General features: G+C 70.6%; 136 protein-coding genes and 3 pseudogenes (1 of these 139 running past the window's edge). 80 read left to right on the forward strand and 59 right to left on the reverse strand.

What is annotated here, in order from left to right; translation table 11 throughout:
- Positions 1-763: the 3' portion of a benzaldehyde dehydrogenase gene (locus CLV67_RS32915; protein ID WP_106325428.1), read on the forward strand. It extends 701 nt beyond the left edge of the window; the window shows 763 of its 1,464 coding nt (coding positions 702-1,464); the start codon falls outside the window, past its left edge; its stop codon occupies positions 761-763.
- An 83-nt stretch (positions 764-846) separates the two neighbouring features.
- On the opposite strand, the gene CLV67_RS32920 is transcribed toward CLV67_RS32915, so the two are convergent.
- A complete protein-coding gene (locus tag CLV67_RS32920; RefSeq protein ID WP_106325430.1) occupies positions 847-1,791 on the reverse strand; it encodes a Clp protease N-terminal domain-containing protein in 945 nt (314 codons plus the stop codon).
- A gap of 106 nt (positions 1,792-1,897) precedes the next feature.
- Here CLV67_RS32920 and CLV67_RS32925 point away from each other — a divergent pair, with 106 nt between their 5' ends.
- The 4 genes from CLV67_RS32925 (at position 1,898) to CLV67_RS32940 (ending at position 9,435) form a co-directional block, all read left to right on the forward strand.
- Complete coding sequence (locus CLV67_RS32925) at positions 1,898-2,113, forward strand: hypothetical protein (RefSeq protein ID WP_106325432.1); 216 nt, start codon at positions 1,898-1,900, stop codon at positions 2,111-2,113.
- Between the two features lie 63 nt (positions 2,114-2,176).
- Positions 2,177-3,799 carry a methyl-accepting chemotaxis protein gene (locus CLV67_RS32930; RefSeq protein WP_106325434.1) on the forward strand — a complete coding sequence of 541 codons (1,623 nt, stop codon included), beginning with the start codon at positions 2,177-2,179 and terminating at the stop codon, positions 3,797-3,799.
- 142 nt (positions 3,800-3,941) lie between these two features.
- Entirely contained in the window at positions 3,942-5,540 is a 1,599-nt protein-coding gene (locus CLV67_RS32935; RefSeq protein ID WP_170154089.1) for a cellulase family glycosylhydrolase, read from the forward strand.
- A 190-nt stretch (positions 5,541-5,730) separates the two neighbouring features.
- Positions 5,731-9,435 carry an nSTAND1 domain-containing NTPase gene (locus tag CLV67_RS32940; RefSeq protein ID WP_106325438.1) on the forward strand — a complete coding sequence of 1,235 codons (3,705 nt, stop codon included), beginning with the start codon at positions 5,731-5,733 and terminating at the stop codon, positions 9,433-9,435.
- Here CLV67_RS32940 and CLV67_RS32945 read toward each other — a convergent pair.
- A complete protein-coding gene (locus tag CLV67_RS32945) occupies positions 9,421-9,996 on the reverse strand; it encodes a helix-turn-helix domain-containing protein (RefSeq protein ID WP_106325440.1) in 576 nt (191 codons plus the stop codon). The two genes, CLV67_RS32940 and CLV67_RS32945, sit on opposite strands and share 15 nt — an antisense overlap.
- Positions 9,997-10,075: 79 nt before the next feature.
- Here CLV67_RS32945 and CLV67_RS32950 point away from each other — a divergent pair, with 79 nt between their 5' ends.
- The 6 genes from CLV67_RS32950 (at position 10,076) to CLV67_RS32975 (ending at position 14,993) form a co-directional block, all read left to right on the forward strand.
- The gene (locus CLV67_RS32950) at positions 10,076-10,723 is read left to right on the forward strand and encodes an SAM-dependent methyltransferase (RefSeq protein WP_106325442.1); all 648 of its coding nucleotides are present in this window, start codon (positions 10,076-10,078) and stop codon (positions 10,721-10,723) included.
- The gene (locus tag CLV67_RS32955) at positions 10,723-11,220 is read left to right on the forward strand and encodes a DinB family protein (RefSeq protein ID WP_106325444.1); all 498 of its coding nucleotides are present in this window, start codon (positions 10,723-10,725) and stop codon (positions 11,218-11,220) included. Before CLV67_RS32950 ends, CLV67_RS32955 begins: the two co-directional genes overlap by 1 nt.
- A gap of 155 nt (positions 11,221-11,375) precedes the next feature.
- Entirely contained in the window at positions 11,376-12,545 is a 1,170-nt protein-coding gene (locus CLV67_RS32960) for an alpha/beta hydrolase family protein (RefSeq protein ID WP_106325446.1), read from the forward strand.
- 6 nt (positions 12,546-12,551) lie between these two features.
- Complete coding sequence (locus CLV67_RS32965; RefSeq protein WP_106325448.1) at positions 12,552-13,715, forward strand: sensor histidine kinase; 1,164 nt, start codon at positions 12,552-12,554, stop codon at positions 13,713-13,715.
- Positions 13,712-14,371: a response regulator transcription factor gene (locus tag CLV67_RS32970; RefSeq protein ID WP_106325450.1), complete on the forward strand. Its 660-nt coding sequence runs from the start codon at positions 13,712-13,714 to the stop codon at positions 14,369-14,371. The genes CLV67_RS32965 and CLV67_RS32970 overlap by 4 nt, the downstream gene beginning before the upstream one ends.
- 202 nt (positions 14,372-14,573) lie before the next feature.
- Positions 14,574-14,993 carry a BON domain-containing protein gene (locus CLV67_RS32975; RefSeq protein ID WP_106325452.1) on the forward strand — a complete coding sequence of 140 codons (420 nt, stop codon included), beginning with the start codon at positions 14,574-14,576 and terminating at the stop codon, positions 14,991-14,993.
- Here the strand turns inward: CLV67_RS32975 and CLV67_RS32980 are convergent.
- The 3 genes from CLV67_RS32980 to CLV67_RS32990 are packed head-to-tail and all read right to left on the reverse strand — an operon-like array spanning position 14,966 to position 17,567.
- Positions 14,966-15,532 carry a GerMN domain-containing protein gene (locus CLV67_RS32980; RefSeq protein WP_106325454.1) on the reverse strand — a complete coding sequence of 189 codons (567 nt, stop codon included), beginning with the start codon at positions 15,530-15,532 and terminating at the stop codon, positions 14,966-14,968. The genes CLV67_RS32975 and CLV67_RS32980 overlap by 28 nt on opposite strands.
- Positions 15,529-16,884: a sensor histidine kinase gene (locus CLV67_RS32985; RefSeq protein WP_106325456.1), complete on the reverse strand. Its 1,356-nt coding sequence runs from the start codon at positions 16,882-16,884 to the stop codon at positions 15,529-15,531. Before CLV67_RS32985 ends, CLV67_RS32980 begins: the two co-directional genes overlap by 4 nt.
- Positions 16,881-17,567, reverse strand: coding sequence for a response regulator transcription factor (locus tag CLV67_RS32990; RefSeq protein ID WP_106325458.1), 687 nt, complete (start codon positions 17,565-17,567; stop codon positions 16,881-16,883). The genes CLV67_RS32985 and CLV67_RS32990 overlap by 4 nt, the downstream gene beginning before the upstream one ends.
- Before the next feature lie 129 nt (positions 17,568-17,696).
- Between CLV67_RS32990 and CLV67_RS32995 the strand changes: the two genes are divergently transcribed.
- The 4 genes and pseudogenes from CLV67_RS32995 (at position 17,697) to CLV67_RS33005 (ending at position 19,909) form a co-directional block, all read left to right on the forward strand.
- A complete protein-coding gene (locus CLV67_RS32995) occupies positions 17,697-18,044 on the forward strand; it encodes an ArsR/SmtB family transcription factor (protein WP_106325460.1) in 348 nt (115 codons plus the stop codon).
- Positions 18,041-18,529, forward strand: a pseudogene (locus CLV67_RS52835) (SRPBCC family protein); the annotation flags it as partial. The gene CLV67_RS32995 and the pseudogene CLV67_RS52835, both read left to right, overlap by 4 nt.
- On the forward strand, positions 18,530-19,183 hold the full coding sequence (locus CLV67_RS52840; RefSeq protein ID WP_203737654.1) for a dihydrofolate reductase family protein: 654 nt from the start codon (positions 18,530-18,532) through the stop codon (positions 19,181-19,183). It abuts the pseudogene before it with no gap.
- A 48-nt stretch (positions 19,184-19,231) separates the two neighbouring features.
- Positions 19,232-19,909 carry a DUF899 domain-containing protein gene (locus CLV67_RS33005; RefSeq protein WP_106325683.1) on the forward strand — a complete coding sequence of 226 codons (678 nt, stop codon included), beginning with the start codon at positions 19,232-19,234 and terminating at the stop codon, positions 19,907-19,909.
- 4 nt (positions 19,910-19,913) lie between these two features.
- Here CLV67_RS33005 and CLV67_RS54385 read toward each other — a convergent pair whose 3' ends face one another.
- Positions 19,914-20,486, reverse strand: coding sequence for a TetR family transcriptional regulator (locus tag CLV67_RS54385; protein WP_106325464.1), 573 nt, complete (start codon positions 20,484-20,486; stop codon positions 19,914-19,916).
- Positions 20,487-20,512: 26 nt separating this feature from the next.
- Here CLV67_RS54385 and CLV67_RS33015 point away from each other — a divergent pair.
- The 3 genes and pseudogenes from CLV67_RS33015 to CLV67_RS33025 form a co-directional block, all read left to right on the forward strand.
- Positions 20,513-21,979 (forward strand): annotated as a pseudogene (locus CLV67_RS33015) (carboxylesterase/lipase family protein); the annotation flags it as partial.
- 80 nt (positions 21,980-22,059) lie between these two features.
- Complete coding sequence (locus tag CLV67_RS33020; protein ID WP_106325468.1) at positions 22,060-25,266, forward strand: TIR domain-containing protein; 3,207 nt, start codon at positions 22,060-22,062, stop codon at positions 25,264-25,266.
- 5 nt (positions 25,267-25,271) lie between these two features.
- Positions 25,272-25,940 (forward strand): GNAT family N-acetyltransferase, encoded by a 669-nt coding sequence (locus tag CLV67_RS33025; protein WP_106325470.1) that lies wholly within the window; start codon positions 25,272-25,274, stop codon positions 25,938-25,940.
- Between the two features lie 1,264 nt (positions 25,941-27,204).
- Here the strand turns inward: CLV67_RS33025 and CLV67_RS33030 are convergent.
- Positions 27,205-27,867 (reverse strand): TetR/AcrR family transcriptional regulator, encoded by a 663-nt coding sequence (locus tag CLV67_RS33030; protein WP_170154090.1) that lies wholly within the window; start codon positions 27,865-27,867, stop codon positions 27,205-27,207.
- Positions 27,868-27,977: 110 nt separating this feature from the next.
- Between CLV67_RS33030 and CLV67_RS33035 the strand changes: the two genes are divergently transcribed.
- Positions 27,978-29,984, forward strand: coding sequence for an alpha/beta hydrolase (locus CLV67_RS33035; RefSeq protein WP_106325474.1), 2,007 nt, complete (start codon positions 27,978-27,980; stop codon positions 29,982-29,984).
- A 377-nt stretch (positions 29,985-30,361) separates the two neighbouring features.
- A complete protein-coding gene (locus CLV67_RS33040) occupies positions 30,362-30,820 on the forward strand; it encodes a YybH family protein (RefSeq protein ID WP_106325476.1) in 459 nt (152 codons plus the stop codon).
- 185 nt (positions 30,821-31,005) lie between these two features.
- On the opposite strand, the gene CLV67_RS33045 is transcribed toward CLV67_RS33040, so the two are convergent.
- Both CLV67_RS33045 and CLV67_RS33050 read right to left on the reverse strand, forming a co-directional pair.
- Positions 31,006-33,102 carry a M14 family zinc carboxypeptidase gene (locus CLV67_RS33045; protein ID WP_106325478.1) on the reverse strand — a complete coding sequence of 699 codons (2,097 nt, stop codon included), beginning with the start codon at positions 33,100-33,102 and terminating at the stop codon, positions 31,006-31,008.
- Positions 33,103-33,162: 60 nt separating this feature from the next.
- The gene (locus CLV67_RS33050; protein ID WP_106325480.1) at positions 33,163-33,717 is read right to left on the reverse strand and encodes a GNAT family N-acetyltransferase; all 555 of its coding nucleotides are present in this window, start codon (positions 33,715-33,717) and stop codon (positions 33,163-33,165) included.
- A gap of 99 nt (positions 33,718-33,816) precedes the next feature.
- Here CLV67_RS33050 and CLV67_RS33055 point away from each other — a divergent pair, with 99 nt between their 5' ends.
- From CLV67_RS33055 to CLV67_RS33065, 3 genes are all read left to right on the forward strand, one after another.
- Entirely contained in the window at positions 33,817-34,608 is a 792-nt protein-coding gene (locus tag CLV67_RS33055; RefSeq protein ID WP_106325685.1) for a CPBP family intramembrane glutamic endopeptidase, read from the forward strand.
- A gap of 9 nt (positions 34,609-34,617) precedes the next feature.
- Entirely contained in the window at positions 34,618-35,397 is a 780-nt protein-coding gene (locus tag CLV67_RS33060) for an SAM-dependent methyltransferase (protein WP_106325482.1), read from the forward strand.
- A 276-nt stretch (positions 35,398-35,673) separates the two neighbouring features.
- Positions 35,674-37,140 (forward strand): amidase domain-containing protein, encoded by a 1,467-nt coding sequence (locus tag CLV67_RS33065; protein WP_170154091.1) that lies wholly within the window; start codon positions 35,674-35,676, stop codon positions 37,138-37,140.
- A 57-nt stretch (positions 37,141-37,197) separates the two neighbouring features.
- Here the strand turns inward: CLV67_RS33065 and CLV67_RS33070 are convergent, their stop codons facing one another.
- The 4 genes from CLV67_RS33070 to CLV67_RS33085 form a co-directional block, all read right to left on the reverse strand.
- Positions 37,198-37,830 carry a carboxypeptidase-like regulatory domain-containing protein gene (locus CLV67_RS33070; protein WP_106325486.1) on the reverse strand — a complete coding sequence of 211 codons (633 nt, stop codon included), beginning with the start codon at positions 37,828-37,830 and terminating at the stop codon, positions 37,198-37,200.
- A gap of 77 nt (positions 37,831-37,907) precedes the next feature.
- Positions 37,908-38,903, reverse strand: a complete 996-nt coding sequence (locus tag CLV67_RS33075; protein WP_106325687.1) for an LLM class flavin-dependent oxidoreductase — start codon at positions 38,901-38,903, stop codon at positions 37,908-37,910.
- 20 nt (positions 38,904-38,923) lie between these two features.
- Entirely contained in the window at positions 38,924-39,211 is a 288-nt protein-coding gene (locus CLV67_RS33080; protein WP_106325488.1) for an ArsR/SmtB family transcription factor, read from the reverse strand.
- Between the two features lie 107 nt (positions 39,212-39,318).
- Entirely contained in the window at positions 39,319-39,714 is a 396-nt protein-coding gene (locus CLV67_RS33085; protein WP_106325490.1) for a cellulose binding domain-containing protein, read from the reverse strand.
- 77 nt (positions 39,715-39,791) lie between these two features.
- Between CLV67_RS33085 and CLV67_RS33090 the strand changes: the two genes are divergently transcribed.
- A complete protein-coding gene (locus tag CLV67_RS33090; RefSeq protein WP_106325492.1) occupies positions 39,792-42,701 on the forward strand; it encodes an AfsR/SARP family transcriptional regulator in 2,910 nt (969 codons plus the stop codon).
- Between the two features lie 9 nt (positions 42,702-42,710).
- On the opposite strand, the gene CLV67_RS33095 is transcribed toward CLV67_RS33090, so the two are convergent.
- Positions 42,711-43,577 (reverse strand): DUF4394 domain-containing protein, encoded by an 867-nt coding sequence (locus tag CLV67_RS33095; RefSeq protein ID WP_106325494.1) that lies wholly within the window; start codon positions 43,575-43,577, stop codon positions 42,711-42,713.
- Positions 43,578-43,706: 129 nt separating this feature from the next.
- On the opposite strand from CLV67_RS33095, the gene CLV67_RS33100 reads away from it, so the two are divergent.
- The 5 genes from CLV67_RS33100 to CLV67_RS33120 all read left to right on the forward strand — a co-directional run bounded on the left by CLV67_RS33100 (position 43,707) and on the right by CLV67_RS33120 (position 52,994).
- On the forward strand, positions 43,707-44,054 hold the full coding sequence (locus CLV67_RS33100) for an STAS domain-containing protein (RefSeq protein WP_106325496.1): 348 nt from the start codon (positions 43,707-43,709) through the stop codon (positions 44,052-44,054).
- A 206-nt stretch (positions 44,055-44,260) separates the two neighbouring features.
- Positions 44,261-46,312 carry a VMAP-C domain-containing protein gene (locus tag CLV67_RS33105; RefSeq protein ID WP_106325498.1) on the forward strand — a complete coding sequence of 684 codons (2,052 nt, stop codon included), beginning with the start codon at positions 44,261-44,263 and terminating at the stop codon, positions 46,310-46,312.
- An 18-nt stretch (positions 46,313-46,330) separates the two neighbouring features.
- Positions 46,331-47,287, forward strand: a complete 957-nt coding sequence (locus CLV67_RS33110; RefSeq protein WP_203737876.1) for an AAA family ATPase — start codon at positions 46,331-46,333, stop codon at positions 47,285-47,287.
- Positions 47,287-50,214: a helix-turn-helix domain-containing protein gene (locus CLV67_RS33115; protein WP_106325500.1), complete on the forward strand. Its 2,928-nt coding sequence runs from the start codon at positions 47,287-47,289 to the stop codon at positions 50,212-50,214. The genes CLV67_RS33110 and CLV67_RS33115 overlap by 1 nt, the downstream gene beginning before the upstream one ends.
- A gap of 41 nt (positions 50,215-50,255) precedes the next feature.
- Positions 50,256-52,994, forward strand: a complete 2,739-nt coding sequence (locus CLV67_RS33120) for a poly(A) polymerase (protein WP_106325502.1) — start codon at positions 50,256-50,258, stop codon at positions 52,992-52,994.
- Here CLV67_RS33120 and CLV67_RS33125 read toward each other — a convergent pair.
- Positions 52,948-53,688: a phosphatase PAP2 family protein gene (locus CLV67_RS33125; RefSeq protein ID WP_203737874.1), complete on the reverse strand. Its 741-nt coding sequence runs from the start codon at positions 53,686-53,688 to the stop codon at positions 52,948-52,950. The two genes, CLV67_RS33120 and CLV67_RS33125, sit on opposite strands and share 47 nt — an antisense overlap.
- Positions 53,689-53,777: 89 nt before the next feature.
- Here CLV67_RS33125 and CLV67_RS33130 point away from each other — a divergent pair, with 89 nt between their 5' ends.
- Both CLV67_RS33130 and CLV67_RS33135 read left to right on the forward strand, forming a co-directional pair.
- Positions 53,778-54,656, forward strand: a complete 879-nt coding sequence (locus CLV67_RS33130; RefSeq protein WP_239166966.1) for a hypothetical protein — start codon at positions 53,778-53,780, stop codon at positions 54,654-54,656.
- A gap of 37 nt (positions 54,657-54,693) precedes the next feature.
- Positions 54,694-56,850 (forward strand): ATP-binding protein, encoded by a 2,157-nt coding sequence (locus CLV67_RS33135; RefSeq protein ID WP_170154092.1) that lies wholly within the window; start codon positions 54,694-54,696, stop codon positions 56,848-56,850.
- Here CLV67_RS33135 and CLV67_RS33140 read toward each other — a convergent pair.
- From CLV67_RS33140 to CLV67_RS33155, 5 genes are all read right to left on the reverse strand, one after another.
- Positions 56,822-57,277 carry a PLL family lectin gene (locus CLV67_RS33140; protein ID WP_146169381.1) on the reverse strand — a complete coding sequence of 152 codons (456 nt, stop codon included), beginning with the start codon at positions 57,275-57,277 and terminating at the stop codon, positions 56,822-56,824. The genes CLV67_RS33135 and CLV67_RS33140 overlap by 29 nt on opposite strands.
- 105 nt (positions 57,278-57,382) lie before the next feature.
- Positions 57,383-59,032, reverse strand: coding sequence for a GGDEF domain-containing protein (locus CLV67_RS33145; protein WP_106325509.1), 1,650 nt, complete (start codon positions 59,030-59,032; stop codon positions 57,383-57,385).
- 105 nt (positions 59,033-59,137) lie between these two features.
- On the reverse strand, positions 59,138-59,302 hold the full coding sequence (locus CLV67_RS52180; protein WP_170154093.1) for a hypothetical protein: 165 nt from the start codon (positions 59,300-59,302) through the stop codon (positions 59,138-59,140).
- 237 nt (positions 59,303-59,539) lie between these two features.
- Entirely contained in the window at positions 59,540-59,848 is a 309-nt protein-coding gene (locus tag CLV67_RS33150; RefSeq protein WP_106325510.1) for an NIPSNAP family protein, read from the reverse strand.
- Entirely contained in the window at positions 59,845-60,054 is a 210-nt protein-coding gene (locus CLV67_RS33155) for a DUF5984 family protein (protein WP_106325512.1), read from the reverse strand. Before CLV67_RS33155 ends, CLV67_RS33150 begins: the two co-directional genes overlap by 4 nt.
- A gap of 60 nt (positions 60,055-60,114) precedes the next feature.
- Here CLV67_RS33155 and CLV67_RS33160 point away from each other — a divergent pair, with 60 nt between their 5' ends.
- Both CLV67_RS33160 and CLV67_RS33165 read left to right on the forward strand, forming a co-directional pair.
- Entirely contained in the window at positions 60,115-60,363 is a 249-nt protein-coding gene (locus CLV67_RS33160; protein ID WP_106325514.1) for a DUF2283 domain-containing protein, read from the forward strand.
- Between the two features lie 249 nt (positions 60,364-60,612).
- Positions 60,613-61,854, forward strand: a complete 1,242-nt coding sequence (locus CLV67_RS33165) for a flavin monoamine oxidase family protein (protein WP_106325516.1) — start codon at positions 60,613-60,615, stop codon at positions 61,852-61,854.
- A gap of 1,063 nt (positions 61,855-62,917) precedes the next feature.
- On the opposite strand, the gene CLV67_RS33170 is transcribed toward CLV67_RS33165, so the two are convergent.
- Genes CLV67_RS33170 through CLV67_RS33180 form a run of 3 tightly spaced genes read right to left on the reverse strand, consistent with a single transcriptional unit; the run spans position 62,918 to position 64,867 of the window.
- Complete coding sequence (locus CLV67_RS33170; protein WP_106325518.1) at positions 62,918-63,109, reverse strand: hypothetical protein; 192 nt, start codon at positions 63,107-63,109, stop codon at positions 62,918-62,920.
- On the reverse strand, positions 63,106-63,900 hold the full coding sequence (locus tag CLV67_RS33175) for a hypothetical protein (protein WP_106325520.1): 795 nt from the start codon (positions 63,898-63,900) through the stop codon (positions 63,106-63,108). The genes CLV67_RS33170 and CLV67_RS33175 overlap by 4 nt, the downstream gene beginning before the upstream one ends.
- 7 nt (positions 63,901-63,907) lie before the next feature.
- Positions 63,908-64,867, reverse strand: a complete 960-nt coding sequence (locus CLV67_RS33180) for an ABC transporter substrate-binding protein (protein ID WP_106325522.1) — start codon at positions 64,865-64,867, stop codon at positions 63,908-63,910.
- Between the two features lie 99 nt (positions 64,868-64,966).
- Between CLV67_RS33180 and CLV67_RS33185 the strand changes: the two genes are divergently transcribed.
- From CLV67_RS33185 to fxsT, 6 genes are all read left to right on the forward strand, one after another.
- Positions 64,967-66,811, forward strand: a complete 1,845-nt coding sequence (locus CLV67_RS33185; RefSeq protein ID WP_106325524.1) for a sensor domain-containing diguanylate cyclase — start codon at positions 64,967-64,969, stop codon at positions 66,809-66,811.
- A 331-nt stretch (positions 66,812-67,142) separates the two neighbouring features.
- Positions 67,143-69,374, forward strand: coding sequence for an FxsB family cyclophane-forming radical SAM/SPASM peptide maturase (locus CLV67_RS33190; protein ID WP_203737872.1), 2,232 nt, complete (start codon positions 67,143-67,145; stop codon positions 69,372-69,374).
- 34 nt (positions 69,375-69,408) lie between these two features.
- Positions 69,409-70,212: an AAC(3) family N-acetyltransferase gene (locus CLV67_RS33195; RefSeq protein WP_239166965.1), complete on the forward strand. Its 804-nt coding sequence runs from the start codon at positions 69,409-69,411 to the stop codon at positions 70,210-70,212.
- A complete protein-coding gene (locus CLV67_RS33200; RefSeq protein ID WP_170154094.1) occupies positions 70,209-70,871 on the forward strand; it encodes a TIR-like protein FxsC in 663 nt (220 codons plus the stop codon). Before CLV67_RS33195 ends, CLV67_RS33200 begins: the two co-directional genes overlap by 4 nt.
- On the forward strand, positions 70,871-72,043 hold the full coding sequence (locus CLV67_RS33205) for a TIR-like protein FxsC (RefSeq protein ID WP_106325528.1): 1,173 nt from the start codon (positions 70,871-70,873) through the stop codon (positions 72,041-72,043). Before CLV67_RS33200 ends, CLV67_RS33205 begins: the two co-directional genes overlap by 1 nt.
- Positions 72,036-75,890, forward strand: a complete 3,855-nt coding sequence (gene fxsT, locus CLV67_RS33210) for an FxSxx-COOH system tetratricopeptide repeat protein (protein ID WP_106325530.1) — start codon at positions 72,036-72,038, stop codon at positions 75,888-75,890. The genes CLV67_RS33205 and fxsT overlap by 8 nt, the downstream gene beginning before the upstream one ends.
- Positions 75,891-76,194: 304 nt before the next feature.
- On the opposite strand, the gene CLV67_RS33215 is transcribed toward fxsT, so the two are convergent.
- Positions 76,195-77,115, reverse strand: coding sequence for an alpha/beta fold hydrolase (locus CLV67_RS33215; protein ID WP_106325532.1), 921 nt, complete (start codon positions 77,113-77,115; stop codon positions 76,195-76,197).
- Positions 77,116-77,327: 212 nt separating this feature from the next.
- On the opposite strand from CLV67_RS33215, the gene CLV67_RS33220 reads away from it, so the two are divergent.
- A complete protein-coding gene (locus CLV67_RS33220) occupies positions 77,328-78,767 on the forward strand; it encodes a type I restriction-modification system subunit M (RefSeq protein ID WP_239166963.1) in 1,440 nt (479 codons plus the stop codon).
- A gap of 288 nt (positions 78,768-79,055) precedes the next feature.
- Entirely contained in the window at positions 79,056-80,315 is a 1,260-nt protein-coding gene (locus CLV67_RS33225) for a restriction endonuclease subunit S (RefSeq protein ID WP_106325534.1), read from the forward strand.
- Here CLV67_RS33225 and CLV67_RS33230 read toward each other — a convergent pair.
- From CLV67_RS33230 to CLV67_RS33245, 4 genes are read right to left on the reverse strand one after another with little or no spacing between them, the layout of a single operon-like run.
- Entirely contained in the window at positions 80,240-81,187 is a 948-nt protein-coding gene (locus tag CLV67_RS33230) for a pectate lyase family protein (protein ID WP_106325536.1), read from the reverse strand. The genes CLV67_RS33225 and CLV67_RS33230 overlap by 76 nt on opposite strands.
- Complete coding sequence (locus CLV67_RS33235) at positions 81,184-82,107, reverse strand: pectate lyase family protein (protein ID WP_106325538.1); 924 nt, start codon at positions 82,105-82,107, stop codon at positions 81,184-81,186. The genes CLV67_RS33230 and CLV67_RS33235 overlap by 4 nt, the downstream gene beginning before the upstream one ends.
- Entirely contained in the window at positions 82,107-83,084 is a 978-nt protein-coding gene (locus tag CLV67_RS33240) for a pectate lyase family protein (protein WP_106325540.1), read from the reverse strand. Before CLV67_RS33240 ends, CLV67_RS33235 begins: the two co-directional genes overlap by 1 nt.
- A complete protein-coding gene (locus tag CLV67_RS33245) occupies positions 83,084-84,631 on the reverse strand; it encodes a pectate lyase family protein (RefSeq protein ID WP_106325542.1) in 1,548 nt (515 codons plus the stop codon). Before CLV67_RS33245 ends, CLV67_RS33240 begins: the two co-directional genes overlap by 1 nt.
- A 229-nt stretch (positions 84,632-84,860) precedes the next feature.
- Here CLV67_RS33245 and CLV67_RS33250 point away from each other — a divergent pair, with 229 nt between their 5' ends.
- Positions 84,861-86,042 carry a right-handed parallel beta-helix repeat-containing protein gene (locus tag CLV67_RS33250; protein ID WP_106325544.1) on the forward strand — a complete coding sequence of 394 codons (1,182 nt, stop codon included), beginning with the start codon at positions 84,861-84,863 and terminating at the stop codon, positions 86,040-86,042.
- 163 nt (positions 86,043-86,205) lie between these two features.
- Positions 86,206-87,975, forward strand: coding sequence for a YhjD/YihY/BrkB family envelope integrity protein (locus tag CLV67_RS53740; RefSeq protein ID WP_239166962.1), 1,770 nt, complete (start codon positions 86,206-86,208; stop codon positions 87,973-87,975).
- A 1,181-nt stretch (positions 87,976-89,156) separates the two neighbouring features.
- On the opposite strand, the gene CLV67_RS33265 is transcribed toward CLV67_RS53740, so the two are convergent.
- From CLV67_RS33265 to CLV67_RS33275, 3 genes are all read right to left on the reverse strand, one after another.
- Positions 89,157-89,600: a nuclear transport factor 2 family protein gene (locus CLV67_RS33265; RefSeq protein WP_106325546.1), complete on the reverse strand. Its 444-nt coding sequence runs from the start codon at positions 89,598-89,600 to the stop codon at positions 89,157-89,159.
- Between the two features lie 213 nt (positions 89,601-89,813).
- Positions 89,814-90,803, reverse strand: coding sequence for an acetylxylan esterase (locus CLV67_RS33270; protein WP_106325548.1), 990 nt, complete (start codon positions 90,801-90,803; stop codon positions 89,814-89,816).
- Between the two features lie 69 nt (positions 90,804-90,872).
- Complete coding sequence (locus CLV67_RS33275) at positions 90,873-91,910, reverse strand: LacI family DNA-binding transcriptional regulator (protein WP_106325550.1); 1,038 nt, start codon at positions 91,908-91,910, stop codon at positions 90,873-90,875.
- Positions 91,911-92,132: 222 nt separating this feature from the next.
- On the opposite strand from CLV67_RS33275, the gene CLV67_RS33280 reads away from it, so the two are divergent.
- The 6 genes from CLV67_RS33280 to CLV67_RS33305 are packed head-to-tail and all read left to right on the forward strand — an operon-like array spanning position 92,133 to position 99,754.
- The gene (locus CLV67_RS33280) at positions 92,133-93,086 is read left to right on the forward strand and encodes an ABC transporter permease (protein WP_239166286.1); all 954 of its coding nucleotides are present in this window, start codon (positions 92,133-92,135) and stop codon (positions 93,084-93,086) included.
- A gap of 2 nt (positions 93,087-93,088) precedes the next feature.
- Positions 93,089-93,952, forward strand: coding sequence for a carbohydrate ABC transporter permease (locus CLV67_RS33285; protein ID WP_239166287.1), 864 nt, complete (start codon positions 93,089-93,091; stop codon positions 93,950-93,952).
- A gap of 12 nt (positions 93,953-93,964) precedes the next feature.
- On the forward strand, positions 93,965-95,614 hold the full coding sequence (locus CLV67_RS33290; RefSeq protein ID WP_106325556.1) for an ABC transporter substrate-binding protein: 1,650 nt from the start codon (positions 93,965-93,967) through the stop codon (positions 95,612-95,614).
- Positions 95,614-97,083, forward strand: coding sequence for a GH39 family glycosyl hydrolase (locus CLV67_RS33295; RefSeq protein WP_170154095.1), 1,470 nt, complete (start codon positions 95,614-95,616; stop codon positions 97,081-97,083). Before CLV67_RS33290 ends, CLV67_RS33295 begins: the two co-directional genes overlap by 1 nt.
- Positions 97,080-97,763, forward strand: a complete 684-nt coding sequence (locus CLV67_RS33300; RefSeq protein WP_106325560.1) for a YesL family protein — start codon at positions 97,080-97,082, stop codon at positions 97,761-97,763. Before CLV67_RS33295 ends, CLV67_RS33300 begins: the two co-directional genes overlap by 4 nt.
- Positions 97,760-99,754: a beta-galactosidase gene (locus tag CLV67_RS33305; RefSeq protein WP_106325561.1), complete on the forward strand. Its 1,995-nt coding sequence runs from the start codon at positions 97,760-97,762 to the stop codon at positions 99,752-99,754. Before CLV67_RS33300 ends, CLV67_RS33305 begins: the two co-directional genes overlap by 4 nt.
- A 49-nt stretch (positions 99,755-99,803) precedes the next feature.
- Here CLV67_RS33305 and CLV67_RS33310 read toward each other — a convergent pair whose 3' ends face one another.
- Positions 99,804-100,445, reverse strand: coding sequence for a VHL beta domain-containing protein (locus CLV67_RS33310; protein ID WP_106325563.1), 642 nt, complete (start codon positions 100,443-100,445; stop codon positions 99,804-99,806).
- Positions 100,446-100,643: 198 nt separating this feature from the next.
- Between CLV67_RS33310 and CLV67_RS33315 the strand changes: the two genes are divergently transcribed.
- On the forward strand, positions 100,644-101,435 hold the full coding sequence (locus CLV67_RS33315) for a hypothetical protein (protein ID WP_106325565.1): 792 nt from the start codon (positions 100,644-100,646) through the stop codon (positions 101,433-101,435).
- Between the two features lie 7 nt (positions 101,436-101,442).
- On the opposite strand, the gene CLV67_RS33320 is transcribed toward CLV67_RS33315, so the two are convergent.
- Positions 101,443-103,350: an alpha-glucuronidase gene (locus tag CLV67_RS33320; protein WP_106325567.1), complete on the reverse strand. Its 1,908-nt coding sequence runs from the start codon at positions 103,348-103,350 to the stop codon at positions 101,443-101,445.
- 234 nt (positions 103,351-103,584) lie between these two features.
- Here CLV67_RS33320 and CLV67_RS33325 point away from each other — a divergent pair, with 234 nt between their 5' ends.
- Positions 103,585-105,792 (forward strand): rhamnogalacturonan lyase, encoded by a 2,208-nt coding sequence (locus CLV67_RS33325; RefSeq protein ID WP_106325569.1) that lies wholly within the window; start codon positions 103,585-103,587, stop codon positions 105,790-105,792.
- On the opposite strand, the gene CLV67_RS33330 is transcribed toward CLV67_RS33325, so the two are convergent.
- Positions 105,735-106,955 carry an NAD(P)-binding domain-containing protein gene (locus CLV67_RS33330; RefSeq protein WP_106325571.1) on the reverse strand — a complete coding sequence of 407 codons (1,221 nt, stop codon included), beginning with the start codon at positions 106,953-106,955 and terminating at the stop codon, positions 105,735-105,737. The two genes, CLV67_RS33325 and CLV67_RS33330, sit on opposite strands and share 58 nt — an antisense overlap.
- Before the next feature lie 2 nt (positions 106,956-106,957).
- Positions 106,958-107,503, reverse strand: a complete 546-nt coding sequence (locus CLV67_RS33335; RefSeq protein WP_106325573.1) for an OsmC family protein — start codon at positions 107,501-107,503, stop codon at positions 106,958-106,960.
- 89 nt (positions 107,504-107,592) lie between these two features.
- Here CLV67_RS33335 and metX point away from each other — a divergent pair, with 89 nt between their 5' ends.
- The 4 genes from metX (at position 107,593) to CLV67_RS33355 (ending at position 111,438) form a co-directional block, all read left to right on the forward strand.
- Positions 107,593-108,729, forward strand: coding sequence for a homoserine O-acetyltransferase MetX (gene metX / locus CLV67_RS33340; protein WP_106325575.1), 1,137 nt, complete (start codon positions 107,593-107,595; stop codon positions 108,727-108,729).
- A complete protein-coding gene (locus CLV67_RS33345; protein WP_106325577.1) occupies positions 108,726-110,024 on the forward strand; it encodes an O-acetylhomoserine aminocarboxypropyltransferase/cysteine synthase family protein in 1,299 nt (432 codons plus the stop codon). Before metX ends, CLV67_RS33345 begins: the two co-directional genes overlap by 4 nt.
- Complete coding sequence (locus CLV67_RS33350) at positions 110,021-110,491, forward strand: CoA-binding protein (RefSeq protein WP_106325579.1); 471 nt, start codon at positions 110,021-110,023, stop codon at positions 110,489-110,491. Before CLV67_RS33345 ends, CLV67_RS33350 begins: the two co-directional genes overlap by 4 nt.
- A gap of 110 nt (positions 110,492-110,601) precedes the next feature.
- Positions 110,602-111,438, forward strand: coding sequence for an SGNH/GDSL hydrolase family protein (locus CLV67_RS33355; protein WP_106325581.1), 837 nt, complete (start codon positions 110,602-110,604; stop codon positions 111,436-111,438).
- A gap of 19 nt (positions 111,439-111,457) precedes the next feature.
- On the opposite strand, the gene CLV67_RS33360 is transcribed toward CLV67_RS33355, so the two are convergent.
- Positions 111,458-112,474 (reverse strand): zinc-dependent alcohol dehydrogenase, encoded by a 1,017-nt coding sequence (locus tag CLV67_RS33360; protein WP_106325583.1) that lies wholly within the window; start codon positions 112,472-112,474, stop codon positions 111,458-111,460.
- 61 nt (positions 112,475-112,535) lie between these two features.
- Here CLV67_RS33360 and CLV67_RS33365 point away from each other — a divergent pair, with 61 nt between their 5' ends.
- Complete coding sequence (locus CLV67_RS33365) at positions 112,536-113,516, forward strand: LacI family DNA-binding transcriptional regulator (RefSeq protein ID WP_106325585.1); 981 nt, start codon at positions 112,536-112,538, stop codon at positions 113,514-113,516.
- Positions 113,517-113,641: 125 nt separating this feature from the next.
- Positions 113,642-114,697 (forward strand): PD-(D/E)XK nuclease family protein, encoded by a 1,056-nt coding sequence (locus tag CLV67_RS33370; protein ID WP_146169383.1) that lies wholly within the window; start codon positions 113,642-113,644, stop codon positions 114,695-114,697.
- Between the two features lie 44 nt (positions 114,698-114,741).
- Here CLV67_RS33370 and CLV67_RS33375 read toward each other — a convergent pair whose 3' ends face one another.
- On the reverse strand, positions 114,742-115,578 hold the full coding sequence (locus CLV67_RS33375) for an alpha/beta fold hydrolase (protein ID WP_239166288.1): 837 nt from the start codon (positions 115,576-115,578) through the stop codon (positions 114,742-114,744).
- Between the two features lie 898 nt (positions 115,579-116,476).
- Positions 116,477-117,316 (reverse strand): SDR family oxidoreductase, encoded by an 840-nt coding sequence (locus CLV67_RS33380; RefSeq protein WP_106325589.1) that lies wholly within the window; start codon positions 117,314-117,316, stop codon positions 116,477-116,479.
- An 88-nt stretch (positions 117,317-117,404) separates the two neighbouring features.
- Here CLV67_RS33380 and CLV67_RS33385 point away from each other — a divergent pair, with 88 nt between their 5' ends.
- Positions 117,405-117,764 carry a winged helix-turn-helix transcriptional regulator gene (locus tag CLV67_RS33385; RefSeq protein WP_106325591.1) on the forward strand — a complete coding sequence of 120 codons (360 nt, stop codon included), beginning with the start codon at positions 117,405-117,407 and terminating at the stop codon, positions 117,762-117,764.
- Here the strand turns inward: CLV67_RS33385 and CLV67_RS33390 are convergent.
- Positions 117,757-118,143, reverse strand: a complete 387-nt coding sequence (locus tag CLV67_RS33390; protein ID WP_170154096.1) for a tyrosinase family oxidase copper chaperone — start codon at positions 118,141-118,143, stop codon at positions 117,757-117,759. The two genes, CLV67_RS33385 and CLV67_RS33390, sit on opposite strands and share 8 nt — an antisense overlap.
- Positions 118,144-118,423: 280 nt before the next feature.
- Here CLV67_RS33390 and CLV67_RS33395 point away from each other — a divergent pair, with 280 nt between their 5' ends.
- The 8 genes from CLV67_RS33395 (at position 118,424) to CLV67_RS33430 (ending at position 125,353) form a co-directional block, all read left to right on the forward strand.
- Positions 118,424-118,909 (forward strand): tyrosinase family oxidase copper chaperone, encoded by a 486-nt coding sequence (locus CLV67_RS33395; protein WP_106325595.1) that lies wholly within the window; start codon positions 118,424-118,426, stop codon positions 118,907-118,909.
- A 42-nt stretch (positions 118,910-118,951) separates the two neighbouring features.
- A complete protein-coding gene (locus CLV67_RS33400; protein ID WP_106325597.1) occupies positions 118,952-119,761 on the forward strand; it encodes a tyrosinase family protein in 810 nt (269 codons plus the stop codon).
- A gap of 64 nt (positions 119,762-119,825) precedes the next feature.
- Positions 119,826-120,686, forward strand: coding sequence for a helix-turn-helix domain-containing protein (locus CLV67_RS33405; RefSeq protein WP_106325599.1), 861 nt, complete (start codon positions 119,826-119,828; stop codon positions 120,684-120,686).
- Positions 120,687-120,712: 26 nt separating this feature from the next.
- Positions 120,713-121,252, forward strand: a complete 540-nt coding sequence (locus CLV67_RS33410) for a cysteine hydrolase family protein (protein ID WP_106325601.1) — start codon at positions 120,713-120,715, stop codon at positions 121,250-121,252.
- 84 nt (positions 121,253-121,336) lie between these two features.
- Positions 121,337-121,648, forward strand: a complete 312-nt coding sequence (locus CLV67_RS33415) for a hypothetical protein (RefSeq protein WP_106325603.1) — start codon at positions 121,337-121,339, stop codon at positions 121,646-121,648.
- Between the two features lie 179 nt (positions 121,649-121,827).
- Positions 121,828-123,246: a cellulase family glycosylhydrolase gene (locus tag CLV67_RS33420; RefSeq protein WP_239166289.1), complete on the forward strand. Its 1,419-nt coding sequence runs from the start codon at positions 121,828-121,830 to the stop codon at positions 123,244-123,246.
- Positions 123,247-123,486: 240 nt separating this feature from the next.
- On the forward strand, positions 123,487-124,947 hold the full coding sequence (locus CLV67_RS33425; protein ID WP_106325607.1) for an FAD-dependent monooxygenase: 1,461 nt from the start codon (positions 123,487-123,489) through the stop codon (positions 124,945-124,947).
- 16 nt (positions 124,948-124,963) lie between these two features.
- Positions 124,964-125,353, forward strand: a complete 390-nt coding sequence (locus tag CLV67_RS33430; protein WP_170154097.1) for a DUF2750 domain-containing protein — start codon at positions 124,964-124,966, stop codon at positions 125,351-125,353.
- Between the two features lie 10 nt (positions 125,354-125,363).
- On the opposite strand, the gene CLV67_RS33435 is transcribed toward CLV67_RS33430, so the two are convergent.
- Positions 125,364-125,753 (reverse strand): RidA family protein, encoded by a 390-nt coding sequence (locus CLV67_RS33435; RefSeq protein WP_106325612.1) that lies wholly within the window; start codon positions 125,751-125,753, stop codon positions 125,364-125,366.
- A gap of 58 nt (positions 125,754-125,811) precedes the next feature.
- On the opposite strand from CLV67_RS33435, the gene CLV67_RS33440 reads away from it, so the two are divergent.
- Positions 125,812-126,414, forward strand: a complete 603-nt coding sequence (locus tag CLV67_RS33440; RefSeq protein ID WP_106325614.1) for a CGNR zinc finger domain-containing protein — start codon at positions 125,812-125,814, stop codon at positions 126,412-126,414.
- Positions 126,415-126,579: 165 nt separating this feature from the next.
- Here CLV67_RS33440 and CLV67_RS33445 read toward each other — a convergent pair whose 3' ends face one another.
- Both CLV67_RS33445 and CLV67_RS33450 read right to left on the reverse strand, forming a co-directional pair.
- The gene (locus CLV67_RS33445) at positions 126,580-128,193 is read right to left on the reverse strand and encodes a glycoside hydrolase family 27 protein (protein ID WP_106325616.1); all 1,614 of its coding nucleotides are present in this window, start codon (positions 128,191-128,193) and stop codon (positions 126,580-126,582) included.
- Entirely contained in the window at positions 128,190-129,572 is a 1,383-nt protein-coding gene (locus CLV67_RS33450) for a glycoside hydrolase family 43 protein (RefSeq protein WP_106325618.1), read from the reverse strand. The genes CLV67_RS33445 and CLV67_RS33450 overlap by 4 nt, the downstream gene beginning before the upstream one ends.
- A gap of 276 nt (positions 129,573-129,848) precedes the next feature.
- Between CLV67_RS33450 and CLV67_RS33455 the strand changes: the two genes are divergently transcribed.
- The 3 genes from CLV67_RS33455 to CLV67_RS33465 are packed head-to-tail and all read left to right on the forward strand — an operon-like array spanning position 129,849 to position 133,315.
- The gene (locus CLV67_RS33455) at positions 129,849-130,850 is read left to right on the forward strand and encodes an arabinan endo-1,5-alpha-L-arabinosidase (protein ID WP_239166290.1); all 1,002 of its coding nucleotides are present in this window, start codon (positions 129,849-129,851) and stop codon (positions 130,848-130,850) included.
- A gap of 11 nt (positions 130,851-130,861) precedes the next feature.
- Complete coding sequence (locus CLV67_RS33460; RefSeq protein WP_106325622.1) at positions 130,862-132,322, forward strand: family 43 glycosylhydrolase; 1,461 nt, start codon at positions 130,862-130,864, stop codon at positions 132,320-132,322.
- A gap of 3 nt (positions 132,323-132,325) precedes the next feature.
- Positions 132,326-133,315, forward strand: a complete 990-nt coding sequence (locus tag CLV67_RS33465; protein WP_239166291.1) for a pectinesterase family protein — start codon at positions 132,326-132,328, stop codon at positions 133,313-133,315.
- A 52-nt stretch (positions 133,316-133,367) separates the two neighbouring features.
- Here the strand turns inward: CLV67_RS33465 and CLV67_RS33470 are convergent, their stop codons facing one another.
- The 4 genes from CLV67_RS33470 to CLV67_RS33485 all read right to left on the reverse strand — a co-directional run bounded on the left by CLV67_RS33470 (position 133,368) and on the right by CLV67_RS33485 (position 139,883).
- The gene (locus tag CLV67_RS33470; protein ID WP_203737065.1) at positions 133,368-134,765 is read right to left on the reverse strand and encodes a family 43 glycosylhydrolase; all 1,398 of its coding nucleotides are present in this window, start codon (positions 134,763-134,765) and stop codon (positions 133,368-133,370) included.
- Between the two features lie 60 nt (positions 134,766-134,825).
- Positions 134,826-136,181 carry a HAMP domain-containing sensor histidine kinase gene (locus tag CLV67_RS33475; RefSeq protein ID WP_146169384.1) on the reverse strand — a complete coding sequence of 452 codons (1,356 nt, stop codon included), beginning with the start codon at positions 136,179-136,181 and terminating at the stop codon, positions 134,826-134,828.
- Between the two features lie 65 nt (positions 136,182-136,246).
- Entirely contained in the window at positions 136,247-139,120 is a 2,874-nt protein-coding gene (locus CLV67_RS33480) for a M28 family peptidase (protein WP_106325709.1), read from the reverse strand.
- Between the two features lie 196 nt (positions 139,121-139,316).
- Positions 139,317-139,883: a hypothetical protein gene (locus CLV67_RS33485; RefSeq protein WP_146169385.1), complete on the reverse strand. Its 567-nt coding sequence runs from the start codon at positions 139,881-139,883 to the stop codon at positions 139,317-139,319.
- Between the two features lie 33 nt (positions 139,884-139,916).
- On the opposite strand from CLV67_RS33485, the gene CLV67_RS33490 reads away from it, so the two are divergent.
- The 3 genes from CLV67_RS33490 to CLV67_RS33500 all read left to right on the forward strand — a co-directional run bounded on the left by CLV67_RS33490 (position 139,917) and on the right by CLV67_RS33500 (position 143,402).
- Entirely contained in the window at positions 139,917-140,606 is a 690-nt protein-coding gene (locus tag CLV67_RS33490; RefSeq protein WP_106325628.1) for a response regulator transcription factor, read from the forward strand.
- A gap of 68 nt (positions 140,607-140,674) precedes the next feature.
- Positions 140,675-142,975, forward strand: a complete 2,301-nt coding sequence (locus CLV67_RS33495) for a right-handed parallel beta-helix repeat-containing protein (protein WP_106325630.1) — start codon at positions 140,675-140,677, stop codon at positions 142,973-142,975.
- 61 nt (positions 142,976-143,036) lie between these two features.
- Positions 143,037-143,402, forward strand: coding sequence for a DUF488 domain-containing protein (locus tag CLV67_RS33500; protein ID WP_106325632.1), 366 nt, complete (start codon positions 143,037-143,039; stop codon positions 143,400-143,402).
- Positions 143,403-143,655: 253 nt separating this feature from the next.
- Here CLV67_RS33500 and CLV67_RS33505 read toward each other — a convergent pair whose 3' ends face one another.
- From CLV67_RS33505 to CLV67_RS33545, 9 genes are all read right to left on the reverse strand, one after another.
- Positions 143,656-145,200, reverse strand: a complete 1,545-nt coding sequence (locus tag CLV67_RS33505; protein ID WP_106325634.1) for an acyl-CoA dehydrogenase family protein — start codon at positions 145,198-145,200, stop codon at positions 143,656-143,658.
- 120 nt (positions 145,201-145,320) lie between these two features.
- Positions 145,321-145,887: a GAF domain-containing protein gene (locus CLV67_RS33510; RefSeq protein ID WP_106325636.1), complete on the reverse strand. Its 567-nt coding sequence runs from the start codon at positions 145,885-145,887 to the stop codon at positions 145,321-145,323.
- A gap of 19 nt (positions 145,888-145,906) precedes the next feature.
- The gene (locus CLV67_RS33515; protein WP_106325638.1) at positions 145,907-146,482 is read right to left on the reverse strand and encodes a GTP-binding protein; all 576 of its coding nucleotides are present in this window, start codon (positions 146,480-146,482) and stop codon (positions 145,907-145,909) included.
- A complete protein-coding gene (locus CLV67_RS33520; RefSeq protein ID WP_106325640.1) occupies positions 146,460-146,837 on the reverse strand; it encodes a DUF742 domain-containing protein in 378 nt (125 codons plus the stop codon). Before CLV67_RS33520 ends, CLV67_RS33515 begins: the two co-directional genes overlap by 23 nt.
- Complete coding sequence (locus tag CLV67_RS33525) at positions 146,834-147,268, reverse strand: roadblock/LC7 domain-containing protein (protein ID WP_106325642.1); 435 nt, start codon at positions 147,266-147,268, stop codon at positions 146,834-146,836. The genes CLV67_RS33520 and CLV67_RS33525 overlap by 4 nt, the downstream gene beginning before the upstream one ends.
- Positions 147,269-147,299: 31 nt before the next feature.
- Positions 147,300-148,547: a sensor histidine kinase gene (locus CLV67_RS33530; RefSeq protein WP_239166292.1), complete on the reverse strand. Its 1,248-nt coding sequence runs from the start codon at positions 148,545-148,547 to the stop codon at positions 147,300-147,302.
- A gap of 188 nt (positions 148,548-148,735) precedes the next feature.
- A complete protein-coding gene (locus CLV67_RS33535) occupies positions 148,736-151,369 on the reverse strand; it encodes an EAL domain-containing protein (protein WP_106325646.1) in 2,634 nt (877 codons plus the stop codon).
- 31 nt (positions 151,370-151,400) lie between these two features.
- On the reverse strand, positions 151,401-152,003 hold the full coding sequence (locus CLV67_RS33540; protein WP_106325648.1) for a response regulator transcription factor: 603 nt from the start codon (positions 152,001-152,003) through the stop codon (positions 151,401-151,403).
- A complete protein-coding gene (locus CLV67_RS33545; protein WP_203737067.1) occupies positions 152,000-153,121 on the reverse strand; it encodes a sensor histidine kinase in 1,122 nt (373 codons plus the stop codon). The genes CLV67_RS33540 and CLV67_RS33545 overlap by 4 nt, the downstream gene beginning before the upstream one ends.
- A gap of 109 nt (positions 153,122-153,230) precedes the next feature.
- Here CLV67_RS33545 and CLV67_RS33550 point away from each other — a divergent pair, with 109 nt between their 5' ends.
- Both CLV67_RS33550 and CLV67_RS33555 read left to right on the forward strand, forming a co-directional pair.
- Positions 153,231-154,112 carry an ABC transporter ATP-binding protein gene (locus CLV67_RS33550; protein WP_106325652.1) on the forward strand — a complete coding sequence of 294 codons (882 nt, stop codon included), beginning with the start codon at positions 153,231-153,233 and terminating at the stop codon, positions 154,110-154,112.
- 28 nt (positions 154,113-154,140) lie between these two features.
- A complete protein-coding gene (locus CLV67_RS33555; protein ID WP_106325654.1) occupies positions 154,141-154,860 on the forward strand; it encodes an ABC transporter permease in 720 nt (239 codons plus the stop codon).
- 10 nt (positions 154,861-154,870) lie between these two features.
- On the opposite strand, the gene CLV67_RS33560 is transcribed toward CLV67_RS33555, so the two are convergent.
- Positions 154,871-155,269 (reverse strand): hypothetical protein, encoded by a 399-nt coding sequence (locus CLV67_RS33560; protein ID WP_106325656.1) that lies wholly within the window; start codon positions 155,267-155,269, stop codon positions 154,871-154,873.
- Positions 155,270-156,526: 1,257 nt separating this feature from the next.
- On the opposite strand from CLV67_RS33560, the gene CLV67_RS33565 reads away from it, so the two are divergent.
- A complete protein-coding gene (locus CLV67_RS33565; protein ID WP_106325658.1) occupies positions 156,527-157,090 on the forward strand; it encodes a hypothetical protein in 564 nt (187 codons plus the stop codon).
- Positions 157,091-157,156: 66 nt separating this feature from the next.
- Positions 157,157-157,912, forward strand: a complete 756-nt coding sequence (locus CLV67_RS33570) for a sulfite exporter TauE/SafE family protein (protein WP_106325660.1) — start codon at positions 157,157-157,159, stop codon at positions 157,910-157,912.
- Position 157,913: 1 nt separating this feature from the next.
- On the opposite strand, the gene CLV67_RS33575 is transcribed toward CLV67_RS33570, so the two are convergent.
- Positions 157,914-158,306: a nuclear transport factor 2 family protein gene (locus CLV67_RS33575; RefSeq protein WP_106325662.1), complete on the reverse strand. Its 393-nt coding sequence runs from the start codon at positions 158,304-158,306 to the stop codon at positions 157,914-157,916.
- A gap of 157 nt (positions 158,307-158,463) precedes the next feature.
- Here CLV67_RS33575 and CLV67_RS33580 point away from each other — a divergent pair, with 157 nt between their 5' ends.
- From CLV67_RS33580 to CLV67_RS53745, 3 genes are all read left to right on the forward strand, one after another.
- Complete coding sequence (locus CLV67_RS33580) at positions 158,464-160,404, forward strand: putative bifunctional diguanylate cyclase/phosphodiesterase (RefSeq protein WP_146169386.1); 1,941 nt, start codon at positions 158,464-158,466, stop codon at positions 160,402-160,404.
- Between the two features lie 97 nt (positions 160,405-160,501).
- Positions 160,502-161,527 carry an SGNH/GDSL hydrolase family protein gene (locus CLV67_RS33585; RefSeq protein ID WP_239166293.1) on the forward strand — a complete coding sequence of 342 codons (1,026 nt, stop codon included), beginning with the start codon at positions 160,502-160,504 and terminating at the stop codon, positions 161,525-161,527.
- Positions 161,524-162,735 (forward strand): cellulose binding domain-containing protein, encoded by a 1,212-nt coding sequence (locus CLV67_RS53745; protein WP_239166294.1) that lies wholly within the window; start codon positions 161,524-161,526, stop codon positions 162,733-162,735. Before CLV67_RS33585 ends, CLV67_RS53745 begins: the two co-directional genes overlap by 4 nt.
- A 4-nt stretch (positions 162,736-162,739) precedes the next feature.
- On the opposite strand, the gene CLV67_RS33600 is transcribed toward CLV67_RS53745, so the two are convergent.
- Together CLV67_RS33600 and CLV67_RS53750 are read right to left on the reverse strand one after the other, a co-directional pair.
- A complete protein-coding gene (locus tag CLV67_RS33600; protein ID WP_146169387.1) occupies positions 162,740-166,801 on the reverse strand; it encodes an Ig-like domain-containing protein in 4,062 nt (1,353 codons plus the stop codon).
- Between the two features lie 300 nt (positions 166,802-167,101).
- Positions 167,102-167,731, reverse strand: a pseudogene (locus CLV67_RS53750) (hypothetical protein); the annotation flags it as partial.

Here is a 167,731-nt window from a genome sequence, read left to right on the forward strand (position 1 = left end):
GGTCGGCCGCCGGATCGGCGAACTCGCCGGACGGCACCTGAAGCGGGCGCACCTGGAGCTCGGCGGCAACTCGGCGCTGCTGATCCTCGACGACGCCGACGTCGACGCGGCGGTCAACCTGGCCGCGTGGGGGTCGTTCTTCAACCAGGGCCAGATCTGCATGACCACCGGACGGCATCTGGTCGCCGACCGGCTGTACGACGAATTCGTGTCCCGTCTCGCCGACAAGGCCGGCAAGCTGCCGGTCGGCAACCCCGCCACCGAGCAGGTCGCGCTCGGCCCGATCATCGACGCGGCGCAGCGCGACAAGATCCACGGCCTGGTCACGGCCAGCGCCGGCCAGGGTGCCACGGTCGCGGCCGGCGGCACCTATGAGGAGCTGTTCTACCGGCCGACGGTGCTGGCCGACGTGCCGATCGCCGCGCCCGCGTTCGCCGACGAGGTCTTCGGGCCGGTCGCGCCGATCACCCGGGTGTCGTCCGTGGAGGACGCCGTCGAACTGGCCGCCGCCAGCGAGTACGGGCTCTCGCTGGGCATCGTCACGCGAGACGTGATGCGAGGGCTGGCGGTCGCCGAGCAGATCCCGACCGGGATCGTGCACATCAACGACCAGACCGTGAACGACGAGGCCAATGCCCCGTTCGGTGGCGTGCGCGGGTCCGGCACCGGTTCCCGCTTCGGCGGGGCGGCGGCCAACATCGAGGCGTTCACCGAGACCCGCTGGATCACCATGCGCGGCGAACCGGCGACCTACCCCTTCTGACCGGCTCGTTCATCGGCAGGGCCGCCCCTCGACGGCCCTGCCGATGGGCCGTGGCCGACCGCCCGCAGCACACGCGCCGTCCGTCAGCGGACGCCCAGTTCCCTGAGGAGGCGGGCGGAGCGGGTGTCGTCGTGCGCGGTCAGCCGGGCGAGCAGTCCGCCGGTGGTCTGCGGCCAGTCGTCGCGGCTCATGAGGGTCTTGACGTCGACGGCGTCCGTGCCGAGGTCGAGCCTGGCGGCGGTCTGCGTCAGGATCCGGTGGTCGAGCCCGGCCTCGGCCAGACCGCGGCTGCCGTCGTACTGGTCGGCGACGTCCACGGTCAGGTGCGGGTAGAACGAGGCCACCCGGTACGTCGCGAGCATCGCGATCAGAACGTCCTCGGAACGGCGGGCGCCGCCCCGCTGCCGTGCGATCTGCTCGGACTCCAGCCTGGCCCAGAGGGTCGGCGTGATCGCGTACGGGAACGGGGCCGGAAAGATCTTCTGGAAGAGGAAGGCCCGCAGCCCGGCGCCGCGGAACCGCTCACGGCCGATCATCCGGTCCCGCACCGGTCGCAGATCCTCGTCGACCGGGTCGCGGCGCGGCGGAGTCCGGCCGTCGCCCGCGGCCCGCCGTGCCGGTCCGGGGTCGATCCCGCAGGTGCGCAGAGTCGCCGAGGCGCGCGCCTGATCGTCCTCGAGAATCGCGGCGAACAGCATCTCGGGCCTGCATTCCCGTTCGCCGGCCAGGAGCGCGGCCTGCCGCAGAGCAGCAGCGGCACCGCCGGTGAGGGCGAGGGACTTCGGGAGTACGGGTCCCGGCTCCGCCGGCGCGGTGCCGTCGGGACCGTCCCAGTGGTCGTCGAGCCGGCGGACGACATGCGCGGCCACGGTCGGCGTCAGGTCGTAGGCGTCGGCGATCCTGGCCACGGCGGGGGCGGCCGTGATCAGCCCGGCGAGCAGATGTGCGGTGCTGATCTCGTCGCCGAAATTGTCGGCGAAATCGAGGGCCGTCGCCGTTCGGATATCGGGGTTCAATTCGAGGGGCATGCCGATAATGCTAGGGAGCAGCCATTTCTTTCGGATCTGCTCACAGATCTAAATACGGCGTGGCACAGCTATATCCGCGGATATAGGCGATCCCCGCCAGGCCGAGATGGCGGACCGCGCGGTCCAGGCCGTCGCGGCCGACAACCTGACCGTCGTCGGCGCCACCCTGGCAGCGCCCGGCCCGGTGCGGGACGGCTCCGTTGTGCAGTACGCCCCGGCGCTCGGCTGGCGCGACGGCGACGCCCGCGCCGCCCTCGTCTCCCTGGGGCTGCCGGTCCTGGCCCGCGCCGGGGCGCCGGCATCTCCGCGGGAAGATCGCTAAGCCCTTCGCCGGATCCTGCCGATAGGTCGAGCGGGAGACGAATCGGAGAGGCTGACTGGTCGGATGAGCACGCAGGTGGGGACCGCCGGGAGTGGCAGCCGGCTGAACGGCCTCGGGGTCGGCACCAAGATCTACGCCGCGGTGTTGTGCAGCGCGCTGGTCGCCGTCATCGTCGGCGTGCTCGCCGTCACCCGGCTGAGCGGGCTCAACAACGACATCACCGAGATGAAGAAGCGGCACGTCGACAGCAGTCTGCAGCTCAGCGTGCTGCGGGGCGCGGTCGGCGACGGATTCTCCGCCCTGTTCGGCTGGTCCGTGGTCCCGCCCGCGCAGAAGGCCGAGCTCCGCAAGGCGGTGACCACCGCGGACGAGGCCACCATCACCGCGGTCACGGCCTACCGCGATCTGGCGGCCGGTTCGGCCGTCCGGGAGGCCGCCGCGACCGACGTCGCCGACACCTACACCTACTTCCAGCAGCTGCGCGACTACGCGCTCTTCCGGGAGGCGCCCGCCGCGGGCTTCGAACCGCCGGCCCCGGCCGACGTCACGCCGAAGTGGGTCGAGACCCAGGACCGTCTCAAGGCCAGCGTGCTGGAACTGCAGCAGACCGAGGACGCCGAGTCCGCCGCGATGGCCTCGCAGGCGGCCGACGCCTATCACAGCGCCCGCAACCAGATGATCATCTGGCTGGTCGTCGGTCTGGCCGTCGCGCTGGCCCTGGCCACCTACGTCTCCCGCCGCATCAACAGGCAGCTCGGCAGCGTCTCCACGGCGCTGGCCGCCGTGGCCGAGGGTGACCTGACCGTGCCGGCCGAGGTGCATGCCGGCGATGAGCTCGGGCGGATGGCGGTCGCGGTCAACACCGCGCGTGACGGGCTGCGCGACATGGTCGGCCAGCTCACCACCGGTTCGCAGACCCTCGGCAAGAGCACCGGCCGGCTCGGCCACGCCGCCGAGCGGATCCGGGTGTCGGCGTCGGAGGCGTCGGCGCAGGCCAGCGTGGTCGCGTCCGCCGCCAGCGGGGTGTCGAGCAGCGTGCAGACCGTGGCCGCCGGTAGCGAGGAGATGGGCGTCTCCATCCGGGAGATCGCCTCCAACGCCTCCGACGCCGCCCAGGTCGCCAGCCAGGCCGTCGGGGTCGCCGAGGCCACCAACATCACCGTCTCGAAGCTCGGCGAGTCCAGCACCGAGATCGGCAACGTGGTCAAGGTGATCACCGCGATCGCCGAGCAGACCAACCTGCTCGCGCTGAACGCCACCATCGAGGCGGCCCGGGCCGGTGAGATGGGCAAGGGCTTCGCGGTCGTCGCGAGTGAGGTCAAGGACCTCGCCCAGGAGACCGCCCGCGCGACCGAGGACATCTCCCGCCGGGTCGAGGCGATCCAGGCCGACACCGCCGGTGCGGTCGCGGCCATCGGCGAGATCTCCGCGATCGTCGCCCGGATCAACGATTACCAGGTCACCATCTCGTCCGCCGTCGAGGAGCAGACCGCGACCACGGGTGAGATGACCCGCAGCGTCGCGGAGGCTGCCGACGGTGCTTCGGCGATCGCCGGGAACATCGACGGCGTGGCCACCGCGGCCCACAACACCACCGAGGCGCTCACCGAGGCGACCGACACCGCGGCCGAGCTGGCCGCTCTCGCCGGTGAGCTGCAGACCGTGGTCGCCCGCTTCCGCGTCTGACCTGCGGCTCGATGCTTTGAGCGACGGGTGTGGATATCCACCCGTCGCTCGTACGGCATAGTATTCGTCATCCCCTCCCTCACCGGAGCCGCACCCATCCCCCATGTGGGAGCGCTCCCGATCCCTGAAGGAACCCATCCCCATGTCTCGAACACGAAAAGTGCTGTCCGCAGCCGCGATGGCCGTGGTCGCCGTCGGCGGTTCGGTCGCGGTCGCCCTGCAGGCCAGCGCCGCCGCCGGCTGCCAGGTCGACTACAAGGTCACCAGCCAGTGGCAGGGCGGCTTCGGCGCCGACGTCAAGATCACCAACCTCGGTGACGCGGTCACCCAGTGGAACCTGGCCTTCTCCTTCGGCGCCGGCCAGAGCATCAGCCAGCTGTGGAACGGCTCGTTCACCCAGTCCGGGACCGCGGTCACGGTTCGCAACGCCTCCTACAACGGATCCATCTCCACCAACGGCTCCACGTCGTTCGGCTTCAACGGCGCGTTCACCGGCTCGAATCCCGTGCCGAGCGCCTTCACGCTCAACGGCACCGCGTGCACCGGCGGAGTGACCACCCCGAGCAGTTCGCCGGCCACGTCCCCGTCCAGCTCGCCGTCGACCTCGCCCTCGGCGTCGCCGTCCGCGTCACCGTCGACCTCGAACCCGCCGGTCACCGGTGGCGCCGCGCAGCTGGTCGCCGACATGGGCAAGGGCTGGAATCTGGGCAACCAGCTCGAGGCCAACATCGACGGTGTGCCCAGCGAGACGGCCTGGGGCAACCCGGTCATCACGGGCGCGATCTTCGACCGGGTCAAGGCCTCCGGGTTCAAGACCGTCCGCATCCCGGTGTCCTACCTGAACAAGATCGGCGCCGCGCCGAACTACACCGTCGACACCGCGTGGCTGAACCGGATCCAGGAGGTCGTGAACCTGGCCCACGACCGCGGGCTGTACGTGCTGATCAACATGCACGGTGACGGTTACAAGTCCGTCGGCGGCTCCTGGCTCATCTGCGACTCGTCCTCACAGACGGCGATCAAGGAGAAGTACCAGAAGGTCTGGCAGCAGGTGGCGACAAAGTTCGCGAACTACAGCGGGCGACTGATCTTCGAGTCGATGAACGAGAACTTCGACGGGCAGTACGGCAACCCGACGCAGCCGTGCTACTCCAACATCAACGCGTACAACCAGATCTTCGTCGACACCGTCCGCCGGACCGGTGGCACCAATACGTCGCGGTGGCTGCTCGTGCCGGGCTGGAACACCAACATCGACCACACCGTGGGCAGCGGCTTCGTCCTGCCGACCGACCAGTACCGGTCGGCGTCCATCCCCGCGGCCGAGAAGCGCATCATGATCTCGGTGCACTACTACGACCCGTGGGACTTCGCCGGCACCGAGGACGGCACCATCACCCAGTGGGGCCCGAACGCGACCAACCCGGCCAAGAAGTCGACGTGGGGCCAGCAGGACTTCATGGACGCCCAGCTGAAGAAGGTGTACGACACCTTCGTCACGAAGGGGTACCCGGTCTTCGTCGGTGAGTACGGCTCGATCGACAAGACCTCGTACGACTCGACGAACAACCGTTACCGGGCGGACTACGCCCGGGCCCTGGTGGCCACCGCCAAGAAGTACGGCGCGGCGACCGCCTACTGGGACAACGGCCACAACGGCCAGCACGGGTTCGCACTGTTCGACCGCAACTCCGCGACCGTGACCCAGCAGGCCATCATCGACGCCATCATCGGCGCCTGACCGACGTTCGGACTCCCGTGAGGACGGCGACGCCCCCGTTTCACCGCATCGCCGTCCTCACGCCCCCTCGTATTCCTGTCTACCGGCGTTCCGGTTGTCTGGCCCCTGCTCGCGGCGGTCAGACAAACAACGCTGGACAACGCGGCGACAATCGACAATGGACGTCGCGGCGTGACGGGGAGGTTCATACATGGCGAGGCCGGAGCGCCCCCTGGACGACCCGGACGGCCCGGTCGCACTGCTGGCGGCCGAATTGCGGCAGTTGCGGGAGAAGGCGGGCAAGCCCGGTTACCGGCAGATGGCCGCACGGGCGAACTACTCCGTGGCGACGCTCTCCGCGGCCGCGTCCGGCCGGCGGCTGCCGACGCTGGAGGTGACCCTCGCGTACGTGGCCGCCTGCGACGGCGACCTCGTGCAGTGGGAGCAGCGCTGGCGCGAGGCGGAACGCTCGGCCGTCGCGCCCGGCGGCGACCCGGCCGGCGCCGATGCAGGCGCGCCGTCGCCGTACCCCGGCCTGGCGCCGTTCCAGCCCGAGGACGCGGAGCTGTTCTTCGGCCGTGACGCGCTCGTGGCAGATCTGGTGCGCCGGCTGGAGCAGCGCCGCTTCCTGGCCGTCTTCGGCCCCTCCGGTGCGGGCAAGTCGTCGGTGGTCCGCGCGGGACTGGTTCCGGCGCTCGGCGGGCCGGTCCTGGTGATGACGCCGGGCATGCACCCGATGACGGAACTGGCGGTGCACCTCGCACGGCACACGGGACTCCCGGCCGGCGCGGTGCTGGACGAGTTGCGCGCCGGCCCCGAGCGGGCACATCTGCTGGTCCGGCAGGGTCTGCCCGCCGGGCAGCCGCAAATCGATCTCCTGGTGGTGGTCGACCAGTTCGAGGAGACCTTCGCGGCCTGCCCCGATCCGGCCGAGCGGACCGGCTTCATCATCGCGCTGCTGGCGATGTGCCGGGAGCCGGACGGCCGGGCGCGGGTGGTTCTGGCGGTGCGCGCCGACCACTACCCCCGGTTCGCCGAGCACCCACGCCTGGCGCAGGCCCTGACCGATGCACAGGTGCTGATCGGCGGGATGACCCCGGCCGAGCTCCGTGAGGCGGCGGCGAAGCCGGCCGAGCGCTACGGGGCCCGCGTGGAGGGCGCGCTGGTGGCCACGCTCGTGGCGGAGGTGGCCGGCTCCCCCGGCGCTCTGCCGCTGGCCGCCCATGCGTTACGTGAGGCGTGGCGGCGTCGCCAGGGCGCGATGGTCACCCTGGCCGGCTACCAGGCGGCCGGAGGAGTGTCCGGCGCGGTGGCACACACCGCGGAGCAGGCCCACGAACGGCTCGCGGAGCCCCAACGGCTCGTCGCCCGGCGGATCCTGCTGCGGATGGTCGACATCGGCGCGGACGGGCTGGTCACCCGCCGGCGGCTCGGCCGTACCGAACTGGACACGATCGAGCAGGCTCCCGCCGTGATCGAGGCCTTCGCCGCGGCCCGACTGGTCACCGTCGACCGTGACAGCGTGCAGATCACCCACGAGGCGCTGATCCGGGCGTGGCCGCGGCTGCGCGGCTGGGTCGAGGAGTCCCGCTCCGGGCTGCGGCTGCACCGCCAGCTCACCGAGGCGACCGCCGCCTGGGAGTCGCTGGGCCGTGACGAGGGCGCGCTGTACCGGGGGCTGCGGCTGTCGGCCACCGTGGAGACGGTCGACGCGGGACTCGTCGACCCGACCGGCACGGAACGCGAGTTCCTCGAGGCGGGCCGCGCGTTGCGGGAGCGGGAGGAGCGGGCGCACCGGCGCCGTACCCGCCGGTTGCTGGCCGGGCTCGTCGGTGTGCTGACCGTCGTCTGCGTGCTCGCCGCGGGCGCGGCCGTGTCCGCGCGACGTGCCGGTGCCGAGCGTGACCGGGCGGTGGCGCGGGAGCTGGCGGCGGGCGCCCGCGCCGAACGGGTGGCCGACCCCGAGCTGGGGCTGCTGCTCGCGTCACGGGCGTACCGCCTCCATCCGGACGCCGAGACCGAGTCGGTGCTGCGGCAGGCCACGGCCGATGCGCGTACGACACGCACGATCGACGTCGCGGACGGTATCCAGTCGTCGGTTGCCGTCGCCGGTACCTGGACCGCCCATGCGAGCTCCGCCGGCGTGGTCACAGTGCGTGACGTGCAGGGCCGGACCTCGCCGGTGACCGCACCCGTGCGGGGCGACTTCCTCGCCGCCGGCCCGGACGGCCACCTCGCGATCGCGCTCACCGACCCGGAGCCGGGCGGTGGTCCGGTGGTCATCTGGCGGCCGGGTGACGCCGGTGAGGTGCGACGACTGCCCGCGCCCGAGGTGGCCCCGCCGTCGGGGGTGTTCCTGCTGGCGTACAGCCCGGACGGTCGCTGGGTCGCCGCGACCGGCCCCGGCATCGGGCTTCTCGTCTGGGACACCGGGAACGACCGGCCACCGAGGTCGCTGCCCTACACCGGATTCCCGTCCGGCCTCGGCTTCGGCCCGGACGGGCGCCTGGTTCTCGGCGCCGACGACGGCACCATCCGGATCTGGGACGTCGGCGCGGACGCTCCGCCCGTCCTGATCCGGCAGCCCCGGGAGTTCTCGCCGTCCTCCGTGGCAGTCAGCCCCGACGGTGACCGGATCGCGGTCGGCGGCCTCGACAGGGTGCTGGTCTGGCCCGACGGCGGACGCGGCGAACCTCAGACCTACCGCGGCTCGGAGTACTGGTACACCAGCGTCGAGTTCAGCCCGGACGGGCGTCGTATCGCCGCGGGAACGAGTGAGCGGACCGTCCGGATCTGGAACCTGTCCGACAGCGGCAGCGGCCAGGCGCTGCGCGGGCACCGCGACGCCGTGCTCGACCTGGCGTTCACCCCGGACGGCGGCGGACTCGTGTCCGGTGGCCACGACTCCACCGTGCGCGTGTGGGACGTCGGCGCGGCCGCCGATCCCGCCGTGATCACCCTCCCCGTGTCGGACCACTGGGCGCAGCTCAGCGCTGACGGGAGTTTCACGGTGACGCCCACCGGTCCCGGGACGCTCGCCGTGTTCCCCACCCGCACGCCGCCGGACGCGACGACCCTCCGCAACGCACCCCTGCGCCCCGAGTCCCTCGACGTCAGCGCGGACGGGCGCAGTGTCGCGGCGGCCACCTCGGGCAGCGAGCAGATCTACTGGTGGCACACCACGGCCGACGAGCGGCCGGCGGTTCTGGAGTGCCCGCGCGACCGGGCGGGGCTGACGAACAACCGGCTCGCCCTGAGCGCCGACGGACGGGTGCTGGCCGTCGAATGCGGCGACGGCACGTCGCGCGTATGGCGCGCCGGCGGGAGCCGGGTCGACGGCCCCGCCGACGTCTTCGGAGGGATCGCGATCCGGCCCGACGGCGGCCTGGTGGCGATGACGCGCAGCCCGGGGGCGCTGGTGCTGTGGGACACCGCCACCGGCCGGGTGACACGAACGATCCCGAGCCAGAGCACGCCCTCTGATCACCTGGAGTTCAGCCCGGACGGACGGCTGCTGGCGGTCGCCGGCACCGACGGCTCGATCCGGGTGTGGACCGTCGCGGGCGACGACGATCCGGTCGTGCTCACCGGCGCCACCGGTCAGACCACGGCGTTGACCTTCAGCCCGGACGGCAGGCTGATCGCGAGCGCCGGCACCGACGACGTCGTACGCCTGTGGAACACCGACGGCAGCGGCGAGGCCCTCACGTTCGACCATCCCGGCGCCCGGCAGATCGCCTTCGCCGCCGACGGGCGGCAGCTGCTCGGCATGTACGGGACGACCGTCCGCATCACGGCGTGCGAGGTGTGCGGGCCGATCAGCGAGGTGCTGGCCCTGGCCGGGCAGCGCACCACACGCGACCTCACGCGCGAGGAGCGCGCGAAGTACCTGCGTGAGCCCTCAGCCGTGCGGTGACAGGTGCGCCCGCTCCCCCTGGGCGCCGAAGAGCGTGAGCAGCTCCGCGGGCTGGGCGTCCGCGCTGGCGATGCGGTGCGGGGTCCGGGTGTCGAACTCGGCGGCCTCACCCGGGCCGAGCTCGTACACCTGATCGCCGAGGTCGAGCCGGACCCGTCCGTTGAGCACGTAGAACCACTCGTACCCGTCGTGGGTCTGCAGGACCGCCGCGGGCGACGACGCGGCGGGCGGATAGATCACCTTGTACGCCTGGACACCGCCCGGACGCCTGGTCAGCGGCACGACGGTGAAACCGGCCCGCCTGATCGGCCGCAGGTGGATGCGCGGGTCACCGGTCGGTGGCGCCGCGACCAGGTCGTCGAGCGGGACGCCGTGCGCCCGGGCCAGGGGCAGCAGCTGCTCCAGCGTGGGACGCAGCTTCCCGTTCTCGAGTCGCGACAGCGTGCTGGAGGTCAGACCGGTCTCGGCGGCCAGCGCGGCCAGGGAGATGCTCCGTGCCTGCCGCAGGGCACGCAGGCGCGCGCCGACCCCGGCCAGGACGTCGTGCTCAGTGGCGTTCATCAGCCCATGTTGCGGATCCGCAATTTTCCTCGCAAGTACGCAAAGCCGCCGGTCATGCTCGTCGCGGAGGTGACCACCGATGCAAACGAACGCGAATGACAGCACGTCCGCCGAGTCGTTCTGGGAGAACCACTACCGGACCCGGCCCGCCGGAGAGGCCCGCGCCAATCCGCTGCTGGCGGAGACGGCTGCCGGGCTGCGTCCCGGCGCGGCACTGGACCTGGGATGCGGTGCCGGCGGTGACACGATCTGGCTCGCCCGCCACGGCTGGCAGGTCACGGCCGTGGACATCTCCCGGACCGCCGTGGAACGGGTGCTCGCCCAGGCACACCGGCTCGGCCTCCGGGAACGGGTGACCGCGGAACAGCACGACCTCGCCGACGGGTTCCCGGCCGGGGAGTTCGACCTGATCTCGGCGCAGTACCTGCACACCCTGTTCGCGCTGGACCGGACGCTGGTGCTGCGCGCCGCGGCCGTTGCTCTGCGGCCCGGCGGCGTGCTGCTGATCGTCGACCACGGCTCCACGGCGCCCTGGTCCTGGAACCAGGATCCCGACGCGACCTTCCCCACACCCGACGTGGTCGCCGCCGGCCTGGATCTCGACGCCACCCGGTGGGCCGTCGTGCGCGCCGACATGCCGTCGCGCCTGGCACACGGGCCCGGCGGCCGGAGTGCCACCGTCACCGACAACGTGCTGGTCGTCCAGCGGCGCGAAGGGAGGAACTGATGCCGCCGTCCACCCGTACCAGGAGGAAGGACAGCGGGCCGGCCTGGACCGCGCCCGACGAGAGGTCCACGCTGGCCGGCTTCCTCGACTATCTGCGCGACTCCGTCGCCGGCAAGGTGGCCGACGTCCCGGAACCGGCGGCCCGCACCCCCGGAGTGCCCTCCGGCACCAGCCTGCTCGGCCTGATCAAGCACCTGACCGCGGTCGAACGGTTCTACTTCCTCGAGGAGCCGATCACCGACATGCGGCGTACGTTCCGTCCCGCCCGCGACGACACGGTGGAGTCCCTGATCGACGGATACCGCGAGACCGTCGCCCTGGCGAATCGGACGATCGCCACCTGGACCGACCTGACCGAGCCCGCGCCGCGACCGCCGGGCCGCGGTCTCGCCCCGTCCCGGCGCTGGGTCCTGGCCCACATGATCGAGGAGACCGCCCGGCACGCCGGCCACGCCGACATCCTCCGCGAGCAGATCGACGGCGCCACCGGCCGCTGACCCCACACCGACGTCCGATCCGGTCTCCTACCTCCGTCGGAGGTAGGAGACCGGAGTTCCCGCCCGCGCCGGATGTGCCCACCCCGGCCCGGGCGGCAGGCTCACAGGTGCCGGTACGACGCGGTGTCGCGCCGGCATCCACCAGGGGGAACGTCATGAGACTGAAGAAGATCGCCGTGCCTGCAGCCGCCGTCGCGCTGGCCGCCGGACTGGTCCCGCCGGCCTACGGCTGGGCGACAGAGCGGCCGGGCGCCGACGGGGACGGGATCGCCCGGGAGTCCGTGACCATCCCGCTCGACGGCGGGTGGACCGCGAAGGGCGAGCTCACCTATCCGAAAGGCGCGAAGGGCCGCCTGCCGGTGGTGGTGCTGCTGCACGGCAGCGGCCGCAACGACATGGACCAGACGCTCGCGCCCGGCGTGACCACGCTCAAGCCGGTCGCCCAGGCGGTCAGCCGGAAGGGGTTCGCCGTGCTGCGTTTCAACAAGCGCGGCGTGACCGGGGTCGGGCCAGTGCTGAGCGACAATCCTGGCTTTCCCGACCTCTCCAAACCTTACGAGCAGACGGTGCGCGATGCTGCCACCGTGGTCCGGTTCGCCGCGACCTCGAAGCACGTGGACCCGGCCCGGATCTTCCTGCTCGGGCACAGCGAGGGCACTCAGGTGGCCGCCAACCTGGCCGCCGACCCGGGCGGCTACGGCATCCGCAAGCCGGCCGGGGTGGTCGCCATGGGCGTGGTCCACGGCACTCCCCGCGAGGTGATCTACTACCAGAGCGTGGGTCGTACGCTGGGTCAGCTGCACGAGGAGTTCGATCTCGACGGCGACGGCACCCTGACCCCGGCCGAGACCACCGCCGGCCTGATCGGGCAGCCGGCCGAGGCGGCGGCCCAGTACCGGGCCGTCCTGACCGACCCGGCCACCGACACGAACCACGACGGGAGGATCGCCATCGACACCGAGTTCGAGCCGGTCCTGCGCGCCGCCGTCGGCTTCGACAAGTTCCCGAACCTACCGGTCTTCCCCAAGGGCCTGGCCGAGTACCTGGTCGACATCGGCCGGTTCCGGACCCCGGCTCAGGACCTGCCCCGTTACGACGGGCCGGTGCTGCTGCTCAACGGCCAGACCGACGTCCAGACCGTGGTCCGCGGCGCCATCGTCACCGACGACGCGCTGGCCAAGGCCGGTAACCGGGACCACCGGCTGATCACCTACCCGGGCATGAGCCACCTGATGAACGTCACCCCGGAGTATCAGCCGGTGCCCGGCAACCCGGACCCGGCGGTGCTGCGTGACATCAGCACCTGGCTGGCCGCCCACCGCTGACCCCCGATGCGGACGAAGCTGATCCAGGACGGTGCGCTGGCCCTCGCCGGCGCGCCGTTCATGGCGGTGCTGCTCTGGCTCACGGCCCGGGAGTTCGGGCTCGGCCCGGCCGTGATCGCCCTGATGGCGGCACAGACGCTGCTGATCGTGATCCGCCGGGTCAGCCCGGTGAACTGCGTGACGCTGATGCTGGTGCTGCAGACGGCGATCTCGGCCGTGGCGCCGCACGGCACCGGCCTGCGCGGTATCGGGCCGGCCATCGCGATCTACACCTGCGGCACGCTGCTCGCGTCGCGTACCGCTGTCGCCCTGGCGGTGATCACCGCGGTGGTCGAGATCGGCGGGTACGCGGTACTCAGCCTGCCGCCGTACCGGGAACCGGCCGAGGACATGATCAAGATCGGGGTGCACCTCGCGTTGTCGCTGCTGCTCTACGTCGGCGCGGCCCTGGTCGGCGCGCACGTCGGCATGCGCCGCCGCTACGCCACGGTGGTCGAGGCGCGGATGGCCGCCGACGCCGTGGCCCAGCAGGCCCGGACCGAGGCGGTGCTGACCGCGGAACGGGCCCGGACCGCCCGCGAGCTGCACGATGTCGCCGCCCACCACCTGACCTCGTTGATCGTGCAGGCCACCCTGGTCGAGCGGCTGTTCGACCAGGACCCCGGAGCGGCCCGCAAGCACCTCGCCGCGGTCCGTGAGGAGGGCCGGAACACGCTGCACAACCTGCGGCTGATCGTCGGCGCGCTGCGGGCCGACGACGGCGCCGACCCGCACCTGCCGGACGGCAGCGGGCTTGCGATGATCGACAAATTGGTGTCCGGCGGCGAAGCCGTGCTCACCGTCGACGGCACGCCCGGCGTCCAGGAACCGGCCACGGAGCTGGCGCTCTACCGGGTGGCGCAGGAGGCGCTGAGCAACGCGCGTGATCACGCCCCCGGTGCGCCGGTGACGATCACGATCGCCTATCGAGAGCCGGAGACCCGGATGGAGATCCACAACGGGCCACCCACCGGCGTGCCCGCGCCCCGCGACGGCGCGCACCGCGGTTTCGGCCTGATCGGCATGCGAGAGCGCGTCTCGCTGATCGGCGGCGAGCTGGACGCCGGGCCCACCGCGGACGGCGGCTGGCGGGTGCGGCTCACAGTCCCGCACCCGGAGGTTCCGGCATGATCACCGTGCTGCTGGCCGACGACCAGCCGATGCTGCGGGCCGGATTCCGTTCCCTGATCGAGTTGTCCGGCGACATCACCGTGGTGGGCGAGGCCGCCGACGGCCCGGAGGCGGTCCGGATGGCACGGCTGCTCAAGCCCGACGTGGTCTGCATGGACGTGCGCATGCCCGGCGGCGACGGGCTGACCGCGACGCGTGACATCGTCGGCACCCTCGATCCGGCGCCCGCGGTGCTGGTGCTGACCACCTACGAGCTCGACGAGTACGTCTTCGGCGCGCTGGAGGCCGGCGCGAGTGGCTTCCTGCTCAAGGACGCCGACGTGGACACCCTGCTGGACGGGATCCGCCGGCTCGCCGCCGGTCACGGGATGGTCGATCACGCGGTCACCCGGCGCGTGATCGTCGAGTTCGCCCGCCGCCGCCGGGGCGCCGCGCCCGCGGGCACCGGCCTGGACCTGCTCACCGCCCGGGAGACGGAGATCGTCCGGTTGCTGGCACACGGCCTGTCCAACGCGGAGATCGCGGACGAGCTGGTGGTCGAGGTCAGCACGGTCAAAAGCCACTTGAGCCGGGCGATGGCCAAGATCGGGACCCGGGACCGGGTACAGACGGTCGTCTGGGCGTACCGCCGCGGTCTCATGCCCCTCCCGGAATGAAACCGGAGAGTGACCGGAGTGAGAGGAACCACCGAAACTGTCACACCGCTGTCATATGACCGCGGCAGAAACGCCAAGCCGGGCGCGAATACTGGCGTACGAGGCCATGAGGAGGTCTTGAAACGCGTCGGGTGGTGGCGTTCCGGTTCGGGCGCGGCCACCCGGACGCGTTCAGGCGAACACCTACCACGGGGAGTACGACGTGTGGCCCCTACCCGCCAATGACGGATCCGCCTTCGACTCCGACGTGGCGCTCACCTTCCGGGTCATCCAGCGGATCTTCGACGATCCCCGGCTCGCCGGGGAGCGCGTCACGGTCCAGGCACAGAACGGCGTGGTGACGATCCTCGGCACCGTCAGCTGCCTCTACGCCCGTGTCACCGCGGCCGGTCTGGTACGCGACACCCCCGGCGTGACCGACATCTGCAACCGGCTCGAGCTGGCCCGCGCCGCCGACGTCACGGCGGCCGTCGGACAGCCCGACCCGTTCGACGAGATCGTCGCCCACTGGGATCACGCCGCCTCCACCACGCCACGCAGGCCGGTGCGGGCCTGGCTGCTGCGGGCATTCCGCCGCAACGGCGTGCCCGGGACTCAGGGCGGGCCGATCAGCGACTCGTAGTCGGCGGCGCGCAGCGGGTCGCCGGTCAGGATGCCGTCACCCCGGGGAACCTGCAGCCGCCGGCCGTCGCGCAGGAAGGTGACGGCGGCGACGTCGGCCCGCGACGTCAGGGTGCAGACGATCTGGCCGTACGCCAGCGCCTCGTCGCTGCGCCCGGTGCCCTCGTCGGGCTCGCTGATCTCGACGGCGGCCGTCCTGCCGCCGGCCGGGACGGTCACCGACAGCGTGGTGGTGGCCAGGGCCGTGCTCAGTCCCTCGGCCCGCTCCGCCGTGGTGGGGCCGGTGACCAGCAGGTCGAGCAGGCGTTGCGGCGCGAGCACCGCGTCGGTGCGGCGGACCGTCTGGACCAGCCGGTTCCCACGGATCAGGCAGAGCACCTGGGCGACCTCGCCGACGGACTCGGCGGCGGCCGAGGCGGTCCCGTTCAGCGGGCGGCGGGGCAGCACGACGGGGTGCGGCTCGTCCTGGGCCGGAACCCCGCAGGCGGTCAGCAGCAGCACGCACGCGGTGAGCGCGGCGGGGACACGTACCTCGGTCATGTCGGGCTTCCCGGCGAAGTGACGGGGACGGTGACGCGGAAGCGGGCGCCGCCGCCGGGACGGTCGGTGACGGTGGCGGTCCCGCCGTGAGCGGCGGCGTGACCGGCGACGATGGCCAGGCCGAGCCCGGTGCCGTCGGTGTCGCCGCGTGAGTTGGCGGCGGGGCCGCGCACGAACCGGTCGAAGATGCCGGCCCGATCCTTCTCGGCCACGCCGGGGCCGGCGTCGTCGACCTCCAGGTAGCCGGGCCCGACCCGCACGGCGACCGGGCCGCCGCCGTAGCGGACCGCGTTGTCGATCAGGTTGCCGAGCGCCTGTTCGATCCGGCGCCGGTCGACCGGCCAGATCTCCGGCGTGCCGCCGACGGTCTCGACCAGGCTTGCGGGCAGGTTCCGCAACCGGCAGACCCGCTGCGCGAGCTCGGGTACGTCCACCGGCTCACGGTGGATCGGCTGGTCGGCGCGGGCCAGTTCCAGCAGGTCGTCGACGAGCGCCTGGAAGCGGGAGATCTCGGCGGTGACCAGGGTGATCGCGGCTCCGGAGCGCTCGTCCAGGGCGTCGCGCCGTTTCTGCAGCACACTCGCGGCGGCCTCCAGGGTCTGCAGCGGCGACCGCAGCTCGTGGCTGACGTCGGCGGCGAACCGGCGGTCACGTTCGAGCCGCCGGGTCAGCTGGTCGGCCATGTCGTTGAACGCGACCGACAGCGGCGCGAGGTCGGGTTCGGCGTCCGGGTCCAGCCGCGTGGTCAGGTCGCCGCCGGCGATCCCGCGGGCGGCCTCGGCGACCGCGCTCAGCGGCCGCAGCGCGTGGCGGGTGACGTACCAGCCGACGGCGGCTCCGGCGGCCGCCACCATGATCGCGACGGCGGTCAGGATCAGGGCCAGGGTCTGCAGCGTGCGCTCCAGCTCGTCCAGCGAGACGATCTCGTAGAACACCGCGGAGCCGGCCAGCGGCACGCCGACGATCAGCGCCGGACGCCCGTCGCGGCGGATGCGCTGGGCGCCCGCCTCGCCGTCGGCGGTCATCTGCCGCAGCCCCCGCGGTACGGCCGTGTCGACGGCCTCGTCGGCATTGCGCGAGTGCCACTGCCCGTCGAGGTGCAGCAGCACGTAGCGGTCGGAGCCGGAGTCGAGTGCCCGCAGGACCGCCAGCACGTCGGGGTCCGGTCCGGCGATACCCGCGTTCACGACGGCGGCGTCGTAGTAGGTGGCCCGGACGGCGGTGCGCTCGCGCTCGGCGAACAGGGTGTTGCGCGTCGACTCGTACGACACCAGGCTGATGCAGGCCGACAGGATCAGCGCGCCGAGGGCGAAGGCGGCGCTGACGCGGGCCCGCAGGCCGATCGGGCTCACGGCTGCAGTTTGTAGCCCAGGCCGCGGACCGTCACGAGATGCCGCGGGTTGCCGGTGTCGGCCTCGATCTTCTGCCGCAGCCGGCCGACGTGCACGTCGACGACCCGCTCGTCGCCGAACTCGTGACCCCACACCCGCTGCAGCAGCTGCTGGCGCGACAGCACCAGGCCGGGGTGGTCGGCCAGTTCGCACAGCAGGCGGAACTCGGTGCGGGTCACGGCCACCAGCTCGCCGCGCAGCCGCACCTCGGCCGCTTCCGGCCGTACCTCGAGATCACCGAAGGTCAGCACCGAGCTCGCCGGACCGGACGGCTGGGCGGCCGTCCTGGCACGCCGCCGCAGGGCCCGCAGCCGGGCCGCCAGCTCCTTGACCTTGACCGGTTTGACCACGTAGTCGTCGGCGCCGGCCTCCAGCGCCGCGACCACGTCGTGGGTGTCGTCGCGGGCGCTGACCACCACGATCGGCACGTCGTCGTCGCGGCGCAGCTGCCGGATGCACTCGTAACCGTCCATGCCGGGCAACATCAGGTCGACGAGCACCGTGTCCGCCCGGTACCGGCGCTGCGCGATCAGCCCCTCCTCCGCGGTGGCCACGGCGTGGGCGGTGTAGCCCTCGTCCTCCAGGGCCATCGCCAGCGACAGACGGATCCGATCGTCGTCCTCGATCAGCAGTACGGCACTCATGTCCCCATGATGTCCGGCGCGGGCGGCCGCAGCCCGGTCGAAGGCGCCACCGCGGTGTTTGTCACGCAACTGTCACAGGGATCCACGTAGCACCTTGACGCATTCCGTTATGGGAATATGATTGCCGGCATGGCACGAGCAGCGACAACGTCGGACACGTTCAACGCGATCGCCGAGCCGCAGCGCCGGGACATCCTGGCGCTGCTGCGCGGCCGTGAGTGGCCGGTCACCGACCTCGCCCGTGAGCTGGGGATGAGTCAGCCGCGAGCGTCGAAGCATCTGCGGGTGCTCCGCGAGGTGGGGCTGGTGCGGGTTCGTGAGGCGGGCAAGCAGCGCCTCTACGGCCTCGACGCCCGCGGGCTGCGGCCGGTCCACGAGTGGGTCGGCGGGTTCGAGCGGTTCTGGAACGAGAGCTTCGACCGGCTCGACAGCTACGTGCAGGACCTCAAGCAGGAACGACAGGAGCAGGAACGATGACCGAAGCAGGGCAGCGAGCGGACTCGGCGGCGGCCGACCGGGAGATCGTCATCTCCCGCGTCATCGACGCTCCACCGGAGCTGGTGTTCGAGGCGTTCACCGAGGTACGGCACCTGTCGCGGTGGTGGGGTCCGGAGGGGTTCTCCACCACCACGCGGTCGTTCGAGTTCCGCGAGGGCGCCGTGTGGGACTTCGTGATGCACGGGCCGGACGGCACCGACTACCCCGAGTGGATCACCTGGACCGAGATCGTCGAGCCGCGACGGATCACACTGTTGCACGGTGAGCGCGCCGAGGACCCGGACGCCTTCGAGTCGGTGCTCACCTTCACGCCGGACGGCGCGGCGACCCGGATCGAGATGCGCACGGTCTTCCCCACCAGGCAGCTGCGCGACGAGGCGGTCGAGAGATACCACGCGGTCGAGGGCGGCCGGCAGACGCTGGACAACCTGGCGGCGTACGTCACCCGGGACGACAGCGGCAAGGTGTTCTTCACCGTGTCGATGTCACTCGACGGCTACAGCGCGCCGGTGTCGATGGACGGCATCATCGCCACCGGCGAGCAGCGGCAGCAGGACCCCCGGCTGGACCGCTGGGTGGCGCAGTGGATGGAACTGCACGCGTGGATCTTCCCGCAGCGCTTCTTCCGGGAGAACCTGAACCTGGGTGAGGGCGGTGAGGAGGGCGTCGACAACGACGTCGCCCGGCACGCGTTCGAACGCACCGGCGCCAGCATCATGGGCAAGCGCATGTTCGACCTCGGCGAGAAGTCGTGGCCGGAGAACGCGCCCTTCCACACCCCGGTGTTCGTCCTCACCCACGAGCGCCGTGAGCCCTGGGAGCGGCCGGGCGGGACCACCTTCCACTTCGTGAACGACGGCATCGACAGCGCCCTGAAGCAGGCCCGTGAGGCGGCGGGCGACCGGGACGTCCGGATCGCCGGCGGCAGCGAGACGATCCTGCAGTACCTGAACGCCGGCCTGATCGACGAGTTCTCGATCGCGCTGTCGCCGGTGCTGTTCGGCGCCGGCACCCGCCTGTTCGACGGCGTGGACGCGTCCCGGGTGGCGTTGGAGCAGGTCCGGTCGCAGCCGACACCGCGAGCGACGCATCTGTCGTACGTCGTACATGCGCGGTAGCCGTCGCGGGTAGTCATGGCCGAGGACGAACGAAGGGAAACGGTGATCATGGCATTGCCACCCGTTGTCGACCACGCGGCCTGGCGCAAGGAACTCGACGAGCTGCGCGCCCGCGAGAAGGCGGCCACGAAGGAGCTCGACGCGATCGCCGCCCAGCGGCGCAGACTGCCCATGGTCCGCCTGCCGGACTACACCCTGACCGGAGCGGAGGGTCCGGTCCGGCTGGCCGACGTCTTCGACGGCAGGTCACAGCTGATCGTCTACCACCACATGTGGGAGCCGGGCTCCGAGTGGCAGTGCGGCGGGTGCACCAGCTTCACCTCGTCGTTCACCCGGCTGGGCTTCCTCGAGAACTACGACGCCCGGTTCGTGGTGGTGACCCAGGGCCGGATCGACGAGGCCCTGGCCTACGCCGAGCGCGTCGGCAACACGATGACCTGGTATTCGACCGCCGACAGCCCGTTCGGCGCCGACGTCGGCGCGCCGCCCGGCGGCGCGTTCGCGCTGAACGTGTTCCTGCGCGACGGTGACACCGTCTACCGCACCTGGCACACGTCGGGCCGTGGCGTCGAGCAGCTCACCTACACGTTCCCGCTGGTGGACGTGCTGCCGTACGGGCGGCGCGAGGAGTGGCAGGACTCCCCCGAGGGCTGGCCCCAGTCGCCGGCGTACAGCGGCTGGCTCGACGCGCCCGACATCGCCAGGTTGTACGGCCCGGATCGCTGAACTCTCAGGCGCCGGTGATCCGTGCCAGCGCCCTGGCCAGCTGGGACGCGGTCGGGGCGCTGTCCGGGTCGATGAGCCGCTGGGCCATCACCCCGGTCAGCAGCGCCTGGTGGAGAGCGCCGATCTCGTTGATCACGACGGCGTCGGTCTCGTCCGGGCCGGCGAGCAGGCGGCCGATGCCGTCGCGCGCCTCCCCGAGCCCCAGCGCCAGGTACTCCCGTACCTTGGGCTGGTGGTCGATCTGCCCGATCACGTCGAACGTCGCGCTCCACAGCTGCCGGTACTCGTCGAACGACCCGATGATCTGATCCCAGATCGCCTCGAACCGCTCCAGCGGTGTGGCGTCATCGGACAGTTCCAGTCCCACCAGCGCCTGCCCCAGCGCCCGCCCCCACTCGGCGGAGGCGTCGGCGAGCGCCTGGTCCAGCAGCGCCTCCTTGGATCCGAAGTGGTAACCCACGGCCGCCATGCTCACGCCGCCCGCCGCCTTGGTGATGTCCCGCAGCGTGGTGCGCGCGTAGCCCTTCTCGTACAGGCAGAGCCTCGCCGCTCTCAGCAGGTCATCACGGTTTCCCAGTCCGTCGTCACCACCGGCTCGGCCCGGTCAGAGGCACGGTCACCGACACGACCCGCACCTTCACCGGCATCCCGTACGCGGCACCGCCGGTCGGTGACCTGCGCTGGCGGCCACCGCGCCCGCCCAGGCCCTGGACGACACCGATCGACGCGACCCGGCCCGCCGCCCTCTGCGCACAGCAGGGCGATCACCTCGGCACCGGAAGCCTCGCCGAGGACTGCCTCTACCTCAACGTCACCAGCCCACGGGGGCGGTCACCACGAGGGCCCCGGCCGGTGATCGTCTGGCTGCACGGCGGTAGCTTCAAGGACGGCGGCGGGCACCTCTACCCGGCACAACGGCTCGCGACCCGGGGCGACGCCGTGGTCGTGACCGTCAACTACCGGCTCGGCGCCCTCGGCTTCCTGGCCCACCCGCTGCTGGGCGAGGCCCGGGCCTCGGGCAACTTCGGGCTCGCCGACCAGCAGGCCGCGCTGCGCTGGGTGCACGACAACGCGGCGGCGTTCGGCGGCGACTCGCGCAATGTCACCCTGGCCGGTGAGTCCGCGGGTGCCATCAGCACCTGCGCCCACCTCGCCGCACCGTCCTCGGCGGGGCTGTTCCACCGCGCGATCCTGCAGAGCGGACCGTGCGTCGCTGGCGGCTCCGGCAACGACCCCCGCCCACGGCGCACAGCCGAAGATCAAGGTCAAAGGCTTGTCGCTTCGCTAGGTCTGGGTACGCACGTGACTGCGGCCCAACTGCGCGATCCACGACTGGTCACCCCGGAGAAGCTGCTCAGCGCCGCCGCCACGACAGACACCGCATTCGGCCCCGTCGTCGGCGCCGGACTACTGCCCGTCGGGCCGGAGCCGGCCATCGCCGCCGGGCGGATCAACCGTGTGCCCGTCCTGCACGGCATCAATCGCGACGAGCAGCGCCTGCAGGTGTGGGGCTACGAGCTCGCCAGGTACGAGGGGCCCGTCCCCGCCGACCGGTACACCGCGGAGATCAGGCAGCGATTCGGCGGTGACGCCACCCGTGTGCTGCTCCGCTACCCGCTGAACCGCTACGACTCGGCAAGCCACGCCCTGGCGGCCGTGCTGACCGACTCCCAGCAGGCGGCATCCACCGTGGAGACCGCCCGCCTGCTCAGCCGCCGGGTGCCCACATTCACCTACGAGTTCGCCGACGACCGGGCGCCCTGGTTCCGCGACTTCCCCGAGCCGTACCCGATGGGCGCCTACCACGCCGCGGAACTGCCGTACCTGTTCGACGTCGGCAACATCGAGCCCCTCGACGAGGCTCAGCGGAGGCTCGCCGACCACATGATCGACTACTGGGCCTCGTTCGCCCGCGCCGGCGTGCCCGCGGTACCCGGCGCCCCAGCCTGGGCTCCCGGCACGCCCGGGCGGCTCTCCGTACTGGCACTCGACACCGGCGGGAACGGCATCGAAGTGACCGACTTCACCGTTCGCCACCAGCACGAGTTCTGGTCCACGGTCAAGACGTGACGATTCCGCGCTTCTCCTGCGGGGCGTCGGCGTGGAGAATCGGTCGCCGCCGATGAGTGCCGACCGCAGGGAATCGAACCATGCCTTTCGATGGGTTCATCTCGTACAGCCATGCCGCTGACGGACGCCTCGCGCCCGCCGTCCAGCGTGGTCTGCATCGGCTCGCGCGGCCATGGCACCGCCGGCGCGCACTGTGGATCTTCCGGGACCAGACCGGGCTCGCGGTCACACCCGGCCTGTGGTCCTCGATCCAGACCGCGATGGACGGCTCGCAGTACTTCGTCCTGCTGGCCTCACCGGAGGCGGCGAACTCGCCGTGGGTCAACAGGGAGATCGAGCACTGGGTGGCCACCAAGTCACCACAGCGGATCCTGCCCGTGCTCACCGACGGCGAATGGCGCTGGGACGACGGGATCGGCGACTTCAGCGGCGACTCGACGGCCGTACCCGATGCGTTGCGGGGTGTCTTCGCCGAGGAACCGCTCTACCTCGACCTGCGGTGGGCCCGCGACGACCTGCACCTGAGCCTGCGGCACACCCGGTTCCGCGACTCGATCGCCCAGCTCGCCGCGCCGATGCACGGCGTCAGCAAGGACGAGCTGGAGAGCGAGGACGTACGCCAGCACCGGCGAGCCCGCCGTCTGTGGTCGGCCGCGACCGCGACGCTCGTGGTGCTGGCCCTCGTCGCGTCGATGACCGGCATGATGGCGGTACGCAACGCCGGGCTCGCCAACGCCTTCGCGGTGGAGGCCCGCCAGCAGCAGCAGATCGCCTCCGAACAGCGCGGCAGCGCCGAACGTGCCGCGCAGGAGTCGCTGCGCCAGCAGGAGTTCGCCCAGGAGCAGGAGGAACGGGCACAGGCCGCCGCCGACGAGACCCGCCGGCAGGAGGGACTCGCCCGCGAGCAGCGCGCGCTGGCCGACGAGGCGGCGGCCGACGCCGCCGAGCAGGAGGAGATCGCCCGGCGCCACGAGCAGAACGCCCAGCGGCAGCAGGAAATCGCCGCCGAGGCGGAGGCCCGGGCGCAACAGCAGGAGAGATTCGCCCGCGAGCAGGAGAGACTGGCCCGCGACGCGGGCGAGGAGGCCCGCCGCCAGCGCGAGGAGGCGGACCGGCAGCGCGAGGAGGCCCGCCGCCAGCGCGAGGAGGCGGCCCAGCAGCGGCGGATCGCGGTCAACCGGCGGCTCGTCGAACGCGCCCGCGCGATGATCGACGACGACCCGAAGAAGGCCCTCATGCTGGCCGTCGCCGCCCAGCGCCTGCACGACGACGAGCGGACCCGGGACCAGCTCGCCCACCTGGTGATGTCGACCCACTACGCCGGCGCTCTCACGGACGTGACCGACGTCGCCACCGTCGCGACCGGCCTGCTCGCCACCGCCGACGCCGGGGGCACCGTGTCGCTGTGGGACATCTCCCGCCCCGCGCGGCCCCGCCGCGTCACCCACGTGCCCACCAGCGGTCCGGCCGTCAAGACGCTCGCCACCGACCGTGACGGCAGCACCCTCGCCGTCGTCGACGGGAAGTCGCCGGCGGTGCTGTGGGACCTGCGCGTACCGGCCCGCCCCGCCCGGATCGCCGAGCTCCCCGACCCGGCCGGCGTCGCCGCGGTGTCGTTCAGCCCGGACGGGCACACCGTCGCCACCACCAGTTCCGGCGGCGACACCACCCTCTGGAACGTGACCGCCGGACGGGCGCCGGCCGCCCTCACCACCCTGCCCGGAGCAAGCCGGCCGGCGTTCGGCCCGGACGGGCGGACAGCGGTCACCGGCGGCGCGACGACCATCGTGTGGAACCTGACCGATCCGGCGAACCCGGTCCAGCTCTCCACGATCGCCGACGCCAAGCCCGGCGGTGCGCTCCTGTTCCACCCGGCACTGCAGGTCGTGATCGTCGAGGAGGACGGCCTCGTGGTGCCCTGGGATCTGCGGGTCCCGGCACAGCCGAAGCGCGGATTCTCGGAGGAGGACGCCACCGGCGACGCCACGCTCACCCGGATGGCGTTCAGCGCCGACGGCACCCAGCTGGCCCTCAGCGACTCGAGCGGAACGACGAGACTGTTCGGCCTCACCATCGGCGGCATCTCCGGCCAGGCGACCCTGTCCGGCCAGCTCGGCAACCTGACCGGGCGCGACGGCCCGATCCGTTCGACCACCCTCAGCCGGGACGGAAAGATGCTGATCACCGCGGGCGAGCGCCGCACCGCGACCCTGTGGAACGTCCACGGCGCCTTCGCGCGAGAGGTCGTCGCGGTGATGAGCCGCCCCTCCCCCGCGGACCTGGTAGGAGTGGCCTTCGGCCCCGGCGGCCGCACTCTGATCGGCGCCGACGCCCCCGACCCCGGCTCCGCCCTGGCCTGGGACCTGACCGATCGGGCTCACCCTGTCCAGGGGCCGTCCGCGACGCTGAACAGCGGACGGATCCAGCTGATGGAACTCAGCAGGGACGGCCGGACCCTGGCCGTCGGCGGCATGGACGAGAAGGTGACGCTGGTGGACATGACCCGACCGGCCCGGCCCGCGGTGCTCGCCACCATCACGGACGACCCCGACGACGTGGGCATCATGAGGTTCAGCCCCGACGGCGGCATCCTCGCGGTGGGCCGCCTCAACGGCAAGACCATGTTGTACGACGTGGCGGACCGTACCCGCCCCACCCGGGTCGCCGAGACCTCCGACCGCAAGTACATGTCCTCCGTGGAGTTCAGCCCCGACGGGAAGATCATGGCCGTGGCCTCGGGATACAACGTGACGCTCTGGGACGTGTCCCGCCGCGCCACCCCGGCACGCCACGCCGAACTCGCCATGGGCACCTCCGCGTGGGCCGCGGCGTTCAGTCCCGACGGCAAGACCCTCGCCACCGGAGCCGGCTACACCGGCGAGGCGATCCTCTGGGACATCACCGACATCGCCCAGCCGCACCGGCTCGCCACCCTGCCCCGCTCCGACGACATGGTGAGCTGGCTCGGGTTCAGCCCCGACGGCCGTACCCTGGCGGCCGGAGGAATCAGCGAGGCCCGGCTGTGGGAGGTCACCGATCGCACGACACCGGTCCTGTTCAGCACCCTCGGACATCCCCAGCTGCGCACCCGTAGCCTGGCGTTCAGCCCCGACGGCCGCACCCTCGCGGCAGCCGGCGGCCGGCACGTCACCCTGTGGGACTACACGGTGCCGAAGGAACTGAGCGCGGCCCCCGGCAGACACGCCTGCACGATCACCGGCCGGGGACTGAACCGCGACGAGTGGGCCGGCTACATCCCCGAACTCCCCTACCAGGCGACCTGCTGACGTTCATGGAGGAACTCGACGACCCGGTAGGCCGGTCCCTGCACGGCCACCACGCCCACCTGGCCCGCCGCGTCGGCAGCGCCGCCACCTACCGGGCAGGCGTCGCCCGTTTCGCCGCGGTGCCGCCCGAGCCGACCGGATCCGACTGGGACGACCTCGCCCGGCTGCTCGGCAGCGGCCGGATGGCCGACCTGTTCACGGCCGAGGTCACCCCTCCCCGGGGCTGGGAGCCGGCCTTCGAGGCGCCGGGCTTCCAGATGATCCTCGACCGGCCGCTGACGGCACCGGTCATGGCGGACCCGCTCGGCCCCGGCGACGTGCCGGACATGCTGACTCTCGTCGAGCAGACACGGCCGGGGCCGTTCGGGGAGCGGACGATCGAGATGGGCGCCTTCTACGGCGTACGGGAGAACGGGATTTTGATCGCCATGGCCGGTGAACGCCTGAAGCCGCCCGGCTGGACCGAGATCAGCGCCGTCTGCACCGCCCAGGAGGCCCGCGGCCGAGGCCTGGGCACCCACCTGATCCAGGCGGCCGTGACCCGGATCCTCGCCCGGGGCGAGCGGCCGTTCCTGCACGTCCTGGCGCGCAACACCGGCGCGATCCGCCTGTACGAGCACCTGGGCTTCATCGTCCGCCGCCCGGTCCGCTTCCACGGTTGTCTTGTGCCCTGACCCCATGGGAGAGGAATCACCGACGGCTGGTCCGGTGTGCCGGCGGCCGGTGACGCCGTCGTGGTCGTCAGCCACCGGCCGCTGCCCGATCAGTCGCTGGTGAGGTTCCCGACGCGCCGTTCCACACCGCCGGTCGAGGCCGGCGTCGAGCTGGCGAAGCGATGCGGGCTCGTCGCTGGAGAGGTGACGGGAAACTCTGAGCGGACCGGGAGTACCCAGCTTTCGCAGTCGGGGTCCAGCTCGGCAGCCCCGTCTCAGCCCTCGAACCCAGGTGCCATGACGTGGCTTGGCTACGGCTGGGGCACACATCCAGGCTTCGCGTGTGCTCCTGACGTCGTCGGCAACAACGGTGAGGTCCCACGTCGCGGGTCCGTGGACGCCTGCCGTCGCCATCGCGGCGGCAGGGTCGCGCGCAACGGCTACGTGTGATCCCGCCGCCGCAACACCGGCCCTGCACGGCGGCGCTCTCCGGAGCGCCGGATCAGGCCGCGCTCTTAGAGTCGGTCAAGCGATCCCGCTGCCGTCTTTTCCGCCCCGGGTTTGATGGAGATATTGCCGGCGGCTTCCACGGCTGAGCTACGGCTGGCGGGCCGCACCCTGACTGCGAAGGCTCTCTAGACACCTTTCGCAGTCGGGGTTCCCGGCCCGTCAGCCGCATCCGTCTGAGCCGTGGTGGCGCCCGGTCGGCTGATGCCCTGGCGTTGCCGTCGTGGGCTCCGGGGTGACGGGGGTCGGTTACCGCCGCGGCCCGGTGCTGGACGATCAACTACGGCCGTTTTCGGAGCCGGGCTCCGGGATATCGCTGCCTCCGGCCCGGCAAAGGGTTCGCCGCCCACGGCTGGGCGATCAGGCGGCCTGGGGAAGGGTTCGCTGCGCACGGCTGGGCGATCAACAGCCCGGGAAAGGGTTCGCCGGGCACGGCTGGGCGATCAACAGCCCGGGAAAGGGTTCGCCGGGCACGGCTGGGCGATCAACAGCCCGGGAAAGGGTTCGCCGGGCACGGCTGGGCGATCAACAGCCCGGGAAAGGGTTCGCCGGGCACGGCTGGGCGATCAACAGCCCGGGAAAGGGTTCGCCGGGCACGGCTGGGCGATCAACAGCCCGGGAAAGGGTTCGCTGCCCACGGCTGGGCGATCAACAGCCCGGGAAAGGGTTCGCTGCCCACGGCTGGGCGATCAACAGCCCGGGCACGGCTGGGCGATCAAGCGGCCCAGGACAGGACCGTCCCCACCAGCCCCAACCCGACCCTGACCGCGAAAGGTGTCTAGACCCTGGGGGCCAGGGCGGGCAGTCCGGTCGCGGTGGCGGCGATCATGCGTTGCAGTGTTGGCCGGAACGGGGGAAACACTCGGGCGATCTCGGGTTCGCGCTCGTAGAGCTCGCGCAGTGCTTTCGGAGGGCGGGTCAAGGGGAACAGTTTCGCGACGAATGCGCTGGCGGCCATGACCAGGGAGGCACCGTCGGTGTCGGTCAGCTGTGGGCAGGCGGTGGTGATCTGCCGGCCGACGGTGAAGTAGGTGTCGATGGCCCACAGCTTGTAGACCCGCAGGGCCGCGACTGAAACGTTGTGTTCCAGCATCGTTTCGGCGTGGGTGGTCAGGTCGCAGTACAGCGGCCGGTCGGCGTACGCGTCGGCCAGCGCGCCCGCCGCAGCGGAGAAGCCGCTGGCGTGCTGCAGCGCGGCGCCGGCGGCAGCCGCCCAGCCGTTGCCTTCGCGCATCGTCAGTTGCAGATAGATCTCTTCGCGCGTACCGAAGTAGCGCAGAACGTTGGATTTGGCGAGCCCGACCGCGCCGGCGATGTCGCCCAGGCTGACCCGGGCGACTCCCGCGTCCCGGGCGAGATCAGCCGCGGCGGCGAGGATCGTCTCGCTGCGCTCGTTCTTCTGTTCCGGGCGCCTGGCCCGCTGAAAAGAGCTCTTCTCCATGACAGCCATCACCCTATCCCGCCCCGTAAAGGAACGGCATTCTCTTGTTAAGAGGACGGTGTTCTTATAAAGTCGTCGACCTGTTGCCCCTCGCTTCGAACGGCAGGTTCATGGCTCTCAGCAGCACCGACCAACCTCGCACGACGAAAAGCACCGGTCAGCGCCGCTGGTCGGCGCCCCGAACTCTCGCCCTGGTCATCACCACGGGCATCGTCGCCGCACTCGTCTTCCTGGCCGTGCGACCGCAGAACACCATGGCTGTGCCGGACGGCGCGCGAGCCGGCGATCTCTCGATGCAGAAGTGCGACTACACCACCGAGGCAGGCACCGTACGAGCCGAGTGCGGCATCCTGGTCGTCCCGGAGAACCGGGGTGACCAGGCGTCCGACCTGATCGCCCTGCCGGTGGTGCGGATCCCCGCCTCGGCGCAGCAGCCCCGCGAACCGGTCTTCCGGCTGGGCGGTGGCCCCGGTGCGACGAACATGACCTTTCCTCAGGCGAGCCGGTTGACTGCTGAGCACGACGTGGTGCTCGTCGGCTACCGCGGGGTGGACGGATCACGGCGGCTCGACTGCCCCGAGGTCACCGGCGCGATGCACACCAAGGGCGACCTCACCGGCGCCGAGTCCCAGCGGGCCGTCACGATGGCCTTCGAGGCGTGTGCCGAGCGCCTGACCAGGCAGGGCGTCGACCTCACCGCGTACTCCGTGGCACAGCGGGTCGACGACATCGAAGCCGCCCGCACCGCACTGCGCTACCCGAAGATCAACCTCCTCAGTTCGAGCGCCGGGACCCGGGCCGCGATGGTCTACTCCTGGCGGCACCCCGCGTCCCTGTTCCGCTCCGCGATGCTCTCCGTCAACCCGCCCGGCCACATGGTCTGGGATCCGAAGATCACCGACGATCAGATCAGCCGGTACGCACAGTTGTGCGCGGCCGACACCCGGTGCTCCTCCCGTACCGATGACCTGGTGGCCTCGATGCGGGACGTCGCCACCGACATGCCGCGGCGATGGGGCCCGTTCACCATCAACGAGGGCACCGTACGGATCGCGAGCATGTACGGCATGCACCACAACGGCCGCGGCTCCGCACCGCTCAACGCCCCCACCGTGATCGACGCCTACCTCAGCGGCCCTCGCGCGCTCTGGGCCATGTCCGTGCTCGGCGACCTGCAACTGCCCAGCTCGATCGTCTGGGGCGAGTTCGCCTCGTTCGCCATGATCGACGCGCCCGCCGCGAAGAGTTTCTACCAGGCGGGCGGCGGCACCGGCTCCGTCCTGAACGGCGACGCCACGGACTTTCTCTGGGGCGGCCCTTCGGGTTACTCCACTGTCTGGCCGGACAGTCCCGACAACGCGCAATACCGTACGCCGCGGCCCAGCACCGTGGAGACGCTCCTGGTCAGCGGCACCGTGGACTTCTCCACCCCGGCCGAGCTGGCCACCGATGAACTACTTCCCCTGCTGCCCAACGGCCACCAGGTGATCCTCCCCGAGCTGGGCCACACCGCCGACTTCTGGGCACACAACCCCGACGCGAGCAGCCACCTGCTCACCACCTTCTACAACAGCGGCGAGGTCGACGACTCCCGGTTCGGCACCCGCCCGGTCGACTTCGAACCCGGACAGTGGACCATGTCCACCATCGCGACGGTCCTGCTCTGCGTCACCGTCGGCGGCTCGCTGATCGCCCTGGCCCTGCTCACCGCGATGGTCCGGCGGGCCCGCCGCGGCGGGTACAGCCCCCGGGCCGGTGCGTGGCTGCGCGCACTGACCCCGATCCCGCTCGGCCTGGGCGCCTGGTTCCTGAGCGCCTTGCTCGTCTGGGCACTGGGCCTGACCACCTTCGTGGCCGGCGCCACCGTGGTCGTACCCGCTGTCGGGGCGGCCGTGGGACTCGGCGTGACCGCAGCCTGGACTCGACGTGACCGTCCGCTGCGCCGTGGCCTGGTCGTAGCCCTCGGCGGGGCGGTCGCCGGAGCAGCCCTCGGTCACGGCGCAGGCTCGCCATTCCTCGCAACCCTCACCGCCATCGCGGGAGCAGCCGCATCAGCCAACCTCGCCCTGATGATCCTCGAATCCCGCCTGCGCGGCCCTCGCTCAGCGAGGGCCTGACGGTCTTCCGCTCGGGGTGCCGATCGGCCGGCGGATCGCGGCAGCGACCGCCGGCCGCCGTCCTCGCCTGTCACGGTCAAGCTCCACCGGCCCGATTCGCGCCGCTGTACCGCGCGGCCGGAGCCCTCGGGGCGTCACCTCGTTGCAACGGGGCCAGCGAGCTCGATCGGCTATGTCCGCCAACTTCTGCGGGGGGCGGATCTGATTGTCTGAACGCCGGGCACGCGGCACCGCCGTGGTCGAGACATGCCGGTGCCGCACCGCGGACAGGCGGTTAAGAGAACGTCGTTTCCTTGTTTAGGAATCGGTGTTCTTGTAAGGTTCGATGATCGATGTTCAGAGCTCCACTGCGGCCCACCTCACCCGAAGGCAGACGCATGACCACCAGCAGCACCGACCTCGGCGAAACTATCGACGCCTTCGTGGCCGCCTTCAACGACCCTCAGCCTGACCTCGACCGGGTCATGTCATTCTTCGCCGAGGATGCCCGCTACCTGCCCGGCCACGGACCTGAACTACACGGCCTCGCAGCCATCCGAGCGGAGTTCGCGCCGCAGTTCGCCGGTCGCTACGGCGCGATGACCTTCGACGTTTACGACCACGTGATCGACGAGTCCCGCCGCCGCGCGACGATCCGGTGGGCCTGCCGGTTGGACCTGACCGGCACGCACGGCGGGCGCGCGTTCCCGCCGGTGCGGTGGTTCGCCCGGATCCGCTATCGCGGTCGTTTGCAGTGGCACGGGCTGGACGTCTTCCACTTCAACGCCGCGGGACAGATAACCGGCAAATTCACCTACGCAACATTCCGCCTGCCGCTCTGGGAACAGGCAAGCTGATCAGGTTGCCGTCGATCGCGGTGGTCAACGCCCGCGGTCATCCGTGGGCGCCGGCCCGAGACGACCGCGCCGGCAGGACGACGGAGAAAGTCGGCGATCCGAGGAGGCCCGCGGGCGGGTGATCCGCCGGTGAGCCGGAGCCGGGGGCATCCCACGCCTCGAGCAAGAATGCCCCCGGTCAGCTGTTACGGCTGCACGCTGCCCTGATCGCGGGCGATGCGGACCAGCTCCATCAGGCCGCCCGCGTACTCCTGGGACTCGGGGTGCGCCTCCTCGAACGGCGGCTGGAAACCGACGCCCTCCCACTGCTGGGTGGCCTCGTTCCAGCGGTCGTTGCCCACCTCGAAGTTCCAGGCCGTGATGCCGAGCTCGTAGTAGAGGTGGTCGGCCGAGTTGCCGGCCGCCGAGTAGAGCACGTCAGCGACGGGTCCGGTGTACGCGGGCCAGGTGACCGTCCCACGCTCGGCGGAGATGGCGCCGACGATGCGCTTGGCGCTGTCCAGGAAGAACTTGGACTCGTCGATGGACGGCCGCGGCAGTGTGACGCGACCCGGAACCTTGTAGGCGCCCGGCGACCACATGAAGTAACCGCCGTAACTGTGCACGTTGAGCGAGAACTTGATGTTGCTGTGCTTGCTCGCGAGCGCCACGACGTTGCGGCTCTCGGCCTCGGACAGCTCACCGGTGCCGGCGTGGGTGCCGGACAGGCAGTTCGGGCTGCCGCCGACATAGCCGTCGAAGTACGACCCGACCGCGTAGTTGCGGTTCACGTCGACGCCCCACGAGTCGCGGTAGCGCGGGTCACGGCTGGCTCCCGTGCAGTGGTTGACCAGGTTCTTGCGCTGGAAATTGAAGTCGTTGAAGGAATAATGCGCGCCGTCCGGGTTCACCATCGGGATGATGAAGACGTCCGTGGAGTCGACGAGCGCGCGGGTGGCCGGGTCGGTCGCGTAGTTGGCCAGCAGCCGCTCCGCGAACTCCAGCGTGACCAGCGGGGTAGCCCATTCCCGGGCGTGTTCCTGCGAGTAGGCGAGCACGCCGGGCTTCGACCCGTCGCGGAACTTGCCGATCCGCAGCGCCTGGACGGTCTGCGGGCCCTTCGGCACCTCGGTGCCCTTCAGGCCGTCGTCGAGCCGGACCGGGGCCACGACCGGCATCGGCAGCCCGGCGGAGCCGTCCTCGACGAAGGCGCGGAACCGTTGCGGGAAGCGGGCGGTGATGAGGGCGGCGACGTCGTCGGTCGTGCTGATCACCTTGCCGGCGGCGTCCGTGGCGAGACTGACGGTCAGGACCCGGTCGCGGTACGAGGCAGCGAGCGCCCGATTCGGCCGGGCCGGGTCGACCGTGCGCGCCTGGACGCCGTTGAAGCCCTGGTCACCGAACTTGACCGACTCCACGACGACGGCCGCTGCGGCCGGGTCGCCCAGGTACGCGATGGCCGTACGCCGATAGCCCTGGGTCTTGTTCGGAAGGTTGATGACGTCGACAAGTGCCGGGTACTGCCGGTCGAGCCGCTTGATCCGGGCCCGGATGTCGGCAGGTGTCATGTAGGCGTCGATGAAGTCCTTCTGGTACCCACTGGGCAGCGCGGGCGGGGTGGCGCCCGGCCAGGCCTGCGGGGTGTTGGCGCGGGACTGGCCGCCGAGGCTGGAGGTGGCCGTGACCGACACCGGCTGCGCGGGCAGCGGCTGCGGCAGCGCGTAGTGGTACTGGTACTCGCCGGCGTCCTCGAAGCGGACCAGCGGGTACGTGCCGGTGGCGCCGCTCGCGGTGCGCCAGGTGACGGTGATCTCGACGTCGGGGTCGTCGCTGGCGGTGGTGGCGACCTGGGTCTGCAGGAACGTGCGCCCGCTGGTGGTCCACCAGTAGGACTGCAGGAACTGCAGGGTGTCGGCGGCGGCCGGTGCGACGGTCCGGTTCTGGGCGAGCCGGCGGGCGCCGTCGGACTCGCGCTGGATCAGCTGGACGGCGGTGGCGCCCTCGGAGGTGAGGGCGCTGAGCTCACGGTCGTCGACGACCATGTCGAGCAGGACGGCGACCGGTATGACCCGTGGCCGTGCGGCGACGTCGGCGCCCCGGGCGAGCAGGCGGTCGACGGCCGCCTCATCGGGTAGCTGGAAGCGGATCAGGGCCCGTTCGCCGTCGGCGAGTGTGATCGGCGCGGGGGTGGGCGCCTGGGCCTGCGCGGTGACCGGACCGGCGGCTGCCGGTTGGGTCGTGAGCAGTGCGGCGGTCAGGACGGTGGTGGCGACGGTGGCCAGCCAACGATGTCCGGACGACATGGAACCTCCTGCGGCTGTGAAGGATGTCGCCCCTCACCGCAATCCATAGATCGCCATATGTCAATGGCCACTGTCCGCCGTGTCGCGCAGGCCGACGCAGTCGTAGTCCCAGAAGGTGTTCGAGTAGACGAACGTCCCGGTCATCCAGGGCTCGTAGGCGGACAGTTTCACGACCTGGAACCCCGCGTCCGGGACACGCAGCGAGGGCTTCCGGAAGCCCTGGTCCACGGCGGGGACGAACCCCAGGCGGGAGTAGTAGCGGGGGTCCCCCTCCAGGAAGACCAGCGGGACACCCTGCTCGTCGAGTTGCTTCAGACCGGCGCGTACGAGCTCGGACCCGACACCCTGGCGCTGCCACCGCGGCTCGACGGCGAGAGGGCTCAGAGTCCGGATCGCCACGAGCTTCCGTGGTGCGTCGAGCAGCGCCCGGCTGAACATGACGCTCCCCACGATCTCGCCGGCCCGCTCCGACACCAGCGAGGTCACCGCCGGATCGTCGCGTCGCAGGGCGCCGACGAGTTGAGCCACCGTATTGCCGTGTTCGCCGCCGAAGGCGCGCCGATGGATCTCGACCACGACGTCGTGGTCGCCGGGCTGCTCGATACGAATGGCCATGGCAGGCAACGTAACGAGACGCGCTCGTGGGGCCAATCCAATTACCCGTGTCAGTGCCGTGTCAGGGCCGTGTCCGCCGGCGCGCCGATGCTCATCGACATGACAGACACGCTGCACACCGCCACGAAGAAGACCGTCGTCGAGACTCTGCTCGCCGAGCGGCACTCGCTGCCTCTGACGATCGCGCTGCATCTCGTGCCCGGGGTCCTGATCGTCGCCGCCTACCTGTTGATCGCCGAGCCGTTCGTGAACGCGATCGGCTATCCGATCTTCCTGGCCTGGGCGGTCGCCCTGGTCATCGTCCTCTTTCCGCTGCTGGGCGTCATGTTCTGGCTCGGCCGCAGGCGCAACGGCCGGTTCTCGCTGGACGGCGTGGTCGGATACCGGGAGAAGTCGATGTCACGGGGCAGGCTCGTCGCTGCCGTCGCCGGCCTGATCGTGTGGATGACCGTGGTCTCGCTGGCGCTCACCCCGCTCGACAACGTCGTCTACGAGAACTTCTTCACCTGGGTGCCGTTCGAGGGTGCGGGCGGAAGTGCGACGACCTACCTCGACGGGTACGCGCACTCGCTGCTGGTCACCACGATGCTGATCTGCCTGCCGCTGACCGGGTTCGCGCTGCCGCTCATCGAGGAGCTGTACTTCCGCGGGTTCCTGCTCCCCCGCATCGCCCACCTGCGAGCCGGAGCGCCCGTGCTCAACACCGTCCTGTTCTCCGTGTACCACTTCTGGGCGCCGTGGACCGTACTCTCGAAGCTGATCTTCCTGTTCCCGGCGGTGTGGCTGGTCTGGCGCCGGCATGACATCCGGCTGTCGATCGGCATGCACGCCGGTACGACGCTGCTCATGGCCTCGCTCGGCACCCTGGCTCTGATGCTGAATCTCGTGTAGAACGTGCGCATGACGCTCACGGACGAGCAGAATCTTCAGCCTGACATCCCGCACGCGGCCCGCATCTGGAACCACTGGCTCGGCGGCACCGACAACTTCCCCGCCGACCGGGCCGCCGGTGACGCGGTGGCACAGGTCTATCCCGAGATCGTCGACATGGCCAGGCAGTCGCGCAGGTTCCTGATCAGGGCTGTGCGCCACCTGGCCGGCGACGCCGGGATCCGGCAGTTCCTCGACATCGGCACCGGCCTGCCGACCATGGAGAACACCCACGAGGTGGCCCGGGCCGTGGCGCCCGGGTCGCGGGTCGTCTACGTCGACAACGATCCGCTGGTGAAGGTGCACGCCGCCAAGCTGCTGGCCGGGGACGACAGCGGCATCGTCCACATCGACGCCGACTACCACGACCCGGAGCGGATTCTTGCCGTCGCGGGCCGGACGCTCGACTTCTCCCAGCCGGTCGGTGTCATGTTCATGGGGGTGCTGGGTTATGAGCCGGATCTCGGGGTCGCCGCGTCGATCGTGAACCGGGTGACGGCCGCGGTCCCGTCCGGCAGTCACCTGGTGCTGTGGGACGGCACGAACACCACCCCGGCGGTGGTCGAGGGCGCACAACGGCTGGCGCAGAGCGGCGGGGTGCCGTACATCCTGCGGAGTCCCGACGAGATCGGGAGCCTGTTCGAAGGCCTGGACCTGCTGGAACCGGGCCTGGTGCAGCTACCGCAGTGGCGCCCGGACGACGAGCCGGAGTGGCTTGACGCCTACGGCGCGGTGGCCCGCAAGCCATAGGGTCCTCGGCCCAGACCCCGGTGGCGGTTTTGCCGCTGGGGGTAGGCATCGCGTCACGGGACCGGGCCGCCACCCGCGCGCCGTTATGGTGACCGGCATCGATGCCGTGACGGGGTTGTCGCGGCGCACTGGGGGATCGTGGAAGGAATCGCCATGCGTACATTGCTGCGCGCGGGCGCGGTTGCGCTCGTCGCGAGCCTGGCACTGGGAAGCGGGGCAGTCCGTGCTCAGGCCGGATCACCGCCAAATCCGGCGGCGGACCAAGCACCTCGCATCGTGGACCACGGGGTGGAAGAGGCCGGTCTCGCGGCCGCGGTGGACCCGCCCGAGGTGAACCTCGTGGACCTGGTCCTCAGCTACCGCAACGGCATGCCCCGCGAGGAGAACACGAACAGGTTCCGGTGGAACGCGGACAGTCCGGCCGAGGTCACCGAGATCATCAAGGCCATGCGCCTCGCGAACAAGGGCGAGCACGAGACCCGGGACACGGCTGCGCGGATCCTGGCGACGTACGGCTACAACCTCGACCTGGTACGAGACTCGGTCAGCCACCGGAACTATCTGGTCATGTCGGAGCAGACCCCGTGCCAGCGGTGCTGGGGCCTGTACATCCTCCGCTACGACTCCTCCTCGGCGGCGGTCAACGTGGCCGTCGAGGTCCCGCACCCGTTCAGCGACGAGTCCAGCGAGGAGATCGGCATCGAGGCCTTCCGCCAACTCGACGCGAAGATGTTCGCGATGGCGGGCGCCCACCGCAACTCCAACACCGCCACCCGGCCCGGATACCCGAACAGCCGGGTCTCGGACATGGCGCGCAGCTACGAGAGCCTGTTCCACAAGGTGCACACCAACTTCACGACCAGGGCGCCGAATGCGACGCACGTCCTGCAGGTCCACGGTTTCGAGGCGCGGCCGGGCTACCCGCAGGTGGTACTCAGCAACGGAAGCGCGCAACCGCACACCCTGCTGCGATCGTTCGCCGATCAACTGAACCGCGCCGGTGTGACGGCCGGCGTCTATGACGGCCAGCAGTACCCGGCCTTCGGCGCCACCGTGAACCCGCAGGCCCGGCACACCAGGAACAAGGGCGGCTTCTTCTATCACCTGGAAGCGGTGCATGCCGTCCGGAGCAACCCGCAGACGTACCGCGCGGTCATCTCAGCCCTGGACCAGACGCTGTTGCAGGGCTCGCCGGGCGCCGTGGCGAACATTCCCTACGCGGCGGACTACGACCGGGATGCCGCTGTCGGCTACGCCCTGCGCTACGCGCTGAACCGGAACGAGGCCTACTACGACTGGTCTCACCGGGAGCTGGGCGGCGACTGCACGAATTTCCTCAGCCAGGTGATGTTCGCCGGTGGCTGGAGGTACGACGAGCCATTGGTCGAGAACCCGGTGTCCCGCCGGGACTCCAGCTTCTGGTACTACCGGCCCGACGACCCCAGCACGTCGTCGTGGACGTGGGTGAACGCCAACATGTGGGCGTCCTTCGCCAAGAAGTCCGGCCGCGTGGAGAAGGTGAAGTACCTCAGCGACGTCGGACTCGGCGACATCGTGCAGATGGGCGACTCGGTGGAGCGTGCCAAGTGGCACTCGATGATCGTCACCGGGTTCGACGAGCGGGGCCCGCTGCTGAGTTACCACAGCAACAACAACCTGAACAGGCCCCTGTGGGAAGTCTTCCGCGAGTACCGGCACGAGAGCACCATGTTCTTCGCCTGGCGCGTCGTCAAGGTCTCCTGACCCGGTTGCCGGCCGAGGACTCCTCGGCCGGCAACGCGACTCCTTCACGCTGCGGCGTCAGCGCTGGGTGACGGTGACGGCGGTGAGGGCGCCGGTGGTGATGGTGGCCCAGGCCGGGGAGACGGCGGTCTCGCCCTCGGCCCAGACCAGTACGACATAGGTGCCGCTGCGCAGACCGGTCAGGTTCAGGGTCCCGGTGGTGGTGCACCCGGAGCGGAGGAAGTAGTCACCGGACGCGTCGGCGCAGAACGCGGCGATCGGGCCGTCGGCGTTCTCGAAGGTCACGTCGAGGTCGCCGGTCGGGAACAGCGAGTCGTTGACGACCGTGGTGCCGCCGTCGGTCACCGTGTACCACGTGGCGGCGGACTCGCGGGTCTTGTGCGGAGCCCACAGCTCGTCACCGGTCTCGGGGAAGTAGAAGCCGATCCGGTAGCGACCGGCCGGCAGCGGCTCGAGCCGGTAGTGGCCGGATTCGTCGGTGACGGCCTGCGGGAGCAGATAGCCCGGCGTTCCGGAATAGGCCTTGACCTGCAGGCGCGCGCCGGCGACCGGGGTGCTGCCGTCGGCAGTGGTCAACGTCCCTTCGATCACGCCGCCGCCGGCAGCGGCGGCGGCGTGCGCGGGAGCCGGGAAGACGGCGAGAATGGCCAGCAGAGCAAGGACGAAAGCTATGAATCGGGAACGATGCATATAGATCACCCTAATTCATCGAAGCCTGCGGCGCGGCCCCGTTCCGTCTCGGGCGGCGGTCCGGCCGACTCAACCGGTCAGACGAGGGCCGCCATCGCGGCGCCGGTCAGTTCGACCGAACGCACCCGGTCCTCGACCGACTGGGCGTGGTGGGCGGTGATCAGCTCGTCGGCCTGTGACGTGGCGGCGAACTCCTCCAGGTAGTCGCGGACCTCGTCCGGGGTGCCGACGGCCGTGTAGCGGGTCATCGACGCCAGGTTCTGACCGCCCGGTGAGGCCAGGAACGCGTCGATCTCGGCGTCGGTGTAGTTGCGGCCGACGCCGCCGCGCGAGATGAACGCGCGGGTCCGGGAGCGGTAGGCCGAGGTCATCTGCGCGACGGCCTCGTCGTGGGTCTCGGCGGCCACGACATTGACCCCCACGATGACGTACGGCTCCGCGAGCTGCTGCGACGGCGTGAACGTCTCGCGGTAGACGCGGACGGCCTGGTGCAGCGCGTCCGGGGCGAAGTGCGACGCGAACGCGTACGGCAGACCGAGCCGCGCGGCCAGCTGCGCCCCGAACAGCGACGATCCGAGGATGTAGAGCGGAACCGGCTGCTCGGCGCGCGGCACCGCCTGCACGCCGGGGATCACGGACTTGCCGGCGAGGTAGCCCTGCAGCTCGACCACGTCCTGCGGGAACGTGTCGGCCGACAGGTGGTCGCGGCGTAGCGCCCGCATGGTGACCTGGTCGCTGCCGGGCGCGCGGCCGAGCCCGAGGTCGATGCGGCCGGGGTAGAGCGTCTCCAGCGTGCCGAACTGTTCGGCGATGACGAGCGGTGAGTGGTTGGGCAGCATGATGCCGCCGGCGCCGAGCCGGATCGACTCGGTGTGTGCGGCCACGTAGCCGATCACGACGCTGGTGGCCGACGACGCGATCACCGGCATGTTGTGGTGCTCGGCGTACCAGACCCGCTGGTAGCCGCTGTGCTCGGCGGCCCGGGCGAGCGCCACGCTGGCCTCGAGGCTGTCGCGTGCGGTCTGCCCGGCGGAGATCGGCGCCAGGTCGAGCAGGGAGAGTGCGGTGGGCATGAGCGTGTCGCCTTCCGGTGTCACAGGGTGTGGTGCAGGCGTTCGGTGAAAGCGCGGATGCGTTCCTCGTCGCGGCGGTAGTAGATCCACTGTCCGCGCCGGGTGGCGCGCAGGAATCCGGCCCGCTGCAGGATCGCCAGGTGGGCGGAGACGGTGGAGACGGAGCATCCGGCCCGGCGCTGGATCAGCCCCACGCAGACGCCGTCGTGCTCGCCCTCGGTCCCGGGGAAGTTCGCGGCCGGGTCTTTCAGCCACTCCAGGATCGCCAGGCGCGTCTCGTTCGACAGCGCCTTGCACTCCTCCAGCATCTCGGCGCACAGCCCTTCGATGTCTCGCGTCCTTCGGCATTTCGCTTATTAACGAAATTACGTCACCCACCGTGGATGCTGCCACTCTCCATGACACGGCTCACGGTTCAGGTCGCCGGCGTGCACACCAGGTCGTTGACGGTGAACCACGCCGGGTCGGCGCCCGCGACGCCGACGGCACGGAAGCCCAGGGAGATGCTGCCGCCGACCGGGACGTCCGCGTTCCAGCCCTTGTCCCTGGTGGTGACCACCGTGGTGGGGGTGATCAGCTCGGCGTTCCAGAACTCCACGACCGTCGCCTCCAGCGGGAAGCGGAAGGTCCAGCCCTTGATGGTCACGCCGCCGGTGTTCTTCACCGTGATCTCGGCGGTGAGCCCGCCCGTGTACGGCGACGCCTTGTACCTCACCGCGCACCCCGCGGCGTCCGCCCTGGCCGCTCCGGCCGGCCCGGCGACACCTGCCAGCGCCACGACGACTGCCAGCCCCCGTCCGATTCGCGACATGATCGGCCCCCTTCCGTATATAAACTAATGTCGATGCATTCTGGGGTACTCGACTGGACGGGGACTGGACGCCCGAGATGACGCTGCGGATCCAGGTGCTCGGGCCGATGCGCGCCTGGCACGACGACGAGCCGATTCCGCTCGGCCCGCCCGCGCAGCGGACCGTGCTGGGCCTGCTCGTGCTGGCCGGCGGTCAGCCGGTCGGCCTGGCCGGGCTGATCGACGCGATCTGGGGCGACGAGCCGCCGGCCAGCGCCGTCAACGTCATCCAGACCCATGTGAAGCGGCTGCGCCGGGTCCTCGAGCCGGCGCGGGCGCCGCACTCCCGCAGTGAGCTGCTCCCGTACCTCGGCGACGGCTACCACCTCGTCGTACCGGCGGACCGCATCGACATCCTGCGTTTCCGGCAGCTGCTGCACCGCGCCGCCGCCAGCCGGGAGGTGGAGCCGCTCAGTGAGGCACTGGCGCTGTGGCAGGGTCAGCCGTTCGCCGACCTGCCGCAGCTGGCCGGGCACCCGAAAGTCCGGTCGATCGTCGCCGAGCACCGGGCCGCGCTGGCCCGCCTGGGCGCGGCGCTGCTCGCCGCCGGGCAGACCGGAGGGGCGATCACGGCGTTCGAGGAGGTGACGGCCGCCGACCCGCTCGACGAGGCCGGTCAGGCCGGGCTCGTGCGGGCGCTGGCCGCCGCGGGACGGCGGGCGCAGGCCTTCGAAACCTTCCATACGGTACGGCGGCGGCTCGCCGACGAGCTGGGCGTGGATCCGGGTACCGAACTGACGGCCGCCCACCGTGAGCTGCTCGACGCCGACGCCCGGACGAGCACGCCGGCACCGCCCGTGGTGGCCGCGGCCCGCCCGGTCCCGGCCGAACTGCCCGCCGACGTCCCCGGATTCACCGGCCGGGCGCACGAGATGTCCCGGCTCGACCGGCTGACCGGCACACCGGACACGTCCACCGTCATGATCGCCGTCGTGTCCGGCACCGCCGGTGTCGGCAAGACCGCGCTGGCCACCCGCTGGGCGCACCGCAACCGCGACCGGTTCCCGGACGGCCAGCTCTACGTGGACCTGCGCGGCTACGACCCGGAGCAGCCGGTGTCGCCGGACGCCGCCCTGGCCCGGTTCCTGCGCTCGCTCGGCCTGCCGGGCGAACAGATGCCCGCCGACGTCGACGAGCGCGCCGCGCTGTATCGCAGCCTGCTGGACCGTCGCCGGGTGCTGGTGCTGCTGGACAACGCCGCCTCGGTCGACCAGGTCCGGCCGCTGCTGCCCGGTACGCCCAGTTGCGTCGTGCTGGTGACCAGCAGAGACAGCCTGCCCGGCCTGATCGTGCGGCACGGCGCGCGACGACTCGACCTGGACGTGTTGCGTCCCGACGACGCGCTGGCACTGCTCGGACGGCTGGCCGGTGACAGCGTGACAGGGGATCCGGAGGCCGCCGAGGAGCTGGCCGCGCACTGCGCCCGGCTGCCGCTGGCGCTGCGGATCGCGGCCGAGCTGGTGCACCGGCGGGCGCCCGCGACGCTGGCCTCGGTGGTGGGTGAGCTGGCCGACCATCGGGGGCGGCTCGGTCTGCTGTCCACCGGCGATCCGCACTCCGACATCGGTGTGGTGTTCTCCTGGTCGTACCGGGATCTGCCCGCCGGCGCAGCTCGCACGTTCCGCCTGCTCGGGCACCATCCGGGCACCGAGATGGACGCGCACGCGGTGGCCGCGCTCACCGGCGGCACCGAGACGCGGGCCCGCTCACACCTCGGCCTGCTCACCGCGAGCCACCTGGTGCAGCGCACCGGCGACCGGTACGGCATGCACGACCTGCTGCGGGCATACGCCAGGGATCTGGCCGTCCGCTGCGGCGAGATCGGGCTGCCGCAGCCGCTGCTGGACTTCTACCTGCGGACCGCGGCCACCGCGATGGACCTGCTGTTCCCGGCCGAACGCGACCGTCGCCCCGGGATCCCGGCGACCGGCGGACCGGCGCTGCCGTTGCCCGACAGCGGCGCGGCCCTGGCCTGGCTGGACGCCGAGCGGGCGAACCTGGTGGCCACCGCCGTGCACGCGGTGGCACACGGCCCGGAGGGGTACGCGGTACGACTGGCCCAGGTGCTGCTGCGTTACCTGGAGAGCGGCGGCCACTACCCCGACGCCGTGGCCCTGCACGGGCACGCGCTGCGGGCGGCGGAGCGGCTGGAGGACCGGCACGCCGCGGCCCAGCTGCGGATCAATCTGGGCGTCCTGCACGTCCAGCAGGCCCGCTACGACGAGGCCGGCGCCGAGCTGCAGCGGGCCGTCGACCTGGCGCTGGAGGTCGGCGACAGTCTGGTCCGGGTGCGTGCGCTGGGCAACCTCGGCCACCTCTACCAGTGGCAGGGCCGCTATGCCGAGGCGGCGCGGTTCCTCGGCGAAGTGGTCGCCGTGGCCCGGCACAGCGGGGACCGGGCCGGGGAGGCGCGTGGTCTGGGCAACCTCGGTCAGGTACGGCTGCGTCAGGGCCGCCACCCGGACGCGGCACACGACCTGCGGGCGTCGGCCGCGATCTGCCACGACATCGGTGACGCGGTGGGTGAGGCGTACGCCGTACTCCATCTCGGTCATGTCGAACTCTCCTCGGGCCGCTCGGTGGAGGCCGCCGCCCTCTACGAACAGGCCCGCCTGGTGTTCTCGGGCACGACCGAACTCGCCGGTACGGCCTACGCGCTGGACGGCCTGGGCGGTGTCGACGTGCTGCTCGGCGAACACCGGCGGGCCGCCGACCGGCTCGGTGAGGCGCTGGAGCTGTTCCGGCGCATCGGCGAGCGGGCCGGCGAGGCCCGGGTGAGCAACAGTCTCGGCGATGCCGCGGCGTCGACCGGCCGTCCGGCCGACGCCCGGGAGCACCACCTGTCCGCGCTGCGTATCGCCGGTGAGATCGGCTACCGGTACGAACAGTCGCGCGCCGAGCAGGGGCTGGCCCGGTTGTCGGCCGGCCGGCACGAGATGCCGGTGTAGGCCCGCCGCCTACCTGTCGAGGGCGACGGCTACGTCGGTGACGTCCAGCGGGAACGTGCCGATCAGGTTCGTCGTCCCGGTGAGCAGGTCGACGCCGTAGAAGTTCTGCAGCTTCGGCTGGTCGTCCGGCACGACCGGGGTGAGGGTGGCGAAGGCCGTCAGGGTGGCCGTCCTGCCGCCGGTGAGGTCGCTGAAGATGTCGAAGCCGGCGTTGCCGTCGGCGTCGAACCCGAGACCACCGGTCGCCACCAGCAGCCCGTTGTTGGCCGGTGACTGGATGACCACCTGGTCGGTGGTGGTGTTGATGTCGAACAGGGTGGTGCCGGTGGCCGCGTTCAGGTCGTTGTTGGTGTAGGCGGCGGCCGTGACGCCGCGGGCCGGGCCGGTCGCGGGCGGCGTGGTCAGCGTGGTGTCCTCGAGGGTGGTGTGGTCGTTCAGGTTGTGCCGCAGGTTCTGGGCGTTGTCGCTGATCACGCGCAGCCGGTCGGCCGCCGGGTTGAAGTCCACGCCGAAGTTCGTGCCGTACAGCGGGACCTGCAGCTGCGAGACCTTCGACGCGATAGCGCTGGGGATCCCGATGGTGTAGATGCCGCCCTTGTTGCCGACGGCGTACAGCTTGCCGTCCTGCACACGGAAGTCGACACCGATGACGGCCGTGTCCCCGGTCAGCCCGGTGATGCGCCGTACCCAGTCGTTCTGCTCGGGTGTGGCGGTCCAGAACTGCAACATCAGCGTCCCGTTGCCGGCGATGCCGTACGCCATCAGGCTCGTCGCCGCAGCCGACGCACCACCGCCGTTCATGCCGGCCACCACCGCTGTCGTCGCGGTGACCACTGTGGCGGCCGCGGCGAGCGCCTTCTTGATCCGTGTCCTCATCGGTGTCCCTCATCTCATCCGTCGGTGCTGTCCTGCGGCCGAAGCTATGCAGGCGCACTGGATGCGAACTGGACATCACCTGGACTCCCCCGACGGGCAGCCCTTGTCGATCACCGATACGGTCGACGTATGGCCGGCAACGCTTTGATCATGTACGAGACCAGCACCGACGGCGTCACCCTGCGTGCCGCCCTGGCCGGTGAACTCGACCTCGACGACGCCGACCAGGTCCGTGACAACCTCGCGGCGGCGGCGCAGGCGTCCACGTATCAATTCCTGCAGATCGACGTCTCCAACGTCACCCTGATCGACTCGTACGCGCTGGGCGCCCTGGTGAGCGTCCGCAACGCCGCCGCGGCGGCCGGCGTCGTCGTGTCCCTGACGAACCCGTCCCCGCCGGTGCTCAAGGCCATCCAGGTGACGGGCCTGTCCGAGGTGTTCGGCCTGCCACCGATGAATCTCATGTCGGAAGGGTGACACTCACGGGGGCGTGAACAGGTTACGCGGCACAATGACGAGGCTTTTCTGACCTTCTGTGCCTGATTGGCGAGCGTTTGGTGGGAAATCGCGGCCCGTCCGCCTCCGAGCTGGCGGTGACGCTCGAGCCTCCTGATGATGCGGGGGCGAGGACGGCAGGCCAATACGAGTGGCAGGCGGCGATGGCTGCCGCCCACGGGTTGGGGATGTACCACCGCAGCCTCGGACCCGACGGGCGGCTCCAGGCCGATCACCGGTCCCGCGTGCTTTGTGAACACCACGAGGACTGGATCGTCCTGGTCGGTGAACGTGCCGAACTGGTCTCGGCCAAGCACTACGGACCACGCTTCGGCGCCTACAGCACCATGAACTCGCTGGCGAGCGACGGCGGCCTGGCCCACCTGTTCGACCGCTGGCACACGATGCAGGAGAAGCCCGGATGCCGCCTTGTCACCACGGCCGGCGTCAATGGCCCGGCCAAGTTGCTCATCGACATCAGTAACCACCTGGGCAAACTCCGGAGGGCCGGCGCGGAACTGTCGGTCGAGGACGCGATGAAGGATCACCTGCAGAGTTTCGGCAAGGCGCTGCTGAAGCACTGCACGGCACTCGGCGGGCGCTGGCAGCCGACGGGCTCGGTCCTGAGCCCCGGACAACTCGACGAGGTGATGCGATTCCTCTCGGTGTTCCGCTTCCAGAGAAGCCCCGAGCAGGACGTCATCCGGGACGCCGCACCCACGAGGTACGTGAAGCCGGTGCTCGACCGGCTGGCCAGCACCGCCCCGCCGGTCGCGGTCTGGGACGAGGTTCTGTCCCTGTTCCGGGAGCGGATGCAGGCCGCTGGTCCGACTCCGACCGGCAGACTCCCGGATGTACTGACGGACGACCGGGGCCCGACGACTGCCACCGCCTCCGAACGGGAGGGCGATCTGCAGAACCGCATCGTCACGCTCGACGAGATCGACGCGACGATCCGGATCGCGATCAGATCCTTCGAGATCGTCCGCTCCGACCCTGCAGAGACGACGATGATCGTGCCGGACTTCTACGAGGACGTGTGGACAGCGGAAGGACTGTCGATCGGCGGCACTGTCCGGGCCGCCGAGGTCGCAGCCCTGACCACCACCTCACGTCCCGGTCTGAGTCGCGTCGACGCGGCCCGGCGCAACAGTGCCCTGACCACACTAGGGCTGGCGCTTCAGGCGAAAAGCGTGTTCACCGCCCTGAACGGCGAGGCGCTCCTCTCCGCCACCCTGCACATCATCTACAAGCAGGAGGTGGGCCGCTGGCCGACCGGTGATCGCGCCGACCGCATGCTGTTCGAGGCTGCGGATGCCCACCTGCGGTTTCGCCGCCAACCCCACGGGTCGGCGCTGGGGCCTCTCACCCGCTTCCTCACCGGGCTCGCCGCGTCAGCGTCACCGCGGATACCGGCCGCCCTCGATAGCTTCGTCACCCGGCAGGGTGAGCAGATCGGCGACGCTCATGATCTGTTCTCGCGGCGCCGGGAGAAGCCCGCCTGGCTGCTGATCGACCTCGGCCCGGAGAGCCTCGGTGAGCAGGGCCGGCTCGCCGAGATCACCTGGTGGCTCCACCAAGCGGGCGAGACGACGGAGCCCACGACCGTACGGGTGCACGGCGGAGAGAACGCAATGCGCCAGGCGATTCGTGAGCTGCTGGAGCGCATGCCGATGCATCGGCCGCTGCGCGTGGACATCGCGGCTCCGGCCAGTCTGCTGGCCGGCGGCATCGACCAGTGGCTGGTCCATGAGGTTGACGGTGAGCTCGAACCGATCGGCGCCGAGTGTCAGGTCCGGATGCGATGGTCGCAGCGCCTGCACGAGCCCCGGCTGCAGCGCCGGGTGACCGAGCGGGCACGTGACGAGCCCTGGGACGACCGGCCGCCGGTCGCCACCGCCACCGAACTGTCCGCGGCGGACAGCGGTGCCGGCTGGCTCGGCAAACGCAAAGAGCGTGCCTTCCTGGTCGGCGGCGACCCGACCGGCTCCGGCTCGGGGGCGCTGCGTGCCGCCTTACGCATCGGCTTCGGTTTCGTGTTCTGGTACGACCGCTACATCACACCGGACCTGCGGGCGGCGACGATGCGCGCCATCAGACCGGTGCCGCCCCAGGCTCGTCGTACGGCGTTGCCCGAACTACCGGAGATCACATCCCTGGTGCCGACTGTCATCTGGGACGACCCCGACGGCAGGGACGGTTATCCGCTGCCGACGTCGGCCCTCACCGAGAACCCCTGACCCTTGTTGGGAGAGCACGTGGAACCGACATCGTCCTGGCGGATCTTCCGCGGTGACAACCGCAAGCCGGAACCCGAGGCAAAACCGTGGAAACGCCTGCCCAAGCCGCCTCCATGGCGGAACCCGGCGACCGCGGGATCGCGATTCGTGCTGTCCGAGAAACTGCTCGATGCCATCAACGTGGCGCTGCACCTGCGGCGGCCTCTGCTGCTGACGGGCACTCCCGGTTGGGGGAAGTCGACCCTCGTTCAGCGGATCGCGATGGAGCTGGCACTCGGTGATCCGCTGGTATGGCACATCACCTCCCGGAGCACGCTCAGCGAGGCCCTCTACCAGTACGACGCGCTGGGCCGGTTGTATGCCACCCAGAGTGGCGGCCAGGCTGTGAAGGAGAATGCCGAGGTGCAGGATTTCGTCCTGCTCGGGCCGCTGGGCACCGCACTGGCCGACCAGGACCGGCCACGCGCAGTTCTGATCGACGAGATCGACAAGAGCGACTTCGACCTGCCCAACGACCTGCTGAACGTCCTGGAGGACGGTGTCTTCGAGATTCCGCCTCTGGCCCGCGCGGCACGTCACGAATCCGGGCCCGACAAGCGGCAGGTCCTCGGAGCCGATCGCTGTCCGTACCCGGTGACCAATGGCCTCGTCGAGCGCACCCACTGGCCGGTCATCGTGATGACCAGCAACGGCGAGCGCTCTTTCCCGGCACCGTTCCTGCGACGTTGCGTCCGCTTCGACATGCCGGCTCCGGACGAGCGGTTCATCGCCGACATCGTGACGACTTACCTGGGCGACGTGGCGGACACCGAACGGCGCTCGATCACCGAGTTCGCGAAGCGGCTGCGCACCGGAGAGATCCTCGCGGTGGATCAGCTACTGAACTTCGTCCACCTCGTTTCCGAGCAGCCGTCGATGCCCGACGAGGCTCGCCGTCGAGCGCGTGACATGCTCCTCGCCGAGCTCGACGACTGATGGACCACGATCTGGTCGAGGCCCTCACCCGTGCTCTGCCCGGGATCAGCCCCGAACAGCTCGCCGAGGCGGTGCTCCTGGCCTCGCGGGCGGCGGACGGGCGCCGTCCCCCACGGGCTCGGCCACGACGGCGGGCCGGCATGGACAGTGCCGGCGATCAGAGCCCGATCGCCGAAACCGAGAATTCGCCCACGGCGGACCCAGGCCCGCGGCCCGGCCAGGATCTGTCGCTCGACAGGGCCCGGAACCGCGATCGCGATCGGCCGGCTCCGCCGCGATCAGCCGACGGTGCGGGCATCCCGGTCGGCCTCCGGGTCTCCCGACCGCGGCGCATGCCGCTGACCGGGGCTCTGGCGCCGTTTCGCCGGATCACCCGGCCCGGGATCCCGGCGGTCGACGTCGACCGGACCGTCGAGGCGATCGCGGAGGCCCACCAGCTCGTCGTGGTGACGACGCCCCGCCACGAGCCGAGTCTCGACGTGATCCTGCTCGTGGACCAGACGCCGGCCACCCCAGCGTGGGCGCCTCAGATCAACGACCTGGAGAGTCGGATCCGCAGGGCGGGTGCCTTCCGATCGGTCACCCGCTGGATGCTCGACGGCGATTCCGGGCCCGAACCGCGGGTGCGGCGAACTCGGCGGCCGGACCATCCAGCGGCCCGGCTGGCCGACCCCACCGGCAGGACCCTGCTGCTGATCGTCACCGATGCGGTCTCCACCCACTGGTACGCCCCGCCGATCTGGCGTGCGATCAACGCCTGGGCTCGCGTCATGCCAACCTCGCTGGTGCAGATTCTGCCGCGGCGTCACTGGTCGAGCACGGCGATCGGCGCACCGGCCGTCGCGGTGCGCTCCCACGGCCGCCGGGAAGGCACCCTGGCGGGCGAGGTCCGCATCCCGTGGTGGGCCGACGACGATACGGCGACGGGTCGCGCCATTCCGGTCACCTCCTGCTCCCCGCACGATCTGCACCGGTGGGCGCGGGCCGTCACGACCGCCAGCGGCTGGACCGACGCTGTGCTCTCCCGGCCCCCGACCCACACGGGTCCAGCACCACACGGATCAGCGCCGTCCGTACCCCAGCGGGTTCAGGCGTTTCAACGCCGCGCCAGCACCGCCGCGCTCAGTCTCGCCCGCCTGGCGGCGCACGGTGATGTCCTGTCACTGCCGCTGCTCCGGGTACTACAGGAGAAACTGGTGCCGGACGCCGATCCCGCCGCCACAGCTGAACTGCTCGTGAGCGGCCTGCTGGAGCGGACCGACCCGGAGGCCACCCGGTTCCGGTTCCGGCCGGGAGTGGCCGACCTGCTCCTGCAGGGTGCCACGCTCGCCGAGGAATGGGACAGCTTCCGTGTGCTCAGCGAGCACCTGGAACAACACGCAGGCCTCGGCGGAACGGTGCACGCTCTGCTAGCCGATCCTGCCGGAGATGCCTACCTCGAACGGGGGTTGCGACCGTTCGCCGCCATGACCCGCGACATGGCGGCACGACTCGGCATCGACCTGCCCTCGGCGATGGCAGCACACGAGCCTGCCCTCGACTGGATCGTCGAGCTTCGCGACGGGCAGGACCGGGTCCTAGGGAACGGCGCTCTCATATCCGACCGCAGCGCCGTGATCGTCATGCCGCCACCGCCGCACGGCTCCCGGCTGGAAACTCGGGTGCTCTTTCCCGGCCTTCCGGAAACCACTCCGACGTGGGCCCGGCCGTGGACGCCGGCCGAACCGGACTGTGCGCTCTGGGACATGCGCGGACCGGCACCCACCGAACCGGCCGTCGTGGACGACGCGGCCCACGGTGACGTCGTACACGTGATCACGCATGTGAGCGGCCGGATCGTCCGGAAACCGGCGGTGGTCGGTGAATGGCTGGACGCCGGACGGCGCACTCTGCTGACCGAGTCGGACACCGGACGGCTGCCCCATGGCGCAGCCGTCGTCCGGCCCCGCGACGGGCGGCTGATCGGTCTGGTGGCGGATGACGTCATGATCCCTGCAGGCCGCCTCGCGGATGCGGCCGCCGGCCGGGACCGTGGTCCGCTGACTCTCCGCCCCGTGGGCGCCGACGACGGTCCTAACGTCGCGCGACGGCGTTTGCGGCTGTTCCTGCGGGAAGCCCGGGAACGGGCGGGCCTCACTCAATGGCAGGTCGCCGACGCGATGGAGTGGTCGCTCTCCCGATTGATTCGCATCGAAAACGGCGACGTCGGCATACCGCTCGCCGACCTCAGGAACGTGCTGGTGTTCCTCGGCGTGAAGGACCGCGACCTGGTGGCTGAGCTACTGGCTGCGGCCCGGTTGGCCCGCGTCAGGCCGACGACCTGGAGCCGTGGAGGACAGTTCCGAGGGCACATGTCGGATGCCATGATCAAAATCATCGAATATGAGGCCGAGGCCGACGAGATCCGGATTTATGGGATCAGACGCCTTCCCGACCTGATGCAGACATCGGCGTACAGCGAGTCCGAACTCATCCGGCGTGACGAGGACGACCGTCCACCGGAGTGGGCCGAGGTCGCCGGGCGGGCTCACGCACGACGCCGAGAGCAGGTCCATGCCCGGGCAGGTGATTCGCTCAGCCTCTTCGCGCTCGTGGACGAGGCGGTGCTGTGGCGGCTCTCGAGCCGCCCGCGGATGCACCGGGAGCAGCTGCCGGATCTGCTCCGGAAGGTGATGTCCGGAGCGATACGAATGCGTATCGTGCCGTTTGCCGCCGGGGCCCCGCTGTACCTGGGTGACTTCGAGGTGGTCACGATGGCGGGGGACGACGCTCTCTACCGGGACTTCGCCGACTCCTCGGACGACCTGGTGGAGGATCCCGATGTCACCAGATCGATGCGACGTCGATTCGACAGAGCGTGGCGGAGCGCCCTCAGTGAGGAGGAGACCATCGCATTCCTCCGGGATCGGATCCGAGGGGCGCAGTAACCGGGGTGCGGGCGTTGCGATCGATCATTACCGTGTGAACGATGCGCACCAGCGAGGAGATCTATCACCGGGTGCGCTGGGATCCCCGGCTCGATGCGGCCCGCTTCGTGATCGGGGTCGACGTCCACGGGGCCGAGGCCAAGCGGGTGCCGCTGGCCGCGTTCGTGCCCGGTGGGGACATCCCCTGGCATCGGGTGCTGTTCTTCGAGGCCGACGGGGAACGTGTGTGGGACCGCACGACCGGTGTGGACCTGCTCGGCTCCTCGCGGGCCGGGCGCGTCCGGGTGCCGCGACGGCTGGGGGCGCCGTTCTTCACCCCGCGGACCCCGCACGCCTGGCACGAGGTGGACGGCTGGGTCCCGGCGTCCCCCGCGAAGGCCGAGCCGGTCGGCACGCTGCGGATCCTGACCTGGAACACGCTGTGGGACCGCTACGACGCTGACCTCATCGACACAGCCCGGCGGCGTCCGCTGCTGGTCGCCGAGCTGGAACGCGCCGACGCCGACGTGATCGCGCTGCAGGAGGTCGAGCGTGAGCTGCTGGAACGGCTGCTCGCGGCCGGCTGGGTGCGGCGGGACTACACGCTGTGCACCGACCCGGGCGGCAAGGACGTCGACGACAGCGGGATGCTGCTGCTGAGCCGGGTTCCGGTGCTGGAGGCGGGACGGCACACGCTGGGGCAGTACAAGCAGGTCACCGCGATCACCGTTCCGGGGCCCCTGGTCGTGGCGGCGGTCCATCTGACCAGTGATCACTCCGCTGACGGCCCGGGGCGGCGCGACACCGAGCTGGCGGGTCTCGCGACCGGGCTGGCCTCGCTGGACGTGCCGGTGGTCGTCGCCGGAGACGTCAACGACGGTGGTGACCTCCCGGCGCGCCGGCTCGGGCTGCGTGACGCGTGGCTCGAGGTGCACGGCGCCGGCGACGCGACCGCCACCTTCGACCCCGCCCGCAACCCGCTCGCGGCGGTCGGGTCGCTCACCCGGCGGGCGTCGCGGCTGGACCGGGTGCTGCTGCGGGGCGGTGAGCTCACCGTCCTGGAGGCGGGGCTCGCGGGTGACGTACCGAAGGATGGCCTTTTCGCCTCTGATCACTTCGCTGTCGTCGTCGACCTGGCGGTGGGTGCGGCCCCGGTGGAGACGGTCGATGCCCGGCCGACGGCCCGGACCGCGGTGGCGTGGCTGCCGCCGCAGCGGCTGTGGCCACCCGTCCAGGAGGTGCGCCGGGTTCTGGACCCGCAGTTCGACCGGTGGCCACCGCACGTGAACGTGCTTTTCGGTTTCCTTCCGGAGGCCGATTTCGACGAGGCAGCGCCCCATCTGGCAGCCGCGGCGGCCGAGGTCTCCCCTTTCGAGGCGACCCTCGACGGTGTACGCCGATTCGCCCACCGTGACGACACGACGGTCTGGCTCGATCCGGCGGCGCGGAATCCGGCGCCGTGGGCGGGACTGCACCGCGCGTTGCAGCGGCGGTTCCCGCAGTGCCGCGGCCGGGCCGAGGGCTACACACCGCACCTGACGCTGGGCCGGGCCTCGGGACCGGAGACCGCCACCGCCGGGCTGCGGCCCGCGACGGCACGGATCGACCGGCTGGTGCTGCTGTCCCGGCGCGGCGACGAGCCGATGTATCCGCGGGCGGAGCTGATGCTGGGCACCGGTGAGGTGCGCTGGCTGCCCGGCCCGGAGGCGCCCGCACCGGTCCGGGTGGAGACGGCCGGGGTCCTCGGCCGGCTGCGGGCGGCCCTGTCCGGGGGGATCGTGCACCTGGCGGGGTCCCGGCGGCTCGGCTGTGACCTGCCCGGCGCCGACCTGGATCTGGTGGCCGTGCTTCCCGGCCGGGCCGACGTCGAGGACCTGCGGCGACGGGTCGCCGCGGCGGTCGGTGCGCCGTGGTCGGTGCGGCCGGTGACCGGGGCGCGGGTGCCGGGTCTGCGGCTGTCCGACGGCGGTCTCACGGTCGACCTGGTCACCGTGGGTGCGGGCGGGCTGCCGCCGGCCGAGGCGGTGGCCAGGCGGGCGGAGCTGGACGAGGCGTCCGCGGTGGCGTTGAGTGCCGTGTCGGACGCCGAGGCGGTGCTGGCGGCGACGGCCTCGGTGCCCGGCTTCGCCGGCCTGGCCCGCTCGGTGAAGGCGTGGGCGCGGGCGCGGGGGCTGGACTCGGCGCCGTTCGGCGGGCTGCCGGGGCTGGCGTGGGTCGTGCTCGCGGCGCGGACCGCGCTGGAGGCCGGTGACCTGCCGCCGGCCGGGTTGCTGCGTCACTTCTTCGGCACCTGGGCGGCCTGGGACTGGACCGTGCCCGTGACCCTCACCGGTGGTGCCACGGCGCTGACGGAGGCGTACCCGATGATGGTCTTGACCCCGTCCTGGCCCGTCCGGATCTGCACCGGCCAGGTCGGCGCGGGGTTCCGTGACCTGGTCACGCACGAGCTCTACCAGTCGTGGGAGGGACAGCCGGCGACCGCCGCGCACCGGCGGCACCGGGCCTGGGCGGTGGTGACCGTGCGGCAGGTGGCCGGTGAGCCGTTCGAGGAGACGACCGGCCGGTTCCGGGGGCGGGTGCGTGCGCTGCTGACCGCCCTCGAGGAGGCCGGTGTCGCCGACGCGCACGCGTGGCCGCGCCCGTTCGGCACGGGTGCGGCGATCCGGGAGTACGCGGTCGGGCTGGGACGGCGCCCGCCCGGCGCCGCGGCGCTGGAATCGATCCTGTCCGGGTGGCTCGGTGGCCTGCCCGGTGTCAGGGTCGACCGGGTGGACGGCGCGGCGGTGCCGACACTGCACTGAGACGTGTCAGCCGTCCCCACAGCGACGCGACGCCGATCGCGGCCGCCAGCAGCATGAGGCTGCCGGCGATGTCGAGGACGTAGTGGTTGGCCGTGCCCAGCACGATCGCGATCATGAGCAGGGGAAACGCCCATGCCAGCAGCGCCGCGCGGGGATGCGTGGCCCGCAGCGCGGTCCACACCGCGTAGGCGCACCACAGCGACCAGCCGACGTGCATGCTCGGCATGGCCGTGAGGTGGGTGGGCCTGATCCAGCTCTCGTGGGCCGCCTGGCCGACGATGTCGTGGACCGCGACGAGGTCGACCGTGCCCGGCAGCGCGAACCGCGGCGGCGACATCGGGATCGCCCAGTAGATCGGCAGGACCAGCACCATCATCGCGACCATCGTCCGGCGAACCCGGCGATAGACGTCGGCGTGCCGGAGGGACACCCACAGCAGGGTTCCGGCGACGACCACGTAGTACAGGCGATAGACGTACACCGCGAACGGGCTCAGGGTCTCGCGCGCGGTCAGCCAGGCGTTCGCGGCCCGCTCGATGTCGAGGTGCATCGCGTGTTCCATCGACTGCAGGGTCAGGGCGTTGGCCGCGGCGGCCGCGAGGTCCCGGCCCGCGGCGGCGTGCAGGCGCGAGAACAGCACAAGACAGACGGTCAGGAACACCAGTTCGAGGAGTACGCCGGAACGCGTCTTCACAAGGTCAACGTAGCGGCCCGCCGGGGCCACGTCGAAAAAGCGTTGAACCTTCGGCGGCCGGGGCCCGTAGTGCCGGGCAGAAGGCGAAAGTGTTTACGGAAAGGGCGGACGCGTTCGTGGCGCCGGACTACTCGACCGGACCTGTGCATCACCGGGGGCAGGGCCTGGTTCCGCGGCAGCGGGCCGCGTTCGTGGAGTCCGACGGCGATCAACAGTCCTGGCCCAGCTCCCGGCCGGACATGTACGCGACGGACTGGTCGCCGCGCCGTCGCCGCCGCAAGGGCCGCCGCCGGGCCCGGGGAACGGGCCGCACCCTGTCGATCATGCTGGTGGTGAGTGCCGCCGTCGGCGGGGCCGGATTCGTGGCCGTCAGCGGCGAGGACCGTCCGGTCACCGCGACCACCACCGTCGGCGCCGCGCTGCAGCCGAAGGCGAGCACCCCACCGGCCGCCACGCGGGGCCGGGTACGCGCCGCCCCGGTGCCGTCCCCGCCGGTCTCGGCCAAGCCGGCCTCGCCGAAGGTCACCCGGCCGCCGAAGCCGATCGCCGGTCTCAACCAGACGCAGATGAACAACGCCGCGGTGATCGTGAAGGTCGCCCAGGAGAAAGACCTCCCCCGCCGGGCGATGCTGGTGGCCCTCATGACGGGGCTGCAGGAGTCGAGCCTGCGCAACCTGGCCAACACCACGATCCCGGCGTCGCTCGACCGGCCGAACGAGGGCGAGGGCGACGACTTCGACTCGCTCGGTGTCTTCCAGCAGCGCCCGAGTCAGGGCTGGGGCACCGTGGCCCAGCTGATGACGCCGCGCTATGCCGCGAACGCCTTCTACGAGCGGCTGCTCACGATCGACGACTGGGAGTCGCGCAGTCTCGGCGAGGCCGCGCAGGCCGTGCAGCGGTCGGCGCTGCCGGACGCCTACGACAAGCACGAGGAACGCGCCGTCAAGCTGGTCGACGCTCTGCTGTGAGGCGGTGAGGGTTGCGCCGGGCCGTACGGTGGTCGATGTGTTCGGCAACGTGCTGGCCGGCCATCGGCGTCGCGCCAACCTCACCCAGGAGGACCTGGCCGAACGGACCGGACTGAGCGTACGCAGCCTTCGCGACCTGGAGAACGGCCGGGTCGCGCGGCCCCGGCCGTCCACGTTGAACCTGCTCGCCGACGCGCTGGCCCTGTCCTCGGGTGAGCGCGAACGGTTCCTGGGTGCCGCCGCCCCCTCCCCGCCCGGGGTTCCCCGTCAGCTGCCGCTCGACGTACCGGGCTTCTGTGGCCGCGAGACCGAGCTGGCGCAGCTGGACGCCCTGCCGGGGGACGCGGTGTCGATCGTGACGATCGGCGGGCTCGCCGGGGTCGGCAAGACCGCGCTGGCCGTCCACTGGGCCCACCGGGTCGCCGATCGGTTCCCCGACGGGCAGCTCTACGCCGACCTGCGCGGCTTCGGCCCGGCTCCGGCGGTGACCGACACGGCCGAGGTTCTCCGCGCTTTCCTGGAGGCACTCGGTGTGGCACCGGCGCGCGTCCCGGCCGGCACGGACGCGCGGTCGGCTCTGCTGCGTGGTCTGCTCGGTGACCGGCGCATGCTCGTGGTGCTCGACAACGCGCGCGGCGACGAGCAGGTCCGCCCGCTGCTGCCGGGCACCGGAGCCACCACCGTCGTGGTGACCAGCCGTGACCGGCTCGCCGGGCTCGTCGCCTCGGCCGGTGCCCGGCCGCTGCGGCTCGACGTGCTGTCCGGCGCCCAGGCACGGGCGCTGCTGGCCGCCCGTGTCGGCGCGGATCGACTGGCCGGTGACCCCGGCGCGACCGGCATGATCGTCGCGGCGACCGCCGGGTTGCCGCTGGCGCTCGCGATGGTCGCCGCCCGGGTGGCGTTCCATCCGGGCTTCCCGCTGGCCGCGTTCGCCGGCGACCTCGGCGTGACCGCCGACCTGCGTCGGGTCTTCTCCTGGTCGTACGGTGCGCTCGCACCGCCCGCGGCAGAGCTGTTCCGGCTGCTCGGCCTGCATCCGGGCCCGGAGGTGACCGTCCCGGCGGCTGCCGCGCTCACCGGGCGTACGGTCGGCGACACCGCCCAGTCGCTCGCCGAACTGGCCCGCCTGCATCTCCTGACAGAGCAGCGGCCGGGCCGCTTCCTGCTGCACGACCTGGTCCACGACTACGCCGCCGCGGTCGCCGACCAGGATCGGGAGGCCACCGAGCGCCTCTACCGGTACTTCCTCGACGAGGCGGCCGCCGCCGCCGTGGCCGTCCAGCCTCAGTGGCTGTCGCCGCTGCCGACGCCCCCCGTCGTCCCGGCGCCGGATGCGGCCCGCACGTTCCTCGCCACCGAGCATCAGGTGCTCGTCGCCGCCGCACGCCAGGCCGCGGAGAACGGCTTCGAGGCGTTCACATGGCGGCTGGCCTGGTGCCTGGCCGCCTGGTTCGCGCCGAACGGCCGCTGGCAGGACAACGAGACCGTCCAGCGGACCGCCCTCGACGCGGCGCGCCGCTGCGACGACCGGCTCGGCATCGCGACCGCCTGCCGGATGCTGGCCCGCGCCGAGACCCGGCTCGGCCGCCTGGACGCCGCCGAGGCCCACATGGCCGAGGCACACGACCGCTACCGGGAGCTGGGCGACGCCGGCGGGCAGGCGCAGACGCTGCACAACCTGGCCGAGGTACGGCAGATGACCGGCCGTGTCGAGGAGGCCGTCGCCGCCGTGGGTGACGCGGTCACGCTGTACCGCGAGGCCGGGCACCGCGACGGCGAGGCCCGGTCACTCAACGCCCTGGGCTGGCTGTACGCGCAGGCCGGACGCTACCCGGAGGCGGTCGGCTGCTGCACCGCCGCGCTGGCGGTGCAGCGTGGGAGCGGTGACCTCAACGGTCAGGCGGCCACCCTCGACAGTCTGGCCTTCGCGTACGACCGCCAGGGCCGGACGGTGGAGGCCACCGCCGCCGCCGAGGAGGCCGTCCGGCTGTTCCGGGAGTCCGGCGACCGGTATCACGAGGCGGAGACCCGCGGACGACTCGGCGACATCCACCGGGCGGCCGGTGACCACACGGAGGCCGTACGGGCGTGGCGGGCCGCGATCCGGATCTTCGACGAGCTGAACGACCCGGCCGCCGACGAGCTGCGCCGGCGGCTCGGCCCGCTCACGCGGACGGATACGTCTCGCCCCTGAGCCACTGAGGATCCCAGTGGCCGTCGTCGTACCGTTCGCGGTGGTACCACCTGTTGTCCGAACCCTTGCAGTTGACGGTGAGCCCCCAGTCGCTCAGCCAGAAGTGGACGACGATGCCGGGGTTGGGTTTGCAGATCCCGCCCATGTTCAGCCACCCGGAGACGCCGGAATCGCTCGCCCACTTCGTGTACACGTTCTTGTCCGGCCCGACGACGAACACCTGGTCCCACCCGTCGGGCTTGAGCCAGATGGCGTGGGAACCGCAGTAGAACCTGCCCTGCCAGTTGAGATAGGTGCACCAGCCGGTCGCCTGTTCCAGGATCAGGCCCGGGTGCCGCGGATTGGCGACGGCGGGCACCGCCGACGTGCCGACCGCCGCGGCAGCCGCGGCCACCACGACCGCAGCCCGGCGAAGAAAACGCTGCATTCGGTCCTCCCGACTCGACTCTGCGTCCATCGTCGACAGCAGGGACCCGGGTCACCAGGAGGTTGGGCGGCAGTTGACCGGCAGAACGCCGCCGCCGGCGACGAGTCAGCCGGCGCACACCCGGTTGCGGCCGCCGCGTTTCGCGTCGTAAAGGCGCTGGTCGGCGCGGCCCAGAGCGTCCGGCAGCGACGCGGGGCCGGCCACCTCGGCGAGGCCGAAGCTGAGGGTGACGGTCAAACCCGGTTCAATCGATTCCCATGGGTACGCCGCGACGGCCGCCCGCAGCAACTCGCACTGTGCCCGGGCGTCGTCGATCCCGGAACCGTGCAGCGCGATCAGGAACTCCTCACCGCCGAACCGGGCCACCAGATCCGTCTCGCCGGCACGTTCGAGCAGGATCGCGGCGATGCGGCGCAACACCTCGTCGCCGATGAAGTGGCCGTACCGGTCGTTGACCCGCTTGAAGAAGTCGACGTCGGCGACCGCCACACAGACCGGGCCACCGGCCGCGACCAGCTTCGGCAGCCGGTCGTCGACCGAGCGCCGGTTCGGCAGGCCGGTCAGCGCGTCCTCGGTCGCCTGGCGCTGCCACAGCAGGTTGTCGGCGGCCAGTTCGGCGCTGCGGGCCCGGTGCAGCTCCGCCTCCAGGCGCGCGTTCTCCGCCTCCAGCCGCACGTTGTCCAGCTCGAAGTGGTGCGCCGCCATCCGGGCCCGCGCCGCGGCGACCTGATTGTGCAGTTCACGCTCCAGATCGTGGAAGTCGCGGTAGTAGGCCAGCGCCGCGACGAAGTCACCGATCCGCTCGTGCGCCTCGGACAGCTCCCGCGAGATCTCCATGGCCATCGGCTTCTCGCCCGCGGTGTGTGCGCGGTCCAGAGCCAGGCGCAGGCCCTCGATCGCCTCGCTGTGCTCGCCACGCATCAGACGGACCCGCGCCTGGTGCTGCAGCGCCGCCGACTCCAGCGTGCTGTATCCGGCCCGGACCGCGATCAGCCGCGAGTCCTCGATCAGCTGCGCCGCGCCGTCCAGGTCACCGGCCAGCGCCAGCAGCATCCCGTAGTTGTCGAGGCTGATCGCCTCCCGGAACGGGTGCCGCGCGTCGCGCGCCAGCCGCAGCGCCTCGGCCACGTAGCCCAGCGCGCCGGTCAGCACCCGTTCGGCGGCGTCGTTCTCGCCGCGACCGCGAAGACGCGTCACCTCGTACACCGCGTTGTCGCTGACGTTGTTGAGGATGCAGAACCGGGCCTCGGCGTTCATGCCCTCGGCCATGTCGAGGGCCAGCATGAGGCTCTCGGTGCTCAGCTCACGGTCACCCATACTGCCGCGGACCACGCCGGTCCGGTTGTGCACCCAGTAGAGCAGCTCCCGGTTGCCCAGCTCCTGCGCGATGTCACGGGCGACGGCCAGAACGCCGAGCGCCTCGTCGTGCATGCCGAGCTCGATCAGCGGCATGGCCTGCAGCGTCAGGACCTCACAGAGGCCGATCCGGTCGTCGAGCCCTTCCAGGATCACGACCGCCGTACGGCAGGCGGAGATAGCCTCCTCCTGCCGCCCCACCCGCATCAGCTGGGTGGCCAGGGAGCGCAGAGCCGCCGCCTCGCCGGCCGCGTCACCGGTCGAGGAGGCCAGGTCAGCGGCCGCGCGGGCCAGCTCGCAGCCGGCCCGGTAGTCACCCGCGAGCCGCTTGTCCTCGGCCCGTTCCAGCAGGCCACGAACCGTCGAGGTGTCGCTGTCGGCCGTATCAACCGTGGTCAAGCCGTCCTCCCTCAACACCGGGACCGGGTGGCCGCCGATCAGGCATGACGCACATCGACACGCCCGCGTCGATCATAAGAAGTTCGGCGTCCTCCGTGCTGTCATCTAACGGCGCGGCTCGTCGAGCGGCAGCCCTGCTGCGCTGAGGAACACCCGCAGCGTCTCGGCCAGCTCGTCGAGCCGCTCGTCCTCGATGAAGACGAGCCCGGCCGCCGCCAGCGCGTCAGCGGTGCATTCGGCGATCTCCCTCATGCCGTCGACGGTCGTCATGCCCGGCCCCTTCCTGTCGGCCTCACTCTTGCGGGCTCGATGGCCGGTCTGTCAGGTATCGGAAGACGACGTCCTGATTGAACGCGGAGCAGGTTGCCGCACGGGCGGAGCTACGGCGTTCACGGCAGCGGCGGTCCGGCACAGCAAGCGGCCGGACGCCGAGGTGACGCCGAGCCTTCACCGGCGGCGTCCGCGACGGCGAGTTCGACAGGTGACACCCCGTACGAAAGTCGCCGCTCAGTCGGGTAGCAGCGGCCGCATAAAGGTCCGCTCGTAACGCAGGACGCAGCCCGACTCGTCCCGGATCCGGTCCGCCGCGACGAACTCCGGGTCGTCGCCGAAGCGGGAACGATAGCGCTCGTAGGCGGCCAGACTCTCGAAACTGAACAGCGCCTCGGCCCGATCGCTCGCGCCCTCGGCCGGCAGGAAGTAGCCGTGGTGGATGCCGCCGTGCTTGGCCACCAGGCGCATCCACTCCCGGGCGAAGAGCTCGAACGCCTCCATCTGTACGGGATCAACGGTGTAGTGCACGACGCAGGTAATCATCGGACGAGCGTAGGCACGACCGGCGCCGTCGCGATCATCCGGACGCGCCGAGAAGTCGTCATCTCGTCGGGTTCCGAGTCGAAGCGGGTCCGGCGCAGCAGCTCGTGCCCGCCGGCCTCGATCCAGTACCAGCCGTCGGTCAGCCCGAACCAGCTCAGGCTCGGCGGGTCGCCGTCCCACGACTCCGCGTCGTCCAGCGGACGCAACTCGAACCGGAACCCGATGACCGAACCAGTATCCCGGCCGGGTCTGACAGGCTGATCGCCATGGTGCCGTTGAGAATCACGTACGACGAGGTCGCCAATGCCGCCTACGTCTACTTCCAGCCGCCCGGCACCCCCGTGGCGAAGATGTACCCGTGCGACCCGATCGACGTCGACGGCATGATCAACCTGGACTTCGACGAGGCCGGCCGCCTGATCGGCCTCGAGGTGCTGGACGCCCGGGCGAAACTGGCCCCCGAGCTGCTGTCACAGGCCGAGGACATCACCCGCCGGCCCGCGAACGGGGAGTAGCCGCCGTGCGCGTCCGGCTGGAGCGTCGGCCCGAGGTCACCGAGGTCGGCTTCTGGGACCGGGCCCGATCCTACGAGCAGGCGAAACAGTGGTGGTCTACCCCTGCACCACGGTCGGGGAATGCCGGAAGGAACACTCGCCCGCTCCCACTCCCGCTCAGGGCCGATGAAACATGTCGGAGGTGGGTGGCAGAATCCCGCGCGTGGATCGGACCGGGGGCGTGCTGCTCCCCGACGACGGGAAAAGGCCATGACCACACTGACCGGGTACGCGGTCTCGCACTGGGGTGACGACCCGTGGGCGCGTGGTTCGTGGAGTCTGATCGGCCGTGACGGCACCCCGGACGACCGGTCGGCGCTCGGGGCTCCGATCGGGACGCGTCTGCGTCTGGCCGGCGAGGCCACCCACCCGGCCAGGGCAGGGATGACCCATGGGGCCTATGAGCAGGGTGTCGCCGCCGCGGTCTGGGCCGCGGGTCTCGGGCACGCCCGGGTGGGCGTGGTCGGTGCCGGGATCGCCGGGCTGGCCGCCGCCCGCGCGCTGTCGGCTCGTGGCGTCGACGTGCAGGTGTGGGAGGCCCGGGACAGGCCCGGCGGGCGCACCACCGGGGCCGAGATCGGCGGCACCGGCTTCGACCTGGGCGCGAACTGGCTGCAGCAGTACGACGAGAACGTGCTGGCCCGCCTCGCCGAGAAGTTGAGCCTGCGTACCGTACCCACAGATTTCCATGATCCTCTGGTTTTGACAGGCGCCGTTCCCGGCTTCGCTCCCGACGCCATCGAGGCCGAACTGCGGGCCCGGCTGCAGGCGGCTCCGGTGGGCTCGTCGATCGCCGATGTGCTGGACGAGTGGCTGCGTGACCCGGGGCCGTGGGATCCGCGGGCGATCCGCCGGTTCGTGGATGCCGAGATCGTGATGGACTCGGGGGCGCCGCTGTCGTGGCTGAGCGCCCGGTACGGCTTCGAGCCCGGCGTCGGCGAGGGCGACCGGTGGATCGTCGGCGGTTACCGGCTCCTGGTGGACCACCTGGCCGAGGGTGTCGACGTCCGGCTGGGCCATCCGGTGAGCCGGATCCTGACCGACGCCGGTGGCGTGACTCTGCTCGGTGAGACGGGTTCGCTGCGCGCGGACGCGGTGATCGTGACGGTTCCGGTCGGTGTGCTGGCGGCGGACGGCATCGAGTTCGACCCTCCGCTGCCGGCCACGCATCGCACCGCGCTGTCGCACCTGGGCATGGGCCGGGTGGAGAAGGTGATACTCAGGTTCGGCACGCGGTTCTGGCCGTCGCATCCGGCGGGCTACTTCCGGGTGCACGGGCCCGCCGACACCTGCATCAGCGAATGGCTCGACGCCACCCCCGCCGACGGCCGCCCCACGCTGGTCGGGCTGTTCGCGGGTGACTGGCTCGACGACCTCTGGGCCGGCCCGGACGCCACCATCGCCGCCCGTGCGGCAGCCGTGATCACCCGAGCCGTTGCCACTCCGGCCTGACTCCGGCACACCCGCTCTCCTTACCTCAGCCACCTGCCGCACTCCTCACCTCAGCCACCTGCCCGCTCTCCTCACCTCAGCCACCTGCCCGCTCTCCTCACCTCAGCCACCTGCCCGCTCTCCTCACCTCAGCCACCTGCCCGCACTCCTCACCTCAGCCACCCACCCGCACTCCTCACCTCAGCCACGGAGTCCGGCAGCCATGGGGCGGTGCCTGCATCCGGGGCGCCGGGACTGCGCAGCGACCGGCGCACACAAAGCGGCCGGCGCACGCGGCAGCCGACGCACGCGGCAGCCGGCGCACACAAAGCGGCCGACGCACGCGGCAGCCGGCGCACACAAAGCGGCCGACGCACGCGGCAGCCGACGCACCCAACGGCCGGAGCACGCGGCAGCCGACGCACCCAACGGCCGGAGCACGCGGCAGCCGACGCACGCAACGGCAGGAGCACACGCAACGGCCGGGAAGCCGAGACTGCGTAGCGATTGGCGCAGACGCCGCGGCAGGAGCACACGCAGCGGCACCGAGTGCTCCGATCGTCGCCATGACAACCGTGCGCGTCCACGGATCCGCAGCGTGCGCTCTTGCCGTCGCCGCCCACGACGTCACGCGCACACGGAAATCGCCAGCGTGCGCCCGAAGGCATCCGAAACCCGACCGCGCCCAAAGCCCGACCGCACCGAAACCCGACCGCACCCGAAACCCGACCGCACCCGAAACCCGACCGCACCCGAAACCCGACCGCACCCGAAACCCGACCGCAGCGGCGGCAGCACCCCGACAATCGCACTACGGCAAAATCCCAGCCCCCGGCCCAGCCAAGATCACGAAGGGCGGGTCGGCGTACGAGTGCACCCTTCCAGGCCCGGGAGGCAGCCATAGGGCACGGCCGCCCTCCAAAACCCGGTCAGGATGATCATCCAGCACAGCGATGTTGCGGCTATCGACACCCTGACCCGCCCATGGGTCGGCTGATGTCAGGATCGGCCACGGGAAACCGGTCCGGCGTACGGCCGGCAGTCAGCGGCCGGCAGTCAGCGGCCGGCAGTCAGCGGTCAGCGGTCAGCGGTCCCGCAAGTCGAACCTGCGGGCGAGCATCATCAGGCCCATCCCGGCGAGGGCGCCTCCGGCGACGATGATCGGCGTCGGGTTCATGTCCGTCGTCTGTTCGATGACCAGCCCGGCGATGCCCAGCACGAGCCCGCTGAGCACGATCAGCCCGAGCACCAGGACGAGGCGGCGAAACCCGATCATGGCGTCATCGGAACACAGGCGTCGATGTCGGCGAAAAGCCCGGCCGGGACGGGTCGCCCGGAGCGGTCGGCCAGCTGGATCCACCAGGCGCGACCGTGCGTCCAGGCGGCGGCGACGGCCCGGTCGATCGACGCGGCGTCGGCGGTGGCCGTCGCCTCGTGAACGGCCGCGACCAGGAACGGCGGCAGATCCGACTCGGCCGCCCGCGACGGGGTGAGCCAGCGCCGGGTGCTGCCGGACACGAGCCGTGCCATCCACAGCAGGTGCCGCTGGGCGTGGGTGAGAGCGTCGAGGGCCCGCATCAGCTCGCCGCGGCGGCTGACGTGGTGGGCGAGAAGCAGCCAGTTCACGAACCGGCCGCAGACCTCGTCGATCTCCTCGGCGGTCCCCGGCACCCGGGTATGCCGGGGCAGCGAGTCGAGGGCCCGCCGCAGGCCGCCGGTCCGGTCGAGGACGATCATCCGGTCGGTGTCGGCGCCGCGGGCGGGCCAGGTGCGGACGGTCTCGATGGCGGTCGCGGGTGCGAAGTGGAACTCACCGCGGACCGGGCCGGGGAAGAACGCGACGTGAGCGCCGAACTCGTTGACGACCACATGTCGCACGTCGCCCACGCCGCTGATCCAGGTGTGAGGATCCACGGCCCGGTCGCCGTGGAACAGCCAGAACTCGATGTCGCTGTACGCGTCGCCCTCACCCTGGGCGAACGAGCCGTAGGTGAGCGCCGCGACGAGCCGTTCGTCGGCACGGCAGAGACTGCCCACCCGCTCGATCAGATGCTGCTGAGGAAGCACGCGACCACTATGGCAGCAGGGCCTCGAGGTCCGGCTTGGCGGTGATGAGCCCGTCGGTGACGGCCAGGTCGGCGAGGCGGTCGACGGAGGCGCGGTTCACGTCGGCCGGCCACTTCGGGAGCACCAGGGCCTCCCGCGCCTCGGGAGCGATCTTGGTGTAGTCGGCGAGCACCGCACGTACCTCATCGGGATGTTGATCCGCGTAGGCCAGCGACTTCTTCATCGCCTCGGTGAAGCGCCGGACCAGGTCCGGGTTGCTCTTGAGGAGCTCGTTCGAGGTGAAGTACATGGCGACGGTGAGGTCCGGCGCCGCGTCGACGTAGCTGGAGGCGATCTTGCGGGCTCCGGCGGCGACTGCGGCCTGCTGGAACGGCTCGACCACGAAGATCGCGTCGACGCTGCCCTTCTCGAGGGCCGGTACCTGGTCGGGGAAGGCGAGCTCGGTGAACTTGACGGCCGCGGCGTCACCGCCGTCCTTGCGGACCGACTCGCGGACCGTGGTCTCGACGATGTTCTTCAGCGTGTTCGCGGCGACAGTCTTGCCGGCCAGGTCCTTCGGCGACTTGATCGGGCTGTCCGCCTTGACGAAGAGCCCGGCGAAGTCCTTGCCGTCGACGCCGGTGGAGTTGACGCCGTTGGCGACGGCCTTGACCGGCACGTTCTTGGTGGCGCCGATCAGCAGCGAGATCGTGTTGCTGAACCCGAACTGGAACTCCTTGCTGAGCACCGCCGGGACGATCGCGGCGCCGCCCTGCGCGGTGGTCAGGGTGAGGTCGATGTTCTGCTCGGTGAAGAAGCCCTGCTTCTTGCCGAGGTAGATGGGCGCGACGTCGACGATCGCGATGACCCCGGTGTTGACCTTGTCGGGCTGGCCGTCGGCCGGCGGCTGCTCGTCGTCGGTGCCGCACCCGGCGGCGGCGAGCAGCAGGGCGGTCGTCACTGCGGCGATCAGCCGCGATCCACGCATGCGTGAAAGCTAGACCCATCATCCACATGCGTCAATTCCCATCAAGTCGGCCCCACCCGTGCCGAAGGAACCGCGGAGGATCGAGGGAGGTGGCGCGGCATGTCGCGGACGAGACGGCACGACGCCGCGTCCCGGTGGATCCGTGGCGCGGTGGCGCTGGTCTACCTGATGCTCGCCGTGACGAATCTGCTGGCGCTCAGCGGACCGGGCCGGACGGTGATGACGCTGCTCGACAGCGCCACCGCCGTGGCGATGGGCGTCGCCGCGTTCAGCCGGCGTCCGGGGCGCCGCGGCGAGTGGCTGGCGCTGCTGCCGATCATCGACAGCGTGGCGCTGGTCGTGGTGACGGGCCGGCTGCACTACAGCACGACCCTGATGCTCACCCTGCTCGGCGTCGGCGCGGCGGTCACCTCCCGACGGGTCATGGCGGCCGCGATCGTGCTGGGCTGCGGCGGCTTCGGGGTGACGGTGCTCGCCCAATCGCATCCGACCGGCCCGGAACTGGCCTACTACAGCGTGCAGGTGGCCTTCGCCGCGCTGATCGGCGTGCTGCTGCAGGAGGCGCTGCGCCGCCGGCAGGGCCAGCTGCGGCGCGCCCACGAGAAGGTCCGGATGGTGGCGGACCGCTTCGAGCAGCTGTTCAACGCCTCACCGTCCGGCGTCGCGATCGCGGACGGTGACGGCCGGGTCGTGGCGGCCAACCCGGCGTTCTGCGAGCTGGTGGGACGGCCGGAGACCGACGTGGTCGGCGCGGACGTCTCCCCCTATCTCCCGGAGGGCGTCGACGAGGGAGAACTTCCGGTCGTACGCCCGGACGGCTCCACCCGCTGGGCGTACCTCACCATCGGCAACAGCGTGGTCGGCGGCCAGCCGTGGACCCTGGTGCAACTTCAGGACGTCACCGACCGTCACCTCGCCGAGGAGAAGGCCCGCGACTCGGACCGTCTGCTGGCCGCGGTCGCCGCGGCGGCCCGCCGCATCCGTACCGGCGAGGACGCCCGCACCACGATCATCGCCGCGGTCCGCGATCTGGCCGCCGCGGACAACGTGTCGCTGCTGGAGCCCGTCATCAAGGACGGCACGGCCCGCGAGGTCGTGGTGACCGACGTGGCCGGCGCCGACGTGATCGGGACGCGGGTGCCGCTGGACGGCACGTCGATGATCGCCCGCGTCTACCGCAGCGGCGAGCCGATCTTCCTGGCCGACCCGGCGTCGGATCCGCGGGTGTCGGCGGCGCTGCTGAAGATGGTCGACGGGAAGTCGATGCTGTGGCAGCCGGTGGTCGCCGAGGGCCGGGTGATCGGCGTGCTGGCGGTCGGCTGGCGGCGCCGGGTCGAGACGGTCAGCGACTACCGCACCCGCGCGGTGGGCCTGCTCGCCGACGAGACGGCGCTCGCGCTGGAGCACGAGAAGCTGCTGCGCCGGCTGGAGCGGATGGCGTTCACCGACTCGCTGACCGCGCTGCCGAACCGGCGTGCCTGGCAGGAGGCGATGGACCGGATGCTCGCCGACGCCGAGCAGTCCGGCGAACCACTGACGGTCGCGATCGCCGACCTGGACCACTTCAAGCGCTACAACGACACGTACGGCCACGCCGCCGGCGACGAGCTGCTGCAACGGACCGCGGCGGCGTTCTCGGCCGGGCTGCGCGACGAGGACTTCCTGGCCCGCTGGGGCGGTGAGGAGTTCGTGTTCGTGCTGCCGTCCACCGGCGCGGAGCAGGCCGTCACGGTGCTGGACCGGATGCGGGCGGCCCTGCCGGACGCGCAGACGTGCAGCGTCGGCGTGGCCACCTGGGACTCGCGGGAGACGCTCGCCCAGCTGCTGCAGCGCGCCGACGACGCCATGTACGCGGCGAAGGCCGCCGGCCGCGACCGCGTGCACGCCGCGACGGACGAGCGCCGGGCGGTCCGGAACCCGGCCGCCCGGAACCCGGCCGCATAGAGCGCGACCATCACCATCCGTCAGAGGCGGGTGACTTTACGTCGAGCGCTGTCTATGCTCTAGGCACCGCTCGTCCTGACCGGGCGAGCTTGCCGTGCCCATCATCGGTCATCGGGGAGACGAAGCGCCGTGGAAGAACCCACATCACGCCAGACGCCCGTGCACGTCCCGCTGGATCGCGGGGCGGCGGGGAGCGTCTCAGCGATCGTCCATCGGATCATGCGCTCGGCCGCTCCGGCGGACCGGGTGGCGGCACGGGAGCGGCCTTCTGACGTCTCAGCTTTCCAGTCGGCAATCTGAGCGTCCGGCCGCGCCGGAGCAGGCGCGGCCGCTGCGCCAGTTCGTTCTCAAGGTTCACGAGCTCTGCAATCTGGCCTGCGACCACTGCTACGTCTACGAGCACGCGGACCAGACCTGGCGCGACCGTCCGTCGACGATGTCCGCGCCGGTCGTGGAGCGGGTCGCCTCCCGCATCGCCGAACACGCGGTCCGGCACCGGCTGACCGAGGTCGGGGTGGTGCTGCACGGCGGGGAGCCGCTGTTGCTGGGCCGGGCACGGCTGCGGGAGATCCTGACCGTCCTGCGCGCGACCGTGGGCGCCGCGACCGCCCTCGACCTGCGGATGCAGACCAACGGCATCCGCCTCGACGAGCCGATGGCCGAGCTGCTGCTGGAGTCCGGGGTCCGGGCCGGGGTGTCGCTGGACGGCAACCGGGCCGCCAACGACCGGCACCGGCGCTACCGCAACGGGGCGAGCAGTCACGAGCGCACGCTGCGCGGGCTGGCGCTGCTGCGGTCGCCGCGCTACCGGCCGGCGTACGCCGGGATCCTCTGCACGATCGACGTACGCAATGATCCGATCGCCGTCTACGAGGCCCTGCTCGAGCAGGAGCCGCCCCGGATCGACCTGCTGCTCCCCCACGCCACCTGGGACGATCCGCCGCCGCACGCCGCGCCGGGCACCACGCCTTACGCCGACTGGCTGCTCCGGATACACCGCCGCTGGCTGGCCGACGGCCGTCCGGTGCCGATCCGGCTGTTCGACGCGCTGCACGCCACCGCCACCGGTCGTCACAGCGGCACCGAGTCGATCGGCATCGAGCGTGGGGAGCTGGCGGTCGTCGAGACCGACGGCTCCTGGGAGCAGCCCGACTCGATGAAGACGGCGTTCCACGGCGCGGCCGCGACCGGGCTGACCGTGTTCACCGCGTCCGCCGACGACCTGCTGGCCACGCCGGTGATGCGCCGCCGCCAGTCCGGTCTGTCCGGGCTCGGTCCCACCTGCCGCGCCTGCCCGGTGGTCACCCGCTGCGGCGGCGGCCTGTTCGCGCACCGGTTCCGGTCCGGCGCCGGGTTCGCCAACCCGTCCGTCTACTGCGCCGACCTGAAGGGACTCGTCTCCGCGATGCACAGTGAACCGCTGGCCGGCCCGACCGGCCAGTCCGCGCTGCCCGACCGGGTCTTCGACGAGCTGGCCTCGGGCGGCGGCGACGGCGCCTGCGTCGCACACCTCACGGCGGCACAGGAGTCGATCAACCGGGCGTTGCTGGTCGCGGCCGCCGATTCGCTCACCGGGGCTGCCGCGGCGGCCTGGTCGCTGCTGGCCGACCTGGACAGGATCAACCCCGATGTCGTACGCCGGGTGCTGGTTCACCCCTTCGTGCGGGCCTGGGCGGTCCGTCTCCTGGCCGGACGCGACGACCCGGCCCGGTTCGCCGACCTGGCCGCGGCCGCCGCGGTGATCGCCGGCATCGACGCCGAGGTGGCGGTGACGCCCCGTGGCGGCCGGGTCCACCTGCCGACCCTCGGCACCCTGACACTCCCGGACGCGGGCGAGGCACTCGTCTCCGGGACCGGCACGGTGCGTTGGCCCGGCGGCCGGGCACAACTCACACCCGGTGACCCCGGGTGGGCGCCGGCCGCCTCGATCGCCCTGGACGACCTGACCGTGCTCCTCGAGGACGCCGACCCCTACCGGGACTGCCACGACTGGCCACCGGCCGGTTCGCTCACCGCCGACGACCGGTGGGCCTGGGCAGCCTCGTTGCGGGCCGCGTGGCCGTCGGTGCTGCGCGACGCCCCCGAGCAGGCGGCCGGGCTGGCCGGCGGGCTGACCACGATCACACCGCTGGTCCCGGACGAGGTGACGCTGCGCAGCGCCACCTCCCGGCAGGCTTACGGCGCGCTGGGGATCGCGCTGACGGCGGACCCGGCGGCGATGGCGGTCATGCTGGTCCACGAGTTCCAGCACACCAAGCTTGGCGCCGTGCTCGACCTGATCGACCTGGTCGACCCGGACGCCTCCGGGCTGATCAAGGTTGGCTGGCGGCCGGACCCGCGCCCGGCCGAGGGGGTGCTGCAGGGAATCTACGCTCACCTCGCGGTCGCGGACATGTGGCGCCGCCGGGCCGGCCGAGGCGAGCCCGAGGCAGCCGGGAACTACACGATGTACCGGGAGTGGACCGGGGCCGCGATCGGCGAGCTGTCCGCCAGTGGCGCCCTGACCGCTCCGGGCCGCCGGTTCGTCGATCGCATGGCGGCCACGATCGAGGCGTGGGTGTGATGAGTGACCGCCGTTCGTGCTGCCCGATCGGGGCGTGGCCGGGGTGAGACCGGACCGGGCCGACCTGGTCGCCGACCTGCGGGCCCTCGGGGTGCCGGCCGGCGATCTCGTGGTGCACGTGTCGCTGCGCCGGGTCGGTCCACCCGCCGGCGGCCCGCGGACGCTGCTGGAGGCGCTGCGCGAGATCGCCGGCCCGGACGCGACGATCGTGGTGCCGACGCACACCGCCCACAACTCGACGACCAGTCCGGCGTTCCGGGCCGCGACCCGTGGGATGGACGGGCCGCGGCTCGCCCGATACCTGGACACGATGCCCGGTTTCACCGCCGACATGCCCTCCAGCGGGATGGGCGCGTTCGCCGAGCACGTGCGCCTTTCTCCCGGCGCGGTCCGCAGCGGGCACCCGCAGACCTCGTTCGCCGCCGTCGGGCCGCGGGCCGCCGAGCTGACCGAGGTGCACGACCTGGACTGTCACCTGGGCGAACGGTCACCGGTCGGCGCGCTGTACCGTCGCGGCGCGCACGAGCTGATGATCGGCTGCGACTGGGAGCGGTGCACCGGGCTGCACCTGGCCGAGGAACGCGTCGCCCGGCCGCGGCGCAAGACGTACACCTGCTTCGTCGAGAAGGCCGGCGAGCGGGTGACCGAGCATTTCCTCGGCATCGACCACGACGACACCGATTTCGCGGCACTCGGCGCCGCGCTGGACCGGACCGGGATCGCCCGCCGCGGACCGGTGGGCCGCGCCGGCGCGCTGCTGACACCGCTGCGCGGGGCGGTCGATTTTGCGGTGCGGTGGTTGACTGACAATCGTCAGTGGATGGAGGCCGAGACTTGACCGACCCTACAGTGGACGATCCCGGCGCACCGGTGTTCTTCCTCAGCTACTCGCGTCCGGACCGCTCCCGCTCGGTCGGGCCGCCCCGGGAGGCCAACCGCAACGTCAACAGGCTCTTCGACGACCTGAGTGAGCTGGTCAACGAGCTGATCGGCTCGCCGGTCGGTGCCGAGCCGGGCTTTCTCGACGTGGGGCGCGGCGGCGGCGAGCACTGGCAGAAGACGATCCTGCAGGCGATCGGCACCTGTCAGGTGATGGTGGTTCTGCTGTCCTATCCCTACCTGTTCCACAGCCGCTGGTGCGCGATGGAGTGGGATCTGTTCACACGCCGCCGGATCGTGTCGCGGCACGGCCTGGCGCCGGGTGCGGAGAGCGCGATCGTGCCGGTGCTGTGGACACCGTTCGAGCAGCCATTGCCGAAACCGGTCGCCGAGGTCAACATGTTCATCCCCACCGGGTTGCCCGATGAGGACTGGACCGCCCGTTACCTGTCCGACGGTCTGCTCGGCGTGGCCCGGACCGGGCAGAACGCGATCTACGACGCGATCGTCTGGAAACTGGCGATGCACATCCAGCGTGTCCACGGCAGGTACCGGGTCGAGCCGGCCGTCGCGGACGGTATCGAAGGCCTGCGCACGAGCTTCACGGAGGGGACGTGATGACCTCAGCGACCACGGCACGCTGCCGGTTCTTCCTCAGTTACGCGCACTCCGACCCGCTGAACAGCTCCGGCAACCGGGACACCGACGTGTGGGTGCGCAGCTGTTTCGACGACCTGTCGGCGCGGGTCGGCGCGCTGGTCGGCGAGGATCCCGCGGCCGTCGGGTTCGCCGACTACCTGCTCGCACCGGGCACCGACTCGAAAGCGCGGCTGACCGAGCAGCTGGGCCGGGCCGAGGTCTTCGTGCCGCTCTACTCCCCCGGCTACTTCATCAAGTCGTGGCCGATGCGGGAGCGGGCCGTCTTCCTGGACCGGTTGACGCGGGTGCTGCCGGACGAGCCGGACGCGGCCCGGGCACACGTGATGCCCGTGCTGTGGCTGCCGTTCCCGGACGGTGGGCGCGAGTCGGAGGTGCGTTCGGCGCTGCCGCTGGGTGCCGGGATCCCGGAGTACGCGGAGAACGGCCTGCGTGCACTGGGGCGGCTCACCCCGTACCGCGATCTCTATGCCAAGGTCGTCGACCGCCTCGCCCACCGCATCGCCGAGGTGACGTCGCGCCGCCGGCTGCCCGCCGGCCGGGCCGTGCCGATCGACGAGGTGGCGCTCCCCGAGCTGCAGTCCACCGAGGTCCCGTTCGTGATCGCGGTGAGCGCCGCCCGCGGCGAGACCCTGACCTGGAAGCCGTACGGCGGGGCACTGGACAACCCGATCGCCGAGTACGCCGCCAACGTCGCCCAGCGCCTCGGCCTGCCGACGCGGGTGATCGACCGCCCCGGCGACCTGAAGGCGCTGGACGGCTCCCCCGGCGTGGTGTTCGTGGACCCGTGGCAGCCCGGCGGCGTCGAGGCGCTCGACGTCCTGGCCGGACACCTGCACCGGTGGACCACCCCGATCGTGGTCGCCGACAGCGGCGATCAGCGCTTCACCCGCCACGGCGCCGATCTGGTCGAACGCACCGAGGCGCGGCTGACGGCCCTCGGCGCGGCCCGCGTGTACCGTGCGCTCGATGTGAAACAGTTGGACAACCAGATGCCGTCGGTGGTGAGTGAGGCCCGCCGCCACTTCCTCCGGCGGGCGGCAGTGCAGGCGCCGGAGGGCTACTCCCGCCCGCGGCTCGGCGGTTCGGAGACCTCGTCCCGACGCGTATTCGAAGTGAGCGACGATGACTGAGCAGCGCCCCGGCAAAGTGGTGACGTTCTACTCGTTCAAGGGCGGCACCGGACGGACCATGGCATTGGCCAATGTGGCGTGGATCCTGGCCGCCAGCGGCAAGCGGGTGCTGGTCGCCGACTGGGACCTGGAGTCACCCGGCCTGCACCGGTTCCTCGCGCCGTTCGTCAAGGCCGACACCGTGGAGACCACCGGCGGCGTGATCGACATGGTCCGCGCCTACGAGTGGCAGACGACCAAGAGCGTCGAGCGGCGGCCCGGCTGGCACGAGCACTTCGCGCGGGTACGCAAGTACGCGTTCTCGGTCGACTGGGACCACTTCCCGGGCGACGGCCGGCTGGACTTCCTCTCCGCGGGCCGGCAGAACCAGGACTACGCCGCGAACCTGACCGGCATGAACTGGGACGACTTCTACGAGCAGCTCGGTGGTGGCGCCTTCCTGGACGCGCTGCGTCAGGACATGCGGGACAACTACGACTACACGCTGATCGACAGCCGGACCGGGCTCAGCGACGTGGCCGACATCTGCACCATCCATCTGCCGGATGTGCTGGTCAACTGCTTCACCTTCAGCGAGCAGGGCATCGCCGGCGCGGCCAAGGTCGCCGCCGCCGTCGCGCAGAACAGCTTCCGCCGCGACATCCGGGTGCTGCCGGTGCCGATGCGGGTGGACCCGGCCGAGAAGGAGAAGGCCGACGCCGGGCGCATCCTGTCGATGCAGCGCTTCCCCGGCCTGCCGACCGGGATGACCCAGTCCGAGCGGCACCGCTACTGGAACGCGGTCGAGGTGCCGTACCGGCCCTTCTACGCGTACGAGGAGATCCTCGCGACCTTCGGCGACATCCCCGGTCAGACCACGTCGATGCTCGCGGCGTACGAACGGCTCACCGCCCACATCACCGAGGGTGAGGTGACCGCGATGCCGGCGATGGACGACGGCCTGCGTCAGCGGACCGCCGGCCGGTTCGTACGGCAGGTCTCCTTCGCCGAGGAGGAGGTGACCCTGCAGTACGCGCCCGAGGACCTGGCCTGGGCCGAGTGGGTCGGCGGGGTGCTCGCTGCCGCGGGCCTGCGCGTGCACGACCCGAACAGCACGCCGGACGTCGAACCGTCCGGGCGACGGCTCGCCCTGGTCTCGCACGCCTCGACCGGTGACCCGGCCGACGTTGTGCCCCGCAGCCGGACCGGCTCACAGCCTCCGCTGGCCGTGTACGTCGAGGACCTGTCGCCGCTGCCCGCGTACCCGCTTGCCACGTCCGCGTTCATCAGCGGCAAGCCGGCCGAACTGGCGATGGAACGGCTGCTGCGGCTGGTCGGGCGGTCCCTGGAGGACGTCGACCCGCAGGCGGTCGGGGTGCGCTACCCGGGCCGTCCGCCGGCCGTGTTCAACCCGCTGGCCCGCAACGTGCGGTTCACCGGCCGCGAGACCGACCTGCGCGACCTGCGAGCGCGGCTGCGCGGCGGACGGCCGGTCGTCGTGTCCGGCACCACCCCGGTCGCGTTGCAGGGCATGGGCGGCATCGGCAAGACCCAGGTCGCACTGGAGTACGCCCACCGGTTCAAGAACGCGTACGACGTGGTGTGGTGGATCGACGCCGAGCAGACCACGTTCATCGACATCAAGCTGGCCGACCTCGGCAGCCGGCTCGGCCTGCCGCTGCCCCAGTCCAGCGTCCTCGACTCGGCCAAGGCGGTCATCAACGCGCTGGAGCAGGGCACCCCGCACGCTCGCTGGCTGGTCGTCTTCGACAACGCCGAGGACGTCGACGAGGTGCTGCCGTTCATCCCGCGCGGTGCCGGGCACGTGCTCGTCACCTCCCGCAACAGCCAGTGGGGCGAACGCGCCCAGTCCATGACGATCGACGTGTTCCAGCGCCGGGAGAGCATCACCCACCTGCGGCAACGGGTCGGCACCATCAAGACCGAGCAGGCCGACCGGATCGCCGAGGCGCTCGGTGACCTGCCGATCGCGGTCGCCGCCACCGGCGCATGGCTGGCGGAGACCGGTGAGCAGGTCGGCGAGTACCTGCGCCGCATCGAGCAGGAGGGCCCGGACCGCACCGTCGACCAGGTGTGGGACCTGTCTCTGGAGCTGCTGCAGAAGCGGTCCGCGGCGGCGTACCGGCTGCTGCAGTTGTGCTCCCTGCTGGCCCCCGAGATCTCCCTCGACCTGATCAACAGCGACGAGATGGCCGGGGTGCTGAGCCGCTACGACCCGCTGGTCACCGAACGCCTCTACCGGCACTCCCTGGTGCAGCACATCAACCGGCTCGCACTGCTGAAACTCGACCGCGCACGCAGCGAGATCCAGGTACACCGGCTGCTGCAGCACGTGGTCCGCAACCGGATGAGCACCCAGGAACTGCGCGAGGCACGCCACGAGATCCACCTGGTGCTGGCGGGTCTGCGGCCGCGCACCGAGATCGACGACTCCCGCTCGTGGCCACGGTTCCGGATGCTGTGGCCGCACCTGGAGGTCTCCGACGCGGCCAACTGCGACGACGAGCTGGTCCGCCAGCTGATGATCGACCGCGTGCGGTACCTCTGGTACAACGGCGGCCTGCCCGAGGGCCGCCAGCTCGGCGAGCAGATCGACCGCCGCTGGACCGAGATCCTCGGCTACACCTCGGACGAGGCCTCGGCGGCGTCGATGCGCCGCCAGATCCTGCATCTGCGCTTCAACGTCGCCAACATCCTTCGAGAGATGGCCCAGTACGAAGAGGCCCGCACCCTCGACGAGCAGGTGCTCGCCGAACAGACCGCGCTGCTCGGCCCCACCCACCCGCACACGCTGATGACCGCCGGCGGTCTCGGCGGTGACCTGCGGGCGCTGGGCCGTTACGCCGAGGCGAGAGAGCGTGACGAGCTCACCTACGCCGCCTGGGTGGACCACTTCGGCGAGGACTCGTCGCGAACCCTGTCGGCGCTGAACAACCTGGCCACCACGCAGCGGCTGGCCGGTGACTTCCGGCGGGCGCGCGCCCGTGACCAGGAGCTGTTCGAGCGGAACAAGAGCATCAACGGCGTCGATCATCCGCGTACGCTCGGCACCGGCACGAACCTGGGCCGCGACATGCGCGAGGCCGGCGAATACCAGGCGTCCGCCGAACTCCTCGAGGAGATCTACCGCCAGCACGACCGGGTGTTCGGCCCCACCTCGTACCGGACGCTCAGCGCCAAGGCCAACTGGGCCGTGTCGCTGGGCAGTTCGGGCCGCCCGAAACAGGCCGCCACACTGCTCGAGGAGGCGTACGAGCAGCTCAACGAGTGGGTCGGACCGAGTCACCCGGACACGCTGGCATGCCGGCTCAGCCGCGCGGTCAGCCTTCAGGCCATCGGCGAGGTGGACAGCGCCATCGGCGAGCTCGAGGAGGTGCGCCTCGCCTACGGCGCCAGCCTCGGCCTGCGGCACCCGCACACGCTGGTCTGCCTGAACAACCTGGCGGCCGCGCACCGGGCCAAGGGCGACCTGAGCAGAGGCCTGACGTTCGCCCGCAAGGCGGCCCGGGAGCTCGGCGAGGTGCTGGGCGCCACCCACCCGTACACGCTGGCGGCCGAGCTGAACGTGGCCGTCCTGCACGCCGAGACCGGCGAACTGCGAACCGCCCTGCAGATGATCGAGCCGACCCTGCGTACCCACCGCGAGGTGCTCGGCCCCGAACACCCGGACACCCTGCGCTGCGCCGCGAACCGGGCCCTGATGCGCCTGGCAGCCGGCCAGTCCGCCTCCGACGACGGCGACGTCGGCGACCGCCTGACACACGCCCTCGGCAAGACCCACCCGGCGGTGGTTGCCCTGGAGGAGGGCCGCTACCTGCACCGAACGCTCGACCCCCACCCGTACTAGCCCCACCACGGTCCGAGCCGCTTCCACAGTCCGAGCCGCCTCCACGGTCTGGCTCCGCCGAGCCCGTCGGCCGCACCTCGGCCAGCCAATCGCCCCACGAAACCATGCCCGAGATGCAGCCGACGGACTTACACCCCGACCGAAGGCCGCGAGCCGTGGCCAAGCCAGCCAATCGCCCCGTGATGCCGTGTCTGAGGAATGGCCAGCGGGCCTTCCTCCGGGTGGCTCGCGCCCGCCTGCGGGCGGGGCGAGCGAGCGGGGGCGACCGGGCAGGCAGGGCGACCGGGCAGGCAGGGACGACGTGTCAGTGGCGGCCGGCGGGGACAGGGGCTGCTACCAGCCAGTTCAGGACTTCGGGGAGGACCTCGACGGCACCGAAGTGAGCCGTCGACTCCTGGACGCGGATCTCGGCGTGCGGGATGCGTTCGGCGAGCCAGCGGGCGTGGGTGACCGGGGAGAAGTTGTCGTCGGCGCCGTGCCACAGCAGGACCGGACCGTGGATGTCGTTGAGCTGGAAGCCCCAGTCGGAGCGGAAGGCGGCCACGTCGTCGATCCAGCCGAACGGGCCCTGGGTGAACGCCTCCACGTACGTCTCGGTGAGCAGTTTGCGGATGGCGATGTCGTCGACGACCTGACGGTCGGGGGCGGTCATCTGGCGGCGCAGATTGTCGACCATGAACTCGGGGTCGCGGCGGGCCCGGTCGGCCAGCAGGCGCAACCGTTCGACGTGTTTGGGCCAGTCGTTCTCGGCGGTCTCGTACTCGCGGACGTTGCCGTCGGTCATGCCGCTGAGCCAGTCGAGGCCCTCGGCGTCGGACGGGGCCAGGCCGACCAGCACAGCGGCCCGGCTGACCTTTCCGGGTAGCAGCGCCGCGGCGGCGAGTGCGTGCGGGCCCCCGCCCGATCTGCCGACCACGGCGAACCGGTCCAGGCCGAGGGCTGCGGCGATGTCCTCGATGTCGTAGGCGGCGTCGGCGACCGAGCGTTTGGGTTTCGGGGTGGAGCCGCCGTAGCCGGGCCGGTCGTAACAGATCAGCTGGATGCCGAGCCGATACAGCACGCTGCCCCGGGGTTTCGGGCCGATCCGGCTGCCGGGCGAGCCGTGCAGCAGGAACACCGGGGAGCCGTTCGGGTGGCCGGTGACGTCGAATGTGAGGACGCGGTCGTCGCGGGTCTCGATCTGATGTCGGCTCACCCGGTCCTGGGACACGCGACCCCCTGCCATCGATCGATGTCGCGCAACCCGCGACAATGCCAGCGTATTTCATTCACGGTCGTCACCGGAACGGTACGAACAACCACCGATTACGGCCCGATTCTGGCACGACCGGGATTTCCCGCGCGTGAAATCCGGGCCGTGCCGCACGGTAGTACGTAGCGGGCCGCCCGGAGGTTCGACATACGGTACGGGTCCTGAGCGACAGAAACGGATCACCAGTGACCGGACCGAGTGCGAAGCAACTTCAGGACATCCTGTGGCGGGCGGCCGACAAGCTGCGCGGCACCATGGACGCCGCCCGGTTCAAGGAGTTCGTGCTGGGGCTGGTCTTCCTCAAGTACGTGTCGGACGCGTTCGCCGAGCGCCACGCCGAGCTGGGCGACGATCCGGTGGCCTACCGCGCGGAGAACGTGTTCTGGGTGCCGCCGGAAGCCCGCTGGGAGCGGCTGACCGGGGACGGCGACGGGCTGGACGCGGCGATGGACGCGATCATGCGGGCGAACCCGGCGCTGGACGGGGTGCTGCCGAAGATCTTCGGCCGGGACCACGTCGACCAGGACCGGCTGCGGGAGCTGACCGGGCTGATCGGCGGCGCCCGGTTCACCGGCCATGACGGGCGGGCGGCGCGTGACGTCCTGGGTGAGGTGTACGAGTTCTTCCTGGAGCGGTTCGCCCGGGCCGAGGGCAAGCGCGCGGGCGAGTTCTACACCCCGGCCGGCGTGGTCGAGCTGCTGGTGGCGGTGCTGCAGCCGTACCGTGGCCGGGTCTATGACCCCTGCTGCGGGTCGGGTGGCATGTTCGTGCAGGCGGGGCGCGAGCACACCGGCGACATCACGGTGCACGGCCAGGAGGCCAACGAGCGCACGTGGCGGCTGGCGAAGATGAACCTGGCGATCCACGGCATGGATCCGCACGGGCTGGGTGACCGGTGGGCGGACACGTTCGCCGACGACCGGCATCCGGATCTTCGCGCCGACTTCGTGCTGGCGAACCCGCCGTTCAACATGAGCGACTGGTCGCGGCGCGAGGACGATCCGCGATGGCGGTACGGGGTTCCTCCGCGCGGCAACGCGAACTTCGCCTGGCTGCAGCACATCATCGCGCGGCTCGGTGACCGTGGCAGCGCGGGTGTGGTGCTGGCGAACGGCTCGATGTCGGCGCGGACCGCCGGTGAGGGCGCCATCCGCCGAGCGATCATCGAGGACGACCTGGTCACGTGCATGGTGGCGCTGCCGGCGAACCTGTTCCGGACCACGGCGATCCCGGCGTGCGTCTGGTTCCTGTCCCGCCACAAGCCGGCGCACACCCGCGGCCGGGTGCTCTTCGTCGACGCGCGCGGGCTCGGCACCATGCTCGACCGGACCGAGCGCGTGCTCACCGGCGCCGACATCGCGAGGATCGCGGAGACCTTCAAGAAATTCCAGGCCATCGGGTACGAGGACACGCCCGGCTTCTGCCGTTCGGTGTCACTCGGCGAGATCGCCGCGCAGGAACACTCGCTCAGTCCGGGCCGCTATGTCGGCGCCGCCACGACAGGGCCGGGTGACGAGCCGCACGCCGACCGGGTCGCCCGGCTCACCAAGGTGCTGCACGAGCGCCTGGACGAGTCGCGGCGGCTCGAGACGGTGCTGCGTGAGCAGCTCGGACTGCTCGGCTAACGGCATCCCCACGGAGGAGTCCGAGGGATCTCCCAGCTCAGACTGCATCTGAGTCACCGTCCTGGAGGGAGGCGATCCGATGTCTTATGAATGTGGACCGTCAGCTACTTCGCCGCCACGGTCGGCGCCGCGAGCCAGAGGAAGGTGACGAGGTATGTCGAGAACCGGCGTAACGTCCGGCCATACGCCCATCCGCGTTGACGGCGAAGGGGCTACCTCAGCCATGCTCCGAACGGACTCCGATTCCTCCCCACGGCTCGAGCCGGGGATTCTCACGGAGGTTCCTCGATGAGCCTCCGGCCGTACCGTGACCTGGTCTCTTTCGCCCGTGGGGGCGGCTGGGGCTCGGACCGGCCGCTGGACGGGCACGACCGGGTGGCGGTCATCCGGGGCACCGACTTCGCGGGGGTTCGCGCCGGTCGCACCGACGCCGTGCCGCACCGCTGGGAGAAGCGGCCGGCGCTGCCGCAGCGGCTGCTGCGGCCGGGTGACGTGCTGCTGGAGATCTCCGGTGGCAGTGCGGCGCGCGGCCAGTCGACCGGGCGGAGCCTGTTCGTCGACGCCGAGTTGCTGTCCGGCTTCGATCATCCGGTGATCCCGGCGAGTTTCTGCCGGGTACTGCGCTTCGACACTTCGCTGGTCGAACCGCGGTACGCCTATTACGGCCTGCTCGACATGTATCTGTCCGGGCGGGTGCGGGCGTACGAGAACCAGTCGACCGGGATCAGCAACTTCGGCTTCGACGGGTTCCTCGGCGCCGAGCGGCTGCGTGTGCCGCCGCTGGATGAGCAGCGCCGGATCGTGGCGCTGCTGGGTGCTCTCGACGACCGGATCGGCGGGAACGAGCGGGTGGTGAACGCCTACGAGGACCTGCTGCGCGCCGAGTTCGCGGCGCTCGGCGTCACGGCGGTGGGCGGGACGGTGCCTGTCACCGAGCTCGTCGAGTTCAATCCGCGGACTCCGCCGCCGGATCCGGCCGGTGCCCCCTACGTCGACATGGCGGCCCTGCCCACCCGGGTCGCGGCGATCCGCACCTGGTCGCGGCGGCCACCGCGCAGCGGCAGCCGGTTCCGCAACGGTGACACCCTGCTCGCCCGGATCACCCCGTGCCTGGAGAACGGCAAGACCGGCTACGTGGACCTCCTGGCCGGCGACGAGACCGGTGCCGGGTCGGGCGAGTTCATCGTGCTGCGGGCCCGGCCCGGGGTGCCGCCGCAGCTGCCGTACTTCCTGGCCCGAGACGGGCGGTTCCGTGCTCACGCGATCCAGCGGATGGCCGGGTCCACGGGCCGGCAGCGGGTGCACGCCGCCGACCTCGCGGACTTCCGGATCACCGTGCCCGGTCCCCGGGCGCTGGCTGTTTTCGGGGACCGGGCCGGTGCGGCCTTCGCGCACGCCGCGGCGCTGCTGGCCGAGTCCCGGTCCCTGACGGAACTGCGGGACGTGTTGCTGCCGGAACTGATGTCGGGCCGTCAGAGCCTGCCGGCGCCCGCTCCCGCCTGCACGATCGAGGGGACCGACGAGGCCGCGTCCAGCGTGTACGAGTAGTAGCCGCGCGGTTCGGCCACGCTGCCACCGGCCTGGCACGTGCCGGACGAGGTGAACTGGTTGGAGCGCTGCACGAGGCGGCCGGGGCCGCTGTCGGCGTACCCGCCGGTGGAGAAGCACGGGTACGGGACCGCGCTGAACGCGTTGCCCTCGACGACGACACCGGCGTTCATGGTCGACGCGACGCCGTACAACTCGTTGCCGTTGAAGTAGTTGTTGTAGACGTGCACCGGCTCACCGAAGCGGACCCTCGGATGCCGCTGCCGGGACCCGTCGAACCAGTTGTGGTGGATGCTGACCTTCAGGTGCCCCACGTCGGTGGAGGAGGCGCCGTCGGAGTGCCCGATCAGCATGCTCTTGTCGGTGCCGTCGAAGTGGTTCCACGACACCGTCACGTAGTCGGAGCCGCGCACGATGTCGATCGACCCGTCGACCGGCGTGCGGAACGTGTTGTGGTGGATCCAGATGTGGTGCGACTGCTGACCGACGTTGATCGCGTCGTCCTCGGCGTCGACGAACGTCAGGTTCCTCACGATCACGTTGTACGACTTGTAGAAGTCGAAGCCGCCACCACGGATTGTCGGGTTGCCGCCGATGCCCACGATCGTCTTGTTCGGGCGTACGCCCTGCTTGCTCGTGATGTCGATGGTCCCGGACACCTGGATGGTCAGGTGACCGACCGTGTCGATGGCGTCGAGCAGCTCGTCGGTGGTGTCGACCGTGACGGTCGGCCCGGCGATGCCGCCGGTGGTGGTCGCGAGGCCGAGCGCGGCGACCGACGCGAACCCGTCGACGACGGGCGCCGCCTGCGCGGGAGCCGCTGCGACCAGGACCGATGCGGCGGCCAGCGTGGCCGCGAGGACGATTCTCATTTACCCACCCCTGCTCCCGCGGTGACCAGCGCCGGCACGTTCGCGGCCGGGTCCAGCGTGTACGAGTAGAAGGTGCGCGGCTCGGTCACCGTGCCGCCGGCCTCGCACACCCCGGAGTTGACGAACGCGTTGGCCCGCTGCACGAGGCGGCCCGGGTTGCTCTCGGCGTAACCGCCGGTGGAGTGGCACGGGAAGGCGACGTTCTCGAAGTAGTTGCCCTCGGCCACGACCCCGGCGTTCTCGGTGGACGCGATGCCGTACGCGCCGACGTTGTCGTAGTAGTTGTTGTAGACGTGCACCGGCTCACCGAAGCGCACCCGCGGATGCCGCTGGTTGGAGCCGTCGAACCAGTTGTGGTGGTAACTGACGCGGAGGTAGCCGATGTCGTCGCGGTAGTTGTCGGAGTGGCCCAGCAGCATGGTCTTGTCGGTGCCGCGGAACACGTTCCAGGAGACCGTGACCTGGGTGGACTTGCGCTTGATGTCGAGCGAGCCGTCATAGCCGGGCCCGAACTCGTTGTGGTCGATCCACACGTGGTGGGCGCCGTTGGTGACGCTGATCGAGTCGTCGGACGCGTTGCTGAACTTGATGTTGCGGATGATCACGTTGTTGCCGGGCCGGGTCGTGGTGCCCAGCTGCAGGCCGCCGCCGGTGATCTCGGCGGTCGCGCCGACACCGATGATGCTCTTGTTCGCGACCACGGTGATCATGCCGCCGGCGGAGATCCGGCCGGAGACCAGGATGGTGTACGGGGTGTTCGCGCCCGCATATTGCGCGAGCTGGGCCGAGGTGGTGACGGTGACGGTGGGTCCCGCCACGCCTCCGGTGGTGCCGGTGGCGAAACCGTCGGCGACCGTGGCGGGCGGCGCCGCGACCGCCAGGACTGGTGTGATCAGCAGTGCGGCGAGCAGTCCGTGCATCAGATTCTCCCGACGCCGGCACCGGCCGGCACGATCGTGGGCACCGACGAGGCCGGGTCCGCGGTGTAGGGGTAGAGGGTGCGCGGGTCGGTGACGCTGCCGCGTACCTCGATGGCGTGGTTGCAGTCGACGAGGATGTTGTCGCGCTGGACCATCCGGCCGAGCGGCCCGCTGAAGTCGACGCGGCCCGGGTTGTTGACGCTGTAGAAGTAGTTGCCCTCCACGAACAGCCCGGCGTCGTTGGTCGAGGCGATGCCGTAACTGTTGTCGCGGAAGTAGTTGTTGTAGACGTGCACGATCGGCGCGAACCGCACGCGAGGATGCCGCTGGTCGGAGCCGTCGAAATAGTTGTGGTGGTACGTGGTGCGCAGCCGCCCGGCGTCCTGGGCGCCGTTGTCGTCGTCGTGACCGAGCAGCAGTGTCTTGTCGTGGTCGTGGAATCTGTTCCAGGAGACGGTGACCAGGTCGGAGCCGCGTTTGATGTCGACCGCGCCGTCGTCGCCGTCGGAGAGGTCGTTGTGGTCGATCCAGATGTGGTGGCTGAACATCTGCACGTTGATCAGGTCGTCGGAGGCGCCGGAGAGCCGCAGGTTACGGATGATCACGTTGTGCACGGCGTTCGCCGGTGGCGAGGTCAGGTCGTCGTCGACGGGCAGGCCGATGTTCAGGCCGCCGCCGACCAGAGCCGCGGTCGAACCGAGGCCGATGATCGTCTTGTCGGACGTGACCGGGTACATGCCGTCGTTCGAACCCCGGGGCAGCGTGATCGTGCCGGAGACCTGCACGATCAGCGGCCCGGGCCGCGCGATGGCCTCGATGAACGCCGGTGCGGTGGTGACCGTGACGGCCGGGCCACCGGCGCCACCGGTGGTGGTGACCTGGCCGTGGCCGGCGACGGAGGCGAACCCGTCCGCCGAGGCCACGGCCGCCTGGACCGGTGCGACCAGCAGCCCTGCCACCAGAGCCAGTGCGAGCATCAGAGCCTCCCCACACCCGCACCGGCGGTGACGATCGACTTCACCGCGTTCGGGTCGTCGAGGGTGTAGCTGTAGAACGCCGACGGCTCCTGCACGGTCCCGCTGCAGTCGGGTGCGCCCGACTCGCCGGCGAAGACGTTGTTGCGCGCCACGCAGCGGCCGGCCGGTCCGGCGTACGTGTTGGTGACCGGCTCCTCGACGTCCTCGAAGTAGTTGCCCTCGACCACGCAACCCGCGTTGTTCTGGCAGGCCACTCCGGTGTCGGTGTTGTAGACGTAGTAGTTGTTGTAGACGTGCACCGGGTCGCCGAACCGTACGCGCGGGTTGCGCTGCGGGGTCCGGTCGAACCAGTTGTGGTGGTACGTCACGCGCAGCCGCCCGGTGTCCTGCGCGCCGTTGGAGTCGTCGTGGCCGAGCAGCATGTTCTTGGTGTGGTGGTGGGTGTGGTTCCACGACACCGTCACGCTGGTCGAGCCGCGCTTGATGTCGATCAGCCCGTCGTAGCCCTGGGCCAGGTCGTTGTGGTCGATCCAGACGTGGTGGCTGAACATCTGCACGTTGATCGAGTCGTCGCTGGCGCCGCGGAACGACAGGTTCTGGATGATCACGTTGTTGACCGCGTTCGCGGGCGGGGTGGTCACGGCGGAGACGGGCAGGCCGATGTTGAAGCCACCGCCGGTGATCCCGGCCGTGGCGCCGACTCCGACGATCGACTTGTTGCTGGTCACGTCGTACATGCCGGCCGGCAGGGTGATCGTGCCGACCACGCAGATGGTCAGCGGGCCGGACGCGGCGATCGACGACAGCAGCTCGGCCGCGGTGTCGACCTGGACGGTCGGGCCGCCCGCACCGCCGGTGGTGCCGGACGCGAACCCGGTGGCCGTGCCGCTGACCGCGCATCCGCCGGGCGGCGGCGGGGTCGGTGAGGTCGACGGCTGCGACGGGCCGGGGCCGGGCGCGGTGGTGTCGACCGCGACGTCGTCGAACGTGGCGCTCGCCGAGGAGGTGACCAGCCCGATCCGGCCCGAGCCGAACGCGCCGTCGGCGGCCTGGACGACCTGGACGCCGTCGACCCGGCCGGTCAGCGTGCTGCCGCTCACGGTCAGTGCCAGGGTCCGCCACGAGGTGCCGGCGGAGACCGTACCGGTGGCCAGTGCCGTTGCCGTGCCCCCGGAGACGCGCTGGATCTGGGCGGTGCCGGCGGCGGTCAGGACGAGGGTGTAGTACTGGCTGGTGGACTGGGCGCGGGCGGCCACCCCGGCGGTGCCGGTGGTCTTGACGCGCGCCTGGACCGTGTAGTCGGTCCACGAGGTGCTGCCGGTCAGGGCGCGGGCGTTGCCGCTCGTCGTGGACTGCCGGTATGCGGGGGTGCCGTCGGTGACGACCGACCAGGAACCGCCGTTGCGGCTCCAGCCGTCGGCGTTGCCGTCGTCGAAGGTGTCGCCGAACAGGCTCTCGGCTTGGGCGGGACCGCTGACGACAGCGGTGAGCAGCAGGGCCGAGGCGGCGGCCGCGACACCGATGGTGATCCATCTGATCTTTGGCATGGGGATTCCTCGGGGATGGCGCTGGGGAATGGGAGGGGCGCCCAGAAATTGACCGTAAAATTGCCATCCGGGCTCGTCAATGCCTTTGCGTTTGCAGAAATGTTGCAGTGCACCCACCGCGAAGCCTGACGCATTGACTTGCTTCGACCGGTGCCGTAAGTTCCCGCCAGGAAAGCGCATTCCCCCACGTCCCGGCTGCCCCGAGTCGGTTGCGCTAAAGGAGATCCCCATGCGAATCAGGAATGTGCTGGCCGCGGCTGTCGCAGCGGCGGCCGTAATCGGCGGATTCCCCGCTCCCGCCTCGGCTGCCACCACCCTGTTCGTCGCCACCAACGGAAGCGACAACAACGCCGGCACCCAGTCGGCGCCCCTGGCCACCATTCAGAAGGCCATCAGCCTGATCACCGCGGGCGGCACGATCTCGCTCCGCGGTGGCACGTACGCGCTGGCGAGCAACATCCAGATCACCAAGAGCGGCACCTCGTCGGCGCCGATCACCCTCACCGCGTACGGCTCCGAGCGCGTGATCATCGACGGCGAGAATCTGGGCTACACGCCCGGCGCGGTCGGCTCGACGATCCCGGCCGCCCAGCGTGGCGCGATCCACATGGAGGCGTCGTACTGGAAGCTGATCGGCCTGGAGATCATCAACGGGCCGTACGGCGTGTACTGCGCCGGCTGCAACAACAACACCTTCGAGCGGCTCGTCACCCGCAACAACTACGAGACCGGCTTCCAGCTGCAGAACAGCTCGGCGAACAACCTGATCCTCAACCTCGACAGTTACGGCAACCGCGACCCGCGCAAGAACGGCGAGAGCGCCGACGGCCTCGGCATCAAGGAGGGCAGCGGCACCGGCAACGTGGTCCGCGGCGCCCGCCTGTGGAACAACGTCGACGACGGCTTCGACGCCTGGATGTTCACCTCGCCCATCACGATCCAGAACACGGTCGCGTACGGCAACGGCTACAACCGCTGGAGCATCCCCGACTTCTCCGGCGACGGCAACGGCCTCAAGCTGGGCGGCAGCAGCGGCACCGGCCCCGCCGCGGCCCACGCGGTCACCAACACGTTCTCGTACAGCAACGCCGCACACGGCTTCACCGACAACGGCAACACCGGAGCCATCACCATCAACCGCAGCACCGCCTGGAAGAACGCCAAGACCGGCTTCGACGTGGACGGCGGCTCCACCACCCGCCTGACCGCCAACCTGGCCGTCGGCAACAAGACCTCGGTGGCGCTCGGCTCCTCCACCGCCTCCGGCAACTCCTGGAACATCGGCGGCACCTGGACGTTCGTCTCCACCGACCAGGCGACGATCACCGGAGCCCGCAACGCCGACGGCTCGATCCGCTCCTCGAACTTCCTGGTCCCGTCCAACGGCTCCGCCGTAGGAGCCAAGATCTGAAGCCTTCCTCGGGTACGCCCACGCGCGCCCACGCCTCCGCAGAAGCTATCCGGTTGTGCGCTACCGCTGTCTCGCCGCACCTGAGACAGCGGTAGCGCACAACCGTCGCGCCCCGTCGTGGCGAGGCATGGGCGGCCGGGCCGCCGGGTAGGGACGCGGTGTGATGGCTGAGCGTTCCTCCGGACGGGTCGCGGTGCTCTGGCGACGGCTGCGCCACCGCGTCGGGTGGCTCGATCATCTGGTTCGCGCCGGGGTGCGCTACGACGAGGCCGACGGGGGCCGGCTGGCCGCCGCGGTGACGTACTACGCCTTCTTCGGGACCTTCGCGGCGTGGTTGATGGGCTTCGCCGCCTTCGGCTTCGTCCTGGACGACCCGCGAGTACTGCACGCGGTGGAGAACTATCTCGCGCAGGATCTGCCCGGTCTCGACGTGCGGGCGATGCGCGACGCCCGGACCACGGTCGGGGTCGTCGCCATCATCGGACTGCCGATCACCGGATGGTTCTGGGCGGATGCCTTCCGCTCGTCGATCCGCCGCATCTGGCGGCTCGCGGAGTATCCCGGCCGGCTGGCGAGCCGGGTGCTCGTCGACCTGGCTGTGCTCCTCGGCCTCGGCGTGCTGCTGGTGGCGTCGCTCGCGGCGGCGTACGCGACCACCGTCGCCGCGGGCCGGATCGCCGAGGTCGCCGATGCCGGCGACGCTGTGTCCCGGCTGTTGCTCGGCATCGTCGGGTTCCTGGTGGGAACCGGCGTGAACACGGCTCTGGCCTGCGGCGCGCTGACCGGGCTGCCCCGGATCCGGATGTCGTGGCGCCGCCTCCTCGGGCCGGCGGTGCTGGCCGGGGTGGCCATCGAACTGCTCAAGACGATCGGCAGCCGCTACATCCAGGCCATCGAGACCAATCCGGTGTACGGGCTGGTCGCCGGCTCGGTCGGTCTGCTGGTGCTGCTCAACGCGGTGAACCAGTTGCTGCTGTTCGCGGCCGCCCTCACCGCCACGAGTACGGCCGGCAGTCCGTCCGACCTGGCAACACGCGATCCGGACCGGGGCGAGGCGGCGGCCGATCGCGGACCGCGTGCGGCCGGCGCCATCGCGGCCCCATCGCTTCCGGCCGGGACTGTCCGCCCGTCGATCTACGCTGGTGCCATGACGACCCTTGCCGGCCGCACCATCGCGGCCCTGCGCAGCGAGCACGACGGGCTGGAAAGCCTCGTGCCGTCACTGTCCGCCGACCAGTTGACCGGCCCCTCCGGCGCCTCCGAATGGACGATCGCCGACGTCCTGTCTCACCTGGGCAGCGGCGCCGAGATCAGTCTGGCCGGTTTTCGCGGGTCGGTGGGCGAGGCCGAGGCGCCCGGCCCCGACTTCAACCAGAGCGTGTGGGACCGTTGGAACGCCCTGAGCCCGCAGGAGCAGGCCACCGGTGTGCTCGCGTCGGATCAGGCGCTGGTGACCAGCCTCGAGTCGGTGCCCGAGGACCGCCACGAGGACCTGCTCGTCAAGACCTTCCTGCCCGAGCCGGTGCCGCTCGCGTCGTTCGCGGCCCTGCGTCTGAGTGAGGTGGCCCAGCACACCTGGGACGTGCGTGCGGGCCTCGACCCGTCGGCGACCCTCGCCGAGGGCTCGGCCGAGGTGCTCGCCGAGCATCTCGTCGGCGGTCTGGGCTTCCTGCTCGGCTTCATCGGCAAGGCCAAGGAGGCCCCCGAGCACGCCGTCGTCGAGATCACCGGTACGCCGTACCGCATCGTCATCGACGAGTCGGTGCGGTTCACCACCGACACCCTGCCGGTGACGGCGACCTTCACGGGCCCGCTGGAGTCCGCGCTCCGGCTGCTCTACGGCCGTCTCGGCCCGGATCACACCGCGGCGGGCACCGACGTGACCGGCAACATCACCCTCGACGACCTGCGCGCCGTCTTTCCCGGCTTCTGACCGGGACGGGTAGCCACGCCGCTGGGGCTCGCCTTCTCGGCTGCCGTCACCGTGCCGACACGACCGGACGAGCCAACGGCCCGCGCACTGACACGGCTGGGCCGCGGGAGAGATTCCCGCGGCCCAACTCCGAGACGGTGTGCGGCAGAATGCGGCCCGGCTAGACACCTTTACGGTCAGGGTCTGTTTGGGGCTGGTGGGGACAACCCTTTCCCGGGCCGCCTGATCGCCCAGCCATGGGCGGCGAACCCTTCCCCAGACCGCCTGATCGCCCAGCCATGGGCGGCGAACCCTTCCTCAGACCGCCTGATCGCCCAGCCGTGGGCGGCGAACCCTTCCCCGGGCTGTTGATCGCCCAGCCGTGCCCGGCGACCCCTTCCCCAGACCGCCTGATCGCCCAGCCATGGGCGGCGAACCCTTCCCCGGGCTGTTGATCGCCCAGCCGTGCCCGGCGACCCCTTCCCCAGACCGCCTGATCGCCCAGCCATGGGCGGCGAACCCTTCCCCGGGCTGTTGATCGCCCAGCCGTGCCCGGCGACCCCTTCCCCAGACCGCCTGATCGCCCAGCCATGGGCGGCGAACCCTTCCCCGGGCTGTTGATCGCCCAGCCGTGCCCGGCGACCCCTTCCCCAGACCGCCTGATCGCCCAGCCATGGGCGGTGAACCCTTTACCGGGCCGGAAGCAGCGATATCCCGGAGCCCGGCTCCGAAAACGGCCCTAGTTGATCGTCCAGCACCGGATCGCGGCGGTAACCCACCCCGCGAGCCCGGAGCCCACGACGGTAACGCCCGGCCATCAGCCGACCGAGCGCCACCGACGGCTCAAACGAATGCGGCTGACGGGCCGGGAACCCCGACTGCGAAAGGTGTCTAGCGCGACTTTCGCAGTATCCGGCGTCGCGCCGTCCGCTGCGTGGTGACCTACGCCCGGATACACGCCACAGATCACCACGCACACCGCCGACCCCCGACAGCGTGGTGACCTACGCCCGCATACACGCCACAGATCACCACGCACACCGCCGACCCCCGACAGCGCGGTGACCTACGCCCACATACGCGCCACAGATCACCACGCTGGCAGGAGAATCGCGGCGACGGCGGGAGGGGTCAGCGCCAGGCGGGTCCGGTCCGGCCGGCGGCGCGGACTGGGTTCACCCGGTGGGCGGCGTCCAGCATGGTCAGGCGCCGGTGTACTGCTTGAGCATGTCGCCCCAGCCGGCCTGGATCATGCTGGTGAAGCGCCACGAACCGTCGACCTTGGCCATCACGTCGGCGTAGCGCATGTGCAGGGTCTGGTCGTCGGTGGTGACCGTCGAGTCGGTGACGACCACGGCGAGGTCGGCGTTGAGGAACACCGGCCGCCGCTCGTTGTCGATCTTCGCGGTGGTGGCGGCCATGCTCATGCTCCGGACGAACGTCTCCCGGTCCCACTGCTGGCTGACACACTCCCCGGCGGAGTCGTTGGTCGTCACCGTCAGCGGGAACCGGGCGACGTCGGCCATCGCCTCGACGTCGTTGTCACGCGCGAGGCCGTCGTAGCGGTCGAACCAGGCCAGGAGCGTGCGTACCTGCTCCGGCGACGGGGTGAACGCCGCGGCGGCGAGCGGGCTCTGTTCGGTCAAGGCAACCTCCGGGGAACAAGGACCAGAAACTCCGTGCAGTATACAGAGTTTATGACCGAACGCCGACCCGATCAGAGAAGGGGCGCGGGTTCAGCGGACCGCCGCCGACCCGCCCAGGCAGGAGCGGGACGTCAGCGGACCGCCGCCGACCCGCCCAGGCAGGAGCGGGACGTCAGCGGGCCGCCGCCGACCCGCCCAGGCAGGAGCGGGACGTCAGCGGGCTGCCGCCGGGCCGGGTTGAAGCCGCGGGTTCAGCCATCGGAGCTGGTCACGGACGTGGTAGGCGTCGCCGTGCTCATGGCCGTTGTAGGCGTAGGTGCGCACGATCTTCTCGGCGGCGGCGTAGTGGTTGAAGGCGGCGAAGCCGGTGCTCGGCGGGCACACCGTGTCCCGCAGGCCGACGCCGAAATGGGCCGGAGCGGTGGCCCGGCGGGCGAAGTTGACGGCGTCGACGTACGACAGGGTGTGCCACACGGCCTTCTCGGCGTCGCGGTGCACGGACAGGTAGGTGGCGATCTCGCCGTAGGGGGCGTTGTCGGTCAGGTCGACGGCCCGCCGGATGTGGCACAGGAACGGAGCCGACACGAGGACCGCGGCCAGGTCCGGGATCAGGCCGGCGACAGCCAGCGCGAGGCCGCCGCCCTGACTGTTGCCGACCACGGCGACGCGGGCCGGATCGACGCCGGGCAGGGCACGCAGCGCGGAGACGGCGCGGACGGCGTCGGTGATCAGGCGGCGGTAGTAGTGGTCGTACGGGGAAAGGATGCCCCTGGTCATGAGACCGGGACCGCCGGGTGCCGTGCCGGACGGGTCGGGCGTGTCGCCGCCGGAACCGTACTGGTCACCCTGGCCGCGGTTGTCCATCAACAGGTGGGCGTAGCCGGCCGCCGGCCAGGTGAGCCGTTCGTGCGGTAGGCCCCGGCCACGCCCGTACCCGGCGAACTCGATCACCGCCGGGAGCGGCTCGGCGACTCCGGCCGGGCGGGTGTGCCACGCACGGACCGGTTCACCCGCGAAGCCGCCGAACGTGACGTCCCAGCAGTCGAGCAGCGCCAGATCGTTCGGAGCCGGGCGGACGTCCACCAGGGCCGGCCCGGCGGCCTGGGCGAGCGTCGACGCCCAGAAGCCGTCGAAGTCGTCGGGCTCCGGCACCTCCGGCAGGTAGCGCTCCAGCTGGTCGAGCGGCATATCGAAAGCAGCCATGTCTTCCTCGGGGAGGCGGGCGGCCAGGCGGCGCGGGCCGGAAGGGAGGGAGGGAAGGGAGAACGGCGGTCAGGCGGCGGGGTTCGGGCGGAAACGAGGCGGGGCGGTGGTCTCGCGGATGACCAGCTCGGTGACGAGGTCGACGCGGGTCATCGGCACGTCGGCGCCGCGAGCCAGGTCGAGCAGCATGCGGGCGGCCGTTCCGCCCATGTCGGGCAGGTTCTGGTCGACGGTGGTCAGCGCGGTGGCGGCCCAGGCGGACATCGGCACGTTGTCGTAGCCGACGACCGACACGTCGGCAGGGACCTGCAGGCCGAGCCGGCGAGCCGCGCGGATGACACCCATGGCCTGCATGTCGGAGCCGGCGAAGACGGCGGTGGGCCGGTCGGGCCCGCTCAGCATTTCTAGGCCGATCTCGTATCCGCTCTGCCCGGTGAACGCGCCGTAGCGGACCAGGGCCGGGTCGATCGGCGCACCGGCGTCGTCGTGCGCGGAGCGGTAACCGGCCACGCGGGCGCGGGCACACAGCACGTCGGCCGGACCGGAGATCACGGCGATCCGCCGATGCCCGAGTTCGAGCAGGTGGCGGGTGGCCAGGAGGCCGCCGTTGAAATTGTTGGAGCCGACTGTCGGGACCGAGGCCGCGGTGGCGCTGTCGGTGTCGAGCACGACGAACGGGATCCGCTGCCGGAGCAGGAGCTTGCGCTGGCTCTCGGTCGGATGACAGAGCACCAGCAGCACGCCGAGCGGGCTGCGCACGAGCAGGTCGTCGGCCCAGTGGCGGGGCGGCCGGTGCTTGCCGCCGAGCTGGGAGATCACCAGCTCGACCCGGGCCGGCGCGGTGACCGCCTCGACACCGCGGATGACCTCCATGGCCCAGGCCGTGTCGAACTCGTGGAAGACGAGGTCGACGTGGCCGGTGATGGCCGGGAGCCTGCGGTTGCGCCGGCGGTACCCGTGCCGCTGCAGGCTCGCCTCGACACGCGCGCGGGTCTGCGCGGCCACGTCGGCGCGCCCGTTGAGGACTTTGGACACGGTCGTCACCGACACGCCGACGTCGTTCGCGATGAGGGCGATCGTTGCCGGACTCTCAGCGGGCTTCATCATCGGAAATCACGCACCAACGCCGGTAGTTGCGGCGCGAGTTTCGCTCCGCATTCCCGGCACCATACCGACCAGCCATTGACCAAGTCCACTGTTGATCACCATCCGGCAAGCGCTTTCATCAGCCTTGACATGTGTTCGTAACGGACTTAGGTTCGCCGCCAGACATCCGGTTTCGCCACGAAAGTTTCGGACGGCTGGTCAATGATCCTCACCGACTCCACTGTGCCTACCGACGCCACCAAGGACCCACCCGAGGCCCCGATGCGGCCGCGCCGCCGCTCGTGGGGACGGGCCCTGCGCCGCGACTGGCAGCTGTACTCGCTGGCCGTACTCCCTCTGGTGTTCTTTTTGATCTTTCGCTATCTGCCGATGATCGGGAACGTCATCGCCTTCCGGCGGTACGAGCCGGGCGGTGACCTGTTCGGCGAGTACTGGGTCGGCCTGCGCTATTTCCGGATGTTCCTGGCCGACCCGACGTTCTGGCAGGTCTTCACCAACACCGTGGTGATCGGCGGGCTCACGCTGCTGTTCTGTTTCCCGCTGCCGGTCATGCTGGCGCTGCTGCTCAACGAGGTCCGCACGCGGTGGCTCAAAGGTTTCGTGCAGACGGTGTCCTATCTGCCGCACTTCCTGTCCATCGTGGTCGTGGCCGGCCTGATCCTGCAGACGGTCTCGGTCGACGGCGTGATCAACCAGGGGCTCCGGGCGCTCGGGCAAGACCCGGTCGCGTTCATCCAGGACCCCGACTGGTTCCGCACGATCTACGTGTCGTCGGAGGTCTGGCAGACCGTCGGGTGGGGCACGATCCTCTACCTCGCGGCACTCACGACGATCGACGAGGACCTGTACGACCAGGCGCGTGTCGACGGCGCGAGCCGCTGGCGGCAGACCTGGCACGTGACCCTGCCCGGCATCCGTCCGACGATGATCACGCTGCTGATCCTCAACATCGGCACGTTCCTGGCGGTCGGGTTCGAGAAGGTCCTCCTGCTGTACAACCCGCTCACCTACGAGACCGCGGACGTCGTCGCCACCTACCTGTACCGGGTCGGCATCGTCTCCGGCAGCTTCAGTTACGCCGCCGCCATCGGCCTGTTCGAGTCGCTGATCGGCCTGATCCTGGTGCTGAGCGCCAACTCACTGTCGCGACGAGTGGCGGGAACGAGCCTGTGGTAGGCGTGACCCGGGGCTACCGGGTGTTCCAGACGGTCAACGGGTTCGTGCTGGCCATCGTGGTCGCGGTGACGCTGTTCCCGTTCATCCACGTGCTGGCCCGCTCGTTCAGCGGCGAGCAGGAGATCCGGTCCGGGCAGGTCTCGATCTGGCCGAAGGGGTTCAACGTCACCACGTACGAGAAGGTGATGTCCGATCCGATCTTCTGGGTCAACTATCGCAACACCGTGTTCTACACGGTCGTGGCCACCGCGATCGCGCTGGTCCTGACCACCTGCTACGCGTACGTGCTGTCGAAGAAGCATCTCAAGGGGCGCGGCCTGCTCGTCGGGATCGCCGTCTTCACGATGTTCTTCAACGGCGGCCTCATCCCCAACTACGTGCTGGTCAGCTCGCTCGGTCTGCGCAACACCCTGTGGGCCATCGTGCTGCCGAACGCGATCAGCGTCTTCAACGTGCTCGTCATGAAGGCGTTCTTCGAGAGCCTGCCGGTCGAACTCGAGGAGGCGGCCGCCGTCGACGGCAGCGGCACGTACGGCACCCTGCTGCGGATCGTGCTTCCGCTGTCGAAGGCCGTGCTCGCCACGATGCTGCTGTTCTACGCGGTCAGCTTCTGGAACTCCTGGTTCGCCGGGTTCCTCTACATGGACCGGCAGGAACTGTTCCCCGTCACCGTCTATCTGCGCAATCTGATCGCCGGCGCGACCTCGGGCACCGACAACACCGCCACCAGCGAGGCCGCGCTGCAGATCGCCGCGAGCATCCAGGCCGTCACGATCGTCCTGATCATGCTGCCGATCATGCTCGTCTACCCCTTCATCCAGCGCTATTTCGTCTCCGGCGTCATGCTCGGCGCCGTCAAAGGCTAGGAGCACTCCCCCATGATCCAGCTGACCAGACGTCATCTTCTGACCGCCGCGGGTGCCGCGGCCGTGGCCGCCGGGCTGTCCGCCTGCAGCGACGACGGCGAGGGCTCCACCGAGGGCCTCGACGGCAAGCGTGCCGGTGCGATGGAGGGTTTCAAGGCCGGTGACCAGTTCAAGGCCACCGAGCCGCTGTCCTTCTCGATCATGATGCTCAGCAACCAGGCGTACCCGTACAAGGCGGATTGGCCGTTCTTCAAGGAACTGACCGCCCGGACCAACGTGACGCTGGAGTCGACCGCCGTGCCGGGCAGCGACTACAACCAGAAGCGCAGCGTCGTGGTCAGTGCGGGCGACGCTCCGATGATCATCCCGAAGACGTACCACCCGGACGAGGAGGCGTTCATCGCCGGCGGCGCGATCCTGCCGGTCAGTGACTACGTCGACCTGATGCCACATTTCAAGGACAAGGTCGCCCGCTGGAACCTGCAGGCCAACCTGGACGGGTTCAAGGCGGAGGACGGCAAGTACTACCTGCTGCCGGGCCTGCACGAGAACACCTGGCAGGACTACTCGCTCGCGGTGCGCACCGACGTCATGGAGAAGCTGAAGCTGACGGCGCCCACGACCTGGGACGACCTGACCGGCGTGCTGCGCGAGATGAAGAAGGCGTACCCGGACCAGTACCCGCTGTCGGACCGCTGGAGCACTCCCCCGCAGCCGGGCGCGAACAACCTGTTCAACCTGGTCGGCACCTCGTACGGCACGCGGGCCGGCTGGGGCTGGAACCCGATGGAGTGGGACGCCACCGCCGCCAGGTTCGTCTACTCCGGCAGCATGGACCAGTACCGGCAGACGCTCGAGTACGTGCACAACCTGGTGAAGGAAGGCCTGCTCGACCCGGAGAGCTTCACTCAGACCGACGACGTGGCCCGGCAGAAGTTCGCCACCGGCAAGTCGTTCGTGATGAGCTGCAACGCGCAGACCCTGGTGAACGAGGCCCGCAAGGACATCGCCAAGCTTCCCGGCGCGAAGGTCGCCAAGATGATCCTGCCGATCGGACCGGCCGGCGCCACCCTGCCCGGCCACACCCGCCTGGAGAACGGCATCATGATCTCCAAGAAGGCGCTCGAGTCGAAGAACTTCGTGGCCATGATGCAGTTCATCGACTGGCTGTGGTATTCGGACGCCGGCCTGATGTTCAGCAAGTGGGGCATCGAGGGCCAGACCTACACCGGCAAGGTCGACGACGGCTCCTTCAAACTCGACCCGGGTATCAAGTGGGCCGGCCTCAACCCGGACGCCACCAAGGATCTGCAGGTCGACTACGGGTTCTTCAACGGCGTCTTCGCGTACGGCGGCAGCACCGCCATGCTCAACTCGCAGTTCTCCGAGGAGGAGAAGGCGTTCCAGGCCGAGATGAACAAGCGTGAGATCCGCCCGGTCGCGCCGCCCGCGCCGCTCACCATCGAGGAGCGCGAGCAGGTCACGCTCTGGGACTCGGCGCTCAAGGACCACGTCTTCCAGAACACGCTGAAGTTCGCTCTCGGACAGCGGCCGCTGTCCGAATGGGACGCCTACGTCAAGGAACTGGAGGGCAAGAACGCCACGAAGTACGTGGACATCGTCAACAAGGCGTACGAGCGCTACAAGAAGGCGCACGGCTGATGGACGCCTGGCGGGCCTGCGTCGGCACCGGTCGCATGGACCTGGCGCTGCGCCACGACTATCAGGAATCGCTGGCCCTCATCCAGCGGGAGATCGGTTTCCGGCACATCCGCGGGCACGGGCTGTTCAGCGACGGCATGGGCATCTACCGGCCCTACTCCTTTCTGGACGACGAGCACGTACGGCACTCGTTCACCTATCTCGACCAGGTAGTCGACACCTATCTCGAGCTGGACGTCCGTCCCTTTCTCGAGCTGGGATTCATGCCGGACCAGCTCGCGTCCGGGCCCGAGACGGTGTTCTGGTGGAAGGGCAACATCACCCCGCCGCGGTCCTGGTCGGCGTGGGCCGACCTGGTCCGCGCGACGGTCACGCACCTCGTCGACCGTTACGGTCTCGCCGAGGTGCGGCAATGGCCGATCGAGGTGTGGAACGAGCCGAACCTGCCGCAGTTCTGGCTGAACGCGGACGCCGACGCCTATCACCGGCTGTACGAGACCACCGCGAAGACGATCAAGGAGGTGGACGCGGAACTGCAGGTCGGCGGCCCGGCCATCTCCCCCGGCACGGACAAGTATCTGGAGACGTTCGCCGACTTCGTCATCGACAACGACGTGCCGATCGATTTCGTGAGCCGGCACGCGTACACCTCCGGCCCGGCCTTTCACGTGCCGTTCGGAACACATCAGACCCTGGCGCCGGCGTCACGATTGCTGGAACAGTTCGCGCTGCCCCGCAAACAGCTCGCCGGCACCCCGCTCGCGGATCTGCCCGTGCACATCACCGAGTTCAACTCGTCCTACCGGCCGGACAACCCGATCCACGACACGGCATTCCACGCCGCATATCTGGCGCCGGTGATCGCCACCGGCGGCGACCTCGCCGACTCGTTCTCCTACTGGACGTTCAGCGACATGTTCGAGGAGGAGGGCGTGCCGACCGCGCTCTTCCACGGCGGTTTCGGACTGCTCACCCACCGGCAGATCAAGAAGCCGACCTTCCATCTGTACGCCTTCATGGCGCGCATGGGCGGCCCGGAACTGTCCCGCGGTCCCGACCATCTGATCAGCGCCGATTCCACGGGCCGGGTGACCGTCCTGGCCTGGGCACCGGTCGACTGCACCGATCTGCGGAACTCCCCGGAAACGCATCACCTGCGATTGTCGTTTCCGGTCAGCGGCCCGTCGGCGTTCGTGCTCCGGTCGCGGGTCGGCGAGGAGCACGGCAACGTGTGGGCGGCGTGGCGGGAGATGGGCTCGCCCCGATCGCCGCTGCCCCGCCAGCTGGACTGGCTGCGCGAGGCCGCCGAACCGGCCCGCGAACACGGCCGTCTCCCGGTCACCGACGGGCGCGCACACCTCGATCTGACGCTCGGCCGGCACGAGGTGACCCTGCTGGAGATCACTCCCGTCGCCGACGAGACACCGTCCTGGTGGAACGACTCGCACCTGCTCGGAGGACCGTCGTGAGCACGTCGGTGGAGCAGCGGTTCGGCACCGGCACCCTGTCGCAGGGCGCCGCGATGATCTACACGCTACTCGCCGTCGAGCTGGCGCTACTGATCACCGCGGCGCCCGGGCTGGTGCTGCTCGTGCTGCTCGAACCGGACGCGTCGAACCTGCCGCTGGCCGCCCTGTGCGCGTTGCCTGCCGGGCCGGCGCTGTCCGCGGCGATCTACGCCATCCATCACCGGCGGCTCGACCTGACCGACCTGCGCCCGGGCTTCGCGTTCTGGCGCGGCTACCGGCTCAACGCCCGTGGTGCGCTGGCGATCTGGGTGATGTGGCTGGTGTGGGTGACGATCCTCGGGATGAACCTGGCCGGACTCGGGGCGAGCGGGCTGCCCGGCTGGTGGGCCGGGCCGCTCGTGCTCGTCGGGACCGGGGCGACACTGTGGATGCTGAACGCCCTGGTGATCACGTCACTGTTCGAGTTCCGCACCCGCGATGTGGTGCGCCTTTCCGCGTACCTCATGATCCGTTGCCCCGGGGTGACCGTCAGCAACCTCTGTCTACTGATCGCCGCGGCGGCAGGCGTCTGGCTCTGGTCCGAGGCCGCCCTCGCCCTCGCCGGATCGCTGCTGGTCCTGATGCTGCTCGGCAACGCCCGCAACCTGATCGCCATCGTCCGCGAGGAATACACCCGATGAAGATCCGGTACGGCGGCGACTACAACCCGGAGCAGTGGCCGAAGGAGGTGTGGGAGGAGGATCATCGCCTGTTCGACGAGGCGCGCATCGACACGCTCACCGTCGGTGTGTTCACGTGGGCGCTGACCCAGCCCGCCCCGGACGTCTACGACTTCACCACCCTGGACCGCATCGTCGAACGGGCGGCCGCTGCCGGGCGCGGGATCTGCCTGGCCACCGGCACCGGCGCGCACCCCGCCTGGATGGCGCGCGCCCATCCGTCGGTGACCCGCACCGACTTCGAGGGCCGCAGGCACCGGTTCGGCCAGCGGCACAACTCCTGCCCCAGCTCGCCGGAGTTCCGGCGGCTCTCCGCCGAGATGGCCCGGCGGATCGCGCGACGCTACGCCGGACATCCGGCGATCGTCGCGTGGCACGTCGGCAACGAGTACGGCGGCGCCTGCTACTGCGACCTGTGCGCCGCCGGATTCCGGGACTGGCTGCGCTCGCGGTACGGCTCCCTGTCCGCATTGAACGCCGCCTGGTACACCACGTTCTGGTCGCACACGTTCACCGGCTGGGACGAGATCGAGCCGCCGAACGCCCTGACCGAGCACTGGCGCGGCCCCGACCACACCGCCTTCCAGGGCATCACCCTCGACTACCTGCGGTTCATGTCCGACGCGATGCTCGCCAACTACTGCGACGAGAAGGCCGCCGTCCGCGAGTCCGATCCGGACACTCCGGTCACCACCAACTTCATGGGCCTGTACCGGCCGATCGACTACCACCGGTGGGCGCCGCACCTCGACTTCGCCTCCTGGGACAACTACCCGCCCGACGACCGCTCCCCCGCACGGATGGCGCTCGCCCACGACCTGACGCGCGGCCTCAAGGACGGGCAGCCGTTCTGGCTCATGGAACAGACACCCAGCGTCACCGCCTGCCGCGACGTCAACCCGCTCAAGCGCCCCGGCGTGATGCGGCTGTGGAGCTGGCAGGCCGTCGCCCACGGCGCCGACGCGGTGCTGTTCTTCCAGATGCGCGCCGGGCGCGGCGCCAGCGAGAAATACCACGGTGCGGTCATCGGCCATGCGGGCCGGTCCGACACCCGGGTCTTCCGGGAGATCTCCTCTCTCGGTACGGAACTCGAGCGCCTCGGTGCGGCCACGCTCGGTGCGCGTACCCCGGCGCGGGTGGCGCTGCTGTTCGACTGGGACAGCTGGTGGGCGCTGGAGATCTCCGACGGGCCGTCACGGCTGGTGAAGTACCTGGACGTGGTCACCACCCATCACCGGGCACTGTGGCAGCTCGGCGCCGACGTCGACGTCCTCCCCGTCACCGCCTCGCTGGACGCCTACGACGTGGTGGTCGCGCCGGCCCTGCACATGGTCAAGGGTGACCTGGCGTCGCGCCTGTCGGCGGTCGCCGAGCGCGGCGGAACGGTGCTGACGACATTCCTGTCCGGACGGGTCGACGAGGACGACAACGCGTTCCTTGCCGACGTCCCCGGCCCCCTTGGTCCACTGTTCGGGGTGCGGGTCGACGAGTGGGACGCCCGCGAGCCCGACTACGTCAACCCGGTCACCATCGGCGACGAGACCTTCGCGTCACGCCTGCTGTTCGAGCTGGTCATCCCACAGGGCGCCACGGTCGTCGGCACCTATGGGGCCGACTTCTACGCGGGTACGGCCGCGGTCACCCGCAACGACGTCGGCGCGGGACAGGCGTGGTACATCGGGGCGGGCCTCGATCCCGGCGGCGTCGAGCGGGTGATCAGGGAGGTACTGGCCGGGCACGGGTTGCTCGGACCGTGCGCCGGCCTGCACGACGTGGAGACCGCGACCCGGGTCGCTCCGGACGGCACCGCGTTCCTGTTCGTCCTCAACCACAACCCGGAACCGGTCGTCCTGCCGCCACTCGACGGTGTCGACCTGCTGACCGGCGAACCACCGGGAACCCTCGGACCGCACGGGGTGCTGATCCTCACGACCGAGGCCGCCGGCCGTTAGCAGACCCGAGATACGGCTGACAGCCACACACCCCGACTCAGAAAGCACGCTAGCGGATCTCGGCGAGACCCGGCGCCTCCACCGCCTCGAACAGCGCCACGGCCGTCCCGTCGGCGCGCGTGATCACCCAGACGTGCCCGGCGTACGTCTGCTGCTGATAGCTCTGGCCCGGTTCGAGATCCTGGTACCTGATCCGCTCCTGGTCATCGCTGATCCAGTTGACGGTCACCCTCTCCGCGCTGTCGTTCACGAAGTAGATCGACGTCAGGGCGCCCTGTGTGTAGTCCCAGCGGCGCCTCTCGGCGTCGGCGGGCATCGCTTCGAGCCGCTGCACCGCCGGGGAGGCCGCCGGTGCGGTCGTCGTCCGACCTCCAGCCGCCTGCCGCGCCGGGCCCTCGGCCGACACTCCACTGTCCTGGTTCGCCCGGTTCAGCAACGCCGCCACGGAACCGGCCGCGCACAGCACCAGAACGAACGCGGCGACCACGACAGGCACCACCCACCGGCGAGGCGAGGCCTGCGGCGGCTGCTGAGGCAGAACCACCAGTTTGTACGGAGGATCGACCGGCGGCTCCGGCACATCGACCGGGACCCGCACCGGCGGAGGGTCGACCGGCGGCTCGGACGCGTCGACCGGGATCTGCGCCGGCGGCTCGTAGGGCTCGGGAGGGTCGGGCAGCTTGTCGGTCACGCGATCACCGTAGACCGGCTGCGCACACCCGCCCGTCCGGGCAGAACAGGCACCGCGAGGCAGCCGGAACGGGATCGGCCGTCCGGCTCGTCACGGTGGTGCACGCGGCCGAATCCCGATCTCACCCTTGGCGGGCGCCTGTGCGGACATGCCATCGTGGATGGAGCAGCGACAACCGCCCCCGAGCAGAGATCGCCGATGTCTGATATCTCCGTGCCCGACGAACTCGGCTACCTGGTCCGCATCACCGACGAGACCGGCAAGGTGCTGGGCACCGGCATCACGGTCGCCGCCGGTCGGGTGCTCACCTCCCTGCACCTGGTCGGCCCACGGATGCTGGCCGACCCGGACACCCGGATCCATGTGACGCCGGCCGCCGGGGGCCCGCCGCTTCCCGCCGTCATCGGCTTTGCCGACGGTGAACTCGATCTCGCCATGTTGCACTGCGCCCCACGCGCCCGCCACATCGGGCGGATCGGCTCCAGCCGGGACATCGAGGTCGGCGGCAACGTCGAGGTGCTGGTGCCGTCCGACGAGGACATCCCGCTCCGGCTCGAGACCGAATGGCTGGGTTCGCACGCCGTCGACCAGTCCGGGCAGCACAGTCACGTCCGGGCTCCGCGGGAGCACCGCGAGCTCGGCCTGCATCGTGCGATCGTCGCCCGGGACCGTCCTGCACGGCTGCCGCGGCCCGGCCTCGCTGCGGCACTGTCGGCGTACGCCACCGCCCACGCCGCGGCCGACCGGATCGACGAGGCGCGGCCGCCGATGGCCGAGTCACTGGCGATCGTCCGCGGCCTCGCCGCCTCGGATCGGAACGCGCACCTCCCGGACCTGGCCGAGGTGGTCAGCCGGGAGACTTTCGGGCTCGTAGAAGCACTGAACAGACAGACGGACCGCCTCCTGGCCCGGCCGGCGGTCAGCGAGCGGCATGCCGGGGAGGCGACCGCGCTGCGGGCGGAGGCCGCTGCCCTGCTGCGTGAAGGCTGACAGCGGTTCAGTGGATGGTCCGGCCCTTCGCGTCGGGGATGCCGGACTTGCGGTAGAAGTAGGTGTTGATCTGGTCGCGCCACTCCTCGGCGCTGCGCAGCTGCTCGTCGAGGCGCTCGGCGACGCGGGCGTGGACGGCCGGGTCCACCGGGCCGGCGGCCGAGAGCCAGCGTTCGCGCATGCCGGCCACCCGCTCGGCGCCGGCGAAGTGGGTGTCGTAGATGTGCTGGATCACCGTGGTGCCGCTCTGCAGGACGTGGTCGTATGGCACGTGGTGGAAGAACAGCAGCAGCTCGTCGGGGCAGGTGGCGCGAGACTCGTACAGCTGGGAAAAGGGTTTGGGGTAGAGGCCCGCGAAGCCGGTGCCGGTGGCCACCGTCCGGTCGACGCCGACGCCGTCCCGGTCGGCGAAGTGGTAGGTGCCCCACGGGGTGTACTCGTAGCCGTCGACGTCGGGACCGTAGTGGTGTCCGGGGCGGACCATGAAGCCGACGCCGAGTGGGGCGGTGTACTGCTCGTACGTCTGCCAGGAGTCGTCCATCAGGTCGTGCAGGACCTCCCGCAGGCCGGGGAACGTCAGGCTGATCCACTCGTCGAGGACGGCGAGCGGGTCGAGGCCGGGGTTCCAGCCCAGGCGGCCCACCGCGTAGAGGTTGGCCTGGGCCAGCGGGTGACCGGTCCAGAACGGGTCGTCGCCGACGCTGGACACCGCGGTCAGGCCGGCCGCGGACCGCAACGGCAGCGAGCTCCACATCGGGGGCAGGTAGCACACATGTTTCTGCTGGCCGGTGTACTCCTGGGTGACCTGCAGTTCGACCGCCAGGCGGGTGTACGGCATCGCGAACAGCACGGGTGACACCGGCTCGCGGGTCTGGAAGTCCATCGGACCGTGCTTGACCTGCACGATCACGTTGTCGTCGAACCGGCCGTCGAGCGGCGCGAAGTGGTCGAAGGCGGCGCGGGCCCGGTCGGTGGTGCGGTCACGCCAGTCCTGGCGGTGGTTGTAGACGAACGCCCGCCAGCGGACCACGGCGTCGTACGGGGCCAGCGCCGCGGCGAGCATGTTCGCGCCGTCGGCGTGGTCGCGGCCGTAGGTGAACGGGCCGGGCTGACCCTCGGAGTCGGCCTTCACGAGGTAGCCGCCGAAGTCGGGGATCGCCTCGAAGACCCGCTCGGTGGTGCGCTTCCACCATTGCCGGACGGCGTCGTCGAGCGGGTCGGCGGTGTCCAGGTCGCCGAGGATGACGGGCGCCGCGAAGTTGACCGACAGGTGGACGCGGATGCCGTACGCGCGGAAGATCCCGGCGAGGGTCGCCACCTGGCCGAGCCCGTCGGTGAGCAGGTGGGTCTCGGTGGTGTGGACGTTGACGTTGTTGACCGTGACCGCGTTGATCCCGGTGGCGGCCAGCAGCCGGGCGTAGCCGCGGACCCGGGTCAAATCCTCGCGCAGCCGCCCGTTCCGCCAGAAGATCGAGCCGCCGGAGTAGCCGCGTTCGACCTGCCCCATCACCGGGTGCACGTCGACGTTGTCCCAGTGGTCGAGCACCCGCAGCGGGAGGGCAGGTTCGTGCCGCTCCTCGGCCAGGGCCGGGTCGAAGGCGGCCTCCCCGCGACGGACCACCTCGAACAGGCCGTGGAGCAGCCCGGCCGGACCGTCGGCGGCCACCACCGTCGACTCGCCGAGCCGCCCGATCCGGAATCCCTCCGAGGAGGTCACCGAGGCGTCGAGGACGAGGTCCGCCGGCTCGCCGGGTTCGCAGATCCGCCCGCCGAAGCTCGCGCACGCCTGGGCCACCTCGGAGCGGACCGTGTCGACCAGCAGGCCCCGCCCCTCGATCCGGATCCGCCGGGAACCGAGCGCCCGGAACGCCGAGGGCGGCAGCCAGGCGGAATGCACTTCGGGTGGTTGCGACATCAGGGCGACTCCGCATCACTCGGCAAAGCATTGAAGTCGCACGATATCGCGCCGGAGCAGCGCTGCCTTGAATCATTCAAAGATGATCTTGGGAACGAGCACGGGGCGGCCACTGAAACGATCCACAATTTACCGGCCGGAAACCGTTGACTCCGGCGACGAGCCGCTCCAGACTCCGGTGGAAAGCGCTTTCCTCCTGCTGGCCCCGACGTCCCCTCGGAGGAGACGAGAAGCATGCATCCCCGTACCGCAAGATTCTGGAAAGCGTGCGTCGCGGCAGCCGTGCTGGTCGCCGCCGTGCCCGCGTCCCCAGCGGCGGCCGAGCCGCGCGGCCCACGCCTGGAACGCCTCGATCGCGGACTGGTCGCCGCCTCGACCAGTGAGGGCGTGTTCCTGAGCTGGCGGCTGCTGGCGAACGAGGCCACCGGCCACTCGGCCACCGGCCTGACCGGCGCGAACTTCGGCGTCTACCGTGACGGCAGGCGGATCGCCACGGTCACCGACAGCACCAACTTCCTCGACCGCGACGGCACCGCCACCTCCAAGTACCGGGTCGGGAACTCGCGGACCGTGACGCCGTGGGCCGGTGGCTACACCGAGCTGCCGCTGCAGAAGCCGGCGGACGGCGTGACCCCGGCGGGCGAGGTCTACACCTACGCGGCCAACGACATGAGCGTCGGCGACGTGGACGGCGACGGCCGGTACGAGTACGTCGTCAAGTGGGACCCGTCGAACTCCAAGGACGTCTCGCAGGTCGGCTGGACCGGCCCGGTCTACATCGACACCTACCGCGCCGACGGCACCCTGCTGCACCGCATCGACCTGGGCGTGAACATCCGGGCCGGTGCGCACTACACGCAGTTCCTGGTCTACGACTTCGACGGCGACGGCCGCTCGGAGATGATGCTCAAGACGGCGCCCGGCACGAAGACGATCCGCAACGGCCACGAGCGGTTCATCACGACGCCGGGACACGCGCCGACCGAGGACCACCGGCTCAGCGCGGCCGGCTACTACCAGCACGTCGTCGACATGTTCCTGGGCTGGCACAAGCATCCCGAGGTGGTCGCCGGGCACTGGCCCGCCACCCTGGAGCAGGCGTTCGGCATCGCGCCGCAGTACACGTACCCGCTGAGCCGGGCGGACGCCGAGAAGCTGACCGACTACTTCATGGACGTGTACGCCCCGTCGCGCTCGACCCGCAACAACCTGCGCGCGTTCGAGGGCTTCATCGTCGACGGTCCGGAGTATCTGACCGTCTTCGAGGGCGCGACCGGCCGTGAGCTGCAGACCGTCAAGTACAAGCCGGGCCGCCACGACGACGGCCTGATGTGGGGCGACTACGCGATGGCCCGGATCGAGCCGGGTAACCGGGTGGACCGGTTCCTGTCCGGGGTGGCCTATCTGGACGGCAAGCGCCCGTCGGCGGTGTTCGCCCGCGGCTACTACACCCGAACGACGCTGGTGGCGTATCACTGGAACGGCCGCAGGCTGGTGGAGAACTGGTACGTCGACTCGGGCTGGACGCCGATGACGAACCCGTTCAACGACTCGCCGCACGGGCGGGACGGGACGTCCCCGGAATACGGAAAGCTGACCACGCAGGGCTTCCACTCGCTCAGCGCCGCGGACGTGGATCTCGACGGCAAGCAGGAGATCGTCTACGGCTCGGCCACGATCGACGACGACGGTGACGTCCTGTACTCGTCGTTCGGCGCGCTCCCGACCGGCGAACAGGCGCGGCTCGGGCACGGCGACGCCATGCACGTGACCGACATCGACCCGGACCGCCCCGGCCAGGAGATCTTCACGGTCCACGAGGGCGCGACCTCGGCGCCGTACGGCATGGCGATGCGCGACGCCAAGACCGGCGAGGTGCTGTTCGGCACCTACTCGGGGCGCGACACCGGCCGCGGCATGATCGGTGACGTGCTGACGGCCACGCGCGGCATCGAGTCGTGGGCGAGCATGCCCGGCGGTTCGGAGGCGCTCGGCCTGCACAGCGCCACCGGTGAGGTGCTGACCAGCACGATCCCGGGCACGAACGCCAGCATCCGCTGGTCGGGCGACCTGACGACGCAGATCGTCAACGGCGCGCAGGACGTGACGCCGACGATCGACGACTGGGCCCGGGGCCGGCTGCTGACCGCCGACGGCACCCGCACCAACAACGGCACGAAGGGCAACCCGAGCCTGGTCGCCGACATCCTCGGCGACTGGCGCGAGGAGCTTCTGGTGCGGACCGTGGACAGCTCGGCGATCCGGATCCACCTGAGCACCGAGGTGACCAACCACAAGCTGTACACGCTGATGCACGACCCGCAGTACCGGGTCGAGGTGGCCCGCCAGCAGACCACCTACAACCAGCCGTCCTACCCGAGCTTCTACCTGGCCTCGGACACCGACTGGTCGAAGGTGCCGCTGAGCCGCAAGGCGAGGTGATCGACGACGTGCCGGGCATCGTCCTCGATGCCGTGCAGAAAGGTTGACCGGCGGCGGCGTAGCACCGGCAGGCCCAGGGCGTACAGCCCGGGAACGCCGGTCACGCCGCCGTCGTGCCGCAGCCGCCCGCGATCGTCGAGGACCGGCACGTCCAGCCAGGAGTAGTCGGGCCGGAACCCGGTCGCCCACACGATCGTGCTGATCTCACCGGACCGCAGATCGAGCCGCAGTCGTGGTTTGCCGGGCACACGGGTCGGTTCGAGGACGACGCGGTCGGAGATCCCGGCCCACTCGTCGAACCCGGCGAGCATCCGATTGGCCTTGAGGTCGGCGAGCGAACACACGTTACGCAGCCCGCCGGAGAACAGCGCCGACCCGTCCCGGACCGCGGCCAGCCGCCCGACCAGCTCGACGCCGGCCGCGGTCAGCGTGTTGAGATCGACGTCGGCGCCCCCGGCGAGCTGCGGGGACGGCAGCCGCCGGGCCCGTTCGAGATCCTCGACCTCGTCGTAACGCTGCGCCCACACCCCGCTCTCGTGCATCCACCACAGCACGTCACGGCCACGATGCCGCCGCGGCATCCGGGTGTGCTCCCCCACCGACAGCACCACATGCCGCCCGGACGCCCGCAGCTCGGCGGCGAGCTGCACCCCGGTCGCCGAGGCACCGACCACGAGCACACCACCGTCCGGAAGCTTGTCGGGATGGCGGTAGTCGAACGGGGTGACCTGATGGACGCCGAGTTCCCCGAAGTCCGGCACGATGGGAACATTGCAGGCCCCGCTTGCGATGATCACCGACCGGCAGGCCAGGTCTCCGGCGCTCGAGGAAACCTCAAACCCTTCTTCGGTACGCTCTACGCGTTCCACATTCACGCCGGTCCGGACAGGCGCGCCCGTGGAGAAGCGTTCGATGAATCCGATCACCTCGGTCATCGTCATGTACCCGTCCGGGTCGGGTCCGTCGTAGTCCTGGCCGGGCAGCCGGCTCAGCCAGTTGGGCGTGAGCAGCCGCAGTGAGTCCCAGCGTTCGGTCCGCCACGAGTTGGCGACCTCCCCGCGCTCCAGGACGACGTGATCGATCGCCCGCGAACGCAGGAAGTGACTGGCAGCGAGCCCGGCGTGCCCGGCCCCGACGACGACCGTGGTGACGCGATCGGCCACGCTCAGGCGACCTCTACGGTCACGTCGGTCGGGTTGGTGAGCGCGTCGAACACGGCCGACCGCTTCTGCGACTGGGCCACGAGCGCCTCGATGTCCTCCGGGGAGGCGTCGGCGTCGATGTTGAAGGTGACCTTGATGTCGTTGTAGCCGTTGCGGACGTCGGCGTCGCCGAGGATGCCGCGGATGTCGTGGTTGCCCTCGACCGTGGCGGTGACCGAGTTCAGCTGGATCCCGCGGTTCTGGGCGACCGAGGCGACACCCGCGGTGAGGCAGCTGGCCAGGCCGACCAGCAGGTACTCGATCGGGGTGATGCCGTTGTCCTCGGCCGCGAACACCTCCGGGTGGTCGGCCGCGAACACCGTCTCGCTCTTGTGCGACTGCTCGGCGCCGAGGCCGTAGAAGTTCTTGATCGTGGTGGTGCTGTGCACGCCCTTGTCCCACTTGGACGTGGCTCGCCAGGTGAACTGGGCGGCCTCGGGGGCGCCCTTGAGGGCTTCGCGCGCGTCGAGCAGCGCCTGGACGTTGACTCCGTTATCGGTGGTGGTCATACCCGCGATCCTTCCCTCCCGGACCTTGATCCACAAGACCCATCGAGTTGCTAGACAATCCAGCCGACCTGGCATAACTTCGAAAAGTTATGAGCCCAGGATCCGTCGGCGTCGTCGAGACCCGCTACCTCGACCTGCCCGCACCGCTGCCGCTGGACTGCGGGCGGGAACTGTCCGGGGTCCGGGTGGCCTACGAGACGTACGGCACGCTGTCCCCCGGACGCGACAACGTGATCCTGGTCTGCCATGCGCTCTCCGGTGACGCCCACGCGGCCGGGATCGCGGCCACGCCGCCCGAGGAGGGCACCCGCGAGGGCTACGCCAGGGGCCTGGGCTGGTGGGACGGCATGATCGGGCCGGGCAAGGCGTTCGACACCGACCGCTGGTTCGTGGTGTCGACCAATCTGCTCGGCGGCTGCCGGGGCACGACCGGCCCGTCCTCGATCGACCCGGCGACCGGCGAGCCGTACGGCCCGGACTTCCCGGTGATCACGGTGGCCGACATGGTCCGCTGCGAGCGGGCGTTCCTCGACGTGCTCGGCGTCGAGCGGCTCGCGGCCGTGGCCGGCGGCTCGCTCGGCGGGATGCAGGCCCTGCAGTGGGCCGTGGATTACCCCGATCAGGTGACGTCGATCGTGGTGATCGCCTCCACACACGCGCTGCAGCCGCAGGGCGTGGCCTGGAACGCCATCGCCCGTGAGTCGATCATGCGGGATCCGGACTGGCAGGGTGGCCGCTACTACGGGACGGGCCGCTCCCCCGACGCCGGGATGGGCGTCGCGCGGATGGTCGGGCACATCACCTACCTGTCCGCGCCGGGGCTGGCGGAGAAGTTCGGGCGGCGTTTCCAGAACGGCCTCAACTACACGATCACCGAGCCCGAGTACGAGGTGGAGAGCTACCTGCGGTACCAGGCCGCCGCGTTCGTCCGCCGGTTCGACGCCAACACCTATCTCTACCTTTCGCGGGCGCTGACCTACTTCGAGCTGGGACCCGCCGCGCTGAACCGGATCAAGGCCCGGACGCTGCTGATCGCGTTCAGCTCGGACTGGCTCTATCCACCGGCCGCCTCCCGCGAGATCAGCGAGATCCTGGGATCGTCCGCCGAGTTCCACGTCATCGACGCGCCCCACGGGCACGATTGTTTCCTGCTGGAAGAGGCCCGGCAGACACCCATCGTCCGGCGGTTCCTTCAGGAGGCCACCGAAAGAGAGGGCACCGCGTGAGCAGAGCAGAAGAGCCGCACGAGTTCGGGTTCGAGACCCGTCAGCTGCACGCCGGTCAGCGGCCCGACCCGAACACCGGCGCCCGGGCGGTGCCGATCTTCCAGACGACCAGTTACGTCTTCGAGGATCCGGAGTCGGCGGCCGCCTACTTCAACCTCCAGGAGTACGGCAACACGTACTCCCGGATCATGAATCCGACGACGGCCGTCTTCGAGGAGCGGGTGGCCAACCTGGAGGGCGGCAGCGGCGCGGTCGCCTTCGCCAGCGGCATCGCGGCCCAGGCCGCGGCCCTGTTCACGCTGCTCGAGCCGGGCGATCACGTGGTCGCGTCGTCGGCGCTCTACGGCGGCACCGTCAACCAGCTCAAGCACCTGCTCCGCAAGATGAACGTGGAGCTGTCGTGGGTGGATCCGGACGACACCTCGTCGTGGGGCAAGGCGGTGCGGGAGAACACGAAGGCGTTCTTCGGTGAGACGATCGGCAACCCGGGCGGGAACATCCTCGACATCGAGACGATCGCCGGGATCGCCCACGAGCACGACCTGCCGCTGATCGTGGACAACACGTTCGCCACGCCGTACCTGTGCCGGCCGATCGACTGGGGCGCGGACATCGTGGTGCACTCGGCGACGAAGTTCATCGGCGGGCACGGGACCAGCATCGGCGGTGTGGTCGTGGAGGCCGGCACCTTCGACTGGTCCAACGGGCGGTTCCCGGTGGTGGCGGAGCCGTCCCCGGCGTACCACGGCCTGAAGTTCCATGAGACCTTCGGGACGTACGGCTATCTCATGAAGCTGCGCGCCGAGACGCTGCGTGACCTGGGCGGGGCGCTGTCGCCGTTCAACGCGTTCCTGTTCCTGCAGGGCCTGGAGACGCTGTCGCTGCGGATGGACCGGCACGTGGCGAACGCCCGCCGGGTCGCCTCCTTCCTGGCGGAGCATCCGTGCGCGTCGAACATCACCTACGCCGGGCTGCCGGACAGCCGGTACCGGCCGCTGGTCGAGAAGTATCTGCCGCTCGGGCCGGGCGCGGTGTTCTCGTTCGACGTGGCCGGTGGCCGTGACGGCGGACAGGATCTGATCCGGGGCGTGCAGTTGTGGTCGCACCTGGCGAACGTCGGCGACGCGAAGAGCCTGATCATCCATCCGGCGAGCACCACGCACCGGCAGCTCAGCGACGACGAGTTGCGGGCGGCCGGCGTCGGGCCGGGCACGGTACGGCTGTCGGTCGGCACCGAGAGCGTGGACGATCTGATCTGGGACCTGACGAACGCGTTCCAGGGGGTGACCGCATGAGCTATCAGGACGCACTGACCATCCAGCGTGTGCTCAACACGGCGCAGACGATCGCGATCGTCGGGCTGTCCGGCAATGAGCTGCGGGCCAGCTACTTCGTCGCGTACTACATGAAGCGGCACGGCTACCGGGTGATCCCGGTGAACCCGCGGGAGAGCGAGATCCTCGGTGAGACGTCGTATCCGTCGTTGCGCGAGGTACCCGTACCCATCGATGTGGTGAACGTCTTCCGGGCGCCGGGCGCGCTGCCGCAGATCGCGGCGGATGCCGTTGCGGTGGGCGCCGGTGCCCTGTGGACCCAGTTCGGGGTGATCAACCAGGAGGGGGCGGACATCGCCGAGGCCGGCGGCCTGACCGTGATCATGGACCGGTGCCTCAAGGTGGAGCACGCCCGCTACGTGGGGCGGATGCACTGGCTGGGTTTCAACACTCAGCGGATCACGTCGGTGCGCTCGGGACTGCAGTAGAGACGGCGCGGCCTGCCCAAGATGGGTGACATTTCGCCGTATGGTGCGTTTGTCCGTTATGAACCTCCCCGGTTCATCGTGTACCGCCGCACCTACGGGAGAGAACTGTCATGTCCTACCCTGCTGCGATCTTCCGACGCGTGGTCGCCCTGTGCGCGGCCGCCGCGCTGACCGCCACCGCCTGGGCCGCCCCCGCCACCGCCGTCGCGGTGTCCGTCGCGCCCGCCCCGCTCCAGTACGCCGCGCTCGGTGACTCGTACGCCGCCGGCTACGGGTCCGAGGCCACCCGGGACGCCTGTGGCCGTACGCCCTCCGCCTACCCGGCCCTGCTGGCCCGCGAGTCGCGCGGCGGCCTCGCGCTGCGCAACGCGGCGTGCATCGGCGCCACCACCGCCGACGTCATCCGGCAGAGCTCGGTGCTCGGCAGGCAGACCGGCCTGATCACCATCACCGCCGGCGCCAACGACCTGTCCATCAAGCAGGTGCTGCAGACGTGCATGAGCCAGGCCTTCGCGGCCGCCTGCCAGCGCGAGAACACCCTGGTCAACCGCAAGCTGGCCACCGTGCTCCCGCGTGATCTGAACCGGATGATCCGTACCGTCGCCACCGCCGCGCCGAACGCCCGCGTCGTCATCACCGGTTACCCGCTGCCGTTCGCCAAGAACCGCCAGTGCGCGACCGTCCCGGTCAACGCGAAGCTGCGCACCCGGGCCAACCAGGTGATCAGCCGCCTGAACAGCGCTATCGCGGCGGCCGCGGCCCGCAACAAGGTCCGCTTCGTCGACGTCGAGCAGTCGTTCGCCGGCCACGGCCTGTGCACCCCGCGTCCGTGGCTGGTCGGTGCCGAGGGCATGCGCGACAACCGGGTGCTGCACCCGACCGCCACCGGCCACGCCCGCGGTTACCTCCCCGCGGTCGCCGCCTCCGGCCTCGCCGACCGCGCCTGAGCGGCGCACCCGCCGGGCGTCACGGCAGGGTGACCACCACCTTGTCCGCGGCGCCCGGCGTGGCCGCAAGATCAAGAGCACGACCCACCTGGGTGTACGGGAGAACGTCGCTGACGATCAACGCGTACCGCTCCCAGTGCTCGACCAGATCCTTCGTCACCTCGAAGATCTCGGTCGGGTAGCCCATGGCCAGCGCGATCGTCAGCTCGCTGGTCAGCAAGGAGCCGAAGTCGACACTGATCGGCTTCTTGTGCACCGCCACGATGCTCAGCCGTGCCCCGTGCCGGGCCGTCGCCAGGACCGTCTCGATCACCGCCGGAACCCCGGCCGCGTCCAGGTAGAGCTCGGTGGCCGGTTTCCCGTGCCGCCCGAAGTAGCGCGGCGCCTCCCCGTGCAACTCCAGCAGCCGCGCGGCGACATCCTCCCGCGACGAGTCGATCACCGCGTCCGCGCCCACCTTGAGCGCCTTGGCCAGCCGGTTCGGCACCACGTCGACGACCACCACGTGGGCCACGCCGCGCAGCTTGAGCCCGATCGCCGCGCCCAGCCCGATCGGCCCGGCCCCGAACACGACCGCGGTCTGCCCCGGCTTCGGTTCGAGCCGGTTGACCGCGTGCGTCGCGACCGCCATCGGCTCGTTGAGCGCCGCCACCTCGAACGGGACATGCTCCGGCACCGTCACCAGGTGCACCCCGGCCTGAGCACCCCGGATCAGCACCAGCTCGTTGAGCCCGCCCTGGGCGCCGCCGCTGCCGATGATGCCGTCGCCGGACGCCATCGGGTTCAGCACCACGTGATCACCCACCGCGAGGCCGGTCACCTCGGCGCCGGCCTCGACGATCTCACCGGCCGGCTCGTGCCCCAGCGGCGTAGCGCCCTGCCGCGGCGGGATGCCGCCGACCGCGATGTACATGCCGTCGGAACCACAGATGCCGCACGCCCGGATCCGCACCAGCACGTCGGCCGGCCCGGCCACCGGTGCCGGAACCTCGACGGTCGCGGTCAGCCCCGGCCCGGTCACCATCACACTCTTCATGTGCTGCACTAAATCGAATTAGTGACGCGGTACGCTATCGGCCGTTGGGAGGAATCAGTCCGTGCCGCGTAGCCGAGTGACCCTGAAGGACGTAGCCGCCGCGAGCGGCGTCTCGGCGACGACCGCGAGCTTCGTGCTCAACCGGGTGACGGGCCAGACCATCCCGCCCGCCACCCAGGAACGCGTTCGCCGCGCCGCGGCCGAGCTCGGTTATGTGCCGCACGGCAGCGCCCGGGCGTTGCGCGAAGGCAGCTCCCGGCTCGTCCTGCTCAACGTGGGCGAGCTGCCGGTCGCCGGAAGCCTGCGCAGCTTCATCGCGGGCCTCGACGCCGAACTGGCCGCCCACGAGCACACCCTGCTGGTCCGCCACGGCCGCACCGGCGACGCCACCCTGCGGCGAGCCGTCGAGACCGCAGACCCGCGTGCCGTCATCGACCTGGTCAAGGTCTACGCGGCCGACGACCCCGACCGCCTCGACGGCGGCTGGATCGACGGGCTCGCCACCCACACCGCCACCCAGATCGACTACCTCGCCGGCCGCGGACACACACGCATCGGTTTCGCCATGCCGTCCGACGACCGGCTGGCCCGGATCGCCCGGCTGCGCCTGCAGCAGGCCCGCACGGTGGCCCGGACCCGCGGCCTGCCCGCCCCCGCCGAGTTCACCCTCGACGACTTCGTGGCGGCCGCCGGGACGATCACGGCGGTAGCCACGTTCGACGGCCATGCGCAGGCCCGCGTCGTGCCGCCGGTCGCCGTGCCCGACGGCCATGCTGCGGTCACGGCGGTGGCCGCGTTCGACGACGACACGGCACTGCGGCTGCTCAGCGCCATGGCCGACCGTGGACTCCATGCGCCGGACGACCTCGCCGTGATCGGCTTCGACGACACCGGCCACGGCGGTTTCTGGCGGCCCGCCCTGACCACGGTCCGCATCGACGCCGAAGGCTACGGCCGCCGCGCCGCACGCGCCGTGCTGGGCCTGCCGACCGACGCCGCCCCGCCCGCGCCGTCCACCGTGATCGTCCGCTCGACGGCCTGAACCGCCGCCCCGCAAGCCTCCGCGATGCTCGCCCGCTTCGGGCGCCGCTGCTGGATGATGGCGGGATGTCCGAGCCCAGCCCCGCTCTCGGGCGCCTTGTCGCCAGCGAGAACAACATCAGTGACTTGCTCGCCTTCCTGTTCGAGAAGGATCCCGCCCCGCTGATCCGGATCCTCGGCCTCCCCGACGGCGTCTACTGGTGCCGGCGGGAGGCACCGGCCGCCAAAGGCCGACTCGATCTGATCGTCTACCGGGCCGAACTGCCCGTGGCGGTGCTGGAAATCAAGGGTGCCTCGAGAGAACACGGCGACCAGCTCGACCGCTACCAGGCCTGGGCTGCGAAACAGAACCCCGAGGCCGCGTTGTTCTACTGCTCCCCCGACCGCGACGACACACCGCGGAAGCCGTGGCGCGCGGTCGGGCTCGCCGAGCTGTTCGAGGCATGGCAGAGCAGCAGCGACCCGCATGCGACCTGGCTCGCCGGGGAGATCACGAACCTTCTGCGAAGTTGGGACAAGCAGGCGGAGGGAATCATCGGACACGCCAACGGCTGGTACGTCCCCGATTTGGTGACCCGCCGCATCGGTCGTCAACTCGATGGCGTACTGCGGCATGATCACCCTGGCGACGGGCAGGCAAAGGCGACCCGCACCACAGTCGGCAATCCGATGTTCCTTGCCTGGCGTCGGTATCCAGGAGGATCCGGGCACGCCTGGATCGGAGTCGACGTTCGCTGCAAAGGGCGCGGCAATCAGCAGGCGGCGTGGGAGTTCCGGCCGTGCGTGGAGGCCGAGGAAGGCGATCAGCCGGAGACCGCCATGATCGAGGCGCACGATCTGGCCTGTGCCCTGTATCCCGCGATGCTGCACTCGGCGATCAAGAAGATGCTCGACGACCGAGGCCTGTCAGATCTGGCGAAGTCGCTGTCTCCCACCGGTACCGACGGCCTCGTCAGAGCTCCCGACGCCGCGATTCTCGCCGGTTGGCGAAGCGCGGTTCAGGCCGGTACACAACCCCGCCGCCATCCTGTGTTCCGCAACGACTGGAACCGGCGGCTCGCCACCTCGTTCGTCCTGCACGTCGACAAGGTCGATCGGACCCAGCTCGCTGAACTGACCCTCGCCGTCCTCGACCATCTGGTGAAGTACGCGGCGCCGGACAGCCCACCGCGGGCCGGCTGACGCTTGATGGCCGAGCGGCCTCGCCCCCACCCGCGCGGGAGGGGTCACAGGCGGATCAGGTCGGCGACTTCCTCGGGCAGGCCGGGTGACGTGAGGACGTGACCCATGCCGGGGACGACGTGAAGTGTCGCACCCGGGATTGCGGCGGCCAGTGCCTCGCCGTGGCCGGGCGGATAGATCGGGTCCTGGTCACCGTGCACGATCGAGGTCGGCGCGGTGATCGACGAGAGCGAGACCCGCAGCGCGGGATCATCGCGCCACACGGCCCGGCCGTGGTTGGCCGCGGCCGCCGGGTCGACGGCCCGGGACAGCGCCAGCTCCAGCATCGTCCGCGCGGCGTCCTCGTCGAACGGCCGGACCGGGCCGTTGAAGACTCGGAACAGCTCGATATCGGATTCCACACCCGGCGGCAGCCCGAGCGCCAGGTGGGCGAGGAACTCCGTCGCCGGCGGCGGCAGATCGCCCGGGTCGGCCGGGAGCCCGGCGCGCGCTCGTTCCCACAACGCTCGCGGATCATGGTTCATCGGTGAGCTGGACATCACGGTCAGGGACCTGACCCGCTCGGGCGTGTGCACGGCCAGCCACTGCGCGAGCATGCCGCCCAGCGAGGCACCCGCCACGTGCGCCGACTCCAGTCCGTAACCGTCCAATACGGCCAGGCAGTCGCGGGCCATGTCGCTGATGTTGTACGGGTGGGCGTCGAAGTCGACGACACTCGACCGGCCGGTGTCCCGATGATCGAAACGGATCACCTGAACCCCGCGCTCGACGAGCCGCTCGACCAGCGCGTCGGGACAGCTGACACTTTGCGCGGACGATCCCATGATCATCAGAACCGCGGGGAGTTCCGGATCCCCGGCCCGCTCCGTCCAGATCCGCAACGGGCCGGAGACGACGATTCGCTCATGAGCATCGATCGCTCAGGCACGGTAGCGCCCCCATGTCCCGGAGCGCCGAGGTTTTCGGCGACCCGGCGAAGACCGGCCCCGACGCGGGGCGCACCTCGAGGTCACGTTTCCGGCACTTCGCCGGCCACCGGGCGCGGACGGTCGTGCCGGGCCGATGTCGACGCCCTCAGACTGCCCCGCTTCGCCACCCGCAAGCCTCACCACCCGCATGCCCCACCACCCGCAAGCCCAGCCACGCGCGGCCCGGAGGGCCGGGGCCGGGGCCGGGGCCGGAGGCCGGGGCGGGGCCGGGGCGGGGCCGGGGCGGGGGCGGGGGCGGAGGCCGGGGCGGGGCCGGAGGCCGAGGCGGGGGCCGAGGCCGGGGCGGGGGCCGGGGCCGAGGCGGGGGCCGAGGCGGGGCGGGGGCCGGGGCCGAGGGCCGCCGAACGATCACGGCGGGCCGTTCCACGTGCTGCCATCACCCACCCGTGAGCGGCAAAGCACACGCCAGGGCTTCGGGTGTGCTCCCGACGTCGTCGGCAACGACGGTGAGGTCACACGCTGCAGGACCGCGGACGCCCACTGTCGCCACCGCGACGGCAAGGTCGCACGCAGCAGCTACGTGCGACCCCACCGCCGCAGCACCGAGCCCTCCGCAACATCGCCCTCCGCAACATCGCGCTCCGCAACATCGCGCTCCGCGCCTCAGCGGCCGGCTTCCACGGCTGAGCTACGGCCGACGGGCTCTCACCCTGACCGCGAAGGCTTCGAGAGCTCCCGGCGCGAGAACCGTGCGAGCCGTCAGCCGTACCCCGGCCATGGATTCCGCTCGTCATAAGGCGTCCCAGCCGGGGCGCGCAGGCTTCCGCGCCTCCCGACCTGGGAACATGTCCTACCGGAAGGCGTCGACGCTGCGGCGCGCCCAGTCCGAGAAGGATCGCGGGGCACGGCCGAGGATCTCCGCGATGTGCGGGCTGATCCGCTGCTCGGTGGCCAGCGGTGAACCGAGGATCGCCAGCGTTCCCTCGACGACCGGGGGCGGCATGAACGTCAGCATCTGCTCGCGGGCCTGGTCGACGGTCTGGTCGACGAACCGGACCGGCTCGCCCAGCGCCTCCCCGAGGATGCGGGCCCGGTCACGCGGCGTGGTGAGAGCCGGACCGGTCAGTTCGTAGATCCGGCCGGCATGCCGGTCATCGCGCAGAACCACCGCGGCCACCTCGGCGATGTCGGCAGGGTCGACGAGCGGCAGCCCGACATCGCCGAACGGTGCGGCGGCCGTCCGCTCGGCGCGAATCGGGTTCGCCCAGCCGTACACATTGGAATAAAATCCGCCCGGGCGCAGGATCGTCCAGGCCATGCCGGACCCTCGCACCACGTCCTCGATGCCGCGCAGCGGCGCGTGGGAGACCGACTCCGGCCGGGTGCCCGCCGCCTGCGACGACAGCAGGACCACCCGGTCGACCCCGCCGGCCTTCGCCACGTCGAGGATGTCGCCGGGCGCCAGATGCGCGCCCGCGCCTGAGACCAGCAGGAACAGCGCGCGGGCGCCGTCCACCGCCGGTCGCAGCGTCTCGGGCTCGGCGAGGTCGGCCCTGATGTGCCGCACCCCGTCCGGCACGTCCACCGGCATCGTTGCCCGCGACACCGCCGTCACCCGTTCGCCGGCCGCGGACAGCGACCGCACCAGTACGCGACCGACGTTCCCGGTCGCTCCCGTCACCACGATCATGATCAGCTCCCCCGTCTCGTCCGTTGTGGACGCGGGAAAGCTAGCATCGCGAAGATAGTAGGTACCTAGAGGAAAGTGACTACCCGACGTGGAAGCGACAGACGATCCGGAGCGGGCCTGCCCGGTCGCGCCGGTGGTGGACATCGTGTTCAGCCGGTGGACGACCCCGATCCTGTGGTCGCTCAACTACCAGGGCCGGCAGCGGTTCGTGGAACTGCAGCGCCGGATCACCACGATCACGCCGAAGGTGCTCACCCAGCGGCTGCGGCAACTCGAGCGTGACGGGCTCGTGGCTCGCACCTATCACCCCGAGGTGCCGCCCCGCGTGGAGTACGAGATCACCGACCTGGGCCGCAGCCTCGCCCCGATCTTCGCCCACCTGACCGAGTGGGCCGCCGAACACCTCGGCGAGGTGGAGGCGGCCCGCAAGGAGTACGACGCTACTTAGTGGCCGACGGCGTGGCGACCGGGGTCCTGATCTCGAACTGCGGGCAGTGTGCCGCCGGTTCGGCGTCCGCGGACAGCGCGTTGTCGCCCAGCGTCTTCACCGAGGCCCTGGTGATGGCCCGCAGGCTCCGCTCGGGCTGGAAGCCCTGCACGGCGCTGGTGTACTGGCCGCTGTCGCCCGGGTACACGACGAGCCGCTTGCCGTCGATGTAGGCGCAGGCCGTGTCACCGCTGCCCCAGCCCATGATCTGGTGGCCACGATAGGTCTCGTAGAAGCCGAGCTTCGGCCCCTGGTCGACGGCCGGCGCCGCCTTCTCGCCGGTGGCCGACCAGGCCGTGGCCGTGCCGGCCGTGGCCAGCGCCCCGACGGCTACCGCCACCACGGCGACCATCCGCCGCGTTGCCCCGCGAATCTGCCTGCCTTGACTATTGCGCATTTAAATCATCGCCAATCCCGAGAATCATCGACGTCCGGAAGAATGTTTCCGGAAATCGTCACCGCTCGCCGAACCCAACGACGGTCCGGTGGCGGTGGTAATCCTTTCGATGATCCGACACGCCCATTTTACTACGGCGGGAGTACGCGCACCGGAGCTTGCCCGGCTATCTGCTTTCATGGTGCGGCGCGCCGCCTGAGGCGTTTTACAGAGAAGGATTTCCATGACTGACATGAAACGTCGCGACGTGCTGCGATACAGCGCGGCGGGTGCGGTCACGGCCGCCACCGCCACGCTGGCCGGCACCGAGGCCCTGGCCGGACCGGACCGGTCCGACATGCCCGCGGACCGACGGACCGACCGCGACAAGAAGGCCGACCCGTGGGACCCGCGTGACTTCGACGAGCTCTACAAGGGCAGGCGGATCCGGGGCCGGCACCTGCTCGGAAGCCTGCTTCGCGGCCAGGACGAGCTGTTCGTCGGCAACCGGAAACTGGCGCTCACCACGATCAGCACGCTGTTCTTCCCGGCCGACGGCTCGGCACCGTACGTCGCCACGGGCTACATCAGCGCCATCAATCACTACGACCCGGTGGAGATCGACGACAACCGCCGGCGGGACGGCCTCAAGCGGCTGGGACGGAAGATCGTCGATATTCTCGGCGACTGCGAGCTCGGCGAAGAATCCGCGAGAACGCATCACCACTGACGCGGTTACGCCCATTTCCCCAACGTGAAAGGCGACCGAGCAATGGCCGTCGTACGCAAGAGCATCGCCGCCATGACGATCGCGGAGAAGACCGCCTTCATCAACGCGCTCCGCCAGTTCAAGACCGCGTCCGCCAACGGGCGCAACTACAACTGGTACATCGACCAGCACATCACCTACTTCGCCCGCACCACTGACAACATCAGCCACGCCCACCAGGCGCCCTCGTTCCTGCCGTGGCACCGCGAGTACCTTCGCCTGCTCGAACTCGACCTGCAGACGGTCAGCGGCAACCCGAACATCTTCATCCCCTACTGGGACTGGACCGGCGCGGTGTCGCCGTTCACGGTCGACTTCCTCGGATCGATCACCAACGGTGGCGTCTCGAGCGGCAACTTCAGCCCGCGCTGGGGCTGGTCGATGTACCGCAGCAGCATCCAGACCAACACGCTGCAGCGGCGGCTCGGCCAGAACGCGAGCCGCCCGACCGTCACGACGATCAACAACGTGCAGTCCTACACGGTGTACGACCAGGCGCCGTGGAACCCGTCGGTGGTGAACAGTTACCGCAACCGCCTCGAGATCGAACTGCACAACCGGGTGCACAACTACGTCGGCGGCCACATGGCGACCCGCGAGGCACCGAACGACCCGGTGTTCTGGCTGCACCACTGCAACATCGACCGGCTGTGGTGGATCTGGCAGTCCAGCCGCGGCGTCGACACGTACGAGCCGCGGAGCGGCACCACCAACGGCGTGATCGACAACTTCGAGTCGATGCGCCCGTTCGGTGCCGGCCGCACACCGTCCGCGGTGCGTGACATCAGCTTCCTCAACTACAGCTACGCCTGAGGCGCCGCTGCCAGGCACTGACAGTTCCTCCCAGCACCTGAGCGGGCCGTCGTAGGGTCGGCCGGTGAGCGTCCGAGACGAGATCCGCGACTTCCTGCTGTCCCGGCGAGCCCGGGTCTCCCCTGAGGAGGCCGGGCTGCCGCGGCACGGCGAGCGCCGGGTGGCCGGGCTGCGCCGGGAGGAGGTCGCACAGCTGGCCGGGATCAGCGTCGAGTACTACACCCGGCTCGAGCGCGGCAACGCCCGTGGCTACTCCGACGACGTGCTCGCCGCGGTGGCCCGGGCGCTGCGCCTCGACGACGCCGAACGGGAGCACCTGTTCGACCTGGTCCACGCCGCTCTCCTCCGATCCCGCCCGGCGCGCGACGACCGTCCGTTACGGCCGGGCGTGCAGCGGCTCCTGGACGCCATGACCACCGTGCCCGCCTACGTGTGGAATCCGCGGCTCGACGTGGTCGCCGCCAATCCACTGGGCCGGGCACTGTTCGCGCCGCTCTTCGACAGCCCGCATCAGCCGGTCAACCAGGCGCGTTTCCTCTTCCGCGATCCGGCGGCGCCGTCGTTCTTCCCCGACTGGGAGGAGATGACGCACGACGCGGTGGCGGTGCTGCGCACCGCGGCGGGCCGCGGCCCGCATGACGATCGGCTGTCGGTCCTGGTCAGCGAGTTACTCACGGTCAGTGACACTTTTCAAGACCTCTGGCGGGCGTACGACGTACGCCGTCGCCGGTCCGGCCGGAAGCATTTCCGGCACCCTCTCGCGGGCCCGCTGACCGTGGATTTCGAGTCGCTGTCCCTGCAGGCCCAGCCCGGCCTGCGTCTCTCGGCGGGAACCGCCGAGCCCGGCTCCCCGTCCGCCGCCGCCCTCGACTTCCTGGCCCACTGGGCCACCACCCACCCCGCCAGCCGTACCCCGGCCCCGTGACCCGCACCCGAACACCCGGAGTTCCCGTGAGTCGTACCGCCCTGCTCGTCATGGATGTTCAACCCGCTGTCGTGGCTCGCTATCCGGATCCCGGGTATCTCGGGCGGCTGCGGGACGCCGTGGATCGTGCCCGCGGCACCGGGGTGCCCGTGATCTTCGTGGGGGTCGGATTCCGGGCCGGGGCGCCCGAGGTCGATCCGGCGAACCGGATGTTCGGCGGGCTCGCCGGGCGCGGGCTGCCGGCGACCGGGACCGAGTTCCATCCGGACGTCACGCCACTCGAGGACGACCCGGTCGTCACCAAACGCCGTGTCTCGGCGTTCACCGGCAGCGACCTGGACATGCTGCTGCGCGCGCAGCGCATCGATCACCTGGTGCTGACCGGCATCGCGACCAGCGGTGTCGTGCTGTCGACAGTCCGGCAGGCGGCCGACCTGGACTACCGGCTGACGGTCCTGGCCGACGGTTGCCTCGACAACGATCCCGAGGTGCACGACGTGCTGGTCGGCAAGGTCTTCCCGGCGCAGGCGGACGTGACGACCGTCAGCCGGTGGCAGGCCGGCTGATCCGCATTCCAGGCAGAAGCCACTCATGGTCGGCCGCCACCCCCGCTGGTCCTCGGGCACCGGCGACCCGCCTACGATCTCGGCGTGACCAACCCCAACCCGGTCGGCCCCCTGCGCTGGTACGCCGTCCTCGCCGTGCTGTTCTTCGGCATCCTGCCGACCGCGATGGTGGCCCTGCTGGTGGCCCGCGGCAACACCCCCGGATCGGTCGGCTGGCTGCTGGCCGGCGGTGTCCCACTGGTCATCTCGGCGATCATCCTGCTGGTCCGCGGCTTCACCGCCGCCGACCCCGAGGAGGCCTCGATCCTCCTGCGCCGCAGCATGGCCTTCGTCGCCGGTGCGGACGTTCTGCTCCTGGGTGGCAACGCTCTGATCCGGATGGCAACCGGGGCATAGCCCGGCACCACAACCGCAACCGCTCCACCCCGACCAAGCTCTGCTCTCCGGGCTGATGGACGCCGATCAAAAGGCCATTCCGCCGTCCCGCGAGAGAGGCCTCCACCCTGATGCGCAGCGTTCGGCTCCGCGCCACCGTCGTGGCTTCCGTACTCACCCTAGGTGCGGTTCTCCCGTCGATGCCCGCCCCGGCAGCTCCCGCGTCTGGGCCCAAGGCGACGGCCGCGGCCGCACCCACCCTCGCCGGCCGCCTGGCCGCCGTGCGTACCGCGAAGAGCCTGAACTACTACCCCTCGGACGCGGCCTGGTCGGCGATGTGGACCGAGTTCGACGCCAAGAAGATCCAGGCGGACCTGGCCAAGGCCGCCGCGCTGGGCGCGGACAACGTGCGGGTCATCGTCTTCCCAGAGGCTTTCGGTTACCCCAAACCCGTCACCGCGTACGCCGAGCGCCTGCGCACCTTCGTGGACATCGCCGCGAAGAACGGGATGACGGTCAAGCTCACCCTGTTCGACTGGTGGGACGGCTACACCGACGCGACGCGCAGCATCAGCTGGGCCAAGGCTGTGCTCGCGCCGTACGTCGACGATCCGCGGGTGATCGCCGTGGAGCTGAAGAACGAGTTCCAGCCGGCCGACGCCAAGGCCGTCACGTGGGTCCGCAAGCTGATCCCCGCCGTGCGGGCCGCCGCCCCGGCCATGCCGCTGACTCTGTCGGTCGACGGCGGGACCGGAGCCCCCGGCATGGCGAAGATCAAGAAGGCGCTGGCCGGCACCCCGCTCGACTACTACGACTTCCACTTCTACGGCAGCTCCGAGCGGGCGCTCACGGAGATCCGCAAGGCGCAGGCCGCGGTCGCCCCGTCCCCGGTGGTGATCGGTGAGACCGGCATGAGCACCGCCGCCGACAGCGACGGCGAGCAGGCCGCGTTCCTGGCGCGGGTGTTCCGGGCCGCCGGCGAGGCCGGGGTCGGCTCGGTGTCACCGTGGACGTTCACCGACTTCGGCGCGGGCGCCATCCCCGGCAACTCACAGGTCTCCGAGAAGCCGGCCCAGTACAAGTTCGGCCTGCACCGGGCCGACGGCACCCCGAAGGCCGCCGCCGCGGTGGTCCGCGACGCGTGGACCACCGGCAGCACCCCGAACGAGGTGCTCAACCTCGGCTTCGAGGCCAAGGCCGGTGACTCGCCGTGGCGGCAGAACCTGCCGAAGGCCGGTGCCGCCGTGATCACCACGTCGAACCCGCGCAACGGCAGGTACGCGGCCCGGTTCTCCGGCACCAAACGCACCGCGGCCGGGCTGCCGTCGCTGGCCACGTCGCCGATCACCCCGGTGCAGCCGGGACACCGGTGGCGGGCCGAGGCGTGGGCCCGGGGCGCGTCCGCCACCGGCACCACCGAGATCACGCTGAGCTGGTTCGACGCGAACGGCCGCTGGGTAGGCCAGCACTCCTCGAACCGGCTGCCGGCCGGCACGACCGACTGGACCAAGCTGGTCGTGGAGACGGTCGCCCCGGCCCGGGCCGCCGGGGTGCAACTGCACCTCAAGTCCGGCGACAACCGGGGCACGGTCTGGTTCGACGACGTGGCGATCTCCTAGCCGACCGGACCCGGTCACGCTCGGTCTCGGTGCGGTCGTCGCGGTGATGCCGTCGGCACGGGAGCTGGACGCGGCGTTGCCCGGACGGTAGATTTCCGCTGACTGTGACCACACCCCGGGAGGTGAGACCCATGAACGTCGTAGCGATGTGGGTGCTTCCCCGTACCGTCACGGTCGGGCGACCGAGGTAGGTGTCGCCGGGAGCGCCTCGCCGGACAGGCACTCCCGAAAGGCCACACCATGCAACTCACCACCGAGTACGACGTCGTCATCGCCGGCTGCGGCCCGACCGGCGCGATGCTGGCCGCCGAACTGCGGCTGCACGACGTCCGGGTGCTAGTCCTGGAGAAGGACACCGAGCCCGTCTCGTACGCCCGGATCGTCGGTCTTCACATCCGCAGTCTCGAACTGATGGCGATGCGCGGACTGCTCGAACGCCTTCGCGAACATGGCCGGCCACGCCCGGCCGGGGCCTACTTCGCGGCCATCGACAAACCCGCCCCCGCCGGGCTGGACTCCCCGCACGCGTACCTGCTGGGCATCCCGCAGCCGGTCGTCGTCAGCGTGCTCGAGGACCACGCGATCGCGCGGGGTGCGCAGATCCGGCGCGGTGGCACGGTGACCGGTGCCGAACAGGACGCCGACGGTGTGACCGTCACCTTGGCCGGCGGGGAGCGCCTGCGCTCGCGCTATCTGGTCGGCTGCGACGGCGCCCGCAGTACGGTGCGCAAGCTGCTCGGGGTCGGCTTCCCCGGCGAACCGGCACGCAACGACACGCTGATGGGCGAGATGGCGGTGGGCGCGGCGCCGGAGGAGATCGCCGCCGCGATGGCCCGGCTCGGCTCGAGCGACAGGCGGTTCGCCCTGCGGCCCGTGGGCGTCGGCGTCTACTCCGTCATCGTCCCGGCAGCCGGTGCCGTTGACCGTGCCGAGCCGCCCACGATCGAGGATTTCCGGGAGCGGTTGCGTGCCGTCGCCGGGACCGACTTCGGCGTGCACTCCCCGCGCTGGCTGTCCCGGTTCGGTGACGCGACCCGGCTGGTGGAGAGTTACCGGGCCGGGCGGGTGCTGCTGGCCGGCGACGCCGCGCACATCCATCCGCCGATCGGTGGTCAGGGCCTGAATCTCGGTGTGCAGGACGCGTTCAATCTCGGCTGGAAACTCGCCGCACAGGTCCGCGGATGGGCACCGGACACCTTGCTGGACACCTATCACGCCGAGCGTCATCCGGTCGCCGCGGAGGTGCTGGACAACACCCGCGCCCAGACGGCACTGCTGGCGCCCGATCCGGGTTCGCGGGCGATGCGGCGGCTGCTGACCGAACTGATGGACTTCGAGCAGGTCAATCGGCGTCTGCTCGAGAAGATCACAGCCATCGGGATCCGGTACGACTTCGGCGCGGGCCCCGATCTGCTGGGCCGGCGTCTGCCCGACATCGCGGTGAAGCACGGCAACCTCTACAGCCTGCTGAACGGCGGCCGCGGCCTGCTGCTCGACCGTACCGAGCGCCTCGCCGCCGGCGGCTGGTACGACCGGGTCGACCACCTGGCGGACGCCACCGCGGCCCTGGACGCACCGGCTGTCCTGCTGCGCCCCGACGGGCACGTAGCCTGGATCGGCGACGACCAGCGGGACCTGGACGCCCACCTGTCCCGGTGGTTCGGCCGTCCCGATAGCATCGCCGCGGAACATCGCGGATAGGATTTTCGGAGGTCAGGTGGCACGGGACGACATCTCGCGCGGGGAAGCCGACCGGCTGCGACGGCTGGACGACGCCGCCCGGCTCGACCGGACTTTCGAGATCATCGCGGCCAAGGGCGTGGTGTGGGTCTGGGGTGACGAGGACGAGGTCCTGTTCACCGAGGACGGCGAACGCCGTACCCTGCTGCCTGTCTGGCCGCACGCCACGGTCGCCCGGATGGAGAACGAGGGCGAGGTGGCCGGGGAGCACGCGATCCGGATCCCGGCCAAGGCGTTCCTCAACGAGTGGCTGCCGCAGCTGGAGGAGGACGACGCGGTCATCGCGGTCTTCCCGGTCGAGGACCGGATCGCGGCGGTCCTCGACCTCGCGGACTTCCGTGAGAGGCTGACCGCCGCGCTGCGCTGAGTCCCGCGCGTCAGACGACGGCGGTGGCGTCGATCTCCACCAGGAATCCGGGCCCCAGGCCGGCCACCACGTGAACGGTGATGGCCGGCGGCGGGTCGGCGGGATCCCACACCTGCCGGAAGGCGGCCACCCCCTCGTCGATGGGGTGGCCGTCGACGATCGCGACGGTCCAGTGGACGACGTTCGCCAGGGTCGCGCCCTCGCTCGTCAGGATGGTCTCCAGGTTGCGGAGGGCCTGCAGCGCCTGCTCGCCGACGGTGGGCCCGACGACCTTGCCGTGGGCGTCCACCCCGTTCTGCCCGCCGATGTAGATCGTCTTCGCCGGGTTCTCGACCACGACCGCCTGGCTGAAGGCGGGGTTGCGGTGGAGCCCTTCGGGGTTGATGTGCCGGGTGCTCATCTCGACCTCCCTGTAACCGGTTGAAGTGGTTACCTTCGACACCAGTTATAGTGGTGTCATGCGGGCACACGCAACCGGACGGCGACTCATCGACCCCAGAGGCGGGTCGTTCTGGTTCGACGCGGGCGCCGTCTGCCTCGACTTCGCCCACACCGGCGGCGAGGGCCCCTATGCGGTGTTCGAGTCGCTGCACGAGCCTTCGGACCTCGCCGGCTGGCTGGCCGCGCCGCCGCTGGCCGCCCTCCTGACGGTGCCCGCCACGGCCGCCGACCTCAGCGCGGCCCGAGTCCTCCGCCAGGCGATCTGGGAGACCGCCCACGAGCAGGCGGCGGGCCGGCCACTGGGCGACGCGGCGGTCACGGTCCTCAACCGGGCCGCGGCCGGGCCTCCCCTGGTTCCCGAGCTCACCGGCGACGGCACGACGGCAGGCTGGGCGGCACCGGTGCTGGCCGGTCAGGCGCTGTCGACCCTGGCCCGGGAGATGATCGGCCTGCTCACCGGCCCGCTGTCCGCCCGTTTCCGCGAGTGCGCCGGGGACAACTGCCCGCTCGTGTTCGTCGACTCGTCGCGTCCCGGGGCGCGGCGCTGGTGCGCGATGGAACGCTGCGGCAACCGCCACAAGCTGCGGTCGTTGCGGGCCCGGCAGCGCACCCTGCCCTGAGCATCGCCATACCGCCGCATCCGTGCCGCCGGCCGGCCGCCGCGGGCGCCTGGCGCTTCGGGCTCCCTGCGCCGGGCTACTTCCGGTCGGCGTCAAGGTTCGGCGACGACCCCCGGTGACGTCCGAGACCGGCCGCGGGGACACCGCCCCGCGGCCGGTTCCAGGTCAGGTGCGGCTCCACCTCTGATTGGCAGCGGTGGAGCAGGTCCACAGGATGACCGTGGTGTTGTTGGCGGTGGCAGCCCCGTTGACGTCGAGGCACTTTCCGGACTGGGTGCCGCGGACCGTGCCGTCGGCCTGCAGTGTCCACTGCTGGTTGGCGCCGGTCCCGCAGGTCCAGAGGATCACCCGGGTGCCGTTGGCCGTGCCGTTGTTGTCGGCGTCGAGGCACTTGCCGCCGATGCGGAGTTGCCCGGAGGCGCTGGTGATCACCTGGGTGACGCCGCCGTTGCAGTCCCAGACGACGGCCTGCGCGCCGTCCACGGGTGCGCCGCCGAGCAGGTCCAGGCAGCGGCCGGATCCGGCTCCGCGCAGGCTGAAGGTGTCGGTGGGTGTGGCGGAGCCGGTCCGTATCCGGTACATGACGACACCGTGCGGCGGCACCGTGGCGCTGATCGCCCCGGTGGTGTTGCGGACCGCGCCGGTCCAGACCTCGGACACGTTGAAGGCGCTGCCCGCGGGCATGCCTGCCTCGGTGGCCGTGGTGGCGATCGTGGCGGTGGCGCCGGACCGGTTGAGCAGGGCGACCGCCCCGGATCCGTCGCTGAGGGTCTTGGCCCAGACCTCGGTCTCCCCGTTGTCGCGGACGCGCCGCGCCTGCCGTCCGGCACCGTCCTGGTTGACGGCGAGCACGTCCGGGTCGGTGAGCACGGCCCGTACGTCGGGGGGCATCGTGGTGATGTCGTTCCCGGCGATCAGCGGGGCGGCCATGATCGCCCACATGCTGAAATGGGCCCGGTTCTCGGTCGGTGTGAAGGTGCCGCGGACGCCGACCTCGAGCATGTCCGGATCGTTCCAGTGCTGCGGGCCGGCCCGGGAGTACAGCGGCGCCTGGACATCGAGGATCTCGGTGACGCCCATGAAGCAGTCACCGGTGCAGCCGCTGGTCCACCTGTCGGTGATGTCCTCGGTGGTGCGCCACATGTCCGCGACGGGGCTCCAGTCGTAGGAGGGCCCGGTGTTGGAGTGCGCGCTGTTGGAGTTGATCGAGTAGACGATCGGCCGGCCGGTGGCGCGCAGCGCGTCGCGCATCTTGGAGAATCCAGCGATCTGGTCGTTGAGCGTTCCCCAGGGCGAGCACCAGTCGTACTTGAGGAAGTCGACGCCCCAGGCCGCGAAGATGTTCGCGTCCTGCTGCTCGTGGTTCAGGGCTCCCGTGGCGCCGCCGATGGCGTTGAAGTACTGGGCGCAGGTCTCCTCGCGTGGGGCCTGGTAGATGCCGAACTTGAGTCCCTTGCCGTGGATGTAGTCGCCGAGGGCTTTCATACCCGACGGGAAGCGTACGGGGTCCGAGCGCAGGTTCCCGGCGGCGTCACGCGTGGTCGCCTGCCAGCAGTCGTCCACGACGACGTACTCGTACCCGGCCGCCTTCATCCCGGAGGCGACCATGGCGTCGGCGGCGGCCCGGATCTTGGCCTCGGAGATGTCGCAGCCGAAGGTGTTCCAGCTGTTCCAGCCCAGCGGCGGGCGGACCGCCGGACTGCCCGGCGCGGCCGTGGCCGGCGCCGGCGCGGTGACGACGGCCGCGGCCAGGACCGCGGTGAGCGCGAGGACTCTCATGAGACCCGGAAGGTCGCGTCCTGGCGCTCCGACGCGCCGGTGCCGATCGGGTCGATGCGCAGCACGTAGTTCGAGTGGCGCAGGTAGCGATCGGGCACGTTGTACGAGCGGAACGACGACCAGCCGGCATCGGCAAGGCCCGCGACCTGGGTGAACGTGGCGTCGGCCCGGAACGTGGCGGTGTTGTCGTTCGCGTCGAGGCGGACGGCGTAGTTGCTGTGCCGCAGGTAGCGGCCCGGGAGGTTGACCGACTCGAACGACACACCGGTGCCGGCCAGACCGGCGACCATCCGCCAGAGCTGGTCCTGGTGCGGGTCGAACGGGTAGGCGTCGATCCGGCCGATGTTGCTCGCGTGGCGTACGTACCGGTCCGGGAAGTTGTACGACTTGAGCCGCACCCAGGCCGGCAGTCCCCAGCGGGTGACCAGGCCGTCGTACTCGGCGGCGGTGATGCCGGCGATCGAGCCGTGCTTGGCGTTCAGCGGCGGCGTGAAGTCGCGCTGACCGAGCACGGTCCACGAGTTGGCGCCGACATTGGACGTGCTCCAGGCGTAGTAGTCGTTGTTGACAGGGCTGAACGAGTCGCCCCACAGCCGCCAGCCGCTGCCGGAGTTGTTCTTGATCAGCAGCGGGGCCTCGATGGCGCTGCCCTGCCGCAGCCCGCTGGTGTAGTTGCTGTACGTGTTCGGGTTGCCGCTGGCCGACCGGGCGCCGTAGAGCAGGCCGTCGCTGAGGTTCTTGTAGTACATGTAGAAGGTCGAGCCGTCGGCCACGATGTCGGCGTCCAGCACCGGGTAGCCGGGGCTGAAGTAGACCGAATTCGTGGTGACCGTACGGAAGTCCGACGTGTAGTTGACCATGAACACGTCCTGGCCGTTGTTGGCCGAGTACACGATCGCGTACTGGTTGCGCGACGGCACCCAGAACGCGGTCGGCGCCCAGGTGTGGGTGTTCAGGGTGTGCATCCGGATCCGGCGGTATCCGGTGAAGCTGCGCAGGTCGGTGGAGTCCCAGACGTGCAGGTACTGGTTGTTCTCGGTGAAGATGCGCCCGCGCAGGTCGGTGGCGAGCACGACGAACGTGCCGTCCTGTTTGCGCAGTATGAACGGGTCGCGCAGTCCGAGGGTGCCGGCGGTCGGGGTGGCCACCGGGTTGTTCTGGTTCAGCGGGCGCCAGTTGAGGCCGTCGGTACTGACCGCCAGGTGCAGGGCGTAACTGTCACCGCTCTGGTTCGGCGTCTCCTTGAAGTAGCCGAAGACGTAGGCGGCGTTGGCGGCCAGCGCGGCCGACTGGGTGCCGAGCAGGGTCGCTCCGCCGGTCGCGGTGGTGAGGGCGCCGAGGGCGGTGAGGCGGTGGAAGTCTCTTCGGGACAGCGGCACGGTATCTGCCTTTCGGCGGGGAAGGTTACCGTCATGTTTCGCGAAAAGTGTTATCGCTCACATGGATGCCTGTCAAGACACCGCTTTGCAGCGCGGCAATTTATCGGTGTGCGTCGATTGACACCTCTGCCGAACGAGGGGCACAGTGGGATCCCCCGCGCATCGCCGGGCTCTTCACATCGATGCGATGCGCTGTTAGCGCTAACCCCTACCCGCCCCTGAGTGGAAGGCATCCCCATGTCCCAGTACCGGATTCCCCGTCGAGCGTGGCTCGTCATGCCGGTCGCCGCAGTCATCGCCGCCATGTCGGCAGTGGCGTTGCACGCCGAGGCAGCCGTGCAACCGCCGGCCCAGGCGGCACCCGCCGTGGCCGCGACACCGACCACACCGCCGGCCTCCTACCCCGGCCCGGGCGCCGTCTCCGGCGCCACCGGCACCCACGACCCCACGATGGTCAAGACACCCGGCGGCACGTACATCGTGGCGCAGACCGGGAACAACATCCGGCTGACCACGTCGACCGACCGGACGGCGTTCCGGGAAGCGGGCGCGGCCTTCCCGAACGGGGCGCCGTGGACCACGACCTACACCGGTGGCAGCGCCAACCTGTGGGCGCCCGACATCTCCTACCACAACGGCCAGTACTACCTGTACTACTCGGCTTCCACCTTCGGCTCGAACCGCTCGGCGATCTTCCTGGCCACGAGCCCCACCGGCGCATCCGGCAGCTGGACCAACCGCGGCCTGGTCATCTCGTCCAGCTCGTCGAACAACTACAACGCGATCGACCCCAACCTGATCGTCGACGCCAACGGCCGCTGGTGGCTCAACTTCGGCTCGTTCTGGTCCGGTCTCCAGCAGATCGCGCTGAACCCGTCGACGGGCCTGCGCTCGGACAGCAGCATCCGGCTCATCGCGGGCCGTAACGGCGGGGCGATCGAGGCGCCGCACATGGTCAAGCGGGGCTCCTACTACTACCTGTGGATGTCGTTCGACCGCTGCTGCCAGGGCGCCGCCAGCACGTACCGGATCATGGTCGGCCGTTCGACGAGCCCCAACGGGCCGTTCGTCGACCGCAGCGGCAAGACGCTGAACTCCGGTGGCGGCACCCAGGTGCTCGCCGGGCACGGCAGCATCCACGGTCCCGGCCACAATGCCGTGATCACCGACACCGACGCCGACGTGCTGGTCTACCACTACTACGCGAACAACGGCGCCTCGCGGCTCGGCATCAACCTGCTCGGCTACGACTCGGCCGGCTGGCCGTTCGCGTACTAGGAGGTGCAGACATGAGAAACCGCATCCTGACCGCGGCCGCCACCGTGCTGCTCGCCGCCGTCGGCATCGTCACCGTCACGACCACCGCGGACGCCGCCACGGTCCAGCCCGGCACCCCGTACGTCCTGGTCAACCGCAACAGCGGCAAGGCACTGGACGTCTACAACCTGGCCACCGGCGACGGTGCCGCCATCAACCAGTACACCCGCAACGACGGGGCCTGGCAGCAGTGGAAGTTCCTCGACTCGGGCTCCGGCTGGTACCGGGTGCAGTCGGTGCACAGCGGCAAGGTCCTCGACCTGCCGTCGAGCACCGACGGCATCCAACTGGTCCAGAACGCCGACCGTAACGACGCCCGCCAGCAGTTCCGTCTCGCCGACTCGGCCGGCGGCCACGTCCGCCTGATCAACCGATCCAGCGGCAAGGCCCTCGAGGTCTGGGAGTGGTCGACCGCCGACGGCGCCCGGGTCTCGCAGTACCAGGACCTGGACGGCGCCAACCAGCAGTGGCAGCTCGTTGCGCTGACCACGGCCGCGCGGACGTTCACCAACCCGATCAAGCGGGGCGGCCCGGACCCGTGGCTGCAGCACCACAACGGCTACTACTACCTGGCCACGACCACCTGGAACTCGACCGTCACCATGCGCCGGGCCACCACGCTGGCCGGGCTGGCCAGCGCCGCCGACCAGGTGATCTTCAACCTTGCCGGTCGGGCCAACGGCTGCTGCAACATGTGGGCGCCGGAGTTCCACCTGATCAACGGGCGCTGGTACTTCTACTACACGGCCGGGCAGAACGTGTCCGACTACAACCCCACCCAGCGCCTGCACGTGCTGGAGTCGGCGGGGACCGACCCGATGGGCCCGTACACGTTCAAGGCGGACCTCGGCAACGAGTGGGCCCTGGACGCCAGCGTGCTCAAGGTCGGCAGCAACCTCTACCTGATGGGCACCTACAACGCCGGTGGCTCCTACGGACAGAGCAACTTCATCCAGCGCCTGTCCAACCCGTACACCCTGACCGGCTCCCGGGTCCGGCTGAGCTCGCCGACGCTGTCCTGGGAACGGCAGACCGGCGCCGTCAACGAGGGACCGGAGCCGCTGTACCACGACGGCAAGGTCATGGTCGTCTACTCGGCGTCGGCGTGCTGGGGGCCCGACTACAAGCTCGGGCTGCTCACGCTGACCGGCACCGACCCGCTGAACATGGCGCACTGGACGAAGAAGTCCACACCGGTCTTCCAGCGCAGCGACGCCAACGGCGTGTTCGCCCCCGGCCACAACGGCTTCTTCAAGAGCCCGGACGGCACCGAGGACTGGATCGTCTACCACGCCAACGACTCCGCGGGCGGCGGCTGCGACATGAACCGGTCCACCCGCGCCCAGAGGTTCACCTGGAACAGCGACGGAACACCCAACTTCGGCACGCCGGTACGCCTCGGCGTCACCCTGACCGCACCGTCCGGGGAGTGAGCCGTGATCACCCGCCGCCTGAGCGCCGTCGCCGCCGTCGCCGCGATCTCCGTCCCGCTGTTCGCCGGTAACGCCTCCGCCGCGGCAGCGATCACGGTCGCCGCCGACGGAAGCGGCAACTACCGCACCATCCAGCAGGCGGTCGCGGCCGCCACGACCGGCACGGTCATCACCGTCAAGGCCGGCACCTACCAGGGGCAGGTCAGCATCCCGGCGGCCAAGTCGGGCATCACCATCAAGGGCGCCACCGGCACCTCGACCGACATCGTCATCACCGGGAACACCCCGCAGTCGACCGCCGGGGCGGCCGGTAGCGCCACCGTCCTCAACATGGCGGCGAACACCAGCATCACCGGGGTGACGATCGCCAACACGTACGGCTCAGGAAGTCAGGCACTTGCCCTGTATGCCGGCGGTGACCGGCAGGTCTACCGCAACGTCCGGCTGCTCGGCCGTCAGGACACGTTCCTGTCGTGGGGCGGCACCGGCAGCAGTCAGGTGCGGCAGTACGTCTACAAGAGCTACATCGAGGGTGACGTCGACTTCATCTACGGCAACGGCGCCCTGGTCATCGACAGCACCACGATCAGGTCCCTGGACCGCGGCAGCAGCAACAACGGCTACATCACCGCCGCAGCCACCAACAAGGCGAACAAGTACGGCATCCTGATCACCAGATCGACGCTCACCAGCAGCGCCGCGAGCCAGACGGTGGCCCTCGGGCGCTGCTGGCACGCGGGGGGCTCGGCCGACGCCATCGGTCAGGTCCTGATCCGGGACTCCGCTCTCGGTGGCCACATCCGGCAGGCCGGGGCGTGGCAGGACATGAGCGGCTTCTCCTGGAAGACCTGCCGGTTCAGCGAGTACAACAACACCGGAGCCGGAGCCACCGGTGGCACCGCCGACCGGCCACGGATGAGTGCCGCGACGGCGGCCGACCACACCGCGCAGAAGTATCTGGCCGGCAGCGACGGCTGGAACCCGGTCCAGTAGTCACGGCACCCGCTCCCGGCCCTCGGACGAGGACCGGGAGCGGGGGTCGGGATCAGAGGGTCGGCACGACCGGCTGGATGGTGCCGTCGGCGTTGAACCGCAGCGGGTCGATGGTGGTCTCGCGGTTGGTGCCGTTGCCGGCCGGGATCGCGAACCGGTGGTAGGCGATGTACCAGGTGTCGCTGTCCGGGGCCTTCACGACCGACTGGTGCGCCGGGCCCTTGATGCCGAGGCCCAGGTTCTTGGACAGGATCGTGCCGCGGTGGGTCCACGGGCCGAGCGGTGAGGTGCTGGTGGAGTACTCGACGTGGTAGTTCTCCGAGCCGGTGTCGTCCACCGAGTACGTCATGTAGTAGGTGCTGCCGCGCTTGAACACGAACGGCGCCTCGCGGAAGTTCGGCAGGCTCAACGTACGGACCTGGGCCGTGTCGTACGAGATCATGTCGGTGTTGAGCGGCACCACGTAGGCGTAGCCGTTGCCCCAGTAGAGGTAGGCCTTCCCGTCGGTGTCGACGAACGAGTGCGGGTCGATCATCTGGCCGCTGCGGAACCCGGCCGGCACGAGCGGGCGGCCGAGCGGATCGGTGAACGGCCCGGTCGGGCTGGTGGAGGTGGCCACGCCGATGTTGGTGGCGCCGCTGAAGTAGAAGTAGTAGCGGCTGTTGCGGTACGCGATGGTCGGCGCCCAGGCGCGGTCGGCGGCCCAGTCGATCTGGGTGGCCAGGTCCAGGATGGTGCCGTGGTCGGTCCAGTTCACCAGGTCGGCCGAGGAGAACGCCTTGAACCGGCTGCCGGACCAGCCGTTGTAGCCGTCGGTGGTGGGGTAGATGTAATAGCGGCCGTTGAGGTAGGCGATGTTCGGATCGGCGTACAGGCCCTTGAGGATCGGGCTGCGGCGCCCGGCCACCCACGGCGTGGTCACGCGCCACGAGCTGTCGGCGGCGAAGGTGCCGGCGTTGGTGGTCGACGGGTCGATCCAGATCTGGTTGTCACGGTGCCGGAGGAACCGTCCGGGGTAGTTGAACGACTCCAGGCGTACGGATCCGCTGACCGAGCCGTCGCGGACGCAGAAGGTGGCGTCGGCCAGGAATGTCGCGGTGCCGGCGTTGGTCTCGAGCCGGACCCGGTAGTCGCGGTGCCGCAGCCACATGCCGTTGGCGGCCTGGAACGACACGCATCCGGCGCCACCGGCGAGGCCGGGCGTGACGGTGAAGGTGGCGTCGCTCTTGACCTGGGCCGAGCTGCTCGACGTGACCGCCGCGATGCCGCCGAGATAGTCGGCGTGCCGCAGGTAGGAGCCGGAGACGTTGACCGATTGCAGCGACCGAGCACCGGTGGGGATCTCGGCCGCGTTTGCCGGCTGCGCGTTGTGAGCGGTAACCACGGCGGCGGCGAGCACGACCGTCGCGGCCCGGGCGACCGTTCTACGGCCGGTTGGGGACAGGGGCATGGGTGCACTCCTCGGGGGCGGAATGATTGCCAGGAGTGTTATCGCTCACATAGATAGGTGTCAAGAGCGCGCGTGGGAGCCGCCGAGACGTCGCCACCAGCGGCGGCCCGGTGACGTCATTGGCGGAGTGTCGTCGGAGACGACACCGAGGGTGAGGCCGACCCGTGCGCCGCCCCATTCGTTACGGCTCACCGTGAACGCGCCACCGGTGTCGGCGGCGAGCCGCTGGGCGATGTCCAGGCCGAGGCCGGTGGAGTCGGCGTTGCTCACCCCGCGGGCCAGCGCCGCCTCGGGGTCGGCGAAACCGGGCCCGGCGTCGTCGACGATCACGGTCGCGGACCCCGCGTCGCGGGTGACGGTGACCCGGCAGGCGGCGTCCTCGCCCGTGTGGAGGAAGACGTTGCCGAGCAGCACGTCGAGGGCCTCGGTGACCCGAGACCAGGCGGCCGGGACGATGATCCCGTCCGGTGGCGGGTCGGCCTGCCACGGCCTGCCCTGGTCCTCGGCGAGGGCGCCCCAGAACCCGGTACGGTCGGCGACGACCGCGCCGAGGTCGCAGTGCAGGCGGGGCCGGGCGGCCAGCGGACGGCTCGCCTCGCTGATCACCGCGCTGATCTCGTGTTCCAGGCGGTCGACCACGCGCAGCTGACGGTCCCGGTCGTCGCCGGGCGGCAGGGCGTCGGTGTTGAGCCGCAGCGCGGTCAGCGGCACGCGCAGCCGGTGGGACAGGTTCGCGGCCAGGGCCCGTTCCTTGGCGAGCAGCTCCAGGAACCGGTCGGCCAGCAGGTTGAGGGCGGTGCCGACCTCCTCGATCTCGCGGGGGCCGCTGGGCCGGACGCGGGCGTGCAGCTGCCCGCCACCGAGACTCGTCGCGGTCCGGGCAAGATCACGGATCGAGCGTACGATCCGGGCGGCCAGCCGGTCGGCGAGGAACATGCAGAGCCCGACCAGCACGATCGCCTCGGCCACCAGGACCAGCACCGCCGTGCCGACGCCGGCGGTCAGCGAGGTGGCCGGCACGAACACCTCGATGACGGCGATCAGGTCCTGCGGCAGCGCGACCGGCCGCAGGTAGACCCGGCCGCCGTCGATGCCGATCGTGCCGGCGGTCTGCCGCTGCCGTACCCGCTCGACCGCGTCCCCGGGCGCCCGGCTCACGCCGACGGTGCCGAGCGCGGGCAGGTGGGCGGCGAGCTCGCCGTGCTGGCCGGCCCGGGTGCTCATGATCGAGTTGAGGACCAGTTCGCGGTCGTCGGCGACCACCACGACGGCGGAGAGGCCGAGCGCCTGGCGTTCTGCCTCGCGCATCGCACGGTCCTGCACGGCGCTGTGCACCAGCAGGGCCAGCGGGATCACGAACGCCAGCGCCACCAGCGTGGTGACGGCGAGGGCGACCAGAACGTAGCTGCGTCTCATGGGACCGCCGACCATAGCCGTGCCGGGCGGGCTCCACCAAGGGAGCCCGCCCGGCAGGTGCCCCCTCAGAAGGTCAGCGCCCAGGTGTCGAGCGTTCCGGTGTCCCCGGTGTAGAGGTCACGGACCCGCAGCTTCCAGGTGCCGGAGGCCTGCTCGGCGGACACGTCGACGGTCTGGCTGAGCTTGACGTCGTCGGCGCTGTCGAACCGGCTGGACTTCTTGAGCTGGTACGCGGTGCCGTCCGGGGCGATCAGGTGGATCTCGAGGTCACCGCGGAAGCCGTGCCGGATGGTGGCCTCGACCTTGAGCGCGGCCGGCGCCTGGCCGGAGCGCTGGACGGTGATCGGCGACTCGATCGCGGAGCGGTCCTTGATCGCGAAGTCGGCGCCGTTCTCGACCCGGGTGGACGCCGGCCCGGCGGGGGCCTTCACCCCGGTCAGGGCCCACGCGGCGTGCGCGGCCACGTCGGCGTGCGTGTCGAGGGCGTCGTGGTCGACGTTGGCCGCGCCGTCACAGGCCTTGTGGTAGCAGGGGTCGAACGGCTTGCCGGCCTCGCCGTCCCACTTGGCGGCCTGCGCCTGGCTCATCGACGGGGCCAGGCTCAGGGTGGCGGTGCCGCCGGTCGGGATGCCGGCCGCCATGAACGAGGCGTGGTCGGAGCGGCCGTTGAGGTCGGTGCTCTCCGGCTGGATGCCCTCGGCCGCGAATCCGGCCTTCAGCGCCGCGGCTATGGCCGTACCCCGGGTGTCGTCGCCATAGAGGAAATAACCCGGATTGGGTGATCCGATCATGTCGAAGTTGAGGTATGCGGTGACCTTCGCGCGCTCGGCGCTGCTGAGCGAGGCGACGTAGGCCTTGGAGCCGATCAGACCGGCCTCCTCGGCGCCCCACCAGCCGAACCGGATGCCCTTGTCACCCTGCGCGCCGGACGCGGCGTAGGCGAGGGCGACCTCGAGGATCCCGGCCGAGCCGGTCGCGTTGTCGTTCATTCCGGGGCCCTGGTTGACACTGTCCAGGTGCGCCCCGAGCATGACGACCCGGTTCGGGTCGCCACGCCCGGGCAGATCGGCGATCAGGTTGTAACCCGTCCTGCCGGCGTGGGTGAACTGCTGGACGCGAGTGGTGTAACCGGCCGCGTCCAGGCGCTGCTTGAGGTGGTCGAGCGAAGCCTTGTAACCGGTGGTGCCGTGCGCCCGGTTGCCGTTGTTGGCCTGCGCGATCCGGGCGAACTCGCCGAGGTCGGAGCGCAGGGCGGCGGCGTCGATGTCGACGCTCGCCACCGGAGTGGTCGGAGCGGTCGTGGTGCTGGGCGCGGTCGGGCTCGGTGAACCGGCCGGGGCGGACGGCGTCGGCGAGGTCGGCGGCGCCGGGGTGGTGATCGTGGGCGTCGGCTGCGGCGCGGTCACCGTGCAGGTCGGGTCGCCGGAGGAGGGCACGCTCACGGCGTCCCAGGCGGCCTTGATCACGTTGAACTCGGTGCAGCTGCCCGGGTGCAGCTCGCGGGCCGCCTCCAGGGTCGCCTTGCGGGCCTTGGTGTACGTCCAGCCGGAGGTCTTGCGCAGCAGCGCGTGGTAGAAGATCTCGCCGGCCGGCCACAGGCCGATGCCGGTGACCTTGGTGCCGTTGCAGGTGGCGCTGGCCGGCTTGCCGGCCGGGGCGGAACCCTCGCTGGCCAGGTAGAACCAGTGGTTGAGCGGCCCGGCGGCCGAGTGCACCTCGGTGGTCGGGATCGCCGAGGAGAAGCAGTTCGGGTCGCCGACGGCCGACGGGGTGTGCATGTTGCGGATCGGGCCGCGGCCGGAGAGGTTGACCTCCTCGCCGACCAGGAAGTCGGCCGGGTCGTTCGGGTTCGCGGCGAAGTGCTCGGCCAGGGTGCCGAAGATATCGCCGGTCGCCTCGTTCAGGCCACCGGTCTCGTTGGTGGTGCCGCGGCTGCCGCCGGGGGTGTGGCAGAAGACGCCGTGACCGAGCTCGTGGGCGACGACGTCGACCGAGTTGACCTGCCGTGCGCCGTCGCTGGTCCGGCCGTACTTCGTCTGGTCACGGTTCGCGTCGCCCGTACCGGCGCAGCTGTAGAAAGCGTTGACGTCGGTCAGGCCGACGAACATGGAGGCGGTGCCGCCCTTGCCGTCGATGCCGTTGCGGTTGAACTTCGCCTTGAGCATGTCCCACATGACGCCGCCGGCGTACTGGGTGTCGACGCCGCCGGTCGTCAGGTCGCTGCCGGTGCCGTTGCCCCACTTGTCGTCGGCGTCGGTGAGGATCTGGCCGGTACGGTCGTTGAGCGTCCGCATGCCGCCGCGCGACGGGTCGCGCATCTCGAACCCGCCGGACCCGGCCGTGGTGCCGATGGTGACCTGACCGCCGTAGTGGCCCTGCCCGGTGCCACCGGTGATCTCGTCCCACGATCCCGCGTATTTCCCGGTCCGCGCGTCGACGTAGGCGTGCGCCCGGCTCGCCTCGGCGCCCGGCTCGCTCTCGATGACGACCTCCCACACCAGGCGGTCCCTGCCGTCGCTCGCGATGACGCCCAGTTTCGGTTCTCCGGCGACGTCGCCCGGGTGGATCAGCAGCGAGACCTTCTCCGCCTTGGCGGCGGTGACCTTCGGGGTGGTCGCCACCTCGACGTCACCGCTGGTGGTGCCACTCTTCACGGTGCCCTTGCCGTCGGTCACCACGACCACGTCGCCGCCGACGAAAACCGGAAGATTCTTGTACGTACGCGAGTAACTGACGTAGTTGAGGCCGCGTGCCGTGGTGGTCACCGACTGGCGGGTGTACTTGGCGTCCGGGTCCTTGACGAACCCCGTGGACGTGCCGGTCACGTACTGGTCGGCGGCGGCCGCGGAGCTGACCGCCCCGCCGTCGGAGAAGTCGGGCTCCGGGATCTCGCCGACACCCGAGTAGCCGGCGGTGTACGCCGCGCCCAGGCCGAGCATGACCAGTGTGGCGCTGCTCAACGCGGTGACGCGCAGCGCCCTTCTGCTGCGGGAACGCCTCACTGACGATCCTTCCAAGGCTGTTGTCGATCTCTGTGTGCCGTGGGAGTCTCGCCGCGCTTGCCTTAAGGGCACCGGAAGGATTGCTATCGGCCCGGTAACGACATGCCGACGCCGGTCGATGCGCTGGGTGGTGTCAGAATCCGTAGTCCTCGATGACCTGCGCCGCCGGGCCGCCGCTCCAGTAGGCGGTGATGACCGACGTGTGACCCGGCCCGGTCAGTCGCGCCACGATCGCCGTGTCACTGCGCCGAGCCGCGGAGGCCACATATCCGGACCGCGGCTCGGCGTCGACGATGTCCACCCGGGTCGACGAGTAGGCCACGATGATCGCCCCGCCGTCGGCGGTCACCCGATACCGCGGCCGGTTGTCCTGGGTGGGTGACGGGCTCGGCGCCACGCTGGCCGGTGCGGCGGTCGTGGGCGTGGCGGACGGTCGACCGGCCGTACGACTGGGGGCGGGTCTTTTCGAAGGTCTGGCCTTGGACGGGCTCGCCGAAGGGCTCGGTGGCGCCGTGGTGGGCGGGAGGGTCTCGTCGAGCCCGAAGCGGATCTCGGTGTAGCGCCGGTTGACGTCGATCGCCACGGGCGGCTCGTCGGTGAGCGCGGGAGCCACACCGAGCCGCACCCCGAACCAGGAGACGGTGACCGCCGTGACCGTCACAGCGAGCCATCCAGCGAGATATCTCCAGCTCCGGCGCATCGGCACATCATGCATCACCGATACGCTGACGCAATGCCCAATGTCCTGGTGATCGAGGACGACGTCGACGTCCGTGACGCAATCGGCCGATTACTCACCGCTACCGGCCACGAGGTCCGTCTGTGTGCCACGGCCCTCGACGGGCTGCGTGAGGTGGCCGCGCGCCCGCCGGACATCGTGGTGCTCGACCTGGGACTTCCCGATCTCGACGGCGCGGCCGTGCTGAGCCGGATCCGGGCCACCTCGCACGTGCCGATCGTGGTGGCGACCGCCCGGGAGGCGGAGAGCGAGATGATCCGGCTGCTGCGGGCCGGGGCCGACGACTACGTGGTCAAGCCGTACTCCGCCGAGCAGATCGAGGCGCGGATCGCGGCCATGCTGCGCCGGGGCCGCGGCGGTGCGCCGGCCGGGCTGACCGTCGGCGGGCTCACGCTCGACCCGATGGCGCGCACGGCCTCGCTCGACGGGACTCCCCTGCAGCTGTCGCGGCTCGAGTTCGACCTGCTCGCGTACCTGATGGAGAGGGCCGGAAAGGTGGTCACCCGGCGGCAGCTGCTGACCGACGTGTGGCCCACCGAGAGCCGATCGATGGAGACCGTCGACGTGCACGTGACCTGGCTGCGGCGCAAGCTCGGCGAGCGGGCCGCGCAGCCCCGCTACCTGCACACCGTCCGTGGTGTGGGTATCCGTCTGTCCGCGCCGGAGCAGCCACTGAACGGCTGAGGCAGGCCGGGGATGTGCGATTTACAGTAATTTTTCGCAACTCATCCCCCTCACAGTACGGATCGTGAATGCGCCTGTCCCCTCGCCGTATCGCTACGACGACCGCATGCCTTTCTGCTGTCCTCGCCGGCACAGCCCTCCCCGCCTCCGCCGCCGGCGCGGCCGAAGCTCCGGCATACTCGCTGGCGTCGACCCGCGGATTCACCGCGCTCACGGCCGCCGACTGTGCGGCCGACGCGAACTGCGTGCTCGCGCCCGCCCCGCGCGGTGGCACCCTCGACGACCACGCCGCGCTCACCCAGGCGATCGCCACGGCCGCGGGCCGGACCGTCCCGGCCGTGATGGCGGCTGACGGCGTCACCGTGGTCACACCCGCCAGGACCGCCACGGTGCTGCTGACGAGCGGTACCTACCGGGTCACGCGCGGACTGAAGCTGCCGCCGAACGTCAACCTGCGCGGCGCGGGCATCGGGGCCACCACGATCCTGATGGACCCGACCCTCAACTGGCGCAACTTCTCGTACAGCTACCTGATCCTGCCGGACGGCGCCAAACAGGCCGGCAGTACCAACCTGGTCGCCGACCTGACCGTCAACGGCAACTGCCGTACCGGCGCCGGGGCCTTCGACGACGCCACCATGCCCGGCCGGCCCGGCCAGGCGTGCGACTTCAAGGACGCGCTCGGCGCGCACGGCAACACCGGCGGCGGCATCTCGGCGGGCGACCGCTGGACCGTCCAGCAGGTGCGTTTCACCAACTTCGAGTACTTCAAGATGTGGGTCAACGAGACCACCGGCGTACGGGTCGTCGACAATCGGTTCGACAACCGCGGCGGCGCCGAGTCCGACGGCGAGGACAACATCGGCGGCGGCGGGCGCAACACCGACACCGTGATCGAGGACAACCAGTACGACGCCACGATCAACGGCAACGCCTTCGACTTCACCAACGCCAAGGACACCACGGTCCGAAACAATGTGGTGATCACCAGCCCTGCCGTCGCGGCGGCCCGCGGCGTCCCCGAGTACGGCAACATGTACTTCGAGGCCGTCTACGGTGGATCGGCCACCGGCAACCACCTGCAGGGTTCGCACATCGTGCTCAAGTCGAACTCCGACTACGCGCACTCCGGGGCCAACCGCGACGTCACCGAGCCGCGCGGCATCCTCGTCGCCGGCAACACGATCCGTGACTCGTACACCGTCGGCATCGCCGTCGCGTACGACGACTACCTCGACGCGGACGGCACCGCGGGCACGGTCGGCGGCTGGGACACCTTCAGCACCAGCACGACCGATCATGTCGTCCGGCCCGGCGGCGCCAACGTCATCCGCGACAACGTGATCGAACGTCCGAGGCAGTCGGGCATCCTGGTGTACGGCAGCACGGCCGCCAAGAGCAGCCCGGACACCATCACCGGCAACCGCGTCGTCAACGCCGGCACGGGCGGATCGGCGTCGTACAACACCGGCGCCGGGTTCTTCGACACCAGCGGCATCGGCCTGTCGGTCGGCAGCAACGACGTCATCCGGGACAACACCGTCATCGACGACCAGGCGCAACCCACGACCTGGTTCGGTGTGCACCTCGGCGCCCGCAAGACGACCACGAAGCCGATGTACGTGTCGGCCGGCGGCAACACCTCCACCGGCGTGATCGGCGGACCGCTGCGTACCGTCGCCCTGGCCCCCGAGGCGCCGACTGGCCTCACCGCCGCCGGGTCGAACCTGACCTGGCAGGAGTCCTACGTCACCACCAACCCGGTCGCCGGGTACCGGGTGTACCGCAACGGCCTGCAGGTCGCGGATCTGCCGGTCGGCAGCGCCGTGATCCCCGGCAACCTGATCGGCGCGGACACCGCGTGGACCGTCACCGGATCGTCCAGCAAGGTCGCCAAGGTGACCACGGGCCCCGGATCGTTGCAGCTCACCGCCCTGAAGGACGGGCAGATCAGCACGTCGAGCAGCGCGGTGGCGGCCACGGCCGGCACCACGTACACGTCGGTCGCGAGCTTCCAGGCGCTCGGCGCCGGCCGTCAGGTCCGGGCCGGTCTGGCCTTCACCGACGCCACCGGCAAGGTCAGCCGCCTCGGCAGCGCCAATGTCGCCACCGTCGACGGCGCCACCGGCTGGATGACCAGCTCGTACTCCGCGGTGGCGCCGGCCGGCACGGTCAGCGTCCAGGCGTTCCTCATGGTCGAGAAGACCGTCACCGGCGAATCGCACCTGATCGACCGGATGGGCCTGGTCACCGGCGCGACCACCGAGCAGTGGACGGCACCTGCGGCTCTCTCCGGCACCTACCAGGTCGTCGCCTACCGGGCCGGTGACGGCGAGCTCTCCCCCGTCACCGAGATCCGCGTTCCCTGACGCGTCCGCTTCCCCGGCCATGACCACTCGTGGCCGGGGAAGCGCCCGTTAACATGCGGTCATGGCGTTCCAGGTGAAGCGGGTCCACGACGACGCCGACCCGGCCGACGGGTACCGGATCCTGGTGGACCGGCTCTGGCCGCGTGGCGTCTCCAAGGAGCGGGCCGCGCTCGACGAGTGGGCCAAGGACGCCGCTCCGAGCACCGGGCTGCGCCAGTGGTTCCACGCACACCCCGACGAGTTCGCCGAGTTCAGCCGGCGCTATCGGGCCGAGCTCGACGCCAACCCGGAGGCGGTCGCCGCGCTCCGGCAGCGGCTGACCGACCACGGGACGGTCACCCTGCTCCACAGCGTGCGCGACGCCACCGACAACCACGCCCGGGTCCTGGCCGAGTACGCGACGTCCCACCCCGACATGCTGTCCTGAGCTGCGGTCATCGCCCCGGCCGCGTGGTGATCTGCGGCGCGTATGTGGGTGCAGGTCACCACACAGCCGGGCGTCACGGCTCGCGTGGTGATCTGCGGCGCGCCTGTGGGCGCAGGTCACCACACAGCCGGGCGTCACGGCTCGCGTGGTGATCTGCGGCGCGAACTGGCCCAGGAGATCCGGTGCCGGTCAGGGCCGGACGAACACGTCTTCGCGCCTGGTGACCCAACCGTCCGCACCGGCGTGGGGTTGCTCATCGCAGCAGCGGATCGGTGCGCCACTCCTCGCCGGGCCAGCGTCGCTGGTCGACGTCACCGATGAGGTCGGCGTAGCCGGCGACGTGGTCGGCGAACTCGGCCATGCCGGGCAGGTGGCGGCGCGGGGCCCGCAGCGCGTTACGAAGCCGCTGCCGCAGCTGGTCCTCGGCCCACATGGCGGTGTAGCCATGCATCGCCGACCGGTGCTCGACCTCGCTCGTGACCATCGTGAGCAGGGCCCAGCACGCGAGTTCGCCGACGACGGCGGCGTGGACGTGCTGGGCGGCGGCGTCGTCGGGCGGGTTGGCGCCGACCTGCTCGACCTGGTCGACGAGCTTGAGCACCGGTGCGGCCGGCCCGGCCCGGTCTATCAGTCGCGTGAACTCGCCGGGGTTCCGGATGAACGTACTGCCCAGGTAGACCGAGATCGCCTCGGTGGAGCCCTCGAAGATCCGGAACAGCCGGTAGTCGCGGAAGTGCTGGCCGACGGTGCTGGTGTCGAGGAAGCCCCGGGCGGCCAGCACCTGAAGGGCCGTGTCGATGGCACTCCAGCCGAGTTCGCAGCCGAGGATCTTGGCGCAGAAATACCAGGCCTCGGGTACGTCCTCGCCCGCGTCGCGCCATGCCGCGATCCGTGAGATCAGCGTCTGCACGGCGAGGATGCCGGCGCCCGCCTCGGCCAGCACCTCCCGGATCCGGCCGTTCTCGGCGAGTGGGCCGGTGGCCACCTCGCGTCCCCTGGTGAACCGCTGGGCCAGCTCGAGCGAACGCATCGCCGCCCCGGTCGCCATCGCGGCGAGCACCACACGCCCGCCCATGAACGCCGCCTTGGCCGTGACGAGTCCGCCCCCTTCCGCTCCCAGCAGAGCGGATCCGGGCACCCGCATGTCACGGAACGTCAGGTCGTACTGCGGCACCGCGCGCAGGCCCAGGGTCAGCATCTCCGGTCCGATCCCGAAGCCGGGGGTGCGGTTGTCCACCAGGAAGGCGGTGATGCCCAGACGCCGGCCACTCTCGTCCCGGAGCCGGGCGAAGACGTTGACGTATCGGGCGTCCCCACCCAGGGAGATCCACTTCTTGGCGCCGTTGATCGTGTAGGAGCCGTCCGGGTGCATGGTGGCGCTGGTGCTCATGGCACGGAGGTGGGAGCCGATCCCCGGCTCGCTGATCGCACTGGTGGTCAGCGCCCGCCCCGTGACGAGGCGGGGCAGCACGTCACGTTTGACCTGCTCGGAGGCGGAATGCATGATCGGCGCGAGGCCCAGGGTGTTGTGCACCCCGCAGAAGACGCCGAGGTTGGCGTCGATCGCGCCGAGCTGGGTGAACACCGTGTTCATGTCGGCGTGCGACAGCGCCTGCCCGCCGTACTCCCGGGGCACCTGCAGTCCCAGCAGGCCGGCCTCGGCGAAGTCCGAGACCGCCGCCGGGGGCAGCGAACGGCGTTCGTCCATCAGCCGGGAGTTGAGGAAGTTCTGAGCGTACTCACGCAGGAAAGCCAGCATCCGCGCCGTCGGTGAGGTCTTCGGCCGGTCGGTGTCCATGACAAGCTCCCTGTGTGGACTTCCGACCCATCGCACGAGACGGATTAAGTCCATCAGTGTTAGTTCGTCAGATTCCGACCGAACCCTACATTGATAGCCACGGTTCCTCAACGGGGTCACTCAGCTACCCTCAGTGACAGACCAGCTCCCCTCCCGGGCGTGGATCTGCGCGATCAGTTCCGCGGCCAGCGTCTTGATGGTGTCCAGGCCCGGTCGGCCCCACGGTCGCGGTTCGACGTCGACGACGCAGACTGTGCCTAGTGCGACGCCGGTCCGGTCGATGAGTGGCGCGCCGAGGTACGAGCGGATGCCGATCTCGTCGACCACCGGGTTGCCGGCGAATCGGGGGTAGTCGCAGACATCGTCGAGCACCAGCGCCTTGCGCCGGACGACGACGTGCGGGCAGTACCCGTGCTCGCGCGTGAACGTACGCCCTGCCAGGCCGAGGCGCAGCGCGGCCGGAACCGTCGCGCCGGTGTAGAGGCCGCCGAGGTACTGCCGGTCCTCGTGGATGAAGTTGACCATCGCGAGGGGCGCCTTCGTGATCTCGCCGGTCCGGCGCGCGAACTCGTCGAGCCGCTGATCCGGGCCGCTGCCCAGGCCGAGCTCACGCAGGCGGCGTAAGCGGTCGGGTACCTCCGTGTCGACCGGGGTCAGCCGATGGTGTCCGGAAACGTCGTAGAGCATGCCGGGGGCTCCATTTCGGTCATCGTTGCGCTCGTGAGGTGAGGAGGTGTCGCATCAGATTGATGAGCACGCCGGTGGCCGATCGCCGGTCCCGTGCGTCGCAGAGCACTATCGGGATGTCCGGCTTGAGGTCGAGGGCATCACGCAGGTCGTCCGTCTGGTACCGGCATGTGGTGTCGAACTCGTTGACCGCGACCAGGAACCCGATGCCCCGGGACTCGAAGAAGTCGACCGCCGGGAAGCAGTCCTCCAGCCGGCGGGTGTCGGCGAGCACCACGGCGCCCATGGCCCCGTTGGACAGTTCGTCCCACATGAACCAGAAGCGCTCCTGCCCGGGCGTTCCGAACAGGTAGAGCACGTGACGGCCGCTGATCGTGATCCGGCCGAAGTCCATCGCGACCGTGGTCGTCGACTTGCGCTCCACCCCGGTCAGCCGGTCGGTGCCGACACTCGCCGTGGTGAGCAGCTCCTCGGTGTGCAGCGGCTCGATCTCGCTGACCGTACCGACGAAGGTCGTCTTTCCGACGCCGAACCCGCCCGCTATCAGGAGCTTGAGCGCGGACGGGAACCCGTCAGAGTCGTCGTTGAAGGGCATTGAGGATGGTCTCCAGTACCGCGGGGTTCGAGGAATCGGCGATCGGGTCGGGTGCTCGGGTGTCCACCACGCCCCAGTCCACGAGATCCGACAGCAGGATCTTGGCCACCACCGCGGGCAGCCGCAGTCTCGCCGCGACCTCGGCGACCGTGGTGACCGTGCCGCAGAGCCCGAGTGCCTGGGCGTGCTCCGGTCCGAGCTGGCCGGGCGGGCGGCGGCCGGTGGCGATCACCATCGACAGCAGCTCCATCCTGAGGGTCGGCTCGGTCCGGCCGTTGCTCACCGTGTACGGCCGGATGAGCCGTCCCGCGGCGTCGTCGAACCAGTGATCATGTTCGGTGCCGAGCGAAGTCACCGGCCGTGCACGCCCGGGAGCTCGGTCTCGTGCCGCGCGGGCGTCGACAGGTACGGCCGGACGCTCTTGACCATCTGGGCCATCTCGTAGCCGAGAACCCCCGGGTCGGCGGTCTTGCCCGCGATGACCGCGAGCACCGCCCCGGATCCGGCAGCCGAGACGAACAGCAGGGCGTCGTCGAGTTCGGCCACCACCTGCCGGACGCCGTCGGTGCCTCCGAACCTGGTGCCGGCGCTGCGGGCCAGCGAGAACATCCCGGACGCGACGGCGGCGAGATGGTCCGCGCCGTCGTCGTCGAGTCCGTGGGCGGCCTTGCGCAGCCCGTCGGAGGACAGCAGCAGCGCGCTCCTCGTACCGGGGACGCGGTCGATCAGGCCGGACAGGAGCCAGACGAGATCCTGGGACGTACGTGCGATGTCGGTGCTTGACATGTGAGCCGGGCCTTCCTGGGGACGGGGCGGTTCAGCCATGACTTCCGGGGCCGGGCATGCCCGACTCGCCCTGCGAGACGCCGTTCATGAACGACGCCATCAGGCCCGGATCGTGCTCGGGAGCGGGATCCGGGGCCGTGCGCGGCGGGCCGAGCTGCAGTTGCGGGGCCATGTGGGTCTGGCTGCGGCGACGCGGGAGCGGGGGCCGCGGCGACGGTTTCGCGTTCGGGACGACCTCGATGGTGTCCTCGGCCACGGGCAACGAGGGCTCCGTGACCGTGATCCGGTGTTGCAGCGGAACGCGCTTCTGGAGCGGAAGTCGTTCCCGGGGTCGCGGGGTGGTCTCTGGTTCCCGCTCCGGTTCCCGTTCTGGTTCGGCGGCCGCGCCGATCAGCAGCCGCGGCAGGATGATCACGGCCTGGATGCCGCCGAAGATGTTGGGCTGCAGCTGTACGACAATCCCGTGCTGCCGGGCGATCACGGACACCACGTAGAGCCCGATCCGGCCGTCGCGCAGCAACTCGTCGAGGTCGGTGCTCGCGGAGTCGAGCAGGAGCTGGTTGACCCGGTCCAGATCGGCGCGCTGCATGCCGAGCCCGCGGTCCTCGACCTCGATCGCCACCCCGGAGGTGACCTGCTGGACGCGGAGCAGGACCTGGGTCTGCGGCGGCGCGAACATCGTCGCGTTCTCGATCAGCTCGGCGATCAGGTGGATGACGCTGGCGACGGCGTGCCCGGGCAGCGTGCCCTCGATCGGCGGCACCAGCTTGACGCGGGAGTAGTGCTCGACCTCGGCGATCGCGGAACGCAGAACCTCGGTCAGCGCGACCGGGCGGCTCCACTGGCGGCGTGACACCGAACCGCCCAGCACCGCGAGGTTCTCCGCGTGCCGCCGGATCCGGGTGGCCAGGTGGTCGACCTGGAAGAGGCCCTTGAGCAGGTCGGGGTCCTCGACCTCGTTCTCCAGCCCATCGAGCAGCTGGATCTCCCGGTGCACCAGCGACTGCAGCCGCCGGGACAGGTTGACGAAGATCTCTACGTGCCGGCCGCCGTCGTGCGCCGCCGGCTCCCGGACGGGCTCCGCCGGGATCCGTGTCGCCCTGAGCTGCTCGGTGAGCCGGGCGATCTCGGAGCGGGCCGAGGCCAGTTCGGTGTCCGTCCCGGCCGGGGCGGATGGCGTCTCGCCGGGTCCGGCACCGCGGTGCCAGGCGGCCCAGCAGGTGAGGGCGACCGCAATCAGTGCCGCGAATACGGCAAGCAGATATGCAGTGTCGGGCATGAGCATCCTTGGATTCGGTGATGCGGCATTGTCCCGGGGTGGAGGGATTTTCACTCTAGTGAGGACGGATTGCAGAGCAAGGGCGTGAAATCAGGACCGGCATCGTTCTGATGAAGTGGTCAACCTCAATGCTGATTCAGGTCATCTGAATGGGTGAATCAGCGGGTGACAATTGAACTGCGCCGAGGTTATGGTCCCGCTGGCCGATCCCACTCACGCGATCTTTCGAGCAGCGCCTCGAGGTGCTCGGCCGGCAGCGGGCGGGCCAGCAGGTCGCCCTGGCCGTACCGGCAACCGGTGGCGTAGACGGTCTCCACGTCGTCGTCGGTGGACAGGCCGTCGGCGATCACGTCCATGCCGAGCCGCCGGCCCAGCGTGACGGCGATGTCCATGATCGCGCCGACCGCCGGGGCGGAGCCCTGTTGACTGAACACCCCACGGTCGATCTTCAGCAGGTCGACCGGCAGGACACGCAGCCGGCTCAGGGAGGTGGGGCCGGCGCCGAAGTGCCCCACCGCCGTACGCACGTCGCTCATCCGCAGCGCCCGCAGATGTTCGGCCAGTCGTTCGCTGGACTCCGGGCTCTGGTGCAGGTCGTCCTCACTGACCTCGACCACGAGCGCCGACCGGGGAATCCGGTGGACGGTGAGCAGCTCGTCGAGCCCGACCCCGAACGGTTCCGCCCCGAGCTCGCTCGGGCGCACGCTGATCGAGAACCACAGTGGCTGGTACTCCCCGCGCCACGCGGCGACCTGCCGGCACGTGCGGTGCAACGCCCATTGCCGCAGCTCACCGAGCATGCCGAGGTCCTCGGCCAGGGCCAGCAGCTCATCGGCGGCGAGGCGGCCCAGCGTGGGGTGCCGCCAGCTGATCATCGCCTCGACGCCGACCGGGCGCCTGCCGGACAGCTCGAACACCGGCTGGAAGAGCAGTTCCAGCTGGTTGCGGTCCATTGCCGTCGGCAGGTCCTGCTCGAGTGCGGACCGGCGTACCAGCTGCTCCTCGATGGTCTCGTCGTACCACTCGACGCCGCCGGGCGGCTGGGAACGGGCCACACGCAGGCCGAGGGCGGCCCGTCGCAACATCTCGTCGGTGTCGGTCTGCGGGCACGCGTCGGTCAGCCCGGCCCAGATCAGCAGGTGGGCGCTGGCGCCGTCCAGCTCGTAGGGTGCTGTCAGGGCGGTGACCAGCTGGTTGGCCAGCAGATGTGCGCTGACCGCGCCGCTGCGGGTCAGCACCGCGAACCGGGCGTCGCCGACGCGGGCACAGACGTCGGTGGCGTCGATACGCGTGCGTACCCGGCGGGCCGCCTCGACGAGCACCGTCTCGGAACGCTCGGTGCCGTGCACGTCGGTGATCGCGGTGAGCCCGCTGAGTTCCAGGACGATCAGCGCGCCCCCCTCGGCTGTCCCCGGGCCGGCGCCGCGCAGGCCCCGCACATTGGCCAGCCCGGTCAGCGGGTCCTGATGGGACGCCTGCTGGAGGGCCTGCTCGAGTTCCCGCTGGTCGGTGACGTCACGGATGTGCAGGACGAGGCTGCGGCCGGGCATGGCGGGGTCGGCGCCGCCGACCGTCCACTCCGTCTCGCGCCACCGCCCGAAGCCGTCCCGGAACCTGGCCGTGACCGATCGGGCGTCCAGCTCGGTGCGGTCCTCGTTGAGCCGTGCGGTGAGGAACTCGTCGAGCGCGGCCGCCTGGTCCCGGTGGACCAGCGAGGTGATCGACCGGCCCAGAACCTCCTGGTCGGACAGGCCGAAGTGGCGTGCGGCGGCCGAGGACTGCCAGCAGACGGCCAGGCCGGTGTCGAGCACCATCGCCACGTCCGACGCGCCGAACATCAGGCTGCGCAGCCGCCTGCCGTGGTGGGTCAGCAGGTCGGCGTGGCGGCGCAGGGCGACGGCGGCGACGAACTCGCGGGTCGCCACCGCCAGCAGCGCGATCACCGCCAGGGCGATCGCGGTCGCGTCGAGGTGGCCGCCGTGCAGAAGCCTTGCCGCCACCGCGACGGACGAGCCCAGCACCGGCAGGGCGAACAGCGGGAACCCGGCGGCCGGCTCGGTGCCCGCCGGCACCGGGCGGCCGGTCTCCGGGTCGACGCGGACGCTGCCCCACCACATCACCCAGGCGGCGATGTTAACGGCGGCGCCGGCAGCGACCACGGCGAGCGCCGAGTTGGGGTTGGCCGGGTTGTCCGCGCCGATGACCAGGGCGGTGAGACAGATCAGCGTCAGGGCGACGCCCGGGCCGGCCCACCGCAGCGAGGCCCGATGCCGGATGGAGTGCACGCCGACAACGGCGGCGACGGCGGTGGCGGTCGCGCCGACGATGGTGGCGATCGACGAGGCGCCCCGCAGGTAGCCGTCGCTGAAGATGAGCACCCAGGGCGGGAGGGTCAGGCACGCGGAGACACCGACGATGTCCAGGCAGACCCGCAGCCTGCCGAGGGGGTCACGATGCTGCTGCGGGCGAAGCAGCGCGGGCAGCATGATGAGGACGGCCAGGAAGAGAGTCACCAGGTACAGCCGGGCCGTCACCGGAACCCCGTCGACGCCGACGGCCGGCTGGGCCAGCGTGATCACCGCACCGGCAGCCCCGGCGGCGCCGATCAGAAGCAGTCCGCCGCCCAGCAGCAGGGCACGGAACCGCGGTCCGGCCGTCGTCCCCGTGCGGGCGGACCACATCGTCATCGCGCCGGGGATCAGCACCGCGGCGGTCAGCAGCCCACCGGCCACCGGCAGCGGCAGCAGGGCCACGACCGCCAGAGCCAGGGCGGCACCGACGCCGACGAACGTTGATGGACGCACCGACCGCAGCGCACTCATGGGCGAATCCTACGGATCCGGCACGCCGCGGTCACAGCCAGTCGTGCTCACGGGCGTAGCGGGCCGCCTCGTGACGGGTCTGGGTCTGGGTCTTCTGCATGGCGCTGGACAGGTAGTTGCGGACGGTCCCCTGTGCCAGGTGCAGCCGGGCGGCGATGTCGGCCACCGAGTAGCCCTCGCCGGTGACCCGCAGCACGTCCAGCTCGCGTTCGGTCAGCGGGCAGTCGTCGATGACGGCTAGCGCCGAGACGTCCGGGTCGATCCAGCGCTTGCCCGCGTGCAGGGTGGCGATGACGGTCGCGATGTGGGCGGGTTCCGCCGACTTGCTGACAAAACCCTGAACCCCCGACTTCAAAGCCTTCCGGAGTACGCCGGGGCGCGCGTGCCGGGTCAGCATGAGTATCACCTGCCGCGGCCGGGCACGGCGGATCTCGGCGACGGCGCCCAGCCCGTCCACGTTGGGCATCTCGAGGTCGATCACCAGCACGTCCGGCTGATGGAGCAGCGTGGCCTCCACGGCCTCCCGTCCGTCCGACGCCTCGGCCAGCACGGTGATGTCCCCCTCGAGCGGCAGCAGGGCGGCCATCGCCTTGCGCAGCAGGGCCTCGTCGTCGGCCAGCACGACGGACGTCATCGCGCACCGCCCGAGAACGCGGGGAACACCGCGGCCGTCGTGAATTCTCCGTCCTCGGCGGTCACTGTCAGTTCTCCCCCGTCGGTCACCATCCGCTGCCGCAGAGCCGAGAGCCCACGCAATTCGGGCGGACCGTTGCCCACGGCACCGTCATTGACGATCGTGATTCCTGATGCTGTGAGAGTGATGGCCACCCGCGTGCCCTGTGCGTGCCGCAGGATGTTCGTCGTCGTTTCCCGTAACACCTGACCGAGCATTTCACTCACTCGCGCGTCCACCTCCGATTCACGCGTGATACGCACCCGGATCCCGGCCGCTTCGAACAGGTTCTTCGCATTCTCGAGCTCCGCCGACAGGTTCAGCCGGCGCTGCGCGTACGCCAGCTCCTTGGTCTGTTTTATCGTGTCGCTCACCAGGTCGTGGATCTCGCAGAGTTCCTGCTCGGCCCGGCCCGGATCGCTGTGCACGAGTTTGCGCGCGAGCGCCGCCTTCAGCTTCACCACGTGCAGCGTGTGACCCTGGATGTCGTGCAGGTCGCTCGCGAAGCGCACCCGTTCCCGGATGACGGCCAGCTCGGCCTCGCGTTCCCTGGAGACCTCCAGTTCCTGCACGATGTCGTAGAACCGCTCCCCGGCGAAGGCGAGCACCAGGATCGTCAGGGTGAGGCCGCCCGGGGTGAGCACGTACCTGGCGAACGCGTCGCCGCCGGGTTCCATCAGCAGCCGGCCGGCGCCGACCGCGACGACGAAGGCCAGGAGCCCGGCCGCCGCCGCATACCGATGACGGGTCAGGCGCGGGAGGGTCAGCGAGGCGACGCTGGTGACACCCCAGTACGCGTTGGGACTCCCCACCACGAAGGCTCCGACCGGCCACACCGCGGCCGCGACCGCCAGACAGGGCCAGGCCACCCGGCCGATGTCGTTCGCCGTCCACCGTTCGAAGGCCACCAGCGCCGCGATCACGCCCGGCGCCAGCACGAGCGTGTGCCACCACGACCGTATGTCGACCGCCATCACGACCACCGCCGCCAGCGTGATCGGCGGCAACGCCGTGTAGAGGTTGAGCCGGCGCAGGCGCCCCTGGGTCGCCTCGGTGAGACGCAACGATCTTGCCTTCACCCCACCAGTATTCGGCCGGACCGGGGTGCCGGGTAGTGACACCACGTCATGTCCGTTCATGACACGGCGACACTGACCGTACGGGTGGGGCGGCTGGTGTCATCGTTTCATGTCCACAACGCCAGTCATCGAAGTCGAACGCCTCAACCTCAAGTACGGCGACTTCCACGCCGTACGCGATCTCTCCTTCGAGGTTCGTCCCGGGGAGCTGTACGCGCTGCTGGGCACGAACGGCGCCGGCAAGACCTCGACCCTGGAGACCGTCGAGGGGCACCGGGTCCCGACGTCCGGGACCGTCCGGGTGTTCGGCCAGAGTCCCCGCGACCGTAAGGCGGTACGGCCGCGCATGGGCATCATGCTGCAGGACAGCGGGTTCTCCCCCGACCTCACCGTCCGCGAGTCGGTCGGCCTGATCGGCGGGCTGACCCGGCGCGACGACGACGTGGACCGGGTCGTCGACCTGGTCGGCCTGAACCACAGGGCCGGCACGCTGGTCGGTCAGCTGTCCGGCGGCGAGAAACGCCGCCTCGACTTCGCGACGGCCGTCTACGGCACGCCCGAGCTGATCTTCCTGGACGAGCCGACCACCGGCCTGGACATCCAGTCCCGCGACGACCTGTGGGACGCCGTCGACCGGCTGCGCGAGAACGGCTCGACCGTAGTGCTGACCACGCACTACCTGGAGGAGGCGCAGCAGCGCGCCGACCGGATCGGGCTCATGCACAAGGGTGTCTTCCACCGCGAGGGCACCGTCGCCGAGCTGACCCGGACCCTGCCCGCCGTCATCACGTTCACACCGTCGGCCACCGCGCCCGCGCTGCCGCTGCCGGTCGCCGCGGCCGCCGACGGGTCGGTGCGCGTCGAGACCTTCCACCTGCAGAAAGACCTGCACCTGCTGCTGGCCTGGGCTCAGGACCACGCCGTCGAACTGCGCGACCTGTCAGCCGGCCCGACCCGGCTCGACGACGTCTTCCGCGCCATCGAATCCTGACCCGTCCCCACCCTCGGATAGGACCGTCATGCTCGCCATCGCTCGTTCCGAGCTCATCCAGATCTTCCGCAACCGCATGGTGCTGGTCACCAGCTTCGTCATCCCGGTCGCGGTCAGCGCGTTCTTCGTCTACCGGCACGAGGTGTTCGCCCAGCTCGCCAGCTTCGGTTACATCGCGGCGATCATCATGTTCACGGTCGGCGCCTTCGGGCTCTACACCTCGATCGTGACGACGCTCGCCTCACGCCGGCAGAACCTGTTCCTCAAGCGGCTGCGCTCCACGGCCGAGAGCGACGCCGGCATCCTGGCCGGGCTCGTCACGCCGGCCACGGTCGTCGCTCTCGTACAGCTGACCGGGATTCTGATCGTTTTCGGCCTGGTCGCCGGCCGGCCCGACAACGTGCCACTGCTGGTGCTCGCGGTGCTGGCCACCGTGGCCATGATGGTCGGTCTGGCACTCGCCACGGCCGGCGTGACCAACTCGCCCGAGCACGCCCAGGTCACCACGCTACCGGTGAGCCTCGGCGTCATCGCCGTGTCGAGCTGGGTCGGCATCACCGGCACGGCGGAGCTCGAACTGGTCAAGCGGCTGCTCCCGGGCGGCGCGGCGACCGAGCTGATGCTCAACGCCTGGAACGGCGGGGTCGCCCTGTCGGACTCCCTGGTCCTGCTGGGGCCCACGTTCGCCTGGGTGGTCGTCGCCGTCTCGTTCGCGAACCGGATGTTCCGCTGGGAGCCCCGCCGCTGACGGCACCGGGTCAGTGGCCTTCCCGGCCGCTGCCGCCTGCCCCGCCGCCGCTGCCGCTGCCTTCCCGGCCGCTACTGCCCTGCCGGTCGTCCAGGAAGCCACGGATCTCCTCGACCAGTGCACGTGTTGCGGCCCCGCGCTCGTCCCGCGCGGGGCCTTCGAGGATCTCGAGCAGTGCGGGGGCCAGCTCGACCGGCCCGGAGTCCGGCTTCGGCCACTCGAGAGCCGACTGATACCCCGCGTCCGGCCCCATCAGCTGAATCCGGGCCGTGTCGCCCGCCTTCGACACCTCGAAGACGGGGTTGGAGGCCGTCGGATAGGCGTCGATGAAGTTGTCCGGGCTGACCTGAATCGGCTCCAGGGACTGATCGAGGAACACGAAACGGGGGCTGATCTTCTGGTCGGTCAACGTGGTCTCCTTCGACGGGCGACCGGAACGGGCGTGTGGCCGTGGGGTTACCCCCGCTCCGGCAGGGCAACCGTCCGAGGCAGTGGTCGCCCAGCGGGCCGGCGGCCGCCAGTCCAGGCCGTCGAGGATGGGCCGAACGCGTCGGCGTAGCGGTCTCCGGAACGCAGCGCGTGCAGGGCCATCTCGGCGAGGTGCGGGAACTCGTCGGCGGGCGGCCGCTTGATCAGCGAACCATCTCTAGACACCTTTTACGGTCAGGGTCTGGTTGGGGTTGGTGGGGACAGTCCTGTCCCGGGCCGCTTGATCGCCCAGCCGTGGCAGGCGAACCCCTTCCGCGGGCTGTTGATCGCCCAGCCGTGGCCGGCGAACCCTTCCCCAGACTGCGTGATCGCCCAGCCCTGGCAGGCGAACCCTTCCGCGGGCTGTTGATCGCCCAGCGGTGGCCGGTGGCCCCTTCCTCGGACAGCCTGATCGCCCAGCCGTGGGCGGTGAACCCTTTACCGGGCCGGAGGCAGCGATATCCCGGAGCCCGGCTCCGAAAACGGCCGTAGTCGATCGTCCAGCACCGGACCGCGGCGGTAACCGGCCCCCGCGATCCCGGCGGCGATCCGAGGCATCCTCGGACCGCACGACGGCAACGCCAGGCCCACCAGCCGACCGAGCGCCACCGACGAATGCGGCTGACGGGCCGGGAACCCCGACGGCGAAAGCTCTCTAGAGTTCTCGGCCGGATTCCCCAGCTGAAGCTCCGTATTTCCCGGCCCCACCACGCCGGTTGTGTGGTGGGGCGCGCCCACCCGCAGACCGCGAATCACCACACGCGGGCACGCCCCCTCTCGCGTGGTGACCCACGCCCACAGACGCACCACCAATCACCACACGCGGGCACGCCCCCTCCCGCGTGGTGACCCACGCCCACAGACGCACCACCAATCACCACACACGGCCACGCCCCCTCCCGCGTGGTGACCCACGCCCACAGGCGCACCGCAAATCACCACGCACGTGGGAGGGCGGCCTTGTCGCCGCGGGGACCGGCGCGCTTGCGGTTGACCACTGCGAGCACCGGCGAACACGGCGCAGAACTGATCCAGGCCGGGTCGGTACGCGGTGGTCGATACGCCACGTCCGGCCACCGCGTACCGGCCCCGCCCCGGGCCCACCGCTCCTCGGCCGGCAACACCGCCTTCGTGATCACCCCTCGGCTGGGCTCTCCGAGACATCTGGCGGCGATGCGGGCGCGCATAGGATCTCGGCGTGACGGAGTGGAGCCGGAGGTACTCGGGGTGGGAGTCGGACTTCCGGGGCGCGGGAGATCGACTCTCGGCGCGATCGGAGACTCTGCTGGAACTGGTCGGACGGTCGGTGGCGGCGGGCTGGACCGTCTGGGACCACCGGCGTGAGCGGTCGTTACTGATCGGACCCCTGGTGCTCGTTCTCAGCGACGGTTCGCAAGTGGAGATCGCCTGGGATGGATGGAACGATCTGTCCCTCACCCGGGACACCGTGGACCTGACGACGCCGGCACAGGTGCTCGGCGGGGCATGGACCTGGCGGCCGTCGGAGCCGCAGCCGGTGGCGGTGATCGCGGGGCGGACCATCACCGGCTTCGCCGCCGTCGAGACCCCGTACTTCGACGGCGGCGAGGACCTCAGTGAACTGCCGCTGGAGCGGGCGAAGGGCTGGCTCGCCGACGGTCTGTGGATCGAGTTCGGCGACATCGGCCTGCACGTCTACAACAGCGCGGACGACAACGGGTATTCGTCGAGCCCGTACCTGAAGGTGCACGAGGGCGCGACCCGGGTGACCCGCCTCGGGTGAGCCGTCAGAAGGCCTGCTCTGCACCACCTGACCGCGCCGGCGAACCGGTAGGGCAGGATCGACCCGGTGACCACCTGGGAGGTGCTCGCCCTGGTCGGTGGCGGCCTGACGGCGGGCGCGGTGAACGCGATCGCCGGTGGCGGGTCGCTGATCGTGTTCCCGCTGCTGGTCGGCCTCGGCCTGCCCGGTGTGGTGGCCAACGTCTCCAACGCGCTGGCCGTCGCACCCGGGTACGCCGCGAGCGCCGCCGGGTCCCGGCCGGACCTTGTGGGCCAGGGCCGGCGGATCCTGACCATCCTGCCCACGATCGTGGCAGGCACCCTGTGCGGCAGTGCGATCCTGCTGGTCACGCCGCAGGAGGTCTTCGACCTCGTGGTGCCGTTCCTGCTGCTGGCCGCGGCGCTCATGATGGCGCTGCAGACCCGGCTACGGGTACTGGCCGGGCATCCGCGCGACAACAGTCCTCGCCGGCAGACCGGGCTGCTGCAGCTGGCGGTGTTCGGCTGCGGGGTGTACGGCGGCTACTTCAACGCCGCCATGGGTGTGCTGCTGATCGCCTTCCTGTCACTCGTGCTGGACGAGCCGCTGCGCCGCATCAGTGCCCTGAAGAACGTCTTCAGTGCGGTCGTCGGCACCACCACGGTTCTGATCTACAGCGTCTTCGGGCCGGTGGACTGGGTCGTCGTCGCGGTCCTGGCCCCGGCCACCATCGTCGGCGGTTACCTGGGTGCCCGCGTCGCCCGGCGGTTGCCGGGCGACGTCCTGCGCTGGACGATCGTCGTCTTCGCCACGGTCGTCGCGCTGGTCATGCTGGTCACCTGACCTACACCGACGACTCGACAGCCTCGCGCTGAATCCGGTCGAACTGGGCGGCCATCGCCTCGGCCAGCGCATTGGCGCCGGACAGCGGGCGCACCATCACCATGATGTCGTCGATCAAGCCGTTCTCGTCGACGTGCAGGAAGTCGCAGCCGTTCACGGCCTTGCCGCCGACCGTGGCCTCGAAGATCAGCGCGTGGTCGCGGCCGCCGTCGATCTCGCGGACGTAGCGGAAGTCCTGGAAGACCCGCAGGGCGCCGCGCAGGATGGCGGCGGTGATGGCCTTGCCGGGGTACGGCTTGAACGCGACGGGGCTGGTGAACACCACGTCGTCGGCGAGCAGGGCCTCGATCGCGGCGCTGTCCCGGGCCTCGACCGCCTGACGAAACGCGTGCATTCGTACCTCCTTGGGGTAGTCAATTTGTTGACTACATCTGAAGAGTATTGAGTCCCGCTCCCGTCGTGCAACCCGTCCAGGGGTAATCGAGCAGCGCACCGCGCCGATGAGGACGTGACCCGGACCAGCATGTCCGGTGCCCGACGGCCGGAAGGTGATGATGGGGTCAGCGCGTGCCGCTTCGCGATGGCTGGTCGGCCTGCTCGCCGTCGTGCTCGCTGGCCTGTCCGGCTATGCCGTGTTCGGCAGCTGGCGCCAGGCCGGGATCGTCTCCGAGCTCGCCGTCGACAGCGCGAACACCGACGCCTACCAGCAGGCCGCCTACCTGGTCAGCTGGGAGATGGCGCTGATCCAGGCGTCGATGCGCGAGCCGGACGGCGAGGAGCGCCGGCAGCTGCCCGACGTCTACAGCCAGGCCCAGCGGGCGATGGCGTACATGGCTGAGGTCGACGTCGAGGACGAGGAGCTCACCTCGGGGATCGTCCGGGCCCACCGGGACCTGCGGCCGCGCATCACCGACTACCTGCGGCTCCTCGACCAGGACGACATGGAGGCCGCCGAGGAGGTCCTCGAGGACTCGATCGAGCCGGTGATCAGCGAGATCATGAGCACCGTGCTGGCCGAGCAGCAGCACCACCTGGGCGATCACGCGGACAAACAGACCGCCGGCCGGGGCGAGTCCGGGCGGCTGTTCTGGGGCAGCGTGCTGACCTTCGCGGTCAGCCTGGCCGTGCTCCTGCTGTTCGCACTCTCCTCGCGGAGGCATCGGCGTCAGGTCGAGGCGCTCGCCGCCACCGACGTGCTCACCGGACTGCCCAACCGGAATGCCTTCACCGGGCGTACGAAACTCGCGCTCGCCGAGGACGCCAGCCACCGCCGCCGGCCGGACCGGGAGCGACTGGGCCGGGCGACCGTCCTCGTGGTCAACCTGGACGGCTTCCGCGACGTCAACGAGCAGCTCGGCCACCGGATGGGAGACCGGCTGCTCACCCACGTGGCCCAGCGGCTGCGCGCCTCGGTGCGCGACCACGACTTCGTGGCCCGGCTCGGTGGCGACGAGTTCGCCGTCCTGCTGCGCGACGCCGACCCCGCCATCGGCGAGGACATCGCGGCGCGCCTGACCGGCGCCTTCGCCGCGCCGTTCGTCATCGACGACTTCACCGTCGACCTGGAGGTCAGCATCGGCGTGGCGACCGCCGGGCCGGGCGAGGACGCCCCGGCCGTGCTACGGCACGCCGACACCGCCATGAACATCGCGAAGCAGCAGCGTCTGGGCTTCCGCCGGTTCACGGTCGGCGCCACCGACGACAGCAACGCCCGCCTCGGACTGCTCGGCGACCTGCGGCGGGCCCTGGACGCGGGCGACGAGATCACCCTGCACTACCAGCCCAAGACCGCCCTGGCCGACGGCGCACTCGCCGGCGTCGAGGCACTCGCCCGGTGGCAGCACCCGACCAAGGGACCCATCTCGCCGGGCGCGTTCATCCCGGTGCTGGAGGCCACGACTCTGATCCACCGGTTCACCGACCAGGTGCTGGCACAGGCGCTGGAGCAGGCCCGCCTCTGGCTGAACGCGGGCCACCGCATCCCGGTCGCGGTCAACATCTCCACCCGGTCACTGCTCGACACCGGCTTCCCCGAGCGGCTCGCGGCCCTGCTGCGCCAGACCGGCGTGCCCGGTGACCAGCTGTGCATCGAGGTGACCGAGCACAGCATCATGTCCGACCCGAACACGGCCATCGAGACCCTGCACCGGATCCGCGGCCTGGGCGTGAAGACGTCCATCGACGACTACGGCACCGGCTACTCCTCGATGACGTACCTGCGCCTGCTGCCGCTGGACGAGCTGAAGATCGACCGGTCGTTCGTGCAGGACCTGAGCCGGGACCCCGGCAACCGGGCCCTGGTCGCCTCGACGGTCGAGCTCGGCCACAACCTCGGCCTGACCGTGGTCGCCGAGGGCATCGAGGACGCCGAGACCCTCACGGCACTGCGCGACATCGGCTGCGATCTGGCCCAGGGCTTCCACCTGGCCCGACCGATGACGGCCGAGACCCTGACCCGCTCCCTGGCACGGCCCCGGGCCCTGGCCGCCTGATCCGGACCATCCTGAGACATTGACGTTCGTCTAATCCTGCGGGGATGATTCGTTTCAGCTCCGACCTGGGAGCGCTCCCGCCCGTGAGGAGAGTGCCGTGTCCCGATGGCTCCGCCTGTTCGTCGTCCCGGTCGCCGCCCTCCTGTTCGGCCTGGGCACTCCACCCGCGCACGCCGCCGCCGGTGACGGGTCGCCGAGCGATCCCAACATCGCCTTCCAGGGCCGGTGGGACACCACGAACCCGGCGGCCGTGGTGCCGAAGTTCGCCGGCGCGTACCTGACCACCGGGTTCACCGGCACCCGGGTCGCGCTGCGGCAGCGCTCCACGATCGACCTGTACTACAGCATCGACGGGGCGGCCGACGTCCATCTCCGCAACGTCAGCGGCACGGTCAGCCTCACCCCGGCGGCGCTGCGGCCCGGCAACCACACGCTGCGGGTCTCCTACCGGGTCGTCGCCGGGTCCTATCACGGTGACGCCGTGTTCCAGGGCCTCGTCCTGGACGGCGGCGCCACCACGTACGCCCTGCCCCGGCCGCCGCGGCTGCTGGAGTTCGTCGGCGACTCGATCACCGTGGGCACCACCTCGTCGAAGAACGCGCTCACTGCGTACGGCTGGCTGACCGGCGAACAGCTCGGTCACGCGCACACCCAGATCGCCGAGGGCGGCGCCTGCCTGGTCAGTGCCGCCGACGGCTGCACCGGGATGGCCGACCGGTTCCTGCGGGTAAGCACCACAGCGGGCTCGGCGCTGTGGAACTTCTCCCGATACCGGGCCGACGTCGTGATCATCAACCTGGGCACCAACGACGTCGGACACGGCGTGAGCACGACCACCTTCCAGACCGTCTACACCGGCCTGCTCCGCGACATCCGCGCGAAGTATCCGCAGGCCGTGATCCTGGCCCTGCAGACCTTCACCAAGCGGTACGCGGCACAGACCCAGGCCGCCGTGCAGACCGTGACCGTGGCCGGTGACCGCAACACGTTCTTCGTACCCACCGACGGCTGGCTGCCGGCCGGAGGTCTCAGTGACAACGTGCACCCCAACGACACCGGCCACCGGGCCATCGCGGCCCGCCTGGCGCCGATCATCACCGAGAAGCTGGGAGCCGCGTCATGACAACCCGCCGCGTCATGACAACCCGCCGCGTCCTCGCGTTCTCCGCCGCGCTCGCCGGGGTGCTGCTGACCGGCACCCTCGGCATCGCCACGGCCCGGGCCGCGCTCGCACCCGCCTGCCGGGTCGACTACAGGATCACGAGCAGCTGGGGCACCGGCTTCGGCGCCGAGGTGGCGATCACCAACCTCGGCGACGCGGTCAACGGCTGGAACCTCGCCTGGACGCTGGTGCCCGGACAGAGCGTCACCCAGGCGTGGAACGCCACCGTCGCGGTGAGCGGCTCGACGGCCACCGCGACCGGCGTGAGCTACAACAGCGCGGTGGCGACCGGCGCCACCGTGAGTTTCGGCTTCAACGGCGGTCACAACGGCACCAACCCCGTGCCCGCGTCGTTCACGTTCAACGGCACCCTGTGCACGGGACAGCCCGGCACCCCGTCGCCGACACCCTGCACGGGGCCCAGCACGCCGCCGGCGTCACCCTCGGCGCCCGCCCGGCAGGTGAGGATCTGGATGGCCGGCGACTCCACGATGATGAACGCGAGCACCTGCCCGGTGGGCTGGGGCAGCCAGATCGCCGCCTACTTCAACAGCTCTGTCACCGTGCAGAACAGCGCGGTCGGCGGTCGCAGCGTGCAGACCTGGCTGTACGAGGGCAACGTCACGAGCACCAAGAACACCGCGGGCGAGTGCGTCGTGAGCCCGGAGACCTACCACTCCCGCTGGACGAGCATGCTCGACGCCACGACCGGGATGAAGGCCGGGGACTACCTGTTCATCCAGTTCGGCATCAACGACGGCACGTCTGCCTGCCCGCGGCACGTCGGGTCGGCCCGCTTCCAGCAGTTGCTCGGTGTGATGGTGCAGGCCGCCAAGGCTCGCGGTGCCAACCCCGTCCTGGTGACCCCGGTCGCGGCGATCACCTGCAGCGGCGGCACCGCGGTCGGCAACCGCGGATTCCTCACCGAGACCCGCAACGCCGCCACCGCGAACAGCGTGCCGGTGATCGACCTGCACCAGCGCAGTGTGGCCCTCTACAACAGCCTGGGGCTGTGCCCGAACAACGGCGACTACGGCAGCGGGGCGGTCGGCGCCTTCTTCTGCGCCGACCACACCCACTTCGAGGCGGCCGGTGCCCGGCAGATCGCCGGGCTGATCGCCACGGCACTGCGCGAGCAGGGCATTCCGCTGGCCGCGTGGCTGCGATGAGGTGTCAGCAGCCACCCAGGTCGCGCCATGGGCCGTACGCATCGCCGGGCTCTTGATTGCGGGTCCACCACCTGGCCTGCCAGAGCCGGCCGTCGTGGTGGACGGTCTCCCCGCCGGTGTAGATCCACGACGTGGTCCACACCGGAGGGCCGCAGCCGGCCGGAGTGCCGATCTCGGCCCACGCGCCCCACGGTGAGGCGCCCGGTGTCTGGCCGCGCGTCCACCACTGCGCCACGAAGTCACGGCCGTCGTGGCGTACCCGGTTACCGGACGGATAGACCGCGTCCGGTGACCAGGCCGCCGGCACGACCAGGACCTCGTGCGACGCCGACAGCCCCGGGGCCGCGACCGGGGTCGCGGTGATGATGGCCCGGCCGTACCCGAGCCCGGTCACCACCCCGTCGGCGGAGACCGTGGCCACGGCCTGGTCCGACGACCGCCACGTGACCGCCTGGGAGGCGTGCTCCGGCGCGACGGCGGCCTGAAGGGTGGCCTGCTCCCCCGGCGTCACCTCGTGCGCACCGGTGATCGTGACGGTCTCCGGGTCGAGGTCGCCGGTACGCGCCACGGCGAGCCAGCTGATGACCGGGTCCTGCGAGCCGGTCTTCGTCACCGTGTAGGTGACCACCGTCGGCGCGGGCACGGTGAACGACACCGTGCCGGTGGCCCGCGCGTTGGTCGAGCTGAGACTGATCGGGGTGCCGGTGACCGTGGCGCCGCCGACCGTGACGGTCTGTGACATGGGCCGGGTCTGCGCCCACCACTCGGTGAATCCGGCGGTCAGCGTGTACTTCCCCGGTTCCAGCGGCAGCCGGTAACGGATCGTCTTGTTGCCGCCGGCCCAGTGGCCGGTGGAGAACTTGTCGGCCGCATCCGTGCCGCCCTTGACGGTGATGCCGTCGTTGACGAGGCCCCAGGCGTCGGCGGTCGCCGAGATCTGGTCCGCGGTGCCGTTGAGCAGTGTGGCGACCGAACCCGAGACCGCCTGGAACTGTGGTGAGCTCTGCCCGGCGGCCAGTCCCGAGTCGATGTAGTAGACCAGTGACGGTGGCACGACCTCGTAGCGGGCGGTGAACGCCTGCTTCCGGCCGTCGGCGTAAGCGTCGTTGGTCCAGCCCTCGACCGTCACCGTCGTGTAGGCGGCGCGCGCCGTGTTGCGGCTGGCAGCGGTCCAGGTGACAGCGCGGGAGTGTCCGTCGACGGTGACCGTGGCCGGGAGGTCTCCGCTGGTCAGGACGGCGCCCACGAGACCGAGGTCGCGTTTCGTGTCGGTGACGTCGGCGGGCCGCAGGTTGTCGGACGCCGCGGTGAGCCGGGCCGTGAGCTGCGCGACACCGATCGTGTCGAGGCCCGGCTGCCCGTCGAGCGCCGCTGCCGCCCTCGCGCGGGTCGCGGCGAACACGGCCCAGGACTGCGCCGACCAGTCGGCCTCCACGGGTGTGCCGGCCGCTGCCAGGGCCTCCCGGATCGGCTTCGTGTCGACCGGGCCGTCCACCTTGCCGGAGATCGAGGTGAACGCGTCGAGGACCAGAGTGCCGGACCGGAGGACGAACGTGGCCGTGTGCGAGCCGTCGGTGAGCCCGCGCAGCGTGTAGGTGGCCTGTCGCTTGGCGGTGCTCCCGGTGGCGGCGCCGGTGGCCAGCGGCGCGCCGTCGACGGAGACGTCGAGGGTGGCGGAGCCGTTGTTGCCGCCGATCACGTCGAGGCCGGTTCCGGTGAACCTCACCGTCACCGACGAGCCGGCCTGGCTGCTGGTGGAGGTGGACCGATGCCAGTCCATGGCGTCACCGGACGCCGCCCGGTGACTCCATGTGCCGGTGTAGGCGTTGGTGCCGTCCATGTTGTCGAGCAGCGTTTCGGCGTACGGCGAGAAGCCCTTGATCTTCTCGATCTTGAGATTGTCGAAACCGGTCCGGTGGAAGTCGCTCGCGAGGTTGACACGGCCGGCCAGCTCGGGCGCCGGGTCGGTGAACCGGTGCACGGCCGCGCCGTCGACGAAGGCCGTGATCGTGGCACCCGCGGCCTCCACGGCGAGGGTGTAGCCGTCGGCCGCCGTCCGGGTGCCGGTCGCGATCGTGGTGCCGTGTTTGCTGAAGGTCCAGGCCCCGGCCTTGGTGATGCGGATCTGGTAGGCAGCGCTGTCGGCGGCCATCCCGTTCTGCTGGCGTACGCCCAGCCCCGCCGAACCGGCGGCGTCGGGGAAGGAGACGTCGACGCTCGCCCGGTAGTTGTGCCAGCGGAAGTCACCGACGAGCGTGTTGGGACTGTTGCGGTTCCACGCCGCGGTGTCCTTCATCGACTGGTCCATCAGCTGGTAGAGCCGGTCGCCGGCGACCTGCCAGGCGCCCGTCTGGTCGACCATGAAGCGCGGCTCGTCACCACGGGCGCTGTTCGCCGGGTAGTGGAAGTCGTCGGCGTGCAGAACGTTCTCCCCCGTGTCCAGCACCGTGCGCGGCGCCGACTCGGGCAGCCTGTCCCCTCCGCCGGTGTCGAGGGTGGTGAACGTGACGATCGACCGCGGCGGCACCTGGTAGGTGTACCAGCCGTCGTCCGCGGCCCGCAGCGACGCGACCGGGTGCATGTGGTGGGCGGCCCGGGTCTCCCAGACCCGCAGGGTGGGATCCGCGCCGAGGTCCATGTTCTCGGCCCTGATCCGGTAGGTCTTGACGAGATCGCTGTCGTTGACCGCGACCGTGGAGAAGTCGCGCCGGTCCGGGTCGGCGAGCGTCAGGTAGCTGGCGGCACCGTTGGAGCCGTCGAGGTTCTCGGTGCCGAGCACGCCGCTGTAACTGGCCTCGGGCACGGTCCGCCAGATGCCGGCCGTGTTGGTGTCGTTCTCCCAGCCGGTCTCGGCGAACTGTGTGAAGTGCCGCATCACGTAGATCGCCGCGTCGTAGTGGATGTGGCCGGACCACGGGTCGCGTGCGCTGAGCAGCTCCTTGTGGCTGTACTGCGCACCCTCGTAGAACGAGCCGATCGCCGGCTGGAAGACGTAGTGGGTCCGCTTGGACCGGTGGTAGCCCTTGACGCTGCGGTTGGCCAGGTCGAGGGCACTCTGCAGACCTCCGATGCCGGTGCTCGCGCCGCCCGGCCCCTCGTTGTTGTTCACGCGATAGTCGGTGAAGCCGAACGAGCCGACGCCCTCGCTGTACCAGACCTCCTTGTCGCGGACGGTCGCAAGCTTGGTGTACGGCTCGTACGTGTTGCTGGTGACGGCGCCGTCGTAGCGGTCGTCGGTGTTGTAGTGGTACCCGACAGCGTCGACGATCCCGAACAGGGCCGGGTCGTCGAGCAACGCCGGGCCGATGTTCTTCGTCTGGTTCTCGTCCGAGGCGACGATCTTGATCTTCTGGTACGCCTCCGCGACCGCCGCCTGCTCATCAGCCGGGATGCCGTACCGCGGATCGGCGAAGTCGGTGTCCGTGACCAGGGCGTTCTTGTAGTACCTGATGAACGCGAGGTCCGGGTTGGTGGTCTCGTTGGTGTCCGGATTGACGTAGTCGACCATGTAGCCGTACTTCTCGTACGCGTCGAGAATCGTCTCCTTGTACCACCGGTACATCTCGTCGCGGCCGGTCCCGGCGCTCCATGCCTGCTGCACCCAGTAGGGCATCGTCCAGCGCAGGATCGACACCTTGAGCTTCGGATTGACCGTCTTGGCGTCGGCGGCCAGCTGGAAGCCGGGCGACCGGGAGGCGTCGGCGAGCTCGTCGGCCGTCCGCATGGTGGCCGCGTCCGCGCCGGTCGAGTTGTTGGTGTCCGAGCCCATCTCCATCTTGACGTGGTTGATCAGCGGGTGCGGCCCGCCGAACAGCACGCCGATGAGCTCCCAGTACCGGCCGGGGTGCTCGGCCTTGTAGTCCATCAGCAGGTTGCTCGTACTGTTGGCACTGATCAGACCGAGGCCTTTGTACGGGAGCCCGTGCACGCTGTCCTTGCGCACATCCCGCCCGTCCACGACGACGTCGACCGTCTCCTCGGCCGCCGTGGCCGGTGTCGCCGTCAGTCCCCAGGCGAGGCCGGCCACCATCGCGGCGCAGCCTGCCGTCCACTGTCTGATCCGCACGTCGCGACTCCCCTACGGTCGAGCACCGGGTGACGATCTCGTTACGGGAGTAAATCGCTCACAACAAGACACGTCAATGCCCGTTCGCGCAGAAACGATCGAACTCGCTCAGATCCGACCCTCAGCCGCTGCTCGCGGCGCACTCACTAGCGATCGCCCTTCTCGCCGATCTTGTGGCGTTGCGGTTACACGAGTGGTGCAACCTCACAAGATCGGCGACTGGTGGGGGTTCAGGCTGCCGCGACGGCGGCCGGGAAGTGAGGGGTCCCGGCCGCCGTGCTCTGATCGTTTCTGATCGTTTCAGTACGCGCGTACCTCGAGCAGGCCCACCGAGGCGGTTCCGCTCGCCTGCATCACCACGCGGAGCCGGGTGGTGCTGACCGCATTGAACGTGACGGTGTTGTAGGCATTGGCGGCCACCGGGTATCCGCTGGTCGCAGCCACGTCGGCGTAGGCGCTGCCGGTCCAGTACTGCAGCTTCCAGGAGCCCGGCAGCCGTACGCCCCCGTTGTCGTCGAACAGATAGGCCTGCGCTCGGTTGAGGACCTGCGCGCCCGGCCAGGTCAGTTCGGCCCACTGCTGACCGGTCTCCGGCCAGGTCCCCCAGCGGGGGTTGACGGTGTCGTTGGACGATCCGGGCTCGAGTCCGTCGTTGATCGCCGCGATCGACTCCCACGCCGAGGTGTAGGAAGCCGACGCCGTCGCCGAGCGGGCCTTGTTGTCGCCGACCGGCGGCGGGGTGGTGGTCCCGTTGATCGCCAGGTCGGCGCTGGGGAAAGCGGTGAACGACGGATTGATGTCGGGCTCGCCGCCGGCACCGTCGCAGCGGCGGTCCGGGTTGAACAGCAGGTAGGTGCCGGCCGAGCAGGCGAAGGCGATCTCGGCGTCGCCGCCGACCACGATGTTGCCGGACAGGTTGGCGCCGCCCTG

Source organism: Actinoplanes italicus, assembly GCF_003001815.1.
Lineage (GTDB): Bacteria > Actinomycetota > Actinomycetes > Mycobacteriales > Micromonosporaceae > Actinoplanes > Actinoplanes italicus.

Bases quoted from the DNA above. Each gene is read 5' to 3' on its own strand.
- CLV67_RS32920 (WP_106325430.1), bottom strand. From the start codon at position 1,791: ATGCCCCTCGAATTGAACCCCGATATCCGAACGGCGACGGCCCTCGAT.
- CLV67_RS32925 (WP_106325432.1), top strand. From the start codon at position 1,898: ATGGCGGACCGCGCGGTCCAGGCCGTCGCGGCCGACAACCTGACCGTC.
- CLV67_RS32930 (WP_106325434.1), top strand. From the start codon at position 2,177: ATGAGCACGCAGGTGGGGACCGCCGGGAGTGGCAGCCGGCTGAACGGC.
- CLV67_RS32935 (WP_170154089.1), top strand. From the start codon at position 3,942: ATGTCTCGAACACGAAAAGTGCTGTCCGCAGCCGCGATGGCCGTGGTC.
- CLV67_RS32940 (WP_106325438.1), top strand. From the start codon at position 5,731: ATGGCGAGGCCGGAGCGCCCCCTGGACGACCCGGACGGCCCGGTCGCA.
- CLV67_RS32945 (WP_106325440.1), bottom strand. From the start codon at position 9,996: ATGAACGCCACTGAGCACGACGTCCTGGCCGGGGTCGGCGCGCGCCTG.
- CLV67_RS32950 (WP_106325442.1), top strand. From the start codon at position 10,076: ATGCAAACGAACGCGAATGACAGCACGTCCGCCGAGTCGTTCTGGGAG.
- CLV67_RS32955 (WP_106325444.1), top strand. From the start codon at position 10,723: ATGCCGCCGTCCACCCGTACCAGGAGGAAGGACAGCGGGCCGGCCTGG.
- CLV67_RS32960 (WP_106325446.1), top strand. From the start codon at position 11,376: ATGAGACTGAAGAAGATCGCCGTGCCTGCAGCCGCCGTCGCGCTGGCC.
- CLV67_RS32965 (WP_106325448.1), top strand. From the start codon at position 12,552: ATGCGGACGAAGCTGATCCAGGACGGTGCGCTGGCCCTCGCCGGCGCG.
- CLV67_RS32970 (WP_106325450.1), top strand. From the start codon at position 13,712: ATGATCACCGTGCTGCTGGCCGACGACCAGCCGATGCTGCGGGCCGGA.
- CLV67_RS32980 (WP_106325454.1), bottom strand. From the start codon at position 15,532: ATGACCGAGGTACGTGTCCCCGCCGCGCTCACCGCGTGCGTGCTGCTG.
- CLV67_RS32990 (WP_106325458.1), bottom strand. From the start codon at position 17,567: ATGAGTGCCGTACTGCTGATCGAGGACGACGATCGGATCCGTCTGTCG.
- CLV67_RS32995 (WP_106325460.1), top strand. From the start codon at position 17,697: ATGGCACGAGCAGCGACAACGTCGGACACGTTCAACGCGATCGCCGAG.
- CLV67_RS33005 (WP_106325683.1), top strand. From the start codon at position 19,232: ATGGCATTGCCACCCGTTGTCGACCACGCGGCCTGGCGCAAGGAACTC.
- CLV67_RS33020 (WP_106325468.1), top strand. From the start codon at position 22,060: ATGCCTTTCGATGGGTTCATCTCGTACAGCCATGCCGCTGACGGACGC.
- CLV67_RS33025 (WP_106325470.1), top strand. From the start codon at position 25,272: ATGGAGGAACTCGACGACCCGGTAGGCCGGTCCCTGCACGGCCACCAC.
- CLV67_RS33030 (WP_170154090.1), bottom strand. From the start codon at position 27,867: ATGGAGAAGAGCTCTTTTCAGCGGGCCAGGCGCCCGGAACAGAAGAAC.
- CLV67_RS33035 (WP_106325474.1), top strand. From the start codon at position 27,978: ATGGCTCTCAGCAGCACCGACCAACCTCGCACGACGAAAAGCACCGGT.
- CLV67_RS33040 (WP_106325476.1), top strand. From the start codon at position 30,362: ATGACCACCAGCAGCACCGACCTCGGCGAAACTATCGACGCCTTCGTG.
- CLV67_RS33045 (WP_106325478.1), bottom strand. From the start codon at position 33,102: ATGTCGTCCGGACATCGTTGGCTGGCCACCGTCGCCACCACCGTCCTG.
- CLV67_RS33050 (WP_106325480.1), bottom strand. From the start codon at position 33,717: ATGGCCATTCGTATCGAGCAGCCCGGCGACCACGACGTCGTGGTCGAG.
- CLV67_RS33055 (WP_106325685.1), top strand. From the start codon at position 33,817: ATGACAGACACGCTGCACACCGCCACGAAGAAGACCGTCGTCGAGACT.
- CLV67_RS33060 (WP_106325482.1), top strand. From the start codon at position 34,618: ATGACGCTCACGGACGAGCAGAATCTTCAGCCTGACATCCCGCACGCG.
- CLV67_RS33070 (WP_106325486.1), bottom strand. From the start codon at position 37,830: ATGCATCGTTCCCGATTCATAGCTTTCGTCCTTGCTCTGCTGGCCATT.
- CLV67_RS33075 (WP_106325687.1), bottom strand. From the start codon at position 38,903: ATGCCCACCGCACTCTCCCTGCTCGACCTGGCGCCGATCTCCGCCGGG.
- CLV67_RS33080 (WP_106325488.1), bottom strand. From the start codon at position 39,211: ATGCTGGAGGAGTGCAAGGCGCTGTCGAACGAGACGCGCCTGGCGATC.
- CLV67_RS33085 (WP_106325490.1), bottom strand. From the start codon at position 39,714: ATGTCGCGAATCGGACGGGGGCTGGCAGTCGTCGTGGCGCTGGCAGGT.
- CLV67_RS33090 (WP_106325492.1), top strand. From the start codon at position 39,792: ATGACGCTGCGGATCCAGGTGCTCGGGCCGATGCGCGCCTGGCACGAC.
- CLV67_RS33095 (WP_106325494.1), bottom strand. From the start codon at position 43,577: ATGAGGACACGGATCAAGAAGGCGCTCGCCGCGGCCGCCACAGTGGTC.
- CLV67_RS33100 (WP_106325496.1), top strand. From the start codon at position 43,707: ATGGCCGGCAACGCTTTGATCATGTACGAGACCAGCACCGACGGCGTC.
- CLV67_RS33105 (WP_106325498.1), top strand. From the start codon at position 44,261: ATGTACCACCGCAGCCTCGGACCCGACGGGCGGCTCCAGGCCGATCAC.
- CLV67_RS33115 (WP_106325500.1), top strand. From the start codon at position 47,287: ATGGACCACGATCTGGTCGAGGCCCTCACCCGTGCTCTGCCCGGGATC.
- CLV67_RS33120 (WP_106325502.1), top strand. From the start codon at position 50,256: ATGCGCACCAGCGAGGAGATCTATCACCGGGTGCGCTGGGATCCCCGG.
- CLV67_RS33140 (WP_146169381.1), bottom strand. From the start codon at position 57,277: ATGCAGCGTTTTCTTCGCCGGGCTGCGGTCGTGGTGGCCGCGGCTGCC.
- CLV67_RS52180 (WP_170154093.1), bottom strand. From the start codon at position 59,302: ATGACGACCGTCGACGGCATGAGGGAGATCGCCGAATGCACCGCTGAC.
- CLV67_RS33150 (WP_106325510.1), bottom strand. From the start codon at position 59,848: ATGATTACCTGCGTCGTGCACTACACCGTTGATCCCGTACAGATGGAG.
- CLV67_RS33160 (WP_106325514.1), top strand. From the start codon at position 60,115: ATGGTGCCGTTGAGAATCACGTACGACGAGGTCGCCAATGCCGCCTAC.
- CLV67_RS33165 (WP_106325516.1), top strand. From the start codon at position 60,613: ATGACCACACTGACCGGGTACGCGGTCTCGCACTGGGGTGACGACCCG.
- CLV67_RS33170 (WP_106325518.1), bottom strand. From the start codon at position 63,109: ATGATCGGGTTTCGCCGCCTCGTCCTGGTGCTCGGGCTGATCGTGCTC.
- CLV67_RS33180 (WP_106325522.1), bottom strand. From the start codon at position 64,867: ATGCGTGGATCGCGGCTGATCGCCGCAGTGACGACCGCCCTGCTGCTC.
- CLV67_RS33185 (WP_106325524.1), top strand. From the start codon at position 64,967: ATGTCGCGGACGAGACGGCACGACGCCGCGTCCCGGTGGATCCGTGGC.
- CLV67_RS33205 (WP_106325528.1), top strand. From the start codon at position 70,871: ATGACCTCAGCGACCACGGCACGCTGCCGGTTCTTCCTCAGTTACGCG.
- fxsT (WP_106325530.1), top strand. From the start codon at position 72,036: ATGACTGAGCAGCGCCCCGGCAAAGTGGTGACGTTCTACTCGTTCAAG.
- CLV67_RS33215 (WP_106325532.1), bottom strand. From the start codon at position 77,115: ATGGCAGGGGGTCGCGTGTCCCAGGACCGGGTGAGCCGACATCAGATC.
- CLV67_RS33225 (WP_106325534.1), top strand. From the start codon at position 79,056: ATGAGCCTCCGGCCGTACCGTGACCTGGTCTCTTTCGCCCGTGGGGGC.
- CLV67_RS33230 (WP_106325536.1), bottom strand. From the start codon at position 81,187: ATGAGAATCGTCCTCGCGGCCACGCTGGCCGCCGCATCGGTCCTGGTC.
- CLV67_RS33235 (WP_106325538.1), bottom strand. From the start codon at position 82,107: ATGCACGGACTGCTCGCCGCACTGCTGATCACACCAGTCCTGGCGGTC.
- CLV67_RS33240 (WP_106325540.1), bottom strand. From the start codon at position 83,084: ATGCTCGCACTGGCTCTGGTGGCAGGGCTGCTGGTCGCACCGGTCCAG.
- CLV67_RS33245 (WP_106325542.1), bottom strand. From the start codon at position 84,631: ATGCCAAAGATCAGATGGATCACCATCGGTGTCGCGGCCGCCGCCTCG.
- CLV67_RS33250 (WP_106325544.1), top strand. From the start codon at position 84,861: ATGCGAATCAGGAATGTGCTGGCCGCGGCTGTCGCAGCGGCGGCCGTA.
- CLV67_RS53740 (WP_239166962.1), top strand. From the start codon at position 86,206: ATGGCTGAGCGTTCCTCCGGACGGGTCGCGGTGCTCTGGCGACGGCTG.
- CLV67_RS33270 (WP_106325548.1), bottom strand. From the start codon at position 90,803: ATGGCTGCTTTCGATATGCCGCTCGACCAGCTGGAGCGCTACCTGCCG.
- CLV67_RS33275 (WP_106325550.1), bottom strand. From the start codon at position 91,910: ATGATGAAGCCCGCTGAGAGTCCGGCAACGATCGCCCTCATCGCGAAC.
- CLV67_RS33290 (WP_106325556.1), top strand. From the start codon at position 93,965: ATGATCCAGCTGACCAGACGTCATCTTCTGACCGCCGCGGGTGCCGCG.
- CLV67_RS33295 (WP_170154095.1), top strand. From the start codon at position 95,614: ATGGACGCCTGGCGGGCCTGCGTCGGCACCGGTCGCATGGACCTGGCG.
- CLV67_RS33305 (WP_106325561.1), top strand. From the start codon at position 97,760: ATGAAGATCCGGTACGGCGGCGACTACAACCCGGAGCAGTGGCCGAAG.
- CLV67_RS33315 (WP_106325565.1), top strand. From the start codon at position 100,644: ATGTCTGATATCTCCGTGCCCGACGAACTCGGCTACCTGGTCCGCATC.
- CLV67_RS33320 (WP_106325567.1), bottom strand. From the start codon at position 103,350: ATGTCGCAACCACCCGAAGTGCATTCCGCCTGGCTGCCGCCCTCGGCG.
- CLV67_RS33325 (WP_106325569.1), top strand. From the start codon at position 103,585: ATGCATCCCCGTACCGCAAGATTCTGGAAAGCGTGCGTCGCGGCAGCC.
- CLV67_RS33335 (WP_106325573.1), bottom strand. From the start codon at position 107,503: ATGACCACCACCGATAACGGAGTCAACGTCCAGGCGCTGCTCGACGCG.
- metX (WP_106325575.1), top strand. From the start codon at position 107,593: ATGAGCCCAGGATCCGTCGGCGTCGTCGAGACCCGCTACCTCGACCTG.
- CLV67_RS33350 (WP_106325579.1), top strand. From the start codon at position 110,021: ATGAGCTATCAGGACGCACTGACCATCCAGCGTGTGCTCAACACGGCG.
- CLV67_RS33355 (WP_106325581.1), top strand. From the start codon at position 110,602: ATGTCCTACCCTGCTGCGATCTTCCGACGCGTGGTCGCCCTGTGCGCG.
- CLV67_RS33360 (WP_106325583.1), bottom strand. From the start codon at position 112,474: ATGAAGAGTGTGATGGTGACCGGGCCGGGGCTGACCGCGACCGTCGAG.
- CLV67_RS33380 (WP_106325589.1), bottom strand. From the start codon at position 117,316: ATGATCGTGGTGACGGGAGCGACCGGGAACGTCGGTCGCGTACTGGTG.
- CLV67_RS33395 (WP_106325595.1), top strand. From the start codon at position 118,424: ATGACTGACATGAAACGTCGCGACGTGCTGCGATACAGCGCGGCGGGT.
- CLV67_RS33400 (WP_106325597.1), top strand. From the start codon at position 118,952: ATGGCCGTCGTACGCAAGAGCATCGCCGCCATGACGATCGCGGAGAAG.
- CLV67_RS33420 (WP_239166289.1), top strand. From the start codon at position 121,828: ATGCCCGCCCCGGCAGCTCCCGCGTCTGGGCCCAAGGCGACGGCCGCG.
- CLV67_RS33425 (WP_106325607.1), top strand. From the start codon at position 123,487: ATGCAACTCACCACCGAGTACGACGTCGTCATCGCCGGCTGCGGCCCG.
- CLV67_RS33435 (WP_106325612.1), bottom strand. From the start codon at position 125,753: ATGAGCACCCGGCACATCAACCCCGAAGGGCTCCACCGCAACCCCGCC.
- CLV67_RS33440 (WP_106325614.1), top strand. From the start codon at position 125,812: ATGCGGGCACACGCAACCGGACGGCGACTCATCGACCCCAGAGGCGGG.
- CLV67_RS33445 (WP_106325616.1), bottom strand. From the start codon at position 128,193: ATGAGAGTCCTCGCGCTCACCGCGGTCCTGGCCGCGGCCGTCGTCACC.
- CLV67_RS33455 (WP_239166290.1), top strand. From the start codon at position 129,849: ATGCCGGTCGCCGCAGTCATCGCCGCCATGTCGGCAGTGGCGTTGCAC.
- CLV67_RS33460 (WP_106325622.1), top strand. From the start codon at position 130,862: ATGAGAAACCGCATCCTGACCGCGGCCGCCACCGTGCTGCTCGCCGCC.
- CLV67_RS33470 (WP_203737065.1), bottom strand. From the start codon at position 134,765: ATGCCCCTGTCCCCAACCGGCCGTAGAACGGTCGCCCGGGCCGCGACG.
- CLV67_RS33475 (WP_146169384.1), bottom strand. From the start codon at position 136,181: ATGAGACGCAGCTACGTTCTGGTCGCCCTCGCCGTCACCACGCTGGTG.
- CLV67_RS33480 (WP_106325709.1), bottom strand. From the start codon at position 139,120: ATGCTCGGCCTGGGCGCGGCGTACACCGCCGGCTACTCGGGTGTCGGC.
- CLV67_RS33485 (WP_146169385.1), bottom strand. From the start codon at position 139,883: ATGCGCCGGAGCTGGAGATATCTCGCTGGATGGCTCGCTGTGACGGTC.
- CLV67_RS33490 (WP_106325628.1), top strand. From the start codon at position 139,917: ATGCCCAATGTCCTGGTGATCGAGGACGACGTCGACGTCCGTGACGCA.
- CLV67_RS33495 (WP_106325630.1), top strand. From the start codon at position 140,675: ATGCGCCTGTCCCCTCGCCGTATCGCTACGACGACCGCATGCCTTTCT.
- CLV67_RS33500 (WP_106325632.1), top strand. From the start codon at position 143,037: ATGGCGTTCCAGGTGAAGCGGGTCCACGACGACGCCGACCCGGCCGAC.
- CLV67_RS33505 (WP_106325634.1), bottom strand. From the start codon at position 145,200: ATGGACACCGACCGGCCGAAGACCTCACCGACGGCGCGGATGCTGGCT.
- CLV67_RS33510 (WP_106325636.1), bottom strand. From the start codon at position 145,887: ATGCTCTACGACGTTTCCGGACACCATCGGCTGACCCCGGTCGACACG.
- CLV67_RS33515 (WP_106325638.1), bottom strand. From the start codon at position 146,482: ATGCCCTTCAACGACGACTCTGACGGGTTCCCGTCCGCGCTCAAGCTC.
- CLV67_RS33525 (WP_106325642.1), bottom strand. From the start codon at position 147,268: ATGTCAAGCACCGACATCGCACGTACGTCCCAGGATCTCGTCTGGCTC.
- CLV67_RS33530 (WP_239166292.1), bottom strand. From the start codon at position 148,547: ATGCCCGACACTGCATATCTGCTTGCCGTATTCGCGGCACTGATTGCG.
- CLV67_RS33535 (WP_106325646.1), bottom strand. From the start codon at position 151,369: ATGAGTGCGCTGCGGTCGGTGCGTCCATCAACGTTCGTCGGCGTCGGT.
- CLV67_RS33540 (WP_106325648.1), bottom strand. From the start codon at position 152,003: ATGACGTCCGTCGTGCTGGCCGACGACGAGGCCCTGCTGCGCAAGGCG.
- CLV67_RS33550 (WP_106325652.1), top strand. From the start codon at position 153,231: ATGTCCACAACGCCAGTCATCGAAGTCGAACGCCTCAACCTCAAGTAC.
- CLV67_RS33555 (WP_106325654.1), top strand. From the start codon at position 154,141: ATGCTCGCCATCGCTCGTTCCGAGCTCATCCAGATCTTCCGCAACCGC.
- CLV67_RS33575 (WP_106325662.1), bottom strand. From the start codon at position 158,306: ATGCACGCGTTTCGTCAGGCGGTCGAGGCCCGGGACAGCGCCGCGATC.
- CLV67_RS33580 (WP_146169386.1), top strand. From the start codon at position 158,464: ATGATGGGGTCAGCGCGTGCCGCTTCGCGATGGCTGGTCGGCCTGCTC.
- CLV67_RS53745 (WP_239166294.1), top strand. From the start codon at position 161,524: ATGACAACCCGCCGCGTCATGACAACCCGCCGCGTCCTCGCGTTCTCC.